The following is a 225,579-nucleotide window of genomic DNA, read 5'->3' as shown; positions in this document are numbered from 1 at the left end:
CGAGCACCTGCTCCGGCTCGCTCAGCCCGGCCTCACGGTATGCCTGCCGGACGGCCGCCTCGGGGTCACCGCCCGCTCCGGTGGCCCGGGCGGCCTGCTCCCACGTCAGGGTCTGCATCAGTCGGCCACCACCCGGTAGGACCCCGGCACGTATTCGCGCTGCCGGATCACCCGATACCAGCCCTTCGGCAGGGAGATCGCGTCATGCTCTTCGTGCACGAGCCTGCCGCCCTCGGGCAGGTGCAGGAATCCTCCGGACAGCGTGCCCGGACCGGGGATGGCGTGGCAGTGCCCGGTGGCCTCGCCGTGCGCCAGGACCAGCCGCCCACGGGCGTCCCGCGGCTCGGGCCGCACGGTCCGCGGCGCGGATTCCTCCGGAATCGGCATGATCAGGATGTCGCCCTGTCGATACATCGACCAACCTCCATCGTCGGGGGGATGATCGCAAGCTATCGACCGCGACCGACAATTCCGACGGCGTCGGGCGACGAACCTCACCCTGTGCCCGCGACGGGACGGGCTGACCGTCACGGGGTGCGCCGGCCACGAAGCAACCCCGTTCCCGTCCGCAGGATCGGCATGCCGGAGGCGTCGCCCTCACCTGTCCTCGAAACACTTACCTGGCGCGCCGTTGATCGGTCTGTTTCGGGTGTCCGGTCCCGGCACGCGTAATCCACAGGGCCCACTCCTCGTCGTCGATCGCGTACCACAGGCGACCGCCGGACGTGGCCTCGTACTGCCACTGTTCCAGTGATGCCCCGCCTACTTTCACAATGCCCAGTGCGCCCTTGAGCGGGTGCTGTCGGCAATCCACATGTCGCGGATTCCCCGTGATGGCCACCCACGCCCTGTCAAGATTGTCCGGGGCTTGTGCGAGGAGTTGTTTCCACCCTTCTGCGGCCGGCCGGTCAGCGAAACGAACACGCCAAGGATTGGGCCGGGGGACATCGTCGCCCCGGCCGGCCATCAGGAATCTCCTTTCGGACGGGCCGCCTCCGGGCCGTCTCCGGAAAATGGCCCCTGCAGTTCGCGGGCGAGCTCGGGGTCGCTCCAGATCACAGCAGTAGAGCGCCAGGAGGTCAGCGACCGCGCGAACGGCAGCAACTCTCCGGTGTCCGCCCCCGCGATCAGATGGTTGAGCAGTTCACGTACACACTCATGACGCTCACTGTCGGGTAGCCACGTGAGCCAAGGAAGCTCCTCGGCAAGGACCTCCTCGGCGAGGTCACTGTTTCTGCGAGCCACGATGGCCAGCGCACGCGCAACAATGCGCAGGCTGGCCGCGCCTGCCTCAAACCGCTCAGCACGCATCAGGATGATGTTCTCGTCATCGCGCCGTTCGAGGATGACGTCAGCGTGGTCCAGTGTGGGAAGCACCTCCGAAGGGCCTCTGAGAAACGTGCTGTACGGGAAGCTCTTCGTCGCCATAGAGGCAAGCTTATCTGAAGTAGTTCAGATATCGCTATCGCTGGCGGGCTCGGGAGGCGGCGGCGTGGGCGCGGTTGGCGCAGCGGGTCGAGCAGAACTGGCGACAGCGCGTACAGCGAGGCGTTCGGCCAGCGTGGCACCCTCCGGGGCGGTGAGCCGCAGGCGGGGGACGCCGCCCATCTCCGACACGGCGGCGTGGAGCGGCAGTTCGGCCGTCCAGCGGGACAGGACGCGCGTCCGCTCGGCAGGGTTTCAACCGGTCAGGGTGCGGTGGGGCACATGGTGAAGGTGGTGGACCTGCTTCTGGAGACCGGCGAGGTGATCCGGTAGGTGACCGTGTGGGTCCCGTCCGGTGGGTCGATGGTGTCCTTTGAGAACACGTAGTTGTCGCGGCTGCCGGCCGGCAACCGGGAGGATCCGCTCTCGATGACCTTCCCGTTGTAGAGCCACTGGTAGGAGAACGCCGCACCCGGTTTCGTCGCGCCTATTCCGGCTCCGAAGTTGAACGATCCCGTGTAGCAGGTGATGCCCTCAGTGTTGATCTTCGATGATCCCTGGACCCGTACATAGGCGATGGAGAACGAGGCGCCGGCGGCCTTGGTCGCCGTGGGGCTCGGGCGTGCGGTCGTGCGGGTCCGCGAGGGCGTCGGCGTCGGCGCCTGCCGGCGGGTCTCGGTGGGTTTGGTCGAAGGCGAAGTCGAACGCGCGGGCGTGGGCGTGGGGCGGGGCCGGATGGGCTGGGTGGGCGTGGGCTTCGCCGCCGGGGTCCGGGACTTCTTCGGCCGGGGTGACCTGCGCTTCGAGGGGGTGGTCGACGGGCTCGTCGATTCGGTGGAGTGGGCGGCCAGCACCGGGGCGGCCGGCTCGCGGTTCGAGGACGCGGTCCAGACGACGACGCCGGCGCTCACCGACACGGCGAGCGCTCCGGCCAGCACGGGGACGAGCGGGAAGCGACGAGCCACACGCCCCGGCACCCGGGACCGCTGCCCGGCGAGGGCCGGCGACTGCCCGGCGAGGTTCGGCGGCTGCGGGCCGCCGATGAGGCGCAGGAGCACGTCCTGCATGGTCGGGCGGTGGTGCGGGTCCTTGGCCAGGCAGGCGTGCACGATCGGGCGCAGCGGCTCCGGCAGGTCACCCAGCCAAGGCTCACCGTGCAGGATGCGGTTGATGATCGCGGGCAGGGTGTCGTCGCCGAACGGCGGCGTGCCGGTCGCCGCGAACACGATGACCGATGCCCAGGCGAAGACGTCCGCCGCGGGCCCGACCTGCGCGCCCGCGAGCTGCTCCGGCGCCATGTACGCAGGCGTGCCGACGATGCCGCTCGCGACGGAGGCGGAGGCGTCGGCCGTGCGGGCGACCCCGAAGTCGATGACCCGCGGCCCGTCCCGTCCGAGCAGCACGTTGGCGGGCTTGAAGTCTCGGTGCACGAGGCCGGCCCGGTGGATGGCGGCCAGCGCGGTGGCGGTACCGACGGCCAGGCGCTGCAGGTCGGCGCCGGCGTGGCGGCCCGCCTCCTGCAGGGAAGGCCCGTCGACGTACTCGCTGACGATGTACGCCCGCCCGCCCAGCGACGCGTCCAGCACCTGGGCGACGCAGACCGGCTCAACCCGCCGCGCCGCGGCGACCTCCCGGGCGAGCCGGTCGTCGAACCCCGCGCCCTCCCGCAGCACCTTGACCGCGACCGGCCTCCCGTCGGGCGCCTGCCCCAGATAGACGGTGCCCTGGCCGCCCGCTCCCAGCCTGCCGACGATCCGGTAGCCGCCCACCGCCGCGGGATCGCCTTCACGTAAGGGTTCGACATTCGGCATGAGAGGAGTGACTCCTGAGACGGCAGGGGATCAACCGAAGGCACCATAGCGAGACATATCCCGGTTTGTGAGGCGTTCTCGGGTCTCACCTGCCGCCGGAGGCACCCGCCTGGGACATCACGTAGGGGCTCGTGCTGCTCTGTCCGGCCTCGTTCGTGGCGGTGATCGACGTATACGGGCCGGGAGGCGGCACGTACGGGACCCAGGCCCACTCCAACCGCCCCCGCCCGTACCACTCCTGCCGGACGACCGTCCCCTGCGGGCCGAAGCGCAACGCGACCCCCCGCAGGTTGTAGCCCTCGACGAGGATCCCCGCCCGCCCGTTCATGTCCTTGCGCGTCGCGCCGACGATGATCGGCTGCTGCCATCCGTTCACGATGTCGTCGGCCAGCGAAGGCGTGTCGTAGCGGTCCTGGCAGGTGAAGAACGGCTCCCATCCGTACGAGATGATCTTGGCGGCGTGGGTCCCCGTCGCCATCACCTGCCGGTCCAGCCGGCTCTTCGACGTACGCCCGCGCAGCGGCAGCGGCTCCACCCGTCCGCACTCCCCCGGCACCGGCGTGGGCTCGAACCCCTCCACGTTCACCCACAGCTCCACCCCGGACGGCACCCGCCCAGCCGCCGCCTCGATGTAGTCGCGCGTGGACCCGTAATACGCCTGCCCGTAGGTCACGTCACCCACTACCGGCGCCAGCCGCGCCTCGACCTTGGCGTCCCGCTCGTCGACCCCGTACACCGGGACCTTCCCCGTCCCCCGCCCGTCCTGCACGGCGACGGCCATCGGCAGGCCCGCCCGCGTGGCGGCGATGTCGACGAGCCCCTCCGGGGCCTGGGAGGGCGGGAACCCGCGCCCTCGGCGCGCGTCGATATAGGGGCTGACCAGGATCTTCTTGCCGGGCAACGCGGAGGCGACGACCGCGTGCTGTGCCGTGTACAGCTCGACGATCGGATCCTCGTCCCCCCGGTCCCGCATGGCCAGCTCGAACGACTGGTAGACGCCCGCGAACGACCTGCCGAACCGCGTCCGGTAGTCGGCGAGGACCCGGGCGGTGAAGGCGTTCAGCGCGGCGGTGTGGGCGAGGTCCGGCTCCCACGGCTTGCCGGCCAGCTGCGGCGCGGCAGGCAAGCCGGGGAACACCGCCATCCCGTACGCCGCCGCCTCCGTCATCAGGTGGCCCAGCCCGTCGCCGTCCGTGGACACGATCACCAGATCGTGGACGCGGTCGTCGCACGACGCGGCCAGCGACACCCGGTAGAAGATCCGCCCGTCGCTCTCCACCCGCCGATCGAGGCCGGGGCAGCGCAACAGGCCGGCGCCGAACTCCTCGCTGGTCGCGTACGTGTAGACATGCCGGATCTCCTTGCCCGGCACCTCGGCGCACGGCCGCCCGTCCATGAGACAGCCGGGGTCCTGCCCCACGCTGAACCGCGGCCCGAACGTGACGAGCGTGTCCCCGCCGACCGCGTGGACCGCCTCGACCATCCGCCGCGTCACGCACGCGTCGGCCCGCGGGATGACCCAGTAGCCGGTGACCGCGTACGGCGCCATCACCCGCGTGTCCCGCGGCGCGCACTCCTCCGGTTGCTCCTGGGAGTCGTCCGGCACGATGAGACCCACCACGAAGGCGATCGCCACGACGACCCACAAGATCCGGTGCACCCACGCCCCTTCCACGTCCGCCCCCAGCCTACGCACCCGAGGCGCTCCGAGGCTCCGGCGCGACCTCAAGACGCAGGGCGCCGGACGCCCGTCAGTAGGACTGGAGCTCGATCAGATTGCCCTCCACGTCGCCCACCTTCATCACCAGCATCGTCGCGTCCTGGACGGCGGTGGCCGCGGAAGGCAGGCCCGCGGTGCCGACGACCTGTGCGATCCGGTCGCGGCCGTACAGGACCAGCCCGGCCTCGCCGCCGATGTCCCAGTTGGCGTAGGCGGCCTCGGGCAGGATCTTCACCGGCTCCACGTGGCACACCTCGGACAGGACCGCCTGATAGAAGGCGAGAGCGGCAGGGAAGTCGCGCACGAGCAGGCGGGGGTAATGGGCCCGCCCTGCTGGAGACGACGACCTTCGTCCTGCACAAGGTCGGGGTCGCCGACCGGCGCGCCCTGGCCGACCGGCTGGCGGACGAGACGGGGCTCAGCCTGTGGGAGTTCGCGGTGCTGGCCGCGCTCGGCGACGTCGGTTCCGCCGCCCAGCGAGAGGTCGGCGCCCGGCTCGGGGTGGACCCGAGCGACATGGCGCGGCTGATGGACGGCCTCATGGACAAGGGCTGACCGAGCGGGATCGGGATCCGGCCGACCGCCGCCGCTACCGGGCCTCGCTGTCGGCAGCCGGGCGCGAAACCCTCGCCATCAAGGTCTTCTCTCTCGTTGAGGGGTGATCGCGGGAGCGATGAGCAGCAGGGCCGCGACGGGACTCAACGGCGGTCCAGTCCGGACAGTTGCCAGGCCAGCCGGCGCCGCACCGCCGGGAGCCGCCTGGCGAGGCCGAGCACGAGGTTGCGCACCGGGCGGAGGGCCGCGCTCATGGTGGCCAGGGCCGTGAGGCGGCTCGCCAGCCCGACGACCTTCTCGGCGACCGGGCGGCGGGCGGCGGCGTAGGCGTCCAGGAGGTCGGGTGAGCCGCCCTTGAGCACCTTCGAGAGGGTCTCGCCCGCCAGCACCGCGTCCTCGATGCCGAGGTTCATGCCCTGCCCGCCGGCGGGCGAGTGCACGTGCGCGGCGTCGCCCGTGAGCAGGATCCGCCCGTTCCTGTACGTGTCGGCGATGCGGTGGTGCACGCGGAAGCGGGAGCCCCACACGACCTCCTCCACCACGGCCGGCACGGCCTTCGGCCCTCGGGTGTCGAGCAGCCGCTGCACGAACGCCACGTCGGGGTCCTTCGGCGCCTCGTCCACGGTCGCCACGATCCGGTACGTCCCGCCGGGCAGCGGCGCCACGACCACGAGCCCGTCGGGCGAGAAGTACAGGACGACCTCCTCCGGCGGGACCCCGCCGCTCAGACGTACGTCGGCGAGGCTGAAGGACTCGGCGTAGGTGCCGCCGCCGAAGCCGATCCCGGACCGCTCACGGACGAGGCTGTGCATGCCGTCGGCCCCCACCAGGTAGGACGCGCGGAACGAGCGCCCGTCGTCCAGGGTGGCGGTGACGCCGGAGCCGTCCTGGGCGACGGCGGTCACCAGCGCGGGCCGCACCACCTCGACGCCCAGCTCGTTCAGCCGGGCCAGCAGGTACGCCTCGGTGTCGGCCTGCGAGACCATCAGCGTGTACGGGTACGACGTGGGCAGCCCCTCGAAGGGCACCTCCACCAGCACCCGGTCCCGATCCCTGATCGTGAACCTCGGCGCGTGCACCCCGCGTCCGACCAGCGCCGGCGTGACGCCGTACGGTTCCAGCAGCTCCAGCGTGCGGGAATGCACGACGGCGGCCCTGGAGGTGTTCGCGCCCTCGGCCTGCCCGTCCACGATGACGACGTCGTGGCCGAGCCGCGCCAGGACGACGGCGGCCGTGAGCCCCACGGGACCGGCTCCGACGACGAGCACGTCAGTGGTGATCATTGTCTTCTCCTCGGCGGTCAACATCAGTTGGCCAACAATCGTTGACGCTAGCCTTGCCACACCGAGATGTCAACACTCGTTGGCCTACAGCTGTTGACCTGGAGGAAGCGGGGCGCGACTCCACGATCGCCCGCCATTTCCCGGACCGCTGGGAGCGGATGAGACGCCGCGAAGCCGGGCCGGTCTCGACAGAAATTCTGGGAATGGCCCTATGCCGCCATGTTTTGCTATCGCCACCATTAACCGCCATGACCAGCGAAGACATCATGGAGGCGATAGCAAAATCCGTTCACCCGCATCTCGATCTCGATTCCCGGCCTTGTCAGCCCCCCTTGCACGCGGTTTCAGATCATGTTAGATGGAGGGAAGTAGAGAGGACCGGGGAACGTGACGCTGATTCTCGATGGCGTCTCCGTACGGCAACGCGGGGAGACCTGGCTCGACGACATCACCCTGGAACTATCGAATGGATTGACCACCGTCGTCGGCCCGATGACCGCGGGGAAGACGACGTTGATGCGGGTCGCCGCCGGTCTGCTGCCACCGGACTCCGGCCGGGTGACGGTGAACGGAAAAGACGTCACCGGCATTTCCGTAAGGAAAAGATCGGTGGCCTTCGTCTATCAGCAATTCATTAATTATCCGTCGCTGACGGTCTACGAGAACATCGCCTCCCCGCTCCGCCTGGACCCCCGGTTCCGCGGGGACGGGATCGACCGGCGCGTCCGCGAGGTGGCCGAGCTCATGGGCATCGCCGGCCTGCTCGACCGCCGGCCCGCCGAGCTGTCGGGCGGCCAGCAGCAGCGCACCGCCATCGCCCGCGCCCTGGCCCGGCCCGTGGACGTGCTGCTCCTGGACGAGCCCCTCGCCAACCTGGACTTCAAGCTCCGCGAGCAGCTCAGGGCCGATCTCAAGGCCATGTTCGCCGACGCGCCCGGCGTGGTCCTCTACTCCACGGCCGACCCCAACGAGGCGCTGACGTTCGCCGCGCCGACCGTGGTGCTGGGCGAGGGCCGGGTGCAGCACACCGGCGACGTCGCCGAGATGTACGACCACCCGCCCACGCTGGCGGTGGCCGCGACGCTCAGCGATCCCCCGCTCAACCTGCTGCCCGGCGTCGTCCGCGACGGCCGCATCGAGTGCCTCGGCACGTCGTTCCCCGCGCCCCGCGCGCAGGCCACCGGGCACGACGTCATGCTCGGCATCCGCCCCCACCAGGTCAGGATCGACCGCGACGGGCCCGGCGCGCTGGAGCTGCCCGCCGAGATCAGGCTCGCCGAGGTCACGGGCAGCGCGACGTTCCTGCACCTGCTGCTGAAGGGCGGCCGCCACCTGGTCGCCCACCTGCCCGGCACCCGGCCCTTCACGCCCGGGGAGTCCACGGTCGCGTACGTGGACCCCGCGCACATCTTCGTCTTCGACGAGGCCGGCGGGCGGCTGCTGTCCACCAGCGCGGCGGAGGTCGACCTGCATGGCTGACATCCGCCTGGAAGGCGTGGGACACAGCTACGACGGCGGCGAGACGTGGGCGCTCAAGCCGATGACGTGGACGTGGCGCACCTCGCGGGCGTACGCGCTGCTGGGCCCGAGCGGCTGCGGCAAGACGACGCTGCTGAACATCATCTCCGGACTGATCACGCCCACGGTGGGCCGGATCTTCTTCGACGACCGCGACGTCACCGGCGTGCCCACGGCGGGCCGCAACATCGCGCAGGTCTTTCAGTTCCCGGTCCTGTACGAGGAGATGTCCGTCTACGACAACCTCGCCTTCCCCCTCCGAAACCGGAAATATCCCAAGAACGAGATCGACCAGCGCGTCCGCCAGGTCTCCCAGTTGCTGGGCCTCGACCACGTCCTGCGCCGCCGGTCGCGCCGGCTGGACCCGGGCCGGCAGCAGATCGTCAGCCTGGGCCGCGGCCTGGTGCGCGCGCAGGTGGCGGCGGTGCTGCTGGACGAGCCGCTCACGGTGGTGGACCCGGCGCTGAAGTGGACGCTCCGCAGCAAGCTCAAGGAGATCCATCGCGACACCGGCCACACGCTGATCTACGTCACCCACGACCAGACCGAGGCGCTGACCTTCGCCGACGAGGTGGTGGTGCTCAACGACGGGGCGATCGTGCAGGCGGGCGAGCCGGCCGAGCTGTTCCTGTCGCCGGCCCACGAGTTCGTCGGGCACTTCATCGGCTCGCCCGGCATGAACGTGCTGCCCGCCGAGATCGTCGGCGACGTCGTCCGCGTCGGGCAGGCGGACGTCGGCTCGGTCGCGGACGGCCTGCCGCCGGGGCCGGTCAGGATCGGGGTGCGGCCGGAGTTCGTCGAGATCACCGGCGCGCGGCGCTCCCCCGGCGTGGCCGCGCGGGTGACCGGGATCGACCGCATGGGCGCCTACGACCTGGTCCACACCATGGTCGGCGACCACCCGATGATCGCCAGGACGGCGGCGGGCGCTTCCTACCGGCCGGGCGCGGTCGAGTTCCTGCATTTCCCTGCGGAGCGGACGTTCCTGTTCCGCGACGAGGTCAGGTGCGGCTCCCTCGCGCCGCTGAACGGAAGGAGCCCAGGTTGACCGCCGGCACCCAGGTGAGCGGCGAGGTCGTGACGGCCGCGCCCGCCGAGCCCGCCGAACCCCACGAGACGCGCGCCGACCTCAAGCGCAAGGACAACCGGGCCTGGTGGCTGGTCCTGCCGGTGGTCGTGTCGGTGGCGTTCACGGCGATCATCCCGCTGATGACCGTGGTCAACTTCTCGGTGCAGGACGTCTTCAGCCCCACCGAGCGGGTGTTCGTCGGCCTCGACTGGTTCTACGAGGCCGTGCGGCGGCCCGAGAACCGCGAGGCGTTCGTCAGGACGCTGCTGTTCTCCGCGCAGGTGCTGCTGGTGGAGATCCCGCTCGGGGTGGCGATCGCGGTGGCGATGCCGCGGCGCGGGTTCTGGGTGTCGGTGGCGCTGGTGCTGGTCGCGCTGCCGCTGCTCATCCCGTGGAACGTCGTGGGCACGATCTGGCAGATCTTCGCCCGCGCCGACATCGGGCTCGGCGGCTGGACGGTCAACAACGTGCTCGGCATCGGCTTCAACTACACGCTCGACTCCACCGACGCCTGGATCACGATCCTCGTCATGGACGTGTGGCACTGGACGCCGCTGGTGGCGCTGCTGGCCTACGCCGGGCTGCGGTCGATTCCGGAGCCGTACTTCCAGGCCGCGCAGATCGACGGCGCCTCCGGGTGGGCCACGTTCCGGCACATCCAGCTGCCCAGGCTGCGCGGGGTGCTGACGATCGCGATCCTGCTCAGGTTCATGGACAGCTTCATGATCTACACCGAGCCGTTCGTGGTGACCGGGGGCGGGCCCGGCAACGCGACCTCGTTCCTGAGCATCCTGCTGTCGAAGATCGCCGTCGGGCAGTTCGACGTGGGGCCGGCCGGCGCGTTCTCGCTGATCTACTTCTTGATCGTGCAGGTCCTCTGCTACGTCTTCTTCACCGTGCTGACCAGGTCGGGGAGGTGAGCGCGATGGCGAGGACCACAGGACGGCGGCTCCCCTGGGCGCGCACGGTCTTCTGGTTGTACGTGGCCACGCTCATGCTGCCGGTGCTGTGGATGTTCGGCATGTCGATCCGGCCGAACGAGGACATCCTGAGCAGCTTCTCGCTCATCCCGCAGCGCGTGACCTTCGACAACTACGTCACGTTCTTCACCGACGTGTCGTGGTATTCGAGCTACCTCAACTCGATCATCTACACGTCGCTGAACGCGGTGATGTCACTGATCGTGGCGCTGCCCGCGGCGTACGCGTTCTCGCGCTTCCGTTTCGCCGGCGACAAGCACCTGTTCTTCTGGCTCTTGACCAACCGCATGGCGCCGCCCGCGGTCTTCCTGCTGCCGTTCTTCCAGATCTATCAGAGCGTGGGGTTGTTCGACACGCACCTCGGCGTCGCCATCGCGCACATGCTTTTCAACGTCCCGCTCGCGGTCTGGATTCTCGAGGGATTCATGTCGGGAATCCCCCGGGAAATCGACGAGACCGCGGCGATCGACGGCTATTCACTGCCCCGTTTCTTCATCCGCATCTTCCTGCCGATGATCCGCTCCGCGATCGGCGTGACGTTGTTCTTCTGCTTCATGTTCAGCTGGGTCGAACTGCTGATAGCGCGGACGATCACGTCGGTCAACGCGAAACCGATCGCGGCGACGATGACGAGGACGGTGAGCGCGGCCGGCGTGGACTGGGCCCTGCTGGCGACGGCCGGGGTGCTCACGATCGTCCCGGGCGCCATCGTCATCTGGTTCGTACGGAATTACATCGCCAAGGGATTCGCACTCGGGAGGGTTTAGCGAATGCTCGAATGGATGGTCTGGACCCTCCCCACGGCGCTGGTGTTCATCGGGCTCGCCGTGCTCCTCGTCGTCATGGCGGTCTGGGCCCGCATCTCCCCTCCCGTGGCCAGGCGAGGTTTCCTGCGCATCGAGACCGACCGGGGCGACCGGCTGTACATCGGCCTGATCAGCGCCGCGGTCGTGCTGGCCGGCTGGATGGCCGTCACCGACCTGTCCATGTGGCTCGCGCTGGGCTGTGCGGTGCTGGTGGTGGTCGTGATCGGGATATGGGGCTGACAGAAGAGGAGCCATGCGATGAGGCATCGGGCAGGCAGGTCCGCGGCCGTTGGTCTGGCCGCGCTCGTTCTCGTGGCCGCCGGCTGCGCCCAGGGCGCGCAGCGGCCGTCGAGCGACTTCAGGGAGGCCGACGGGAAGGCGGCGGCGCAACGCTGGGTGTCGGAGGAGTTCACGCCGAGCACCCTGTCCAAGGATCAGCAACTCGCGGAGATGGACTGGTTCATCAAGGCCGCGGCGCCGTACCGCGGCATGCAGATCAACGTGGTGTCCGAGACGATCACCACGCACGAGTACGAGTCCCAGAAGCTGGCGAAGGCGTTCACCGAGATCACCGGGATCAAGATCAAGCACGACCTGATCCAGGAGGGTGACGTCATCGAGAAGCTCCAGACCCAGATCCAGGGCAACCAGAACATCTACGACGCCTACGTCAACGACTCCGACCTCATCGGCACGCACTCACGCGGAAAGTACGTGGTGCCGCTGTCGGACTACATGGCCGGTGAGGGCAAGGCCGTCACCTCGCCGACGCTGGACCTGAACGACTTCATCGGCATCAGCTTCACCACGGGCCCGGACAAGAAGGTCTACCAGCTGCCCGACCAGCAGTTCGCGAACCTCTACTGGTTCCGCTACGACTGGTTCACCGACCCGGACATCAAGAAGCAGTTCAGGGACGCCTACGGCTACGAGCTCGGCGTCCCGGTCAACTGGGCGGCCTACGAGGACATCGCCGACTTCTTCACCAACAAGGTCAACGGCAACGGAACCGTCGACGGCAAGAAGGTCTACGGCCACATGGACTACGGCAAGAAGGACCCGTCGCTGGGCTGGCGCTTCACCGACGCCTGGCTGTCCATGGCCGGCAACGGCGACCCCGGCATCCCCAACGGCCTGCCGGTGGACGACTGGGGCATCAGGGTCGAGAACTGCCGCCCGGTCGGCTCCTCGGTCACCCGCGGCGGCGACACCAACGGGCCCGCGTCCGTCTACGCGCTCACCAAGTACGTGGAGTGGCTGAAGAAGTACGCGCCCAAGGAAGCCGCCGGCATGAACTTCAGCGAGTCCGGGCCGGTGCCCGCGCAGGGCAACATCGCCCAGCAGATCTTCTGGTACACCGCGTTCACGGCCGACATGACCAAGGAGGGGCTGCCGGTCGTCAACAGCGACGGCACGCCGAAGTGGCGGATGGCGCCGAGCCCGCACGGCGCGTACTGGAAGGACGGCCACAAGCTCGGCTACCAGGACGCGGGCTCGTGGACGCTGCTGAACAGCACGCCGAAGGACCGCCGGGCCGCGGCCTGGCTGTACGCGCAGTTCGTCACGTCGAAGACGGTGTCGCTGAAGAAGTCGATCGTCGGCCTGACCTTCATCAGAAACTCCGACATCAAGAGCCGGTACTTCGCCGAGAACTCCAAGAAGTACGGCGGCCTGATCGAGTTCTACGCCTCTCCGGCCCGCGTGCAGTGGACGCCGACCGGGACGAACGTGCCGGACTACCCCAAGCTCGCCCAGCTCTGGTGGCAGAACGTGGCCACCGCCGTAACCGGCGAGACCACGCCGCAGCAGTCGATGGACAATCTGGCCAAGCAGCAGGACGACATCCTGTCCCGGCTGGAGCGGCTCAAGTACGGCGGCGACTGCGCGCCGAAGCTGAACCCGGAGCAGACCGCCCAGTACTGGTACGACCAGCCCGGCGCGCCGGTGGCGAAACTGGCCGACGAGCGCGGCAAGCCCGCCACGGTCGACTACGACAAGCTCATCGCCACCTGGAAGGCTGGGGACTAGAGCGAGTGCCGCCGCCCGTGGCAGGCCGGGCGGCGGCACGTCATCGGAGGTGACCGGCGAGCCAGTCGAAGGCCCGCTCCTGCATGGGCACGTCGAAGCTGTGCGGCACGTCGGCGAACACCGCCTCGTACGCGCCGTCCCCGTACCGCTCGCTGATGATGGCGTGGGCGCGGCGCATGCCCGGCTCGGGGAAGAGCTCGTCGCGCATGGCGTACTGGACCATGAGGGGCTGGGGCGCGCGGGCCGCCACCAGGTCGGGCCAGTCGCCGAGGCGCGGCAGGCCGGGCGGGTAGAGCATCCAGGTGTGCTTGGCGACGTGCCCGCCGAGCATGTCGCGGTAGGAGGAGACCATCGCGGCGACGACGACCGCCCGGATGCCCTCGTCGAAGGCGCCGAGCAGCGCGGCCCGCAGTCCGCCGCCGGACAGCCCGGCGCATCCGACCGGCCCGACGTCGGGCCGGGAGCGCAGATAGGCCGCGGCGGCGAGGTCCTCGCCGGCCACCACGCCGGCGAAGGACGTGCCGAGCACCGCGCAGTGCTTGGCCACGACGTGCTCGTGCTGCGCCGCGGCGCGGTCGTAGCGGTCGGCCTCGCTCACGCTCCCGCCGGACTCCTCGCTCGTGTTCCCGCCGCTGGGCTCGACGTCCAGCGGGAAGCGGCGGCTGCCCCACGCGAGCACGTCGTGCGCGAGGACGGCGAAGCCGCGGCGGGCCAGCTCGTTGGCGAAGGCGCGGCCGCCGTAGATGTCCTCACGCAGCCGCCGGACCTCCGGCGAAGGGCCTTCGGGGCCGTCGGCGATCTTCTCCTTGCCGACCCATTTCATCCCGGCGTGGCAGTGGAGCGCCACCACCCCGGGCAGCGGACCGGACGCTTCCCGGGGGCGTAGCAGGAAGGCCCGGGTCCGCGACCCGAAGCCGACGGACCAGGACAGCTCCTCGCCTACCAGGTCCCCGTCGGTCCAGGTCCGCTCGACCCGCACGTCATCGGCGCGCAGATCGAGCACTCCGAGTGCCTCCCGCGCCGCGGCCCGCAGCTCGGGCCCGGCCGCGGGGTAGATCCCGAGCTGTTGCGCGGCGATCCCGGCCAGCTCGCCGAACACGCGCCCGTTCAGGTCCACGGACCCACCCACGTCCGCCCCACCGGGCCAGCCCCTTCCCGATCCACCGGCCGCCCCGCCGGAGGCGACCCTGTCCGTCCCGCCGGAGGCCACCCTGCCTGACCCACCGGGCGCGGCCTCGCCGCCCCACCCACTGGACGCGCGCCCATACGAACCCCGGAGAGACCCCTGCCCTCACCTAGGGCAGGAGACGGGGACGGGCCGGTGCGAACGAGCGCGGACGGGGCAGTCGGCGGGTCGGGGGTGGCCGCTCCGGGCGGGTCAGGCGACACGGGTCCCGTCGTCCGTCAGGTGCACGGGGGCGCCGCTCGCCGCCGACAGGTTGGCCGCGACGCCCGTCAGGACGCTGCGGATGCCGTCGCGGTAGCCGGCCTGGCGCGCCAGCGGGTCGTCGTCCGGGCCCCGGAAGACGTCGTTGAGCAGCAGGCGGTCACCGCCGCCGTGCCCGCCGGCCCCTGTCTCGATGGGCACCTCTTCCGGCTTGCTCCAGTGCCTGCGCAGCGTGAGCCGCTCCTGTGTCTGATGGTCGCGCTCACTCGGCCCTCGCTGGTCACGCGAGCTACCGCTCTCGGGCCTGACCGTTCGCCGCTCCGACGACCCGGCCGCGTGCTCCTTGGAGGCCGCGCTCGGGTCGATGGCGGCGTGCGGCGGCGTCCACTCCCGCTCGACCACGTCCAGCTCCAGCCGCCCGGCCGTGCCGTTGAAGGCCACCCGGTAGCCCTCCCAGGGAGCGTGGGCGTGCAGGGAGTAGGTCAGGATCGCGCGGTTGGCGTAACGGACGAGCACGGACATGTTGTCGTCGATGTTCACGCCCTCGCCGAAGACGTCCTGGTCCCGGATGTAGCCGTCCTCGTGCTCGGCGTCCAGGTAGAGCCGCTTGAGCCGGGGGTCGGCGGAGATGTCCAGGATGAAGGGGTCCGTACCGAGCCCGGGAGCGCCCTGCCCTCGCTCGGGGCGCTCCTCCAGGCCGCGCTTCCTGGCGTTCTCGGCGCCGTAGAAGCGCAGGTCGGTCTGGGCGAAGACGAGCTCGGGAGCGGATCCGAGCCACCAGTTGACCAGGTCGAAGTGGTGGGTGGACTTGTGGACGAGCAGCCCGCCGGAGTTGGCCCGGTCGCGGTGCCAGCGGCGGAAGTAGTCGGCGCCGTGGATGGTGTCGAGCGTCCACTCGAAGTGCACGGAGGTCACTTCGCCGATGGCGCCCTCCATCAGCAGCCGGCGCACGGCCGAATTACGCGGCGAGTACCGGTAGTTGAAGGTCACGATCAGCTTGCCGGTGCTGCGCTCGGCCGACTCGGCGATGGCCGCGCAGCTCTCGGCGTCGACCGTGAGCGGCTTCTCCACGATGACGTCGCGACCGGCGTCGAGGGCCGCGCACACGTAACGGGCGTGCGTGGCGTCGACGGTCGTGACGATGACCGCGTCGGCGAGCTCGAGCACCTTGTCGAACTCCGCGGGCGCGAAGCACGGCACCTCCTGGCCGATCCGCTCGACGTAGTAGTCCATGCGGGTGCGGTTGGTGTCGCACAGGGCGACGATGGTGCCGGCGTCGCGCCACTCCCCGAGCAGCGCGTCGACGTACATCTGCGCGCGGTGCCCGAGCCCGACGATCGCGTACTTCATGACTCTCCTTCTGGCGTCTCTGATCGGCGCGGTCCGCAGCCCGCGTGACACGTCCGTCCGGACACCGGCCGATCAGGCGTGTGCGGCCTGACCGGGGAGGGCGCCCGGCGTCGCGTGAACGCCGGGCGCGTCCTGTGCCACTGCATCGCTGCGGATCGTCGGCCCGATCGCTAGCCTGCGATCGAGGCGTTGGCCTCGGTGATGAACTTCTGGACCGCGTCGTCGGGGGTCATGCGGCCGAACATGACCTCCTCGGAGTAACGCGTGAGGATGTCCTCCATGGCGCTGGAGCCCTTCGGCGGAGCGGGGGGCGGGTCGGCCAGCTCGCTCTTGACCTTGTCGATGAACTCCAGCGTCTTCTTGTCGGCGTCCGGCAGCTTGTCCTTGACCGCCGCCAGCACCTTGGAGCTGGCGGGCAGGCCGCGGTCGCTCAGGATGATCGCGCCCGCCTCCGGGTCGTTGATCATGAAGTCGATGAACTTCGCCGCCTCGGCCGCGTGCTCCGTCTTGGAGGAGGCGGAGTAGAACATCGCCGGCTGCAGGAACATGCCGCCGGTCGTGGCGCCCTCGACCTTCGGCATGCGCAGCAGGTCCAGCTCCTGACCCGACGCCTTCGAGGCCGCGCCGAGCTGGTTGCTCCACCACATGCCCATCGCGCCGGTGTTGGTGCCGAGCAGCGACTGGTCGATGCTGGTCGCGCCGATCTCAGAGCTCTTGGCGGCGTCGGGGGCGCCCTTGGTCTTGATCAGGTTCTGCATGACGGCCCACCAGTCCTTGATGGTCTGGGGGGACATGCCGAGCTTGTTGCCGTTGTAGAAGGGCTCGCCCTTCTGCGCGGCGTAGATCTGGAGGTACGCGGGGTTCCAGCTCAGCTGCGTTCCGGTGACCTTGCCGCCGCTCCCCTCGGTGATCTGGGAGGACAGTTTGACGTAGTCGTCCCAGGTCCACTTGGTGTCGTCGGGCAGCTTCGCCTTGCTGCTCTCGACCAGGCCGGGGTTGACCATCAGGGAGAAGGCGTTGACGCCGGTGGGGATCGCGAACTGCTTGCCGTCGATGGCGCCGGTGCCCAGCACCTTGGAGTCGATGTCGGCGGTGTTGACCTTGCTGGCCAGGTCGGCCAGCGTGCCGCGGTCGGCGTATTCGCGCAGGCCGCGGATCTCTATGGTGATGACGTCGGGCGCGTCGTTGGCGGCGACCTTCGTGGCCAGCGTCTCGTAGTAGCTGGCCCAGTCGGAGAACTCGCCCTCGACGTCGATGGTCGGGTTCTTGGCCTCGAACTTCTTGATCGCCTCTTCGGTCATCTTCTGTCGCGCGTCGCTGCCCCAGTAGGAGAAGCGCAGCTTGATCTTGCCGTCGGCGCTTTGTCCGCCGCCGCCGCTGCCGCTGCCACAGGCCGCGGTGACCGCCAGCACAGCGGTGGCCAGCAGCGCTGCCGACCACATCTTCTTGCCAGAGCTCACGGCTCTACCTCCTAGAGGGTTTTCTTGTTGGGGGGTGGAGGAACTACTTCAGGCCCGTGGTGGCCACACCACGGATCAGATACTTCTGGCCGACCAGGAAGAACCCGAAGATCGGCCCCAGCGCGACGATCGACATGGCGAACATGGGTCCCCACGACGAATCGCTGCTGGCGTCGAGGAACGTGCGCAGCGCGACCGGGACGGTGAAGTTGTCCGGGTTGTTGAGGTAAAGGAGCTGGCTGAGGAAGTCGTTCCACGTCCAGATGAACGTGAAGATCGCGGTCGTCGCCAGCGCCGGCATGCAGAGCGGCATGACGACCCTGATGAAGATGCGCCAATAGCCCGCTCCGTCGATCTCGGCGGCTTCGTCGAGCTCTCTCGGCAGTGTACGAATGAACTGCACCATCAGGAAGACGAAGAACGCGTCCGTGGCCAGGATCTTCGGCATGACCAGCGGCCAGATCGTGTTGATCAGGTCGAGTTCGGAGAACATGATGTATTGAGGGACGATCACCACGTGGTGCGGCAGCATGATCGTGCCCAGCATGATCGCGAACCAGAACTTCTTCATGGGGAAGTTCAGCCGGGCGAAGGCGTAGGCGGCCAGCGAGCAGGCCACCAGGTTCGCCACCACCGACAGGGCCGTGACCACCGCGGAGTTCCACAGGTAGTAGCCGAAGGGGTGCTTCAGCGCGTACCAGCCCTCGGAGTAGTTGTTCAGCGTGACCTGGCTCGGCCACAGTCCGGGCTCCCGGAAGATCAGTTCCTCCGGCTTCAGGGAGCTGGAGACCATCCAGAGCAGCGGATAGAGCATGACCAGGCCGAAGCCGATCAGCAGGATGTGCTTGACCACCGGCCCGCCCCTGAACGGGCGGAACAGCACCGGGACCGGCCTACTTGGTGTCGCCATAGAAGACCCAATACTTAGACGCGAGGAAGTTCACTCCGGTCAGGGCGGCGATGATGACGAGCAGGACCCACGCCATCGCCGCGGCGTAGCCCATGTCGTAGTTCTTGAAGCCCTCGAGGTAGAGGTAGAGCGTGTAGAACAGGGTCGAGTCCGCCGGACCGCCCTTGCCGTTGCTGACGATGAACGCCTGCGTGAACGACTGGAACGACTTGATGATCTCGAGCACCAGGTTGAAGAAGATGATCGGGGTCAGCAGCGGCAGCGTGATCGACTTGAACTGGCGCAGCGGCCCCGCGCCGTCCACCGCGGCCGCCTCGTAGTAGCTGCTCGGGATCTGCCGCAACCCGGCCAGGAAGATGATCATAGGGGCGCCGAACGTCCACACGTGCAGGAGGATCAGCGTCCCGAGCGCGGTGTCCGGGTCGCCCACCCAGCCGGGGCCCTGGATTCCGAAGATCGCGAGCACCGCGTTGACCAGGCCGTCCGCGCCGAAGACCTTCCGCCAAAGGATCGCGATCGCGACGCTGCCGCCCAGCAGCGAGGGCAGATAGAAGATCGAGCGGTAGAACGACAGTCCACGTAGCCCCCGGTCGAGCACCAGCGCCAGCGCGAGCGCGAAGGCCAGCTGCATCGGGACCGAGACGACCACGTAGATCGTGGTCACCTTCAGCGAGGAGATGAACCTCGGGTCCTCGGTGAACATCGTGACGTAGTTGTCGAACCCGACCCACTTGGCCTCCTCCAGGAGGCTGTAGTCGGTGAAGGACAGGTAGAGCGAGGCGAAGATCGGGCCGACCGTGATGACGAGCAGGCCGATGAACCAGGGCGCCAGGAAGAGGTAGGCGGCCCGCGCCTCCCGGCGGGAGCGTTGTGTGGAGCGGTGACCGCCGCCCTTGGGCTTGATCGTCGCCGCCCGGGGCTTCACCGCCACCGAAACGTCTGTCATCACACGGACCTTCCGGCGAAATGTGAATGGATAGCGCTTTCCTATAGCCGTCAGGAAAGTTACGTCAACCCTTTGCAGGCGTTACATAGCCGTTACCGATATATCGTCAGCGCGTTTCCCCAGGTGACAAGCTCGACCGTTGGAGAAGTCAGACGAATTTGCTCAACGGATAGTACAACCGGTTGCAGAAGCAGGGCTATCGTGGCGCTGAGGTGGAGTCCCTGATGACCAGGCGCGTCTCCAGGGAGGTGGTGGCCGTCACCTCCTGGATGAGCAGGTCCACCGCCAGCCGCCCGGCGGCCGCCGTGGGCATGGCGACCGTCGTGAGCTTGGGGCGGCTCAACCGACCTGGAACGATGTCGTCGATCCCGACGACGCTGACGTCCTCCGGCACGCTCAGCCCGAGTTCGGCCAGGCCCTCGATGAGCCCGATCGCGACCAGATCGTTGTAGGCGAGCACTCCGGTCGCCCCCGAGTCGCGCACGCGCGCGGCGGCGCCGAACCCGCCCCGCTCGGTCGGCGCGTTGGGGCCGATGACCACCAGTTCGACGCCGGCCACCTGCTCGGCGGCCGCCCGGATCTCCGCGCTGGTCCACGAGCCGGCCGGCCCCGACACCAGCGCCACGCGGCGGTGCCCGAGCCCGGCCAGGTGCTCGACCGCCAGCCTGGCGCCGTGCCCGACGTCCATCAGCACCGTGGCGGCGCCGCGCAGCCGCCGGTTGATCACCACGAACGGCACCCGCTCCGCCAGCCGTTCCAGCGCCTTGTTGGACGAGCGCGGGCTGCACAGCACCACGCCGTCCACCTGCTTGGAGAAGGCCTGGATCAGCTCCTCCTCGGCGGCCGGCTCCTCGTCGGTGTCGGCCACGAACAGGTGGTAGTCCCGCTGCCGCGCGGCCGCGTGCGCGGCCTTGATCAGCGGGGGGAAGAACGGGTTGGCGATGTCGGCCACGATCAGGCCGAGGTTGTGGGTGCGCCCGGTCGTGAGCGCCCTGGCCGCCCGGTTCGGGCGGTATCCCAGCTCCTCGGCCACCGTCAGCACCCTGCTGCGGGTGGCGGCGTTCACCATGTGGGGCGCGGAGAACGTCCGCGACACGGTGGAGACGTGCACGCCGGACGCCCGGGCCACATCACGAATCGTCACTGTCACAATCGCACACCCTAACGCAACCGCTTGCAGCACCCCCGGCTACAGTGAAAGCGCTTGCCGGTCTACTCCATACCGAGACCGACCGGGAATGCCCAGGTGGCGCTAGGGGAATGAAATCACCTCTTGACGCCCTGCCCCCGGTGACACAAAGGTTTAGTGCAACTGTTTGCAGTCTTGAAGGAGCCCCTCACGGTGAGCAGAGTCCTCGTCACCGGAAGCGCAGGACGCCTCGGCCGCAGCGTGGTCACCACGCTGGCGGCGGCCGGGCACGAGGTCATCGGCGTGGACAATGCGCCCGGCACGCCGGCGGAGGCCGCCGCCACCTTACCGGCCGACCTCACGGACACGGGAGAGGCGTTCGAGGTCATCGCCAGGTTCCGGCCCGAGTCGGTCATCCACCTGGCCGCCATCGCCACGCCGTTCAGCCGGCCCGAGTCGGTGATCTTCAAGGTCAACACGCAGCTGGCGTTCAACGTCTGCGAGGCGTCGGTGGCCCTGGGCGTGGAGAGCGTGGTGGTCGCCAGCAGTCCCACGGTGATGGGCTACGGCGCGCCCGGCGGCTGGGCGCCGAAGTACCTGCCGATCGACGAGGACCACCCGGTCCGGCCGTGGAACGCGTACAACCTGTCCAAGGTGGCGGCCGAGCAGACGATGAAGGCGTTCGCCGAGGCCGGCACGACGAAGCTGGCGGCGATCAGGCCGTGTTTCGTCATCCCGCCGGAGGAGTGGGCCGGCGCCCCCACGCAGTCCGGGCACACCGTCACCGAGCGGCTGGACCGGCCCGAGCTGGGCGGGGTGTCGCTGTTCAACTACGTGGACTCCCGGGACGCCGCCGACATGGTCGCCGTGCTGATCGAGGCGATGCCCGAACTGCCGAACGGCGAGGTGTTCTTCGTCGGCGCGCCGGACGCGCTGGCCAGGAAGCCGCTGGCCGAGTTGCTCCCCCAGATCGTGCCCGGCACCGAGCCGTTCGCGGCCGGGCTCACGGGCACCTCCCCCGCCTTCTCGACCACCAAGGCAGAGCGCCTGCTCGGCTGGCAAGCCAAGCGGAGCTGGCGTACCGAACTCAAGGAATCCTGATGAATCTCAGCGGTGTGCTGTTCTTCCCCGTGACGCCCTTCGACGCCGACGGCGGGCTGGCCGAGCAGGTGCTGGCCGAGCACATCCGGCAGGGCATGGAGCACGGTCCCGGGGGCGTGTTCGTGGCCTGCGGCACGGGCGAGTTCTCCGCGCTGTCGGAGGCCGAGCACGAGCGTGCGGTGCGGGTGGCGGCCGAGGTCGTGGCCGGGCGGGTGCCGTTGTTCGCGGGCTCGGGCGGGTCGCTCGGCGCGGCGTTGAACCAGGCGCGGGCCGCCAGGGAGGCGGGCGCGGACGGCCTGCTGCTCATGCCGCCGTACCTGGTGCAGGGGCCGGGGCGCGGTTTCCGTGCGTACGTGGAGGCGGTCGCCGCCGAGCTGCCCGTGATCGTCTACCAGCGCGGCTCTGTGGTGCTGGAGCCGGACACCGTGGTGGAGCTGGCCGGGATCCCCGGCGTGATCGGGCTCAAGGACGGGCTGGGCGACATCGACCGGATGCAGCGGACCGTGCTGGCGGTGCGGGAGCAGTACCCTGACTTCCTGTTCTTCAACGGGCTGCCGACGGCCGAGCTGACCATGCCCGCTTACCGGGGCATCGGCGTTGAGCTGTACTCCAGCGCGGTGTTCGCGTTCGCGCCGGAGATCGCACTGGCGTACTTGAAGGGGGACGAGCGGCTGCTCACCGAGTTCTACGCCCCGCTCGTCCGGCTGCGCGGCAAGGTGCCCGGCTACCCGGTCTCCCTGGTCAAGGCCGGGGTACGGCTGCGCGGCCTGGACGTGGGCGCGGTCCGCCCGCCGCTGGTGGACGTGACCGGCGAGCACCTGGAGGAGCTGGAGGCGTTGATCAAGACCGGGCTGGAGCTGGCGGCGTCATGACGGTCGCCGACCTGCGTACCGAACTGCGCACCGCCCCGCTGCCCCGGCCGTGGGGCGCTGACGTGCCGGCCAATCACGTGATCGTCACCCAGGTCACGCTCAAGGACGGGCGCACCGGCACCGGGTTCTCGTGGACGCCGCAGATCGGCGCGCACGCCGTGAAGGCGCTGCTGGACCACGACCTGCGGGAGGCGCTGATCGGGCTCCCCGCGCACCCCGAGACGGTGTGGGACCGGCTGTGGCGGCACACGCGGGAGGCCGGGCCCGGCGGGATCACCACGATCGCGCTGGCCGGGATCGACCTGGCGCTGTGGGACCTGCGCTGCGGCGACCTCGGCCTGGCCGACGTGCTGGGCCGGCGGCGCGACGAGGTCCCGGTGTACGGCAGCGGCGTCAACCTGCACTACCCCCTGGAGGAGCTGGTCGAGCAGGCTGGGCGCTGGGTGGCGGCCGGCTACCGGGGCGTCAAGATCAAGGTGGGCCGTCCGGACCTGGCCGAGGACGTGGCGCGGGTGGCCGCGGTCCGCGAGGTCATCGGCCCCGACCGGCTGCTGATGATCGACGCCAACCAACGGTGGGACCTGCACCGCGCAAGGCGGGCTCTCGCCGCGCTGCGGGAGTTCGACCTGCACTGGATCGAGGAGCCGCTGCCCGCCGACGACGTGGCCGCGCACGTGGAGCTGCGCCGCTCCATCGACGTGCCGGTCGCGGTGGGCGAGAACGTCTACACGACCTACGGCTTCCGCGACCTGCTGGCGGCCGGGGCGTGCGACGTGGTGCAGCCGAACGTGGTGCGGGTCGGCGGCATCACGCCGTTCCTGCGGATCGTGGAGCTGGCCAGGACGTACGACGTGCCGGTGTACCCGCACCTGCTGCCCGACGTGTCCGGGCAGCTGGCGCTGGCGCTGCCGCTGCCGGTCATGGCCGAGGACGTGGAGGACGCCTCGTTCGCCGCGCTCGGGCTGCTGGCGGAGCCGTACCCGGTGGAGATCTCCGATGGGGTGCTGCGCGCGGGCGGGCACGCCGGACTCGGGTTGAGGTGGAAGTGATGAAGGTCGTTCTCGCCGGAGCGCACGGGCACGGGCGGCACCACCTGGGCAAACTGCGCAGGCTGGCCAACGAGGGGCTGATCGAGCTGGCCGGGATCTGCGACGTGCGCCCGGTGGAGGTCGACTTCGGCTCCCCCGTGCAGTCGTCGGACCTGGGCGCGCTGATCGAGAAGACCGGCGCGGAGATCACGATCATCTGCACGCCGATCCACACGCACGCCGACCTCGCGGTGACCGCCCTGCGCGCGGGCTCGCACGTACTGCTGGAGAAGCCGCCCGCGCCCAGCTTCGCCGAGCACGACCGGATCGCCGCGGCGGTGGCGGAGACCGGACTGGCCTGCCAGGTCGGGTTCCAGTCGCTGGGGTCGGCGGCCGTCCCGGCGCTGCGTGAGCTGATCGCGAGCGGCGCGCTGGGGCGGATCCGCGGCATCGGCGGCGCCGGCGCCTGGGAGCGCCCGTCGGCCTACTTCACCCGCTCCGCCTGGTCGGGCAGGCGCCGCCTCAACGGCGTGGACGTGGTGGACGGCGCCCTGACCAACCCGTTCGCGCACGCCGTGGCCACCGCGCTCGCCCTGGTCGACTCGCCGATCGCGGACATCGAGACGGAGCTCTACCACGCCCACCCCATCGAGTCGGACGACACGTCCTGCGTGCGGATCCGTCTGACGGGCGGCGGTGTGATCACGATCGCGGTGTCGCTGTGCGCGCCCGACAGGAACGAGCCGTACCTGGTCGTGCACGGAGACCAGGGCCGCGCCACGCTCGTGTACACGCAGGACCGCCTCAAGGTCGAGCACGCGGACGGCTCGGTCACCACGACCGTGTACGAGCGCACCGACCTGCTGGAGAACCTCATCGACCACATCCGCACGGGCGCCGAGCTGCTCGTGCCGCTCTCCGCCACGCAGGCGTTCACTCAGGTGCTGAACACGGTGCGGCTGGCCCCCGAGCCGCTGCCCATCCCCGAACGCCACCAGATCGTGGAGCGGGACGAGGCCGGCGCGGTCACCCACCGGTTCCTGCCGGGCATCGTGGACCTGACGGCCCGCAGCGCCGAGGAGCTGGCGCTCTACTCGGAGCTGGACGCGCCGTGGACGCGCGTGGAGCTGCTGGTCGCGGGCCGGTCAGTGGCCTCCTACGAGCTGGATCCGAACCTGCCGCGCGCCGACTCGCCCAGGCCGTACCTGCACGGGGTTCGGACGCTGGGCGGCGTCGAGGTCACCCAGGTCCGGCCCGAGGACCACGTGCACCACCTCGGCGTCGGCGTGGCGATCTCCGACCTGGGCGGGGCGAACTTCTGGGGCGGCCGGACGTACGTCAAGGACCAGGGCCCCACCTGGCTCGACGACCACGGTGTCCAGCGGCACCGGGCCTTCTCGCGGCTGGCCGACGACGGCTTCACCGAGGAACTGGAGTGGATCGGCCCCGATCGGCAGCTCATGGCGCGGGAGGAGCGGACGGTCGTCGCGCGGCCGCTGGGCGAGGCGTGGGCGCTGGACTTCACGTTCACGCTCACCAACCTCACCGGCGCGCCGGTGGAGATCAACAGCGCGGCGACCAAGGGCCGCGTGGGGGCGGGCTACGGCGGCTTCTTCTGGCGCGCGCCGGGGACCTCCACCGCCAGGGCCACCCTGCCCGGTGACGAGCAGGCCGTGCACGGCGGTCGCGACCGGTGGATCGCCATGTCCGGCACGGATCCGGACGGGCGGGACTGGACGCTGGTGTTCGTCCAGGACGACGGCGACCCCTGGTTCGTGCGGGTCGAGGAGTATCCGGGTGTGGGCCAGGCGCTCGCCTGGGACCGGCCGCTGGTCGTCGAGGACACGCTGACCAGGCGGGTCGTCACGATCGTGGCCGACGGCCGGCTCACCCACGAGGAGGCGGCGGCGTTGGCCGCCGAGGTTTAACCCGCGGTTTCCTGGCGGTTACGCTACGGATGGGTAGGGTGCGGATGCTGTGAGCGCCGCACCAGTCCTCTCCGAGCCCGTCACCGCCAGGGATCCGTTTTTCGACAACGCCAAATACCTGGCCATCCTGCTCGTCGTGTGCGGTCACCTCATCGAGGACCATCGGGACGCGCCCCTCCCGCACGCGCTCTACTTCTACGTGTACGTCTTCCACATGCCGCTGTTCATCGTGCTCAGCGGCTACCTGTCGCGGAAGTTCACGTTCGGGGCGGGCAAGGCCCGCAAGCTGATCTCCACGCTGGCGGTGCCGTATGTGATCTTCGAGCTGGCGTACTCGCTGCCGCGGCTGGTCCTGTACGGGAAGTTCGAGCTGACGCTGCTGGAGCCGTACTACCTGACCTGGTTCCTGATGTCGCTGTTCCTGTGGCGGCTGTCCACGCCGGTGTGGCAGCAGCTCAGGTGGCCGCTGCTGGTGGCGGTCGTGCTGTCGCTGCTGACCGGGATGAGCAAGCTGCCGGACGAGCTGTCCATGAACCGGACGTTCGGCCTGCTGCCCTTCTACGTGCTGGGTCTGATGCTCAAGCCGGAGCACTTCCAGCTGCTGCGTCGGCCGTACATGCGGCTGACCGGCTTCTGCGTGCTGGGGCTGGGCCTCGCGACCGCGCTGCTCGTGCACGCCGCCGTGCCGACCGAGTGGATCAGGTGGCGGCTGTCGAACGCGGAGATCGGCGTGGACGACCTCACCGGCACCGCGATCAGGCTGGGGCTGCTGGTGGCGGGGGCAGCGCTGGTGGCGGCGTTCCTGGCGGTGACGCCGGCGCGGCGCACCTGGTTCAGCGGCCTGGCCGCGGCCACCATGTACGCCTACCTGCTCCACGGCTTCGTGGTCAAGGTCGCCGAGCGGTGGGACCTGGGCCTGCCGCTGTCCATCGGGCTCGGCCTGGTCGCCGCCACCCTGCTGTGCACCCCGCCGGTGCGCACGCTCTTCCACTGGGCGGTCGAGCCCCGCATGTCCTGGGCCTTCACCCCGCTCCGCAGACCCGCCTGACGGTGGGCGACGGGTGGCCGTCGCCCACCGTGCGTGGGCCTACCCTCGCCGCGAGCGCACGGCCTCCGCCAGGACGCCGAGGAGCCGCTCCGTCTCGTCCCAGCCGACGCAGGCGTCGGTGATGCTCTGCCCGTAGGTCAGGCCCTCGCGCGGGCCGGGCTCCTGCCGTCCGGGAACGAGGAAGCTCTCCACCATCAGCCCCGCGATGCCCTCCTCGCCCGCGGCGATCCGCGCGGCCAGCTCCCGCACCACGGCCGCCTGACGCACATGGTCCTTACCGCTGTTGCCGTGGCTGGCGTCAATGATCAAACGCTCCGGCCGCTGGGCCTTGCGCAGCAGCGTGAGGGCGTCGCGGACGGACTCCTCGTCGTAGTTGGGGCCACCGCGGCCACCGCGGAGAATCACGTGGCAGTCCGGATTGCCCGTCGTGCTCACCACCGCGGCCCGCCCGTCGTCGTCAATGCCGAAGAAGACCTGCGGGTGGGAGGAGGCGAGCACGCCGTCGATCGCCACCTGCACGTCGCCGTCCGTGGCGTTCTTGAAACCGACGGGCATGGACAGGCCGGAGGTCAGCTGGCGGTGCACCTGGCTCTCGGGCGTGCGCGCGCCGATCGCGCCCCACGTGACCGCGTCGGCGATGTACTGGGGGCTGGTGGGCTCCAGGAATTCGCAGCCGACCGGCAGCCCTGTGCCGAGCACGTCGAGGAGCACGGTGCGGGCGAGGTGCAGGCCGCGCCGTACGTCGTGACCGCCGTCGATGTCCGGGTCGTTGATCAGGCCCTTCCAGCCGATGGTCGTGCGCGGCTTCTCGAAGTAGACGCGCATGACCACGCACAGCGCGTCGTCCAGGTCGCGAGTGGCGGCGGCGAGGCGGCGGGCGTAGTCGAGCGCCGCCTCCGGATCGTGCACGGAACACGGTCCGATGATCAACAGGAGGCGATCGTCGTCGCCGGCGAGAATGTCGCGTACGGCACGGCGGCTCGCGGCGACGAACTGCGCCCGGTCCTCGCCCAGCGGTAGGTCCCGGCGAAGCTCCGCGGGCGCGGTCAAGGCCTCGAACGAGGTGATGCGGAGATCTCTGGTGGTGGTCACGATGGGCCTGCTCTCTACGCTCGGTGGCGATTCGGCCCACGCACCGAGGTCCGGAGCCGACCGCCTGAATGACGAAAGGCAGAGACGGGATGTCTCTGCCTTTGGCTCCGGATGAACAGTTGATCAGCGCATGTGACCCTCGGCCCCACCCGGAGCCTGCACATAGCGCGAAAATCGACTGTTCGAAAGCATGCGGTGAACGGTATCAGCGAGACCGCCGCGGCTCAAGTCGGATCCCCAGGCGGTTCCCGGATCGCCGGTGCGGGTGGATGATCGGGGCATTGCCGTAAGAGCTGCTGGAGGCGGTCGGCATGGCCATCGATTTCACCCTCGCCCCCGAGCACGAGGAGATCCGCAAGCGGGTCCGCGCCTTCATTCAGGGCACGGTCGTCCCGGCCCTGGAGGAGATCGCGGAGGTCGGGGAGGGCGACCGCGAGGCGTACCTGCGGACCCTCTTCCGCCTCCGCTCCCAGGCCAAGGCCGAGGGCCTGTGGCTGCCGCACATGCCGAAGGAGTGGGGCGGCATGGGGCTGGGCCACGTGGAGCTGGCCATGGTGCAGTCGGAGGCGGCCAAGACCCGCGTCGGCCCGTGGGTGCTCAACTGCATGGCTCCCGACGAGGGCAACATGCACACGCTGCTGCACTGGGCGACGGACGAGCAGAAGGAGAAATACCTGCGCCCGCTGCTGGAGGGCACCCAGATGTCCTGCTTCGCGATGACCGAGCCCGAGGTGGCGGGCAGCGACCCCACCCTGATCCGCACCGAGGCCGTGCGTGACGGCGACGAGTGGCTCATCAACGGCCACAAATGGTTCATCTCCAACGCCCGCCGGGCCAACTTCGCCATCCTCATCGCCCGCACCGAGAAGGACGTGCCGGAGGGCTCGCGGGGCGCCACCACCGCGTTCCTGGTGGATCTGCCGAGCCCGGGCTGGAACGACGTACGCGAGGTCGAGACGATGCACGGCTCGACCGGCCACAGCGAGATCGTCATCGAGGACCTGCGCGTGGCCGACAGCCAGATCCTGGGCGGGCGGGGCAACGGCCACCGCCTGGGCCAACACCGCCTGGGGCCGGCCCGGCTCGCCCACTGCATGCGGTGGATCTCGCAGGCGGAGACGGCGCTGGACATGATGGTGGACCGCGCGCTCAACCGCTACAGCCACGGCTCGCCGCTGGCGGAGAAGCAGGGCATCCAGTGGATGATCGCCGACTCGGCCATGGAGCTCTACCAGTGCAAGCTGATGGTGCTGCACGCCGCCTCCAAGATCGACAAAGGTGAGGACTTCCGCACCGAGGTGTCGATGGCCAAGCACTTCGTGGCGAACAGCCTCAACCGCATCGTCGACCGCGCGATCCAGGTGCACGGGGCCCTCGGCTACTCGACGGACACGCCGCTGGCGAGCATGTTCCAGCACGCCCGCTGGGCCCGCTTCGCGGACGGGGCCGACGAGATCCACCAGATGCGCATCGCCGAGCGCACGATCGCCGCCTACCGCGCCACGGGCTCCACCAGCGCCGCCACCGGCGGCCTGCCCCTGTAGCCCCGCCCTTCCTCCGGCCCCCGGAACGACGCCCTCGTGGCCCGGGGCCTTTCCATGCCTGCACCCGAATGTTACGGTGAACACCTGTCAGAGATTTATTACATGCCAAACGCAGAGGAGACACATGAAGGCGATCCGCTACTACGCCTACGGCCCGCCCAGCGTGCTCACGCTCCAGGACGTCGGCCTGCCGGAGATCGGGGACGACGACGTGCTGGTCCGCGTGCGGGCGGCCGCCGTCAACGCCGGTGACCGGCATTACATGCGCGGCATGCCGTACGTCTTCCGCGCGATGGCCGGACTGTCCCGGCCCAAGGCCAACGGGCTGGGCGCCGACTTCGCTGGCGAGGTCGAGGCGGTGGGCGCGAACGTCACGGCGTTACAACCGGGGGACGAGGTGTTCGGCTGCGCCGAGGGCACACTGGCCGAGTACGTCGGCGTCCGCCACGACGCGGCGGTGCTGAAGAAGCCCGCCGACCTGACGTTCGAGCAGGCGGCGGCCGTTCCCACGGCGGCGATCACGGCCCTGCTCGGCCTGCGGGACGCCGCCCGGATCCAGCCCGGCCGGCGGGTGCTGGTCAACGGCGCGGCGGGCGGCGTGGGCACGTTCGCGGTGCAGATCGCCAAGGTCCTGGGCGCCGAGGTGACCGGTGTGTGCGGCACCGGGAACGTGGAGCTGATCCGGTCGATCGGCGCCGACCACGTCGTCGACTACACCAAGGAGGACTTCACCCGCCGGTCACAGCGCTACGACGTCATCCTCGACAACGTCGGCAACCACCCGCTCGCGGCCTGCCGCCGCGCCCTCGCTCCGCGGGGTGTGTACATCTCCAATTCCGGCAACGGCGGTCGCTGGCTCGGCCCCATGAGACGGATCATCGCGGCGCGACTGCTGTCCGTCTACCTCGCCCAGAGGGCGGCCTCGTACGTGGCACTCCCGAGCAAGGACGGCCTCGCCGCCCTGCGCGACCTGCTGCGGGACGGAAAGATCACCCCCGTCATCGACCGGACGTACCCGCTGGCCGAGGCCGCCGAGGCGATGCGCCACCTCGAAACGGGCCACGCCAGGGGCAAGATCGTCGTCACCGTGTGAGCTCCCTATGCCGCCCGTGTGGGACGAGTCGCCGGGAAGTCCGCGGGGCCGCTCCTCGAGAGGTAGCGCCGCATCACCGGGCGCCAGCGGTTGGCAGAGCAGTCGCGGAGGGCGGCGACGGCGAGGCAATACTTGCTCACGCTCACCGGCCGCACCCCCATGCCGCGCAGCACCCGGTCCACCACCGCGTTTCCTCCGGCGGACTTCGACTCCAGCAGCACCAGGTCCCGCCGGGCGGGCGCCACGCGGTCGGCGTCGCGGAAGAACAGGCCGGTGTCGCAGGTGAGCCGGGCCATCCCCGTCCGGTCGACGAGCGTCACCCGCTTGTAGTCGGTCGACAGCACCGGCCCCAGCGTGTCCGGCACGGGGAGACGCAGCTCCGTGAGCAGCAGGTCGTTCACGAAGTCCATCGCCGCCCTGGTCAGGGTGTGCGCGGGCGCGTCGTCGTACGGGATGCGGTGTTTGTCCGTGCTGCCCCGCGCCCCGTTGAGCTTGAGCTCCAGCCACCGGCCGCCGCCGTCCAGATAGGTCCGGGTGCGGAGCTTGAACCGGCGCCGCCGGTCCTGGCGGTGCTGCCGGAAGGTCAGCAGGTCCGGCGTGTCGAAATAGGTGGAGGTGTAGCGGAACTGCCTCCGCCCTCCGATCCGCAGCACCGCGAACCGGTCCCCCAGCTCGGCGGCGAGCTGCGCCATGGTGGCGGCGGTCACGATGTACTTGGAGTCCATCCGGCTCATCAGCTCCGGCACGTCCTCCAGCCCGATGGGCGCCTTGCCTGCGGCGACGCCGGCGAGGACCACGTCCGCGTCCGTTGTCACGACGGTCATCGCACCTTCTCCCTCACGTCCGGCACCACGTAGCGCACGTCCACCACGGTCACGTCACGCACGTAGTCGACCTGCGTGACCACGCACTGCTTCACCCGCGCCCGCAGCCGGCTCTCCAGGTCCACTTTCAGCAGCTCGGGGTCCGCGTGCACCACGTCCAGCGTCACGACCTGCTGCCGGGTGCGGCCGAGGAGCCCGGGGTGGTCGGCGGCGTACATCACCGCCAGCAGCACCGCGTTCAGCGCGAGCGCGGTCAGCGGGAAGGCGGCCGCGATGCCGTTGACCAGCCCCAGCACGATCGCGACGAAGTAGTAGGCGATCTCCTGCTGGGTGATCTCACTGGACCGCAGCCGGATGATCGACAGAAGCCCGAACAATCCGAACCCGACGGCGATGTCGACCCGCTGAACGAGCAGCAGCGACACCACCGCGAAGATCCCCACGTTCAGCGCGATGTACGCGAACAGCAGATCCCGCCGGTGGTGCCGCCGATAGTAGAGGCCGTAGGCCAGCACGACGATCGCCACGAGGTCCATCGCCAGTCCCGTAACCACAAGCGCTCCCTCCGTTGTCCTGTTGATGAACAGTCTGGAGACGCGCGGTGAAGCGACTATGAGGCGATGATTAGGCGGCTCTCATCCGATATCCGGTGCCGCGGACCGTCTCGATCCGATCAGCGCCGATCTTGCGGCGCAGATAGCGGACGTACACGTCCACGACGTTCGACCCGGGGTCGAAGTCGAACCCCCACACGTGGCTGAGCAGCTGCTCGCGGGTCAGCACCTGGTCAGGGTGCCGGCAGAAGATCTCCGCCAGCGCGAACTCCCGGGTGGACAGGTCCACCGCCCGATCCCCCACATACGCCCGCCTGGTCCGCAGATCCAGCGACAAATCCGACACCCGGAGCACGGTCACCTCGGGCGTACGCTCCGCCCTCAGCCGCAGCCGTACGCGGGCCAGCAGTTCCTCGAAGGCGAAGGGCTTGGCGATGTAGTCGTCCGCGCCGCCCTCCAGCCCCGCCACGGTGTCGCTCACGCTGTCCCGGGCGGTCAGAATGATCACCGGGATGGTGACCTTGGCCTCGCGCAGCCGTCGCAGCACGGTGAACCCGTCGCTCAACGGCAGCCCGATGTCCAGGATGAGCAGGTCGAACCCGCCCGCGCACGCGAGGTCGTATGCCGCGACCCCGTCCCCCACCACAGCGGTGACGAAGCCGTTCGCCCGCAGCCCCTTCTCCACGAAGGAGGCGATCCTGGCCTCGTCCTCGGCGATCAGAATTCGGTTCACCGCACCTCCCACAGCGGGATGGAAATGACAAAGCAGGCCCCGCCTCCGGGGGCCTCGGTCACGTGTACCCGGCCCCCATGGGCCTCGGCGATGGATCTGACGATGGCCAGGCCCAGACCCGCCCCGTCGTGGGCGCCGGTGCGGCCCACGCCGCGCATGAAACGCCCGAAGATCCGCTCCCGGTCGGCGGGCGCCACGCCGGGGCCGCTGTCGCGTACCCACAGCTCGACCCGCCCGTCCCGGACGGCGGACCCCACGGCGATCAGGTCGCCGTCCTGCGTATGTCGTACGGCGTTGGCCACCAGTTGCATGAGCGCCTGCGTGAGCCGCTGCCGGTCGGCCGGCACGCGGGCCTCGGCCACCTCGTCCACCCGCCACGTGCGCTCGCCGAGCGCCCGGGCCTTGGCGACCACGCTGACCGTGAGGTCGGCCAGCTCGGCCTCTTCCACGGACAGGAAGCCCGGCTGCTCGGCCTTGGCGAGCGTGAGGAGGTCGTCGACGATGCGGTTCATGCGGTCGAGCTCGTCGGTGACCAGGGCGAGGGTCTCGGCGCGGTCCGCCGGGTCGTCGCTCATGAGCTCCAGGTGGCCGCGGATGACGGTGATCGGCGTACGGAGCTCGTGCCCGGCGTCGTCCAGGAAGTGCCGCTGCACGAGGAAGGCCCGCTCCAGCCGGTCGAGCATGTGGTTGAACGTGGCGGCGAGCGCGGCCACGTCGTCGTCGCCCGGCACGTCCAGGCGGCGGGTGAGGTCGGAGGAGTCGCTGATCTGCTCGGCCGTCTGGCTGACCAGCCGGACCGGGGCCAGCACCCGCCCGGCCACGAACCACCCGGCCCCGCCCGCCAGCGCCATCGCGGCCAGCGCGGACAGCCCGAGCACCCGCACCGCGTCCACGATCTCCTCGCGCTGCTTGTCGTAGAAGATCGCCACGACGAAGTGAGCCGGGCGGGGATCGCCGGTCACCCTGACGGGGATCACTGCGTACTTGACCGTGCCCACGGCGGTCTCGACCTCGCCGCTGACGTTCTCGGTGGCCGTGGCCATCCGCGCGACCAGGGCTTCGTCGGTGTCGAGTGGCACGAGCGGCGGGACCGCGGTGGCCCTGTGGGGTTGGCCCTCGACAATGCTGAAGAACGTCTCCCACCGGTCCGGCGCGTTGATCGCGAGGTAGTCGATGAGCAGGCTCTCGACGTCCCGTGCCCCGCTGGTCGGCGCCCACTTGCGTAGCTTGTCCGCCTCGTTCTTGAGCTCGCCGCTGACCCGGTCGTCGAGCCGGTCGAGGAGGAAGGTCCAGGTCGCGAAGATCGAAACTGACAGGGCGAGGCCGACGACGGCGAGCATCCACCCGACGATCCGGGCGCGGGCGCTCACCCGCATACGGCATCCCGATCAGTCGTCGTCATCGTCTCCGCCATCATCATCGTCGTCGTCGTCACCGTCGCCGCCCGGCCTGGGAGACGGCGGCTTGACCGGCTCCGCCTTGCTCTTGCGCGGCGTGGGCTTGTCGGCCGTGCTCTTCTGGGGCGTGCTCTTGTCAGGCGTGCTCGCCGTGCTCTCCCCAGAGCTCCCGCTCACCGGCGGATCCGTCCGGCTCGGAGTGGGCGGGGAGTCCGGCGAAGGGGTCACCACGACCGGCCTGCCCAGTTCGGGCCCGCTGTCGGCGGCCCGGACCCACCCCACCGACATGAACCCGACCACCGCCGCACCCAGCACGAGCAGCACCACCATTGCCCGATGTTTCATGCCATCGACCTTGTCGCCTTTCGAGGAGACCACGCTGAAGCCCAGATGAGAAACCTCTCATCTGATCAGGTCATGCCGCATTAGAATCTTGCTCTGATACCGTCCGGTCGGTTAAGCCGGTTCCAGGAGGAGCAGCCATGCAGGTGCGGGACAAAGTCGTCGTCGTCACGGGCGCGGCAGGCGGGATCGGCCGGGCGCTGGCCCTCCGGTTCGCCGCGGAGGGCGCGGCCGGGGTCGTGGTCGCCGACCTCGACGAGGCCGGTGCGGCCGCGGTGGCGAAGGAGATCGGCGCCCGCGCGAAAGCCGTACGCGCCGACGTGACGTCGGAGGCGGACGTCGCCGCGCTGGTGGAGACCCCGTTCGGCCCCGTCGACCTGTTCTGCTCCAACGCGGGCGTCATCGCCGGTCACGGCCTGGACGCCACCGACGAGGAGTGGAGCAGCCTGTACGCGGTCAACGTGCTGGCCCACGTGTACGCCGCCCGCGCCGCCGTACCGTCCATGGTCGCCCGAGGCGGCGGCTACCTCCTGAACACCTGCTCGGCGGCCGGCCTGATCAGCTGCCCCGGTGACGCGCCGTACGCGGTGACGAAGGCGGCGGCGATCGCGTTCGCCGAGTGGGTCGCCATGCACTACGCCTCGCGGGGCATCAAGGTGAGCGTGCTGTGCCCGCAGGGCGTGCGGACGGCCATGCTGGAGCGCGGCCTGGAAGAGGGCCATCTGACCGCCCGCGCGGTGGGCGCCTCGGGGGCGCTCCTCGACGCGGCCGACGTGGCGGCCGCGGTGGTCGAGGGGTTGGCGGCCGAGCGCTTCCACATCTTCCCGCATCCGGAGGTGGCCGAGTTCGTCCGGCGCAAGGCCGAGGACCCCGACCGGTGGCTCGCCGGGATGTCCCGCTTCATCGACTCCCTGACCGGGCAGTGAGCGCATGCCGACCACAGCGGCCGCCGCGGCCTCGGCCCGCCGCGCCTGGCGCCGCCTGGAGCCTCTGCACGGCATGATCTATTTCGTCCCCGAGGCCGCCACCCGCTACGCCGCGCTAGGCCTCACCGGCATGTCCGGATATTTCGCCTCACGCAGCGCCGCCTTCGGCCGCGCCTCCGCCGACCTGGTCATCGCCACGTTCTACAACTTCTGCCCCGGCCTCGTCCGCCGATCCCTCCCCGCCGCTTGGGACGTGGTGACCCCAGAGCAGGTGCTCCGAGCCCGCCTGGACGCCGCCACCGAGGCCCTGCGGAGAGCCGGCATCCACGACCTCCCCCATTTCCCCGAAACCCTCGCCTTGACCCGCCGTGCCGCCGAAGCGGCCCGCGACCACCCGCAAGGCCGCCCTCTCTTCGCCGCCCACGCCGCCCTCCCCTGGCCCGACGACCCGCTTCAGCAGCTCTGGCACGCCCAGACCCTGCTGCGCGAGTTCCGCGGGGACGGCCACGTGGCCATCCTCCTCGCCGAAGGAGTCACCGGCCTCGACGCCCTGGTCCTGCACGCCGCCACCGGCGACGTCCCCGCCGCCTTCCTCAAGACGAGCCGCGCCTGGCCGGAGGAGGCCTGGACGGCCGCGGAAGCCGGCCTCCGGGCCCGAGGGCTCCTTGAAGACGGCACGCTCACCCCAGAAGGGAAGGCGCTGCGCCGGCACATTGAGGACCGTACGGACGCGCTGGCCATGGCGGCGTACGGGACGCTGGGCGAGGACGGCTGCGAACGCCTCGCCGAGCTCGCCCGCCCCTTCGGCCGCCGGGTCGTCGAAGCAGGACTGCTCAGCCTCGGCTGACAGTGATGATGTAGATGAGCGCTTCCCGCCAGGGTCTGACCCATCGGCTGACTGACCTCGCGGTCCTCAACGGGATCTGTCGACCCTGGCGGGAAGCGCTCATGTGCACTCACTGGACGCGGCGCCTGTGACTTCATAGGAGCCTGGCCAGAGGCCCCATCACTGTCTTGTCCGCGTTGCCCGGCTGGTGCGTGCCGCCCTGCCCCCGGTCAAGACGACAGGACGACGATGACCTCCATTACATCCGAAAACGCGCTGATCGCAGAAGTCGCCGGTGGGGTGGACACTCACCAGGACACCCACACTGCCGCGGTGATCGACCTGGTCGGCCGGGTCCTGGGGACCGAGCAGGACCATGAGAGCCACATCATATGGGTGGTCCTCGAGCCCCAGGTCGGTCACCGAATACGAGCCCTTTCCCGGGGAAGGAGCGGCGTCGTGATCGATGACTACCTGGGACATTGGTGGGTGCTCGCCCTGCGTGGCGTGCTCGCTCTCATATTCGGCATCATGGCCGTGGCCTGGCCGGGCATCACGCTGGTGGTGCTGGCCCTCGTGTTCGGCGCGTACGCGATCGTCGACGGCGCGCTGGCCGCGGTCGCCGCCACCCGCGCCGCCAAGGGACAGCGGGCGCCGCTGATCCTGCTGGCGGTCGCCGGGCTGCTGTTCGGGATCATGTGCGTGGTCTGGCCGGGGCTCACCGTGCTGGTCATCGCGCTGCTGATCGGGATCTGGGCGATCGTGACCGGCGTCATGGAGATCATGACGGCGATCAGGATGCGCAAGGAGATCCAGGGTGAGTGGCTGCACATCGTCGTGGGGGCGCTGTCGGTGCTGTTCGGCGTGCTGGTGCTGGCCTGGCCGGCGACCGGGGCGCTGACGATCGCGCTGATCATCGGCATCTACGCCATCCTGGCCGGGATCATGCTGATCGTCCTCAGCCTGCGCGTGCGCCGGATGCGGGAGAGCGTCCCCTGACCGGCTCTTGTGGAAGGGCGGCGTTAGGCATCCCCGGGCCGGGGCAGACCGCTGGGCATGCCGGAAACGACACCACCTCAGACCCAGCCGTACCCCGGCCGGACGGGAGAGATGACCCCGGAGCCGCGTGACGAGATGCGCGACTACCAGGGCAGGGACCTGCTGGCCGGCAAGAAGGCGCTGATCACCGGAGGCGACTCGGGGATCGGCCGGGCGGTCGCGGTGGCCTTCGCCAAGGAGGGGGCCGACGTCGCGATCGCGTACCTGACCGAGCACGACGACGCCGCCCACACCCGCAAGCTCGTCGAGGAGGCCGGGCGGCGCTGCGTGCTCATCCCCGGCGACCTCGGCGACCGCGCGCACTGCGGCGCGGTCGTCGAGCAGGCGGTGGCCGAGCTGGGCGGGCTGGACGTGCTCGTCAACAACGTGGCCTACCAGGCGCCGGTGAACACGCTGGAGGAGCTGTCCGACGAGCAGTGGGAGCACACGTTCGCGGTCAACATCCACAGCTACTACCGGGTCACCAAGGCCGCGCTGCCCCATCTGCGGGAGGGCAGTTCGATCATCAACACCTCCTCGATCAACGGCCTGCGCGGCAACAAGACCCTCATCGACTACGCGGCCACCAAGGGCGCGATCAACGCCTTCACCTACTCCATGGCGCAGAGCCTGGCCGAGCGCGGCATCAGGATCAACGCCGTGGCGCCCGGCCCGGTGTGGACACCGCTGATCCCGGCCACGATGCCGGAGGAGAAGGTGGAGAAGTTCGGCAAGCAGGTGCCGATGGGGCGGGCCGCCGATCCGGACGAGATCGCCCCGTCGTACGTGTTCTTCGCCGCGGAGCGGCTGTCGTCGTACTACACGGGCGAGGTCCTGGCCCCGGTCGGCGGCGAGACGCTCCCCGGCTGATCACTCGACGTAGATGTCGCCGCCGAGCCTGCGGAACTCGGCGGCCTTCTCCGCCATGCCGGCTTCGCGCAGCTCATGGCTGATCCGCATGGAGCAGAACTTCGGGCCGCACATCGAGCAGAAATGCGCGGTCTTGGCGGGCGCGGCCGGCAGGGTCTCGTCGTGGAAGGCACGCGCGGTGTCGGGGTCGAGCGACAGGTCGAACTGGTCCTCCCAGCGGAACTCGAAGCGCGCGTCCGACAGCGCGTCGTCCCACTCCTGCGCCCGCGGGTGGCCCTTGGCGAGGTCGGCGGCGTGGGCGGCGATCTTGTACGTGATCACGCCAGTCTTGACGTCGTCTTTGTCCGGCAGGCCGAGGTGCTCCTTGGGGGTGACGTAACAGAGCATGGCGGTGCCGTACCAGCCGATCATGGCGGCGCCGATGCCCGAGGTGATGTGGTCGTATCCCGGCGCGATGTCGGTCACCAGCGGCCCGAGGGTGTAGAAGGGGGCGTCGTCGCAGAGCTCGCGCTGCAGGTCGACGTTCTCCTTGATCTTGTGCATGGGCACGTGACCCGGACCCTCGATCATGACCTGGACGTCGTGCTCCCGGGCGATCTTCGTCAGCTCGCCGAGCGTGCGCAGCTCCGCGAACTGGGCCTCGTCGTTGGCGTCCGCGATCGAGCCCGGCCGCAGCCCGTCGCCGAGCGAGAACGACACATCGTAGCGGGCGAGGATCTCGCACATGTCGGCGAAGTGCTCGTACAGGAAGCTCTCGCGGTGGTGCGCCAGGCACCACGCGGCCATGATCGAGCCGCCGCGCGAGACGATCCCGGTCTTGCGGCCGGCGGTGAGCGGCACGTGCGCGAGCCGCACCCCCGCATGGACGGTCACGTAGTCGACGCCCTGCTCGCACTGCTCGATGAGCGTGTCGCGGTAGACCTCCCACGACAGCGCCTCCGGGCGGCCCTTGACCTTCTCCAGCGCCTGGTAGATGGGCACGGTCCCGACCGGGACCGGCGAGTTGCGGAGGATCCACTCGCGGGTCTCGTGGATGTCGGAGCCCGTGGACAGGTCCATGATCGTGTCCGCGCCCCACCGGGTGGCCCAGGTCATCTTCTCGACCTCCTCCTCGATGGAGGAGGTCACGGCGGAGTTGCCGATGTTGGCGTTGATCTTCACGAGGAAGTTGCGGCCGATGATCATCGGCTCGGACTCGGGGTGGTTGACGTTGGCGGGGATGATGGCCCGGCCGGCCGCGACCTCCTGGCGGACGAACTCCGCGTCCAGGCCCTCCCTGATGGCCACGAACTCCATCTCCTTGGTGATCAGCCCCTTCCTGGCGCAGCCGACCTGGGTGACGGGGTGTCCGGCGGCGCGGCGGTCGCGTACCCACTGCTCCCGCAGGCGCGGCAGTCCGCGCGTGAGGTCGATCTCGGCGGCGGGGTCGGTGTACGGGCCGGACGTGTCGTACAGCGTCACCGCGGAGCCGTCGGACAGGCGCACCTCACGCATCGGCACACGGAGGTCCCCGGTGTAGATCTTGGAAAAACGCGCGCCACTCATCGCGCAAACTCCCTTCGCCGGCATTATCCGGAGCAGGTTCTGGCGGTCGGCGGCTGTCAGCCGTCCTCTCAGCCCGGTCCGCACCGGGCTCCCGCGTTGGACGGCGGTGATCGTACCCACCCTCGGGCTCGCCCGAAACATGCGAAGATCAGGCGGGTGGAAGATCCCGTCACCCGCACCACCGCCGGCTACGACCGCATCGCCCCCGTTTTCGCCGAACGCAGCCGCGAGGTCGGCGACAGCTTCATGGCCTTCCGGCGCCGGTTCGCCGACGCTTTGCCAACCGGCGGCCGGGTCGCCGACCTGGGGTGCGGGCCCGGGCGGGACGCCGCGTGGTTCCTGGAGCAAGGGTTGACCGTCGTCGGAGTCGACCGCTCGATCGAGATGGCCAAGCTCGCGGCCGCCCGCGGCGTGCCCGCCGTGCTGAGCGACCTGCGCCGGCCACCGTTGATCCCCGGCTCGCTGGTGGGCCTGTGGTCGGTGGCGGCGCTCCTGCACGTGCCCGCCGGGGAGACGGAGCCGACGTTGCGGGCCTGGTCGGCGGCGCTGCGGCCGGGCGGCGTGCTGGGGTTGAGCACCTCCGCCGGCGCCGGCGAGGGGTGGGAGCCGGTCTCGTACGACGCCGAGGTCTCCCGGTGGTTCGTGCACCGTGACCCCGACGCGCTGCTGGCGACTCTCGAATCGGCCGGTTTCGAGGTCCTGGAGCACGCGCTGAACACCACCCACCGCACCTGGCTCAACGTGCTGGCGCGCCGCCGCGAGGTTTGACGATCCCCCTCAGCGGTACGGTCCCATCAGGGGGAACATGAAAAAGATCGCCGCTGTCGCAGGAATCGTGGTGGTGGCCGCGTTCGGGGCGACCACCGCTGCCGGGGATGGCTTCGAACAGCACGAAGTGAGCAACGAGCAATACAAGACCCTGCTCGCCCAATGCCGCTACGCCAACACGGGGAAGGCGCGAGCGGAGTGCCGCGCGGAGGTCAAGCAGACGTACCGCGTCGGCAAAGCCGACCCCTCGCTCGACTGCCGCACCTACTCCGGCATCTCCGTGTGCGGCACGCTGAAGCTCAGCAGAGCCGAGCGCGAGTGCACCGAGGACTCCACGGACAAGGGTCTGCCGTTCCGCCGGGCAGAAGTGGAGTGCTACGCATTGTCATGATCATCGTGGGAGTGGACGGGTCGCGTACCGGGCTGGAGGCCGCCGCCTGGGCCGCCGGCGAGGCCGCCCTGCGCCACACCCCGCTGACCGTCGCGCACGCCGTGGCGAAATGGGTGTGCGAGGACACCAGCGGCCCCTACGCCGAGGTCGCCCGCTGGATGCGCGAGGGCGCCACCACCGTCCTCCGGGCGGCCGAGGAAGGGATCCGGCGCGAGCACCCGGAGGTCGAGGTGACCTCCGAGCTGCTGCCCGGCGACCCCCGCGCCGCGCTGATCGACGCCTCCGAGCACGCCGAGCTGCTGGTCGTGGGCAGCCGCGGGATCGGCGGCCTACGCGGGCTGCTGATCGGGTCCGTCGCACACGGCGTGGCCACGCACGCCCGCACCAACGTCGTCCTCGTCCACGAGCTGCCCAGGTCGCCGGGCGGGGAGGTGGTGGCCGGGGTCGACGGCTCGCCCAGCGGGCTGCGGGCGCTCGACTTCGCCTTCGCCGAGGCCGCGATGCGGTGTGTCCGGCTGCGTGCCGTCCACGCCTGGGCCTGGCCGCATTCCACCGGCTTCGGGCCGGCCGACAGAGAGAGCGAGCAGGACGCGTTGCGGGAGCTGCGCGACCTGATCGCCGGCTCGCGCGAGCGGCATCCGGAGGTGGACGTCGTGCCGGAGGTCGTCCACGGGCACCCCGTCGAGGTGCTGAAGGAGGCCGCGGACGGCGCCGACCTGCTGGTGGTCGGGTCGCGCGGCCACGGGCAGCTGGCTGGGATGATCATGGGCTCGATCAGCCAGGCCCTCCTCCACCACGCGCCCTGTCCGCTCGCCGTCGTGCGCCGCTGAAAGTTACATACGTCCCCGCAGGTCACCGGCCCCACCTGGCCCTCTTTCCTTCCTGTCGTCCCGATCGCGCTCTTACGATCTCGCCAGGCGACGACGGGAGAGCTGACGATGCGGAAGATCAGCGCCTTGGTGGCGGCCTTAGCGGCATTGGCAGGAGCGGTGCTGATCCTGACGACCACGCCGGCCACCAGCGCCGCGGCCACCAGGATCATGCCCTTGGGTGACTCGATCACCGGCTCCCCGGGCTGCTGGCGGGCCTCGCTCTGGAACAGGCTCCAGAGCGCCGGCTACACCGACATCGATTTCGTCGGCACCCTCCCCGCGCAAGGTTGCTCGGTCCCGTACGACGGCGACAACGAGGGACACGGCGGTTTCCTGGCCACGAACGTGGCCAACCAGAACCAGCTCCCCGGCTGGCTCGCCGCGACCCGGCCCGACATCGTCATGATGCACTTCGGCACCAACGACGTGTGGAGCAACATCCCGACCGTGACGATCCTCAGCGCGTTCACCACGCTGGTGAACCAGATGCGGGCCAGCAACCCCACCATGAAAATCCTGGTCGCCAAGATCATCCCGATGAACCCGTCCACCTGCGCCGAATGCGCCCAGCGAGCCGTGAACCTGAACAACGCCATCCCCGGCTGGGCCGCCACCACCTCCACCCAGCAGTCGCCGATCACGGTGGTGGACCAGTGGACCGGGTTCAGCACGAGCACGGACACCTACGACGGCGTGCACCCGAACGCCGCGGGCGACCAGAAGATCTCCGACAAGTGGTACCCGGCCCTGGTGAACGCCCTGTCCGGCGTCACCCCGTCCCCCACCGTCACCCCCACGTCCTCCGGCGGATGCACCGCCGCCTACAAGACCACCGGTCAGTGGCAGGGCGGCTTCCAGGGCGAGGTCACCGTCAAGAACACCGGCACGGCGCCGATGAGCGCGTGGACGGTGCGGTGGACGTTCGCGAACGGGCAGCAGATCAGCCAGCTCTGGAACGGCACGCTGAGCGTGAGCGGCGCCGACGTGACCGTGCGCAACGTGAGCTGGAACGGCTCCCTGGCGACTGGCGCCACGACCACGTTCGGCTTCCTGGCCTCGTGGAACGGCGCCAACACCGCTCCCACGCCGACCTGCTCCTAACGGCAGAGGGCTTCGCCCGTGGCGGCGATGGGCGCGATGCGGGGCGCGGCCAGCCGCACGTAGTCCTCGGTCGCCAGAGCGATGGAGCGGTCGAGCCTGGCCGCGTTGAAATACAGCTCGGGCCGGCCCAGCAGCGACGGGTCGGCGACCAGCTCCAGCCGCGGGTCGTAGCTGAACGGCAGCACGGTCCCGCTCACGCTGCCGGCCAGTTCCTCGGCCTTGTCCTTGCCGGCGAAGGCGACGTACGTGCCGTCCAGCAGCGCCTTGACCGCCTGCAGGTCGAGCCGGGCGTCGCCGGGCACGACGGCCAGCACGTGGCGGGTCTGCTTCTTGCCGACCTTGACCATCACGATCAGGCACTTGGCCGCCTGCGACACGTCGTGCCCCCGCAACGCGCTGACGAGCTCCGTCTGCCCTTCCGGCGCGTGGTCGATCAGCCGGTAGCGGGCCCCGGCGGCGTCCAGGTCGGCGATCAGCCGATCGTACGGGGTGGTGGTGGTCAGCTCGTCACCAATCACTGCTCAGTTGCTCCTTGGCCTCGGCGATCCGGTCCTCGTCGCGCTGGTAGAACACCCACTGCTTGATCTTCCTGCCGCGGATCAGGCCCGCCTTGGCGAGCACCTTGAGATGCTCGCCGCAGGTCGGCTGGCTCACGCCGAGTTTCTCGGCGATGAAGAGCGAGCAGACGCCGTCGCGTACGAGGTCGCCGTCGCGCTGCGGCGGGAAGTGGCGCTCGGGGTCGCGCAGCCAGTCGAGGATCAGCATGCGCTTGTCGTTGGCCAGCGCCCTTACCAGGTCCACGTCCAGCACAAAGGCATTATGGCAATTAGCTAATTACCTGTCCACTGCCTGGTCGCCGCGGAGCGGCCCTAGGAGGTGGTCACAATGGGAGCACCCTCACTGGCCTGCACCAACACGAACCCCTGCCCCCTGAAGGCCAACTGCATGGCCTCCCCGCTCCCCCGCCCGATCAAGGCCCCCGCCTTCATCGTCCGATTGACCCCGACCTGCAGCCCCGTGCTCCAGCAAACCGCCGACTGCCCGTCGGCGAACGTCGGCATGCGCGCCACGTCGAGCAGCACCGGCGTGCCATGCGTGGTCACCGCCACCCACCCGGTCCCCGTGACCGTCGTGTTGAACAGCCCGCCTGCCGCGATGCCGGCCCCCTGCACCCGCTGGATGTCCCAGCTGAGCTGCGGCTGGAACGCCAGCAGATTGCGCCCGTTGACCGTCAGCCCCTCGTTCTCCAGGTAGAAGAGGTGGATGTCGTCGGCGTTGTCCGCGAGATAGAGCAGCCCTTCGCCGCGTACCCGCATCAGCGACGCGCCCTCACCCGTGACGGCCTTCTTGAACAGCTTGCCGAGCCCTCCGGCCCCCTCGTACTCGAAGTCCATCTGGCCCTGGAAGGCGACCATCGAGCCCTGCTTGGCGAGCACCTCGTGAGGCAACTGCACCCGGAGCATCTTGCGGTTCTCCAGAGCGAACCCGCCCGGCAGCGGCTGGCCGTCGAGATTGCCGAAAACTGAGCTACGCACGTCTCACTCAACCCTTCGAACGGGAGTGTTGCCGCCAGCGTACGGAAGAAGCACCGCCCCTGCGCCGCCCCGTCCCCTGGGACCCGACGCCCGCCTCATCACCTCTGGGCCGCTGCCGCCAGATCGCGCACCACTTGGATCAACTCCGCCGGATCGAACGGCTTGGTCAGATAGGCGTCGACCCCGATCCCCCGCGCCCGCCGCTTGTCATCGTCCTGAGCCCGCGCCGTGATCAACACCACCTTGATATGGCTGGTGTCCTCCTCCGTGCGCAACTTCTCCGCCGTCGTCCAGCCATCCAGGCACGGCATCATCACATCCAGCGTGATGACATCGGGCATCACATCCCGCACCCGATCAAGGCAATCCTGCCCATCGGTGGCGGTCTCGACCTCGAACCCCTCCAGGTTCAGGTTGACCGCGATGAGCTGCCGGATGACCTCGTCATCGTCCACAACCAGCACTTTGCCAAGAACGTCGCCCACGGGCGCAAAGTTAACCCGTAGTGGGCCCGTCACGTGCGGTTTTCACGGGATGTGTTCAAGGAGCGTTATCCGGTGCAGAGTGGTACTGAGATGCTGGTAGCCTTATCACTCGTTGAGCCCCGTTAGCTCAGGGGATAGAGCACCGGCCTCCGGAGCCGGGTGCGCAGGTTCGAATCCTGCACGGGGCACTCTGTGATGTCTCAGGACATCGGAAACCCTCGAACCTACGGGTTCGGGGGTTTCGGCGTTGTGGGGTTTGCCTGGGGTTGGTAGTCGCGGGTGGGGTCGATGATCAGCTCGCGGAGAAGCTCTCCGATGACGGCGTTGACGACGCGGACGTGCAGGTCGTCCACCAGCAGGATGACGTGGGTTCGGGCGTGGGTTCGTCCGACGCCGATGTGGTGCAGCCGGCCGTTCACGCGCAGGGTGACCACGCCGGAGGGATCGATGCGGTCGTGCCGCACCCTGGTGTGGGTATCGGCCTCACGGCTGCCGGTGGGCAGGGCCTTGGGCAGGGCCTGGTAGACGGCTGCCGGGGTGGCGCGGTGCGGCAGGGATCGGTGCGGGCGGTGGTGGTTGTAGGCGTCGACGAAACGGTCCACGAGCGCCTGGAGGTCGCTGAGGGTGGCCGGCTGGTCGGGCTGGGCGCGCAGCCAGTTCTTCATCGTCTGCGTAGGGTCGGCCGAACAGCGAGGTGCCAGCGTTGTGAACTGGTCCTTTTCCGTTCGGCCTCCCTCCGAACCGGGCGGACCCGTTTCCGAGTACCCGGCTCTCCAGCGATCTACTGCGTGAGCGGTGTTGCAGGGTGCCCGTGGATGAGGTCATGGCAATCGCCGCAGACCACGAGGGCTTTGCGGCGGATCTTGGCCATGACTTCCACCCATGTGGGCTGCGGGTCACCGGATTTGTCGAGATCGGCGAGTCGGCGGATGTGGTGAACCTGAATGCTGTCCGTTCGCTCGCAGAGCTCGCATCGTCCCTTGAGCAGCCTGGTGACCAACTGCCGGTTGGGATAGACGGGTCCGGTGTGCTGTCGGTCGGTAAGGACCGCGTTCTTTTGCCGTTTGAGCGGGATGCCGCCGAACCAGGCGACCAGTGGTTTCCTGCCCTTGCGCTCGACCTTGGCCTCGAACCGCGTGCGCAGCCCGTGCGGTGTGGAGATCTTGGCCTTGAAGCGGGCCGCCATCTTGGTCACCGTTGAGCGGTGCTTGCGGGCCAGGGTGTGGAGCATGGAGGTTTCCATGACCCAGCGCAGCCGGTGCAGTCGGAAGACGTCACTGGCGAGCAGGTAGTACTGGACGATGCCCCGGTACTCGGCCCCGAATCGGGCGATGATGTTGTAGTCGCTCTCGTTGATCATCGGGTTCCGGCACGCAGGTTTGCCGCGTGACAAGTACGGGGCGGACTTGGCCTTGACCACCGAAGCGGGAACGCGCAGGACGACGGTCCCGTTGAGGGAACGGCGATTGCGCCGGTCACTCGCAGACGGCCTTCGCGTCCGGCTCGCGCTGCTGGCAACGGCGATCTCATAGCCGAGGAAGCTCGCCCGCTGAGTGCGGGCATGGGTGATCAGAGTCTTATCCGCTGACAGCTCCAACTTGAGATCATCACGCAGGAACGCCGCCAGGCGGTTCTTGATCTGTTCGGCCTCGGCCTTGGGTCCGGCGAACCCGAGCAAGGTGTCGTCGGCGTATCGGCAATAGCGCAGCCTGCGATAGCCGGGATCACGGGGATCTTGGCTGGGCAGGCTGTGCAGCCGCCGGTAGAGTTTCCGCACCTCGGCGCGGTCTCCGGCGCGGCGGGCTCTGACGATCGCCGCTTCGACCGCCCGGTAGTGCGGGTTGCGAGCCCGCAGCCGCCCCCGAGTGAACTCGGGGATCAGCGTCTTCTCGACGAAGACGTCCAGCTTGTGCAGGTAGATGTTCGACAGGATGGGGGATGCGATGCCGCCCTGCGGGACCCCGCTGAGCGTCGCGTTCCACCTCCAGTCCTCCAAGTATCCGGCTGTCAGCATGTGGCGCAGCAGCCGCAGGAACCGGTTGTCGCAGATCTTCTCCGCCAGGATCGAGAGCATGACCTCGTGGTCCAGGCTCCCAAAACAGTCGGAGATGTCTCCCTCGATGAACCAGGTCGTCCCGGTCCAGGTGTTGGCCACCTCCCGCAATGCGGTGTGGCAGCCTCGTCCGGGCCGGAACCCGTGGGACCGGTCGGAGAACGTCGGCTCGTAGTAGGCCTCAAGGAGCAGGCGCACGACTTCGCCGACGAGCTTGTCCGACCAGGTGGGCATGCCCAGCGGACGCGTCTTGCCGTTCTTCTTGGGGATGTGCATCCGCCGGACCGGGCCGAACCGGTAGCGCTCGTGGCGCATCGCGGTGATGATCCGCCCGATCTTGGCGATCGACATGCCGTCCACGGTCTCCTGCGTGGCCCCCGGCGTCATCGCGCCCTTGTTGGCGTAGATGCGGCCGTAGGCCAGCAGATACAACTGCGGGTTGAACATCTGCCGATACAACTTGTTGCACGGCAGGCCGCGCCTGCCGCGCTCACGCAGGACACCCAGCACCGTTTCGGCGCTCTGCATTGCGCATACCTCCCGACCCTTGGTGTCCCGATCACCTGGCCCCCTTCGCCCTGCGGACGGCTTTCCCGTCCTCCTTGGCCGGTCGTGACTCCGGCGACTACTACGAGGCCTCCGTCGCCGTGGGGCTCGCGCCCGGTAGGCGATCCCACGTTCGTCACGGTCGTACGTGACAGCGTGATGTAGGCGTCCCGTTCGTCTCCTTCAATGCCCTCACTGGGCATCGCTCCAGCGCCCCGGAGGTTGCACCGTCCTTTTTCCACCCAGGCGGCAGGGCCGGCGCCGGTTTCAGTCGTCTTTCCGGCGGATGTGAACTTCCATCTTCTGGAGACTGGGATTCAGGCAATCCAGCTTTCGCCATGTCACGCGGGTCCCCCACAGCACCGCCCCTGACGCTGGACCCGGCCTGCGGTTTCCTGGCATGCTCCTGTCCCCGTAAGCCTTTCGGCGCTGGGTAAGCCATCGGACCCAGGAACCTCCCTCCGAGTTCCTCCCGGCTGAACCGGGGATACGACCATGCGCCTCGTGGCGCACTGGAAGCGCTCGACCTTCCCGCAGGTGGTGGGGTGGTTGGGGGTGGAGTTCTTCTGCCGCACGTGCAGGCGGCGTAGTTCGTGCTCGAAGGCGTTGCGGCCGCCGCGGCCGCCGGCCAGGCGGGTGGTGAAGACCATGCCGTTGTCGGTCAACGTGGAGGCGGGCACCCCATGGGCGGCGACGGCCTGGCGGAAGGCCTCGCGCACGATCGGGCCGGTGATGCGACGCCGGCAGGTGACGAGCAGCGCGTAGCGGGAGTGGTCGTCCAGCCAGGACAGGATCTCCGCCTCGCTGCCGTCGGCCAGCCGGTAGTGGGTGAAGTCGGCCTGCCAGGTCTCGTTCGGCAGCGCCGCCTCAAAGCGGATGGAGGACGAGCGTGGCCGTTTCTTCGGCTCGGGCGCCACCAGGCCATGCCGGGTCAGGTAGCGACTGATCGTGGCCCGCGACACCGCGCGCTGATGATGGTGCTCAAGGTGCCAGGCGATCGTGTCCGGACCGGCGTCCAGGCCCTGCTCGGCGAGTTCCTTGCGGAGCCGGACGATCAGCTCGACGGTGTCGGCGTCGATCGCGTTCGGCGAGGTCCGCGGCCGCCGTGAACGGGGCTCGAACGCCGCTTCCCCCTCGGCCCGGTAGCGGGCCACCAGCTTGGACACCCAGCCCTTGGACACCCCGTAGGAGCGGGCGACCTCTGCCTGGGACCGGCCCTCGACGACAACTGCGGTGATGACAACTCTGGCCTTGGACACACCGCCCAGGCTCATGATCGCGACAGTTGCCTATGTCCCGAGACACACCCTGCTGAAGTTTCCTATGTCTTGCGACATGGGTTTCCTCTGTCCTGAACCAGCACACTGCACGGGGCACTCAGAACAAGGGAAGCATCTTCGGACGCCGACCCTCCCTCGGGAGGGTCGGCGATCTCTCTGGTCAGGGTCTTGATCAGTGGCGCACGTCGATGGGTCAGCTTTTCGACTCTAGGACTGTCGGCGTCGACGGGTGCGGGACGCAGCCGCGACACCCGGGCGAAGACATCACGCGCTCGAACACGTCCAGGTCAGCAGCTCGCAGCAGGGCATTGATCAGCAGGACGGACAGTTCGCGGCGACCGAGACCGGGAACGTTTTGACGGGCGTAGTCGAGAATGCCGCGGCTGCCGGCGCAGAACAGGTCGTGAGCGGCCTGTATGCCGGCCGGGCCGCCGAACGCCACGGTTTCCGGCTCGTACACGGTCGGCCACCAGCGGGCGAGAGCCCCGGCTGCGGTCAGCTCCTCAAGCACCTGGTCTATCACCGGGACGTCGGGGTCGCGCAAGCGCAGCCGCCAGCAGGAATGCTTGCGCAGGAAACCACCACCCGGCGATCGCTCCACACGCTTGGAGCTCATCCAGGCGCGGCCCGAGCTGGTTGGCGCCGATCTTCTCCGCGGTGTCCCAGTCGGGGAACTCGACGCGTAGCTGGTACCACTCGGCCCCGGCGCGCCGTTCGAGCGCGACCAGCCCGGCGGCCTGGTACACCATGGCGGCTTCGTCCAGATCGGCAGGGTCTACGCCGATGTCGCCGGCAGCGGTATCCAGGTCTGCGCCTGCAAGGACATTGAGGACGCCGGCGGCGAGCTGGTGCGGGCGGGGCGGTGGTCAAGCGATGAGAAGGCATGCGTCCCATCCCGAACGTGGCGGTGTGATGTGTCGAACGGTTTCCAGGGCCAGGCCCACCCCGGCGGCTCCGGTCAGCAGCCCGTCCCCGTCGTCGTACTGGCCAACCGTCGTGTGCTGGATCAGCGCGGCCGAGAGCGCGGGCAGCCGTTGGCCGATGGCGGGGTTTTGGGCGTCGAGGGCGGCTCGTGGCTCGATGTCGGCCGCGGCGACCAGCCAGCCGATGGCGAGCACCGTGATGCCCACGCCGGCGATCACCAGCGACCGGCGCCCGTCCCCGTAGGCGGCGAGGGTGTACAGGGCGAGGAAGAGCCCGAGCCATCCGGGCCCGTCTGGGAAGTCAAGGGTGTAGTAGATCAGGCTGGCGAGCGCGGCGGTGAGGAAACACCGGCACCGGCCATCGGTGGCGGACGGCGACGATCACGCCACTCAGGACCAGCAGGACGTATCCCAGGTTTCCGAGGTCGGTGAGGGGTCGCTGTACCACCTCGCCGACATTGCGGACTATCGTGCCCTGAACCTGCATCACGGTGATGAAGAGCGCGAGCAACACATCCTGCGCCGACGCCGGTAGGCGCAACGACACCACGCGGTGATCCATGCCGCGATCCTACGGTCCGCGCGAGAACACTCCCCCAGACGCGCGACCGCCTACGACGACGGACGTACCGAGGCACGAGTCGTCTACGCAGAACTGCGTAGAGACTGCCGTCCGCTGTCGGAGGCCGCGGTCGCTTCGACGGCGCGATGATCGATTCCGTGAAACCCCTCCCAGGCGCTCACGCTCGTCACCGGCACCTCGACCGGCATAGGCCAAGTCACCGCGCTGCACACTGCCAACCCCTCGTCATTCGCAAGAAAGGATCCTCATGTCCGTCCGTCACTTGCTAGCCATCGCCGCAGCCACCCTGCTCGGAATTGTGGGGCTCGCCACACCGGCAGCCGCGCACGTTTTGGTCCAGCCCGTCGGTGCTTACACCTTGACCTCCGGGCGTCTCTGGACTGTGGTGGCCGCTCTGCTGGGGCTGCCCGGCGTCGTCATCGGCGGGCTGGCTCTGGCCCGCTCTGCCGGTCGTATCGGCACCGGTGGGAGGAGGGGGGCCATCGTGGCCCTGATAGCGGGGCTGGCCTGCACGGTCATCGGCGGGCTGGTTGTGGCCGCCGCCGAGGGCGGTCCCGGCACCGGCTACGGAATAGTAGGGGGCTACGTGAACCTGGTGATCGGGCTGATCGCCATGGTCCTCGGTGGGCTCGCTCTGGCCCGCTCCCGCCACACCGCCTGACCCAGCCCCGGCGCCAGGCCAGTGCCCGTGTCGTTCTCCAACGGCACCGCCTGGTTCGTGCTTGATCCCGGACATGCCGTATCAGGAGGTCTGCCGTAGCGATTCGGCAGCGCGAAGGACGATGCCGTGCCAGGACGCGACCATAGGCGGCCGAAGCGGCTCAGGAACTGGTCGGTGGCGGCGCCAAGTCGCGGACCACGTCCGCGGCCGTGCGCTGGCGGCACACCAATCCGACGGCCTGGCCCGCGTACTGGTAGGCCGTGTCAAAGTCGAGGGTGCGGCGTGCGGCCTCCAGTTCGGCGCGGGCGGACTCGTCGGTGGCCAGTTCGGCTCCCGGCCGTGCCAGCGGTCGAAGAAGGCGTTGCGCAGTGCGCGGCCGCCGTACTCGGGTCGCCAGGATGCCCGCTGCGCGATGTCGAAGACGCAGCCGTAGGCGGCGTCGGTCTCCCCGGCGCCGATGATTCGCTGCCTGACAAGCTCCGGCAGGGTCGTCTCGCGCAGCCGAGGAACGCCGTGCTAGCTGCTAGAGATGACCGGCCAACTGCGTGATGCAATCGCACCCAAGCCGGCAAATACTCCCACACCAACCGCAGCCAATACCTGCTCAACCCGGTTCTGTTCTCGCTGGAGCGGGCCGGCGCGGACATGCTCGCCGAACACGGCATTCAGCTGTACGGCCGGGTGCGATCCGGACCGGACCCGTCCCGGTACAGCTTCGAGGTGACCGTCGGGGAGAACGCGATGGACTTCACCCCCGGCGAGATCGGCGCCCCCTGCACGAACGGCTCAAGCGCGCCCGCGCCTGACCGTCCCCCTGCGCCCGCCGGCTCGGCCAGTGATGCATCGAGCCGATCTGCCGGGTGCTGGAGTTTGCACCCTCGACCTATCACGCGGCCAAGACCCGCCGCCCTCGGTGCGGGCTCTGCGCGACCAGTAACTGATGGACCACATTGCCCGGGTGTGGAGCGACAACTTCGAGGTATACGGCGTGCGCAAGATCTGGAAGGAACGCAACCGGCAAGGAATCCGGGTAGCCCGTTGCACCATCGTCCGGCTGATGAAGCGCCTGGGCCTGACGGGCGCGGTCCGCGGTGACCACAAGCGCCGGACCACGCTGCCCGAACCGGCGTCCCCACGTCCGGCCGACCTGGTCGAGCGGGACTTTACCGCGAACGCGCCGAACCGGCTGTGGGTGGCGGATCTGGCCTACGTCCACACCTGGGCCGGGCTCGTCTACACCGCGTTCGTCCTCGACGCCCTCTCCCGCAGGATCATGGGCTGGCGACTGGCCGATCACCTGCGCACCGACCTGGCGTTGGACGCGCTGGAGATGGCCATCTGGTGCCAGGTCGGTGACCTTACGACCCGCCTCGACCAGGTCCAGCGTCTTGCGCGGAACTCCGGCGGGTAGCCCCGTCGTCCCATGCCACTTTCCTCTCATCAAGTGGCACAAGAATCCAGAAATCCGCCTCCACTCAACCCGGGGCACACCAGCCTCCATGAAACCCGGCGCGGTTTACTTACCGTTGGGCCAGTGTTCTCGGAAGTCCTCGATGCGAGCGCTTCCGAGAACACAGTCGTCTCGGAAGCGCCGCACACGATGAGCCGCAGAGGATGAACATCGGGAGACAACGTCTTTCTCGGTCGCGACGCCCGCCAGGCACTGGCCGACTACCTGGAACGGGTCGGCGTCGCCTCCACCAACCCGGCGGCTCGCCTGAGCCTGCCGTGCCGGGGGAGCGCCAGCGCCGGCCCGAACAGGGCGGCCGTGAGAAAGAACACGATCCAGAAGGTGTGCCCGCACGCGTCGGAGATCTGCGGCGCGATCTGGGCTTGGATCTGTTGGCGGACCTGCAGGGAAACGTCGCCGATACGCATCGCGCTGACCGCGTTCCGCGCCCAGGGTAGCTCCGAGGCGATCTCCCGGCTGAGGACCCAGCATCGAGCAGGTCGCCAACCGCTGCGGTATCGGCACGGTGGTCAACCTGCGCATGCATTTCCGTCGGCTGGTCGGCACCTCACCCGCTGACTATCGCAGAACGTTCGCCTCCACGTAGAGCGCCCGGTTTCAACTTCCCCAGCGTGACGCGGCGATCATCTGGTCCTCGAAACGGGTGAGCTCGTTGACGCTACGCAGCCGCGCGAGCTCCGCAGGAAGGGTCATCACTGGCCCCTTTTCCGGGCGGGTGACGACCTGATCGCCGATCGCGCCCAATAGCTGACGCACCGCAGACCGCCGCGGGTATGCGTCGTGGATCAGCTGGGCCTCGGCATCGGAGATGCACTCGCTGCCGTTCGCGGTGATGTCGATGACGGTGCCACCGTGGAGCAATGCGCACACCGCGCCGCACCGATCGACGATCCCGAACGAGGTGTGCAGGGCGATGGCCTTCCAGACGGTGTCGACCGCCTCGGCGTCGAAGCCGCGAGCAGCCACGAAGTCCGCGGCCAGATCCGCACCGTCCACTTCGAACCGTTGGCTGCCGTTTCCCTCGTCGGTCAGCCCGACATCGTGCAGCACGCACGCCAGGAACAACAGCTCCGGATCATAATCTTTACCCGGCCGCATTCGGCGGTGCCGGGCGAGCAGCCGCGCGAACAGGAAACTGCGAACGCTGTGATTAACCAACCATTCCGGCTCGATCCGCCTGATCCAGTCGAGCGCTTCGCGCGCCGTGGCACTGTCCGGCAGAGCGAGCAGATCATCATCGACCATTCTCGTGCTCTCGTCCATGCGTCCATCCTGTTGGTCAGCCGACACCCCAGCCAAGTGGCTCAAAGGCCAACATGCAGTAGGATTCGGCCACCGTCATCTGGTCGCTTGCGTCCGTTATGGCATTCCTGCCGCTCCGTCAGGACCTGTGTGGTGTGAGACCGTTGAGCAGCGTGCGGACAAGGGAGTTGGCGAACTTCTGGGCCCTCAGCCTCTACTGGGTCTCGTCGGCGAATTGGCCGAGAAACGCGCCTTCGACGCAGGCGCCGAGGAGTAGGTCGGTCGGGCCCTGGGGTCGATGTTCTTGCTGGCGTGGCCGCGTTTCTGCTCCGCCGCAAGGTAATCACCGAGTGCGCGCCCGGCGAATGGAGGTCCCGCCCCGCGGCTTCGGAGCGCTGCGCGCTGGGGGGCGCATCAAACAGCGGTGGCTCGGAGAACAGCGAGGCGGCCAGCAGGAAGCCTTGCTCATAGAAGTCGGCGGCGGCCTGACCACTATGGCCAGGGCAAGAGTCAGCAGATGCATCACGCTGACCCATTGGCACGCCAGGATGTTACTGACAGTGGATCGACGGCTCGGCTGGGCGAGCACAGCGAGAAAGACCGCCTCGATGGCGAGGACAAGCGTGTAGCTGAACGTCACCCCACGTGCCTGCGCGATAGCTCTATCCAGTTGTTGCAGCGTCGCATCCGTCCAGGGCTCTCCGTACCAGGAAAGCCCTGCCGGGTGGGCGGCGATCTGGAATGCGATCTGGTTTACCGCGGCGTACAGCGAACGGGGCTGCTAGAGCGGACAGCAGAGCTGGCGAGCGTTCCAGGCGCCGTAGGTTCATGATCCATTAGACGCCGGCTCAAGCCTGCAGGTTCACCGGCGACACGGCGTCCCTCGCGTGACCAGCGCCCACATCTCCTCTCGACGCCGACGGCGTCGCCCGGCCTCAGCACGCGCCCGTGCAGGATGGTGTGCCGCAGCGCGTTGTAAGCCGATTCGCGTTTCCAGCGCTGGTGATACAGGGAGACCAGGGCGCCGGCCGAGTGGCGGCGGGCGTTGGTCAGCGTGGTGGCCAGCCGATAGGAGGCGCCGAGGACGGTGCCGTCGGTGCAGGTCACGGTGACCTGGGCGTCGACGATCCGCACCGGGACCGAGCCGATTACCGACAGCGGAGCCGCCGGCCAGGCGGAACAGGACGGGGCGCGGCAGTTGCCGTCGAATCGTTTGTCCCACCGTAGGAGCATGTCCGGCTTCAGCAGGTGCAGCAGCCGCTGGGCGTATGCGGTCTCGCCCGTGGCGGTGGGACCGAACACCGCGCCGCACGCCAGGTGAGCAGCGTCGCCCACGCGCCCAGGAGCAGCGGTACCAGTACGCCCAACGCGGCCAGCGCCCACCAGTCGCCCTCGACGGCCCAGCAGGCCCCAGCCGGAAAGCAGGTAGCCCACGGCGGAGGGAATGTGGGGCAATATGGTTGGGCAGCTTCTGCTGGGCCGCGGGAAGTTACCAGGTGACCGGCAGTGTGAGCACGCCGTGAACGGCGGCCATGTCGCGGTAGCGCAGTTCCTCGAACGGGATGGCCAGGCGCAGGCCGGGGAAGCGGCGAAGCAGCGCAGGGATGGCGACTCACAATTCCATACGGGCCAGTTGCTGGCCCAGGCACTGATGAATGCCGTGGCCGAAGGCGGTGTGCGCCCTGGGTCGGCGTGTCACGTCAAAGCGGTCGGGCTCGCCCAGGAGGTGCGGGTCGCGGTTGGCCGCGGGCAGGGACACTGCTATCTGCTCGCCCTTGCTGATTGCTGTGCCGTTGATGGTGAGGTCCGCCGTGGCGCGGCGGAGGGGTCCGGTGTGGACGGTGGACAGATAGCGCAGCGTCTCCTCCACCCAGCGGTGAGCGGGGTCGAGGTCGTCGCGGACGAGGGCGAACTGGTCGGGGTGGCGCAGCAGCAACAAGGTGCCCAGGCCGAACCTGTTTGCCGTGGTCTCGTGGCCGGCGATGAGCAACAGGACACCGATCCCGATGAGCTCGGCGTCACTGAGCTCGTCGCCGTGCTCACTGACCAGCGTGCCGAGTATGTCGTCGCCGGGCCGGGCCCGTTGCCGGCGACCAGCCTGGCCATGTAGGCGTAGATTTCGGCACCGTTGGCCTGCTGCTCCTCCAACGTCAGGCTCAGGTCGAGCAGGATGTCACTGCGTCGCTGGAATTCGGCGCGGTCGGCGTACGGGACCCCGAGCAGCTCGCAGATCACCAGCGACGGCAGCGGCTGAGCGAAGGCCCTCATAAGGTCCAGGGGGCCGCCATCCTGCTCCATTTGATTCAGTGTGTCGCTGACGAGTTCTTCGAAACGGGGCCGGAATGCGGTGATCCGCTTGACGGTGAACTGGCTGGTCAACAGGCGTCGAATCCTGGTGTGGCCGGGCGGGTCCATGGTTACCAGGAATCCGGGCAACGCGGCGATCAGGTCGGCGGCTTCCGGGCCGGGGCGGCTGCTCATATGTGGGCTGCCCAGCACGGCGCGGGCGTCTCGGTAGCTTATGACCAGCCGGACGTCCGTCTGCTCCCCGGTGGGCAGCAGGGTTTGGGTGGCCGCAAACGGTTCCATTTCACGCAACCGGGCGGTGTGCGGGTCGGGGCTGAAGGGGCAAGATGCGTCCCGGCGGAACGGTAGCGGAATTTCGGACATAGTGCAGCACTCTTTCCGTCGTGTATAGGGTTGATCAGGCCGCGGGGCGGTATGGGCCGGGATGGCGCATCGCCCAGACGGTGCCGCGCGTGATGGCCTCCTTGAAACGGGCGGAGGCCCGGCCGGTGAGGAGCGCGCTGCCGAGCGGACTGCCGTCGGCACGGGTGAACTGGGTAACGCCGTCATGGCGGCCCAGGCTCACGTTCTGCCACACGTAGCGGATCCTGGCAGGCCGGAGCTGCCGCCCTCTCAGAAGGTCGGCCACCCGGTCACCGGCCTGCAGACCCATGGGGAGGCCGGTCTGGCAGGACATGCGCGAGGCCCCGCCCGGGGTGTGCGCGGCGGCCGCGTCCCCGATACCGAAGACCTCCGGATGAGACAGCGAGCGAAGCGCCGGGTCGACCAGCATGCGGCCGTGCTCGTCGGTGGCCAGACCGGCCTGGGCGGCCAGCTCGGGGACGCGGAACCCTGCCGCCCACACCACTGTCTCGGCGGGCAGCTCACGTCCGTCGTTCAGCAGCACCCCGTCCGCGCCGATCGCGGTGACCGCGGCGTGCTCATCGACGGTCAGGCCGAGGCGGTGGAAGGCCCGGTGAAGGTGACGGCGGGCCGGTTCGGTCAGCCCGTCTCCGATCCGGCCGCCGGAGATCAGGCGAATGGTCAGCCTCGGGTACCGCTCGGCCAGCTCGGTCGCGGCCTCGATCCCGGTCAGCCCGCCGCCCACCACCGCGACCGAGCCGGAGTCACCCACGCGCGAGCGCAACCGTGCAGCCTGGTCGGGTGCGGCCAGCGTTGAGGCGTGCTCGCGGATCCCCGGCACCGCCTCCATGTCCGCGCCGCTGCCCAGCGCGTAGACGAGCACGTCGTAGCTCAGGCTGTAGGGCGCGGCGTCGAGCCGTACCACCCGTGCTTGAAGATCGAGGCCGGTCACCTCGGCCACCACCAGCTCCACACCGCTGCCCTCGAGCAGACGTGCCAGCGGCAGATCAGGCAGGCGTTGCCCGGCGGCGAGCTGGTGGAGCCGCACCCGTTCCACGAAATGGTCCCGTGCGTTGACCAGCGTCACCTGAGCGTCACCGCGGCGCAGGCGCGCGGCGGCGCGCTTGGCCGCGCCCAGCCCGGCATATCCGGCACCCAGCACCACGATCCGGTCTGTCATGGTTCCTCCTCATCGAGTCCCCACTTGAACCGGCGAGACGAGCGATCCGTGACACCACCCGAATGTGATCGTGCTCACATGAGCTGAGCGGCGGCGAACGCGAGCTTGACCGGGCTCACCATCGTACGGACCGTGGAAACACGTCCGTCGCTGATCTCCACGGCGACGACCGCGCGCAGTTCCCGTCCCAGCAGGAACAGCGCGGCCGGCTGGCCGTTGATCTCCGCGATCTCGCTCCTCACCCCGGCCGCCTCCGGGCGGGCACTGAAACCAAGCACGTAGCGCAGCACCCTGTCGTGGCCCAGCACGGGCCGCCGCGCAGCGGTCGCTCCCCCACCATCGGCCCAGGCGACCACGTCGTCGGCCAGCATCGCCTCCAGCTCGGCGACGTCGCCGTTCAGCGTCGCGGCCAAGAATCGCTCCACGATGCGGCGATGCTGGGCGTGGTCGATGTCGAACCGTTTGCGCTCCCGGCCGAGATGCGCCACGGCCCGGCGGTGCAGTTGCCGGGAGTGCTCCTCTGCCACGTCGAGACTCTCACCGATCTCTGCGTGGCTGTGCCCGAACGCCTCGCGCAGCACGAACACGGCCCGCTCCAGTGGGCTCAGGCGTTCCAGCAGGATCAGTATGCCGAGCGACACCGACTCTCGCAGCTCCACGGTCTCCAGTGGACCGAGGGAGCCGTCGCTGGTGAGCACCGGTTCAGGCAACCAGGGCCCCACGTAGCTTTCCCTCCGCCGACGCGCCGAGGCCAGCTGGTTCAGGCACAGGTTGGTGACGACCTTGGTCAGCCAGGCAGCCGGTACCTCGACCGGACCTGCCTGGCTCCACCGCAGGAACGCCTCCTGCACCATGTCCTCAGCCTCACTGGCCGAGCCGAGCAACCGGTAGGCCAATCCGAACAGGCGAGGCCGCTGCTCGGTGAACACAGCAATCGCGGTGGTCTCGGGCGAGGTCACGAAGGTCCTTCTGCTTGAAACGTCGGGTGGTTGCTGGGTCCTGATGAGATTTCTGCCTGGACACTCACATTGTGAGGTGGAGTTTAAAGGTGTCGTTCTCGGTGCTGATGTCGGCGTTCACACCGAGTTGACGCCCTAGCGCCTTCTGCGCCCGTCACCGCTCGCTCCATCACCCTGATGCCCCCGCCTGGATGGATGCGTGCTCGCAGTGTCTGTCGGCCGTCGCCGCGAGACTGCTGGCCTGCGATGCCGGATCCGCTCCGGTCGGGCGGTCTGCGATCTCCTCGGCTGGCAGCACCAGCGTCAAGCTCTTGCGCAAGACCACGAGCTAGGGTTCCTGACGGGACTCGTCGTCGATTGATTATTTGTCCAAACGATCGATAGACTAACTTGATGACAAGGGTTCCGGAGCGCCGAGTGCGTACAGTCCTCGGAGACGTCGAACCATCCGCACTCGGCCACACGCAGCCACACGAACACGTGCTGTGCGACATGTCGGCCATCGTCAGGGCTTGGGGACCGGCACCAGTGGCCGACGACCCCTCACCAGCGGTGTCGATCCGACAGGAGTTCCCCGCGTCGGCGCGTGCCCGCGTCGCCGAGCCGATACGTCTCGACAATCACGACTGGATCAAGCGTACGGTCCTGAATCTCGACAATTTGCGGTTGCTGTCGGAGCGGGACGCGACCGAAGAACTAACCCTCTACCGCGCATCGGGAGGCGGCGCGGTGGTGGACTCCACCTCGGTAGGGCTGGGACGGGACCCGCTCGGGCTCGCCCGCGTCGCACGTGGCAGCGGCGTCCATATTGTGATGGGAAGCGGCTACTACTGCCGCGACTACCACCCGCCCGGGCTCGCCGAGGTAGCTGCCGAGGCCGTCTGCGCCGAGATCGTCACAGACGTCCAGGAAGGAGTGGGCGATACCGGCGTGCGTGCCGGGCTCATCGGCGAGATCGGGCTGAGTTGGCCCGTACATCCCGTCGAGGACAAGGTGTTGCAAGCCGCCTGCCGCGCGCAGACCATCACGGGCGCACCGTTGCAGATCCATCCCGGCCGCCATCCGGCGGCTCCCCTCCAGGCCATGCGCACAGTCCTGGAGGCGGGCGGCGATCCCACTAGGGTGATCATGTCGCACCTCGATCGCACGCTGTGGCGGCCCGAGGATCTGCTGGAGCTCGCCCGTACGGGCTGTTATCTGGAGCTGGATCTGTTCGGGCAGGAATCCAGTTACTATGCGTTCAATCCCGATGCCCGGCGCCCCAACGACCGCACTCGCATCGAGTGGATCCAGTTGCTGTTCGAGGCGGGCTTCGGGGACCGCGTGCTGATCGCGCAGGACATCTGCCAGAAGGTCTACCTGCGCCGCTACGGCGGTCCCGGCTACACGCACATCCTGGAGAACGCCATTCCGCTGATGCGACGCATGGGGATGGGGAAAGACGAGGTCGTGGCGGTGACAGTGACGAATCCCTCTGCCGCACTGACTATGGGATAGTTCGGGATCATGGCCACTACCAACCAACCAGGCGGCCAGCGAACCACCGGCGGCCGGATCAAGTCGAAGTCCTCTCGCCGGGCGCGGTCGGCACGCACGGAGCTACAGCTTCTCCGTGCCGCCTGCTGGCTCTTTTCCGAGCGCGGATTCCATGGCACGGGGATCCGTGACATCGCTGACACTGCTGGAGTCGCGGTGTCCGGAATGTACTATTACGCAGCCTCCAAGGATGAGCTGCTGGAGGCCGTGGCTCGCCGTGCCATGAACGTGCTGATATCGAGTAGCAATGAGACGTTGCGCGACATCGACGACCCGGCAGAGCGCCTGGTCGCCCTCATGGCGGTGCACGTCGCCTTCCATGCCCGCAATCCGCGCGCCGCCAAGGTCGCCGATCACGAGTTCCAGGCGTTGACCGGCGAGGCCCGGGAGGACATCCTGCGGCTGCGTGACAGCTACGAAGCGGTGTGGGCCGACACGTTGCGCGCCGGCGTGAGCGACGGCGTGTTCCAGGATCGCGGCACTGTCGCGCGCTTGGCCCTGTTGCAGATGGCGACCGGGGTGGCGCACTGGTACCGCCCGGACGGCGAACTCGGCATCCCCCAACTGTGTGAGCGGTTCGCCGACATGGGGCTGTCGCTGATGGGCGCGAGCCGCGGCGGCCGCCTCATCCTGGCCCGGGATCTTTCTCTTCCAGATCCGGAGCTGGTGCTCCAGCGGGTCGAGCTGGACATCGAGCCACCCCCTCAGTGACCCCGAGACCGCAGGGAGGGTCTTGACAGCGGCAGTTATTTGAGCGATCGTTCGATAAACCTGTAAGGGAGACGATGTGACGCATACCGATTCCACGGACGAGCTCCATCGCGTCGGCGAGATCGCACGCCGCCTCTACGGGCTGGAAGGCAGCCCGTGGCCGCTGCCGGGGGAGAGCGATCGCAACTTCCGTCTGGACACGGAGGCCGGCCGGTTCGTCGTCAAGCTCCATGCGCCCTCCGCCGACCCGTCCGAGCTCGATCTGCAGGACGCGGCGCTGCTTCACCTCGCGGGTCAGACTGGTGCGCCTCCCGCACCCCAGGTGGTGCCGGCCGTCGACGGGCGGTGCCGCACCACCGCCTCCTGGCATGACGGCCCGCGCATGGTCAGGGTTCTCACCTGGATGGACGGCCGCCCGTGGGCCGAGGTGGAGCCGACCGAGACGCGTCTGAGGGATCTGGGCCGCCACGTAGCAGGCATCGACCGCGCTCTGCGGAACTTCGTCCATCCCGCGATGCGGCGCGAACTGCTGTGGAATGTGACCAGCGCCCCGCAGGTCGCGGAGCTGACGCCGCTGGTCACCGACGAACTCCGGCCGCTCGTGACCGAGGTGTTCGACCGCTATCGCGACCACGTCGCCCCTCGTCTCAGGGCTCTGCCCCACCAGGTGATCCACAACGACGCCAACGAGCTCAACATCCTGGTGAACGAGGACGGTCACGTCGCCGGGCTGATCGACTTCGGCGACGTGGTGTGGAGTCCGCGCATCTGCGGGCTGGCGGTGGCCGGAGCCTACGCGATGCAGGGACATGCCGATCCGCTGCGCGCGATCCCTCCGCTGGTGCGGGGCTACGACGAGGTGACGCCGCTGCGGCCGGACGAGTTGGAGGTCCTCTTCGACCTGATGCGGACCAGGCTGGCGATGAGCATTTGCCTGTCCGCTTACCAGCGCGCCAACGATCCCGCCAACGACTACCTGCTCATCAGCCAGAACGGGGTGACACAGACGCTGCGGCGGCTCGCCGGGACGAGCCCGGACCTGGCCTGCTTCCTGCTGCGGGACGCGGTCGGCTTCGAGGCCAATCCGCTGGCGCGAGCGGTGCGCCAGCACTTCGAGTCGGGTGCCGCCCGTCCCGTGTCCATGCTGGACGAAGACATGGCCACGTGCGCCGCCGTCGTGGTGGACCGCGCTGACCAGGACGTGCACGCAGGCGCCCGGCTGGTGCTGACCCGCCATGGAGAGGAGTCCGACCAGGGCGTGCACCTGGGCTGCGACCTGTACACCAGCGAGGCGGCCACCGTACGGTGTCCTCTCCCCGGGGTCGTCCGCGCGGCAGGGCCGGACTTGTCGGTCCTGCTGGAGCATCGGACGGACGACGGTGTGCCGTTCTGGACGTTCTACCAGCACCTGAACGCGAAATCGATCAGCACGGGGGACGAACTGACAGCCGGTGCCCCGATCGGGACGATCCACGGCTCGCGCCTGGCCCTCCAGTTGCTCACTCACCCCCTCGGCGCGGGCGTCGACCTCGCACCGGCCGGCGAAAGAGACCTGTGGGCCAGCGTGAGCATCGATCCCAACCTGTTGCTGGGACGCCCGGACGCCGGCGCGGCACGGCCGCGGAGGGAGGCGGCCGCCCTGGCGGCCCGCCGCCGCACCACCTTCAGCAGGGCGTTGAGCCTGTCCTACCGCGAGCCCCTGCACATCATCCGCGGGGAGGGCGCCTACCTCTACGACGCGTCCGGCCGCCCATGGCTGGATCTGGTCAACAACGTGTGCCATGTGGGGCACTGTCACCCGCGCGTGGTCGATGCGGCTCACCGGCAGGCGGCCCGGCTCAACACCAACACCCGGTATCTGCACGAATCCGTCGTCGAGTACGCCCGCCGGCTGGTCGAGCTACTCCCGGACCCGTTGCGGGTGTGCTTCTTCGTCAACTCCGGCTCCGAGGCCAACGACCTCGCGCTCAGGCTGGCCATGACCCACACGGGGGCGGAGGGCGTACTGGTCCTGGACCACGCCTATCACGGACATCTCACCTCGCAGATCGCGCTGAGTCCGTACAAGTTCAACCGACGGGGCGGGCGCGGCAGGCCGGACACCACGTACGTCTGCGAGCTGCCCGACCCCTACCGGGGGCGGCTGCGAGCCGGACGGGACGACGACCTCGGCAGCCGGTACGCCACCTCCGTCGAGGAGCAGATCAGCGCTCTGGCGGCCCGGGGCCGAAGACCGGCGGCGTACTTCGCCGAATCACTGCAGAGTTGCGGCGGTCAGATCGTCTACCCCGACGGCTACCTACGCCACGCCTTCGCTCACGTGCGCCGCGCCGGCGGGGTCTGCGTCGCCGACGAGGTGCAGGTAGGCCTCGGGCGGGTGGGGCGGCGCTTCTGGGGCTTCGAGCTGCAGGACGTCGTGCCGGACATCGTCACGCTGGGCAAGCCGCTGGGCAACGGACATCCGCTGGCCGCCGTCGTGACGACTCCCGAGATCGCGCGCTCCTTCGAGACGGGGATGGAGTACTTCAACACCTTCGGCGGCAACCCGGTGTCCGCCGAGGTCGGTCTGGCCGTGCTCGACGTCATCCGCGACGAGCGTCTCCAGGCCCGATCCCGTGGCCTCGGTGATCGGCTGCTCCACGGCCTGCGCCGTCTCCAGGAACGCCATCCCCTGATCGGGGACGTTCGCGGTGAGGGGCTGTTCATCGGGGTGGAGCTGAGCCTGGACGGCCGAGAGCCCGCCACTGCGCAGGCCACTGCGGTCAAGGAGGCGGTGAAAGCGCACGGGATCCTGATCTCCACAGATGGCCCGGACGACAACGTCCTCAAGATCAAGCCTCCGCTCGTGTTGACCGAGGCGGACTGTGACCTGTTCCTGGGCGTCCTCGAAGACGCGTTGATCACGACGGAAGCGTCCACTTAATTCCACATGTCTTGACGACTGGGCATTTTTTTGATCGATCGTTCGACTACTTATCTCCATCCGAGGAACGTGAGATGCAAGGCGTGCGAAGAAGGACCATCGCCATCACCGCGACCGCCCTGACGTTGGCGGCATCCGGCTGTTACCGGGACACCGGAGCCGCCGGGGAAACGGCCGCTCCGAGCGGTGCGCCACAGCAGGGACTCATCACGAACACCCCTCCCGGGACCGGGAAGGTCGACCGGATCACCTGGGCGCTCTACCGCGGCACCACCTCCATCGATCCGCTAACCGCCGGCGACTATCCCGAGATCACCGTGACGAGCCTCATGTGCGAGTCGCTGTTCCGGCAGGCCCCGGATGGATCGGTGGTCTCGGGCCTCGCGACGGCGCTGGACTTCCCTGATGCGAAGACCGCCGTTCTGACGCTGCGCGACGGCGTCACTTTCTGGGACGGATCATCCATGACGGCCGATGACGTCGTCTTCAGCATCGAGCGCAACCGCGACCCGAAGGCAGGCGGATACTGGGCACCTGTGCTGAACCGGGTGACCTCGGTCGAGGCCACCGGCCCGCGGCAGGTCACGCTGAAGCTGAAGCAACCGGACTACTGGCTGCGCAACGTGTTGTCGTACATGCCGGGCATGGTGATTTCCAAGCGGTACGCCGAGGCGCAGGGCAGGGACTACGGGACCGTCAAGGGCGGCGCCATGTGCACCGGCTCCTACAAGCTGGGCCAGTGGCGCACCGGCGACGTCCTGTCGGTGGTCCGCAACGACCGCTACTGGAATCGCGCGGCGGCACCGCTGGTGCGGCAGATCGACTTCAAGGGCATCCCCGACGAGGCCACGCTGACGGCCGCGCTGCTCACCGGAGAGGTGGACGGCGCCTACCTGGAACTGCCGCTGTCGACGATGGACCAGGTCCGCGCCAGTGACGCCGTGAAGGTCTACCGCGGCCCGTCCTACCTCATCGACGCGCTGATCGTCGCCGACATGGGCAGGGGGCCGCTCTCCGACGCGCGGGTGCGCCGCGCCCTGTCGCTGGCCGTAGACCGCGAGGCCTACATCCGTACCCTCTACAAGGGCACCGCCCAGCCCGCCCGCGCGCTCGGCACGCCCGGCACCTGGGGATACGAGCGTGCGGCCTTCCAGAGCGCGTGGGACGCCCTGCCCGCGCCCAAGATCGATCTTGAGGCCGCGCGGCGGCTTGTCCAGGAGGCCGGCGCGGCGGGTAAGACCGTGCGGTTCGGCATGAGCAACGAGATCAACAAACTCGCCACCGAAGCCAATCTCTTCAAGACGGCGGCTGAGAAGATCGGGCTGAAGGCCGAGCTGAAGGCGGTCTCAGCCGACGCCTACAGCGCGTTCTTCCTCGACCCGAAGGCCCGCGCCGACGTGGACGGCTTCTTCACCACCAACTACCCCAACTGGGCCGACCCCGGAGCGCTCTATGCGACGCTCTCCATCCCCGGCGGGCCGCAGGACTACGGTGGCTACCGTAACCCTGACGTGGCGGACCTGCTGGAACGGGCGCGCGGCGCGGAGGATCCAGGGAAGCGCGCCGAGTTCACCGTCCAGGCGCAGCGGGCCCTGACCGAGGACATGCCGTGGATCCCGATCGTCGCCCCCGACACGGTGCTGGTGCTCAACGCCAAGCTGACCGGGGCCACGGTGTCCTCTCAGCACCTGTTCGCGCCCTGGGCGGACCGGCTCGGAGGGGTGGGCTAGCCGCATGGCCGCCTATCTCGCGCGACGGGCGATCATGCTGGCGGCGACGCTGGTGGTGTCCAGCTTCGTGGTGTTCGCCGGGCTCTCAGTCGCTCCCGGCAACCCCCTGGCGACGCTCGCCGGTGGCCGCTCCCTGCCGCCTGACAGCGTGCGGGTGCTCGTGGAGCGTTACCACCTGGACGAGCCCTTCCTCGTCCAGTACGCCATGTGGCTGGGCAACGCGGTGCGGGGTGACCTCGGCGTGTCCATCGTCCTGCGGCAGGACGTGTCGGACCTCATCGCGTCCCGCGCCGGGACGACCATAGCCCTGGTCCTCTACGCCGCGCTCATCGTGCTGGTCGCGGGTGTGGCGTTCGGACTGCTGGCGGCGCTGCGGCCGGGGATCGTGGACTCGCTCGTCGTGATCTCGACGGCGGTGGTGGTGGCCATCCCGCCCTTCGTGGCCGCCATCGTCCTCATCGGGGTCTTCGCGGTCGGGCTGCGGTGGCTGCCCGCGCTCGGCAACGGATCAGGATTGTGGGACGGCATCCGGCACCTCACACTGCCCGCCTTCGCCCTCGCGGCGTCCGCCACCGCCTCCGTCGCCCGCGTCACCAGGACCTCGGTACGTGAGCAGCTCGATCGCGAGCACGTACAGACGGCGATCAGCCGCGGCATCCCGTACGCGGCCGTCGTGCGCCGCCATGCCCTGCGCAATTCCGCCGTCCCGATCAGCACGCTCGCCGGCATGACGGTGGCCTCGATGATCGCCCTGGCGGCCGTGGTCGAGCGGGCCTTCGGCCTCAACGGGCTGGGCGCGTACCTGGTCAGCGCTGTGCTGTCGAAGGACTTCGCCGTCGTACAGGGCATCTCGCTCGTGCTTGTCGCGTCCTTCGTCCTGGTCAACACCCTGGTCGACGTCGGCGCAGCGGCCCTCGACCCACGGATCAAGCTGGGGAGGCGATCATGACCACTACCCTCGCGACGTATCGGACACCGCGGCTGGGACCATTGGGTACGGCGGCCGCGACCGTGATCGTCGCAGCGGTCGTCCTCGCGGCGATCGGTCCGGCGCTCACCTCCGCCGACCCGAACGCCAGCGACTTCGCCCACGCCTACGGCGCACCCGAGCCGGGGCATGCGCTTGGCTATGACGGCCAGGGGCGCGACCTCCTCGCCCGGCTCCTTACGGGCGCCCGGACCTCGCTGCTCGGTCCGCTCTGGGTCGTCGCGCTGAGCATGGCGGTGGGCACCGTCGTGGCGATAGCCGCGGCGTGGCTCGGCGGCTGGCTGGACTCCGTGGTCTCCGCGGTGCTGGAGGTGATGTTCGCCTTCCCCGGCGTGCTTCTGGCGATGCTCGTCGCCGCGGTGTTCGGTCCCGGTCTCACCTCGGCGGTGCTCGCGCTCGCCGTGGCGTACGTCCCGTACATCGCCCGGCTGGTGCGCAGCGCGGCCCTGGCTGAGCGGCGCAAACCCTACGTGCAGGCGTTGGAGGTCCAAGGGGCCGGGGCGGTGGCGATCTGCGTGCGGCATCTCGTGCCGAACCTGATGCCGCTCATCACCGCGCAGGCGACCCTGTTCTTCGGCTACGCCATGGTGGATCTCGCCATCGTGTCGTTCTTCGGGCTCGGCGTGCAGCCGCCCGACGCCGATTGGGGCGTCATGGTCGCGAGCGGGCAGTCCGGCGTGCTCCAGGGCTACCCCGCCGAGTCACTGCTGGCAGGTGGCTCCATCGTGCTGCTGGTCGTGGCCTTCAACGTGCTCGGCGAGCGGCTCTCCGACGGCCGCCGTGCCCCGCGTCCGGGGTGGTTTCCCCGGCGAGGAGGTGTGTCGTGACGGGAGTTCTCGACCTCAACGGGCTGACCGTGCGGCTGCCCGGTCCGGACAGGCCAGTGCTCGATGACGTGTCGCTGTCCATTGCCGAGGGGGAAGCGCTCGGCCTGGTGGGCGAATCGGGATCGGGCAAGTCCATGACGGTGCGCGCGATCGTCAGGCTGCTGCCTGCGGGAGCGCAGGTGGAGGGCGTGGTCCGCGTCGGCGGCGTGGAGGTCGGGAGCCTGCGCGGCGCGGCGCTGCGTGAGCTGCGTGCCGTCGTGCCGGTGGTGTTCCAGGACCCACGCGCCCACATCAATCCGGTGCGCACCATCGGCGACTTTCTCACCGAGGGCCTCCGTACCCATCGCCGCCTGAGCCGCCGCTCAGCAGAGGACCGCGCCGTACGCCTCCTCGATGAGGTGGGCGTGGCGGATGGGCAGCGCAGGCTGCGGCAATACCCCCATGAGCTGTCGGGCGGGTTGCTGCAACGGGTCATGATCGCGGCAGCGTTGCTCGCCGAGCCGCGGCTGCTGCTGGCGGACGAGCCCACGACCGCACTTGACGTCACCACACAGGCCGAGGTGATGGCCGCCGTCGACGAGCTGCGCCGGGAGCGCGGCCTGGCCATGCTGTTCATCACCCATGATCTGGAGCTGGCGGCGGCCGTCTGCGACCGAACGGCGGTCATGTACGCCGGCCGAGTCATGGAGGTGCGAGCGTCGGCGTCCTTGCACGAGCACCCGCTGCACCCCTACACGGCCGCGCTCGCCGCCGCCCGCCCTTCCCTGGAGCGGAGAGCTGACCGCTTGGCTACCATTCCCGGCCGCCCGCTGTCGGCGTTCGAAGCGCCAGACGGCTGTGCGTTCGCCGACCGCTGCGCGCACATACGAGAACGCTGCCGCGAGGAGCGGCCGGCACTGCGGCCCCTGGGGGACGGGCAGGTGGCCTGTGTCCGAGCTGAGGGACTCCAGGTGGTGTTCCGTGACTGAGGCGATTCTCCAAGTGGAAGGGCTGCGTAAGACCTTCGGCGAGTCCGTCGCCGTGGCGGACGTGAGCTTCTCCCTGCGCCCCGGGGGCGCGCTGGCCGTTGTCGGCGAGTCCGGTTCCGGCAAGACCACCGTGGCCCGCATGATCGTCGGCCTGGAACGGCCCACCTCGGGCCGTATCACCGCCTGCGGGCACGACCGCTCGGAGCTGCCCCGCTCGGCGCGGGAGCGGCGCAGGCGCGGCGGCGAGGTTCAGATCGTCTTCCAGGATCCCTACTCCAGCCTCGATCCCCGGCAGAGTCCGGCCGCTGCCATCGACGAGGTGCTGCGCCTGCACACGCCCCTCGACCAGGCCAAGCGGCGGCGCAGGGTGGCCGAGCTCGCCGAGCTGGTGGGTCTCGACGAACGTCAGCTGGCCGCCCTGCCTGCCCGGCTGTCCGGTGGGCAGCGCCAGCGGGTCGCCATCGCCAGGGCGCTGGCCGCCGAGCCGCGGATCCTCATCCTCGACGAGTCCGTAGCCCCGCTCGACGTGTCGATCCAGGCCCAGGTGCTCAATGTGCTGGCGGACGTGCGCGAGCGCACAGGGATCGCGTACCTGTTCATCAGCCACGACCTCGCCGTCGTCCGCCAGGTCGCCGACGACGTCGTCGTCATGCGGCACGGCTCGATCGTGGAACGCGGCCCCGCCGCCCAGGTACTCGACGAGCCGCGGCATCCGTACACGCGCCTGCTGCGCGCAAGCGTCCCAGGCCCCGGCTGGCGCCCCGCCCGCCGGACTATCAGCAAGGAGACACGATGACGGACCCCATCGGCACCGGCTCCGAAGGCTGGCCTACTGCCACCGAGCTGGCCGGGCACATCGCGAGCGGCGAGGCCAGTTCGCGAGAGATCGTAGAGGGCTATCTGGCGCGCATCGCCGCGATCAACCCCGCGTTGAACGCGTTCTGCCACGTGGCCCCCGAGGAGGCCCGCGAGGCCGCCGACGCCGCTGACGTACGGGTACGGCAGGGCGGGAGACTGCCGCCCTTCCTCGGCGTCCCGATCGCGATCAAGGACCTGCACCCGGTACGCGGCTGGCCACTGTGCAGCGCCTCCAACGGCGTCGGCCACGACGTCATGAAGAGTGACGCCCCGGCGGTGCGGGCCCTGCGCGAGGCGGGCTTCGTGTTCCTGGGCGCGACGACCTCTCCTGAGTTCGGCACCGTCTCGGTCACCGAGTCGGCGCGCCACGGCGCCACCCGCAACCCCTGGAGCCTGGAGCACAGCCCGGGGGGATCCAGCGGTGGGTCGGCGGCGGCCGTGGCCGCGGGCCTGCTGCCGGTCGGGCACGCCTCGGACGGAGCCGGCTCCATCCGGGAGCCCGCCAGCTACTGCGGGCTGGTGGGCATGAAGCCAAGCCGCGGCCTCGTCCCCTCCGATGCCCACTACATGGAGGGCTTCGCGACCGAGGGGGTCCTCACCCGCACCGTGCTCGACACCGCGGCGATCCTGGACATCTTCGCCGTCGCGCCCCGGCCCACCTGGTACGCCCCACCCCGGCCTGACATGCCGTTCCGGCAGCGGGCCGAGCGCGACCCCGGGCGGCTGCGCGTCGGACTCAACCTTCAGCCGGCGTTCCCCGCGCACGTGCACCCGGCCGCCGTCGCCTTGGCCCGCCGTGCCGCCGACCTCCTCGCCGACCTCGGGCATGAGGTGGTCGAGCAGGACGTTCCCGGCCTCGATCCCGAGTGGTTCACCGCCCGGTTCGACATCCTGTACGCCACCGGCTCGGCCGACTGCGCGGTGGTGGACGAGTCCGCCGTGGAGCCGCTCAACCGGACGCTCCGCCAGGCCGCCCGCGAGACCGACGCGCTGACGTACGTGACCGCCGTTCTCGACCTCCAGCTTCGATCGGCAGAGATGTACCAGGCGTGGGACGCCGTGGACGTCCTGCTCACCCCCACGAATCCCGTTCTCGCGCCCCGCGTGGGATCCCTCTGGGAGGGACAGGACGCGGACCCGTGGCTGCCGCTGCGCCGGGCGGAGGAGACCGCCTCGCTCACCGTCCTGGCCAACATGCTGGGCCTGCCCGCGATCTCCATCCCGCTCGTCGAGCAGCCCGGCCGCCTGCCGCTGGGCATCCAGCTCATCGGCGGCAGATGGCAGGACGGCACGGTCCTCGCCCTGGCGGGACAGCTCGAACGCGCCCACCCCTGGCGGCACCGCAAGCCGACCGGTCTCCCGCTGTGACCGACACCCCTCACCCGGAGGAACATTCCATGAATTCGGCAGTTTCGACGATCATCGACTTCCGCGTGCGAGTGCCCAGCGCCGTCCGCCCCCCGATCTCCGCAGCGGGCGAGGTCTACACGCAGTACGAAGCGGTTCTCGACATCGGCAACGGCTGGCACAAGGACATGAACGAGCTGCTGGCCGAAATGGACGAGGCCGGCGTCGGGCACGCCGTGCTGCACGCCGAGTACGAACACGGCGACTACGCCGACGCACTCAACGAGGAGGTCGCCGAGCAGGTCCGGCTCCGGCCGGAGCGGTTCTCCGGCTTCGGGACGGTGACGCTGGAACCCTTGTCCGTCATGCGGGCGGTGCGCCAGGTCGAGCGGGTGGCCGCGCTGGGGCTCAAGGGAATCAACGTGCAACCGTCGTTCTTCGGTCTCGCGATCGACGACCGCCTGCTCTATCCCGTGTACGCCAAGGCCACCGAGCTGGGCCTGGCCGTCGGAATCCACACCGGCGTCAACTACTCGCGGCGCCATCCCATCGAGGCCGAACGCCCCGTCCGGCTGGACCAGGTCGCCTGCGACTTCCCTGAGGCCACCCTCATTGCCTGTCATGCGGCCTGGCCGTGGGTGCCGGAGATCGTCGCGGTGGCACGGCGGCACCCCAATGTGCTGATCGACTTCGGCGGCCTGGCCCCCAAGTATCTCGGCGTGCCGGGCTCAGGCTGGGAGATGATGCTGCGTTTCATGGATCGGCTGCTGCGCCACCAGGTCTTGTTCGCCACCGATTGGCCGGTCTTCCCGCACCAGCGGGCACTGGAGGAGTGGCACCGCCTCGGACTGCGCGCAGAAACGCTGGACGCGCTGCTGCACGGAAACGCCAGCCGGTTGTTGTCGGCCCGTGACGAAGCGGTGCTGGTATGAGCATTCCCCGGTTGCCGCGCATCACCGATTATGTCGAGCATTGGGCCGCACACCGTCCGGCCAGGGAGGCGCTGGTCGGCGAGACCGGACGCTGGACGTATGAGCGCCTGCGCCACGACGTCGACCGCTGCGCTGCGGCGCTGCTGGCGGCAGGCGTCAGGCGTGGCGACCGGGTAGCGCTGCTCGGCCACCCGCAACCCGAAAGCTTCGTGGTCTTCTTGGCGACGGCGAGCATCGGCGCCATTTGGGTGGGCCTGAATCCGAAGTACACCACCGCAGAGCTGGCCCACGTGGTCGCCGACAGCGAGCCGGCCCTGCTGTTCGGCATGCTCGGCCCCGACGACCCCACGCTGCGCAGGCTGTCGTCAGGCCGGAAGACACGCGTGGTGACCTATCAGTCGTCCTCCTACGAGGAATTCCTCCAGGCGGAGCCCGACGATCGCCTCCTGGCCGCCCGGCGGCAGGTGGAACCGCTGGATCCAGCCGCGATGATCTACACGTCGGGCAGCACGGGCAAGCCGAAGGGTGCGCTCGTCCCCCACTGGGGACTGGCGCACTGCGGGGTGGTGCAGTCCGGCCGCTGGTACGGCGACGCGCCCCGCAAGCTGTGCGACCTGCCGCTCAACCACATCGGCGGGCTCGGCGACATCAGCACGTCGATCCTGGTGGCGGGCGGCACGGTGGTCTACATGCCCCGCTTCGACCCGGCGGAGGCTCTCCGCACGGTGGAACGCGAACGCTTGACCCACCTCTACTGCATCCCCACGCAGCTCCTGGCGATGGCCGCCACGCCGGAGTGGCGAGAGTGCGACCTCGGCTCCTTGGAGTACATCCTCTGGGGTGGAGCGGCGGCACCCCAGAGCTTGCTGGAGGCCTTGTCGCGCACGGGCGCCCGGCTTGCCACCAGCTACAGCCTCACTGAGTCGACCGGCTCGGTCACCTACACAGATCCCGGCGACTCCCTGGAGGTGCTGTCGTGGAGCGTGGGCCGGGTGGACCCGCATTACGAGGTGACGCTGCGCGCGCCGGACAGCGCCTCGGGGAAAGCCGGTGAGCTGCTGATCCGGGGCGACTTCATCACCCGCGGCTACTTCCGCAACCCGGAGGCGACCCGAGCGGCCATCGACGCAGACGGCTGGCTCCACACCGGCGACCTGGCGGTGGAGGAGCAAGGCGGTCACATCCGCCTCGTCGGCCGGCTCAAGGAGATGTTCAAGTCCGGCGGCTACAACGTCTATCCCCGCGAGATCGAGGTCGCGCTCGAGGCCCACCCGGCAGTGGCGCTCGCGGCCGTGGTCGGGGTGCCGGACGAGCGGTGGGGCGAGGTGGGCCACGCGTTCGTGGTGCCGAGCGCGCCGGTGACGGAGGCGGAGCTGCGCGAGCACGCCCAGACCCGCCTGGCCAACTACAAGGTTCCGAAGGTGTTCCGGCTGGAAGACGAGCTGCCCAAGCTGGCCGTCGGCAAGGTCGACAAGGTGAAGCTGCGCCTTCTGGCCGCATCCTGACATGGAGACAGACATGCCTGACATCCGCGTGCTGCGGAACTTCATCGACGGCGAGCTCACCGATTCGATCGAGCGGCGATCATCGCCCGTACTGAATCCGGCGACCGGTGAAACCATCGCCAGCGCCCCACGATCAGGTCCCGAGGACGTCGAGTTCGCGGTGGCCGCCGCCAAGGCGGCCTTCCCCCGCTGGTCCGCGACGACTCCGGGAGAGCGGGCGCTCGCGCTGCTGCGGCTGGCGGACGCGATCGAGGAGCATGGGACCGAGCTGGCCGAGCTGGAGTCGGCCAACGCCGGCAAGCCACTGCACGTGGTGAAGAATGATGAGATCGGCACCATGGCCGACAACCTGCGCTTCTTCGCCGGCGCGGCCCGCTGCCTGGAGGGCAAGGCGGCAGGGGAATACGTGGCCGGCTACACCTCGATGATCCGCCGCGAGCCGGTGGGCGTGGTCGGGCAGATCACCCCGTGGAACTACCCGATGATGATGGCGGTGTGGAAGCTCGGCCCGGCACTCGCAGCCGGGTGCACGACCGTGCTCAAGCCCGCGCCCACGACTCCGGTGACGACCGTGCGGCTCGCGGAGCTGGCCGCGGACATCCTTCCGCCAGGCGTGCTCAACGTCGTCGTCGGCGGGAACGAGCCCGGCGCCGCACTGGTTGAGCACCCGGACGTCGAGCTGGTCTCGCTGACCGGATCCGTGGAGACGGGCAGGTGGGTGGCCGAGCACGCGGCCCGCACGCTCAAGCGCGTCCATCTGGAGCTCGGCGGCAAGGCCCCCGTTGTGGTCTTCGACGACACCGACCTGGAGACGGCACTGGAGGTGATCGCCGGAGCCGGCTACTACAACGCCGGCCAGGACTGCACGGCGGCGGCCCGCGTGCTCACGTCCGAGCGCCTATATGACGACGTCGTGGCCGGGTTGGCGGACAAAGCCGGCAAGCTGGTGCTGGGCGACACCCGCGACCCCGGCACGACGCTCGGCCCCCTCAACAGTCCGCACCAGCGCGAGCGGGTCGAAGGCTTCCTCGACCGCCGTCCCGCGCATGCCCAGCTCGTCACCGGCGGCCGTGCCGCCGACCGGCCCGGCTTCTTCTACGAGCCCACGGTGGTCGCCGGGCTTCGCCAGGACGACGAGCTGGTCCAGCGGGAGATCTTCGGACCTGTCATCACCGTCCAGCGCTTCGGCACCGAGGAGGAGGCCGTCGCGCTGGCCAACGGCACCCCGTACGGCCTGGCGTCGTCGATCTGGACCCGCGACGTCGGCCGCGCCCTGCGCATGTCGAAGGAGCTACGGTTCGGCTGCGTCTGGATCAACGACCACGTCCCGCTGGCATCCGAGATGCCGCACGGCGGCTACAAGCAATCGGGTTACGGCAAGGACTTGTCGGCTTACGCCCTCGAGGACTACACGCACGTCAAGCACGTCATGGCCAGCTTGCGCCGATGAGGACGGCCACCCCGGACGAGCGGACGCTGGTCATCAAGATGAAAAGGGCCAGCACCTTCACGCTCACCTGGCTGAGCAACGGTTCGTCCGTCATCGTGCCCGCGAACTTCGGCGGGATGAGCCGCAAGGACTTCTTCGCCAAGCCGATCGGCGCCGGGCCGTTCGTCGTGGGCTCCTACCAGCCGGGACAGCGGCTCGTGCTCGAACGCAACCCCCACTATCACGATCCAGAGCGGCCCTATCTGGACCGCCTCATCCACGACGTGGTGAGCGATCCCAACCAGCAGATGCTCCGTTACCAGAGTCGTCAGGCCGACGCCATCGAAGCCGTCCCGCTCAGCCTGGCCGGCCAGATACCGGAGAACGAACGGGTGCTCGTCCACCCGTCGGCGACGATTCACGGCATCTTCGTCAACGCCACCAGACAACCGGGGAACGACATCCACTTCCGGCGTGCAATGAGCCTCGCCATCGATCGCGGTCAGTACGCCCAGGCGGTGTTCGGCGGGCTGGCCGTACCGGCGACCAGTGGCCTGCCACCGCGGGTCCAGGGGTCGGTCGGATGCGGCTGCACGTACGAGACGGGATCGAGCAGGCGAAAGCCGAGCTGGCACAGTTGTCCTAGGCCTGGGACGAAGGTGGAGCTGGTCGTCGACGCGACGACGCCGTTCTCAACCCGGGCCGGCGAGACCGCGGCCGCTCGGCTGCGAGCCATCGGCATCGACGTCGACCTGCAGAAATTGGAAGTCCAGGTGCTCGTCGACCGGCAGGCGAAGGGCGCCGACTACGCCCTTCCTGTTCTATCCCGCTGACCTGTTACGGACCGGCTGACCATGTCCTCCGGACGGTTGCGCTTCATGGCCACCAGGCTGATCCAGGTCGTCCCGGTACTGGCCGTGCTTCTGCTCATCGTCGTCCTGCTCCAGCAGCTGATGCCCGGGGATCCGGCGCGCATCGTCGCGGGGCCGCGGGCAAGCGCCGAGCAAGTGGCCCAGGTCCGCCGGGACCTGGGTCTCGACCAGCCGCTCCTCATGCAGTTCTCGACCTACGTGACGAACCTCGCGAGCGGGGACCTCGGCCGGTCCAACAGAACCGGGATCCCCATCGCCGCCATCGTCGGCGACCGCGCGGGCGCGACGGCGTGGCTGCTGACCGGCGGCCTCATCGTCAGCACGGCGCTGGCGGCTCCCGCCGCGCTGCTCATGGCGCTCCGGCGGGATCGACCGCCGCGAGGATTTGTGAGCGATCACTCACGGTCCTCGTCAACTGCCCGCCTTTCTGGATCGGCCTGATGCTGGCCTCGCTGCTGGCGTTGCGAACCGGGTGGCTGTCTGTCGGCGGCTTCGGCGAGAGCTTCGGCGAGCGGCTCCGCTCGATGGTGCTGCCGTCGCTGACGATCGGCCTGGCCGCGATGCCGCTCCTCACACGCAGCGGCGCCGTGAGCCTGCGCCAAGTGGTCGCCGCCGAACACGTTACGACCGCACGGTCCCTCGGACTGTCCGGGTGGGCGCTCGTCCGCCGGCATGTGCTACGCAACGCGCTCCGCCGGCCGTCACGTTGCTGGCTGTCCAGGCCGCCGCGCTGTCGTTCGGGGCGGTCGTCGTCGAACAGACCTTCGGCCTGCCGGGCTGGGCGCAGAGATGATCAACGCGGCGAGCCGGCGCGACTTCCAGGTCGTCCAGGCACTCACGCTGATCTTCGGCACGGCCATCATCGCCATCAACCTGATCGCCGACCTGGCCGTCGCGCTGCTCGACCCGAGGACGACCTGGCGATGACGGCGGTCACGGTCACTCCATCGCGCGGGTTCGGCCGGACTCGCTGGACGGCCGCCGGGCTGCTGTCGCTGATGATCCTCGCCGCGGTCCTCGCACCGCTGCTGGCCCCTGCCGACCCGGCCCAGCAGACGCTCGACCAACTCCGGCCGCCCAGTGCCGACCATCCGCTCGGCACGGACGCGCTCGGCCGGGATGTGCTGTCCCGGCTGCTGTTCGCGTTGCGCGTCGATCTGCTGCTGATGGTGCTCGCGGCTGGGCTCCCGTCCTGCTGATCGCGTTCGTGTTCGTGCTCGGGCCGGGGACACCGTCCCTGCTCGTGGCGTTCAGCGCGCCGGGATGGGTCGTCTACGCACGGATCATCCGTAGCGAGGTGCGCCGGGTACGCGAGCGGGACTACGTCTCGGCCAGTTACCGGCTCGGCCTGTCGCACGCCGCGGTACTGGTCAGGCACGTGCTGCCGAACGCCCTGCGCCAGTCGCTGGTCTACCTGGCCACGGACATGGGCATGGCCCTCCAGGGCATAGCGGTCCTGTCGTTCTTCGGACTGGGCGTCGAGGCGGGCACCCCCGAACTCGGGGCCATGGTGTCCGAGGCACAGGTGTTCCTGCGCAGCCACTGGTGGCTCGCGGCGTTTCCCCGGGCTGGTCATCGTCATCCTCGGATCGAGCGTCGCCGCCCTCGGCGATCGGTGGAACGAGATGGAGGAGCCGGAATGACGCTCCTCCAGGTGGACGAGTTGTACGTGACCGTGCACCGGCGTGGAAAGGCGCTGACGGTGCTCGACGGCGTCTCATTCACGGTCGCCGCCGGGCAGTGCCTGGGGATCGTCGGCGAGTCCCGGTCCGGGAAGTCGCTCTTGCTGCGTGCCACGATGGGGCTGCTGCATCGCCGACGTCGTGCGCCGTCGGCAGGGAGCCTCGCGTGCCGCCGCCCGCAGGCAGGCCGTCGAATTGCTGGCGGCCGTCGGCGTCCCCGATCCCGGCCTACGCTCGCGCGCCTACACTCACGAGCTGAGCAGCGGCATGCGGCAGCGGGTTGCGATCGCGCTGCCCCTCGCCGCAGACCCGGGCGTGCTGTTGGGCGATGAGCCGACGACCGCACTGGACGTCACCCTGCAGGCCGAGATCCTGCGGCTCCTCGACACGGCACGTGCGGAACGTGGTGTCGGTCTCGTCCTCGTCAGCCACGACGTGGCCGTGATCCGGCAGGTGGCCGACGTCGCGGCGGTCATGTACGCCGGGCAGATCGTCGAAGCGGGCCCGGCGGCCGACGTGCTGGAGCGGCCTCGGCACCCGTACACACGAGCCTTGATCAACGCTGTGCCCACGCTGGACGGACCGGCCGGCCCCTTCCTTCCGATACCGAGCGCGCCTCCCGACCGTCCGCTTACGCCCCCGCCTGCCGTTTCCTGGCGCGCCGTGCTCACCGGGAGGCGGCCTGCCACGGCGTCGTCCCCGGCATCGACGCGCTCGGCGTGGGGCACCGATCGTCGTGCGTCCACGAGGAGGCGAAGTGAGCGCGCTGGTGCGAGTGGAACGGCTCACCGTGACCTACCCCGTTCGGGAGGGAGTGGCCCGGCGCCGCGTCCGCGCCGTGGACGGAGTGGACCTGGAGCTGGCCCGGGGAGAGAGGCTCGGCCTGGTCGGGGAGAGCGGATGCGGGAAATCAACCCTCGGCCGCACGATCGTCGGCCTCACCAGGCCCAGTGCGGGCGGCGTGCTGCTCGACGGCGTTCCCGTGCCGCCGCGCCGGCCGCCCGCCATGCGTCGCCGCATCGAGATGATCTACCAGGATCCGGGCTCGTCGCTCGACCCCTGGCGCACGGTCGCGCAAACGCTGGCCGAGCCGCTGCGGCGGCTTCCGGCTGACCAGATCGCTCGCCGTACGCGCGAACTGCTGGAGATGGTGGGGCTGGGCGAAGAGCATTCGAGTGTCCGCCCCCGCGAGCTCTCCGGTGGCCATGAGTGAGCTGCGCGAACGGCTCGGGCTGACGGTGCTGTTCATCTCCCACGACCTGGCCGTGGTCCGGCGGCTGTGCGATCGGGTCACGGTGATGTACCTGGAGACACTCGTGGAGCAGGGGGCGGTGGCGGAGGTCTTCGCGCGTCCGGGGCACCCGTACACTCGCGCGCTGCTCGACGCGGTGCCCTCTGCTGACCGGCGCCGTCCGGGTGTCGTGGTCACGGGCGAGCCGCCCAGCCTGCTCCACGTCCCTTCCGGCTGTCGGTTCCACCCGCGCTGCCCAAGGGCGGACACCCGGTGCGGCTCCACCGCGCCGCCGGAGGCCGGGCAAGGCCTGCGGCGTGTCGTCTGTCACTTCCCCTATGAACGTTGAGCGGCCCGCTGCGCCCAGGGCGGACCGTAAGAGCCCGCCAGGTTGTCCCTCAGGAACCGCACCACCTCGGCTGGAGCCTTGTCCACCGAGCCCGTGTCGTGCGGAGGCTGGGGATCGTACTCGATTCCGAGCTGCACCGCTTGCGCGTACGCGGGACCCTGCAACCGGTCGCATATCTCCAGCGCCATGTCGATGCCCGACGACACGCCGGCCGCTGTCATGATCTTCCCGTCCTCGACCACACGGCGCGACACCGGCTCGGCGCCAAAACACCGGAGGCTCTCCAGTTCGTACCAGAATGTCGTGGCCTCACGCCCCTTCAGCAGGCCCGCGGCACCGAGCAGGAGCGAACCTGTGCATACCGACGTTGTCCAGACGCTGCTTTCGTGCACTCGCCGCAGCCACGACAGGACGGTCTCGTCGTCCAGGAACCGATAGGTGCTGCCGCCGGCGACCACGACCACGCCCGGCCGCTCCATACTGTCCAGCGGCTCGGCCACGAGGCCGAATCCCGGCTGGTCGGCAGCGACCATCCCCGGCGTCGCAGAGACGAACCGTACCTTGGCCTCCGGTAGGCGGCTCAGCACCTCGAACGGCCCGGTGACGTCCAGGGCGGTGAATCCCTCGTAGATGAGGATGGCGACGTCCACGCTCTGCAACTCCCTGTAGTTATTTTATCGTTCGATCGATTAAACTTTGTTCCATGATAAGCGCTACGGCCCCTTCACACCAGCGCGTGCGCGCGGACATCGCCGTCCTCGGCGGCGGCACGGCCGGAGCGGTCGTCGCCGGACGCCTCCTGGAGAGCACATCCCGGTCCATGATCGTGATCGAGGCGGGACCGGACTATGGTCCCGCCGACTCTGGCCGCTGGCCCCGCGAACTGCTCGACAGTGCGACCCTGCCGGACACGCACGACTGGGGATATCGTGGCCCGGGCGCCCTGCCCGGCAAGGAACTGCCGTTCGAGCGCGCCCGCGTCATCGGCGGCTGCTCTTCACACAACGGCTGCTCCCAGACCGTAGGACACGCCGCCGACTACCGTGAGTGGGGGCTCTCGTGGACCGACGAATCGCTCACCGCGCTGATGAAGGAAAGCGCGGCCAGGCTGCGCGTCCGCTCCTACTCGGACGACGAACTCACCCCGTTCCAGGCTGCGTCGATGCAAGCCATGATCGACTGCGGTGTCCCTCGAACGGATGACCTGAGCGATCTCTTCGGCGGCGTCGGCTGCGGCCCAGCGCCCGTGAACAATCCAGGCGGCGTGCGCTGGAACACCGGATTCGCCTACCTCGATCCGGTACGGGGCGAACGTCGGCTCCGCATCATCGACCGGGCGTTGGTCGACCGGTTGGAGTTCCGCGGCTCGACAGTCCACAGCGCGCACGTATCACGGGCACAGGAACAGCTCATCGTGGAAGCGGACTGGTTCGTGCTCTGCGGTGGCGCCTACGGGAGCCCTGAAGTGCTATTGCGCAGCGGCGTTGGCCCGGCCGACGAATTGCGCGCGCTCGGCGTGGACCCCTGCCTCGATCTACCAGGCGTCGGCCGCAACCTGCACGACCACCCCACCCTCGAACTGCGTTTCGCGGCGAGTGAGGAGTTGGCACGCCGGCTCGCCGAATACGAGCGGTTGCGGCCTGTGCCGGACGAGCAGGTCATCGGCAAAGCCCACTCCAGCGGCGGCAACAGCTCCTACGATCTCCACCTCCTTCCGTGGACGACCCGCACCGCCGACGGCTGGGCCTGCGTCCTCCCAGTCGCATGCCTCACCCCACGCTCCCGCGGCACCCTCCGGCTCACCTCCCCCGACTCCAGATCCAAGCCCGTCATCGACCACGCCTACCTGACGGACCCGGCAGGGGCCGACCTGGCGGCGCTGCGGGGTGGCATCGAATTGTGCCGCGGTATGGCGGCATCTCCGGCGCTGGCACCCCTGCTCGGGGCACCGCTGGATGAGCTCAGCGCTGATCCGCAGGCGAGCGAGGCCGTGATGCGCGCTTCGGCCGCCCACTACTGGCATCCGGTGGGCACCTGCGCCATCGGTGCCGATCCCGCCGAGGGCGCTGTGGTGGACGGCACCGGGAGGGTGCACGGCAGCGACAACCTCTGGGTCATCGACGCCTCGATCATGCCCGTGATCCCGCGAGCCACCACCAACCTGCCGGTCGTCGCACTCGCCGAACATCTCGTCCGCGCTCTCACTGATGAACAGATTTGCAGGACGATGTCCGCGTAAGCGAAATGATCGTAAGCGCCATAACCCCAGCCGTGGTAGGGGAATCCCTCAGCACAAGCATGGGAACTTCCAATAGAGGCAGCTCCGGGGCGATTCCTACCGTGATGTGGTCAGGGGCACACCGGAGCCGACGAGGGCTTCCTTGCCGGAATAGGCCGTCTGACGGACTGCGACCAACCTCCTGAAGGAGGACCTCATGACGGCTACCACTGCCTCCGGCGGGATCTCCCCGGCCCAGACTCGGCGCCTCGCGATCGGCGCCGGTGCCGGCACGTCGCTGGAGTTCTTCGACTTCTATATCTACACCGTCGCCTCAGCGCTGGTCTTCCCCAAGATCTTCTTCTCCGGTGACACCGACCCCTGGTTTGCCTCCTTCATGAGCCTGACGACCTACGCGCTGGGATACATCGTGGCGCCGCTGGGTGCGATCGTGATGGGCTGGGTAGGCGACAGGCACGGTCGCCGTCGGGCGATGCTGATCACGTTCTACCTGATGGGCGGCGCAACGGTGCTGATGGGCCTGCTCCCGACGTACGCATCGATCGGCGTCGCCGCCCCGGTCCTGCTCGTGGCATTGAGGATGGTGCACGGGTTCTCTCGCGGCGGCGAGCTCGGCGGCGCGTCCGTGCTGGCTGTCGAGCACGCTCCTCTGGCTATGCGGGCAGCGTTCGGCGCTTTCGTGGCACTCGGGTCGCCCCTCGGCGCGCTACTGGCAAACCTCGCGTTCGTGCTGGTCTTCTACTTGCCGGATTCGTTGATCACGAGCTGGGGCTGGCGCATCCCGTTCATCGCAGGAGCGCTGGTGCTGGTCCTGGGCATCTGGGCGCGGCGGGCGCTGGAGGAGTCCCCGGTCTTCAAGGAGCTGGCCGCGGGGAAGACCGAGGAGCGGATCGTCAAGGTTCCGGTGTGGCACGTGATTCGCGATAACTGGGGGCGGCTCCTGCTCGCGGCCGGCGCCAACATGGGCCTCAACGCGGTGATGTTCGTCCTGGCCGGATTCATGCTGTCCTACGCTGCGTCCCCGGCTCCCGAGGGCCTGGGACTCGAGATCAAGTCGATCCTCTGGTGCACGCTTCCCGGTCTTGCCCTGCACGCGGTCACGGTCGTGGTCGGCGCACGGCTCTCCGACCGTCTGGGGCGCAAGCCCGTCATGCTCACGGCTACGGTCATGATCCTCGCGTACATGCTCGCGCTGTTCCCCATCGCGCAGACCGGGTCTCTGGGCGCCTGGGCCGTGGCCATCGCCGGCGGATTCTTCCTGACCGGGTTCCTCTTCGGCCCCCTGATCACCTACCTCACGGAGCTGTTCACCCCAGAGCAGCGCCAGTCCGGGGCCGGGCTGGCCTACCAGCTCGGCGCGGTGCTCGGGGGTGGCCTCTCGCCCTCGATCGCCAACCGGATGATCGAGTGGACCGGCGATGCGGCCTCGGTCGGCTACTACCTTGCCACGGGGCTGGGCATCACCCTGCTCTGCCTCCTTCTCCTCCCCGAGACGGCTCCCGTGAAGACCGGCGCGCACAGCATGGCAACGGGCCCGGGCACCGGGCCTCACCACCGATTCGTGCTTTCCCGCAGGAGAGACCGCATGGAAGGAGGTCCCGTTGAGCGATGACCTCGCCACCCTGGTGCGCCGCCTGGAGGTGCTGGAGGCCGAGGCAGAGATTCGCCGCCTCCAGGCCCGCTACATGTTCCTCTGTGACACGCCGTGCCCCGAGTGGGGCATCACCGACGACCACCACCGCATCGAGCTGATCCTCGAGCTCTACGCGGCCGACGCCGTCTGGGAGGGCGTGGGCGACTACTACGACAACCAGTTCGGCCGGGCCGAAGGCAAGGACCAGATCCGTGCCCACTTCGAGCGGTTCTGGGGAGAGAAGCGGGATCCCGCTCTGCTGCTCAACGCGCACTATCTGACGTCCGAGCAGATCCACGTCAACGGCGATGAGGCGGATGGTCAGTGGATCCACATGCAACCCTGGCTCTACTCGGACGGAACCGCCCTGCTACGCTCCAGCCGGCTCAACAATGCGTTCCATCGCGCCGGCGGGCGATGGCTCATCACCCGGACCCGGACCGAGAACGTCTTCGTCGCTCCGCTTCCGAACGCGTTCGCCTCCGACTACGCGTCCTCCTCACTGCTGATGAAGCCCAGCTGAGCCGCTCAGACGTCCACCCGGTACTGAAGAAGGTCCCGCATCAGGGTGGCGAGGCTTTCCGACTCCGTCTTCGCCTTGATCCGGGCGCGGTGAACGTCGACGGTCTTGACGCTGGTGCCGAGCTCGCGTGCGATGAGCTGGCTGGGGAGACCACTGACGACCAGGCGCAGAACTTCGCGCTCGCGTGGGGTCAGCGTGGCCAGACGATCGCAGACGCTCTTGCGGCGCCTCTCCTCCTCAAAGCGCTGAGCGGCGACGACGAGCTGCTCCTGGACCACCTCGAGCATCTTCTGCGGCTCGTAAGGCTTCTCGAGGAAGTTGACAGCCCCCTGGCGAAGTGCCCGCACGGACATGGGAATGTCCCCGTGTGCCGAACAGAAGATGACAGGCGCGGGATAGCCGCGAGCGACGAGCTTCTCTTGCAGCTGGAAGCCACTCAGGCCAGGCATGCGTACGTCGACGATCAGCACACTGGGCTCGTCTGGGTCGAACTCGCTGAGGAACGTCGCCGCGTCCGGATAGATGAACGCCTCGATGCCGACGCTCTCGAGGAGGAACACGAGGGATCGCCGCAGGTCTTCGTCGTCATCGACGATGTGGACCACCGGAGCGGACACCTCGGGGCCCGGGCGGGAGGACGCCGAGTCGCGGGAGATCATGGCACAACGCTCCTGGGTTGAAAAGTTGCATTATCGGAGTTCGAGGGTGCGGTCGGCAAGGATCGGTTCGACCCAGCAGGCCACCTCGAGCAGCTCGTCCTCGCCCTCCGGCCGGCCGACGATCTGCAGGCCGAGCGGCAGTCCCTCGTCGTCGGTGAGGCCCGGCACCGTGACCACGGGCAGGCCGAGTGCCTGCCACGCGCGGCTCAGCACCGGGTCGCCGGTCGCGTCGAGGCCCAGGGGCGCCGGCCCGGTGGCCGCGGGGCCGAGCACGACGTCGTACGCCTCGAGCAGCTCGGCAACACGCCGTGCTGCCGTGGCGACGGTGCGCCGCGCAGTCGCGTAGTCCTGCGCCGAGATGCCGGCACCGGTACGGAGCAGCGTCGCCAGCGGATCGCTCAGCTGCGAGGCAACGGCCAACTCGTCGGCCCGCTCTCGTGCTGCCTCGTAGGCCATCACGACAGAGTGGGCCATGGTGGCCTCGGTAACCAGCTGTTCGTCGGGGAAGACGGCGACGGTGGCTCCGGCGGCGACGAGCTGGTTTGTCGCGCGCTCGACCCCATCGCGCATCGTCTCGCCGACGACCTGGAGCGGAGCCGCCGACCAGACGAGCACCCGGGGCAGACGCTTGCTCCCTCCCAGCCCGACGTCGGCGGCACCGGTGAGGGCCGACCACGCCACGGCAAGGTCCGAGGCGGAGGCGGCGAACACCCCATGGCTGTCCAGGCTGGGACTCAGCCCTGTGACGCCATCGACCGGGAGCCTGCCGTGACTCATCACGAGCGCAGCCACTCCACAGTAGGAGGCCGGCCGCGTGACGGAGCCGGCTGTCTGGGACCCGATGGCCAGCGGGACCTGTCCGGACGCGACTGCCGCGGCCGAGCCACTCGACGACCCGCCGGGGGTGTGGCCGAGCGCGGCGGGATTGCGCGTAGGCCCGGGCGAGAAATAGGCGAACTCCGTGGTGACGGTCTTGCCGATCGGGACCGCACCCGCTGACCGCCATGCCCCCACGATGGTCGCGTCCACCGTGGCCGGTGCTGCCGCAGCCCGCAGAGCCGAGCCACAGCGCGTCGGCAGCCCCACGACGTCGATGATGTCCTTGACCCCCAGGGGCACGCCACCCAGCGGACCGGAGGCGGCAGTCATGTCCGGCTCCACGCAGTGCTCGACCCACGCCAGCAACTCCGGATCGGTCTCGGCGATCCGGGCCTGGGCCCGCTCCAGCGCCGCGGCCGGCGATGTCAGCCCGCGTCGCAGCTCCGTGACGAGCTCGCGCAGCGACCACGAACGGTGCAGGCGGCGAGGGGCGACCCCGCTCACTCGTCCCCCCAGGCCGCGTCGGCCTGCCAATAGTCCATGCCGCCGGCACTGACGGCATGACGCCATGGGGAGGTACGCCGCAGCTGGGGCTCGATCCGTGCAGTGACCTCGTCTGCCGCGTCCGGGCCGTCCGCGGGCGCTTCCCAGTGCACCCAGTTCACTTCACGGCCATCCGCGTCGTGGACGAACAGGTCAACGTGCCGCCAGCCGTAGCCGTGGGTGTCGTTGTAACACATGAGCGTGGTGCGAAGGTGCTGCTGGTCCATCTCGTCCCTAGTGCCTTCTCGTACGGTACGGCGTTGGTCACGTGCTCGCTGCAACCGGCGCGAGCTGGTGGAACCTGCGTTGAAAGTAGAGCAGCGCCCCCGTCTCTTCGCGCACGGACACGTGGTCGACCTCGACGAAGAGCACGGTGTGCGTGCCCCTTGTGAACTCCGCGCCGACCGGGCCGATGACGACGACGGCGGCATCCGGAAGTACGGGCAGGCCGTGGGTGTCGTGGTCCCACATCGGTAAGGCGAACCGCTCGGCCATCGGCACGGTCGTCGCCCCTGCGAACTGCATGGCGAGTTCCTCGTGCTGCGGTCCAAGGACGTTGATGGCCACCCGACGGTTGGTCCGGAAGATGTCGTGGGTGTAGCTGGCCTGGTTGACGCAGACCAACAGCGTGGGAGGCGTGTCGGTCACCGAACAGACCGCGCTCACGGTGATGCCGGCGCGTCCGCTGACTCCGTCAGTGGTGACGACATTGACGGCGGCTGAGAGATTCGCCATCGCGGTACGGAACTCTCGCTGGGTGCTCGTCAGCTCATCGGACATGCCATCGACGCTAGGCCCGCCGACGTCCGGCGGGGTATCGAGAGTTACACCGCGCCACCTGAGGATTTCCCCTACGCCGAAGGCTGGTCTGCGAGCGGCAACGCGAAGCCGAAACGCGATCCCCCGGTCTGGCGACGCTCAGCCCAGATGCTTCCGTGCTGCCGGCTGATGATGCGGTGGCTCAACGCCAGCCCGATGCCACTACCACCCTCCTTGCTGGTGAAGGACTCGGCGAACGGGTCCCGGGAGAAACCGCGGCCACGGTCATCGACCGTCACGACCCCTGTGCCTTCGTTCACGCGGGTGGTCAGGGTGACGTGTCGTACCTCCTGTCGGCAGGCAGCCATCTCGTCGATCGCGTTGAAGCAGAGGTTCATCACCACCTGGCCGGTCAGGACGCGCTCGCAGCGGACGAGAACCGGTTCCGCGGCGAGACGGACTTCCACTGTCACCGCACTGGATGCCGCCCTGAGGCGGATGAAGTAGAGGCAGTCGCTCACGACATCATTCAGGTCGACGACCTGCTCGACGTGTTCGAGATGACCCACGAACGACCGTAGGGCGCTGACGATTGCCGTCGCCCGATCGATCTGCCGGGCGGCACTCTCGAGCCCGTAACCGACCTGGTCGGCGACGGGCACCGGCAGCTCACCGGTGCCGACCATCAAGGCCGTGCGGGCTCGGATGCCGGCGATGAAATTGCCAGCTGCGGCAAGCGGCTGGCCGAGCTCGTGGGCGATGGCCATGGCCATGTCGCCCATGGCGTTGTAGCGCGCCAGGTAGTTCTCGTGCCGCAGCTCCAGCTCCCGGCGAGCCTCGCCGCGTACCCGCTCGGACACATCGTGCAGGATCATGAGGTAGGCGTCGATCTCTTGTTCCCGGAGCCTCTCCAGGCTTCCTTCCAGCCAGGTCGTGTGCTGCTCGTCGCTGAAGAGCTCGAGCTGGACCGGTCCGATCGGGTCGGCTCCGGTGGCAACCTCGGACCAGCTCACCGGCCGCCCTCCCAGCCGCAGTTGCGCGTAGGCGGTCAGGGGGCGGCCCATGGGTGGATCGTCGTCGGCCGTGAGACCGATGTAGGTCAGGGCACTGTCGGTCGCGAACCGTACTGCTCCGTCGGCATCGAGCATGAAGGCCACCGTCGAGGTGTGCCTGGCGAGCGCGTCGACGTACGAGGTCGTCAGACGCAGCTCCCGTTCGACCTGCTGCTCACGCTCGATGTCGCGGAACTGCACCATCACGGCCGGGCCCTGCGCCAGCTCCACGCGCACCGCGAGTGCGTCGGTGGGAATGATCCGCCCGGACTTCGACCGATAGTGCCACTCGATCCGGCTGGAGCCCCGCTCCACCGCGTCCTGCAGCCATGCCCGGCCGATCACGCGGTCGTACTGCTGAGCAGAGCTGCTCATGTCGTTGGCCTTCAGTGGCCGGATCTCGGCGAGGCTGAACTCGAGCATCTCACAGGCCGCCGGATTGGCCCACAGGATGTTCTTCGTCCGCGCGTCGTGGATCAGCACGCACATGTGCAAGGCGTTCATCATCGCGACGAAGTCGGTGGTGACGAGTTCCGGCGCGATCGGGTCGACCTGCATTCCTCCACCCTAGGAGCCGCCGCCCGTGACGGGCGGTCGCCGGCGACTCGACGACTAAAGAAATCCCCTACGTGACCGGGAGGGAATCCCCCCACCCGGCAGGCAATGACCAATTGGCGGCCCTCGATGCGATCCCTAGCGTCAGAGGGCACGAGGTCGCATCTGATCGCCACCTCGCCGGACCCGATCATGGAGGAGCAGTCGATGGTCCAGACCCAGGAGAGCCGGCCAGTGACCGCGTCGCTGGAGGACGTGCTGGCCGAGCTTCTCAAGCGGCGCCAGGAGTTTCGGGACCAGCGTTTCGTGTCCAAGGACTTCATCGATCGCCTCAAACAGGCCGGCATCTATCGGGCCGCGACACCCCGGCGGTTCGGCGGGGACCCGCTGCCGCCGGCAGAGTTCCTTCGGCGCATCGAGCGGATCTCCGAGGTGGACGGCTCCACCGGGTGGGTCGCCAGCTTCGGTTCCGCCCACGTCTACCTCGCGGCCTTGCCGCTGGAGACCCAGGCCGAGCTGTACGCCGACGGCCCGGACGTCTGCTTCGCCGGTGCGCTCTTCCCGGTGCAGCGCGCAGAACCCACTGAGTCCGGGTTCCTGGTCAACGGACGCTGGAAGTTCGCCAGCGGCTGCATGGGTGCCGACGTCCTGGGGGTCGGCATCCCCGGTGACGACTCGACGGCCGGCAAGCCGCGCACCGCGCTGCTGCGGCCCGAGCAGGTCGAGATCGTCCAGGAGTGGGACGTCGTCGGCATGAAGGGCACCGGCTCCTTCGACCTCGTCGTCGACCACGTCGAGATCCCCTACGCGTGGACGTTCATCCGAGGTGGGGAAGCGACCGTTGACGAGCCGCTCTACCGCTATCCCACGATCGCCTACGCCGCACAGGTGCTCGCCGTGGTGGGTGCAGGAGTCGCCCGGGCCGCCCTCTACTTCGCCACCGAGGTCGGTAGCGGGCGAACCGGGGTCACCGGGGCACCGAAGCTTGCAGACCGCTCCTACTACCGCACCGGCCTGGCAGAGGCAGAGGCGACGCTGCGCTCGGCGAGGGCCTACTTCTACGAGGTCACGCACGACACGTGGGAGACCGTGTCGGCCGGCGATCCCGCCACCGCACAGCAGAACGCTCACCTGCGACTTTCGTCGGCCCATCTCGCCAGGACGGCCGCCGAGGTGGTCAATCGTGTCATCCACCTCTCCGGCACCGGCGCCATCGCCACTGACCACCCCCTGCAGTGGCTGCTGGGCGACGCGCTGGTCCCCCAGCAGCACGCCTTCCTCAGCCCCGCCATGTACGACGCCGCCGGCGCCGTCCTGATGGACCAGCCCCCGACCGTCCCGGGCTTCCAGTGAGTCTCCCCCACTGCTGCGACCGTCCCCAGGAGATCCGTCCATGAACACCCCAACGCTGCGCGTGTTGTTCTGCATCGGCATCAACCAGAACTTCTTCGACCTGCCCGAGGGCGGTGTCACCGCCGGCGACGTCTGGACCGCCTTCGTCGCGCTGATGGACGGCATCAAGGGCCTCCCCGGCGTCGACTTCATCGGAGACATCGACGACGACTCGCACATGGTCGGTCCGTCCGACGGCTGGCCCTGGACCTGCTATCTGCTCTGCGATGTCGACAGCCAGGAGACCGTCAAGCAGGTGTGCAATTTCCTCCGCACCATCCCGGTCGGCGGAAGTGACTGGAAGCTGTGGAAGTACGCCAAGATCGAGGCGCGCATCGGTCGCGCTCTCACCCCGCGCGAGTACAAGGACTGACCCGATGGCTACCGAGTTCACAGCAGAGACAATCTACGACCTACCCCCCTCCGACCTGGTCCTCCCCGACCGTGTCGCCGGCCGGATGTACACGGACCCGGCGATCTTCGAGCTGGAGATGACGAAGATCTTCGAGCGCACCTGGGTCTGGGTCGCCCACGAGTCGGAGCTGCCGCGAGGTGGCAGCTTCAAGTCCACTTTCGTGGGCCGGCAGCCGGTCATCGTGACCAAGGACCGCAAGGGCAACATCCACACGATGGTGAACAGATGCCGCCACCGCGGAGCATCCCTGTGCGAGAAGCGCAGCGGCCATGTCAACGGCTTCACCTGCCCCTACCACGCCTGGTCGTACGGGCTCGACGGGCAGCTGCGCGGGATCCCGTACCCCGACGCCTACGAGGGCGTGATGGACAAGTCGGCCCTGAGCCTGAAGAAGCTTCGCACGGAGTCCTACGGCGGCATGATCTTCGCCACGTTCAACGAGGACGCCGGGCCGCTGGAGGACTTCCTCGGTGACGTCAGGCTGTGGATCGACCGGTTCATGGCACAGGGCGGGGGCTACCCCATCAAGGTGATCGGCACCCACCGCTTCAAGTTCAAGGGCAACTGGAAGATCCAGCTCGAGAACACCACAGACGGCTACCACTTCCCGATCGTGCACCGCTCGTGGATGGCCTCGGTCGACGCCGAGACCGCGGAGATGATGTCGTTCATGACCGATCCGACCGCTCTCACGCACGATCTGGGCAACGGTCACTCCGTCATGCAGATGGTCCCCGAACACTCCGACCTGAACGACGACGACGGCAGCGAGCCGCTACAGCCGCGGTTCGATGGCCTGGCCGCGGAGCTCAAGGCACAGGGTCTGAACGACGCGGCGATCCGCAAGCTGGTCCGGGCCGTGCACGGGACGGGCTTCAACCTGAACCTGTTCCCGAACGTGTCGATGTCCAGCTCGTTCTTCCGGGTGCTACGACCCGTCAGTGTCGACGAGACGCACATCGAGCACGTCGCGCTCGGCCCGGACGGCCCGGCGGAGATCGTCGATCCGGTCAACCGGACGCGGTTGCGCGCCCACGAGCACTTCCAGGGCCCGTTCGGCTTCGGCACGCCTGACGACTCCGAGGGCTGGGACCGCGTCCAGCGGGGCGCCCAGGGCGCCCCAGAGATGCCGATCATGGTCAACCGCGGCCTGGCGCGCGAGAAGGCCTCCCCCGAGGGCTGGCCCACCAGCCACGTCACCGACGAGACCGGCATGCGTGCGGCCTACGACCAGTGGAAGCAGATGATGAGCGATGACTGAGGCCCCCACCAACACGGCGAGCTCCATGCTGTCGCTGACCGACCCCCGGGTGGTCCGGGCGATCGAGCTGATCTGGCGCGAGGCGGCCCTGCTCGATGCCAAGGAGTACGAGGACTGGCAGGCACTGTACGCCGAGGACGGCATCTACGTGATCCCCATCGACCGCGCTGCCGAGTCCTTCGACGACGTACTCAACATGGTCTACGACGACGCCCGCATGCGGCAGTTGCGCGTGGCCCGCATGACCGAGGGCTACGCGATCGCCGCCGTGGACGCCGCGACCACTGTCCGCAACGTCTCGCGCTTCGTCCTCGCATCGGTTTCGGACCAGGAGGTGGCCCTCAAGGCAGGACAGATCCTCGTCGCTTACAAGCGTGGGCGGCACGACCTGTGGGCCGGAGACGTCGACTACGTCGTGCGGCTGGGCGCGACGCCGTACGAGGACCGGCTCGTCCGCAAGGTCGTCCGCCTCATCGACGCGGACGACGCCGTGCCCGCCGCAGGGTTCCTGCTGTGAACAGCGACGCCCCCGTCGCCGTCGTCACGGGCGGCGCCACCGGACTCGGCGAGCAGATCGTCCGGCGGCTCCATGCCGGCGGCCACCGGATCGCCATCAGCGACATCGACGCATCTGCCGCCGGCACGCTCGCGGCAGAGCTCACCACCCGAGGGCCCGAAGCACGGGCGTACACGGTCGACGTGAGTGACCGGTCGGCCGTCGAGGCACTGCTCGGCCAGGTGCTCGCCGACTTCGGTGAGGTCCAGGTCCTGGTCAACAACGCCGCGCGCACCCAGGCACGGAAGCTCCTGGAGATCACCCCGGAGGAGCTCGACGAGGTCATGCGGGTCAACTTCAACGGGACGTTCCACGCCTGCCAGATCTTCGGGGCCCACATGGCCGCCGCGGGCTACGGCCGGATCATCAACATGGCCTCGCTCGCCGGGCAGAACGGAGGAACCGCGACCGGCGGCCACTACGCCTCGTCCAAGGGCGCGATCATGTCGGCCACCAAGGTCTTCGCACGCGAACTCGCCGCACAGGGCGTGACCGTCAACGCCGTGTCCCCCGGCCCCCAGGACAGTCCCATGGTCCGGCAGATCGTCGGCGAGGAGAACCTCGATGCCATGGCCGCCGGCATCCCCGTCAGACGTCTCGGCAGCATGGAATTCATCGCCGAGATGGTCGCGCTGCTCGCCTCGCCGGGGGCGGCCTCCGTCACCGGCGCCTGCTGGGACGCCAACGGCGGCCTCTACATGCGCTGATCGCCTGGTCGTCCCCCTCGTCCACCACCTGGAGGCCTCGATGACGAACATCCTCTTCCGCGTCGTCGAAATCGTCGATGAGACTCCTGACATCCGTGCGTTGCGCCTGGTCCGGCAGGACGGCCAGCGCCTGAAGCCGTACCAGGCGGGTGCGCACATCGACGTGGTCGGGCCGACCGGGCTCCTGCGGCAGTACTCGCTGTGCAGCCCGCCCGACGACCCGGCTTCGATTCTGATCGCGGTCAAACGGGAAGCGGAGTCACGCGGCGGATCCGCGGCCCTCCACGAGGTGCGGGTGGGCGATCATCTGAAGGTCAGTAGGCCGCGCAACCTGCTCTCCATCGCAGACGGGGCGGATCAGCACGTACTCGTCGCCGGCGGCATCGGCGTCACGCCCCTGCTCTCGATGGCCTACGAGCTCTACGCGTGCGGCGCCGACTTCCAGCTGCACTACTTCGCGCGATCGCGGAGCGAGGCAGCTTTCGTGGACCTGCTGGAGGAGCGGGTGGAGTTCCGCGACCGTGTGCGCCTGCACTTCGGCGTACCCCGTGCCGCGCAACCGGCGCTGTTCCTCGAACTCGCCGCGTCGCTGACGCCGGCGACCCATGTCTACACCTGCGGACCCGACGGGTTCATGGCCCAGGTCATCGCCGCCTTCGCGCCGGCCGTCGGCGACGAGCGGGTCCATGTCGAGCACTTCGTGGCCGCCGAGGTGGACACCTCCAGCGACCGGCCGTTCACCGTGGAGCTCGACACCGGCGAGATCTTCGACGTCCCCGCCGACCGGTCGATCCTCGCGGTCCTCGAGGAGAACGGCATCGAGGTCTTCAAGTCGTGCGAGGAAGGCATCTGCGGCTCCTGCGTATCCGGAGTGCTCGAGGGTACGCCCGACCACCGCGACAGCTGCCTCACCGCAGCAGACCGGGAGCATCAGATGGCCCTGTGCGTCTCGCGCGCGCTCAGCGACAAGCTCGTCATCGAGCTCTACTGAGGCCCCTGCCCCACGGGTGCCGCGGACGTCCATCCGGACGTCCGCGGCACTGTCATGTCGGATGATCATGAACCCTCAATCCAGGCGGAAGCGCAGTGAGGCGGCCCCCACGAGCCCCCGGTGCCGCCTCACTCGGAACGCCAGGTCAGCCGTGGCAGATGCGTCGTCGGTCAGAGCACGACGGTGACCGTCTTCGCCTCGGTGTTGGCGAGGATCCCCTCATAACCGAGTTCGCGACCGATGCCACTCGCCTTGACGCCGCCCCAGGGCAGCTGAGGGCCGAGCGGGGACCAGCCGTTGACGCCCACGGCTCCCGCCTGCAGAGCAGCGGAAGCGGCGTGCGCGCGGCCGAGGTCGCGGGTCCACACCGTGGCGGCGAGGCCGTAGTCGTTGTCATTTGCCATCGCCAGGACTTCGGCGTCGTCGTCGAAGGGGATCACCGTGCCGACCGGGCCGAAGATCTCCTCACGTGCGATCGTCATGTCGTTGCTGCCCGCGAAGACCGTGGGCTGCACGAAGAAGCCGGGTCTGTCCGGCGCTGCGCCGCCCGTGACCAGGGTGGCACCGTCGGCGCGTCCCTTCTCGATGTAGCTGAGGACCCGGTCGCGTTGCGCGGCGTTGACCAGCGGCCCCAGGGTGGTCGCCTCATCGAATGGGTCGCCCACCACCTGGGCTTCCGCCGCACCCTTGAGCCCTTCGACGACCGCGTCGTAGACGGCACGATGAGCGAAGATGCGCGTGCCCGCGGCACACGTTTCACCTTGGTTGAAGAACACCCCCATGGCCAAGCCCAGAATCGCCGCTTCGAGGTCGGCATCGTCGAAGACGATCTGCGGAGACTTGCCGCCGAGCTCGAGCGTGGTCCGTTTGAAGTTCGTGGCCGAGTTGCGCAGGACCCGCCGACCGACCTCGGTCGAGCCGGTGAACGAGATCTTGTGGACGCCGGGGTGCAGCGACAGCGCCTCACCCACCACCGGACCGTGGCCGGGCAGGACCTGGACGGTGCCCGGCGGAAAGCCGGCCTCCTCGACGAGCGACGCCAGGTGAAGAATCGAGAGCGAGGCGTCCTCGGCGGGTTTGACGATCACGGTGTTGCCACAGGCCAGGGCCGGGGCGAGCTTCCAGCCGAGGATCATCAGCGGGGCGTTCCACGGGATGATCGCCGCGACCACGCCGACCGGCTCACGACGCGTGTAGGTGTGGGTCGCAGCCCCGAAGTAGTCGTAACTGGCGATCGACTCTCCGTTGATCTTGTCCGCCCAGCCCGCGTAGTAGCGCAGGGACGCGATGAAATTCGAAACGAGCACCATTCCGATGCCGACTGGCCGGCCCATGTCGAGCGACTCGAGCATGGCAACTGTCTCGATGTCTCGCTCGACCAGGTCGGCCAGCTTGTACAGCAGAGCCCCCTTCTCCGACGGGGGGACCGCCATCCATGCGCCGTGGAGCGTCTCCGTGGCCGTGGCCACAGCCGCGTCGACATCCTCGGCACCGGCTGCGGCGATCTCGGCCAGCGGCGCACCGGTGGCAGGGTTCAGCGTGGCGAAGGTGCCTCCACCCCCGCTGGTCCAGCCACTGGCGGTGAAGAGGTCGGTGTGGAATTTCGGTACGTCGAGCATGGGTTCTCCTGATTGCGAAAAGGATCCTGGGCAGCTGCCCGTGGGTCTGGAGGGAGGGGCCTATCCCGTGACGATCAGCCGAGGATGAGGTCCGCCGCGCGCTCGGCGATCATCGCGGTCGGTGCGTTGGTGTTGCCGGTGGTGATGGACGGCATCACCGAGGCGTCCGCGATCATCAGGCCGTCGACAGCGAGGGCCTTGAGCTCAGGTGTCACGACCGCGCCCTCATCCACGCCCATCCGACAGGTGCCGACCTGGTGGTGGTAGGTGTTCACCGCACGGCGAACCCAGCGAGCGAGCGCCTCGTCGCTGCTGTCGACGTCAGGTCCCGGCAGCACCTCGTAGGCTCCCCACTCCTCGGCCAGCGGCGCCTGCCGACCCACCTCGCGGCACTGCCGCACCGATGTGACCAGCGTGGCGAGGTCCTGATCGTCGGTGAACAGACCGAAGTCGATGACCGGTTCGGCGGTCGGGTCGACGCTGCTGACCGTCAGCGACCCGGTGCTCTTCGGGCGGACGAGGCCGGCGTGCAGCGTGAATCCGGAAGGCGGGCCGGTCATCTCGAGGTCGTAGGAGAAGGGGATGCTGAAGTTGATGGGCTGGGTGTCAGGCACCGGCAGCGACGGGTCGCTCTTCCAGAACCAGTGTGTCTGCGTGATCGGCTGGAACGGCTGGGGCGGCGTGATCTCGCGCCTCTCCGTGCCGAAGATGACGGGCACGAGGAAGTGGTCCTGCAGATTCGCCCCCACACCGGGCACATCCGCCACCACCTCGATGCCGAGGGCTTCGAGGTCTGCGGCCGGTCCGATACCGCTGCGCAGCAGAACACCAGGCGATGCCAGCGCCCCTGCACACAGGATCACCAGCCCCGCTGACAGTGTCCGCGGCTCGCCGTCCTGCTCGATGACGCGGACACCCGTCACACGCCCGCCTTTGACCACGAGCCGGTCGACCAGAGTCTGCGTGTGAACGGTGAGTTTGGCGTGGTCGAGCACGGGGCACACGTACGCCGCCCACGTCGAGAGCCTCTTGCCGTCGCGAAGGTTGAGCTGCATACGCGAGACGCCCTCGAGCTCACCATCGTTGTAGTCCTTGTTCAGGGGCAGACCCCAGGCAACGGCGGCGTCGAGGATCGCCTCTTGGATCGGCGACAGCTCGGGTTGGACGCGATCAAGGAAGCCCTCGCCCGTGACGATGTCGCGCTCGATCCGCTCGAACAGCGGCGCGACGCCGGCCCAGTCCCAACCGGTGTTGCCGCGGGCGGCCCACTGATCGTAGTCCCACGGGGAGCCGTGCACCCAGATGGTGCCGTTGAGCTGGTTGGACCCGCCGACGACCTTGCCACGCGGGACGTGGAGCCTCCTGCCGAGGGCGTTCGACTGGGGGGCACTGAACCAGCCCCAGTCCTCCGGTCCGAGCCAGAGCTCTCCCACCCGTGAGAGGTCGTGGATGGCGGGGTTGGTGTCAGGACCTCCGGCTTCGACGAGCGCCACGCTCAGGCCTGCGTCCAGGAGCCGGCGGGTCAGCACGGAGCCAGCGGTACCTGCTCCAAGGATAAGGACATCGGTGTTCACAAGCCGACTCCTTGACGAGAGGGGACGCCCGAGAGATGCGCCGGTGTGCGCTCGATCACGCTAGGAGCGCGACCGCAGGCTCTCCAGTGGGAGGAGTCCGTACGCATCTGAAGATTTCCCCAATACCGCGGGCCGGGCCGCTGAGGCTGCTGCGTTCTGCCCGATCGTGAGGACACCGGGCTCGCTCACTCCGTAGGGGATTCCCGCATGCGACTGGGGGTGACCTCCAATGGCCGCCCTACCCGCTCATTCCTAGCGTGGCAGGACATGAGCAGGACTATGACAGCGCACCTCGGCGCGACCCAGGATATGGTCCCCCCGAGCGGCAGCACGGCGTGAGGCTCCCCCAATGAAGATCACCCGGGTGGAGGCGATTCCTTACGCGATCCCCTACGCCAAGCCGCTCCGCTTCGCCAGCGGTGAGGTCACCGTCGCCGAGCACGTACTCGTCCGTGTGCACACCAACGAGGGCGTCGTCGGCGTCGCAGACGCGCCACCGCGCCCGTTCACCTACGGGGAGACCCAGGCCGGAGTGGTGGCCGTGATCGAGCAGCTCTTCGCCCCCCAGGTCGTCGGCGCCAGCCTGCTCGAGCGCGAGGTGATCATCAACCGGCTCGACCGCACCGTCGGCAACCCCGTGGCCAAGTCCGCGGTCGACATGGCCGTGTGGGACGCCCTGGGCCGCACGCTCGGTCTGCGGGTGACTGACCTGCTCGGCGGCTACACCGACCGCATGCGCGTGTCGCACATGCTCGGCTTCGACGAGCCGGCCGCCATGGTCGCCGAGGCCGAACGGATGCGGGCGGTCCACGGGATCACCACCTTCAAGGTGAAGGTCGGCCGCCGGCCGTTCCAGCTCGACACCGCGGTCGTGCGCGCCCTGCGTGAAGGGCTCGGCGACGAGGTCGAGCTGTACGTCGACGGCAACCGCGGCTGGTCGCCGGCGGAGTCCGCCCGCGCCTTGCACGAGATGGCCGATCTCGGCCTGCTATTCGCCGAGGAGCTGTGCTCCGCCGACGACGTGCTCGGACGTCGCTGGCTGGTCGGCCAGTGCAACCTCCCGTTCATCGCAGACGAGTCCGCCGTCACCCCGGCCGACGTCACCCGCGAGATCCTCGGCGGTGCCGCCACCGCGGTCAGCATCAAGACCGCCCGCACCGGTTTCACCTACTCCCAGCGCGTCCACCACCTCGCAGAGGGCCTGGGCATCGAGGTGGTCATGGGCAACCAGATCGACGGCCAACTCGGCTCCGTATGCACCGTCGCCTTCGGCGCGGCGTACCGCCTCACCTCGCAGCGCGCCGGAGAGCTCTCGAACTTCCTCGACATGAGCGACGACCTGCTCACCGAGCCCCTGGAGATCCGCGACGGCCATCTCACCGTCCGCCCAGGACCGGGCCTCGGGGTCGAGATCCACCCCGACAAGCTCGCCCGCTACCGCACAGACCGCTGAACCCATGAACTCGAAAGCGACCGAACCTACAAGGAGCAAGAATGACCGAGACCGCCAGCGCGGCCGCTTCTGGTGCGTCTGCCACCGAACGCTTCCGCACCGACAAGGCCGTGACTGCCGCCTCTCCCAAGGAGCGTGTCGACCTGCTGGCACGCGAGGTGATCGACGCCCTGCACGCCACCGTGCGCAAGCACAAGGTCACCTATGACGAGTACAACGCGCTGAAGGCCTGGCTGATCAACGTCGGCGACGACGGCGAGTGGCCACTCTTCCTCGACGTCTGGGTCGAGCACGTCATCGAGGAGGTCGCGACCGAACACCGTCAGGGCAGCAAGGGCACCATCGAAGGCCCCTACTACGTTCCTGGAGCCCCCGACCAGGGCGCCACCGGAACCGTCCCGATGCGCGACGAGGAGGCCGGCACCCCACTGACCTGGACCGGACGGGTCACCTCCACCGACGGCAGCGCGCTCGCCGGCGCCAAGGTCGAGGTCTGGCACGCGGACTCCGACGGCTTCTACTCCCGGTTCGCCCCGGGCCTTCCCGAGTGGAACCTGCGGGCGACCTTCACCACCGACGACTCCGGAGCCTTCGAGATCCACACGATCAAGCCCGCGCCGTACCAGATCCCCACCGACGGCGCCTGCGGCAAGCTGATCGCGGCCGCCGGCTGGCACGCCTGGCGGCCTGCGCACATCCACGTCAAAGTCTCTGCGCCTGGCCACGAGCTGCTCACCGCACAGCTGTACTTCCCCGGTGACGAGCACAACGACGATGACATCGCCTCGGCGGTGAAGCCGGAGCTGATGCTCAACCCCACGCCGTCCGGTGACGGCGAGACCGTGGAGTACGGGTTCGTGCTCGATCCGGTCCGCGACTGACCGCACACCGGAGAAAGAAACTCACCCATGCTGTTCCACGCCCGGATGGACGTCCACATTCCCCACGACTTAGACCCCGAGGCCCGCGCGGCGATCGTCGCGCGGGAGAAGGCCTACGCCCAAGAGCTTCAACGCTCCGGCAAGTGGCCGCACCTTTGGCGCATTGTGGGCGAGTACTCCAACATCTCCATCTTCGACGTCGACACCACCGACGAGCTGCACGACCTGATCTCAGGCCTCCCGCTGTTCCCCTACATGGAGATCAAGGTAACCCCGCTCGCCAAGCATCCGTCCGACATACACGTGGAATGACGCACCTCGTAGCCCGGGGCCGGATACGCGCTGGCACGACGTCGGAAACTCACAGGATATTTCTTATCTCGGCTTCCGTATCCCCGCCCCCAGAACTACAACGTAGTTCTGCCTCCAGGTGTAATTATCGGCGTACTCCTTGACGTGCAGATCATGAGGGCCGCCCAGGCGGTCTGGTCCGGGGCTGGGGAGCCGTGGAAGCTTGCGAGCTCATCGATACGCCTCGCCGGGCTCGTCAGTCGCGCGGCCGGAAGGACTGCCGGTAGCGGTGCGGGCTGGTGCGCAGCTCGCGGTCGAAATGCGCGCGCAGAGCGCTGGCCGAACCGTGGCCGCTGCGGTGGGCGACGGCGGGGATGGGCAGGTCGGTGGTCTCCAGCAGATGCCGCGCCAGCAGGAGGCGCTGGTGGGCGAGCCAGGCCAGCGGCGTGGTGCCGGTCTGTTCCTGGAAGCGGCGCGACAGGGTACGGACGCTGAGGTTGGCGTGCCGGGCGATGTCGGCGAGGGTGAGCGGTTCGGCCGCGTGGTCGCGCATCCAGGCGAGAGTGGCTGCCAGACTGCCGTCCGCGGCGACGACCGGCGGCAGGGGGATGAACTGAGCCTGATCGCCGTCGCGGCCAGGTGCCATGACGGCGGCGCGAGCGGCACCTGCCGCTACCGCTGCGCCGAAGTCGCGGTGCACGAGATGCAGGCACAAGTCGAGGCCTGCGGCTACGCCGGCCGAGGTGAACAGGTGCCCGTCGCCGAGGAAGAGAGGCTTGGCGTCGACGTGCACGTCGGGATGGCGGCGGGCCAACTCATCCGCCGCCGCCCAGTGGGTGGTGACGCGCCTGCCGGACAGCAGGCCGGCCTGCGCGAGCACGAACGCACCTGTGCAGATGGACACGATCCGCGCTCCCCGGTCCGCGGCCTCGCGCAGCAGGACGAGCACCGCTTCGGGGGCCGGCCGGGTGGTGGTGACGCCTGGCACCACGATGGTGTCGGCCTCTTCGGCGGCGTCCAGCCCGTTGGGAGCTTCGATGCGGTAGTAGCCGACCCCGCCGGCGGTGGCGTTCACCGACGACGCGACACCGCAGACGCGCACCTGGTAGGGGTAGCTGCCATCGGCCAGGCGGGTGGTGCCGAAGACCTGACAGGGGATGACTAGGTCGAAGCCGACCACGCCGTCGAGGGCGAGGACGGCGACGATGTGCGGATCAGCGGGCATCGCTCAGCAGGGCCTCGGCACGGCGTCGGCAGCTCCAGTGGCATCGCCCGTCCGGGCACACGCAACGCGGCCGGAGGGCGAACCCAGGCCGGCCACCGACGTCGTGCACCGTGGCCTCCACCTCGAACACCTCGCCGATCGTGGATGGAGTCAGCACCTCGGCGGCCGGGCCGTGCGCCACCAGTTTCCCGCCCCGCAGCACGGCGACGGCGTCGGCGTACGCGGCGGCCAGGTCGAGGCTGTGCAGGGCGGCGAGCACGGTGACGTCCAGGTCGCGGACCAGTTCGAGGAGGTCGAGCTGGTGGCGCACGTCCAGGTGATTGGTCGGTTCGTCGAGGACGAGCACGCGTGGCCGGCCTGCAAGGGCGCGGGCGAGCAGAACTCGCTGGCGCTCACCGCCGGAAAGCTGCCCGACGCGGCGCTGGGCATAAGCCGTCAGGCCGGTACGGTCGAGCGCCTCCGCGACGGCATCCCGGTCCTCGTGGGTGAACCGGTCAAAGAAGCCGAGGTGCGCGGTGCGGCCCAGGCCCACCATCTCGGCGACGGTGAACTCGAAGCCGGTGTGCTGCTCCTGCATGAGCACGCCCACGCTTCTCGCGGCCTGCGCGGCGGGCATGGACCACAGATCGCGGCCGTCCAGGCGCACCGTGCCTGCGTACGGGCGGTGGGCTCGGTAGACGGTGCGCAGGAGGGTGGACTTGCCGCTGCCGTTCGGCCCGACGAGCGCCGTGAACTGCCCGGAGGGAACGGCCAGCGACACATCCTCGATCACGTCCCGGCCGCTGAGCGTGACGGACACCGCGTCGATGTCGAGTCTCATGGCGTCTCCTGACCGGCCAGCCCGCGGGCCCGCATGACGAGGAGGAAGCACGGCACCCCGAGGAATGCGGTCAGCACCCCGATGGGCAGCTCGGTGGGAGAGACGAGTGTCCGCGCGGCGACGTCGGCCCAGAGCAGGAAGAGTGCGCCGAGCACCACCGTGATCGGCAACATTCGCCGGTGATCGGCGCCGACCAGCATCCGGGCCAGGTGCGGAACGATCAACCCCACAAAGCCGATGCCGCCGGACACGGCGACGACCGTACCGGTCAGCAGTGTGACGAGGAGGAGCAGATACCAGCGTTGCCGGCTGGCGTTGAGGCCGAGTGCGGCGCCGGCCTCCTCCCCCAGCACCAGGGCGTTGAGCCGGCGTGCCCGTACCAGCAGCAGTGCGGTTGCCGCGCCCACCACGGCGGCGGGGATGGGCAAGGTGGCCCAGCTCGCACCGGACAGCCCGCCGAGAAGCCAGAAGATGATCTGCTGCTGCGCGGCTGAGCTTTCGGTAAGGGCCAGCACATACGAGGTGATTCCGGCGAACAGGTGCCCGAAGGCCACGCCGACCAGGATGAGCCGTACCGGCAGCAGTCGGCCTTGCCGGCTGGCTAGCGCCAGCACGATGCCCATCGCGGCGCTCGCGCCGGCGAAGGCGGCCAGCGGCAAGGTCAGCGCGCCCAGCACGGACGCGCCTGTCGTCAGCACCAGGACGGCACCGACGGAGGCGCCGTGGGACAGACCCAGCAGGTACGGATCGGCGACCGGATTGCGGACCACACCCTGCACCACGGCGCCCGCCACGGCCAAGCCGGCGCCGGCCACCGCGCTGAGCAACACCCGCGGAAAGCGGATCCGCCAGACGATGAGGTCGGCGGTGGCCGCGCTGTCGCCGCCACCGGTCAGGCGGTGGGCGAGGATGCCGGCGACCTCACCTGACGGCACGGCGACCGCCCCGAGCCCGGTGGCCAACACCACGGAGACGGTCAGCCCCACCCCCAGCACGGCGAGCAGAGCCGGGTACGGCACCGCGGCGGCGCGAAGAGGCAGCTTGTGGACGAGGGCGGTCACGAACTGCCCGCATGCAGGTCGGCGGCGAGCTGCTCCAGCGCGTCGACGTTCAGCGGGCTGGGGAACGATACCAGGTACTGCGACGTCGAGAAGACCTTCCCCTGCTTGACGGCGGTGGTTCCGGCCAGCAACGGGTTGCGCTTCACCTCGTCGACCAGTTCCCGCCCCTTCGTCTTGGCGAAGGGGTAGTCGCTGATCACCCAGATCGCCTGCGGATCCCGCTCGACCACCTGCTCCGGGGAGACGTCGGCGTGCATCGAGCTGACGTCGGCGAAGAGGCTCTGGCCGCCCGCCAGCGTGAGGAGGGCGTGGGCGAGCGTGCCGCTGCCGGAGGTCTTGATCGGCTGTCCGGCGACCGGGTTGTCCTGCACCATCAGCACGCGTGGCTTGGCGCCCTGGATCTTGGCCGCGACGGCCTCCTGACGGGCGCGCAGCTCGTTGACGAGCTTCTGTGCGCGGTCCTGGACGCCGAACACGGTGCCGAGCTTGCGAATGAAGTCGTACGCAGGCTCCAGGTCGGTCAAGGCCGGGCTCGGGGCGCCGTCACGCATGGCCCTGCCGCCGCCTGGCAGGCAGGCGGCCAGCCCTTTCACATTCATGGTCGCCAGGTCGGCTTCCTTCGGGCTGCCGGGCGGGCCGCCGAACACAGAAAAGCCGGTCAGGACCAGGTCGGGCCGCTGGGCGGCGACGACCTCGGTGACCAGCACTCCCTTGCCCAGCACGGGGATCTTGGCCAGCTCCTCCTTGTAGGGCGAGGCGTCCACCGTGAAGGGGGCGGGATAGCCGGTGCCGACGATCTTGCCGGTCAGGCCGAGCCTGGCCATCGTCTGGGCGGCGTACCCGTCGAGCGTCACCACCTTGGCAGGCACCTGAGTAAAGGTGACGTCTTTACCGGCGCAGTCCTCGACCACGACCGGCCTGCTGGTGGCCGCGACCGGTGCCGCCGCTGGTGCGTCGCCACAGCCTGCCGCCGCCAACGGCAGCACCGCGACCAGGCACAGCACCAGGCGCCGCATCATCGATCTTCTCCCGGCGCGGCCGGCACGGGCGGCTGGACGCCGGCGCGCCATAGGGGCTCGCGGCGCTCGTACTCCAGGATGCTCTGCAGCAGCGCGGTCGCATCCGCGCCCCGATAACGCTCAACGAGCCACAGCGCCAGGTCCAGCCCCGACGTGATGCCGCCGGCCGTCACAAGGTCGCCGTCGTCGACCACCCTGGCGTCCACATGCCGGCCACCGGCCGCCACCAGGTCGGCGACCGCGCGATGGTGCGTGGTGCAGGCCCGGCCTGCCAGCAATCCGGCCGCGGCCAGCAGCAGAGCACCGGTACACACCGACGCGAGCACCAGGCCCGGCCGGGCTGCGGCCGCCAGCGCCGCGGGCAGCCGCCCGGACGCCAGTTCCGTGGAGACTCCGCTGTTCTCGCCGTTCGCGAACCCGCCCCCGGCCACGATAAGCACGTCGGCTTCTTGCGGCGCCCAGCCGGCGGCTGGCAGTAGCAGCCCGCCCCGGGTGGTCACCGTCCGCGGCCCATCGAGGGACACCAGTCGCACCGTGACGCCCAGGTCGGCGCGGCCGGCAAGGCGCAGCACCTCAAAGGGGCCCACAACGTCGAGGTCGTCCGCACCGTCGAAGACGACAATGTCGACACGCATTCAGCCTCCAAACCATCGGTCGGATTTGAGGGTCCCCATGTTCACCGCACGTCCCCAGACGGGGGAAGTGGCCAGCACGCCAACATCCGCCAGGTCCTGGCCACGGCAACGGGCACACTCGCCCTCGTTCTGACCAGTCGTCGCGATGCCCCGATCGGTTCCCAGAACTTTCGCCGCCGCGCCGGCGGCCGCGCACCGACACGCCGCGCTTGGACTTGCCGGCGTGCGCACCGCCGGAACCGGCACACGTATCAGGCGTTCTGGCAGTCCGGCTCACACTCCAGCTCCGCCTCCGACCGGCCTTGATCGTCCAGGTGCTCGGTGAGGAAGTCACCGGTGGCCGGGGAGGGAGCGAAGCGGCGCAGGCGCAGGCTGTTGGAGACCACGAACACCGACGACAGGGCCATGGTGGCGCCGGCGATGAGGGGGTTCAGCAGGCCGATGGCGGCCAGTGGAAGCGCGGCGACGTTGTAGCCGAAGGCCCAGATGAGGTTGCCCCGGATGGTGGCCAGGGTGGCACGGGCCAGGGTGAGGGCCGTGGGGATGACGTTCAGGTCGTCGCGGATCAAGATGAGATCGGCGGCGGCCAGCGCGACGTCGGTCCCCTCGACCACCGCCAGGCCGAGGTCGGCGCGGGCCAGCGCCGGGGCGTCGTTGATGCCGTCGCCGACCATGGCGACGCGGTATCCCTCATCTTGGAGCCGGGCAATGGTGGCCGCCTTGTCGGCGGGCAGCACTTCGGCGATGACCTCGGTGATGCCGACCTGCGCGGCGACGGCTTGCGCGGTGGCGGCGTTGTCGCCGGTGAGCAGGAGGATGCGTAGTCCCATGGAGCGCAGCCGGTCCATCGCCTCTGCGGCTGAGGGCTTGATGACGTCCGCGAGGGCAAGCGCTCCGACGGCCGTGCCGTCGGCCGCGACGAGGACGACGGTGCGGCCCTCGCCCTCCCAGCGGTTCCGTGCCTGGTCGAGTCCCGCGGAGATGGCGATGTTCTGCTGGGACAGCAGCCGGGGCGACCCGACGAGGATCCGCCTGTCCTCGACCGTGCCTTGGGCGCCCAGCCCGGCCAGGGCGGCGAACGCACTGACCGTGGGCAGATCGGCGAGTTCGGCGCGGGCATGGGCGGCGATGGCCGCCGCGATGGCGTGCTCGGAGGCGTCTTCCACGGCCCCGGCATAGCGCAGCACATCGCTCGGCCGGACGCCGCCGGCGGTGGCCAGGTCCACCACGCTCATGCGGCCCTGGGTGAGGGTGCCAGTCTTGTCCAGGACGACGGTGTCGATGGCACGGGCGGATTCCATTGCCTGGTGGCTCTTGATGAAGACGCCCAGCTGGGCGCCGGTGCCGGAGGCGACCTGGAGCGCGGTAGGGATGGCGAGGCCGAGCGCGCACGGGCAGGCGATGATGAGGACGGCCAGCGCGGCGGTGACCGCCTGGTGGGCTTCGCCTCCGGCGGCCAGCCACCCGGCCAGAGTCAGCGCCGACAGGACGAACACGACCGGCACGAACCAGCCGCAGATCCGGTCGGCCAGCCGCTGTATCGCGGCCTTGTCGGCTTGGGCGTGCTCGACGAGGCGGATCAGCGTGGCGAGCTGGGTATCGGCACCCACGCGGATGGCACGCACCACCAGCCGTCCGCTGAGGTTGACCGTCGCGCCGGTCACCGTGTCGCCCTCGGCGACCTCGGCCGGGACTGGCTCGCCGGTCATGGCGCTGGTGTCGATCGTGCCCTGCCCGGACTCGATCCGGCCGTCGGCGGCGATGCGCTCGCCTGGGCGGACCACGAACCGGTCGCCGACTCGCAGGTCCGCCACGTCAATGCGGTACTCGTTGCCGTCGGCGCGCAGCACGCTGACGTCCTTGGCGCCCAGCTTGGCCAGCCGGCGCAGGACCGCACCGGAGGATCGCCGCGCCCGGGCCTCCAGCAGCCGCCCGATCAGCGCGAACGTGGTCACGCCGCCGGCGACGTCGAGGTAGAGCGCACCGTTCGGCGCGGTCAGCAGCGCCCATACGCCCGATCCCACGGGTCCGGCGTCGATCGGGAACGCGATGACGTACAAGGACCAGCAGGTGGCAGCGATGATCCCGGTAGAGATCAGGGTGTCCATGGAGGTGGTGCCGTGCCGCGCGGCCCTGAGCGCGGTGCGGTGGAACGGCCACGCGCACCAGGTCACCATGGGCAGGGTCAGGCCGATCAGCACCCACCGCCACCCGGGGAATCGCCAGGCAGGCACGAACGTCATCGCCAGCGACAGGTCCGCCAGGACTACGGCCAGCCCGATGGCGACCACCATGCGCCGGCCCAGCGTCCGCACCCGCCGGTCATCGGTGTCGTCCGGCGCGGCGGAATTGTGCGGCGTATACGGTTCGGCGGTGTAACCGATGCGTTCGACTTCCCGGATCAGCTCCCCCACCGTAACGCCGCCCGCCTGGATGGTCGCCTTCTCGGTTGCATAGTTGACGCTGGCGACCACTCCGTCCATCCGGTTGAGCTTGCGCTCCACCCGTGCCGCGCACGCCGCACAGGTCATCCCGCCGATGATGAGCTGCACGGACTCGTCTTGTGCCGATGTGAGTGTCATGGGGCTCCTTCTAAGGTCCACAGATGAATGGGTGGTTCGCTTCCTGGGTCGGAACCGTGCGTTCCGGGCCCTCGCCACCAGGCGGGTCATGCGGCCCGCTCGGCGGCGAGCCAGGACGCCGACAGCTGGTGCCGGGCCCGGGCCACCCGCGACCGGACGGTGCCGACCGGGCAGCCGAGTAGTGCGGCGGCCTCGGAGTAGCGCAGGCCGAGGACCTGGGTCAGCAGGAAGGCTCGCCGTCGTTCGGGCGGCACCTCGGCCAGCAGTTCGACCAGTTCCACGCCATCGTGCGAGCCGGGCAGGTCACGCGGCTGGCACCGCTCCACCGCCGCCTGCCAGTCGGCCAGCTCCGCCACCACAGGTCGCGCTCGGGCGGCACGGAACCGGTCGATGACCACCCGGCGGGCGATGGACAGCAGCCAGGCCCTGGCCGAGGACCTCCCTGCGAACCCAGGCAGGCTGCGCAGGACTCGGACGAACGTCTCCTGGGTGAGGTCGTCGGCGGACTGGGCATCGGTCAAGGAGGCGAGGAAGCGGCGCACGTCGGTGTACACCGCCCGAGTGAAGACCTCCACATCGGCGGGGGCGCCGTCACGGGCGGCCAAGGCGAGCAAGGTCAGACGCCGGTCGTCGACGACGCGTTCACTGGTGAGAGTGGAATCCATGTCGATCACTCCTTGCATCTGGTGACAGGAGGAAGAGCGGTCTGCCGTGTACGAAAGGGAAAGGAAGTGCGGGCTGGAACGATCCCGGGCTCCGCGCTTAAGAGTGTGCTCATGCCGCAGCCGTGGCTGCTGATGACGCGATGCCCGGCTCCGGTGACAGGATTGGGCGTATGACGGCATCCGGGCGGAGCGGGTCCGTCCGGTTGAGCGAAAGGGATAGGTCTAGGTGGCGGGCGAGCGCGGCGGGGCGCGTCCGCTCGACGAGTGCTCCAGCAGAGCGGAGTGAAGAGGCGCGGGCTCAAAGGCGTATACGGTCACCGGCCCGTACACCGTGCGGTGCGGAATGCGGGTCCACAAGCACAACCGCACGCCGAGGCGGCGCAGCAGCGCCCAGAGAGCCGCCTCACCCCGCGACAGCCACAAGGCCGTCATCACGGTCGCCAAGCCGTGGGCGACCAGCATGCCTGCACTCGGGACGAGACCAGAGTGCGAGTGCCCGAAAGGCACGGCCATCGGGGCGAGAAGCGACGGAGCGGCGTAGAACAGCAGGTGCAACACGACTTGCACACCGACTAGGAGGGAGAAAATCGCCTCCGTCCCCCGCTCACGGCCGGTCGCCGGGACGGCGGCCGCGAAGGAGACCGCCAGAGCCGTCACCGCCAGGGGCGCGGTCACGATCCCGCCCCCGAGCAGGTGCGCCAACGCGCCCAGCCCACAGCACACCACGGCGAAAGCCATGGCGCGAAGCAGGCGGAACGTCAATCCAGCGGGCATTACTCGGGCTGTCACTCCAAAGTGGCAGGCTGGCATGGTCACGGCGACCATGCGCCACTGCGATGAGTGGGATGCCGCACAAGCGGCAGACGCCGACACGCGCTCCACCCTCCGAAGCACGATCGGAGGACGAGAGGACCGTCTCGGGAGAATCCGGTAGGCGGTGGTCAGCAGGCGTTCAGCAGCGCAGGCGGGCCACGCCGCCGGATCATCGGATCGAGTTCAGGGCTGCGGTACCCCATAGCCTCCGCTACGAGCGCGACCCGAAGACGCGGTGTGAACGGCTCGATCACCCCGACGAGCAGCCTGCGCAGCTTCGGCAACGGACCCATGCCCCAAAGCCGTACCATCAGCCAGAAGGCGCTCTCCCCGCGATGCAGCCACCATCCGGTCACCACCGCGACCACGAGATGTGCGACGAACATGCCCACACCGGGCGTGCCCGCATGCGTGTGATCGGCATGAGCGACGGGATCACTCCTGCTGAACAGCTCGTGGAGCAGAATCTGAGCACCCGCCGTCGCCGTGATGACGACTTCGGGTCCACGCTCGTGCCGGTTCAGCGCGAAAGCCAGGGCGAAGGCCGCTGCCACAGCGACGACCAACGCCGGCGCCGCCACCGGCGCGCTACCGGCGAGGACATGACCGCCCGCGGACATGACGACGCACACCGTCGCGAACACGGCGGCGCGTGCCAGGCGCGAGATCCCTTCAAGGGCGGACACGGCACTCATCCTTCCACCCCGACGACCGCACGAGTAAGCCGCTCTACGAATCTTCCTTCTCTCAGGCTGTTCGCGGATGGACGCCTATTCGCGACGCGTCATCGGCGCGCACCCCGAAGACGCCGATTATGGCACCGCCGAGGGCCGACTCGCATCGCCTGAGCGTTGCTATCCAGGTCGGGACCATCCGTTAGGGGTTGTTCCTGCAGGACCCTTGGCGGTGCCATGGCCGGCGATGTACTCCCTGGCTGAGCAGTTGAGGCTCGATGACCACCACAGGCCAAGAAGCACGCCGAGCGGCCCAAGACGACGGTGGACGCCCCGCCCACGGCTCATCGATAAGCGAGGCGACGCAGCAGGATCTCCGCAGGTCCTCGGTAGCCGGCCTGGCGCATGAGCTCTGCGAAGACGACGGACACCGCCCACGTGGCCGCAGCCACCCCCATGGCGCCGGCCAGCCCGAGGTCGTCTTGCAACGCGAGCCCGTACGGGTAGAAGACCAGGACGAACACCACGGACTGGAAGAGGTAGAGGCTCATCGAGCGCTGGCCGAGCGCCTGGACGGCGGTGGTGAAGCCGTTCGGCCGCCGGCCGGCAGGAATCGCGATCAGCCCAATGACAGCGGCCATGCCGATCCCGCCCGCGTATCCGGTGAGCGGCTGTGCGAGCGCCGCGAACCACAGGGTCGCCGCTGACGGCTCGGCCCACACCTCCAGTTGCACCAGGCCAGCGGGGAGTGCCCCAAGGGTGGACAACGAGAGAGCGACGATCGCGGCGTTCCGCAAGAACCGACGGTGCCGGACCGGCTCGTCCAGCAGCCGCCGCCGCGACGCCCACACGCCGATGAGCACACCGGGAACGACCATGAGGACCCCGGTGACCAGGGCGAAGGGCCAGACCTGGAGGCGCTCGGCGAACAACGCCCAGGGACCGTCGGCCCCGGCGGCGATGCTTCCCCCGCCGTAGGGCGAGCCGTCGTGCGCCATTTGATACCACGTGGCGAAGCCGGCCAGGGCCGTCGCCGGGACCAGGCAGATTCCCGCCGTCCATAGGAGAGTCGCGTCCTTGGCGCGCAGCAGGCCGACGAGCAGAACGGCGCTGAGACCGTACGCGGCCAGGATGTCGATGGGGGCGAGCACCGCCATGTGGACGAATCCGATCACGAGCAGCCACCACCCCCGGCGGCGCAGCAGCTTACGAGTCGTCACCCAGTCGTCGCCGCGTTCCATCCGCCGGTTCAGCAGCTGAACCAGTGAGTAGCCGAACAGGAACGCGAACATCGGGCGCGCGTGGTTGTTGACGAAGAGGTTGTGGAACACGTTGATCACGTCGTTGACCACGGGATCTCCGCGGTCAAGAGTGAGTACGAACAACGGCGCGTGCGCGAAGGCTATGGCCAGCAGCATGAAGCCGCGGGCCAGATCAGGGGCCAGGGTTCGGCCGGCGGTGTCGAGCGAGCCATGACGGGTGGCAGATGCCGAGATTGACCGGTTTTCCACGCGTTAACCGTAGTGAGCAAGGGCGGCGGTCCAGAGTGCGGCTGGGCGCTTCTTCGCCCATCCGCACGGATGCGGTCGTCGGTTTCGCAGGCGACTACCAGTTCGAAGCCGCCTCGGCGAACAGCCGCTCGGTCGGGCTCGGCTACCAGAGCCCTGGCCAGGTGGTGACGACCGCTTCCTAGCGCTGGGAGGCCAAGCAGAAGCCTGGCTGTCCCTCGATCTGCCGCTCGGCCATGGCGTCGGCGGGCGGGAGTTCCGACAGCCGTCTGCAGAGGGGCCGCATGTCAACCAAAGGTCGACCGGTAACGGGAGGGGCTCGTCATCGTCTGCGCCATGAAATGAACGCGGAGGGATTCTACGGACCCGAAGCCGCAGGCGTGGGCGATGTCCGCGATGCTCCGGTCGGTGGTCTCGAGGAGCTCGCGCGCACGCGACACGCGTTGGCGGGCCACCCACTCCATGACAGAGACGCCGAAAGTGGCGCGGAACCGCCGACTCAGGGTACGGACACTTACATGTGCTTGGGCTGCCACGCGTTCGACCGTTAGCTGCTCGTCAAGGTGCTCAAGGATCCAGTCGGTGGTGTGGCTCAGCTCGCTCCGTCGTTGGGGCTGTTCAGAGGTGTATTGCGCCTGTCCTCCTTCCCGGTGCGGAGGACTGATGAGGTAGCGGGCGAGGGTGTTGGCAACGTGCTGTCCGTGGTCTGTCCGGAGCACGTGCAGACACAAGTCGGTGCCGGCGAGGACTCCCGCCGAGGTCACGATCCCGCCTTCATCGATGTACAGCTCGCGGTCGACGACTGTGACTCGCGGGTAGCGTGCGCGCAGCTCGGGTGCCCAATGCCAATGGGTGGTCGCGCGTCTGCCGTCGAGCAGCCCGGTCGCGGCGACCATGAAAGCGCCAGTGCAGATCGACAGGATTCGCGCGCCGCGCTTGCCCGCGACCATTAGGGCGTCCACGGCGGCCGGGTCCGGGGGAACGGTCGGGTCCAAGATGCCCGGAACAACGATCGTCTGAGCATCTGCGAGGCGGGAGAGCGGCTGGATCTTGGACACCTGAAGCAGGTCGCCCACTGCCGCTTCAGTGCCGACGATGTCGAGGCTGTATGGCGTCTTGAGGCCGCCGAGCGATGCGCTCACGTATTCGGGCCATGGGCCGAACACTTGGAGAGGGATCGCCAGATCTAGCGGCACGACGCCCGGCTGAACAAGCACCGCGAGCGGATGTGCATCACCTGTGGCCGAATTCTTGGGAAGGATGACCATTAGGCCATCGTAGAAGCGCATCAGGCGGCGCTAGTGTCGGGGCACAGCCCCCGAAGAACTGAGAATGAGGCTCTGATGCACATCGTTGTTGAGATCTGGACCCCGAAGCCCGCCTTCCTCGACACGCCCCCGGAGGTCCGCGAGCAGATCGTCGCCGGCGTGCTGGAAGGCGTCAGCCAGATGGCGGCCGTCGGGATCACCGCCCTTGGATGGGGACGTATCGCCCCCACCGAAGATCACCCGTCCGGTCACGATTGGTTCGCCGTATGGCAGATCCCGACAGCCGAACTGGTCGACGTCTTCTTCGCCGGGATCGCAGCCTCCGGGTGGTACGAGTGGTTCGACCAGGTCAACGTCTCAGGAGAGCTGGAGACGGTCGAGGCCGTGCTCAAGAGCCACCTGTCGCTTCGTGCGGAGGGCCGCTGACGTGGATATCTCGCACGCCCCTGCCAGCCTCGGCTCGCTGCCGACGCCGATCGGTGACTGGCCGCGCACCCGGGCCACTGTCGCAGCCGTCGAGTACATCGAAGCACACGAGCCCGCCTACTTGGTCAATCACAGCATTCGAAGCTACTTCTATGCCGCTCGCCTGGCTGGGCTGACCGGCCTCAGCAAGTCCGACTACGACGACGAGATACTCTTTCTCGCCACCGTGCTGCATGACATCGGCCTGACCGAGGTCGCCAACGGCACTCAGAGATTCGAGGTGGATGGCGCCGACGCTGCTGCCGAATTCGTGATGCGGCACGGTTTGACAGAGGCCGCGGCCGAGATCGTCTGGGATGCTGTCGCTCTTCACACCTCGGCGGGCATTCCCAACCGCAAGCGGCCCGAGATCGCTTATAGCTACTTCGGCATTGCCGCCGACATCTTCGAGTTCGGCGTCGAGGAACTTCACGACATTTTCCTCGACGAGGATTTCCTCGACGCATTACATGACCGCTACCCGCGGCTGAATCTGCGTATGAACCTCACCCGCGCGGTGGCAGACCAGATCCGGGAAAAGCCCGCGAAGTTCGTGCCCTGGTCCTTCCCAGCCGACGCCGTCCACGGCCTCTACCCCGAGCTGCCGCTGCCGGGCCTCGGACAGATCGTTGCCAACGGACCTTGGGCCGACTGAAATGCGATGCCGACTGGCCCTCTTTGTAACCCGGTCGCTCCATCTCGGCCAGCCGGTGCCACGTAGTGCCGGTTAGTCGTGATTCCGCCGGCCAGTTCCTTTCGATGTCGGCTACCATTGTTCCTGACGGCTCCCTCATTGTCCTGGGCGCCGCATGCAACGGCGACGTGGCGACCTCCGCGGCGCTGCTTCTGCCGGACCCGTCCAGGAGATCTCTATCTGGAGCAGCTGGTCACATCGGACGCCGAGCAGGATCCGGTCACGGCGTACGTGGAGGGTGACACCCTCGGCGACAGGACGCGGCCGTCCTGGTAACAGAGTCGGAGGACTGGGATCAGCCGTACGGTGGAAAGCCGGTCAAGCTGAACAAGCACGAGGCGACCATGGGGCGGATCGGGACAGTTGTCGGACGCCGAACTGACCAGAGCGGCCAACGGAGTGGCAGATGCTCTGCGGCGACCCCGGCATCGACGCAGAGCATCTGCCGCAGTTCCCGCCCGCCGGCGATCAGAACCGTCCCTTGCGTGTCGTCACGCACGGCAGGAACGCCGAACGAGCCTGGGCCATGAGCGCCGGACTGCAGGGAGACCTTCACGTACGCGCTCCGCGTGCTCTCCCGCCGAGACAAAATCGTGGACGGTCGCGGCGGGAACTTCGGACCGTAGAGGCCGGAGTACAGCCGGGTGTTGCTGACGATCATGCATGACGTGATGGGGCTCGACCTGCGGTCCAGGCGGCATTCGCTGGTTCTCTGCCGAGGTGAAGTCCCGCTCGTTCGGGCTCTCCGCTGAGATGAAGGACCGGCAAGGTCACCGACACCGTACGGCGCATCCCCTGAGTGCATGTTTGAGAAGATCCTTCATGTTCGGCGTGGCGGCGTGACGAGGAGCGTCGGTGCCGTCAGGGTGGCCGGATGCCCCCTCGCCGCTACCCTCCGATCTGACCGACGCGCAATGGGAGCTGATCGAGCCGTTACTCCCCGAGCCGAACACCGGCGGCCGCCCGGAGCAGCACCCACGCCGAGAGATCGTCAACGCCGTCCTGTACATGGTGCGTTCCGGCTGCCCGTGGCGGTACCTGCCCACCGACCTGCCGCCCTGGCAGACCGTGTACTGGTACTTCCAGCAGTGGGGGCAGGCCGGCGTCACCGAGACGCTGCTGGCCGAGCTGCGCGTCAAGGCCCGGCGGCAGGCGGGCCTTGACGACGAGCCGTCGGCGGGGATCAGCGACTCGCAAGGTGTCAAGGGCGCCGACACCGTCGGGCGTGACAGCGCGGCTATGACGCGGGCAAGGAGGTCAACGGCCGTAAGGGGTTCATCATCACCGACGCCGGCGGCCTGCTGGTTACGGTCGCGGTGCTGGCCGCAAGCTTGCAGGATCGCGACGGCGCCAAGACGGCCCTGCTGTCGGCGTACCTGACCACCCCTATCCGACATGTCTTCGCCGGCCGGCTGGTGGAGTGGGCGCGAGACACGCTGCGCACCACCTTGGAGATCGTCCGAAAACCCGCTGACCAGCCAGGATTCAACGTCATCGCCCGCCGGTGGGTAGTCGAGCGGACGCTGGCCTGGCTGACCGCCTGCCGGTGCATGGCCCGCGACTACGAACGCGACCCCGTCATCTCTGAAGCGATCATCCGCTGGGCCGCCATCTCGGGCATGGCCCGCCGGATCACCCGAGGCGGACCCGCACACGCCAGCCCCGCTACGTCTACGACTGACGCTGATCGCCCATCTCAAACACGCACTCAAAACCACGGCTTGACGAACCGCCGGATGCGGGCCCGCATGTCCGGTGGTGTGAGAGGAGGGTGAGGCGGCCTCACCCTCCTACTCGATACGGGATTCTGCGACGTGCTGTTACGGTCCCTACAGCCATTCTCGGCGGACCCTGATCGGGCCGACGGGAGTTATACGCAGCAATCCGCAGCGCAACATTGTTACTAGGCTCTGCCAACTTTCAGCAGTGTACTACGCCTTGATATGTGGCGGTCGAGTAGTTCTCGTCCCTATAGAGGCGACCCGCATCCACCAGTACGCAGGGACTGTCGGGCCCGTTGTTCCACACTAGCTTAATGTTGTAGCCCCAGGCGCAGTTGTTTTTCACTATGACACCCCTCCAGAGCCCAGGAAGGCCCCCTTCCTCGGATATTTTGTCTATACAACTTATATAAGCCGCTTGACCTGCGGTCTGAGCGCTTGCGCTGCCTACTCCAGCAATCAGCAGGACTGCGACCCCCGAGGCTGCAATCAACGGTCTAAATCCTGCTCGCACCTTCATTGAACCTCTTGGATTGGAAGATCGTCGGGTTGTAGACGACAGTACAACACGGCACCGCAAAACGCCACAAAGATGACACAGAATGCACCGCGCGAAAGACAAGGCGCCGGTCGTTCTTGTCAGTTATGCGTGAGAGTATGGAAGGTAAACGGACAACGGTAAGGCGAGCGCTACCAGCGCACGGGCGCGTCTACGTATCGCCATACTGAACCGGCGTTCGCCGTCCCTACTGAAGTCTGATCTGAGAGGGCATTTGATTTGAGCAGATTGCGTCTTATGTCCTAGTAGGTACCTCGCCAGGTTGGGGTGGTTTCGTCTGTTATGCGCTTGGTGAGGTTGTTGATCGAGGCGATGTGGATCATGGCTTGGGAGCTGGCGGGCAGGGTTTCATAATCGCGGGTTAAGCGACGGTAGAGCATGAGCCAGCCCAGGCTGCGTTCGACGACCCAGCGGCGTTTGGCGACGTGGAATCCGCGGGTTTCAGTCTTTCTGGCCACGACTTCGACGTCGATGCCTAATTTGGCGCCGTGCTGGATTACGGCATTTCTGAAGCCGGAGTCGACCCAGGTTTTTGATATCGCCGGGTAGGCGGTTTTGGTTTGGTCGAGTAGCCGTATCCCGATGACGTTGTCGGACAGGCCTGCGGCGGCGACGGTCACGGCGAGGATGATGCCGAGGGTGTCGGTGACGATGCCTCGCTTGCGGCCGACGATCTTCTTGCCTGGGTCGGTGCCTTGGCTGGTGAGGGGCACGTTGGTGGAGGTCTTGATGCTCTGGGTGTCGATCACGCAGGCGGTCGGTTCGGCCCTGCGGCTTCCTTGACGCGGGCCAGGCCGGTCAGCTCGTAGTTGAGTTGGGCGAAGATTCCTTCGTCGCGCCAGGCTGCGTAGTAGGCGTAGACGGTGTTGTAGGACGGGAAGTCGTGCGGCAGGTATTTCCAGGCGATTCCTGTCCTGTTGACGTACAGGATTGCGTTGAAGACGTCCCGTAGGTCGACCGAGGCTGGCTGGCCGGTGAGCCGGCGGTCGAGTCGGGCTTGCCGCCAGGCGGTTAAGGTGGGCTCGATTAACGCCCAGCGGGCATCGGATATGTATTCTGCCATGAACGAGCGGAAGCCATACCCGGACGCACACCCACCTTCTCCAAGAAGATCCTGTCTCATCCCAAGACGCCGGACATGTCACCGAATGTGACCGAAAGTTGACGCTCGCGGCTGGGCAAGAGGCCTGATCTGCGGTACGCCGGACACATGACCGAACGGCGACCGTACCCCAGCGATCTGTCCGACGCACGCTGGGCGCTCATCGAGCCAGTCCTGGGCGCCTGGCGCGCCGAACGCCGCGGCAGGGGCCTGGACATCGGCCGCCCCTGCGAGCACGACCTGCGCGCCATCATGAACGCCATCCTCTACTCCACCACACCGGCATCCCCTCGCGCTACCTGCCGCATGAGTACCCACCCTGGCAGACCGTCTCCGGCTACTTCGCCCACTGGCAAACCGACGGCATCTTCGCCCAGCTCATCGGCCTGCTGCGCCGATTAGTCCGCACCGCCGAGGGCGCGACCCCGACCCAAGCGCCTGCATCATCGACGCCCAAAAGCGTCAAACCTCCACCAACGCCTCCGCCACCAGCCAGGGGTACGACGCCGGCAAGAAGATCGCCGGCCGCAAACGCAGCATCGCCACCGACACCCTCGGCCTGCTGATCGCCGCCCTGGCCACCTCCGACGGCATCTCCGACGGCGCCGCCGGCCTCCCCCTGCCACACCACTGGGTCGCCGAGCGCACCCTCGGCTGGCTCATGCTCCACCGCCGCCTGGCACGAAGCCCTGCCGGCCCGTTCCGAAGCCATGATCCACATCGCCATGATCGACTTCATGACCCGCCGCATCGCCCGCGAATCCACCCCAACCTGGCGAGGCACCTGAAACACCACCCAGACAGAACTCACGGGATCGTACATCCGCTGAGAGGCTTGAGCACAGGTATCGGCCAGGAAGTGCCTCTCCAGTATTCGCGGTGGAGCTCGATGTACCGCTTGATCTGCGAGACCTCACTCACCCCGAACTGGTCGGCAAGGTAAGCCACGACCCGGCCGGAACATCCAGCGGGTCGGACAGGAACCGGCCCAAGAGCCGCACCGTGTCAGCTGCAGAGCGAACCCGAGCCGATGTTGATCGCCACGGCGGCGGGCGATCAGGAGGAGGGTTCGACGGCTGCCGCGCTCACCGCGAAGACGCCGCGCATCGCGACGTCAAGGCCCTGTCGCGTCGCCGCCAGGACCTGGTCGGGTCTGTCGCCCTGCTTCATGCTGACCAGCCGGGTGACATTGGCGGCGCCCATCAGCGCGCCGATCATACCTGCGGCGGTGATCCGGTCGAGTTGGCCGGGGTAGGCTCCGTGCAGCGCCTCGGCCAGTTGCAGCTGGGCTTCCTGCAGATGATGCATCGTTCGTGCCTGCACCTCCGGCACCGTCAAGATGAGCCGCACACGGAGCGAGTAGGGGATGCCGGTGACCTTGTCGGTGTCGCCGTCGAGGTGGGCGAAGGAGGCGATGAGCTCTTCCCCGAGACGTACCAGAAGGTCGACCGGCTGTTCGTCCGGGCCACGCTCTGCGATCAGCCGCAGGGCGGCGTCCAGGCGCTGCCGGTCGCCGGAGAAGAGGATGTCCTCCTTGCCGGCGAAGTAGTTGAAGAGCGTCTTTGTGGAGACCTCCGCAGCCGCCGCGATCTCGGCGACCGTGGTCTGGGTGTATCCCTTTTCCGCGAACAGCCGCGCCGCGGCCGCGACCAGCGCGCGGCGCGTGGACTCCTTCTTGCGTTCCCTAAGGCCCAGCGTCTGCTCCATGTGCATAGCGTACATGGAGAGAAAGTTTACATCCAAGAGGAAATTTCATTGGCTTGTAAATTTAGCTTGAGTGTAGTTTCATGGCCTGTGTTCCAACCCACACTCACAAAGCCCGAAGAGACCGGAATGCGCCCGCCGCAGGCGGCACCCGTGTTCGCCGCTGGCAGCGCACGAGGAATCGGACCTGCTCGTCCACTGGACGCCGGAGCCTCCCTTGGGCTCGATGTCTGGTGCACCTCCACCGAACCACGACGGCTTCTCCGCCAGTGAGATCCAGGTGGAATGCCTGAGCCGGTCTCAGTCAGCCATCTCAGGCTCTTGCACTGCACCTGTCCCTCAAGCCGGTAACAGCCGAGAAAGGAAAGGGATACCACACATGTCCATCGAAGAGATCAAGGACATCGTCCGTCGCTACCTCGCCGGTGGCAGGCAGAACTGGGAAGCGGTCGTTGACCTTGGCCGCATGAAGGTCGTCGATACGCCCGGCATGCCCGACACCTACGACGTGGAGACGCTGCTCCAGCATGGGGAATCGGACAACCCACGGGAGTTTTTCGAAAACCTGAGCGGAGGCGTCCAGGACATGATCGCCGAGGAGAACAAGGTGGTCGTGCGGTGGACCATGGTGGGCACGGCCAAGAAGCCCTTCAAGCACCCCCTTCTAGACGTCACCGTTCCGGTCGGCACCACGATTTCGCGCAGGGGAGTCAGCATCTTCACCCTGGACGGAGGAAAGGTCATCGAGGAGCGGACCTACGAGGACCGACTGGGCGTGCTCGAGCAACTCGGCTTGGCGCCGACCCTCCAGTAGCCGGCAACGCCTTACCACACCAGCCGGCATTCGGAATCTCACCAGCCACGACGTGATTGACGCCGACCCGAGGCCGCCGGGTGGGGAGCACAGCGACCATCAGACGGATGCGCGCCGCCTCACCCGGCTCTGGCGGATCAACAAGAGCAAGATCAACGCTTCAGGCGCTCATACCAGACGCGAGCCACGATTCTGATCTTGACAGGAATCTATCGCAAATCGTCATTTCAGCCACTTGGCCGTAGTGCCTGCCGACCCGAAGATGGTCCCCATGCATGAGGAAACGGACATCGTCGGCGGTGATCTGCTGGCTCTTCCGGACAGCGTCACGGCGCGGGAAGCGCTCGACTGGGTCCGGCGGATCGAGTCGGAATCGTTGGCCAATCACAGTATTCGCGCCTTCCTGTTCGCGCGTCTGCTCGCCCGGCACCGTGGGATGCGGCCGGGCTCGGACTACGACCCCGAGCTGTTGTTCCTGGCGTGCGTGCTGCACGACGTCGGGCTGACCGATGAGGGCAACGGCAGCCAGCGCTTCGAAGTGGACGGTGCGGATCTGGCCGCGGAGTTCATGACCGCGCGCGGCTTCGCCGCCGAGGCGGTCGACACGGTCTGGGAGGCCATCGCGCTGCACACCTCGATGGGGATCGCCGAGCGGCGTGGCGCGGTATGCGCATTGCTCCACGGCGGCACCGTCATCGACTTCACCGCGCTGGGCAGCGAGTTCATTACTGATGCCGCCGCCAAGCTGATCCACGACGCCTACCCGCGGTTGTCCGTGGTACGCGCGTTGGTCGACGCGATCGTCGGTCAGGTCGCCGCCCGCCCCGAGAAGGGCCCGCCGATCACCGTGCCCGGCGAACTGGCCCGGGAGCGCGGCGAGCGCGGAAGCTCGCTTCTGGAGGACCTGGCACTGGCCGGACCACGTTGGGGGAGCTGAGCCGGGCCCGCCTATGAGGCGGCGAACGTCTTGCGGTAGTCCGCGGGTGACGTGCCGAGCAGCCGGCGGAAGTGGGTCCGGAAGTTGGCCGGGGTGCCGAGACCGCAGCGGTCGGCGATCTGCTCGATGCTGAGGTCGTTGCGCTCGAGGTATTCGCGAGCGAGGTCGATGCGCGCCGCGAGCAACCACTGCAGAGGTGACACGCCCGTCTCGGCGACGAACCGGCGGGCAAGGGTTCGTTCGGACAGCCCCGCGTGCCGGGCCAGGTCGGCGACCGTAAGCGGGCGGTGGAGCTGTCCGAGCGCCCAGGCCCGGGTGGCGGCCAGCGACGTGCCGCGCTCCGGAGGAACACTGCGCTGGATGTACTGCGACTGACCACCCCCGCGATGCGGCGCGGCCACGATGTCCCGGGCGATGTCGTTGGCGACCCGAGCCCCCAGATCCGTTCGGGCGATGTGCAGGCACAGGTCGATGCCAGCCGAGATGCCGGCGGAGGTCAGCACGCTGCCCTCGTCGACGTAGAGGGCGTCGCGGTTGACCCGGACCCGTGGGAACTGCTCGGCGAGCTGATCGGCGTGGCGCCAATGGGTCGTGGCCTGGCGTCCGTCCAGGACTCCGGCCGCCGCCAACGCGAACGCCCCGGTGCAGATCGACACGATACGTTTGCCCTGATCGTGCGCCTTGGCGAGCAACTCCAACACCGCCGGCGCAGGTCGCGCGTCCAGCGCATAGCCGGGAACGATGATCGTGTCGGCGCGGCGCGCCATGTTCAGTCCGCCGGTCACGCGCACGGCGAAGCCCGCATCCGTCGCCACCTCGCCCGGCTTCTCGGCGCACACCGTCATCCGGTACGGCGTACCTGACCGCTGTGCGAACACCGACGTCGGGATGCCCAGGTCGAAAGGGATCACACGGTGGAGGGCGAGAACGGCGACACGGTGGACAGCCATGGCGGAAATTTATCGCATAGGCGCATTTCAGTCACCAGAGGGTACCATCCATCGGGACGCTTCAGGGTGAGGGAGTGAACGAGCGAATCGTCGCCTTCGTGGTCTTCGAGGGCTTCCAGCATCTTGGCCTGGCCGGGCCGCATGAGGTGTTCCGGCAAGCGGGTAGCTACTCGTGCGTCGTCGTGGCGTCGCGCCCTGGCCCCGTTCGTGCCGGGAGTGGTCTGCCCGTGTACGCCGAGCACGGTGTCGATACCCTGGACCCCTCCGAGATCGACACGTTGGTGGCCGTGGGCGGCCCGGGTGTCTTCCGGGCCAAGCACGATCCAAAGCTGGCCGCTTGGATCGGGGTCGCGGCCAAGGGCGCTCGGCGGGTGGCCTCCGTCTGCAGCGGCGCGTTCTTGCTGGCCGCGCTCGGCTTGCTGGACGGCCGGCGAGTCACCACGCACTGGGCTCGCGCCGAACGCCTCGCCCGCGAGTATCCCAACGTCCGCGTGGACGGTGGCCCGACCTTCATCAACGACGGGCATGTATGGTCCTCGGCAGGGGTGAGCGCCGGGATGGACCTGGCACTGGCGCTGGTGGAGGAGGACCTGGGACGGCAGGTCGCCCTGGACGTGGCCCGCCGTCTGGTGTTGTTCCCGCGCCGGGCGGGAGCCCAGTCGCAGTCCAGCGTGGCGCTGTGGTCGATCCAGCCGTCCACCGACCCCATCCGGGCAGCCGTGGCGGCCATTCATGCCGAACCGGGCGCCAGGCACGACATCAAGGATCTGGCCGCATGCGCCGGGCTCAGCCCGCGCCATCTGCAGCTCCGCTTCACCGCCGAACTCGGTCTGCCGCCGAGCGCCTACGTCGAACGCGTACGCGTCGAGGCGGCCCAGCGAGCGCTGGCGGAGACCGACGACCCGGTCGAAGTCATCGCGCGCCGCTACGGTTTCGGCACCGCCGAGACGTTGTGGCAGACGTTCCACCGCCGCCTCGGGGTCGCGCCGTCGGATTACCGCGGCCGTTTCACATGATCTCCCTCGAAGGGAGACCCATGACGACCCATGGATTGCTGATCTTCAACGAGGCCAGGGAACTCGACTTCACCCCAGCGAGGTCCTGCGGGAGACGCGATGCTCCCCGCCACTCTGCTGCTCGCTGGGGCAGCGTTCACTGTTGGCGTGATCGCCCACGGTGCCGCTCGCCGAGTTCGCCACCGACCGCTTCATCGCATGTCTCGGCATGGCCGTCTTGATCAACCCGCGACGCCGCCCGTCTCGATCGATGACCCAACCCCATGCGCCGTCGGCGTTCTGAGGTTAATCGCCACAGTGATGAGCCTGCAAAGGGTTCACCCTCGTACGCGCAGGCCGGAACATGATGGATCAGGGAGTTGCCGCCGAGGCCTTGCGTAAGAATGCGGTATGAGGGGTCTTGTGCCGTTGCTGGCAACAATCTGTCTCGTCGGTTTCTGTGTCATGCTCGCCGTACAGGCCGGGTCTGAGGAGGATCCGGACCCGGCCGACGGTACGGCCGGAGGCCCAGCTGCCCGTGCTGCCAGCCAAGAAGGCGCTGCGACTCGACTACGCCGTGCTGTACGACCCGGAGGTGTCCAGGAACCCGCGGCCGCGCACCATTCCTGGCGGGTGGGGAACAGCTCCGGCGAGAAGTGGCGGATCGAGGACGCGCTCGGCTTCGTCCCCAAGGATGGCGGGCAGGCGGTGTCGCCCTTTGCAATCAGCGACGATAGCCGGCGCTTCGCCTATCTCCGGCGTTCCGACCGTGTCCTGGTTGTCAGAGACCTCGCCAGCGGGGCGACCAAGCGGGTCTCCACCAGGGTGTACCAGCCCGGCGACGACTCATGGAACGTCGTGCTCTTCTTCTATGGAGAAGGCGAGCAGCTGTTCATGTGGAACGCCGGCCGCGAGAGCGAGCTGATCGATCTGTCGTCGAAGGCGCGTCTCCACGTCGGTGTAGAACTTGCCCGTGACCTTCTGGATGCGCGCGCCGACGGCGGTCGTGTCATCGTGCTGGCCGGCAAGGAATTACGAGTCCGTGAGGACTGGAAGTAGGGTCACGTCCGTCGATCTCGCGCTGCCGTACGACCTGGAGACCGTCAACGCCGTCCGCCCGCTGGGCCGCGACGGCGTGCTGCTCCGCGCCGAGCGGAGCCGGACCTGGCTCGATCACGGCTACTGTGACTGGGCGCTTCAGTTGGCGGAATTCGCCAACTCTGTCCGACGGCTGCGAGTCCTCCTGTACGGGAGGATGAGCCTGATCGTGTTCCGCCCAGCGCGCCGCGGCGCATCGCTGCAGCGGTGAAGGCGCGATGCCGGGCCAGGCCCGCCGTACTTCTGCTGGTCACGTGACCATGGCAAGCTCGTAGGCCGAGATGGGACGGAAAGTGGACAGCGCTGCCACCAGGTCAGCCTCAGCAATGCTCGAACCGTTGAGCATGACCAGCGCATCGCCCGACCTGGCGAAGACGGTGACCCAGGAGGACCCGGCACCGGTCCGGACCCATCGGTCGCCCGGGAGCGATTTGCACCGCAGCGGAACTCCGTAGTCCTCGGTGACCGCCAGGCAGGAATCTCGCGGGTTTCCAGCCGGGGCGGGCCAGACCGTGACCTGGATCTCGGAGAATCCCCGATTCGGCGTGGCGTCCCGCCAGTACTCCAGCCAGGTAGACGGTTCCGACTCCCGCTGCCCGGCGGCATTGAGATCCACGTGGACCAGCCGGTAACCCTGGATCGCTGGAGCGATCAGCGGCACGCCGGACCTCTCGAAGCTGCGGACTTCGAACCAGGCCAGGATCTGCGGCTTGTACTGCGCCGCGCCCCAGGATCCGAAGGGCACGACTACGGCCAGGGCTACCGCCCACCAGCGAAGGGGCGACATGAATGACCACGCCGACAGGGCGAAGCCAACCACACCACCGACCACGTAGATAGGGGCGACAAGGGCCGGTAGAGGTCCGAACAGCTCCGACGCCGGGACCGGCACCAGCACCGCGAGGGCACCGATGAGCAACCAAGTCGCAGAGCCCCCGACAAGACCGGCCATGCCCCAGCGCGGCAGCCCGGCCATCTGCGCACCCACTGTGCCCAGGATTATCGCCAGGAGGAACATGGCCGACAGGAGAGCGGTCCCGTAGAGCTCCTCCTGCAAGTCCGCCCAGATGATAGCCGTCGGGATAATGCCCGTCACCAACCCGATGAGGGCTGCACGCCCCAGGACAGCTCTGGTCGATAAATCCTGCATGTCCCTATTGTTGCCGCTGGCCATGCCAGAACGAGTTCAGAACAACTCGATCGAGGGCGAAGGTGAGCTGGTCAGCCATCGCGGGAAAGCCGCTGACCTTGTCCTGATCAGCGGCCCGAACGGGCCCGGCCCCGGGCAGTGCCCAGGTTCCAACGTGTCCACGGCTCAGCACGGGTCCGCCAACTCAAGTGCACATCCGCCAGCTGAAGCGCTCAGTCACACTGCCCGCCTGGACCGTGTGACGGGCATGAGGTGGTCGATCGGGTCGCTCGCCGGCGTCACCGGCTCTGTCACGGATTCGGTGGAGGCAGATGATGATCTGGGCAAAAGGTCCTCCCTGCGAGTGGCCGATCGGCGGGTTGGCGGAGGCCACGTGTACGCCGTCGTCATCGGCTACTGGGAAAGCGGCATCGCTCCTCGCCGAGAATGTCAGCGCGGCGCGGATTTGATGTCAAGGTTTCACGATCTCGCGCATGGGGTGCAGGCCGGCGTTGCGCGGGACGCGGTCGCCGAGCGGCCGGCTCAGCTCGACCGTATACGGCGTGGCCGGGTTGCCCCGGCAGTTGTGGAAGTCGCCCGGAGCGCGTTCGACGCCGATGACCAGGCGTACGTCCCGATCCGTCTCCTCCAGGCCGGCCACCCGGATTCGCCCGTCGGCCGACTGCCCGCTGGCGCAGGCCTGTTCGGTCACCAGCAAGTGGAGGCTGTTGCCGGTGGCCGGCTTCGCCGGGTCGAGGGCGACTTCGGCGACGCCCAAGTCGCCCAGGTCCCGTTGCAGGTTGCAGCCGCCCGAGCTGCGCATGTGCCAACTCGGGCGACCGTCTGCGGCCGGCGGGCCGAAGCGCTCGACCACCAGGAAGTCGTGGGTGACTGTCGCTCTCCCGCGCTCCTCCGGCTCATCGAACTCTTTGATGAGGGCCACGCGCTCACCGGTCTCCTCGACGATGCGCCACTTGTCCAGGTCTTTGACCGGGCGGACCTCGTGCCCCTCGAGCGCGGCCTGCCCGTCCGGGCCGAGCTGGGTCGCCGGACGGCCGGTGCTCATCACGTCCAGCGGGATCGGCCGGTCATGGCAGGTGTACGTGGGCTCGGCGGCGTCCACCAGAGGCGATCCGCAGCCGGCGACGAAGAGCAGGAGCCCGACGATTCCCTTCATGCCTTGTACGACGTGGATATGGGCCGCCCAGTTCAAGAGACAGCAGTCCACGCCACCCGCCAGACCACTGAAATTCTCGGCGCGGTCAACTCCACGGCCTCGACGTCACTGATGCTCGAGGTCGCCACGGCGTGTTCCCCATGGGCTGCTGGTCGGGATGCAGGTACCGGGCGCTCGCCCGGCTTCCAAGCGGCGCATGAGACAACCGCCGGCAAAATATCCGCCCGGCCTGCTGGCACATCCAAGTGGTCGGCTTTCTTCGGCTGCGTGTCGTGTTCGGCGGCGCGCCAATCGTCTTTGTCATGAGGGCAGATAGCCCAGCTGCGAAGGGAGGCGGAGGGCGCCGTGGCGGATGAGGACAAGAAGCGACAAGCGCATCGAGCCCTGGTGGATCGCGTACTGAACGGGGAGGGCCGCGCATCTGCGGAGCAGCGGGCGCGCGCCTTCGGCAACGACGGCCTCTCCCCGCCGTTGGACGTGCTGATCGGCAAGGTCGCCGACAGGCCGGCGCAGGTCACCGAGGAGGACTTGGCTGCGGCGAAGGCGTCGGGCTGCACTGAGGACGAGCTTTTCGAGCTGGTGATATGCGCCGCGGTCGGCCAGTCCGCCCGGCTGTACGAAGCCGGACTGGCCGCCCTGGCGGAAGCGACCGCCAAGGGGAGGCCGGATCATGCGACTTGACACCCTCAACCACGGTTACGGCCCCGGAACCAGGCTGCTCTTCGCGCTCATCCGGCTGTTCTCCGGGCACCCGGTGCCGGACGCCGCCAAGCTGGTCTTCTACCGGCCCGACTTCTACGGCGCCCTGGCCAAGGAGTTCACGCACGAGGCGATGCGCGGGCCGTCCGCCTGGTCGGTGGGCGACCGGGAGTTGATGGCGGCCTACGTGTCCAAGGTGAACGAGTCCGCGTTCTGCGTCGGCGCGCACACCGCGACCGCGAGGCAGGCGTACCAGGACGGGCCACGGGTCGCGGCGGTGCTCGCCGACCTGGAATCGGCCCCTATCGAGGGGCCGCTGCGGGCAACGTTGCGGATGCTCGGCAAGCTGACCCGGGAGGGAAAGGTGAGCGCCGGGGACATGCGGGAAGTGCTGGCCGCCGGTGTCTCACCGCAGCAGGTCAAGGACGCGCTGGCGGTCTGCGCCGCCTTCAACACGACCGACCGGCTCGCCGACGCCTTCGGGTTCGAGCTGCTCAGCCCCGAGGGCTTCGAGGCAGGAGCCAAATACCTGCTCAAGCGGGGTTACCGGTAGCCCGCCACGATGTTGTGAACTGTGTGAGAGGTGCGGCCCTCACGGCCGGTTCGTATCGGGGGCCGTGTTCTGAGGGCGTAGCGGCAGGAGCGTGAGCGCGAACCATCCCTATTCGTCGTGCTGTCGGCGCACCATCTCGGTGATCCAGATGGGCGCGAACGGAGACGTGCAGCCCGGTGGAGTCGGGTAGTCCTTGAGCACCTCCAGGCGCTCACCGATGTCGAGTGCACGAGCGCGGTGCTCGGCGTGCTCGATCCCGATCTGAGCCAGGCAGTGGTTCATCGCCCACTGCAGGCGATCCGGCGCGTCTTTCATCTCCGCCTCGATGACGTCGAGCAGTCCTGCGAGGTCGAGTCCCTCAGGCTTCTTCGCCACGCGTTCGGTGGTCAGCGCCCAGCCGGCACTCGCGACCACTGGATCCGGATCGGCGGACCAGGCCAGGCGCAGCTCTTCGGAGTGCGGGTTCTTCTTCACCACGTAGTTCACGAGCCAGTCGTGCACCTTGGGGGTGCGCGCCTCGCGCACCATGACGTCCAACTCCTCACGCCCGAACGCCTTCGGGCGGCAGATCAGGATCGCCAGCAGTCCCGCCGCGGTGTCACCCGTCTCCCAGAGCCGGCACGCGAGCTCCTGCTGCGTCTTCAGCCGCTTCGCGAGCGCCCGCAGCTTGCTGAGGTTCACACCGTGATCGTCACCGTGTCTCTCGTTGACCTCGCGGGTCTTCGGGTCCTCGAGCTCGGCCAGCTCGGCCATCACCTCGGCCACCGTCGTCTCGGTCAGCGTCGCCTCGGCCACCTCTGCCTCCTGTCCATCACGTGCGAGATTCAGGCTACGACCTAAGTCGGCCTTCCTGTCGTAGACGCCGGTTCGGCGGCTGCCACCGACACGAAATCTCCTCATATAAAGCGACGATCCGCTCATCAACTTCGTCTTCGGCTTGGTGTGCGGAACGAGCTGTCTCGGCATCGGCAGGCCTGCTCACTCCGAGGTCACGCCGGTGCCGCCGCGCCGGGCCGAGCCGTCAGCTGGTGCGCGGCCAGGAGCGACGTCCATGTCAGGACGAGCGCGATGGCGAGGGCGAAGGCGACATTGGCCGCCCGGGCGCCCTGCGACGCGAAGATCGAGATCCACGTCACCAGGAAGAGCGCGCCGGTCACCGTACTGAAGGCCGCCCAGCCGCGGCGGCCGGCCGCCGCGAACCGTCGGCCGAAGGCGAAACACGCGGCGATCAGCGCGAGAAAGGCGACTCCGGCGACGAGGAAGTGCACCAGCCCGTGCGTACTCATGCTCGTGGGCGGGCCGAGGGGTGTCCCCGGCGGGAAGCCGTCGGCGGGGTCGGCGGAGAAGAAGGCGGCGGCGACCATCCCGGCACCGAAGACGCCCACCAGCCGCGGCCCCCAGGTGCCGCCCCGGCCCGCCGGACCCCGTACCCGGTGCAGGCCGGCCGCTCCCGCCACGAACAGCAGGCCGCTGACCGCGAAGTTGGCGATCTGGATCCATCCCTGGTCACCGTTGCTCAGCATGCTGGCCGGGTGCCGGCTGATGTCGAACCCGTCCCTGGTGAGCATCTGCAGCAGGACCACGACGATGTAGAGGGGGCCGGCGACGATGCCGCACATCAGCATCGTCCGTGTCGCCCCGCCGGCCGCTGTGGTGGTGAGGTTCTCGGTCATCGGTCTACTCCTCTCATGAGAACGGGTCAGCCGTTGCCGTCTCTGCCGGTCTCGGGAGCGAAGTGCTGCACGGCGAACGCGACGGCCGCGGCGATGTCGTCGTCGCCGGTGCCCCAGGCGGCCTGGACCACAGGCCCCCAGGCGTGGCAGCCGGCGGTGGCGAACTCCTGCACCTCGGGCGTGTCCCCATAGGTCGCGGGGTCGAACGTGACGCCGCGCAGGAAGAGGTCGAGGCCGAGCAGCGTGAGGTCCCAGCCGCCGCCGATGCCGATCGTGGCGCCGGGCCCGTACGTGCGCACCATCTCATCGACCGTCTCGGCGGGTGCGGCGTGCTCCAGCTCCAGGACGGTCCCGCCGTCGCCGCCGGGCGCGAGGCGCACTTCGACCTCGGTGAGCATGCCCTCCCCCAAGCCCCAGGTCACCTTGATCAGACGGGGCTTCTCGCAGCGCAGGATCTCCCCGCCGGCGTTGCCCTTGAGCTGGTACGTGCCGCCGAGCCGCAGGTCGCCCTCGATCGGGGCGAGCCATCGGCTGATCCGGTCGGGGTCGGTGCAGGCGTTCCACACGTCCTCGATCGAGGCGTCGTACGTGCGCCGCAGCAGCAGCGAGCGCCCCGCGCCGGCGGCGACCGGCTGGTTGCCGATCTCCCGGTGGGTGGCGTTGACCTGGTTGACGATGTCGATCATTCGTCTTCTTCCTCCTCGTGGTCCGGGTCCGGTCGTCCATCCGTGGACGGCGTCTCGCCAAGCGGATGGCGGCGCTCGCGCCTGGCGCGCGCCAGTTCGGCGGCCAGCGCGTTCAGGCGCCCGCTCCAGAACCGGCGCAAGCGCTCCAGCCGCATGCCGTCCTCCCCGAGTGGCACGGAGTCGACGCCGTATGGCGCTGGGGTGGCGACCGCGCCGCCGAGCACGTCGAGCGCGTGCACGGGCCCAAGAGTCTCACCTGCGACTTATATAAGTCAAGGCTGAACAAGGTGAAGAGGAGCCGGGGTGCGGGGGGCACGCCGCATGGACGCCGGGTCGGCCGCTTCACCGTACGGACGTGCCCGTGGACCCCGTGGGGAACTGCTCGATGCCGAGCACCCTCAGCAGCTCCAGCCGCTCACGGGTCTCAGAGTCCGCCGGGGTGAGCACCAGCAGTTGCTGACGCTGTGACGATCACCGGCCGCGACGCCGTCGGGCTGATGCGTCCCCGGTACGGCACCCATCCGCCTGCCGGTCGCGACCTCCGTGACGGCCCACGAGCTTCTCGGATGCACCACCGATTGAAGGTCTATAGCGGTTGAACCGGGAATTGTCCCGCCCAAGTTTACACCGAAAGTTCAACGATACCGTTGAAGGTATGGATATCAAGGACACGGCCCGGCCGCTCGACGGCGCGGGCGTCTCGGCGTTCCTCCGGTCACTTCCCACCAAACCCCTGCTGCTCGGCCTCGGCGAGGCCAGGCACTTCGTAGGGGAGCTGGGCGAGCTGCGCAACGAGATCTTCCGGCATCTGGTCGAGCACGAGGGCTACCGGTCGTTCGCCATCGAGAGCGACTGCCTCATGGGCCTCCTCGTGGACGACTACGTCACGACGGGCGCGGGCACGCTCGACGACGTCATGGAACGCGGCTTCAGCCACGGCTTCGGCGCCTCACCGGCCAACCGCGAGCTCGTGCGCTGGATGCGGGCGTACAACGAGGAGCATGACGAAAAGCTCCGGTTCTTCGGCTTCGACGGCCCTCTGGAGTATTGGGCGGCGAGCCCGCGGCAGGCGCTCACCGCTCTCTACGCCCTCCTCGACGGTCCGCTCCCCGGCACTGTGGTGACCAGGGAAACCCTCGACACGCTGCTCGGCCCGGACGACCGGTGGGAGAACGAGGCCACGGCCATGGATCCGTCCCTGTCGATCGGCCGGTCCGCCGACGCGCAGCGGCTGCGGCTGATCGCCGACGATCTGGTGGCGCTGCTCGACACGCAGGCGCCGCAGCTGAGCGCGGCGGACAGGGAGCGGGCGGCACTGTACGGGCGCACCGCCACCGGCCTGCTCCGCTATCACTACTGGATGGCCGACGCGTCCCCGGCACGGTGGACCCGGCTGTCGGCCCTGCGGGACGCGATGATGGCCGCCAACCTGCGTGCCGTCGCCGAGCACGGCCCGGCCCTGGTCTTCTCCTCCAACCTCCACCTGCAACGGAACAAGAGCTTCATGTCGTTCGGCGACCAGACGCTGGAGTGGTGGAGCGCGGGGGCGATCACCGAGACGCACCTGGGCGACCGGTACGCCTTCCTGGCCTCGGCCTTCGGCACGGCCGGCGACGACACCCCGCCCCCGGACACCGTCGAGGGGATCCTGTCCACACTCCCGTGGGACCACTCCCTCGTCGACGCCCGCCGCCTGGCCGAGGCCATCATGAAGCCCGCCCCGCGCGTCTCCCACGATTTCGCCTATTTCCCGCTGGACCCTGCCCAACTCGACACCATCGACGGCATCGTCTTCCTCAAGCAGGCCGTCAAGCTGGGAAAGCTGGGTTGACAGATCGTGGCGGGTGTCACCCGGGCTCGTCGAGGAGGAAGCGCAGGTCGTGCCGGCCCTTCGCGCCGAGTTTGAAGTAGACGCGGTAGAGGTGGTTGCTCACGGTGCGGGTCGTGAGGTGGAGCTCGTCCGCGATCTGCTGGTCGGTCATTCCGCCGGCCGCCAGCCGGGCGATCTGCCGCTCCCTCTCGGTCACCTTGGGCTCCTCCAGCATGCCGAGCGCCGGGGGTGCGGACCTGCCCACACCGCCGCGCCAGGCGGGCGCCCAGCAGGGCGGACGCGCGCGACTCCGGGCCTGCGTCCCGCGCGTGAGTACGCCGCCGAGGCCTGGGTCGTGGCCTCGGCCGCCAGCAGGTTCGCACCTGCGCGGGCGAAGGCGCCGGCGACCTGGTGGAGTGCCGGGCCGTCGTGCCGGGCCGCGGCGACGGCGTGCCGGGCGTACCACCGTGCGGGTGACTCCGGGAGGTCGGCCGCGATGTCGCCGAGCCGATCGGCCACGGCGGGCGCGGCGCCGAGCCGGACCACGTCGTGCAGCGCGATCAGTTCGTACCCGACCGCCCGGCAGGCGCGGGCGCGGGCGGCGCAGTCGAGGGCCTGTTCGACGGCGGCCCGTACGCCACCGTCCAACAGGGTCACCCGTGTGGTCGCCAGGTCGCCCCACAGCTCGAACACGGCCAGGCCCCGGCGGCGGGCGGCGGCGGCCTCCGCGTGGGATCGGCCGGCCAACTCCCGGTTCCCGGTCAGAGCCGCGGCGTGACTCAGTTCCGCGGCGATCAGGAACTCCAGGCCGGGCACTGCGGAGCCGAGGCGACGCCCCTCCATCAACAGTCGCACCGCGTCCTCGGTCCGGCCGCACAAGCGGGCGACCTGCCCTACCATGAAGACGCCCGCGCTCGTCATGAGATCGGTCACGCCCTCATAGCGGGCGTGCATGCGGGAGGCGATCTCCGAGGCGCCCGGCAGCGGGTCAGGCGCCAGACTCGCGGTCGAAAAATCCATCGCGGACCCGGTGGCGGTAGCGCAGCGGCGACTCGCCCACCTCGCGTTTGAATGCGGTGCTGAACGCGCTCTCGGAGGAGTATCCCAGGTCGGAGGCCAGCGATCCGACGCGGACATCGCCGTCACGCAGCGCGCGTTGCGCCAGCAGCATCCGCCAGCGGTTGAGGTAGGTCAGCGGCGGCATGCCCGCCACCGTACGGAAACGTTCGGCGAACGAGGTCCGCGACATCGCCGCCGCACGCGCCAGCTCCTCCAACCGCCAGGGCCTTCCCGGCTGGGCGTGCATCAAGGTCAGCGCCGGACGCAATCGCTCGTCGGTCAGCGCCCGCAGCCATCCCGCCGGTAGCCGGGTCTGCTCGACATAGGCCCGCAGCACCTCCAGCAGCAGGAGCTGGCCGTACTGCCGGATCGCGAACGCCGAGCCGATCCGGTTGCCGACCACCTCGTCGAACAGCCGGTCGAGGCTGCCGCGCAGGTTGGTCGCCGTGGCGGCGGACGCGCGGACGTGTCCCACGGGCGGAAGCGCCTGCATCAGCAGCGCCCGACCGGCCGGATTGAGATCGACACGAACGCCGATGACGACGTCGTCGGTACCGCGATCGGCACCGACGAGGAGAGTGGAGGGATCGCCCTCCTCAGGAGTGATCTCGCGGGGCGGCCCGTCTCCGGTGCCGCCCCGCACCTCCAGCCGCGACCGGTTGTTCAGGATCGCGACGTCGCCCGGCTCCAGCTCGATCGGCCCCTCGATGCCGTCGGCGGTCAGCCGGGCCCGGCCGCACACCGTCGCGATGAGCTTCAACGGGTCCTGGACGACGGCGCGCGACACCCACGGTCCCCGCACCGCGAATCCGCCGGTCAGCAGTCCGCGGATCTCGACGAGGTCGAAGACCTCCGAGAGCTGGTCACCGGCCATGTCCGTACTTTCGCGTAAGAAATGCCGGGCTCGCAACTATTCAGAGTACGGAGCGACGTGCGATCAGAGGGCCGAATGTCCTGAGGGGCACGCCGGGCGACGGCCGGTCACGGTAGCCATGGCCGCGGCCGGCCGGGCCACGGGCCGGGAAGATCGCCTGGAGGTCCGCATTCGCGGCCGATGGGCAGGCCGTGCGGGATAGCCTGGGGTGCCACGTAAAGATCGTCGTGAGGGGGCGGGTGAGTCGGTGACCGACTCTCGGGTGGCGGGCTTAGGCGGCTCGGGACTCATCGGTGAGCATCAGGTCGTGCGGCTGCTCGGCGAAGGCGGGCAGGGCGCGGTCTACCTGGCGGAGTCGCCCGCCGGCGGGCGAGTGGCGATCAAGGTGCTGCACGGGCGGCTCGCCGCCGACCCGGAGGTCCGGCGCCGGTTCCTGCGCGAGGCGGAGGTCGCCGCCAGCGTCGCGCCTTTCTGCACGGCGCGGGTGATCGGCACCGGGACGCTGGGCGAGCAGCCGTACATCGTCAGCGAGTACGTCCCCGGCCCGTCACTGGACGCCCTGGTACGCGGCGACGGGCCGCGCACCGGAGGCGGGCTGGACCGGCTGGCGATCAGTACGCTGACCGCCCTCGCCTCGATCCACCGCGCCGGGATCGTGCACCGCGACTTCAAGCCTGCCAACGCGATCCTCGGCCCCGAGGGGCCGGTCGTGATCGACTTCGGCATCGCCCGCACGCTCGACGCCATGACCACCACCAACCACGTGACCGGCACCCCGGCGTACATGTCGCCGGAGCAGCTCGGCGACCAGCCGCTCACGCCCGCCTCGGACATGTTCTCCTGGGCAGTCACGATGGTTTTCGCGGCGACCGGGCGCACGGCCTTCACCGGTGGCAACGTCCCGGCGATCCTGCATGCCATCCTGCGCAACCCGCCCGACCTGTCCGGGGTGCCCGAGCCGCTGTGCGCGATAGTGGCGGCCTGCCTGGCCAAGAACCCCGCCGACCGGCCGACCGCCGAGCAGGTGCTGCGCGACCTCACCTCCGGCGACGGCGCCGTACGCCCCGGCGGCGCAATCGACCGTACGCTCGGGGACTTGGAGCCGCCCGCACTGTCGGCGGCGTCCATCGCGCCCTCGGCCCTGGACGGCGCGATGACACGGCCCAGGCGCTCAGGCGTGCCGCTGCTCGTGGCCGGGGCCTTGCTGGTGGCGCTGGCGGTGGCCGCGGGCGTCCTGCTCGCGCCCTCCTGGCCGGCCGAGAACGAGGGCGGCGGCGGGAAGGCCGCGTCCGCCGTGGCCCGTCCGGTGCTCGACCTCGCGGCGTATCCGACGGTCGACGCGGCCGACGGCTTCGATGGCGCCGCGCAGGCACACTACGACGGCTACCAGCCCTTCGGCAACGAGGTGATGCCGACGATCAAGGCCGGGGGCGGCAGACTCACCGGCGAGGGTCGGGTCCCGTACTTCGGCTGGTTCGCCCTGCCCGGGGCGCCGTCCTCCGGCGACACGGTCAGCGTGATCACCCTGGGCGGGTTCGCGGGCACCGGTGAGCCGGAGGACAGCGTGTTCGTCGGCCGGGTCAAGGACGAGAACAACTACGTCGGTGCCTGGTACAACCACACCCGCAAGGAGATCGGCATCGACGTGCGGGTCGACGGCGAGTTCCGCCACGCCCCCAACAGCACCAGTCTGTCGCTCGCGCCCGGAGACCGCCTCGCCCTGGTGCTCTCGGGCGGCACCACGATCACCTCGTACGCCGAGACCGGCGGCGCCTGGCGGCGGCTGACCACCGCCGACCTCGATCTGCCGGCCACGCCGCAGGAGCGGACGCGGTGGCGCCACGGCTTCGCCTTGCGCGCCACGGCCGGCACGATCACCCTGGACGCCGCCGAGGGGTACAGCGCCGCCGGGTAATCCTCAGACGTTCACCGCGGAGGACCCGCCACGGCCATGTTCGTACTTTCGCGCAAGAAATGCGGACTGACAGCTATTCAGAGTACGGACGAACGGGTGCAGGGTGGTGGCATGACTCACAAGCAACGCCCCATCGGCTCCGGATTCACCGCGGCATCGACGGCCGACGAGGTGCTCAAGGGCATCGACCTGTCGGGCAAGAACGTCGTCGTCACCGGCGGCCATCGCGGGATCGGCCTGGAGACCACTCGTGCGCTCTGCAAGGCCGGTGCTTCCGTCACCGTGGCCGTACGCAACCCGGACCGCGCCGCCTCCGCACTGGCCGGGATCGAGCGCGTCGAGGCCGATCAGCTGGACCTCCTCGACCCGGCCTCGATCGACGCCTTCGTCACCCGCTACCTCGACTCCGGCCGGCCGCTCCACGTCCTCATCAACAACGCCGGCATCATGGCCGGCCCGCTGGTGCGAGATGCCCGCGGCTACGAATCGCAGTTCGCGACCAACCATCTCGGCCACTTCCAGCTGACTCTGGGCTTGCTGCCCGCCCTGCGCGCCGCTCACGGCGCCCGAGTGGTCAACGTGACCTCCGGCGGCCACCGCCTGTCCGGCATCCGCTGGGACGACCCGCACTTCACCACCGGCTACGACGACATGGGCATGCTCGCCTACGGCCAGTCGAAGACCGCCAACGTCCTGTTCGCCGTCGAGCTGGACCGTCGATGGGCCGAGGACGGGATCCGGGGCTACGCCGTGCACCCGGGCATCGTCGTCGGCACGAACCTCGGGCCCTACCTGGCCGAGGGCGAAGAGCGGACACCCTGGCTGAGCGACGGCGCACTGCGGGCCATGGGCCTGATCGACGATTCCGGCCGGCCGATCAACGACCCCGACCGTGAGATGAAGACGCCGCAACAGGGCGCCAGCACCACGGTGTTCGCGGCGACCAGTCCGCTGCTCGCCGACATCGGCGGTGTCTACCTGAAGGACAACGACATCTCGCCGCTGGACACCCCGAGGCCCATCAACTTCGGTGCCGAGGAGGACATCCCGTCCGACGTCGTGCCGCACGCCGTCGATCCGGAGTCGGCACGGCGGCTGTGGGAGCTGAGCGAGCGGCTGCTCAAGGGGTAGGGCGTCAAACCTCAGGGCGTCGCGTCCGGCCGGCAGGCGCGCCGAGCAGGTCACGGCGCTCCAGCGGGGTGCGCTACCGGCCGGCGGTCGCGGCGAGCGTGCCGAGCAGCGCGAGCGCGTCCGCGCTCGCGGAGCCGGGCTCGGCGTGGTAGACGACGAGCTGCTGCCCGGGCGCGGCCCGTACGTCGAAAGCCTGCATGCGCAGCGTGAGTTCGCCGACGTCGCGGTGGCGGAAGGTCTTCACCTCGGCTCGTTTGCCGCGGGCGTCGTTCCGCAGCCAAAGGGCGGCGAACTCCGGACTGCGTTCCAGCATCGAACCGAGCACCTCGCGTACGCGTGGATGGTGCGGGTCCTGCCCGTGCAGCAGCCGGAAGCCGGCCACCGTGTTGACCGCGGCGGCCTCCCAGTCGGCGTAGAACGATCGCGCCTCGGGGTCGAGGAACAGCTTGACCAGCAGGTTCGCCCCGCCGCGGAACCCTTCGAAGAGCGCGTAACCGAGCCGGTTACCGGCCAGGACGTCGTATGCCCTGCCGAGCACGAGCGCGGGGTTGTCCGGCCAGCCGTCCAGGAGTTGCAGCAGCTCGGGATCCACCCGCTCAGGGGCGGACAGGGCGGGCCGCGGGGTCAGGCCGGCGAGCCGGAAGAGGTGCGAGCGGGCGTCGTCGTCGAGACGGAGCACGCCGCCCAGCGCGTCCAGCACCTGCGGTGACGGATTGCGTTCCCGCCCCTGCTCCAGTCGCACGTAGTAGTCCACGCTCACACCTGCCAGCAGCGCTACCTCCTCACGCCGCAGGCCCGTCACCCGCCGACGTGGTCCGGCCGGCATGCCGGCGTCTTCGGGGCGGACGTGCGCCCGCCTGCTGCGCAGGAAATCCCCCAAGGGCCGCTCGGTCATGCTTCCAGGGTAGGCCGGAACGAGCGGCCGAAGGTGGGTGCGGGACTCCCATGAACACGGCGGCCTGCCGAAACGCAAGCGTCTGCCCGAGCCTCGAATCATGACAGAGACACAGGAACGGAAAGTCGTCTTGGTGACCGGCGCGAGCAGTGGCATCGGGGCGGCCACGGCCCGCACGCTGGCGACCGCCGGTCACCACGTAATCCTCACCGCCCGCCGCACCGACCGGATCAAGGCGCTCGCCGCGGACCTGACCGCAGACGGCCACTCGGCCGAGGCCCGCCCGCTCGACGTCACCGACCGTGCCCGATTCCAGGAGGTGGCCGAGGAGGCGGTGAACGCATACGGGCGGCTCGACGTGCTGGTCGGCAACGCGGGAGTCATGCTCCTGTCCCGACTGGACGCCCTCCTGGTCGAGGAGTGGGAGCGCATGCTGGATGTCAATGTCCGCGGCCTGCTCAACGGGATCGCCGCCGCCCTGCCGATCTTCCGCCGCCAAGGGGGCGGCCACTTCGTCACGGTCGCCTCGATCGGCGCCCACCAGGTCGTGGAGACCTCGGCGATCTACTCCGCGACGAAGTACGCCGCCTGGGCTCTCACCGAGGGGCTGCGCCTGGAATCGGAGCCGAACATCCGGGTCACCACGATTTCACCGGGCGTCGTCGACACCGAGCTGGCCGACCACATCACCGACCCGTTCGCCGTCGAGGCCATGCGCGAGTACCGATCCGCCTCGATCCGTCCCGAGGACATCGGGAACGCCATCGCCTACGCCCTCGACCAGCCCGCCGGCGTCGACGTCAACGAGATCATCCTCCGTCCGTCCGCCCAACGCTGAGGAGTCTTGAGCAAATGAGCAAGACATGGTTCATCACCGGCGCGTCCCGCGGCTTCGGACGCGCGTTCACCGCCGCCGCCCTGGAACGCGGAGACCGCGTGGCGGCGACCGCGCGGAACCTCACAACCCTCGACGACCTGGCGGCGAAGTACGGGGCCGACCTGCTCCCGCTCCAGCTCGACGTGACCTCCCGCGTGGACTCCACCCAGGCGGTCCGGCGTGCCCACGCCGAGTTCGGCCGGCTCGACGTGGTCGTCAACAACGCCGGACACGGTCATTTCGGCATGGTGGAGGAGCTCTCCGAAGAGGATCTCCGCGATCAGGTCGAGGTCAATCTGTTCGGCGCGGTCTGGGTGACTCAGGCGGCGGCGCCACTGATGCGTGCCCAGGGAGGCGCCCACATCGTGCAGGTATCCTCCATCGGCGGCGTGGTGGCCTTCACGAACCTGGGCGCCTACCACGCCTCCAAGTGGGCGCTCGAAGGGATCAGCGAGTCGCTCGCACAGGAAGTGGCGGCCTTCGGCATCAAGGTCACCCTGGTCGAGCCGGGCGGCTTCGCGACTGACTGGGCGGGCGCGTCGGCCCGCCGCTCGCAGACGCTGCCCGAATACGACGGTGTACGGGAGGCCGCCGCCGCCCGCCGAAGCGCGCAACCACCGGGCAGCCCGGATGCGGCGGCTCAAGCCCTGCTGGAGGTGGTGGATGCGGACGAACCACCGCTGCGGGTGCTTTTCGGGGCCGCCGCGCCGGGAATCGTCACCGGCATCTACGAGCGGCGGCTGACGGGGTGGAAGGAATGGGAGCGACTGGCGCACAAGGCACAGGGATGACCGATCCGACCTGGGCTTATCGTCGGAGGCCGGGACTGGGCCTGCGTCCCGTGCCCGGACTACCCGCCCTGGCTGACCGTGCCGTCCGCCGCCAGGTGGTCGAGGACGTCGCGCATGTACGCGAGGGCCTGACGGTCGCTGAGCCAGTTCTCCGAGGTGGGCGAGTGGGAGCCGTACCGGCGGCTGGAGACTTTGGCGGCGACGAGGGTCCGGGCGGCCATGGCGCCGAAGTCGTTTCTCCTCTCCAGGTACGCGAGCATGCGCGCGGCCTCGTCGTGGTGCTCCAGCACCGCCATCATGGAGATGAACTCGATGCAGACGACGCTGGCGGCGATCACGTTGTCGGTGGCGACGAGCTCGTCGATGTAGGCACGGAGGATCCGGAACGCGCGCCGCCGGTGGCCGCGGCGGAACGCCGTCTGCGCCTGGACGGCCTTGTCGGCCGAGAGCGAGCCGTCAGGGACGTCGACGGTGGCCGCCTCGTCGAAGTACCGCTCGGCATCATGGGATCGTCCCTGGAACGCGGCGGAGTATCCGAGGGTTTGCAGCGCCCAGTGCCGCAGCGTCGGCGGGCCTTCCGACCGGTACCGATCGGCCAGGGCCGAGACGGTCCGGTCGATCTGGTCGAAACGGCCGATGCCGAGCAGCGTGCCGGCAGAGTTCATTTCGAGGAACGCGGCCACGTACGGCTCGCCCTGGCGGCGCAGGTGGCGACGGCCGCCGGGAGCCACCGGCTCAGGGCATGGCCGTCTCCGCCGACGTACGCGCGAGCATAGTGGCTCAGCGGCCGGTCGGGCCGGCCACCGCGGTCCACCAGCCCGTCATAGCCGGCCGGGTTGCCGTTCTGTGTATAGCGTTCGGCCGCCCATAGGAGCCAGAAGGCCCGCAAAGCGTCCTCGTCCGGCGGGAGCATGTCGAGGATCCGCTCGGCCCAGTCACCGATCTCCTGCTGGCCGCGGAGCGTGAGCTCCGTCGCCACCGGCCGGACCAGCGCGTCGGCCAGCCGCCGATCGCCTGCCGAACACGCCCACGCGACCGCCGCACGCAGGTTCGGCCACAGCTCGCGGAGGCGGGCGACCCCCTCGATCTCGCCGAGACCGGTCAGGAGCTCTCCGACGCGGGTCACCTCGCGAAGGCACCAACGCGCGTGCTGTTCGGCGACCAGGTCCATGCGGCCCTGTTCGCGCAGGTGCACGGCGGCGAACTGGCGCATGGGCTCGAGCAGCCGGAAGCGGGAGCCGGACGGGCCGGGCTCGACGGTCACCATCGACCGGTCGACCAGGGCGCTCAGAACGCCGTCGACTCGTCGAGGCCGCGCGTCGGGTCGTCGGCGACCGCCGCCACGGCGTCGAGGGGAAACGGTCCGTTGAACACCGACAGGCACTCCAGCAGCGCCTGCTCAGGCGGCGTGAGTAGGTCGTAGGACCATTGGATCGCGGCGCGCAGGCTTCGATGTCTCGGTGCGCCGGTACGGCGGATGCCGGTCGCCCTGAAGTGATCGTGGACACGAGCCAGCAGTTCGGCCGGATGGTGGCTGCGAACGCGAGCGGCGGCCAACTCGATCGCCAGCGGTACGCCGTCGAGCCGGCGGCAGAGTTCCGCGACGTCGTCCCGATACGCGTCACGCTCATAGGCCCGGTCCGCGGCGAGCGCGCGCACATGGAACAGTTCGGCACCCGCGGCGGGATCCAGCGGGCCGACGACGAGCACCTGCTCGCCGTCGACGTCGAGGCGCTCCCGAGACGTGGCCAGCACCCGGACGTGGGCGCAGCCCCGCGCAACGGCCTGGACCAGCCGTGCCGCACCGTCGAGGACGTGCTCGCAGTTGTCGACGAGGAGCAGCGCGGGGCGTGACCCCAGAGCGGTGACGATCGACTCGGTGAGGCTTCGCCCCGCCCGCTGCGCGACGCCGAGCGCGTCGGCCACCGCGCGCGGCACATCGCCGGAGGAGGCGATCTCGGCCAGTTCGACGAACCAGGCCTGCCATCCTCGATCAGCGGCCACGCGACGTCCCGCCGCCAGGGCGAGCCGGGTCTTGCCGATCCCGCCCGGCCCCACCAGGGTGACCACCGCCGACCGGCTGATCAGATCGTCGATGCCGCGGAGGGCGTCGTCCCGGCCGATGAGGGGGCTCAGACGGCGGGGCAGGTTGCCTTCCAGGCCACCGGGCGCCGACGCGGCAGACTCCTGCGGTCGCTCGTCCTCACGAAGGATCAGCGATTCCAGCTCCCGCAGCCGCGGTCCCGGTTCGATCCCAAGCTCCTCGACGAGGTGGCGCCGGGCCTGCCGGTACGCCGTCAGCGCGTCGCCCCGGCGTCCGGTACGGGCGAGGGCGGTCATCAGCAAGGCCCAGAGCCCTTCGCGGAAGGGATGACGGCCGACCAGCTCGGTCAGCGCGGCGATGGACGAGTGCGGGTCGGAGTCCACCCTGCGTTGCAGGTCGGCCTCGACCGCGCCGGAGCCACTGCTCCGTGAGGCCGTCCACCGTCGCCGCGAGGCCCGGAGCGTCCACGCCCGCCAGCGGGATCCCCGTCCACTCCGCGAGGGCCGCGCCGACGTCACCCTCGCGAAGGTGCCGCCGGAAGCGTGCGACGTCGACCGCGTCGGGCGGCACGTCCAGGCGGTACGCGGCGCCGACCCGGCTGATGGCGGCGGAACCCAGCCCTTTGCGCAACTGGGCGATGTGCCACTGCAGGGTCTTGGTCACGGTCCGCGGCGGCGCGTCGCCCCACACCAGCTCGACGAGGCGGGCGACCGGGACGGGGGAACCGGGCGACATCGCCAGGGCGCCCAGCAGTGCCTGGGTCCTGCCCGATCCGACGTCGATCGGGTGCCCGTCGTCGGTCTCGGCGCCGACACCGCCGAACACCCGGATCCGGACCACAGGGCTGCTCCCCGAACCGCGATCTCAGCCGAGCCTGCGACGACCCGGCCACCCGGGCGACGCGGCGGCGGAATGCCCCCAACCGCGGGCACACCGCGGGCCAACCACTGGCACATCGGGCTCGGCCACGGTGACAGTGCGACCGGCAACGCTGCCGGAGCCCTCGACCGGACGACATCGGACCATAGGAGCCAGGGTATGCGCAGGCGGACAACGGCACGAGCCGTCGGTGTCCTTTTCATCATCGCCACGGCCGCGGGCGTGCTGAGCGTGGTGTTCCTCGGAGAGCCGGACACAGAACTCTCACGTGAGTCCGTGATCCAGGGCGCTCCTACGACGACGACTGGTGCGCTCATGGTGCTGATCATGGCCGCCGCCATCGCCATGATCCCACCGTTGATCTTTCCCCTCCTGAAGGAGCACGGCGAGGCGCCGGCGCTCGGGTACGTGGTCTCCAGGACGGTGGAGGTCGTCCTCGTGCTTCCCGGCGCCATCGGTCCGCTCGTGGTGGTGGCCGTCAGCCGAGACGCCTCGCCGCCCCAGTCGTCGAATGTCGACGCCCGCATCCAGGCGGCGTACTCCTGGTCGCAGACCTACGACGACTGGGGCCATCCCACGAGTTCGATCTTCTTCTGCCTGAGTGTCCTGCTGCTCAACTGGGTGCTCTACCGGTCGTCGATCGTTCCCCGGCTGATATCGGGCTGGGCGCTGGTCGCGGTGGTGCCGTACCTGGCCGACGCTCTCCTCGTCATGTACGGCGTGCTCAGCCTCTCTTCACCGCTGCACGCCATCCTGGTCGTCCCGCTGGCCGTGAACGAAATGGTTCTGGCACTCTGGCTGCTGACGAGAGGCTTCAACCCCGCCACGCCACTCGCCGGCGCACGGAACCACCATTGCGGCAAGATCATATAGGAATTATCTTTCGGGTAATGCTATTCAGGTATTACTCTTCATATGCAACATGTGCTCAGTCGGTTCCTTACAGCCATCACGCCAAGGGGGTCCCCAATCCGTACTCAGCCGCCGTGCGCCTGATCGGTGAAGCTCCCCCGTGTTCCTCGTAAGGGTTTCGATGTCATCGCTCCACATGCACCACCAGCACCATGCCGGCGCAACCGTGATCGCTTTGGCCGGAGAGATCGACCTGGCCAGCGCTCCCCAGTTGCAGCAGTTCATCCGCCGGGTGCGCCAGACGCCCGCCGACCAGCTCATCTTCGATATGGCCGAGGTCAAGTTCATGGACAGCACCGGCCTGCGGGTGCTCCTTGACGCCTTCGACGTCGCTCAGCGACATGGCGGCGCGATCCACCTGGCCGCCCTGCAAGGCCCACCCGCACGCCTCATGGAGATCACCAGGCTCGATGAACGCTTCTGCCTCCACTCCAGCACGGATAGCGCCCTCGCCGCCGTTCTGGCACACCCGCCTGGCCGGGTGGGCACAGCCCACCTCGGCCGCGCTCATCCGGCTGATCCAGGAGCACGTCACCGAAATGATCTAAAGCATCCGTGACAGCACAATAAGTAGTTTTCCGGATACGTTGGGTAGGTCCTCGGTGGTTCCCACGAGGAAAGGACAGCCGATGGAACAGCACCAAGCCCAGCACACGGAGCAGCAGTTGCGTCAGAACTGGCGGCAGATCAGATACCGGATTCTCGACCAGTTCGCCGAGGTCAGCCCTGTGGACCTCGACTCCGCCCGCAACATCAACGATCTCATCGAGCGGATCGCGGACAAGTCCCGCCATACGCAGCGCTATGTCGAGACGCGGCTGCTCGACCTCGTCGGCGCCGCCGGCGGCGGCCCGCAGGGCCAGCCGTACGGCGCCACCCTGGGCCAGGGCATGTACCAAGGCGGACGGCAGCAGCCGTTCGGAAGCCTGCAGTAACGGCGCGAGTCCGTCACACGGCGTCGCGTTGTCATGGATCCGGGGCTGTGGCAGCACCGAAGGGACCGTGCGGCCACAGCCTCTCCGAAAGACCAGGCAGGGGTCACATGCCTGTTTCGACCTCCCGGGTGGCGCGGCTCGGCTTTTACGGGATATCGGCCTCGCCAGGGGGCCCGGACGTGGCGGTGACATCGCCCGGCCGGACAGAGGTGGCGCCGGGCGCCCCCGCCAGACCGGTGCGAGCAATCAGTGCCGCAGAGGCGTCCGGTGCGCCCGCCAGGGCCGAACATTGAACGCCTGCCAGGCGGAGGACCTGCGAAAGCCATGCCTCCACGCCGGCGGGGTGGGATGGAACGGATGCCTGATCCATGACGGCTCCCCCTCGGTCGGTCTGACCTTCTCGACGCGACGACTACCGAAGCGATTGCCCCAGTTTTGGGGGGATATGAGTTTCCGCCCATCAGAGTGCGGAGACTCCTCCTATGATAACTCTGCGTGATGGAGGTTAGCGTAATGCGACCATTTATGAAGCGTCTCCTCATCGTCCTGCCTCTGCTGGCCCTGGTCCTGATCGCCCTCGCACTGGCCGGGCCCAGGTCGCTCGTCCGGCGCGAGCCCCGCTAGGAGCGACCCGCTCGGCATCGAGATTCAAGCGCGTGTGGACGCCGGCGCGGAGACACAGCGCCGGCCGCGGGGCTGCTTGGCGCGAGCCGCAGGCCCGGCGGCCGTGGTCTGCAGGATCAGCCCGGCCACCTGGTCGGGCGCGTCGTTCATGGGGACGTGCCCGCACCCGGGGAGCTGGACGAGCCGCGCCTGGGGGATCATGGCCGTGACGCGGGCGGCCTGGCGTCCGGGCAGGATGCGGTCGCAGGTGCCCCAGGCGATGGTGACCGGGATGTCGGAGATGGTGCCCGTGAACAGGTCCGGTGCCCGTCCGGCCCGCAAGGTGGCCTCGAACGCCACCGCTTGGCGCAAGGCGTGCAGGCACGTCACCAAGGTGTCGGGTGGGCAGGAGTCGGCGTGCCCGTACAGGACGCCCGTGAGGGCCGCCCGTCCCACGACGCTGCCGGCCATCCGCTCCACGACGGGGTCCGGCAGCCGGGCGAGCTGGCGTGCGGTCGTCAGGACGGCGTAGGCGTAGCGTCGCTCGACCTCGTTCCAGAACCCGGCCGGGGCCAGTGCGGTGACGCTGCGGGCGAGCCCGGCCTGGGCCAGCCGCAGCGCGATGAGGCCGCCCAGCGAGTGGCCGATCAGGTGGGGCCGGTGAACGCCGAGCGTGGTGAACACCGCGTCCAGCCCCGCCACCATGGTCGGCAGGTCACGCGGCAGGCCGTCGGGCAGGTCAGGCGACCGCCCGAAGCCGGGCAGGTCCAGCGCGATGGCCTCGCGTTCGGCGGCGATCAGGGGGACCACCTGGTCCCAGGCGTGCAGGTCTTGTCCGATGCCGTGCAGCAGGACCACGGGTTCGCCCGTGCCCTGCCGCCGGTAGGCCAGGGTGATCGCACCTAGTCCGTCCAGGTGGCCTTCCGCGAAGGACACCTCCTCGGCGGGCGCCGGGTGCCGCTTTCGGTGGCCGGTGCGGGCTCCGCCCGGCCCCGCGCGACCGCCGAGCCTGCTCGCTCCTATGCACAGCTCGGCGGCTGTCCGCATCCCGGTCTGCAGGACGTCACTGACTGTGGTGACGGCTTCGACCCCGCGCGCCAGCGTCGATGGAAGCTTCCACATGGCTTGCCGGACCTCCTTGTCACGGTGTGCCCTCTCTGCGAGCAGGTGCATCCCTGCAGCCGGTGTGGGCGTTCGTGGCAAGATGCGGCGTGAAGTCCCGGGGTGCTTTCGTAAGAGGCAAAGCACAGCGAGCGTTCGGCGCCGCTCTCGCCTTGCGATGATCGGCTTGTTAACGTGCCGCGGCGGTCCGCTCTCGAAGCATGCTTCCTGCGTGGATTCTTACCCCTGAAACGGACCGGCATCCCCAGGCTTGACCCATTGGGTCCCACATCATGGCTATGTCCATGCGGTAGGGCCGAGCATGTCGCCCGCGCACTATGGAGAGCATTTTACCTGGTCGAGGTGGGTGCCAGGCGCCGGCGACCGGCTGGCGCGCGCCGGCTTTGCTCGAGAGAAGAGCGCGCGCGGCAGCGGCTTTGAAAGGTCGCGATATCTCATCCAGGTCGCAAAATCAGTGGCGGAGGTGACTTCGCAGCCCGTGCGCGGGGCAGTGTCGAGAGCGGGGGGCGCCGGTGTGGTCGCCGCATGCCGACGACTGGGGTGTGACTGCTATGAAACGCCGCGTTCGAGATGTGATGACCAGGGATGTCGTGATGGTGAGCGTCGACTCCACCCTGGTGGCCGCGGCCCGGGAGATGCGCGAGCACGGCATCGGTGACGTGTTCGTCATGGAGGACGGACGGCTGTTCGGGGTGCTGACCGACCGGGACATCGTGGTACGCGCGATCGCGCGCGGCCTGTCGCCCGATGCCGTACAGGCCGGCGACATCTGCAGCAGGAAGCTCGTCACGGTCTCTGCTGACGATGGGGAATGGTACGCAGTAGAGCTGATGCGCCTGCACACCTTGCGCCGGCTGCCCGTGCTCGACAACGAGCGGGTGGTGGGCGTGCTGTCGCTGGGCGACCTCGCCATCGATCTGGACCGCGACTCCACGCTGGCGGCCATCAGCGCGGCTTCACCGAACACATGATGAGCTCCAACCGGCCCGCTCGCGGCGCCGACCACGTCACCGCGCCCCGCCCGTCCACTCACTCACAGTGGCGGCAGGCGACGATCTTGTTGCACCGGCTCGCGGGCCTCCTGACCCGCCCGTCCCGCCGGCCTGCCGGGCACGTGCTGAGCAGGCCGGGCGCCCGGCTGCTGACCGGCCTCGCCGCGGTACTGCACTCCTCGGCCCTGACTTTGGACATGCGGGCACGGGGCGAGGATCCCGGCGCCGGCAGTCGCACGCCGGCTGCGATCAGGGCCGATCGCAGCCTCACCAGACGGCAGCGTCGGATGCTGATCGACATCTATGAGTCCTTCCAGAAAGAGAACCAGGCCAAAGCCGCGCCGACCAGGACGGCAGATCCGGCCGGCAGCCCGCCGAGTGCGGCGGTCGGTCGCCTTGGTCGTCATGCCATATCAGAGGAAAGAAAAGAGTGGCCGATGAATTTCGCCGACAGAGTCAAGAAGATCGTCGAATCCAAGCCGTTCTGCGCGGCGGCAGGCGCCGGCGGCTACGCCGTCGACCAGGTGCGCAAGATGCGCTCCGGTGAGGTGCCCCGGACGGCCCGCGCTTGGCCGGGATGGACGGCCGAGACCATCACCCAGGAGCTGCCCGCCAAGGCCCGCAGCTACGCCGACACCGTCACGGCGAGACTCAACAGGGTCTACGACGACCTGGCCGTCCGGGGGCGCGAGATCGTCAGCAACGTCAGCGGCCGGGCCGCGGACGACTTCCAGGACGTCTCCCAGGCGGCACAGCCCAGAGCGGGCCGCGCCAAGGTCCCCCGCCGCAGGCAGGAGCCGGTCGTGACACCGTCGCCCGTCGGCTCCCCGGTGCGGAAGAAGCAGCAATCCGTGGTCCAGCCGTCCCCCGTCGGAGCCCCGGTGCGGGGCGCCACGTCGACGGGCCCGTCTCGTGCCAGGAGTAAGACGTCCGGCAAGACCTGACGCCTCGCCCGCCCCGTCGCCGCGGTCTTCACCGATCCCGCCGCCGGCCGCCGCACCTTCGGCGCGTGGAGCGCCAGGGCCGCCGCCGGCGCGGGGTCGGGGCGGCGCAGGGCGGCACTTTCAGTGTCGTGCGGGGGGCGGCCGGTCACCGGCTCACAGATAAGGTCCGGTGTCCGGTCGCTCCCGTGCGTTCCTGGTGCGTCGTATGTCGCGGTCCGGTGCACCATGGCACTGCACAGGCGCCGGACAACGCAAGGCGGCGAGCGGCTTCGCGGGCGCGAAGTACCGCATGGCGGATGGAGGAGAGGGCAGCGGGCTGCGATCATGCCATCCCGCCGCGATCACGGAGCGTCGCCACGCCGTCGCCTTCGAGCTCGTCGCAGTAGCGTGTGCGCCCGGTCATGGCCATCGTCAGGGCCAGGGTGCTGCCGGACACGAGCGGCCCGGAGCCGGCGGTGAAGGGTCCGTCATTCGCGACCAAACGGAGACCGCCGACTCGTCGTTTGGCGACGACGACGAGGTCGGAGCGCTGGAAGTACTCGGCCACCCGGGTGAGCGTCTCGATCGGGTAGTCGCGGCGTAGGCCCAGGGGCCGCCGGATGTCCTCGCCGTGCACGATCGTCTCGCCGAGCATCGCCATGATCGGCAGGGGCGGCTTGGTGGTGCTCGTGACGACGCGGCGGAACTTCTCCAGTGTCTCGGCCGGGGTCGCGCCCAATTGCTCGGCCAGCCGCATGGCCACCTGTCTATCGAAGTCGAAGCGGCAGCGGATCACGCCTGCCAGCCATCGCATGGCGTTGAGGCTTGCTGCCGCGGTGAGGTGGGCGAGCACCTCACGCACCGTCAACCCGGCGCATAGGGACGGCGTCGCCCCTTGCTCATTGGTCACATGCGTGAGGTCGTCGGCGAGGGCCGCGCGCTCGGCGTGGATCAGTGGCCAGACGACGGTTCTGGGGCGCAGGGTTGCTTTCGGCTCTGGGGTGGTCATGGTGGAGGAGCTCCTGGCGTGGTTGGTGCGTTCTCGGTCGTGGGGCGGCCGTGCCTGTTTTGGAAGGAGGACTCTCGCCGACGGGCGGAATCGTCGCAGATCAGAGAAATACCCCTGCCCTCAGGACCGTGGGCCCGGACACTCCGACGCCCCACACCCGGCTCAAAGCGGACGAGCTGAGCTCCGGCGCCGAGGCTCAGGTGTCGTCCCTGAGCCGGTCACGCTGGATCTGGCAGGCAAGGGCGCGACGCACAGAGGCTGACACGGCGACGGGGGCGACCTTCGAGGGGACATCGAGACCGCGGCTGATCTGGTTATAGGCGTCCCGGTAGCCGCTGGGCATCTCCGCCTGATGCAGCCTCAGGTCCTCTTCGACGAGGCGCCGCAGTTCATCGACGTTCTGGGGCGTGAAGCGCTTCTTTCCGCGGGCGATGGCATTGACGTAGCGGGTACAGCGGGCGGTGTCGGGGAAGGCTTCGGAGATCTCCTCGGCGAGGCCCCACAGGCGTCCCTCGAGCCATGGAGTGTCGTACTGGTCGAGGGAGAGCTCCATCGGAGGGAGCGGGTCACCCTCCTTGTACTTCGCCACCTGCTTGGACACGGCGGGCTGACTCATGCCGGTGAGCTGGGCGATCTTGTCCTGAGTCCAGCCGTAGCCGGCCAAGATCTTGATCATTTCGGCTCGGAGCCTCCGCATCTCCTCGCCCGCGCGGATGACGTCGTTCATGTCGGCGAGCATCCGCCTGGCCTGCTCCTCGCTCAGCGCCCGCGGGTGAGGACGGGTGCTCTCTTCGCCTTCCATAGCTCGGTTATATACCGGAGCACCTCGGGTATAACTTGGTTGTATAACTTGGTTATGAGAGGCAGGATTCCGTTATGCCTACTTTCTCCGCACCTGACGGAACCCGGCTCGCCTACCACGTGATCGGAGACGGCGACCCGGTCGTCTGCCTCCCCGGGGGCCCCGCCGACTCCGTCTATCTCGGCGACCTCGGCGGCTTGTCCGCACACCGCCGGCTGATCGTCTTGGACCTGCGCGGCACCGGCCAGTCCGCGATTCCCGAAGACCCCGCGTCGTACCGCTGCGACCGCCTGGTCGACGACGTCGAAGCGCTGCGCGAACACCTCGGGCTTCCCCGGATGGACCTGCTCGGCCACTCCGCCGGCACGAACATCGCGACACAGTACGCGGCCCGCCACCCGCGGAACGTCAGCAAGCTCACCCTGGTCGGACCCAGTACCCGAGCCATCGGCACAGCCATCACCGCAGAGATGCGACTCGAACTCGCGCAGCGCCGGAAAGACGAGCCGTGGTTCCCCGCGGCGTTCGCCGCCCTGGAGGCGATCACCGAGGGCACGGGCAACGGCCGGGAGGCCATCGCCCCCTTCTTCTACGGCCGGTGGGACGCCGCGGCGCAACGGCACTACGCAGGCAGCCAGCCGGGCAACAAGGAAGCCGTCGCCCGCTTCGCGGCCGAGGGCGCCTTCCGTCCGGAGGCCACCCGTACGGCCCTGGCCGCCTTCGAGGCCCCCGTCCTGCTGCTCGCCGGAGAGTTCGACGTGAACAGTCCCCCTCGGGCCATGGCCGAGTTCGCGGAGCTGTTCCCTGACGGCAGGCTCGTGGTGCAGCCGGGGGCGGGCCACTACCCCTGGCTCGACGACGCCGGCCGGTTCGTGGCGACCGTTGTGGAATTCCTGGGGTGAGGGCCGCGGGCCGCCTCGTCTCGGGTGGCAGGTTGCCTTGACGCCGGTGTGAGGGTTCTAGCCTGGCGGCGACCGAGGGCGCGCCCGGGTCGCGGGGGCAGCGGATTGGGAGGGAATGGCGATGAAGTTCGGCGTCACCTACAGCACGCCTTATTACGGGGTGGACCCCGACAGGGTCGTGGCCTTCGCTCGGCTCGCGGAGGAGTGCGGCTTCGAGTCCTTGTACGTGCCCGAGCACATCGTGCTCTATCCCGGGGCAACGGCCGGGTCTTACCCGCTGCCGCCGTCGCTTCCGTACGCCGATCCGCTCGACTTCCTGAGCTTCGTCGCCGCGGCCACGGAGCGCATTCTGCTCGGCACCGGCGTTCTGCTGCTGCCGTATCACCATCCGGTGATCCTCGCCAAGCGTCTGGCCACGATCGACGTGCTGTCCAGGGGGAGGATGCGGCTGCTGACGGCAGGGCTGGGGGCTCTGCCGGACGAGGCCCACGCGGTGGGGGTCGACTTCGCCACCCGCGGCCGCCGCGCCGACGAGGCGATCGACGTGCTGCGGTTGTTGTGGGCCGGCGGCGAGGACGGGGTCAGCTTCCACGGGGAGTTCTTCTCCTTCGAGAGCCTGTGCAGCTTCCCCAAGCCCCACGAGGTCACGCAGTTGCCGATCCACATCGGGGGATCGAGCCGGGCGGCCGCGCGCCGCGCAGGCAGGCGCGGCGACGGCTACTTCCCCGGCGGTGCCCTTCACCCGGACGAGCGGGCCGCTCAATGGGAGCTCGTCCGATCGAGCGCCGCCGAGGCCGGACGCGACCCTGAGACGCTGGAGTACACCCGCTTCGGGACGATCGACATGTCCCCCGAACGGGTCGAGGAATTCGCGGCGCAAGGCGTGACCCGCATCGTCGTGAATGCCGCCGCCACGGAGCCGGACGGGCAGCGCGAGGAGCTCACGGCATTCGCCGAGCGATTCGGGCTCCTGCGGCCGCATGATCGATGATCACCCTGCGACCGGGCCCTCGCCCGCCGACGGCCCGAAGCGGCGTCTGTACGCCACTGGAGTGAGCCCGATCTCGCGACGCATCAGCGCACGCAGGTTGGCGGCGGTGCCCAGCCCGCTGCGCCGTGCGACGATCTCCAGGCGCGGCTCGCCCCGCTCGATCAATCGGCACGCCAGGGCCAGCCGTTCCCCGGTGAGCCACGCGAGAGGCGTCGTGCCCAGCTCAGCGCGGAAGCGGCGGTGCAGGGTCGCCGGGCTGACCGCGGCGCGGGCGGCCAGATCGGCCACGGCGAGCGGGGCGTCCAGCCGTTCCTGGGCCCAGGCCAAAACGGGAGCCAAGGACTCCTCCGTCACCTCGGGCACCGGCCGCTCCACGAACTGCCGCTGACCGCCGTCGCGGTGCGCGGCGAAGACCAGCCGCCGGCTGACGGAGTTGGCCACCTCCGCCCCGTGGTCGCGCCGGACGAGGTGCAGCCCCAGGTCGAGCGCCGCCGCGCTCCCCGCCGACGTGAGGATGTCGCCGTCGTCCACGAACAGCACGTCCGGCTCGAGCCGCACCGCGGGGAAGCGGGCCCGGAAGGCGTCCGCCCACTGCCAGTGCGCGGTGGCCCGGCGTCCGTCGAGCACCCCGGCCTCCGCCAGGGTGAACGCGCCGCTGCAGAAACCCACCAGGCGGGCGCCCCGCGCGTGTGCGCGCCGCACGGCCGCCAGCACGGCCGCGCGGCGCGGCACCTCGACGTCGGGACGATTGGGGACGATGAGGGTGTCCGCCGATTCGGCCGCCTCCAGATCGGCGACTCCCGCGAGGGTGAAGAAGCCGTCCCGCATGAGCGTGCGCGGCTTCGGTGAACACAGGCGGAAGTCGTACAGATCGCGTCCGAGCTCGGGCCTGCGCAGGCCGAAGATCTCGGTTGCGCAGCCGAGCTCGAAGGGGTTGGAGTTCTCGTCCACGATCACGACGACCCGATGCGGGCCCCGCTGAGAGGATTCTTGCGTCACATGCGATTCCTAGCACTCACGCCGAGCGGGCCCAACCGGCCAGGATTCCCTCATGACCAACGAACCCGTCGCCCTCGGCAAGGCGCTGACCTCCTTCGACGCCCTGTGGAGCCCTCGCGTCGTCACGCGCGTCAACGACTACGACGTACGCATCGCCAAGGTCGAGGGCGAGCACATCTGGCACGTCCATGAGAACACCGACGAGTTCTTCCTGGTGCTCGACGGGGAGCTGCACATCTCCCTGCGCGAGCCCGGTGGGGAGCGCACGGTCCGGCTTCCCCAGGGGTCGGTCTTCACCGTGCCCCGAGGTACGGAGCACAAGCCGTACGCGCCCGCCGGAGCCGCGATCCTCATGTTCGAGCCCACCGGGACGCCGACGGTCGGCGACCGCCACGCCGAGATCCCCGGCCACATCGACGTGACGACAGGACACGCGCTCGATTCCTGATCACACGTCAGAGGACGGAGGCCGCCGACCAGGCGTGCGCTCCAGGACGACCACGGGGATCCGTCTGCGGCTCCTGGCCTCGTAGGTCCGGTAGACCGGAGCGAGCTCGGTCATCATGCGCCAGAGCCGCTCCCGTTCCGGCCCTTCGGCGGTGCGCGCCCGGGCGGCGAACCGCTCCCCGAGGATCTGCACGCCTACGTCCGGGTTGGCCTCCACGTTGAGGTACCACGCGGGGTGCGTGTGGGTCACTGCCGAGCCGGACGCGACCAGGACGTAGCGGCCGTCGTCTTCGCCGAAGAACAGCCCCGTACGCAGCCACCGTCCCGACTTCCTGCCCTTGACGGTCAGGACCAGGTTGGTCGTCCCTCCTTCCAGGTAGCCGTCACGGCCGTCCGTGGCCAGGTAGCGGCGGACGTGCTCGGCGACCGACGGGTCGGGGCTGTCGGCGGCGTCGTCCCACATCAGTGGTCCCCCGCCGTGATGCCCTGGGCGAAGCCGCCGTCGACCGCCAGCTCGACGTTCGTGGTGAAGGTGGCGTCGAACGCCAGGAAGAGCGCCGCCGCGGCGACCTCCTCGACGGTGCCGTTGCGGCGCAGCGGCGTCAGCTCGTCGCCCTGCTTCTCGAACGCGGCCCGCTCCTCGTCGGTCAGCCCCGCCACGCCCATGGTCGGTGTCTTGATGAACCCGGGCGCCACGGCGTTGACCCGGATCCGCCGGGGCAGGAACTCGGCCGCCCACACCTGGGCGAACGCCCGCAATGCCTCCTTCGAGCCGGAATAGGCGCTCATGCCGGGGAACACGCGGTCGTTGGCCACAGTGGTGAGGACGATCGCGCCGCCGTCGTCGATGAGCGGGGTCAGCCGCTGGACGGTGAAGAAGGCGCCCTTGGCGTTGATGTCGAAGTGGCGGTCGTAGGACGCCTCCGTCACCTGCTCCAGCATCTCCAGCTCGGCGATGCCGTGATTGACGAACACCGCGTCGATCCGGCCGAACGTGCGCTCCACCTGCACCCCGAGAGCGGCGATGTCGGCCAGGTCGGCGGCGTCGGAGCGCACCGCGTGCCCGGAGGCCCCGAGCTCCGCGCGGGCCCGCGCGAGTGTGGCCTCGTTGCGGCCGGTCACCAGGACCTCCGCGCCACCGTCCACCAGGGCCTTGGCGATGGCCAGTCCCATGCCGTGCGTGCCGCCCGTGACGACGGCCTTCTTGCCTGCGTATCGCGTCATGATCATTCCTTCAAATGGCGATCCGGTAGTGCTCCCACAGTGGTGCAGGCGTCTTTCGGCGGGATTGTGGCGGGCTTCTGGATCCGTTTCGCTCGGCTACTGTGACGGCATGCGCTTCGGGGTGCTCGGTCCGCTGGCGGTGTGGACGGCGGACGGCAGGGACGTGCGCGTTCCGGAGGCCAAGGTCCGGCTGCTGCTCGCCGCCCTGCTGGCGCGCCGGGGCCGGCCGGTCCCGGCCGACCGGCTGATCGACGACCTGTGGGGCGAGCGGCTGCCGGCCAAGCCCGCCGCGGTCCTGCAGACCAAGGTGTCGCAGCTGCGCCGGGCTCTGGAAGACGCCGAGCCGGGCGGGCGCGATCTCGTGACGTCGGAGCCGGCGGGGTTCGCCGTACGTCTGGAACCGACGGGGTTGGACGCCGGGGAGTTCACGGCGCTCGTCGCCCGCGCGTACGGGGCGGAGGACCCGCGAGAGCGGGCCGCGCTGCTGGCGGACGCGCTCGCCCTGTGGCGCGGTCCGGCTTACGCCGGCTTCTCCGACCTGGAGTTCGCCCGCGCACCGGCCGCGCGGTTGGAGGAGGAGCGGTTGGTCGCCCTGGAACACCAGGCCGAAGCGCGGCTCGACCTCGGCGAGCACAGCCTGTTGACCGCGGAGCTCGGCGACCTGGTGACCCGCCACCCGCTGCGGGAGCGGCTGCGCGCGGCGCACATCCGGGCCCTTTACGGAGCCGGCAGGCAGGCCGAGGCGCTGGCCGGTTACCGGGAGCTGCGTGACCTGCTGGATGCGGAGCTCGGCGTCGAGCCCGGTCCGGAACTGGTGGCCCTCCACCAGGCGGTGCTCCGCCAGGACCCCGCGCTGCGGCCGCCTGCCGCTCTCCGTCAGGAGGCTCCCGGGCAGGACCGCGCGCCGGAGGCCGCCGGCGGTCCGCGGACGAACCTGCCCGCCCCGCGTACCGAACTCATCGGCCGTGGCGAGGCCGTCGCCCGCGTCTCGTCGCTGCTGGCGCAGGGACGGCTGGTGACGCTGACCGGTCCGGGCGGCGTGGGGAAGACCCGGCTGGCGGTGGAGGCGGCCGGGCAGGCGGCCGGCGACGCACCCGACGGGGTGTGGCTGGTCGAGCTGGGAGCGCTGGAACGGTCCGCACGAGAGGCGGAGCTGGCCGAGACGATCGCCTGCGCCATCGGCCTGCGCGACGACGGCGCCGGCCCTGCCGACCAGGTCGAACGACTCGTCTCCGCGTTGCGGGACAAGCGTGCGCTGGTGCTGCTCGACGGCTGCGAACACGTCGTCGAGCCCGTCGCCGCCCTGGCCGACCGGCTGCTCAAGGCCGCGCCCGGCCTGCGCGTCCTGGCCACCAGCCGGGAGCCCTTGGAGCTGTCCGGCGAGGCGCTGCTGCCGGTGCCGCCGCTGGACCTCCCCGCTCCGGGCGCCGGTGTGGCCGGTATGGAGGCGTCCGGAGCGGTCCGGCTGTTCGTCTCCAGGGCGGCGGCCACCGCGCCGGAGTTCGCCCTGGACGCGGGCAACGCCGAGGCGATCGAGGCGGTCTGCCGCCGGCTCGACGGCATCCCGCTGGCGCTCGAGCTGGCCGCTGCCAAGGTCCGCACGCTGGGCGTGCACGAGCTGGCGAACCGGCTGGACGACCGGTTCCGGCTGCTGGCGGGGCGGCAGCGCGACGTCCCCGCCCGCCAGCGAACGCTGCGCGCGGTGATCGACTGGAGTTGGAGCCTGCTCACCGGGCCCGAACGCGTCCTGTTGCGTCGGCTGGCCGTCCACGCCGGCGGGTGCACGCTGGAGTCGGCGGAGGGCGTCTGCGCGGGCGACGGCGTGGCCGCGGCGGACGTCGCGGACCTGCTCGGCCGCCTGGTGGACCGGTCTCTGGTCGTCATGGCGGAGGACGGGGGCACGCCCCGATACCGGCTGCTGGAGTCCATCGCCGCCTACAGCGTGGAGCGCCTGGATGAGGCGGGAGAGCTCGACCTGGTCAGGCGGCGGCACCGCGATCACTACACCGCTCTGGCCGAGCACGCCGAGCCGCGGTTGCGCGGGCACGACCAGCGGCGGTGGCTGCGGCGACTGGACGCAGAGGCCGCCAACCTGCGTGCCGCCCTCGACGGCGCGGTCCAGGAGGGCGCCGGCGATGCGGCGATCCGCCTGGTCAACTCCCTGGCCTGGTACTGGGTGCTGAGAGGCCGGCTCGGCGAGGGACGCCGGGCGCTGACCGCGGCGCTGGAGGCCGGCGACGCGGCCCCCTCCGTGACGCGGGCCACGGCGGAGAGCTGGCGAACGGGCCTGGCGATGCTCGCCGGCGTCGGCCCGCAGCCGGCCGAACCCCAAAAGGGGGCCGGCGCCATGGCGGGGTGGCTTCGGGCGTACGCGTCGATCGACTTCGGCGCTCTGGCCGCCGTCGAGCCAGGCCTGCGAGAGGCGTTGGCCGCGTTCCGCGCCTCGGAGGACTGCTGGGGCGTGGCCGCCGCGCTGATGAGCCGCGCCAAGCACGCCCTGGTACGCGGCGACCTGGCAATGGTGGAACGCGACGGCTCGCACAGCCTGGAGATGTTCCGGGACCTCGGAGACCGGTGGGGCCAGATCCAGTCCGCGAACCTGCTGGGCACGCTGGCCGAGATCGCCGGGGACTACGATCAGGCCATGCGCCTGCGCCGGGATGGTCTGCGCATGGCCGAGGAGCTCGGGTTGTGGAGCGAGACGTCGTACCGGCTGTCGGCCCTGGGCCGTACCGCGCTGCTCATGGGAGACCACGCCGCGGCCGGGGAGTTCCACCGCCGCGCCTTGGCGCGGGCGGCGCGGCAGTCGAACACCCTCGCCCAGGAAATGGCCGAGATCGGCCTGGCGCTCGGCGCCCGCCGCCAGGGCAGGCTCGACGAGGCCGAGGCGCACCTGCGCGCCTGGCTCGACTGGAACCGCCGGATCGCCCCGGACAACGGGACCGCGCTGATCCTGGCCGAGCTGGGCTTCATCGCCGAGCAGCGCGGCGACGCCGCTGCTGCCATGGCCCTGCACGAGGAAGGACACGCCGCGGCCCGCGCGACCGGCGACCCCCGGGCCATCGCGCTCGCCCTGGAAGGGCTCGCCGGGGCCCACGCGCTCGCCGGCCGGCACCACCGGGCTGCCCGGCTCCTCGGCACGGCCACGGCCGCGCGGGCCTCCGCGGGCGCTCCGCTGCCGCCCGCCGAACGCGGCGACGTCGACCGCATCACGGCGGCGGTGCGCCGCGCGCTCGGCGAGGACCTCTTCGCCTCCGAGTTCGGCGCGGGCGCCGCGCAACCCTTCGAGTGAACACGACCGGCGAGCGCCGGCTAGCTTTTCGCGGAGGGGATGGCCGGCTTCGCGTCAGTCCAGCCGACCTCGTACGTCTCGACCCCGCTCTTGCCGCCCACCGGCTTGCCCCCCTCCGTGAGGTCGACGTAGTGGGCCAGCAGCGTCATCGTCCTGGTGTCCACGATGAACTGCTCCTTCAGCACCGTCGTCCCCTTGCTCGACGGGACCGGCAGGGCGAGCTTGTGCCCGGACCGGTTCAGCGGGTCCTTGGCCCGGCCGAGGTCGCTGACGCCCTTGGTGGTCTTCAGCACCTGGAAGGCGGCGGATCTGACCTTGAACGACACCGGGTTCTCGTAGAGCAGGGAGGTCATGCGCTCGGCCACGTACCGGTCCAGGTTGACCAGCCAGTCGTCGATCTCGGCCTTCGGGTCGGTGGTCCTGGCCTCCTCGGCGGCCTCGTCGATCCAGGCCCGGACCTCCGTGGTGACGTGCTTCCTGAGCGCCTCCGCGTCGGTGGGCAGGGCCTGGAGCTGCTTGTACGTCACCCGCTTCTCGCCCAGCCGGAACCCGTCCTCGTCCACCCGCTTCAGGAACCCCTTGTCGGGCTTGGTGGACAGCGAGATCTTCATTCCCTCCGTCCGGTACGTCCACGAGGTCGGCGAACCGTCGGCCCGCCAGGCCGCCTCGTCCTTCTTGGTCTTGGGGAAGGCCCCCAGCTTGCGATGGGCGGCCCATTCCGTGCCCTCACGCGTGAGCCAGTCGACAGTGACCGAACGCTCTGTCACGTGGTAGCCGCTGCCGACCGGACGATCATGGTCGGCGGCGCGCGTCACCTCGACGCGCCAGTACGTGCCCTCCGACGGGGCGGCCTGAGCGGGTGCGGCGACGACGCCGGTGGCGAGCAGACCAGCCACCGCAATTGCCTGATATCTCACTTGGTTCCCTCCAATGGGTTCTCGTTCGTCCAGCGGGTGTCCTGGATCGCGGTGAATTCCAGGAGCAGCCCGTCCGCCAGCGAGCGGGTCTCGATGGACAGCGGCGTTCCGCGGGCCGGGTCGATGACCAGCCGCGTGCGCGTCTCCCCTGGGTACGGGGTGACGGGGTATTCGGCGGACCGGTATTCGACCGCCTGCCCGGGGCGGCCCAGCGCGTCGGTCACCGGCCCGACGGCGTCGACCCCGGGCAGCGAGGCCAGCAGCCGGTAGGCGGCGGCCCTGGTCTCGCTGCTCACCGGTGCGAAGAACAGCAGGCGTGCGGCGTTGTCGACGGTCGCCCGATCGTCGGGGGCTCCGAGGAGCGTCCGCAGGCCCTCAGGGGTGTCGGGCAGGTCGTTCATCTTGGTCAGCGGCTTGCCGGCGAGCACGACGCGGAAGTCCCAGTCCTCGGTGGAGTGGGTCTCGGGCTTTCCGGGCGCGGCCCGTACGAGGCCGCGTGACCGATCCTTGGTGATCAGCCCGGGAGCGGCTCGCTCGTAGGTCCACGTCGCCGGGGCCCCGTCCGCGCGCCAGGCCGCCTCGTCCTGAGGCGTCGCCGGCTTGGCACCGAGGTAGGTCTGGCGGTACCAGGTGCGGCCCTCCGGGGCGGCGGGGATCCAGGTCTCCACGGACTCGGTCTGCCGCAGCACGTAGCCCTGTCCGGGAGCGCGGAACTGCCTGCCGTCGACCAGGGTGCTCCCCCACCACGTGCCGGAGTCCGGCACCGACGCGGCCGAGGTCGCGGCGACAAGCAGGAACCGCTTGCCGTCCGGCGCGGCGTGCACGCTGTGCTGCTGCTGCGGCGGCGCGACCGGGACCGCCGAGGGGACGATGACCAGGGCGGCGGCCGCGGCGGCGCCCGCCAGCCCCAGCCCCAGGGCGCTCCACCAGGCGGCCCTGCGGCCCCGTCGCACCCCCTCCCCGGCGATCGCGGCGTTCAGCAGTTCGCGGCCGGCCCGCTCCACCTCGGGGGACAGCGGCGGCGCGGGCAGCAGCTCCCGCAGCGCCCGGTAGTCATCCATCAGTGCCTCCGTTCAGGGGGTTGACGCCGCCCAAGGCGGCTCGAAGTTTCTTGCGCACCCGGGAGAGGCGGGATCCGACGGTGCCGTACGGGATGTCGAGGGCCTTGGCCACCTCTTCATGGCTCAGCTCGCCCAGCGCGCTCAGCAGCAATACGTCCCTGTCGCCGTCGGGCAGGGCGCGCAGTTCCGCCGCGAGCCGCCCTTGTGCGGCGCTCGCGGCGTCCACGCGGGTCACCACGTGGTCCTCATGACCGTGCTCGGGCCCCTGCTGCGCTTTTGCGCTGCGTTGCAACGCCGCCAGCCGCCGGGTCTCGGCCCTGCGGTGCAGGGCGATCAGGTTGGTGGCGATGCCGTACAGCCAGGCGCGCACCTCACCGCGCCGGGCATCGAACGTCTCGCGTTTCCTGAACGCCGTGAGGAACACCTCGGCGGCCAGGTCGTCGGCGGCCTGCCGGTCCAGCCGCCGGCCCAGGTACGCGTGGATCTCGCCGATGTACCGGTCGTAGATCTCACCGAACCGCTCGGGCCTTCGGCACGACAACTCCAGCAGGGCCGCGTCGCTGAGCGCTCCGGCCGGATCCGAGGTGCCGGCCGACGCCACGTTGACTGTCACATCCCTTACTCATCCGATGAGACGTTCTGCTTTCATGCCGGATCGTGTCGCTTTCACGCCTTGCGCCGCCGCCCGGGGCGAGCTGCTATCGCGGCGACGCGGGGAAGACGACGATCAGCACTTCCCCGACCGCCTCCGCCTTGGCCAGGTCGGGGGCGCGCTCCACTCCCCGGACATAGGCGCGGATCCGGTAGGAGCCCTCTCCCGCGGCGGTCACGTCGCCCAGCAGGTCGCCGCCGTCACCGAAGAACCTCAGCACACCGGTCGGGCTGTGGAATCTCATCTCTCCCGACCGCTGCCAGCCCTTGGCCTCGGGCGGACGCCCACCATATGCCTCCCCCGTGACGCAAACCGGCCCTTCTTCGTCGCCACCCCAGGTGAGGTGCACCGTGCCCTTGCCCTTGGCGAGGAACTTGCCCGTGTAGTCGAGGCCGTTGTAGCCCTCTTCCCACGTCTGGATGCCGCCCTTTCGCACCCACATGGCGGCCCGTACCTGCCGTACCGGCTCGGCGATCGGCTTCCTGCTCTACACCGATCGGCTGGCCGCGCACGCGGAGGAACGGGCGCGAGCCGAGGCCGCGGAGGAGCGGTTGCGCATCGCCAGGGAGCTGCACGACGTCATCGGACACAGCCTCAGCACCATCGCGGTGCAGGCGGGCGTCGCCGGCCATGTGGGCGACGCGGAGGAGATGAGCCACACCCTGGCCTCGATCGAGGAGACCAGCAGGTCGGCGCTGCGCGAGACCAGACGGCTGCTCGGCGTGTTGCGGGAGGAAGGCGAGGCCGACCTCGCCCCCGCCCCGGGTCTGGCCGATCTCGACGCGCTCGTCGAACGGACCAGGGCGGCGGGCCTGGAGGTGCAGCTGCAGATCGACGGCACGGTGGGAGGGGAAATGGAGCTGACCGTCTACCGGATCGTGCAGGAGGCGCTGACCAATGTGCTCAAACACGCCGGAGCCCGCCACGCCGGCGTGCGGATCGAGCGGCAGGAGGACGGGCTGCTCGTGGAGGTGACCGACGACGGGACGCGGAGCGAGCCGCGGCCGTACGGTCATGGCCTGACCGGGCTGCGGGAACGCGTGCACCTCTTCGGCGGCGAGTTCGAGGCGGGCGCGCGTCCGCTGCGAGGCTTCCGCGTCATGGCGAGGCTGCCGCTGTGATCAGCGTGCTGGTGGCCGACGACCAGCCCCGGTCAGGGCGAGCTTCCGCCGTCTCATCGACAGCGCGCCGGGCTTCCGCACGGTCGGCGAGGCGGCGACGGGCGAGGAGGCGGTGAGGCTGGCCGGCCGGGAACAGGCCGACCTGGTCCTCATGGACGTGCGCATGCCGGTCATGGACGGCATCGAGGCCATCCGCCGCATCTGCGCCGGCCGTCCCGAAACACGCGTGCTCATCGTGACCACGTTCGACCTGGACGAGTACGTCTACGGAGCGCTCCGGGCAGGCGCCGCGGGCTTCCTGCTCAAGGACACCCCACCGGCCGACCTGCTCAAGGCCGTCGAGGTGATCGCGGCAGGCGAGTCACTCCTGGCGCCGACCGTCACGCGGCGGCTGATCGAACGGTACGTGAGCCCGGCGCCGTCCATCAGCCCCGGCATCACCGACCGGGAGCGCGAGGTGCTCGCCCTGGTGGCCAGGGGCCTGTCCAACGCGGAGATCGCCGAGAGGCTGTACGTCAGCGTCGGCACCGTGAAGACGCACGTCGCCCACCTGCTGACCAAGCTCGGTGCCCGCAACCGCGTCCATCTGGTCATCGCCGCCTACGAGTCCGGCGTCGTCCGCCGGCGATGATCAACGCGTGCGCCCTCAGTCACGTGACCGCCGCAGACGCCTGGCGGCCACGACCAGCACGCCGACTCCGGACAGCGCCAGCAGACCGGTGAACATCCACTCCCCCGAGCCGTCCGGTCCGTAGACGCGGCTCTTCCGCCCCGTGTCCACGGCCGCGGTGGTCTGTCCGGCCGCGAGGACGTCACGGTCGCTGCCGTACAGCTCGACGTCCTGCCTGCGGACCCGCCCGTCAGCGGAGGAGAAGTCCCCGGCCCAGACGCAGGACTCGTGTCCCGGGTGCTGGACGCACCTCAACTGCTTGGCGGTGAACACGCCGCTCGCCCCGTCGGCGCGCGCGGCCCGAATGGCCGGGCCGAGCTCTGGGACGGACACGAACAGCAGCAACAGCCCTGCAACGGCCAGCGCCACAGTGAACCCGCTCAAACGCCGTTTCGTGACCGTCATGACCTAGTGGGCGATCGCGCAGGTGCAGGAGGCCCCGTGCCGCTCCGAGGGACGGCGGTGGAGCAGCATCGCCACCACCATCGGCGCGAAGACGACGGCGTTGTAGAAGAGGTGCAGCTCCATCCTGGGGAAGGCCAGTTGCAGGAGGCTCGTCGGGACCGGACGGCCCGCCAGGTACACGCCGCTGAGCTTCTGGACGAGCAGCAGCAGGTGCTCCAGGTGGTGCCACACCTGGATGCCCAGGGAGATGTTCCACCACGTGCGCGAGCTGCCGGTGAAGCCCTTGCGCAGCATGATGAGGCCCACGAGCATGAGCAGCGCATACCCGTAGTGCATCCACTCCGAGGTCACCAGCCACGGGAAGGGCATGCCGAGCACCCCCCGGGCCTCGGGCAGCGGCCAGCCCCAGACGTAGACCTGGGCGGCCTGCGCCACGTGCTCGGCCCAGTGAGCTACCACGATGAACAGGTAGATCGTGAGCGCGGTCTTGTGATGGCGCCCATTGAGAGCATCCAGAGTGGAAGCGCTGATCGTCGTCGTCGCCATTCCTCACCTCGCGTTTTTCTTGCGATGACGCTGCCTGACGATCTCTGATGGCACTAGCAACCTGCTTGCAATTGGCTGGTAGTCCGACCAAGGGCTGGTCGCGTCCGTGGCACACGTGCCGGGCAGGCCTCAGTACATCCTCGTGGTGGTGCGCTGGATGACGGCGGGGGCCAGGCGGACGCGTTTGACCGTGACGCGGTGGCCGCGGGTGTCGGTGACGCGCACGGCGAAGGGGCCCCGGCCCATGCCGGACTCGGCGATCCAGTAGTTGTAGTCGGCCCGGGCGAGCTTGCGCCACGCGCCGCCGGCGGCCTTGACCTCGACCGAGGCGAGCGGGTTGCCGTGGTCGACGACCAGCAGCGCCAGCCACCACTGCGACGACCCCTCTTTGACGCGGAAGGACAGGGGCCTGCCGACGCGCGGGTTGCCGACCGGGCGATAGGTGACCCCGGCCATGCCCTTACCGGGGTCCGCGACGCGCGCGAAGGCCGTGCGGCTCAGGTCGATGTGGCCCGCCGGGCATTCCGGGCACTGGTCGACGACCTTGACCCTGACGGTGCCCCTCGGCCCGGTGACGTTCAGGTAGCCGCCGCAGGCGGCCGCGGCGGCGTACTCGCGGGGGGACAGCGCCACATAGAGGTTGTCGGCGGGAGGCGACGGGTACGAGCAGTTGCCGCCCCCGGACTGGAGTTCGTAGAAGGTCGCCTTGCCTCTGATCGCTTTTCCTCCGGCCGCCTGCGCCGGCGCGACGGTTGCCGGGAGGAGCGAGGTCGCGGCGAGCGCGGCGGCCAGAACGGAGGGTAAGCGTCGCATCCAGGTGTCCTCTCGTACGGGATGGATGTGACAGTAGCGAAACCGGTGCATCTCGGTCCGGGAAAGTGCCAGATGTCCGGAACGACCGTTAGTTCTCCTCCTCGGTCCGCCGCCAACGGGCTCGGTCTGAACGCATCGCCGGCACTGCTCGGCGCGCTGGTGACCCACCGCCGTCGCCCGCCGCCGGCGCACTGCCGCGGCCACCATCCGCTGGGGCATGGTCCTCACCGCCGCGTCGCCGCCGCCACCGCGATCACTACCTGGTCCTGCTGGCCACGCGCGCTCGAGCCCGCCGGCCCGTCCCGGAGACCGCCGATGCCTGACACCGCCTACTTCGTCGCCGTCCTCGCGATCGTCTTCGCCATCACCCTCGCCCTGCGGGCCGTGCCCTTCGCGGTGCTGCGCACGCTGCGCACCTCGGAGATCGTGGGGCGGCTGTCGGCGTGGATGCCGGTCGGCATCCTCGCCATCCTCGCCGTGACCGCCCTGCACGGCACCATCGCCGCCGACCCGCAGGCGATGCTGTCCGCGCTGCTCGCGGTCGCCGTCACCGGGGGAGTTCACGTCGCCTCCGGCCGCCGCACGATCCTGAGCGTCGGCATCGGCACCGCCGTCCACGTCATCCTCGTCAACGCCTTCTGACGTCCGGCGATGGCGTGCCGGGCCCGCGGCGCGCCACCAGGTGTGCGCCGCGGGCCCGATGCGGTCAGGGCAGCTCTACGGGGTCCATCTGATGTTCGGGTTGATGCCGCCGGTCCAGTTGAACACGGCCATGTTGTCCCACTGGTTGCCGGTGCCGTTGATGTTTGCGGGGTCCCATCCGTTGCCGGAGATGGCGTACCAGGTCGGCTCCCAGTAGAAGACGCCGATCGCTCCCGCGTTGCGAGCGGTGTTCTGGACGTGCTGGAACTCGGTCGCCTGCCCCGCCCAGGTGGCCGGATAGCCGGAGCACGGCTGCGAGCCGGTTATCACGTTCGGCTCGCTGTCGGCGTCGCTCGCGGTGAACGGGTAGGCGGTCTCCACGACGACGACCGGCTTGCCGTAGCGCGACCTCACGTCGGTGATGACGTTGTAGAGGTTGGCCAGCGAGCCGTGCCACATGCAGTAGTAGGACAGGGCGGTGATGTCCCATGACACGCCCTTGGCCCTGATGCCGTCGTAGAACCAGCGTGCGTTCGCGAGGCTGTCGGCGTTCGCGGTATGGATGATCACCTGGGTGCCGCTGTTGCACGCCTTGATCGCGTTGTAGCCGGCCTTGAGCAGCAGGCTCAGATTGGTGAAGTCGTTGTTGACGACCCTGCCGTCGTTCCAGAGCATCCCGACGTTGATCTCGTTGCCGATCTGCACGCTGTCCGGTGTCGTGCCCTGGGCCTTCAGGCTGTTGCAGACGTCGTAGGTGTAGTTGTAGACGTCCGTCTGGAGCTGGCTGATGCCGTGACTGGCCCACGCCGCCGGCTTGTACTGCTTGCCCGGGTCGGCCCAGGTGTCCGAGTAGTGGAAGTCGATCATCAAGCGGAGGCCCTTGGACTTGACCGTCCTGGCGTACGCGAGGACCTTCGCCTTGTTGTTGTATCCGCTGGCAGGGTTGTTCCAGATGCGCAGGCGTGCGTAGTTGACCCCGACGCCTTTAAGGATGTCCAACGGGTCGGCGGCGGCTCCACTGGCGTTGTAGTACCTGGCCCCAAGGTCCTGACTGCGCTGGAGTGACGAGACGTCGGCGCCGAGCATCGTCAGCGTCGCGGCCGAGGCGGGAGGAGCGGCGAGTACGGCCGCGGGCAGCATGGTCAGCGTCAGGAGCAGAGCGACGAGGGTCCTCCGCAGGCGGTGCGCGGTCATGGCTGCTCCGGTCGGTTGACGGCCATTCCGATCTCCTTGATCAAGAAATCGTGGGGGTGAGGTGTCGACACGGCTGCCGTCCACTCTGGGAGCGTTCACAGTCTGCCGACAGGTCTGCTTCCTGCACTTTTGGTGGTCTGAGGCGTGGAAAAGTCAGCAAAATGGTCCGTGAACGTGCACAGAGTCGTCTGCACCTGAGGATAGGGACCAGAGGTCTCCGGGGGAAGAGGCAGTTTCCTCGGTGTTTCCGGGAGGTTGCCGCGGTGTCAGTAGCCGCTCCCCCGGCCCGGTGATGGTGGCCAGGTGCTGGATCGGCTTGGCCAGATTCGGCTCGCCGCGCTGAGCATCGACGGCGACGAGCAGACCGCCGTCCGCGCCACCCTGGACCTGTCGTACGCCGCGCTGCCCCCGCGAGCACGCGCGCTGTTCCGGCGGCTCGGACTCGTCCCCGGGCCGGACTTCACCCTCGATCCACGACCTCCTCAGCCTGTATGCCGCTGAACATGCCCACGCCGAGGAGACCTGGTGGCCGCGATCCGCCAGGCGGTCTCCTCCGGCCCGCGTCCACCGGTACGGTTGCCCGCCGACGCGATGCACAGCCATTTCCGGATCAGACGGACCCTGACCTACTGGGCTCTCGTGCGCGCCGGATGGCCTCGGGAGGACGCAGGCGGCCGCGCCGTGGGTGAGGTCGCGGCTCATGGGGAGGCGTTGGCGACGTGAAGGGTGAAGCCGTACACGCCCGCGTCGCCCACCGCGTACAGCCGGGTGCCGTCCGGAGACCAGGCGCAGTCGTTGAGTGAGGCGCCGAGGCGGATGCCGGCGAGCGGCTGCCTCGCCCCCACCGCGACGTCCCACAGGTGCAGCGCTGAGCCGTACGTCGCCGCCAGGAGCGTGCCCGACGGGCTGTAGGAGAGGGCGGCCGTGACCCCGGGAGATCCGGCGAAGTCCGCCGACCGCTTGCTCCGGTGGTCCCATTCCCTGGTGACGCCGGAGGTGAGGGTGGCGGCCGTACGGGACCCGTCAGGCGACAGGGCCAGCGCCACGACCGAGTCTCCAGGGCGGCGGGCCCTGCCGATCCGACGGCCCCGGCTCGTCCACCTCTGCACGACACCGCCGGACGCCGCGGCGAGGGTGGAGCCGTCGGCGGACACGGCCAGCAGGCACGGCCAGCCCGGCTTCTGCCGGAGGCGGCCGATCTCGTCGCCGGCGCGCGACCAGAGGACGATCACGCCTTCCTCGCCGCACGTGGCGAACCACGTGCCGTCCGGCGCGACGACGAGCGAGCGCTGCCGGCCGTCGTGATCGGTGCGCACGCTGCCCCGTACGCCGCCGTCACCGTCGATCAGCCAGACCTCGCCGTCGCGGCTGTAGGCCGCGAACCACGAGTCACAGCCGGAAAGGCCGTCGAAGGTGGGCAGGCCGGACAACGTGCGGACGACGTGGCCCGCCTCGTCCCGGTAGGCCGGCTCCTGACCCACGGTCACCAGGCCGTAAGGGGCGACGATCAGCGCCTTCTGAAGGCCACGGCGCGACTCGTCGTCGGCCTCGATGCGCGGCAGGTCCTCGCGTGCCCAGATGCAGGCCGTGCCGTCGGTGGCGACCGACGCCAGCCAGGTGCCGTCCGGGCTGATCGCCACATCGGAGACAGAGCCGAGATGACCGGAGAGCCGTTCGGTGGCCGGGCGGTCGAGCCGGGTCACGAGCACGTGGTCACCGATGCCTCCGGTGGCCAGCCAGCTGCCGTCGGGCGCCATGGCGACCGGGTACGAGGGGTGGCCGTCGATCGGGATTCTCTCCAGGAGGTCCCCGTCGGGGCTGTAGACGCATCCGTCAGTGGTCACCATCGCGTCGCGGACCGGATGAGCGGTCAGCTCGACCAGCGCTCCCTCGTGCGGGAACGAGGCCCGGGGCGTCCCGTCGGCGTTCCAGACGTGGATGCGCCCGTCGGTGAGATGGGCCACCCAGGAGCCGTCGGCGGCGAGGGCCAGGGTCGACAGCGCCGCGTCCGCGTACCCGGTGCCCGCCGTCCAGAGCTCCTCACCCTCCCGGTTCCAGGCGGTGAGCGTCCCGTCGATGCAGATGCAGGCCAGCCAGTCGCCGTCGGGCGAGACGGCGACGTCCTGTGCGCCGATGGTGAACAACTCCTTCAGGTGCTCGCCGGCGGCGGACCAGAGATGGACGGTGCCGTCGCAGCCCGCCGAGGCCAGCCAGGTGCCGCAGGGGGCGATGGCGATGGCGTTGACCAGGCCGAGATGAGCCTCCAGCACCGCTCGCGGGGTGCCGTCGCGGTTCCAGAGCCGCACCGGGCCGTCCCAGCCCGCGGTGGCCAGCCACGTGCCGTCCGGGCTGATCGCGACGCTGGACGCCTCCTCCTCGTGCGCCGTCCACGTACGCCGCAACGACGGATGGGGCAGGTCGGGCGGCGTCCACATGCATTCGAGCCACGGCAGGCCCAGGGCGTTGAGGAAGTCGCGCAGCTCCTGGCCGAGCCGCGGCAGGTGGTGCAGGCGGCCGGCGAGCGTAGAGAGCACGGAAAGGCCGGAGTAGGGCGGCTCGCCCAGCAGGTGAAGGCTCTGGGACAGGGTGCGGTGCAGCTGCTCCGCCTCCTCCGTGCCAGCTCTCTCCAGCTCCCGCTGGACCAGGGCGGGGCCGTCCTCCAGGAGCTTCGCGGCCAGCCACGACGCCTGGCACACCAGCTCTTGGAGCCTGCCGCCCACCGCTTCGAGGTGGTCGGCGAAGTGCTCGAAGTAGTACGTCACGGCCTCGTCGGAGAAGGTGTCGCCCGGCGGGCCGATCTCCACCATGGCGCGGTTCGCGCGGCGGGCGCGGTCCGGCCCCATGGCCGCCCGGAGGTGGGCGCGCACCGCGTCGGGGATCAGGACCACGTCACGATCGGGGGCTCGAGCGAGCAGGCCGCGCTCGCCCAGCTCGGCCAGCGTGCGTTCGGCCTCCGCACGCGACAGGCCGGCCGTCTCCCACCACAGGGCCGCGAGCAGGTCCAGCGGGATGGGCCGGCCGCCGCCGAACACCCCCAGTTCGAGCAGGCGCTCCAGGAGGGCGGGAGCGAGCGTCCGCCGCAGGCCGCGGTCGAGCACCTGGTGCACGACTCGCGCCCGGGACGACGGGTCCGCCAGGTCGAACCGGTGGACGGGTGCGGCGTCGAGCGAGCGCGTCAGCGTACGCAGGAGGGGCCAGCCCTGGCTGGGGTCGTCGCCAGGGGGAAGCGCGGGTAACCGGATCACGTGTCCTGTCCGGGGCGCAGTCCTGCTCGTGACGAGCACCACGGCGTTGCCGGCCGCCACCCGGTTCACCAGCTCGGCCGCGTGCGGTCGTACGTCGTCGAGCACCACCAGCCGCCTGGGCCGTCTCCGCCGGAACGGGAGATCCTTGCCCTCCGGTTCCTTGACACGTTGGCGGAAGTGGTGCAGCGGCTCGTCCCCCAGCGTCAGCCACTCGATCCCGTCAGGGAACCGCTCCCGCACCTCCGGGCTGCGGCAGGCGGCCGCGGCCAGTGCGGTGGTGCCGAACCCCTCCGCGCCGTCGATCTCAGGTACGAGGCCGACCACGCGATGCCTGCCCGAAGCGAGCACCGCCACCAGATCCCTCAGCAATCCATAGCGCTCCACCGTGCCCCCTACGTGTCGCTGTGCACAGCCGAACGCCGGGAGGGATCGGAAAGTTTCGCATGGACCTCATCGGCGATCGCCGCCAGGGCCGCGCGGCACAGCGTCAGCAGTTTCTCGTCATCACGGACATGGCCGGTGCTGTAACCGTCGTCGGCGGCGTTGTGGCGGCGGGCTCGGCCCAGCTCCGCGAGCAGCAGGGGCCGGGCCTCCGCGGCGGCCGGGCCGATCTCCGTCCAGAGCGAGGCGAGGGCCGTCCGCCGGTACGGGTGGGGCTCCCACAGGGCGAGCGACACCGGCAGGGCGGTGCCGGGGTCGCCGGTCACCCGCCACAAGGCCCGGACGGCCGACAGCGTGAGCCAGCCGTAGGGGTCTACGCTCCGGGCGAGCCGCCGGAGCCGGCCGGCCCGGGCGTGCGCGGCCGGTCCCAGGTCGGCCAGCAGGTCGGCGGCGTCCCTGCGGCTGTAGGCGTCGCCGTCCAGGCACCGGTCGGCGACCGCCAGTGCGGCGCCGGCGCCGCCGGTGGCCTCCCACAGAGCCCTGGCCGCCGGAACGGCCAACGCGCGGTCGGGTGAGGAGGCGGCCTCACGCAGCACCGGGAGATGGTCGCGGGCGGCCGGATCGAGTGCTGCCAGCGCCGTCACGACGGCTGGAGTGACCGGCTGGGCCAGCAGGTCGGGGAGTGCCTCGGCGGCCGCGGGGCCGATGCGGGCCAGCGCGTGGGCGACGCCGCCGCGGCGGTGGTCGTGCGGGTCGCCGGTCGGCAGGTCGCGCAGGCGGCGGCGCAGGATCGGCACAAGGGGAGCGGCGCGCGGGCCGTACCCGATCACCAGGGAGCCGGCGTCGTGAGGCATCTGCTCGCGGTCGAGGGCCCAGGCCAGCATGGGGAGCGCGCGCTCGTCACCCGTGCCGCCGAGCGCGTGCAAGGCCGGGCCCGCGCTGGGCAGGCCGCGGTCCCAGACGACCACCCACGGCATCGCGCCGCCGTCGAGGGCGGCGTGCCGCGCCTCGCGTTCGGCGGTGGCGCTCAGCCCCTCGAACAGGGCGTCCGCGGCCGGCGCGGCTCCGGCGGATGGTGCGGCTCCGGCGGCTGGTGCGGTGGGGCGGCGCCCCTCGTAGGCCGCGTTGATCAGGTCGAGCACCTCGGCCACCGGCAGGTCGAGCCGTGTGTCCGGCAGCGCGGCCAGCTCCGCCAGGAGTCCCAGCCGCAGCCGCGGATCCCGCTCCTCCTCCAGCGTCCGGGCCAGCCACGCGCGCGTGTCCGCGGCGTGCTCGGGACGCCGGGCCAGCACGCCCGCCGCCCGCACGATCGCGGCCCTGACGCCGTGGTCGTCCTCCACGGCCAGCCGCCCCGCCAGCCGCGCGAGGACCGCCTCGTCCGCGCCGGCGAGCAGCACACCGGCGGTGGCCTCACGCACCCTCGGGTCCTCGTCGTCCAGCAGCCGCGCCCACAGCGGGGAGGCCGCGGCCACGGCCTCGTCGGCCTTCCGGTACGGCCCGCTCAGCCCCGTCGGGTCGGCGGCCGAGCCGATGCTCGCCACCAGCTCCACCACCTCCGCCCGCCCCGGCAGACCCGGCCGTTCGACGATGCGCAGCAGGAACGGGATCGCCGCCACCGTGCACGGGTAGACGTCGCCCTGGTGGTGCACCGCGCCGTACATGTCGTCGAGCGCCTGCTCCCTCACGGCCGGATCGGGGTCGGCGAGGCCGCGGAGCAGGTCGGGGACGTCGCGGGCGGACCCGTAGGCGTGACGCATGCGGCTCCAGCGGACCGCGTCGAGACCGGCGAAGAGATCATGGTCGGCTGCCATGCCCCGTATCCTGCCCGAGGGGTACGACAACCGGCTGCGCGGCGCTCGGCGGCGACGTCGCCGCGCTCACGCTGATCCCGCGGCCGGCGGCTCTCTCCTGTCGGCCCGCCTCGCCGCTCTCGCCGGGAGCCGTGGGGCGTTCCAGCCGGGCGCCGCCCTGGCGGCGTACACCCGGATCCGTGGGCGCAGAGTCTTCCGTTGACTAATCGGACCGCAGTCCGTATCGTCTTGGACAGTAAGCGGACCGGAGTCCGGAAAGGATTGGATTCATGAGCAGACTGCTGCACATCTCCGCCTCCCCGCGCGGAGCCGAGTCGATCTCGCTGGGGATCGCGGAGACGTTCGTCGGCGAGTATCTGGCGGCCCACCCGGGCGCGAGCGTCGACCACTTCGACCTGTGGGACGGGACGCTCCCCGAGTTCGGCCCCGCCGCCGCGGCCGCCAAGATGACCGTGTTCGGGGGCGGCACACCCGAGGGCGAGCAGGCGGAGGCCTGGGCCGCGGCCGTGCGCACGTTCGAGCGCTTCGACTCCTACGACCGTTACCTCTTCAGCGTGCCGATGTGGAACGCCGGCGTGCCGTACAAGCTGAAGCAGTTCATCGACGTCGTCAGCCAGCCTGCGATGATCTTCGACGTGCATCCGGAGACCGGCTACCGCCACCTGCTGACCGGCAAGCGCGCCGCCGTCGTCTACACCAGCGCGGTCTGGGGCCCTGGCCTGGGGCCGGAGTTCGGCAGTGACTTCCAGTCGACGTTCTTCAACGACTGGCTGCGCTGGACCGGCATCACCGACATCCACGAGATCCGCCACCACCCCACCCTCACCGGCTCCTACGAGAACGAACGCAAGCAGGCCGACGAACGCGCCCGCCAGGTCGCCAGGACGTTCTAGCGCGGGCCGTGGTCGCGCGTGGGCCGGAACACCTCGTTGTGGCCGAGGCGCATGGTCCTCTCATAGCCGTGCCGCGTCAGGAGGCCGCGCAGCTCTTCCGCGCTCGTGTCCGTGCGTTCGCGCTGCTTCACCTCGACGAGCACGGCGCGCGGCCGCAGTGTCCGGAGCGACCGGCTCATGCCTGCCAGCACGGCCGCCTCGGCCCCCTCGACGTCGATCTTGACGACGTCGAGGCGGCTCAGCCCGGCCTCCGCGGCCCAGTCGTCGAAAACGCGGACCGGGACCTGCTCGACCAGTGCCGCATCTCCGTACTGGGACCGCACGCCCGCATCGGCGGCGTCATAGCGCGCGTCGCCGTACAGACCCGCCGTCCCGGGATGGGCGCCCAGCGCGGTCTGCACGACCTCGACCCGCAGGCCGTTACGGCGGGCGGCGGCGCGGAGTTTGGCGGCGGAGTCCGAGGCGGGTTCGAAGGCGATCACGCGACCGCCGGCAGGCCGCAGGAGACGGGCGGCGGCGAGAGCGTGGACGCCGATGTGGGCCCCGACATCCGCCACGACATCCCCGCCCCGGAGTTCCCGGCGGAGGAATCGCAGGACGTCGGGCTCGTAGCGTCCCGCGTAGTACAGGATGGCCTGCAGGTTGTCGCGCAGGTCGAGCTCCAGTCGCAGCCCGTTCCTGCGGACGCGGACCGTCGCGGCCCACTGCGGCGAGATCTTGCCGAGGCGGGGGTTGGCGTTCGCCAGCCTGGGTGAGATCCGGTAGGTGGTCTTCAGGTAGCCGGGTTCCCGCAGCGACTGCGCACCGGCGATGAGTCGGGTGGTCCTCCTGGCCGCCCCCGGCGGCAACCGTCGCAGCAGGCGCCAGACGCCCTGGAGCACCGGTCCGTCACGCGGCGTCGGGTCAGTCATATGCCTAGAGAAACATGCTCTCCCCGGCGTTCACGAGCCGGTGGCGCTCAGGTAGCCGTTCCGGCTCCAGAGCACCTTGACCTTGCCCTTCGGCTTCGGCACGACGGCGAAGTACATCGAGGCCCTCTTGTACACGGCCTTCTCGCGGAAGGTCTTGCCCTTGCTCAAGTATTTGGCCAGGGAGCCGTTGTAGAACTTCATCCCGGGCGCACCGGGGCGGGCGGTGTAGGTGTCCTCTTCCGTGATGCCGTACCAGACCAGCGCGCTTCCGGAGGTCGTACGCAGGGCGTACAACTCCTGGGCGGGCTGGGTGTTGGGCCGCACCTTCCATCCGGTCGGCAGGTTCTCCCGATCCCCCTTGCGCGTGTCGGCGTCCCAGGTGAAGAGGTTCCGCAGGATGAGCCGGTTGGCGCGCGGGTCGTCACCGGCGGTGGTCAGCAGGCGGGCGTGCGTCCGGGTGAGTTCCCGGGGGGAGACCACGAGTCCAGCGCCGTCGTCCGGGGCGAGCACGGTGGCGAACCCGTCTTCGTCACGTGCCGGTGTGGGGACCCTGCCCAGCGACGCGGAGACGGCCACCATGCGCCACCCGGCCTGCGTCTTCGCGAAGATGACCTGGTCCCACCTGCGGTTGCCGCCCTTGCGCTGGAACTCGGCCATGAACCACGGCGTGCCCGCGCCCGCTCTGGGGATGGCGAAACGCGACTTCACGATGCGCTCCTGGTCGACCTTGGGAGTGTCCCCGGTCAATCGGTCCAGCCGCACCTCCGCCTTGTGGATCTCCGCCATCAGGCCCGCCTCGGCCGCCGTCCAGTCCGTGCCGCCCTGGCGCATCGCCTCCTTCTCGGCGCTGTCCCAGCGGGCGAGGATCTGCTTGGCCTCCGCCGCCGTCACCACCCCCTGCTTCTGCGGAGACGGGGACGTCACGACTCCCCGCTTCTGTGAGGATGCGAACGGCGCGGAGGGGCCGGCGTTCGCACCCTGTCCGACGAGGCCGCAGGCGGTGGCGACGGGCAGGACGAGCAGGATCGACAGCTGATGTCTGATGGTCATGGCTGGCTCCGTGGTGTGATTGCCCCCTTGTACGAGGTCCTCGTCCGCCGGAGTTCAGCCCGTACGCATGCCATGCCCAGATGGTTCAAAGGGCTTGCGCCCCGCGTTTCCCGCCCTCCTCAGCCTCGATTGCCGACCGCGGCCCCGAGCTCGAGGCGGGCCTGGATGACGGTGACGCTGGTCTGCTCCTCCTCTGTGGTGTCGAGGCCGAGGTCGATGAGGATGTCCAGGGCCTGGCGCCAGTGCCGGCGGGCCTGCTCGGCATGGCCTAGCGCGTGGTGGGCGTAGGCGAGGCCGTCGTGGGCGCGGGCCTGGTCGACCGGTTGGTCGAGGAGCACCGCCAGGTCGAGCGCCTCGCGGTGGCTGGCGAGCGCCCGGTGTGGATGGCCGGTGGCGTGATGCAGGCGGCCCATGCCCTGGAGCGCCTCGTACTGCCAGTTGCGGTTGCCGATCTCCCTGGCGAGTTCGAGCACCTCGTGATAACCGGCGATGGCCTGGTCGTGGCGGCCCTCCAGCCGCTGGACATCCGCCAGGCCGTTGAGCGGCGGGAGCTCCCCGACGCGGTAGTCCATGGCGCGGGCGATCGCCAGGGCCTGCGAGAAGTGGTCGGCGGCCTGCTCGGTCCGGCCGAGCACCAGGTGGACCTGGGCCAGCCCGCTCAGCGACCTGAGCTCGCCGGTGCGATGGCCGAGGGATCTGGCGAGGGCCAGCGCCCCGCAGGAGCGGTCGGCGGAGCGCCGGTAGCGCCCTCGCAGCCGCTCCACCATGCTGAGCCCGATCAGCGCGTCCAGTTCGGCTCTGCGGTGGGCGACGGCGCAGGCTATCTCCAACGCCCGCTCGAGGTGGTCGTCGGCCTGGTCGAAGCGCCCTTGCATGGCGTGCACCATGCCGAGCCCCACCAGGGCGCGCGACTCGGCCACGCGCTCGCGGAGGGCGCGGGCGATGGCCAGCGCGTGCGTGGCGTCGTCGACGGCGGGCTCGTAGCGGCCCTGGAGGCGCCGCATGTCGCTCCGGCCCATCAGGGCGTTCATCTCGCCGGTACGGCACCCGGCGGCGCGGGCGACGCCGAGCGCCCGCGTGTGGAGCGCTTCCGCGTCGGAGTACCGGCCCTGCATCCGCAGATGGAAGTGCAACGCGGCCGGCAGCCTGAGCGCGGGCAGGACGAGGGCGTGGTCGGCGGCGTACCGGGCGGCGGCGAGGAGGTTGTCCAGCTCGGCCTCCAGCCAGGCGGCGGCCCGGCCGCCTCCCGCGGTACGCTCGCGGCTGCCGCCGAACTCGTACGGGTAGAGCTCGCCCATGGCCGCGGTCGCCGTCCTGCGATAGTGGTCGAGGAGCCGGACCGGCGCGGCGCGGCCGTCCGCCTCGCCGGCCGCCAGGCCCGCGGCGTGCTCGCGGACCAGGTCGTGGAAGTGGTAGCGGCCCGGGGCGGACTCCTGCAGCAGGTGCACCTCGAGCAGCCGCTCCAGCAGCCGCCCGGCCAGGGACGCGGTCGTGTCCAGGAGCGCGGCCGCCGCGTCGGTCGCGAAGTCGGCGCCGACGTGCAGGCTCAGCAGCCGGTACGTCCGCTTCAGCTCGTCGGGGAGCTCGCGGTAGGACAGGTCGAGTGCCGCCGTGACACTGCGCCGCCCGGCCTCCAGCTCGGCGAGCCGCCGGTCGTGCTCGCCCAGCCGGCCCAGCAGGTGCGCCACGCTCCAGGTGGGGTGGGAACGCAGCCGGGCGGCGGCGATGCGGATGGCGAGGGGCAGCAGCCCGCACTGCCGCACGGTCTCGGCCAGCACGCTCGCCGGTGTGCCCGCGACGCGATCCTCGCCGGCGGTCCTGCTCAGCAGGGCGACCGCGTGGTCGACGGGCAGGACGTCCAGCGACATGGTGGCGGCGGCGTCCAGTGCGGTCAGGCGGCGCCGGCTGGTGATCAGCACGCGGCATCCCGGGCTGCCCGGCAGCAGCGGACGTACCTGGCTCTCGTCGGCCGCGTTGTCCAGCACGATCAGCACCCTCCGGCCGGCGAGCAGGGTGCGGTAGAGCGCGGCGCGCTCGTCGAGGTCGCGTGGGATCCGGTTGCCGGAGACGCCGAGGGCGCCCAGCATGCGGGCGAGCACGTCGTCCGGCGCCACCGGCGCCGCCCCCTGAGTGTGTCCGTGCAGGTCGACGAAGAGCTGCCCGTCGGGAAAGCGGGCGGCCACCCGGTGAGCCGCGTGCACGGCCAGCGCCGTCTTCCCGATCCCGGCCATCCCGTCGATGGCGTGCACCCACGTGCCTTCGGCGGCGGCGTCGTCCTCGAGCAGGGCCAGCTCGTACGCCCGCCCCGTGAACTCGGCGGCGTCGGCGGGCAGCTGCCGCGGAACCGGCCCCGCATCCCGGCTCCGCTTCGGACGGGCCGGGGTGGCCGATGCGGGCGGTCCGGCGCCGCGGGCGGCGGCGGCCAGCGTCGCCTGCTCCGCGTCGTCCAGCCCCAGCGCCTCGGCCAGCAGCCGTACCGAAGCGGTGCGTGGGCGGAGCGGGACGTCGCCCTCCATCCGCCGGATCGTCCTGACGCTGAGACCTGCCCGCGTGGCCAGCTGTTCCTGGGTGAGCAGGGCCCGCTGGCGCCACCGCCGCAGCAGCGAGCCTAAGATCAATCCGTCCCCTGGTTTCATGGCGCCTCCGGCTATGTCCGGTGAATCCCCGTGGTTTGCCTAGCCTGGTCCCATTGCCACCCTGACGGACCGACCGCTCTCACGCATCCGCTTATCGGGGCACACCGCGCTACACCGCTCGGCGTACCCCACCGGATGACGCGCAAGAAAAGTATTCCGCCTCCCTGTCGAATTCGTCGCCACCCGGACGACGCGTATGCGGAAGCACGATGCGGACGAGAGGAACGGAACCATGAGGAAGATCATCGAGCAGGGTGTGGTGACGCTGGACGGCCAGATCAGCACCCCGCAGAACTGGCTGGGCGAGCTGTGGGCCGGACAGTTCGAACAGCGCTCACACGACCTGCTGTTCTCGGTGGACGCCCTGCTCTACGGCCGGGTCAGCTACGAGCAGCACGCCGCGGTCTGGCCGCACCTGGAGGAGCAGTTCGGCGACTACGCGGTCCGCATGAACACCATCCCGAAGCACGTCGCCTCCACCACACTGAAGGAGGCGACCGCGTGGAACGCCACCCTCATCGAGGGCGACGTCGTGGAAGAGGTCGCCAAGCTGAAGGAGCAGCCCGGCGGCGACGTCCTGAAGGTCGGCACCGGCGGCCCGCTCAGCCGTACCCTGCTCCGGCACCGGCTGGTGGACGAATACCTGTTCTGGCTGGTCCCGGTCATCGCGGGCAGCGGCGGCCGCCTCTATGACGGCATCGACAGCACATACCTGAAGCTGGTGGACGTCGACCGGCTGGACAACGGCGTCCTCGGCCTCCGGTACGTCCTGAAGTGACCTCTCCGGGCACTAGGACGGCAATGTCCGGTCAGTGTCCGGCCGATGACCTGGTCCGGCCTCCTCCGATGGCCAAGACTCTTACGGCACGGATCACGTGGCCCCGTCCCGCCCGCCGGCCTGTGCCGTGCTGTCCGGGGCGGGCCTGATGGCGGCGGTGGCCGGGCTCGTCGTGATGACGCTCCCGTTCACGCCGTTGGCACAGGGGCACACCGGCGTGGCCGGCGGGGGCCGCGACGGCCGTCGCCGCGCCGCCGTCGAGGCGGCGCGGCGCGGCGCGTCATCGCCGGTCGGGGCTCAGCCCGAGATGCCGGCGAAGGCCGGGGCCGGCTGGAGGCGGAACGGGGCCGCGGAAGAGCCGGCCCAGTTCAGGCCGTCCGTCGGCCACAGCTCACGCTGGTCCTTCATGACCTTGGTCTCGGCGGCCAGACCGCCCACGGGGCAGCGGAAGCCGTGCGGCGGCACGGTCAGCGAGATCAGGTAGTTGTCGATGGGTTCGGTGCTGCACCTGTCCTTGCCGTAGATGCGGTGACCCCAGCCCTCGTAGGTGAGCAGCACGCCCTTGGAGCCGAACTGGCGGGCCACGTTGGCCGACCAGATGTACGGGGTGGAGGGGTCGTGCAGCGAGTTGCCCAGCAGGATCGGGGCACTACCCGTGTACTTCAGGCGGTGCTGCGGGTTCTTGACGGGGTGGTTGAGGCAGACGGGCAGGTCCTCGGTCGGCATCGGGTTGTACCGCATGTCCGGAGCCACGAGCTTGGAGGCCCGCATGATCGCGGAGTACTCCGCGTAGTCGCGCACCTTGAGGTTGTAGTCCTCGCAGAGGATCACGGTCGCCAGCTCGGCCACCTCGCCGGACACGGGCTGACGGCCGGGCAGCGGCGGCACCCACGACGGCGGCTCCCCACCGTCCAGGGCGCGCAGCACCTCGCTCAGCAGCTGCCAAGCAGGCCCTTCGGTGCCCAGCACGCCGTTCCACAGGACCTGCAGCTCCGTCACCGGACGGTCGGGGACACCGGGCCAGTACAGCTGGCCGGCGCGGGCCTTGGCCAGCACCCGCTCCCACACCGCGCGGACGTCCTTGCCGTGCAGGACGCAGCTGGGCTCCTGGTCGCACCAGCCGACGAACTGGTCGAAGGCGTCCTCGACGGCGGCGGCCTCGGTCAGCATGAACGGCCACGTGCTCAGGCTGTGGTCCATGTTGCTGTCCAGGGCCATGGCCCGGATCCGGTTGGGGAACAGCTCGGCGTACATCTGCCCCATCAGCGTGCCGTAGGAGATGCCGTAGAAGGTGAGCTTCTCCTCGCCGAGCGCGGCGCGCAGCGCGTCGATGTCGCGGGCGACGCTGACCGAGTCGACGTGGTCGTACACCGGGCCGGTGCGCTGGCGGCAGTCCGCGTGCAGCTTCTTGTTGTACGCGGTCCACCGGTCGAAGTCGGCCTGGCTGGTGATGACGGCGTTCGGCATCTGGTTGTACACCGACGCCGAGCAGATCACCGGGTTGCTGCGGCCCACGCCCCGCGGGTCGAAGCCGACGATGTCGAAGTGCCGCTGGAGCTCCTCGGTGAAGAAGCCGGGAGCGCCGTAGGTGAACTCCACACCGGATCCGCCCGGACCACCCGGGTTGACCACCAGGGATCCGACGCGGGCCGCGGGGTCGGTGGCCTTGCGGCGGGCGACGGCCAGGTCGATCTTGGGTCCGTCCGGCTTGGACCAGTCGACGGGGACGGTCAGCTTGCCGCATTCGGCGGCGGGCTCCTCCTCACAGGGCGCCCAGGCGATTGCGCTGGCCCCGGTGACCGCCGCCGAGGCTCCGTCCCCCGCAACCGCCGCGCCGGCCGCCTGGGCCGTCGAGGCGGGTAACACCGCCGCCAGTACCGCGAAGGCGGCGGCGAGCATGGAAGATCTTCTTCGCACATTGCTCCAATCATCGATCGGCCGGCCCGGGCCCCCTGCGGCGACACGCGACCAACCTTGATCATCCCCGGTCGACGGCCGCGACGGCATCGAAGCTGGCGGCTGTGAGCACCGCCCCCACGTTCAACGCGGCAAATCGACGCGAGCACGATACCAACAGCAGCATCAGAAATCCTGACGATTGCGGTGAAAACGGCGAAATTCAATTGCAGGCGACTATCGGGGCCCAATTGCCGTTAAATCCGCAGCACTCACGCGTGTGTATGCAGCACCGCTCTCAACTCGTCCGCCTCGGGCCGCCCGATTCCCTTGAACAGGCTGAAAGCAGCCCGCCAATACGGAACCGCATACGCGGCGCCCTCGCGTTCCCGTGCCAGCGCCCCCATGAGGGACAACATCTGCGCCTCCCCCAGAGCATGGCCGGTCAGCCGGTACACGCTCAGCGCCCTGTCGGCGTGCTCGTGAGCCTGCTCCCCTTCGCCGAGGCCGTGATGGGCCAGGGCCATGGCGGCGAGAGCCCGGCCGACCAGCAACTGGAAGCCGTCCTTGGCGGCGACCTCGCGAGCGCGCCCGGCCTGCGCCAGCGCCTCGGCGGGCCGTCCCGCGTCCTGGTGCAGGGAGGCCAGCCCCAGCCACGCGACCACCCGCGGCGCCGAGAAGGACGTCCCGAGGGTCAGCTCCAGGCCCCGGGCGTAGAGGTCGTGTGCGGTCCGCCGCTCTCCCCGGGCCTGGTGCACGGCGGCCAGCGTGGTGCACGCGTCGGCCTCCAGGAGGCGGTGGCCGAGGTCGCGGGCCAGGTCGTGTGCCGCGGCCGCGGCGGTCATGGCCTCGTCATACCTGCAGGCGTCGCGGTGGGCCGCGGCCAGGGTGGACAGGAAGCACGCCCGGCCGAACCGGTTCTCGTTCGTCCCGAGCCGGCCCAGGGCGGCCTCCAGCCGGTCCACGGCCGGGTTCAGGCGGCTCAGCTCCTGGTACGTGATGCCGAGGTTGCCGAGCGCCTGCGCCTCCCCCAGACGCGAGCCGAGCCGGCGGTAGACGGCCAGCGCGTGCGCCTGATGGGCCGCCGCCGAGCGGAGCCTGCCCAGGTGCCGCTCCACCACGCCGAGGTGCAGCAGGGCCGCGGCCTCTCCGCCTTGCCGGCCCGACTGCCTGAACAGCGTCAGCGCGTCGGTGAGCAGGCCGATGGCCTCCCCGGGAACGCCCAGCCACCAGCGGGCCAGGCCCAGCTCGAAGAGGATCTCCGCGGTGCCGTCGGACCAGCCCGCCCGGTCGGCCAGCTCCAGCGCCTCGACGTAGTGCCGTACGGCTTCCGCGTACTCCTCGGCGGCCTGATGCGCGTCGCCGAGCCCGAGATGGCAGGCGGCCTGGCCGCGCAGGTCGCCTGCGCCGACGGCGGCTTCCAGCCCGCTGCGCGCGGCCGTGTCCCAGCCGGGCGCCGGCCACTGGATCCAGAAATATCCCCGCAGCGTGTCGGCGAGCAGCCAGGCCGACGACCTCGACCCGTGCTCGGCCGCGTGCTGGACGGCGGACACCAGGTTCGCCCATTCGCTCTCCAGCCAGGCCACCGCCTGGGCTTCGTCGGCGAGCCGGGCGGGCGCGCACGGCGGGGCGCCGACGGGCAGGCGTACCTTGTCGGGGTAGAGGAGTCGCGCGGCGGCGTCCGCGGTGTGCACGTACCAGCCCATGAGCCTGTCCAGCGCCCGGTCTCGCTCTTCCGGAGAATCCTCGTGCCCGGCCCGCTCACAGGCGTACGACCGCAGCAGGTCGTGCAGGCCGTACCGGTCAGGTCTGCGGGTCTCGACCAGATGGGCGCCGACGAGCAGTTCGAGGAGGCGCTCCGCCTGATCCACGCGGATGCCGGCGAGTGAGGCGATGGCGTCCGTCCGAAGGTCGGCGCCCGGCGCGACGGCCAGCAGGCGGAACAGCCGGGCGGCCGGGGCGGGCAGTTCCCTGTAGGAGTGGTCGAAGGCGATCTTCACGCCCGTCTGCGGATCGCCGTCCACGGACAGGCCGGCCAACGGGTCGCCGGGCGGCAGCCCGTCCAGATAGTCGCTGATGGACAGATCGGGCGAACCGGCCAGGTTGGCCGCGGCGATCCTCAGCGCGAGCGGCAGCCTGCCGCACGCGTGGGCCAGCCGGGTGGCCGCCTCGCCGTCGACGTCGCGATCGAGGATGTGCGCCAGCAGCGCACGGCTCTCCTCGGGCGTCAGGGTGTCGAGCACCAGCCTGCGGGCGCCGTGGGTGACGACCAGGCCGGTGAGGTGATCGCGGCTGGTGACGAGCGCCAGGCTGCTGGAACCGCCGGGTAACAACGGGCGCACCTGCTGAGCGCTGTGGGCGTTGTCGAGCAGCACGAGCAGCCGCCGGTCGTCCAGCAGCGTCCGGTAGAGCGCGGCGGCCTCGTCCAGGTCGGCCGGCACCCCTTCGGCCGAAACGCCGAGCGCGGCGAGCATGCCGGCCAGCGCCTGGAGCGGGCTCAGCGGCGACCTCTGGTCGTGGCCGCGCAGGTTGACGTACAACTGCCCGTCGGGGAAGCGGCCGGCCTCCCGCCGCGCCCAGTGCAGGGCCAGCGCCGTCTTGCCCACTCCCGGCATGCCCGTGACGACCACGACGGGCGCACCGGCCCGCACCATCCCGTCGAGGCCGGCCAGTTCCTTCGTCCGGCCGGCGAAGCCCGCCACATCGGCGGGGAGCTGAGCCGGCCGCCACCACGCGGGGGTGCCGCCGCGCCGCAGCGCGGCCGGCCGCAGGACCCGCGCCTGCGCATCCCGCAGCAGCGTCCCCGGCTCGACGCCCAGATCCCCCACCAAGCGGCCGCGGATCTCGTCGAACACCGCCAGCGCCGCAGCCTGCCGGCCGCACCCGGCGAGAGCCAGCATGAGGTCGGCGTGCAGCCCCTCGTGCAGCGGCTCCTCGGCCACCGCCGCGCTCAGCGACTCCACCGCGCGTTCGTACGCCCCCAGCTCCATGGCCAGCTCCGCATGGGACACCACGGCCGCCAGCCACCGTTCCTTGGCCGCCACGGCGGCGGGATGCCGTCCGAGCGGACCCGGCAGATCCGCCAGTGGCCGGCCCTTCCAGTACGACAGCGCCTCACTCAGCAGGTCCAGGGCCTCGCCGCCCTCCGCCTGGGCGGCCCGGGCCACCAGGTCGTCGAAGCGCACCAGGTCCAGGTCGACGTGTTCGGCCGCCAGGCGGTAGCCGCCGCGCACGCCCACGATCAGCTTCGCCGACGACGGCCCGGACCGGTCGGGATCCATCAGCCGGCGCAGCCGGGACACATAGGTGTGGACGAGGTGGTGGGAGGAATCGGAGGCGTGCTCGCCCCACAGCACGTCGATGATCTGGTCGTACCCCACGGCCACGCCCGGCTGCAGCGCCAGCAGTCCCAGCAGGGAACGCTGCTTCAACGACCCGGGCAGCACCCGCCTGCCGGCGACGCTCAGCCGCAACGGCCCCAGGACCTCGATCCGCACCTGTTTCCTGGCCGGCGGCGGCTCCAGGCCCACCGCCTCGGCGAGCCGGCGAGCGGACGCATGACGCGGCCGGACCCGGCCGTGCTCGATGTCGCGAATCGCGCGCACGCTGACGCCGGTGCGCCTGCCGAGCTCGGCCTGCGTCAACCCGGACCTGGTCCGGGCATCACGAAGCGCCGCGCCGAACGAAGCCGCCATGCCGGTCTGCCGTCCTGATGTCCTCCCCTACAGGGACCAGCGTGGATCATGGGGATCGGCGGCGGCCAGGACAGTGACCGGCCATTCACCGGCCAGATCGTCATCGCGCTCGATCGCCGGCGCGGCATTCGCGAGCCTGCTCCAGGGACAGTTCCAGCCGCTCATCCTCGAAGGACAAGAGCGCATGCCCGGTGCCTCCGGTGCCGCCCAGTTCGATCAGCGCCGTCGCCAGTCCCTGATGTGCCCTCGCTCGTGCCGCGGGGTCGTCCGACCGTTCGGCCGCGGCCAGGGCGATGCGCTGGACGGCGATCTTCCCGTGCCGGTCACCCCGCAGCTCGCACCAGGCCGCCACGGCGGGTGCGAGCCTGCCGACATGGGAGTCGAAGCCCTCCACCATCGCCTGACGGAGGACGGCGAGCAGGACGCCCTGCTCGGCGCGGAACCAGGCCAGCGCCTGCCGGTGGCAGGTGACGGGCGCCTCCGGTGCCTTCGGGGCGGGGAGGCCCGCGGCCGGCTCCAGGAGCGACGCGGCCCGGCAGGCGGTGTGCACGTAGTGCTCGATCATGCGCCGTGCCGCGCGGCGACGGGTGTGGGCGTCGGCGTCGCGGGCGAGGCCCCGTGCGTACGCCCGGAGCAAGGCGTGGAAGGCGAACCTGCCGGGCGCGACCTCGCTCACCAGGTGAGCGTCGACCAGGGTGTCGAGGAGCCGTCCCGCGTGCGACGGATCGAGGCCCGCCAGGCTCGCGGCCGCCGCGAGGGTGAGGTCGGGCCCGGGGTGGACGGCCAGCAGCCGGAACAGGCGGGCGGCGTCGGCGGGCAGCAGGTCGTAGGAGCGCGACAGCACGGAACGCAGGTCGATGACCGCGTCCCTGGTGGCCAGTGCGCTGACGTCGGACCAGGCCCGGCGCAGGCCAGCGGCCACGGTGGCGAGCGAGAAGGAGGGGTTGGCGGCCGCCCGCCCCGCCGCGATCGCCAGGGCCAGCGGAAGCCGGGCGCACAGACGGATGATCTCATCGGTGGAGGCCGGGTCGGTCTCGATCCGTTCCCGGCCCAGGCGGTGCGCCAGCAGATCGCGGGCCTCTTCCTGGTCGAGCACGTCCAGGGTGAGCAGCGTGGCGCCTTCCGCGGAGACGAGGCTGCTCAGCCCTCGGCGGCTGGTGATCAGGACCGTGCATTCGGCGCCGCCGGGCAGCAGCCGGCGCACCTGCTCGGCGTCCCGCGCGTTGTCGAGAACCACCAGCATGCGCTTGCCCGCCAGCATGGTTCGATAGAGCGCGGACCTGGCCCCCAGGTCCTGCGGGATCCTTTGCGGCTGCACGCCCATGCTCTGGAGCAAGGCCGAGAGTGCGTCCTTCGGGCGGAGGGCTACCTCCGACGGGCCGAACCCCTGCAGGTCGACGTAGAGCTGGCCGTCCCGGAACCGTTCGCCGGCCTGGTGCGCCCAGTGCAGCGCGAGTGCGGTCTTGCCCACCCCTGCGGTGCCGGTGACGACGCAGATCCTCGTGTCCCCGTCGAGCAGGCGGTCCATCGCCTTCAGCGCGTCGTCACGGCCGACGAACCCGGCCACGCCCGCGGGCAGCTGCCGGGGGATCCGCCGCTCCGCCTGGCCGGCGTCGCCCCCCAGCAGGACCGAATGGATGCGCCGTAGGTCGGGGGAGGGATCGGCGCCCAGGTCCTCGACGAGGCGGTGCCGGAGCCGCTCGTACATGGCCAGTGCCTCGGCCTGCCTGCCGCAGCGATCGAGCAGGACGAGCAGACGTCCCCACAACGTCTCCCGCAGCGGATGGCGGGCCGCCAGCTCCCGCACGTCGGCGACCAGCTCGTGGTGACGGCCCTCCTCCAGGCTCAGGTCGACCAACCGCTCCACGGCCGAGAGGTGCAGCTCCACCAGGTGCTCGGCCTTGGGTCCGCACAGCACCGCCGAGTCGACGCCGTCGAAGGGTCTCCCCCGCCACAGCGCCAGGGCCTCCTCCAGCGTCTTCCGCTCGGTCTCGGCGCCTCGCGACAGCGTCGCCTCGCCCAGCAGCCGGCGGAACCGCAGCGCGTCGACCCGGTCGGGCTCCACGTCCAGCCGGTAACCTTCGGGCGTCGTGCGGATCACGTCCGATCCCAGCTCACCGCGTAAGCGGCTGATGTAGGTCTGCACGCTGCGGCGCTGGTTGACCGGCGGGTCCTCGGACCACAACACGAGGGCCAGCTGCTCCACGGACACCGTCTCGCCCGCGGACAAGGCCAGGACGGCCAGCAACGCCCGCAGCCGGCTCGAGCTCAGATCGACGGGGCCGCTGTCCTGCCGAACCTCCAGCGGTCCCAGCAGCGCGATGCGGAGCCGGGTTTCCCCCGTGCCAGGTCCCATGCCCCCAAACCATCCACGGTCGGAGAGCACCGTGCCAGGCCTTCAACCGGGCATTCACCGGACATCCGCGGAGCCGGCCTCAGTCCTGCCGGCGGCGCCGGTGCACCAATGCTTCGGTCGTGGCCGCCAGGAGGAGGAGCCCGACGCCCAGGACGAGCCAGTGCTCGATCCACTCAGCGGTGACGCCCCACTGCGAGGATTCGGCGACCAAACTCTGCGGATCGCCTGAGACGACTCCGACGATGTGCGAGAAAACGATCCAGGCGGCGACGATCGCCGTCAGCCACGTGCGCCAGGCCGGGTCACGGTCGGCCGACAACTCATTGGTCAGGCGTATCGAGGCACGCATCCTGCTCAGACCCACGGGACTGACTATGGCACCGCGGACATCGTGGTGGAAGGGCCGCGCTGAAGGCCGGCGTCATGGCAGCAGGCCGCGGCCGTAGGCGGCGGCCACGGCCGCGGCCCGATCGGAGACGCCCAGTTTCGTGTAGATGTGCGCCAGGTGGGTCTTGACCGTCGTCTCGCTGATGAACAACGCGGCGGCCGCCTCCTTGTTGGTGCAACCGCGGGCGACCAGGCCGAGCACGGTGCGTTCGCGCTCGCTCAGCTCGGCAGGCGGCGAGGGTGCGCGGACCCGGCTTAGCACGCGGGCGGCCACGGCCGGCGACAGCACCGTCTCCCCCGCCGCCGCCGCGCGCACGGCGCGGAAGACCTCCTCGCGCGGCGAGTCCTTGAGCAGGTAGCCGATCGCGCCCGCGGTCAGCGCGGGCAGCACGTCCTCGTCCCCGTCGTAGGTGGTCAGGACGAGCACGCGGGCCGACGGCACCTGCTCGGCCAGCAGCCTGATGAACTCCGCCCCACCGAGGCCGGGCATGCGCAGATCGGTCAGCACGACGTCGGGACGCTCCCGCACGGCCACGGCCAGCCCTCGCCGTCCGTCGTCCGCCTCGCCCACGACCTCCAGGTCGGCCTGTTCGACGAACATGCCCCGCAGGCCGTCACGCACCACGGGATGGTCGTCCACGATCACCAGCCGTACGCTCACGTCGCCCCTCACTCGGCCGCGGCGGGGATCGCGGGGACGGTCACGCTGACCGCCGTGCCCTGCCCTGGCGCGGACTCGACCTCGACGTTCCCGGCGAGCCTGACGACGCGCTGCCGCATCGCGGTGAGCCCGAACCCGCCGCCGTGCGTCTCCTGCGGAGTGAACCCCACCCCGTCGTCCCGGACGTCGACCACCACCACATCCTCCATGTACGACAGCGTGACGCCGGCCTTGCCCGCCCCGGCATGGCGGGCCACGTTGGCCAGCGCCTCCTGCACCGCCCGGAACAGCGTCACCTCGACCTCGGGATGCAGCAGCCGGGCGGTGCCGGTGACGGTGAGCGTGGCGGGCACCTCGTGCGCGGCGCTCCACCCGGACACCAGCGCCGACAGGGCCTCGGGCAGCCTGGTTTCCACCAGCGGCCCGGGGCGCAGGTCGTTCAGCGAGCGGCGGACCTCGGTCAGGCTCTCCCTGGCCAGGTTCCTGGCCACGGCCAGGCGGCGCCGCACCGCGTCGGGGTCGTTCGCGACCTCCTCGGCGGCTTCGAGCTGGGTGACGATGCCCGACAGGCCCTGCGCGACGGTGTCGTGGATCTCCCTGGCCATCCGGCCGCGCTCCCCGGCGACGCCGGTCTGGCGGGCCGCCGCCAGCAGCTTGCCCTGCAGCTCGGCGTTCTCCTCGCCGAGCCGGGCCAGGCGGACGTTGGCGCTCTCCAGCGCCCGGTTGGCGGCGCGCCGGCGTTCGACCTCGGTCTCCATGGCCCTGATGATCCAGCCGAGGAACGCCGCCAGCCCCGCTCCGGCGAGCGCGGACAGCACCCTCGGCCAGGGGTCGGCGTCGTTCAGCAGCGCGAACGGGCCGCCTGCGACGACGAGCGCGGTGACGGCCACCCCGAGGTAGGCGTACCGGCCGGGCAGCGCCATGAACGCCGTGGGGAAACACGCGACCACCAGGAGCCAGAACGCCGGGTGACGCCCGGCCAGCAGCCACGCCAACGCCACGAACCCGGCGAAGTAGAGCGCCATCGGCGCCAGCACCCGCTCGGGCCACTGCGGATGCGCCAGCACCATCCACCAGTGCCACACCGCCACGGCCCCGGCCAGCGCCACCGTGACGAGCCGGGCCTGCGGCGCCACCGCGGAGTCGAGCGCCGCGAGCAGGGTCGCCGCCCCCAACAGAACCAGCGGCAGCACGCGCCAGAGCCGGTCCAGGTCGCGCTCGCCTGCCACGCCGCTCCTCGCTCTCAGCCGCGCGGATAGGACAGACGCCGGAGGAGCGTCTCGGCCGGCCCGCGCACTCCGGCCCTGCGCATCGCGTCCGCAGTCACCACCGTCACCGCCCACACGCCGAGCGCCAGCGCGGCCGTGGCGGCCGATCCCAGCCACCCGCCGAGCCCGGCCGTAGAGGGAGACAGAAGAGCCACGAACATCACCGATTGTAGGAGATAACAGGTCATCGAGCGCTGGCCGCAGGCCGACAACGCGGTGACGACCGGCCCGCGCCGCGCCCCGATCCGCTGCGCGAGCAGGCCGATCAGTGCGGCGTACCCGAGCCCGCCCGCGATGCCCGTCACCACGTGCACGGCGTTGAGCGCCATCAGCGCGACCGGCTCGTCCACGACGAGGAACCCACCCGCGGCCAGCCCCAGCGGCAGTCCCCCGAGCAGCCCGGCCAACGGTCCCCACACCGCCGCCCGCCGCACCACCTCGTCCGGCCTCGTCAGCAGCTCCCGCCGCCCCGCCCAGACGCCCACGAGCGTGGCGGTGAGCACGCCCATCATCCCGAACGGGGTCATCACCCACTCGACCGGCCGCAGGGCCAGCGCCGTCAGCGGGTCCGGCACCGCGAACGACCAGAAGAACACCCGCTCGGCCGAGCCCTGCGGAGTGTTGAAGGCCAGCGCGGACGACAGCGCCACGGGGACGAGCCAGGCCGCGGCGAGGATCAGCAGCGTCCGGTCACGCACCCGCAGCAGCCGGCACACCACGAGCCCGATCAGCCCGTACATCCCGAGCACGTCTCCCGAGAACAGCAGCGTGCCGTGCACCGCCCCGAACGCCAGCAGCCACAGGCTGCGCCGCTTCAGCACCCGCCGCCCCTGGCCGTCGTCCCGCCGCCGCTTCCAGATCTGCACCATGCCGTAGCCGAACAGGGCGGCGAACATCGGGTACGCCCGCGCGTCCACGAACGTCATGGTCAGCGCCGCGGTCACCCGGTCCAGCGGGTCGTGCTCCACGATGTGCTGCCTGATGCCGTACGGGCGGCCGTACAGGTAGATCGCGGAATTGGCCACGGCGATCAGCGCCAGCATGATTCCTCGGGCGAGGTCGGGAGCGAGCTGGCGCTCGTGTTCCCCGACCGGCCGCAGTCCCAGGGTGGAAGCCACGTTCCCTCCTCAAGCTCGGTGGATTTGCACCGAGTGTGCGAGGAAAGGCCGGGTCGCCGAATCGTGCGACGAGGCTCATGTCATCCGCGGATGGAGGATGCCGTCCATCCCCCATTCGGAGGATGGGCGGCATCGCGCTCCCTCTCCGACGTCGCTCGCGTACCGGCTCAACACCCCCGGTCGTGCCGGAGTGCGGCGGCGCGGTCGAGGAACAGGGTGCGTTCGCGGGAGTTGCGGGTCAGTCCGGCGGCGCGTTCGAACTCGGCGGCGGCCTCCCCGGCCCGGCCCAGCTTCGCCAGCAGGTCTCCGCGGACGGCGGGCAGGTGGGCGTAGTCACGCAGGGCGCGCTCGTCCAGGAGCGCGTCGGCGATCTCCAGCCCGCGGGCGGGACCGTGGGCCATGCCGACCGCGACCGCGCGGTTCAGCTCGACGATCGGCGAGGGGGTGAGGTGCGCGAGCAGCCGGTAGAGGACGGCGATCCGTTCCCAGTCGGTGGCCTCGGGGGTGAGCGCGCGGGCGTGGCAGGCGGCGATGGCGGCCTGCAGGCCGTACGGCCCCAGCGTGCCCAGCGCCTCCGCCCGGCCCAGCGCCTCCAGGCCGCGGCGCACGAGCAGCCGGTCCCAGCGGCTGCGGTCCTGGTCGAGGAGGAGGATGGGCGAGCCGTCCGGCGCGGTCCTGGCCGGGATGCGCGACGCCTGGATCTCCATGAGCGCCACCAGCCCGTGCACCTCGGGCTCGCCGGGCATGAGACCGGCCAGGATCCGGCCCAGGCGCATGGCCTCCTCGCACAGCGACGGGCGGACCCAGTCGTCGCCCGCGGTCGCCGCGTACCCCTCGTTGAAGATCAGGTAGATGACCTCCAGGATGGAGGCCAGCCGAGCGGGCAGCTCGGCCGGCGGCGGAAGCTCGATCGGCACCTTCTTGTCGGCGAGGGTGCGCTTGGCACGGAAGATCCGCTGGCCCACGGTGGGCTCCGGCACGAGGAACGCCCGCGCGATCTCCTCCGTGGTGAGCCCGCCGAGCAGGCGCAGGACGAGTGCCAGCCGGCCCTCGGCGGGCAGCACGGGGTGGCAGGCGGTGAAGATCAGTCGTAGCAGGTCGTCGCCGATGTGGTCGTCCAGCGCGTCGTCGAGTTCGGCCTCGGCCGACTCCTGGCGCACCTCCATGTCCCGCCCTACCTGTTGCAGCTTGCGTTCGTAGACGTCGCGGCGGCGGAACTGGTCGATGGCGCGGTGCTTGGCGGTCAGCATCAACCAGCCGCCCGGATTGTCGGGTACGCCCTTGCGCGGCCACTCCTCGAGCGCGGCGACCAGCGCGTCCTGCGCCAGCTCCTCGGCCAGCCCGATGTCGTTGACCATACGGGCCAGTCCGGCGATGACCCGGGCGGACTCGATCCGCCACACCGCCTCCACGGCCTTCACCGCGCGATCGGAATCCGCGAGCGTCATGCGTCCTGGATACAGCATCCGGCCGCGGACCGTGCAGGCGGTCCGCGGCCGGATGGCGGCGGTCAGGCCGGAGGGGCGAAGTCCTCGGGCCCCATCAGGCGCAACACGTCAGCCTCGCACTCATAGCCGGGCCACAGGTCGCGGTGCAGCCGGACGAAGCGGGATGCCCACTCCACCGCCTCCTCCTTGGTCCTGACCTGGTAGAGGGCGTAGCTGATCAGTTCCTTGGCCTCGGCGAAGGGCCCGTCGCTGACGGTCAGCCGGCCCCCGGCAAGCTCCACCCTGGCCCCTTCGGAGCTGGGCGCCAAGCCGTTGTTGTCGAGCAGGGCCCCGGCCTCGGTGGCCTCCTGACCGAGCTTGAAGATGGCCTCCATCAGGTCGGCAGGCGGCGGCCCGTCGGGCTGGGAGGTGACTTTGAGAGTGACCAGGTAACGCATCGTCGTTCTCCTTCACAGAAAAAACGGCTGGGATGGTGGGTCAGTCGGCGGTGCGGAGCAGGTGCAGGGACACCAGGGACAGCCAGGTCCAGATCGCCACGATGCCGGCGACGAACGCGAGGTTGGCCCACGCGATGCCGCCGCCGCTCGCGATGCCGGCGAACGAGCCGAGGAAGAGCGTGCCGGTGACGCGGGAGTACAGCGCCCAGCCCGTGCGACCCTGGCGGGCGAACCGGGAGGCGATGACGTAGCAGGCCGCGGCCATGCACCAGAAGCCGACGCCGCCGACGGCCATGTGCAGGGTCCCGGAAAGGGTGACCGTGCCGGGTCCCTCGGGGGTGCCGGCCGGGAAACCCATCGCCGGGTCGGCGGGGAAGATCGCGGCGCCGATCATGCTGACGCCGAACGCACCCACCAGGCGGGGCGTCCACCGGGCGCCGCGCCCGGGGGACAGACGGCGGCGCAGGCCGACGGCACAGGCGAGGGTGGCCAGGGCGGTGACGACGAAGTTCGCGGTCTGGATCCAGCCCAGCTCGCCGATGGCCAGGAAGCTCCAGGGGTGGCGGGCCAGATCGAAGCCCTCTCTGGTGAACGCCTGGGCGAGGGCGACGGTCACGTACAGCGGTCCGGCGACGACGCCGAGGCCCAGCAGCGGGCGGAGGGCGGGCATCGGACGGGCGGCGGGGTGGGCGAGCTGCTGGGTCATGGTCCTCATCCTTGCGTCTGCGGGCCGGCTCATCCGGCCCTCTGCGTACGCTGCGAACGACGAGACGCCGATTCGACACACGCCCAGAGGTTTTTTCAAGATTTTTCAGGACGTCGGCCCGGGCCGGTTCACCGTGCCGTCCGGCGCAGCTCAGCCCCGTCCGGCGTCGGACGGGCATGCGGAATTGCTCGCGGAAAGAGACAACCGGGGGAGGGATCGATGGCGGGCGAGCCAGTAGTTCGTCTCGCGAATTGTAGCGCATTTGAATGTTACCCTGGCCGGGTGGTTAAAGATGACGATGGCCAGATCGGAGTCGTGGCCGCGCTGGTGCGGTCCACGTTCTTGGTGAATGCCGTGTATGCCGACTCCGCCCGGGAGTACGGCCTCACCTCGCAGCAGGGTCAGCTGCTGTGCGTGCTGATGGCGCAGCCGTACGGCATGAGCGAACTGGGGGCGACACTGGGGCTGGCGAAGTCGAGCCTCACCGGCCTGGTCGACCGCACCGAGCGCAATGGCCTGGTCGAACGCAAACCCGACCCGCACGACTCGCGTGCGGTGCGGGTCGCGCTCACCCGGCGGGGCAGCAGGCTGGCGAAGGACTTCTATGTCGAGACCTGCCGGCGCATCGAGCGGCTGACAACGGGGCTCGCCGCCGCCGAACGCGACACGCTCGCCGGACTGCTGGGCAGAGTCGTGCTGGACAACAAGGTTCCGGCGGTCTTCCGGGAGCCCGACGAAGGAGCCCTCGCCGATCGCAAGCACTGAAGGACACCGCCGGTCCCGAAGACGAGAGTTGCAGTTCGCGCCACGAACTAATATGGTTCGTGGCACGAACTGCAACTCTTTTGTCTAGTGGAGTGCGAAATCATGAGCAGCACCGTTGCGATCATCGGCGGAGGTTACGGGGGTTCGGCGCTCGCCAAGGCGCTGGACGCCGATGCCCACGTCATCCTCATCGACCCCCGGGAGGCGTTCATCAACTCGGCGGCGTCGCTGCGGACGCTGACCCAGCCCGACTGGGGGATGAACATGTTCTTCCCCTACCGCGAGTGGCTGACGCGGGGCACGGTGATCCGCGACCGCGCGGTCTCGGTGGATCCCGGCGGTGTCACCCTGGCCTCGGGCGCCCGTGTCGAGGCCGACTATCTGGTCCTGGCCACCGGCTCCAGCTACGCCTACCCCGCCAAACCCAACGCCGACTCCAGCGACGAGGTCCTGGACGACCTCCGCCGCACCCACAAGGAACTGGTCGCCGCCGACCGGGTGCTGATCCTCGGCGCCGGGCCGGTCGGCCTGGAACTGGCCGGCGAGATCAAGGAGGTCTGGCCGCGCAAGCAGGTGACCGTCCTCGACCCGGCCGGGCAACTGCTGCCCGGCTTCCAGGCGGAGATGCGCCAGGACCTGCACCGTCAACTCGACGACCTGGACATCCGGCTGCTGCTGGGCGCCGGTCTCGCCGCGCCGCCGGCAACCGAGCCCGGCCAGGCCGAGACCTTCACCGTCACCACCACGGAAGGTGAGCAGATCACCGCCGACATCTGGTTCCGCGCCCACGGCGTGCGCGTCAACAGCGACTACCTCGCCGACGGCCGGCTCACGACGCGCAATCGGCAGGGGCAGGTTCCCGTCACCGAGAACCTCACCGTTCACGGGTACGACCACGTCTACGCGATCGGCGACATCACCGATGTCGCCGAGGCCAGGATGGCCGGATACGCGATGCAGCATGCCGAGGTGGTGGCGCGGAACATCATGGCCCAGCTGGGCGGCGAGCGGCCCACGGCCGCCTACCGGCCCTTACCCCACCCCATGATCCTGCTCCCGCTCGGACCGCGTGGCGGTGTCGGCCAGTTGCCCGCGCCCGACGGCCCGGCCGTCGTCCCGGTGGAGACGGTCGTCCAGTACAAGGGCGCCGACCTGTTCACCGGCCGTTTCACCGAACAGTTCGGCACCGCGTCCGGGCGCTGAAACGCCGGCGCGGAGTGAATGGCGAAAGAGCACCCCTCGGATGAAAGGCAGAGCAGTGCCCGTACAAGAAGTCGTCTTCGGTTTCGGGGCGCACAGCGGCATCGGTGAGGCTCCGGAGTTGTTGCGCATGGCTCAGCAGGCCGACCGTGACGGACTCGACCACTTCTCGCTGTCGGACCACCCCTACCTCGGCGAGCGCCTGGACGCCTACGCCGCCCTGGGCTTCGTCCTCGGACGCACACAGCGCATCTCCGGCCTCGCCAACGTCACCAACCTGCCGACCAGGCCCGCTCCCATGCTGGCGCGGACGGTGACGTCGTTGTCGGCCCTGTCGGGCGGGCGCGTCGTGCTCGGCATGGGCGCGGGCGGGCTGTGGGACCGGATCTCCGACATGGGGGTGCCGCGACTGTCGCCGGGCGACGCCGTGGACGCGTTCGAGGAGGCGATCGTCCTGGTCAAGTCGCTGTCGGGCGGCGGTCCGCCGGTCACCTACCGGGGCCGCTTCTACCAGGTGGACCAGATCGAGCCGGCTCCCGTGCCCACGCCGCCCGTGTGGACCGGATCGGTCGGCCGGAAATCCCTGGCGGCCACCGGCCGGGTGGCCGACGGCTGGATCCCCGGCCACGCGGCGGACTGGCTCAGCGAACGCTACCGCACGTCGCGGCCGATCATCGACGAGGCGGCGGCGGCCGTGGGCCGCGATCCGCGCGAGATCCGCACGGTCTTCAATTTCCCCGGACGCGTCACCGACCGGCCGCTGGCCGCCACGCGTGACCGAGACGGCCGCTGGATCGGCGGCTCCGTCGGCCAATGGGTCGAGGAGCTGACCGGAGCCGTGCTCGAGCACGGCGCGTCGGGCTTCACGCTCTTCTCGTACGGTCACGGCGCACCGGACCCCGCCCTCCTCGGCCGCTGGGCCAACGAGATCGCCCCGGCCGTACGCGACGCGATCGCGAAAGAGGACGGCTGAGCCGTGTTCCGGTTCGGCCGAACCGCACCGTCCGTTGGCAGGGCAGGCGAATGGTGCCCCACCACGGACGGCTACTCGGAGGCGCGTCGGCGGACGGTCACGGAGGCGGCGTGCGCCGGGAACCCCTCGTGGCCCGCCAGCTCGGTCACCACCGGCGCCAGGCGCCGGAACTCGGCCTCGTCCAGCTGCGCGACCGCCGCCCGCACCAGATAGGTGCCGGCGGTCACCCCGCTGGACACCTGCGCGAACCCGGTGGTGGGCAGGGTCGCGGGGGTGCCGATGGCGAAGTTCGAGGCCGCGAAGGTGGTCCACTGCCCGAGCAGCACAGTGCCCGCGTAGCGGACGAGGGGCAGCCACTCCCCCGGCTCGGCGACGGCCAGTTGCAGGTGCTCCGGCGCGTAGGCGTTGGCCACGTCCATCGCCTCCTCCCGGCCTGCGGCCAGCACCAACCCGCCGTTGGCCGCGATGGATGTCGCCGCGTACGTGCGGCGTGGCTCGGGCAGCTCGGCCAGTTGCCGCGCGACGTGCTCGCGGACGGCCTCCAACACCGTCCGGGCGGGCGAGACCAGAACGGCGGAGGAGTCGGGGCCGTGCTCGGCCTCGTTGATCAGGTCGGCGGCCAGCAGGCGCGGATCGGCGCCGTCGTCGGCGACGATCAGCGCGTCGGTGGGGCCGAAGCCGACCTCCACCACGCAGCCGAGCCGCTGCACCTCCAGTTGTGCGTACGTCACCGCGGGCGACCCCGGGCCGACGATCTTCGGCACCTTGGGCACGGTCTCGGTGCCGCAGGCGAGGGCGGCGATCCCGGCCGGGCCGTTGCTGCGGTACACCTCCGTCAGGCCCAGTTCCGCGGCGGCGACCAGGGTCGCCGGATCGACCTGACCTCCCCCGCCCGGCACCGGCGAGACCATCACCACGATCCGCTCCACTCCGGCGGCGACGGCCGGGGTGGCGATCTGGATCAGCACGGACGGGAAGGAGCCCTTGCCGGAGGGGACGTACAGGCCGACCGCGGGGATCGCCGTGGCCTGCTCGCCGACCACCAGTCCCGGCCGGGGCTCCGCCGTCCAGGAGGCCCGCTCGACGATGAGCTCGTTGAACGCCCGCACCTGTGCGATCAACGTACGGATCGCCTCGACCAGCGGTTCGCTCACCGCGGCGCGGGCCTGCGCGAACTCTTCCCCACTCACGCGGAGCCGCTCGGCGGGCAGGCTCATCCGATCGAACCGGGCGAGCGCGTCGACCAGCGCGGCATCCCCACGTTTGCGTACGTCCTCCACGATTTCCGCGATCGAGGACTGGAGTGTGCCGTCCATCCCGTTGTGGCCGCCGCCACGGGTCAGGATCCGATGGCGCTCCTCGGCCGGCGCCGTGCTCCAGTCGATCAGCCGTAGGTCCGCCATGTTCAAGGTCACGGTCATCCGTCCTCTCGCCGACTCGCTCCAAGCCGAAGCCATCCCCTGCTTTCTCTGCCTCAATTCCTTCTGTCCACCCTGAAAGTGGAGGCGAAGACGTTGACGTGCGTGTTCGCGGCTTCGGACCAATCCCCCAAAGGGGCGAAGAAGTACAGCAATGCGGCGGCTCCGTTGTCGAGCACGACGGATCGGATGTACATGCGGACCTTCACGCCGGAGTACTCCTTGAGGGCGAGCGTGAAGTCGACCTCGGCGGCCTTGCCGCCCGGATAGTCGACCGGCGCCGGGACGGGCTTCTCCTCCGGGTCCAGGACGAAGGTGTCCTTCAGGCCGCCGACGAACTGGGTGAGCAGTTCCTCCGGCGTCCTGGTCTCCTCGCGTTCGGCGTGGATGGAGACGCCCAGGGTCCACCCGACTGAGAAGGGGCCGCCGCCTGGACGTGTCCAGGTGATGTGCTTGTCGCCGGATGCATCCTTGTTCCAGCCGGTGGGCACGGCGAGGGAGAATCCCAGCGGGTCCCGGTGCGGTGTGAAGCCCTTCGGCAGTGAGCCAGGGGTCCCGGTGGGCGTGGACCGAGCGCTGGAGCCGCCCGTGGGTTCGGGCGTCGGGCTCAGGGGGCCGTTCTGGGTGGTCCACAGCACGGCGGCGGCCACCGCCACGGCCGCCAGTGCTGTACCGCCCGCCGCGGCGACCTGCCTCCGCCTGCGCCTGACCGCGGAACCCGGGGGTGTGTCAGTCGAGGCGTCCGCGACCGGACCGGGGACGGCGGACGCGTCGGTGACGGCCGGGAACGGACCGGGGGCGGCGGACGTGTGGGGGGCGGCCGGGAAAGGAGCGGGGACGGCGGACGCGTGGGGGGCGGCCGGGAACGGGCCGGGGACGGGGGCTCGGGCGGCGTCGGCGCTCGCCGCGGAGAGCATGGCGATGGCCTGGTCGGGCGTGGGCCGCTCCGCGGGGTTCTTGCGCAGCAGGCCCTCGACCAGGGGGCGTAACCAGTCCAGGTGCTCGGCGGGCGCGGGCGGCTGGTTCACGATCGCGGCGATCAGTGCCGCCGTGGTGTCCCGTTCGAACGGCCGGCGGCCCTCCACCGCCTGGTACAGCGTCACGCCCACGGCCCAGAGGTCGGAGGCCGGGGTGGCGGGCCTGCCGTCGATCTGCTCCGGCGCCAGGTAGGCGGGCGTGCCGACCAGCCGGCCGCCGCCCGTCGCCGAGGTGGTCTCCTGGGCGGCCGCCGCGATGCCGAAGTCGGTCAGCAGGGCCTGGTCGCCCTTGAGCAGGATGTTGGCGGGCTTCACGTCCCGGTGCACGATGCCCGTCCGCCAGGCCGCGGCCAGCGCCGTCACCACCTGCAGGCCTATCTGGGCAGCCCGGGCCTCGGGCAGCCGCCGCTCGGTCTTGAGCAGGTGCGCCAGGGACGCTCCCTCGACCAGCTCCATAACGATCCACGGCCGGCCGTCCTGCTCGACCACGTCGTAAACGGTGACCACGCCCGGGTGACCCCGGAGGCTGGCCGCCGTGCGGGCCTCGCGCAGCGTCCGCCGCAGCCGGTCCTCCAGCTCCTGGTCGGACAGCCCCTGCGGCAGCACCACTTCCTTGATCGCCACGGTCTGACGGAGCAGGTCGTCGCGGGCCCGCCACACCCGTCCCATGCCGCCCTCGCCGAGCGGCGCGTCCAGGTGGTATCGGCCCGCCAGCACACGAAGTCGATCCTCCGGCATGAGCCGAACCTATCGGGTGCACGAGACCCGCCACCCGGACCGGCTCTGATCGGCGGGGCATCCCCCTCACATCGAGATTCCCCGAAACGTCGGTATTGGCGCTATATGCTGGACTCCATGGCGGATGCTGCGGTTTCATCGGATCTGGATGTGATCAGCGCGTTGCGGGCACTGTCGAACCCGATGCGCTTGCAGCTGCTGTCGTGGTTGCGGGAGCCCCGGCGTCACTTCCCGCTAGAGGGAGCGATCGCCGATCCGGACGACGTGGGGGTGTGCGTGAGCCACATCCAGGCCAAGGTGGGGCTGGCCCAGTCGACGGTGTCGGCGTACATGGCCGAGCTGCACAGGGCAGGCCTGGTGCAGGCGACGCGAGTGGGCAAGTGGACGCACTACAAGCGAGATGAGCAGCGCATCGCCCAGCTCGTCGACGTGCTCAAGGAGACGCTCTAGCCTTCGCCGGCACACCGGACACATCCGGCATGTGCGGCCACCAGGCGGGTTGCCCCTCATATCGACAATCTGCGATAGTTCGATATGTTTTGGCAGCGACACCCATGAGGAGATGTTTCGATGGGCAGCATCAATGGGATGGAGCTCGGCACGTTCGGGGTCTGGACCTTTGACTTCGAGCACCAGCCGGCCGCGCTGATGCGCGAGTCGATCCAGGAGCTCGAAGAGCAGGGATGGCGGGCTTTCTGGATCCCGGAGCTCCTCGGGCGCGAGGCGCTCACGCACGCCGGCTATCTGCTCTCCTGCACCGAGCGCATGCACGTCATCAACGGGATCGCCCAGATCTGGTCGCGCGAGGCCCGATGGACGTACGGCGCCGGCCTGCTCCTGGCCGACGCCTACCCCGACAGGCATGTGCTCGGTCTGGGATTCGGCGACGCGCGGCCGGGGACCAAGCCCCTGACCGCGATGATCGAGTATCTCGACGAGATGGACGCGGTCCAGACGCCCAACCCCGCGCCGAAGGCTCCGATGCACCGCATCCTGGCCGCGTACGGGCCCAAGATGATCGCGCTGGCCCGCGACCGCGCCGCGGGCGCCCACGTCTACCACGTCAACGTGGCGCACACCGCGCAGACGCGGGAGATCCTCGGGCCGGACTCATTCCTGGGTGTCGAACACGCGGTGCTGTTCGAGCCCGACCCCGGCAAGGCACGCGAGATCGCGCGCCGGCACCTGCACCCCTACCTGAACACGACGTACAACATCGCGAAGTTCCGGCGACTGGGCTACTCCGAGGAGGACATCACCGGCGGAGGCAGCGACCGCTTCGTCGACGACCTCGTGTTCTGGGGCGATCTGGACACCATCGTCGAAAAGCTCCACGCCCACGTCGAGGCCGGCGCCGACCATGTCGGCGTGCAGGTCATCGGGATCGAGCCCGGCGAGTCCGCGATGCCGTACTGGCGCATGCTCGGCGAGGCACTCCTACGCTAGATGATTGATTCCAAGGGGTGTAGATCGGCTGTTTGGCTGCGGACATGAAGCGAGGGTGTCCAAGATCCGTTTGTGACGACAGAACTGAACACCCTCGCCACCGCACTCTCCGTGAAGATCGACGATCAGCTGATCGCTTTTCCCGACCTGGCACCCGAACGCCCGCGGGTGGGCATCCACCCCACCCTCAGTGACGCCGAGCTGGTCACGCTGGCAGTCCTGTCGGCGCTGCTCGGCTTCACTCCGAGCGGCGCTCGCTGCGCTACGCCCGCGCCCACCCGAGCGGCATGTTCCCCTACCTGCCCGGGCAGTCCGGCTACAACAAACGCCTACGCGCCGCCACCGGCCTGGTCCTGCACCTGATCCGCATCCTCGGCCGGGACACCAGCCTATGGAGCGATGACGTGTGGGTGCACCCTGCTGGACAGCCTGGACGTCTCCGCGCCGGATCTGCAGGAGGCGCTGGGCAGCTTGGCCGCCTACAACATGATCACCCTGGATGGGCCGGGCATCATCGTGCACCGGCTGGTCCAAGCCGTCGCCCGCGCCCCTGATCCCAGCGACCCGCACCGCCAGCCTGCCGACATCGACATCGCCCGCGACCAGGCCACTACCCTGCTGGGTGCCGCCCTGCCAGGCCAGTTCCAGTCCCTGGACGACTGGCCGGCCTGGCGTGCGCTGCTGCCGCACATCACCGTCCTGGCAGACCACGCGCCCCCCGCTACCGACACGCTGGCCACCGCTCACCTGCTCAACCAGACTGGCCTCTTCCTCAACAACCAGGGCACCGTCACCCGTGCCATTGGCTGCTTCCAGCGTGCGTACACCGCATGTCATTGGTTGCTGGGCGGCGACCATGTGCAAACTTTCGTCGCGCGCGGCAACCTGGCCGGCGCCTACTGGGCGGCGGGGGATCTGGACCAAGCCATCCCGCTGTACGAGGTCGCGCTGGCTGACTACGAGCGGGTGCTGGGCGCTGACCACCCTGACACCTTGACCTTGTGCAACAACCTGGCCAGCGCCTACCAGGCGGCGGGGGACCTGGGTCGGGCCATCCCGCTGTATGAGGCCACGCTGGCCGACTGCGAGCGGGTGTTGGGCGCCGACCACCCCACAACGCGAGCCGTACGGGCCAACCTGGTCGCGCTGGGATAGCGCACTGCTGAAGAGGTGCTCATCCCTGCGAATCGGCGAGCCTCACCCGGAGAGTTCCTGGGCGGCACCGCTCTGGCGCAGCTGTCGTAGGTCGGGGATGTGGTTGTACAGCGTCCCCGCCGAGACGCCCAGCAGCTTGGCGATCGAGGTGATCGAGTTCTCTGGGTTGGGCAGCATGTCCCGGGCGGCGCGCAACAGTTCCGGGGTGATGACGGTGGGGCGGCCGCCGGTGCGGCCGCGGGCCTTGGCGGCGGCCAGGCCGTCGCGGGTGCCGGCGACGACGAGTTCGCGGATGAATTCGGCCAGGGCGGCGAAGACGTGGAAGATGAGCCGACCGCCGGGGGTGGTGGTGTCGAGATTCTCGTGCAGCGAGGTGAAGCCGATCTCTCTCTTGCGGAGGTCGCCCACCATGGTGATGAGGTCGGCCAGCGAGCGGCCGTAGCGGTCGAGCGACGGAACGACCAGGGTGTCACCTTCGGTCAGGAACGCGTGGCAGGCCGCCAGTTCGGGCCGCTCGGCGGTCTTGCCGGACTTCTTGTCAGCGAACACGCGTCGGCAGCCGGCCGCCTTGAGTGCGTCGAGTTGGCGTTCGAGGTTCTGGCCGGCGGTGGAGACGCGTGCGTAGCCGATGCGGATCTCGCTGCGGCAGGCGGGGAAGGCGGCCAACGGGTCGGCGGGCAGTTGCAGGGCGTCAGTCACGCCCGTCATCTCTCAACAAACGGTGTTCCGAGGTTGTTGAACTGCCGAGGTTGTTGAAGGAGTTTTGGAAGGCATTTCGGGGCTCTGGAGGTGCCTGTTTCAACGTCTTCAGAAAACGATCGTTAAATGAAGCCGACCTTCGCTTCCACTTCACGATGAGGGGTACTTCCCCTGCCTCGGGAATACTCGCCTCCGCCCTCCAACGCCACGGTGAGTGGCCGCGGCAGCCGCCTCAAGATTTCTCCGTACGGTACGAGTGGTGGGATGGTCGGCACCGAGCACCCCCTCGCAGTCGGCCAGCGTCGCCTCCAGCAGCGGGATGGCCCGGCCCGGGTCCCCCGCCGATTCGTAGGCGCCGGCGAGGTTGTTGCGGGAGATCAGCGTGTAAGGGTGGCTGGCGCCCAGCACCCGCTCGCAGTCGGCCAGCGTCGCCTCGAACAAGGGGATAGCGCGGGTGAGGTCGGCCAGGTCGTACAGGTACCGGCCGCACCAGCTGCGCAGAGTCAGTAGCTCGGTGGGCAGGTCGCCACCGGCGAGGGCCCAGTGATAGACGGTGTTGGTCTGGTCGATCAGCGTCTCGACCTGGGCGCGGGCCGCCCAGCTGCCGGCACCGTAGGGCAGGGTGGCGTTGAAGGCTTGGAGCAGGCCGATGGCCTGGGCGAGGGTGGCAGACAGGTGGCCGTGGTGGGCGGCGCGTTCGCGCAGCACGCGTTGCACCAGGCGGTGCATCAAGACGGTGGCGCCGTCCTCGCTGAAGGAGATCAAGCAGATATCGGCCAGGGCGGCGAGCGTTTCCCGCAGGTGCACCGGGTGGCTACCGGCCTTGCTCCCGGCCGACAGCACCGTCAGGGGGATGCCCGCCGGCGACAGCACCGAGAGCATCGCCAGCAGGTGGGGGGCCGAGGGCAGGGCCGCCTCCGCCTGGGTGATCGACAGCATGATGGCCTGGGTGGTGCCGGCCGGGTAGGCGTCGCCGTCGTGGGCGGGCAGGTAGTCGCTGATGGGGAAGGTGTGCAGCAGGTCCAGGTAGCCGGGGTAGTCCAGATGCAGCGGGCGATCACGGCGGCGGCCTGGGCCAGCGCCAGCGGAAGGTGTCCCAGCTCCGTGGCGAGTTCGGCGGCGCCGCCGGGGTCGTCCAGGCCGGTACGCCGGTGCAGGAAAGCCTGCGCCTGGTCGGGGGTGAACACGCCGACCTCGAGTGGCTGGTAGGAGCGCAGGAAGGCGCGGTTGCGGGTGGTGATGAGCGCGCGGGTGGCGCCGGTGGCCGGGCACCAGCGGCGCACCACGGCGACGTCGGTGGCGTTGTCGAAGACCAGCAGCGCGGGCCGGGTGGTGGCGGCCAGCATGGTCTTGCCTACCCCGGGCGTGCCTGCCAGCGCGCAGATCACCACCGCTCCGCCGCCAGCGCTTTCCTGCCCGTCCTGCTCTGGCTCGCTCAGCAGGTCGGCCAGCCGCTGGCGCAGCTGCGGGCGCAACTGGAAGCCGGGCGGGCATTGCGGGATGTCGCCCTCGACGATCTGGCCCGGCTCCGGCCGGGGCGGGTAGTGGTGGTTGATGATCTGGTCACCGGCCGCCTGATACACGTGTCCCTGCCCTGAGGCGGTGGCGTCCATCTGGACGGGCGGCTGCCGCTGTGGGGAATCAGCCGCTGGAGGCGTGGTCATCGCTCATTGATGGTCTGGTCGCCGCCGGCTTGATACACCCGGCCTTCCCCCGAAGCCTCCGCCCGCATCTGCACATTCCGCGCGCCTTCACCGGTGGAGAGGATGCCGGAATTGTCGCCGCCGATGGCGACCGACCGCTCCCCAGAGGCCGACGCCCGCGGCGGCGCACCCGGCGTGCCAGGCGCGGTGCCGGCAGCCGACCGGCGCTCGGCGCGAACCTGCGCCCGCAACGCCCCTACGGCGACTACCAGCCCGGCCACGCCGACCAGCATGCCGGTGAACATGCCGACCACGCTGGCCCGCTGGTCCAGCACCTGCAGCACGTCCTCCGGTAGGTGCAGCGGATCGGCGAAGAACCAGATAAGCCCCGCCCCTAATGAGGCTGTCAGCACCACGACCGCGGCGATCACCACACCCCGCCACAGCCGCGAACCCGGCATACGTCCCGCCCCCGGCGTCGTCTTCGACATGCCTCCAGAGTGTGCTCCCGAACCGGCACGAGCGGGACCCATAGTGACGAACGCGTTACCTGCGATCGCGCCTGCTCGAATCGGTCGTTTGCGGGACGGGCGGCGGCGGCCGCGCCGTGATCGCGTTTCTGCAGGAACGATCGTCCCGAAACTCGTTGTCACTTTTCGAAGTCGTGTGCACGGCTGTCCTGCGGGTTTCGGGATCTGTGCAGAGGACTGCGAACATCCGGTGCGTCCATAGTCCTGTGCGCTACCGTGCGTTTTGTTCCGTACTCGTGTGCGCGACGGTGAGGTCCCGGCATGGACAGCGGGCGGGCGCAGATCGTCGAGCGGGGCGTGCTGACCGCCCCGGATGAGACGTGGGGCGTAGCGGTACGCCGGGCCGAGGTGATCGGCCGGCTGGCCGCCGGGCCGCAGGCGGGATTGGCGGCCGCGGATGCGGCGGCGGCCGAGCTGGGCCTTTCGCGGCGGCAGGTGTACGTGCTGCTGGGGCGTTGGCGTGCGGGTGAGGGCGTCGTTTCAGATCTGCTTCCCCGGCGCTCCAGCGGCAGCCGGAGACTCGGCCGGGTGCCGGCGGAGGTCGAGGCGGTGATGGCCGAGGTGATCCGTTCGCGGTATCTGGACCGGCAGCGGCGCTCGGTGGCGGTGGTCTACCGGGAGGTCGTCCGCCGGTGCCGGGCTGGCGGGCTGCCGGTGCCGGCCCGCAGCACGTTGGAGCGGCGGATCGAGGCGCTGGATCCGGCGGCGGCCGCCGCGGCCGAGCCGCTTGTGCTCGTGCACCACGAGGGTGACCGCGACGCCCGCCGAGCGGAGCTCGCGGGCCAGGGTGACGGCCTTGTCGAGTTCGGGGGGGTGGTGGCGCGGGTGGAGATCTTCTCGGAGAAGACGCGGGTGACGCCGCCGGCCTGGAGCGCGTCGAGCTGGGTGTCCAGGGACTGGCGGACGGTGGAGGCGCGGGCGTACCCGATCCGCACGTGTCCGGCCGGTTCGGCGCAGGAGGTCATCGGGCAGTCGTGGGCCTCCACGCGGAGGTAGTCGTCGTCGCGCACGCCAGAAGTGTTTCATAGGGGCGTTTCACCAGGCCATCTGTTTGCACCGACCTATGAAACAGCGTTCGCCCTGGACGCATTCGGCCGCGACGCGTGTTTCATAGGTGCTCCTTATGAAACAGCGTCAGCGTTTGAATGTCAGCTGCAATGAGCGTCTGCGTCGTGCCGCTGGTCGAGAGTGGCGGCGTGGCTGGAGCCGGAGTGTCACTCCTGGTCGAGCGTCTTCAGACCGACCGCCGAGCGTGTGGACGATCGGCCTGGTAGGGCGGTCAACGAGCCGGGTCAGCTCGCCGGTGGTGCCGGCCAGCTGACCGTGTGTGACGAAATTGCCCGAGACCGCCATGATCTGGGCGTACTCCTCGGGTAGGCCCGCACCGATCAGCATGGCGGCGATCGTTATCTTGGGTTCTTGACCTCTTACCGCAGGTCAGAACGCGATGATCTTGTTAGGCACGTAAGGCACGTTGGCCGGGGTTGAAAGCATGTTGAGTCGAAGCAGGCCCGGTTGGGGTGCGGCACAGGCAGGGCGGAAACGGGCCGCCCTCTTGATCGCCGGTCGTTAACAACAGGCCGTGTAGACGGACAGCAGGCCGGCGCCCGGTGCGGTGATCAGCGCGATGCGCCCGTCGACGTCGAGCGATAATCCTGGTGGGTCTCAGGAGCGAGGCGACGCCGCGGTGGGCTTGGCCAGGCCGATCCGATCAACGAGCGCGCCGAACAGGGCGAGCGACTGATCGACGTGGGCGCCGCTGGCCGCGCCGGCGCGGGATGTCAGACAACGGTGCGTCTCCTTGTCGAAAGGGCCGCGGGCGCGTCCTGCCAGACGAGCGTCGCGGCCCGGAGGGCACAACTCCGGGGAGGGCGAACCGCACCGGACGGCCCGCCCGCCAGGGTCAGAAGCCCGGCTGGCCAACAGCCCCCGCAGCAGGGAGAGAACCCGCGGTGAATCATCCGGTAGATACGCGGCCGCCCTCGGACAACCGCTCGCCCAGATGAAGGTCGCCACCCGTGTCCGTGATCACAGCTCAGCAGCTCCGTGCGGCTCGCCGGCGGGCCAGCCGCCGCCGCATCCTCCGCCGGCGCCTCCTTCGCCGGGGGCCCGTCCGCGTCCGCGGCCTGGACGCCGCCGGCGGGCTACGTGCACGAGAACTCCCACTTCGGCGCCAGCGCCTGGTGCAACCAGATCGGGCAGGAGGGGGTCGTCGCGGGCAAATGGACCGCGTACGTGTGCCACGAGACGCTGCACGGGCTCGAGTTCCCGGGATCTTCAGTGACCTGTACGTGAAGAGATGAGCGGTGCGCCGGTCCGGCCTGCGGTGTCTGCGCCCTACGAGAGATCGAAGGGGGCCGGGGCATGGTCTTCCCCAGATCCGGCGGGAGGCCTGTTCGGGTAGGGCAGAGTCTGCGGCTCGGCGTCCAGGACGCGGGTGAGCCGCTGATCGGGCCGGTGGGCGGCCTATCCCGCATCGCCGGTGGTGACGAAGCGGATCCATGCCTGTTTGAGCTCGTGGGTAAGCGTGACGGCCTCGGGAGTGGGCTCGTCACCGATGAGCCGCGCGGCAACGGGGCTGTCCAGCGTGCCGAACGCCAGCGGGACGTCGAGGCTGTGGCAGGCGCCCAGGGCGCCGCCGAGGTGGGGTCGGGGGATCGGCGATCCACCGATACCGCGCGCGACGTCCAGAAGCTTGGCGGATCCACACGCCGCGGCGAGGCGCGCGAACATACCGAGGACATACCACGTGTCACTACCGTCGTCTCTCGTCCAGACACCCTGATTCGGGAGAAGACGGTAGTGAGATATCTGCGCAAGACAGCCTTCATCGCGGGTGCCGGGCTGGCCCTGTCGCTGCTCGGCTCGGTTCCCGCCTCGGCCGACAACTGGGACTCCTCGGCACCGACGGACGCCATCAACGTGACGACGCGGCTGCAGGCCAACACCGACCTCGGAACGCTGCAACTGCGTAAGGGCAAGCTGGGCTCCAACTGGTACATCTGGGCCCGGATCAGCAAGCCCACTAGCACCGCCAACAAGAGCTACAAGCTCTTCTTCATCGTGGGCAGCAGCCCCGTGAGCGTCGACATCAACGGCACGAGCTACACCAAGGGCTACAAGCTGATCTCCGGCAAGACCTACAAGGGCTGCCTGAAGAAGGACACCGGCATGCCGGGCGGCAGCTACTACAAGTGCATCAGCTTCACACAATGATCTAGGAGGGGCGTGTGACCGGGCGCGTGCGGGCACCGGATGCGCCACAGGCACACGTCAGTGTCGTCCCAGTCGCCGCGCATTGCAGCCTGTCCTGCCGCCTGTCGTGCCGTATCGCCGGTCACGGCAGGCGCCGCGGTGGGCAGGGTTTCGTCGGGCAAGGCCCTCGCCGAGCTCACCGCGACGCAACGCGGGGTCGTGCAGGACCTGGTGGGCAGACTCCACGCCGAACACGGCCGCCGTCAGTGCATCCAGGACCTCGCCGAGGGCCAGGCTCCAGGCATGGCCGGCACCGGCCGCGGTGGCGATGACCAATCGAGCTGTCTCCGCCCGCTCGGCCGCGTCGCCGGTGGTGAGCGCGGCGGCCAGTCGCTCGGCCGGGGCGCGCAGGACAGCGGCTCGCTCGGGGAACAGTACGCCGGCGCCGACAACGCTGCCGGGGTCGAGAGCACACAGGAGCGCTGCCACGGCCTGCCCGGCGGCGCCGAGGTCGGCGGCCACCGCCCGCTCAGGCCGGTAGTACCGAGGCAGTGCACCTGACATGGCTGACATGCCTGAAGACCCCTAGATATGTGTCTGGCAAGTACGCGCCAACCTTACTTACCTGACATGACCGACTACCAAGAGTCACCTCAGATAACGTAGGCGTTGGGGGTGACCGGCTGGTAGGCGACGTCCTTGCCGGTCAGAGCATGTTCTTGATCGGCTGGGGTGTTTCCGGCACGGCCTGGGCGAGGATCTCGCTCGCCTCCCCGGACGTGAGCATCCGGGCCTCGCGCAGGAGGCGGACGGACTCCTCCCACTGGTTCCGTGCTTCGCCGTTCCGTCCGAGGTCGTGCAGCGTGGTGCCGAGCCTCCAGCGGCACACGGCTTCCTTCAGGCGGTATCCCGATTCGCGGAGCAGTCGCACGGCTGTGGTGTAGCTTTCCATTGCCTCGGTCAGGCGGCCGGCGTGGCGGTAGGCGTCGCCCAGCGATTCGTGTGCTGAGCCCGCACCGGCGCGCGGGTCCATCTTCTGCCACAGCTCCACCAATCGGCGGGCTTCCGCGATCGCTTCGTCGAAGCGCCCCTGACGGTAGTAGACGTGCATCCGGTTGTTGCGGACCGCGGCCGCGGCCCCAGGGCGTCCGGCGTCGTTGTTGAGCTTCAACGCGGACTCGAAGTAGCCGAGTGCCTCGTCGAGACGGCCCTCGAGTGTATGGATGACGCCGAGGTTGTTGAACGCCCCGGCCTTGCGCCTGGGCAGGCCAGCGCGGTCCCAGTCGGTGAGAGCCGTCTTCAACTGCGCGATCCCGGCGTCGTGACGGCCCTGGTCCCGGTAGACCCAGCCGAGGAAGCTGCGGAGCTGGGCCTTGTCCTCCCATGCGCCGATGCGGTCGGCCACCTCGATGGCGTGCGCGTAGATGTCGGCCAGTTGGGTGTGCCAGCCCTGGTAGTAGGAAGGCCAGTGGAGGCCGATGGCCAGGCCGATGGCGGTCTCCGGGTCGGGGCCGGCCAGCGCCTGCTGCGCGGCGGCGAGCAGGTTGTCCCGCTCGTCCTGGGCCCATCGTCCCGCCTCGGCCGGGTCCTTGAAGGTGTTGTCGGGTAACTCGACGGGGCATCGCACTACGGGGTCGTTGTGGAACAGGGTGGTCGCCATCCAGGCGGTGGTCAGGTAGTGGTGGAGCGCGCGCCGTACGGCGGCGGTGCGTTCCTGCTCCGGCAGGTCCTGGTGTGCGCGTTCGCGGGCGTAGAGGCCGGCCAGGTCGTGGAACTGGTAGCGGTCGGGTCCGGCGGGTTCGAGGAGGCGGGCGTCCTGCAGGCGTTCCAGGGCGGCTTCGGCGCGGTGGTGGGGCCAGCCGGTCAGGGCGGCGGTGGCGGCGGGGGTGTGGGTGGGCAGGTCGAGCAGGCCGAGCAGGGGCAGCAGGTGGGCGGCGTCGTGGCCGGCGGGTTCTTCGCGGAGGTGGTGGTGGCTGACGGAGATGCTGGCGCGGACGGCCAGGTCGGCGTACTCGAGCACGTCCAGGCGGCGGGTGGCGTCGGCCAGGCGTTTGGCCAGGTCGGACAGGGTCCAGTCGGGGCGGGCGGCCAGGCGGGCGCCGACGATGCGCAGGGCGAGGGGGAAGCCGCCGCACAGGTGGACGATCCGCTCGGCCGCCTGGGGTTCGGCGCGGGCCCGGTCGGGTCCGGCCAGGCGGGCCAGCAGCGCGGCGGCGTCGGCGGCGTTCAGGGTGCCCAGGTGGAGGTGGGTAGCGTTGTCCAGGGTGGCCAGCGGGTCCCGGCTGGTGATCAGGACCCGGCAGCCGGGGCCGGCCGGGATGAGCGGGCGGACCTGGTGGACGTCGCGGGCGTTGTCCAGGATGATCAGCAGGTTGCAGGTCGCGGTCAGGGAGCGGTAGCGAGCGGCGGCCTCGCCCGGGTCGGCGGGAACGGCGGCACCGTCCAGGCCCAGGGAGCGCAGCAGGTGGCGCAAGGCCTGGGCTGGAGCCAGCGGGGCGAGGCCGGGGGTGGATCCGTGCAGGTTGAGGTAGATGACGCCGTCGGTGAACCGGGCGGCCAGGGCGTGGGCGACGTGGACGGCCAGGGCGGATTTGCCGATGCCGCCGGGTCCGTCGATCACGGTGACAGCGGGCCTGCCGGTGGGGCCGAGTGCGGTGCGCAGGCGGTCGATCTCGGCGACGCGGGCGGTGAAGGTGTGGGTGTCGGCGGGCAGCTCGGCCGGGATGTAAGGCTCACTGACCGTGACCTGCTGGGCCGGGGTGGTCAGGCCGAGGACGGGGTCCTTGACCAGGACGGCCTGGTGCAGGCGGCGTAGTTCGGCGCCGGGTTCGATGCCGAGTTCGGAGACCATGATCTTGCGGGTGTTCTGGTAGACGGCCAGCGCCTCGGACGGGCGGCCGGCGCGGTGCAGGGCGAGCATGAGCTGGGCGGCGGGGCGTTCGCGCAGGGGGTGGGCCCGCACGTGCGCGGCTAGCTCTGTGGCCACCGCGTGGTGGTCGCCCGCGGCGAGGCGGAGATCGGCGTGGTCTTCCAGGACGGTGAGGTGTTCCTCTTCCAGACGGGTGGCTTCGATCCGTGCCCAGGCATCGGTCAGCCCGGCCAGTGGTTCGCCTCGCCACAGCTCCAGGGCTGCGCGGAACAGGGCGTCCGCGGCGGCCCTGCCTCCTTGCGCCTGGGCGGTGCGGGCGCGTTTGGCCAGGCGGGTGAACAGGTGGGCGTCGATGTGGTCGGGTTCGAGCGCGAGCCGGTAACCGCCCTGCGTGGTCTGGATGATCTCTTCGGTGGTGTGAGGTCCGAGGGTTTCGCGGAGTTTGGAGATCACGATGTGGAGTTGTTTGGCCGCGGTCGCCGTGATGCTGTCTGCCCAGATGTCGGTGAGGATCCGCTCGGCGTGTACGGCCTGCCCGGCGTTCAGGGCGAGTCTGGCCAGCACGCCGATCCGTCGTTGCCCGGCGAGCCGGACCGGTTCGCCAGCGGCCAGGACCTGCCACGGGCCGAGGAATCTGATCTCCAGCGCCATGCGAAGCGTCTCCCCACGTTTACGGAGTCGGCAGTGTATCGAGATGATCCGGCTCGTTCGCGGCGATGAGGGACGGAATGCCGTCCTCGCGAAAATTTCGGCGTCCGAGTTCACATATGCATGTCTAGACGTGCTGACTTACACGTGACTTGCAGCTGACTCGCCACGTTGCCGATCACCGGGGACACTGGCTCTCCCGCCCCGGCGCGGAGGGACGTTCCAGTCGCCATGCGCTGCCCACGTGAAGGGCGGAGAGCACTCCTGCAGCTTGGCGTTAGTTGGGCAGTGGCGCCTTCCCGCAAGCCGTCGAACTGCGAAGTGGGTGGCCGGCCGTAGCCCGGGGAGTCCCGCGGGCCAACCTGAGTGGTCGTGCACCGGACTTCGGACATCCGTGCAGACGACTTCGAAAACCGACAGGCAGACCATCGAGTCGATCAACCAGACCTTCAAGGGCCAGCTCGACCTCGAGCGCCACGGCGGACGGACTACGGCTGCCGTCACCATCCGCGTGATCACCCGCATCCTGGCCCTGACTACTGCGATCTGGCATAACGACAAGACCGGCCAGCCCACCGCGCAATCCCTCACCGCCTACGATCACTGACCCCACCACACCCCTTGAATCAATCATCTAGTCGACGCCCCGGCCGTGCCGTCGATCCGCGCTCGCGATCACATCGAGGATGAACTCGCCCACCACGCGCGGCAGCCGGCGTGGATCGGTCACGGACGCGTCGAGACCGGGAGGCGCCGGCCGCCCGAGGCGGCGGGCCAGCGCCAGGCGGATCAACGGGCGCCAGCGTGCCTCGAAGGTGTCCAGCGCGTACGCCGCCGCGGCCTCCTTCGAGATCACCTCGCCTGTCACGATCGTGTGATGCAGCCGGGGCGGGGACAGCACGGCGGACATGGCCACCCGATGAGCCGGCAGCAGCGGCTTGCGCGGCGGTTCGTCCGACAGGGCCCTGCCCGCCCAGGTCGCCCAGTGCCCGTGCAGTTGCTGCAGGTTCCACTCCCGCAGCTGGTCCGGCTCCGGATCGAGGCCCAGTTCGTGCGGCGCCGGGCCGCGTACCGTGACGCCCTTTTCCAACAGGATCTTCCACACCACCGGATTGACCTCGAACCCCCGCCCCCTTTTGAAGGAGGGCCCGCTGTGTGAGGCGAGCGGGCGGATGCGCGTGACCGGCTTGCTCAGGTCGCCCGTCGCGACGAAGACCCCGTTGAGCGTGCCCGGGATGGCCGGGCGGGCCCGGACCAGGGCCTGCCAGGCCGCCGGCACGTTGCCGAGTTTGTGCAGGAGCGCCAGCCGGCGCATGTCCCGTTCGCCGAGGTCACCGTCCACCGCGGCGACGAAGTCGATATCGCTCCGCCCCGCCTGCCAGGCTCCCAGTGCGGTCGAGCCGACCACGTAGAAACCACGGACGCGCCCGGGCAGGAGCCGGTCGGCCACGGCGAGGTAGCGGGAAACGGCACGTGCCACTTCGTCGGGAAGCATGGGACAAAGGCTTCCACACACCGCCCGTGGACGAGGGCGGTCCAGGACTTTCACGACGCCGCGCAAGAGGCACAGCACTCGCCAAATCTGATACTTCTAGCAAAGATTGAATTCCACTTCAACAGGGCAGATCTCATCGCCATTGACTTCGCGATGGATAGGCGGGCGGCGGCAATCCCCGAGATCAGCATGGCCGCGAGTAACGGTGACAAGCGCTTTCCGCGCGGATCGCGGCACTCCACGGAGCCTGCGGCACGCGCCTCCTCCTGCGACGACGCCGTCGACCAGCGACAGTCCATGACTGGTGAGGAGGACAAAGCCGGCCTCGCGCCGGCCATGAGCGGAGAGCCGAACCATGAATGTCAAGCTCGCGAACCCCGAGAACTGCGACACATCCGTGACGGACTTCGCAGTGCGGGATCAGCGGCGAAGCCCAATTTCGAGGCCATGGACCCACCGGGCGGTGCATAATGTACTGAAGAACGATACAGAACCTGCGACGATAACGTAATTGGAGCACCATCATGGCGAAGCGCATCGTTGAATCCTTTGTCGATGACATCGACGGCAGCGACGCCGAGGGAACCACAACGTTCGCTCTCGACGGCACGACGTACGAGATCGACCTGTCGGGACCCAACAGGGAGAAGTTGGAGAAGGCCCTCGCGCCCTTCATCACCAAGGCTCGCGCGGTCCGCGCCCCCAGGGGCGGTCGTGGCCGGCGCGCGGCCGCCGCGGGCTCGGCGCGGGGCCTCAGCCGTGAGAAGTCCGCTGAGATCAGGAAGTGGGCCAGGGACCACGGGCTGCCGGTGAGTGAGCGTGGCCGCATCGCGGCGACCGTGGTGAAGCAGTACGAGGCGGCTCACTGAACGAACTCCCTTTCCTGGCCGGATCCGGCCGGCCGGGAAGTGAATTGCCGCGCGTCGCTTAGTCCGCTCCAAGTCGCTCACCATTCCTCCCCAAGTCGCCTTCCCTAGCGTGGCGCGCGATGGCAAAGGCCGCACGAGAACCGGCCTTCGAAGGGGAGGGCGCCATGAAAAACGTCTACAAGGTCCTGGCCTATCTGGTCATGATCGAGGTCGCCGTACAAGCCGCGATGGTGGTCTGGGCCGACGCCGGGTTCGGCAAATGGATCGCAGAGGGCGGGGTGGCCGACAAGACACTCGCCGAAAGCGGCGAAGCGCCGTTCCCGGAATTCCTCGGCCTCATGATTCACGGCATGAACGGGATGATCGTCATCCCCGTCATCGCGCTGCTGCTGCTGATTGCCTCGTTCTGGGCGAAGGTCCCCGGAGCCGTGAAGGCGGCCGGGCTGGTGCTCCTGCTCGTCGTCCTCCAGGTCACCCTCGGCATCGTCGGCCACTCCATTCCGATGGTGGGGGCCCTGCACGGCCTCAACGCGCTGCTGCTGTTCACCACGGCGCTGTACGCGGCACGTCGGGTCGCGGCCGCGAAGGCGGCGCCGGTCACGACGGCGGCTCAGCACGCGGTTCACGGCTGACGGCGGGTCCCATGCATCGCAATCGCCGGGGCGGCGGCCGCGTCCGGCTCGCCGTCGCGGGCGCCGCCACCATGGCCCTGATGGGGCCGCTGATCTGGCTCTGGCAGGACAGCCTCCTTCCGGAGGCGTACTCGGTCATGGACATGGGGTACGCGGACTACGGAGGCGGGCGGCGGCACAGTTCCTCAGAGCACGATGCGCACACGGGAGGGGGCGCATCGACGCACGGGGGGCATGGACGGGGAGCGGGAGCCGGGGGCGACGTCACGCAGCTGATCGCCGACGCGGACCGCCCGGCCGACGTCGAGGTGACCATGGTGGCCCGCAAGCAGCGGTTCCAGCTGGCCTCCGGCCGCGCTTTCGACGGCTACACGCTCAACGGCCGATCGCCCGGCCCGGTCATCAAGGCGGCCGAGGGGCAGCTCGTCCAGGTGCGGCTGGTCAACGAGTCGGTGCCCGGGGGCATCACGCTGCATTGGCACGGCGTCGACGTGCCGAACGGCGCGGACGGCGTCGCCGGCGTCACGCAGGACGCGGTGGGGATCGGCAAGGAGTTCACGTACCGGTTCGTCGCCGACCAGGCCGGCACCTTCTGGTACCACTCTCACCAGATGTCGCACGAGCAGGTCCGAGGGGGACTGCTCGGGGCACTGGTGGTCGAGCCCGCCCGGCGGGACGAGGTGACCGATGTCGTGGCGCTGGTGCACCTGTACAACGGGATCCGCACCGTCAACGGGCGCGAGGGCGACGTCCACGTCAAGGCGGCGCCCGGCTCACGGGCGCGCGTGCGGGTGATCAACACCGAGTACGGCGTCATGCCGGCGTGGGTGAGCGGTGCGCCGTACCGGCTCGCCGCCGTGGACGGCACGGAGATCAACGGCCCGGCTCCGGTGCGGGACGAGGCCGTGGGGGTGGCGGCCGGAGGGCGCGCCGACCTGGAGGTGACCATGCCCGAGGACGGCTCGCCGGTCCGCATCCACCTCGGCGGCCCTACCGGCGTCGTGCTGGGCTCGACCTCGTACGACGCGCCGTCGGTCCCCCGTCCGGCGGCCACGCTCGACCTGCTCGCCTACGGCGCGGCGGCACCGCTCGCCTTCGACCCGGGCAAGCCCGACCGGCGGTTCGAGTACGACATGGGCCGCCGCCCCGGCTTCCTCGACGGGGTCCCCGGAGTGTGGTGGACGATCAACGGCCACATGTATCCGGACGTGCCGATGTTCCACGTGGCCGAGGGCGACGTGGTGCGGATGCGCATCGTCAACAACAGCGGCGAGGGCCATCCGATGCACCTGCACGGCCACCACGCCGTGGTGCTGAGCCGCGACGGCGTGCCCGCCGCCGGCAGCCCTTGGTGGGTGGACTCACTCGAGGTCGGCGCGGACGAGTCGTACGAGATCGCCTTCGTCGCCGACAACCCGGGGGTGTGGATGGACCACTGCCACAACCTGCCCCACGCCTCGGAAGGGCTCACCGCCCACCTGATGTACGAGGGGGTCACCACTCCGTTCAGGGTGGGAGGCCCGGCCGGGAACGAGCCGGAGTGAAGGTGGCCGAGGCGCTCAGGCGAGCCGGAGACCGGCGGGCTGGAAGATCGACGCGGCGAGGCTCTGAACGAAGCGCATGATCAGCGCTTCCAGGAGCATGATGGCGGCTTTGGCCAGCAGCGAAGCCAGGAATTCGGACATCTCTACCTCATGGTCATAAACAGGGATTTAAGTCATAGTTAGGCACAAAGATGTATATATGGGTATGAGGAAGATGTCCAGACGGTGAACTGTCGATGACTATTCCCGTCGCGACCGTTCGATCATCGCCGCCAGCACAGCCGCCGCCACGGCGCAGCCCATGCCGATCCCCCAGCCGATCGGGCCGATCGGGCGGCAGCCGAACAGCTGGCTGAGGCCGGGCACCGAGACGATGACCCCCAGCGCGACCAGGGACGCCAGCGCGGCGAGCGCCACCGTGCGATCCCGCCCGCCCAGCACGAGCGTCTGCGTCAGCTGGGCCGCCACGAGACCGACGAGCCCCACCGTGTCCGCCCGGCCGCGGGTGCCGGTCATGCGCGCGAGCAGCCACGCGGCGCCCGCCGCCGCGGCCGTGGTGACGGCGCGCAGGTAGATGTCGCGGGTCAGCGCGGCGCCGAGCGAGGCCTCGGGTCCCTCGGCGAGCAGCCGCTCGGGGCTGGCCGCGCTGGGCGGCCGGATGGCCACCGCCATGGCGGGCAGCATGTCGGTGAGCAGGTTGACAAGCAGGAGCTGGCGGGCGTTCAGCGCGCTCCCGCCAGTGAGCAGGCTGGAGCCGAGCGTGAAGGCGATCTCGCCCAGGTTGCCGCCGAGCAGGATGCCCAGCGCGTCGCGTACCGAGGCCCACATGCCCCGGCCCTCCACGATCGCGTCGATGATCGTCTCGATGCGGTCGTCGAGCATGACGATGTCCGCGGCGGCCCTGGTGGCGGGGGCGGCGTGCGAGCCGAGGGAGACGCCCACGTCGGCGAGCCGGATCGCGGGCACGTCGTTGGCGCCGTCGCCGGTGACGGCCACGACCCTGCCCGCCTTGCGCAGGCTGGTGACGATCCGCGCCTTGTGCTCGGGCGTGACCCGGGCGAAGACCGACACCCCGGGCAACGCCTCGGTCAGGGCGTCATCGTCCAGTTCCTCGAGCTCGGGACCGGTCATCACCCGCAGGCCGTTCAACGCGCCGATCTCCGCCGCGATGGCCTCCGCCGTGCTGGGGTGATCGCCGGTGATCATGACGATCTGCACACCCGCCCGCATGAGCCGCTCGACGCTCTCCCGGGCGGTCGGGCGCACCGGATCGGCCAGGCCGAGGAAGCCGAGGAAACGCAGGTTCTGGATGCGGGACTCGTCGAGGTCGGCGCGGCTGGAGGCGGACCGCTCGGCGACCGCGAGCACGCGGTAGCCGCGCAGGGCGAGCCGGTCCACTTCCTGCTCCAGCTCCCGCCTGATGCGATCGTCCAGTGGCACGGTCTGCCCGTCCACGACGATGCTGGTGGAACGGGTGAGCACGATCTCGGGAGCGCCCTTGACGCTCAGCAGCTGTCCCGACTCGGATCGGCCGAGCACGGCGTGGTAGCCGCGGGCCGGCTCGAACGGCAGCTCGTCCACCCGCTGCCACGTCCGGAGCCCGTCTTTGGGGGTGACGCCGAGCTTCTCCGCGCCGTTCACGATCGCCCGGTCGGTGGGGTGCGGGATGGCGCGTCCGCCCTCGAACCGCGGCCCCGCGCGCAGCGCCGCGCCCACGATCGCCCGCAGGTCGGGCCCGGCCTCCTCGACCGCCTGCTCGACCCGGCCGTCCGAGACCCGGCGCAGGCTGATGTGGCCTTCCGTGAGAGTGCCGGTCTTGTCGAAGCACAGCACGTCTACCCGGCCCAGCGCCTCGATCGTGGACGGGTTGCGGACCAGCGTGTTGCGTGCGGACATCCGCTTGGCCGAGGCGAGCTCGGCCACGGTGGCGACGAACGGCAGCCCCTCCGGGACCGCCGCCACCATCATGCTCACCGCCGGGGCGAGCGCCTGGGACAGCGGTGCGCCGCGAACCAGCTCGACGACCAGCAGGACCAGGCCGGAGCCGAGCGCGGCCGGCAGGATCCGGCGGCTCAGCGCGCGCAGCCGCAGCTCCACCCCGCTCGGCGGCGGCTCCTGCCGGGCCAGCCTGGCGGTCCTGCCCGCCTCGGTCGCCTCGCCCGTGGCCACGACCACGGCGAGCCCGTGCCCGGCGGCGACGGTCGTCCCCTCGTACACCATCGAGGCGCGGTCCGCGACGGCCGGCGCCGCGGTCGGCGCGGCGGTCTTGGGCACCAGCTGCGACTCCCCGGTGAGGGTGGACTCGTCGATCTCGAGCCCGGCCGCCAGGATCAGCCTCCCGTCGGCCGGTACGGCGTCGCCCGCCCTGAGCTCGATCACGTCACCCGGCACGAGGTCGTCGGCATTGCCGGACAGGGGGCCGGAAGGACGGCGCAGGCGTACCCGGACGGCGGTGGTCTCGGTGAGGCGGTGCAGCACCCGGTCGGCGCCCGTCCGCTGGGCGCCGCCCAGCAGGCCGCCCACCACGGCCACGCCGGCGATCAGCACGGCGTCGAGCACCGAGCCGAACGCGGCCGACAGGCCCGCCCCCGTCGCCAGGACCGGGGTGAGCGGATTGGTGAGCTCGTCGACGGACGCGCCGACCAGTGTGCGCGGCCCGGTGACCGCGGGGCGGGCGGAGGCCGCTCTGCGGCGCCCGGCCTCCGCCTCGGTCAGCCCTTCGGGCGAGGTGCGAAGCCTGGCCAGGACGTCGCGGGAGGACATCGCGTGCCAGGGCGTGTAGTCGGCAGGCACGGGCGGGGCCTCCCGCCCCACGCTCCGGCCCGACCACTCCCCCACCACGAGAGCGACCACCGACGTGCAGTCGCGCGCCAGGAGAGCGCGCCGGACCGCGGTCGCGGCCGGGCCGAGGAGCGCGAGTCCGGTCCCGGCCACCGAACCTGCGGCCGCCACGCACACGCCTCGCACGCTCGCCTTCCTCGCCGCGGCCAGATAGCGCAGCAGCAGGTGGACGCCGTCCAGCTCACCGATCACGTCGGCGTCCCAAGGGACCGGCCGCACGCCGTCGAGCACGCCGACGCCCAGGTCGGCCTGGCGCAACCCGCGCCGCCCACGTCGCGACACCACGGCCACGCCGTGCCCCTCGGCCTGCAGCGCCCGCACCGAGGCGGCCAGCCCGGCCCCGCCCTCCACCATCCGCTCGACGCCCAGCCGCTGGGCGAGGCCGGCGTCCGCGCCGGCCAGGACCACCTGGCACGTCTCCTTCGGCGCCGCCACCACGGCCTCGGCCAGGGGATGCAGCTCGCGGGCCAGGCCCACCAACGCGAAAGGGACCCCCTCCCGCACGACCATGACAGGCCGGATGCCCTGATCGCGCCATTCCTCCGGCATGTCCTCCGGCGCATGGGGCGCTGCGCTCCACCCGTCGTGTTCCCGCCGGGCAGAGGGGTCGGTGAGGTCGAGGAGGGGGTACAGCCGGGCGTGCAGATCGTCCGCGTCCACGTCGGAGGCGAGCGGGACGACGCGGTCCACCGTCCACCTCCCGGTGGTGAGCACGGCGGCGTCCATGACGACGGTGTCGATGCGGTCCAGGCGCCGCAGGGCCTCGCGGTCGAGCACGATCGTGTCGCGGCCGGCCAGGCATCGGACGGCGGCGCTGGTGAAGGCGTCCCTGGCGAGGTTCGCGGCCTTGGGGATCCCGGAGACCAGGAGGGACAGGCCTCGCTGGTGGCTGCGGCCGATGACGGTGCCCAGCCCGAGGGCGGCCAGCGCCGCGGCGCTCGACGCGTCGGCGTACCGCTCCACGGGGCCGTTGGGCAGCGGGACGGGGCGCGTCGCGTTCCCGGTCCGGATGTGGCGGTACGCCCCCTCTTCGGCGGCGAACTGCTCCTCGCGCCGCTCCCACGCGCGGCGCCCGGCGTGCGCGTCGACGTACCTGACGGCCGCGGCCACGGAGTCGATCAGCAGCGACGCCGGCCGCATGGCCAGCGTCCCCATGACGATCCGGGTCGTCGCCAGCGCCGCGTCGACGACCGGCTTGCCGATGCGTTCGTCGAGCTCCCTGCGGGCCCGCGGCGAGTGCTCGACCAGCGCGAGGAGGTTGGGCACCGCCGGGGGCAGCTTCGGCAGGCGGGCCAGCAGACCGGCCGTGGCCACCGCGGTGCCGGCGAGATGCAGGCCGAGACTGACGGCGGCGCGGGCCTGCTGCTCCACGCCGTCGAGCACGCGGGCCGGGCCGGGCGATCGGTCGTCCTCGTCGACCTCGCCCTCCTCGTCGACCTCCTCGACGATGGCCACCAGCTTGTCGAGGCCGGCCTTCTCCAGGCCGGCCGTCGCCTCGTCGAAGCCCACGAACACGCAGCCGAGCGCCCCGTTCACCTCGGCGCGGGGGACGCCCACCGCGCGCAATCGCTCTTCGAGGACGCGAGCGCGTCGCTCGGTCCGCGGACCGCCGATGCTCCGCAGCTCGATGCGGGCCCCGCCCGGGCACGGCTGCACCCGGCGCGGGCGCGGGACCATGCTCCGCACCGGCTCGGGGAGCATGGTGAGGAGCGTGTCAGCGGAGAGCAGACCGAACAACGCCATATTGCCTCCCGTCTACGGCGTCGCGGTTCACCTGCTCTGCGTGGCGCTCTTCCGCCTGCTGGTGGTGCCCGTAGTGGTCTTACGCGTGGTGCTCGAAGCGGCCGTGCGCGCGCGAGTCGTGCCCGAAGCGGCCGTGCGCGTGCCGGTGGAACCCGCAGTGGTCTTGCGCGTGCCGGCGGCCCCCGAAGTGGCCCTGCGTCCGCTGGTGGTCTTCTCGCCTTCGCCGGCCGTTCGGGAGGTCGTGGCTGTCTTGCCTTCGCCGGCCGCACCGGAGGTCGCGGTGGTCCTGCGCCGCGTGGTCGTCGTGGTCGGGCGGCTCGGCTCAGGCGCCTGGGCCGGTGTGGCGGCCTGGCGTGGCCTGCCGGCCGCGGACGGCCCCTGCCGCCGTGCCCGCTGCGCGATCACCGTTCCCGCGCCGATGGCCGCCGCGACGGGCCATTCGACGACCCCGAACACCGCCAGCGCGCCGAGCGCCCCGTAGTAGGCGATCCGCTCGGGCGGCGGCATGAACGTCCGCGCGACGTCCATGTAGTGGCCGACTTCCTGCCTGCTGAGGTGCGGCATCCCGATGTGGGGCATCCTGATGTTCGGCAGGCTGACCTCGGGCCGGCGGACCTCGATGCTGACCATCGGCAGGTCCAGCGAGAGCCGCTTGGGCAGCTTTCCATCGGACGTGCCGGCGGTACGCCCTCGCGGCTGGGTGACGGCCATGATCAGTTCCCTCCCCCTGGATGAACAAGCCTTCCCTAACCCCTATCCGCCGCCCGCCGCCTTATTCCGGACGGGCGAGATTTGGTGAATTTTGCGCCCCGTATAGACATCGGCTCTCACCGTCCTCTCATCGGTCGGGGCGCACGATGGCCAGCAGCCCGGAACGTCGGCCGGGGCCGGCCGGCCGGGGAAACACAGCACCCCCGACGCCGGGCCGAAGGAGGTCCCCGCCATGGCATTGGCCCTCGTCGAACAGGCACGCGGGCTCGACCGCGACCAGCGCAACGCCTTCCTCGCCGCCTTCTTGGGCTGGACGATGGACGCGTTCGACTACTTCATCGTCGTCCTCGTCTACGCCGAGATCGGCAAGGAGTTCGGCGTATCGCTCACACAGATGGCCTTCCTCACCACGGTGACGCTCGCGATGCGCCCGCTCGGCGCGTTCGTGTTCGGCCGCTGGGCCGACGTCTCCGGGCGCAGGCGTCCCCTCATGGTCGACGTCGCCTTCTACTCCGTGGTGGGCTTCGCCTGCGCCTTCGCCCCCGACTACACCGTCCTGCTGGTGCTGCGGCTGCTCTACGGCATCGGCATGGGCGGCGAATGGGGACTCGGCGCCGCCCTGGCCATGGAGAAGATGCCCGCCGGCAAGCGCGGCTTCTTCTCCGGCGTGCTCCAGCAGGGCTACGCCGTCGGCTACCTGCTCGCCGCGATCGTCTACCTCGTCATCAACCCCATCTGGGGATGGCGCGGCATGTTCGCCTTCAGCATCCTCCCCGCCCTGGTGTCGTTCTTCATCCGCTCCCGCGTCCACGAGAGCGAAGCCTGGGAACGGACCCGCGAGCGGCTCTCCGGCAGCGGCACCAGCCTGCGCTCCGTCTTCCTCGACCCGCCGGTGCTGCGGCGCTTCCTCTACCTCGTCCTGCTCATGACCGCGTTCAACTGGATGAGCCACGGCACCCAGGACATCTACCCGACCTTCCTCAAGGACGGCAAAGGCTTCACCGGCGCCGAAGCCATCACCGTCGCCGTCATCTACAACATCGGCGCCATCCTCGGCGGCACCCTTCTCGGCGGGCTGTCGGAGCGGTTCGGCCGCCGGCGCACGATCATCACCGCCGTGCTCGTCGGCCTGCCGATCGTCCCGCTGTTCGCCTTCGCGCCCACCCTCGGCACGCTCGCGCTCGGCGCGTTCCTCATGCAGTTCATCGTCCAGGGCGCCTGGGGCGTCATCCCCGCTCACCTGACCGAGCTGAGCCCGGACGAGATCCGCGGCTTCTTCCCCGGGGTCACCTACCAGCTCGGCAACCTCCTGGCGGCCTTCAACCTGCCCATCCAGCAGGCGCTCGCCCACTCCCACGGGTACCCGTTCGCGCTGGCGGCCACCGTGATCCCGGTGCTGCTCGTGGTCGCCGCCCTCACGGCGCTCGGCCACGAGGCCCGCGGCGTCCCCTTCGGCACCGGCCGGACGGCGGCGGCTCCCGTCCCGGCCTCACCGGCCTGACCGCCGGGTTCACGTCCGTCCCCCTGACTCGTGCTCCCGGCCGAAGTCGATCCGCATGACCACCCGCCGCACGGTGGGCCGGCTCACCTCCTCGAACCCCGCCTCCTCGAAGACCTGGCGGGCCCCCACGTGCACCTCGCCCCAGGTGATCTCCTTGCCCGGCTGGGTGATCATGGGGTACGCCTCGATCGCCCGGGCGCCACGCTCGCGGGCGAAGCCGATCGTGGCCTGGGCGAGGGGGTAGGTGAGGCCGCGGCCCCGGTACTCCTTCCGGACCACGAAGCAGGTCACGGCCCAGATGCCGGTGTCGTCCTCGTCCTCGTCACGGCCGAGCCACGGGACGCGGGAGGTGCGCAGCTTGGGGTACGCCGTGCGCGGCTCGACGGCGACCCAGCCCGCCGGATCGCCGTCGACGTAGGCCACCAGCCCGCTGGTGGCCGTGGCGTCCGGGTCGCCGCAGGCGGCCTGCGCCCGAAGCATCGCGGTCCGCCCCTCCTGCGTGGAGTCCCGCCAGATCCAGCCGATCACCTTGAACCGCTGGCACATGCAGCGGCCCGCGTCCCTGGTGCCGAAGATCGCGACGAGGTCCTCCCAGGACGCCTCGTTGGCCGGGACGACGGTCACGTCGTCCTCCGGGATCGGCGCCTTCCCGCCCGCCGTCATGCGGTGTCCTCGGTCATGTGCGGCATGCTAGGTTCCGTTCCGGACGTTCTGCTTCCGGATCAGGGATTGTTGTGTGAAGCCCGACGCGAGCCCCACGGCACGGGCGCTGCTGGCCCTCGAGCTCATCCAGGCAGGCCCCGGCATCACGGCGGACCGGCTCGCCGGCAAGCTCGGCGTCTCCGAGCGGGCCGCCCGGCGATACGTCGGGATCCTCCGCGAGGCCGGCATCCCGGTCGAGTCCGTCCGCGGCCCCTACGGCGGCTACCGCCTCGGCCGCGGCCTGCGGCTCCCGCCCCTGATGTTCAGCGCCGACGAGGCGCTCGGCCTGGTCATGGCCGTGCTCGACGGCCACCATGACGCGGGCGATCCCACCGATCCGGTCGGCAGCGCGCTCGGCAAGATCATGCGGGCGCTCCCCGAGCCGGTGGCCGCCCAGGCCGAGGCCGTCCGCCGGGCCACGGCGCCCGCCCCCGACCGCGCCGCCGCCCGCCCCGACCCCGGCACCACCACCGCCCTGGTGCGGGCCTGCTCCGACCACCGGCGGGTGCGGTTCGGCTACCGCTCAGAGGCCGGGCCGGAGCGGGTCGTCGAGGCCGACCCGTGGGCGGTCGTCGTCCGCCACGGCCGGTGGTATCTGCTGTGCTGGTCCCACGGCTCGGACGCCCGGCGGGCGTACCGGGTCGACCGGGTTCGCGGGGTGGAGGTGCTCGACGGCGTCTTCGACCCGCCCGCCGGCCTCGATCCGGTCGCCGAGCTCGAGGCGCATCTCGCCGTGGGCTGGGACTACGAGGTGGAGGTCGTCATCGAAGCCCCAGCCGACGCCGTGGCGCGGTGCCTGCCCCGCGCCCTCGGCCGGCTGGAGCCGCTCGACGCCGGGACCAGCCGCCTGGTCGGCAGCACCGGCAACCCGGTGTGGTACGCCGAGCAACTCGCGGTGATCCCGGCGGCGTACCGGATCGTCGGGTGCGCCGAGCTCCGGGAGGCCGCGAGGGTCCTCGGGGAGCGGATGCTGGCGGCGGCCCGCCCCTGACGGCGGCGGGCCGATTGCGTCGTGGCCGGTGGGTCAGTCGGTGCCGGACTCGATCGCGGCGTGGTCGAGCAGCTCGTCGTCGCCGGGGACGTCGAGGCCGACCTCACCGCGGGAGGCGATGGCCTCGGCCCCGCCCTCGGGCATCGCGCCGATCAGTCCCGTAGAAGCGGCTTGCGCGGCGCCGATCATCGTCGGGTGCCCGGCGCCGCCCACCATGCCGAGGCGGGCGTACTGCTCCAGCTTGGCGCGGGAGTCGGCGATGTCGAGGTTGCGCATGGTCAGCTGGCCGATGCGGTCGACCGGCCCGAAGGCGGAGTCTTCGGTCCGCTCCATGGAGAGCTTGTCCGGGTGGTAGCTGAACGCCGGGCCCGAAGTGTCCAGGATGGAGTAGTCCTCGCCGCGTCGCAGCCGCAGGGTCACCTGGCCGGTGACCGCGGTGCCGACCCAGCGCTGCAGCGACTCGCGCAGCATCAGCGCCTGCGGGTCCAGCCAGCGGCCCTCGTACAGCAGCCGGCCCAGCCGCCGGCCCTCGTTGTGGTAGCTGGCCAGGGTGTCCTCGTTGTGGATCGCGTTGACCAGGCGCTCGTACGCCGCGTGCAGCAGCGCCATGCCGGGCGCCTCGTAGATGCCCCGGCTCTTGGCCTCGATGACGCGGTTCTCGATCTGGTCGGACATGCCCATGCCGTGCCGGCCGCCGATGGCGTTGGCCTCCAGCACCAGGTCGACGGGAGAGGCGAACTCCTTGCCGTTGATGGTCACGGGGCGGCCCTGCTCGAAGCCGATCGTGACGTCCTCGGCGGCGATCTCGACCTCGGGGTCCCAGAACCGCACGCCCATGATCGGCTCGACGATCTCGATGCCCGTGTCGAGGTGCTCGAGCGACTTGGCCTCGTGGGTCGCGCCCCAGATGTTCGCGTCCGTGGAGTAGGCCTTCTCCGTGCTGTCGCGGTAGGGGAGGTCGCGGGCGAGCAGCCACTCGGACATCTCCTTGCGGCCGCCGAGCTCGTGGACGAAGTCGGCGTCCAGCCACGGCTTGTAGATCCGCAGCGACGGGTTGGCGAGCAGGCCGTAGCGGTAGAACCGCTCGATGTCGTTGCCCTTGAAGGTGGAGCCGTCACCCCAGATCTGCACGCCGTCGTCGAGCATCGCGCGCACCAGGAGCGTGCCCGTGACGGCACGCCCGAGCGGGGTGGTGTTGAAGTAGGTGCGGCCGCCGGAGCGGATGTGGAAAGCCCCGCAGGCCAGGGCGGCGAGCCCTTCCTCCACGAGGGCCGCGCGGCAGTCGACCAGCCGGGCGACCTCCGCGCCGTAGGCCGTGGCGCGGCCGGGCACCGACGCGATGTCGGGCTCGTCGTACTGGCCGACGTCGGCGGTGTAGGTGCAGGGGACCGCACCCTTCTCGCGCATCCACGCGACCGCGACCGAGGTGTCGAGGCCGCCGGAGAAGGCGATCCCGACACGTTCACCGACAGGCAGGGAGGTGAGGACCTTAGACACGAGTAGAAGTATATACACAGCAATGCATGGTCATGCAAGCCTGCCTGCGGGCGACGAGGGGTTGACGGCATATGCCATGATATCGACAACGATTTTCATTTCGTCGCCAGGAGGCTCGGTGCCCATACCCGTCGCCTTGGTCGCGGGCCTGCACGGCAGCGCCCGGGCCGCAGCAGTCGATCGGCTGCTGCGCCGTCACCCCGAAGCCGTCGCGATCCACCACGACCTGCGGGTCCCCGCTGCGGGGCTCCTCCCCGAGCTCCTGCGCCGCTCCGCCACCGCGTCCCTGCTGATCGTCGACCTGTGGGACGCGGCCGAGCCGCGCCCGGTGGCCGAGGCGCTGGCCCGGCCGGAGGCGGCCGGGCGGCTGCGCCTGGCCTGCGTGCACACCGCGCTGGACGCCGAGCGCATGCCCGTGGACATCCGGAGGCGTGAGCGCCTCAGCCGGACCGGGACCGGCCGGCGGTACCGGGCCGAGGTGCTGGCCCGCCAGATCGAGTACGCCACCAGCCTGTCCCTGCACGGCGGCGGCGCCGAGGACGCCGAGCTCGCGGCCGCCGTCCTTGGCCATCTCGCCCCGCACACGCCGATCACCACCGGTCCCGAGATCACCGGCTCCGCACTGTGCGTCCACGAGCTCGCCGAACGCGTCGATCCGGCCACCGCCCAGCTCCCCGCCGACGCGCAGACCGGCGACATCACCACCGTCGTCTGGCGCCGGCTGCGCCCGCTCCACCCCGGCCGCCTGTTCGGCGCCTTGGACGAGCTGGCCGCCACCACGGTCCGCTCGCGCGGCCGGTTCTGGCTGGCCAACCGGCACGAGCGCATGTTGTCCTGGGACGCCGTCGCCGGCACGGTCTCCATAGAGGACGCCGGGCCATGGCTGGCCGCGCTGCCCGAGGCCGCGTGGGACCTGACCTCCCCGGCCCGCCGCGCGGCCGCCGCGCTCGACTGGAACCCGATCGTCGGCGACCGCGTCCAGCATCTCGTCTTCACCGGGCCCGACCTCGACCGCGACCGCATCGTGGCGCTGCTCGACTCGTGCCTCATCGACCAGGGCGACGCCCTGCCCGGCGCCGCCGAGTGGGCCCGCCACGACGACCCGTTCGCCTCCGTACTGGATCTCAAGGAGAGTGCGTGAAACCCCGTCACACCCCCAGGAAGAAGGCCAACCCGCTGATCGGGATCGGCTACATCGACTACAAGGACACCGGCCTGCTGCGGAAGTTCATCTCCGACCGCGGCAAGATCCGCAGCCGCCGGGTGACCGGCGTGACCGTCCAGCAGCAGCGGCAGATCGCCCGCGCCATCAAGAACGCCAGAGAGATGGCCCTGCTGCCCTATTCGTCCCGCGAGGCCAGATGATCCCGGATCAGTACGAGCGGTCCGCCGAGTTCGTGGACGTGATGCTCGCACCCCACTGGACGGTCCTGGGACCCGCGGTTGCCGAGGCGCTCCGCGGAGCCCCCGGGCCGGTCGTGGACGTCGGAGCCGGGGGCGGGCACGGCACGCGGGCGATCGCCCAGGCCCTGCCCGAGGCGGAGATCTTCGCCGTGGAGCCGTCGCCCGGCCTGCGCGCGGTCCTGATGGCCCGGGTGAACGAGAGCCCGCAGCTGCGCGAGCGGGTGACCGTGCTGCCCAGCGGCCTGTTGGAGGCCACGTTGCCGCGCGGCCTCGGCGCGATGGTCGCGATGAACGTCATCGGCCATTTCGACCCCGCCGGACGCCGGGCGATCTGGGAGTTGCTGGCCGGAAGGCTCCTTCCCGGCGGCAGGGCCGTACTCAACCTGCAGCCCCCGGCCGAACCCGTGACCGTGCCGCGGACGCGCTTCTCCGACCTGCGCATCGGACGGCGTCGTTACGAGGGGTGGGGCCGCGCCGAGCCCGCCGGTCCCGACCTCGTCACCTGGCACATGACCTACCGGGTCGTCCAGGACGGGGAGCCGCCTGAGGAGGTGGAGGTCGACTACGCCTGGTGGGTGCTCGGCGCGGACCGGCTCAAGGCCGAGCTCGCCGACCACGGCCTCCAGGCCGCCCCCACCGGCCCCGCCGAGCTCGGGCTGTGGCTCGTCACCACCTGACGGGTCGTCAGCCGACGTGGACGTGGGGCCGGCGTTCCAGGTCCGGCTCGGCCTGCCGCAGCACCTCGCGGGTCAGCGGCGGCACGTCGCCGCCGCCGAACACCAGATATCGCAGCATCGCCACGACCGGGTTGCCCTCGGTCCAGTGGAAGTAGATGTGCGGCACAGATCCGGTGCGGTCCCGCAGGTAGAGCAGGAGGGCGGCCAGCGAGTTCGGCACCGCCGAGCTCTCGATGGTCAGGATCTTGTGCCCGTACCGCTCCTCGCCCTTGACGTGCAGCTCGGTCTCGAACTCCGAGGCGTCCGGCACCGACACCTCCACGAACAGCACCGGCTCGACACTGCGCAGCCGATGGTTGAGCCAGGTCTCGCGCAGCTTGTCGTTGTACTCGGCCTGGTCCCGGGTGTTCGGCTCGTTGGCGATCACGTGGATGTCGCCGCACGCGTCGTTGACGAACTCTTCGGCCAGCGGGTCGAGGTGGACGGCGGTGACGCGCAGCTCGGTCGAGCGGGTGGCCCGGGAGATCAGCGAGGTGACGACGACGGCCGCGATGAAGAAGGAGGCGATCTTCACCCCGTCCGGCCGCTCGATCACGTTGTCCACCAGCGTGTAGGCCAGCACCGCCGAGATCACGGCGAACCCGGCGGTCGCCGCGTGCTGGCGTTTCCTTCTGGCCGAGAGCGTCACGGCGACCGCGGCCGAGAGCATGAGCACCAGCACGCCGGTGGCGTACGCGCCGCCCTGGGCGTCCACGTCGGCGTCGAAAATGATCGTGATGGCGAACGCGATCGCCGAGAACACCATCACCAGCGGCCGCACCGCCCCCGTCCACTCCGGCGCCATGCCGTAGCGGGGCAGGTACCGCGGCACCAGGTTGATCAGCCCGGCCATCGCCGAGGCTCCGGCGAACCACAGGATCGCGATCGTGGAGACGTCATAGGCGGTGCCGAACCAGTCCCCCAGGTAGCCGTGGGCCAGGTAGGCCAGCGCCCGCCCGTTCGCCTTGCCGCCCTCCTCGAACTCGGCGTGCGGGATGAGCACGGTGGTGACGAAGCTGGAGAAGATCAAGAACACGCTCATGATCAGCGCCGCGGTGGTGAGCAGCCGCCGGGTGCCCTTGATCCGCTCCGGGATGTCGCCCTTGACCACCGGCATCACCGCCACGCCGGTCTCGAACCCGGACATGCCCAGTGCCAGCTTCGGCATGACCAGCAGCGACAGCCCGATCATGGCCAGCGGGCTGGAGAAGTCCAGGCTCAGCGCCCGCTGCCAGTCCACCACCACCTGCGGCGCCTCCAGCACGTGCACGATCGAGACCGCCACCACGACCGCGTTCAAGGCCAGGTAGACGAAGACCAGCAGCACGGCGATGCCGATGGCCTCGGTGAAGCCCAGCAGGAACACCCCGCCCAGCGCCGCCAGCAGCACCAGCGTGACCAGCACCCGCTGCCCGGCCAGGGCCTCGGGCCAGAACGGGTTCTCCAGGATGTGCGCGGTCGCGTCCGCCGCCGACAGCGTCATCGTGATCACGAAGTCGGTGGCCGCGAAGCCCAGCAGCGCCAGCACGAACAGCTTGCCCCACCACTGCGGGGCGAGCTTCTCCAGCATCGCGATCGAGCCCTGGCCGTACGGGCTCTCGACGGCGACCCTGCGGTAGACCGGCAGCGCGCCCAGCAGCGTCAACGCGACCAGGAACAGCGTGGCCAGCGGGGAGAGCAGCCCGGCCGCCAGAGCGGCGATGCCGGGCTGGTAGCCCAGCGTGGAGAAGTAGTCCACGCCGGTCAGGCACATCACCCGCCACCACGGATGCTTGACGTGGGGACCGTGCTCGATCTGCCGGCGGTCGGTCTGCAGTCCCTGCAGCATCCAGGAACGCAGTGTCCCTTCCGTGGCGGCCGGCCGTTTCGCCAGCACCATAACGGTCACCCTTCATCAAAAGCACGTAAACCGCACCGCACTCTATCTATGGGAAAAGGGTGATAATCGCGATCAAGGCGTCAAAAAAACGTATAAATCGGTACGCCTCATGCGCGAAACCAAAACGCGGTAACACCTCGCGCCCTGCCGGACATGATGTAAATCATGATCTTAGACAAGGCGCTCCTCGCCGTTCTCACGGCAGGAGCCATCGGCGCCGCGCCGACACCGGCGGCACAGGCACAGCCACCCTCTGAGCCGGCGAACAGCGTCACCCTGATCACCGGTGACCGCGTCCTGATCACCGGCCGCGGGCATCGCGTGCAGCCCGCACCCGGCAGGCAGGTGGACTTCGCGAGCCAGGTACGCGGAGGGCACCTGCACGTCATCCCTTCGGACGCCATGCCGCTGATCGCCCAGGGCGTCCTGGACCGGCGGCTGTTCGACGTCACCCAGCTGCTGGCCTGGCGCTACGGCGACGCCCACCGGCCCGACATCCCCGTGATCTCGCAGGGGGTCGCCGGCCTCCGGAGCACCCGGCAGCTGTCCACGCTGGGAATGAGCGCGGCACGCGTGCCCAAGGCCGACGCCGCCAGGACGTGGAAGGAGCTGACCGGCGCCCGCACCCTGGTGGCCGGCCGGGCCAAGCTGTGGCTGGACGGCCGCAAGTCCTTCACGCTGGCCGAGAGCGTCAAGCAGATCGGCGCTCCGCAGGCGTGGCAGCAGGGCCTGACGGGCAAGGACGTCACCGTCGCGGTCCTCGACTCCGGCTACGACCCCGGCCATCCGGACCTGAAGG

The 225,579-nt window shown here is 69.9% G+C and carries 220 protein-coding genes, 1 tRNA gene, 8 pseudogenes and 1 riboswitch (1 of these 230 only partly in view); of the genes and pseudogenes, 111 read left to right on the top strand and 118 right to left on the bottom strand.

Annotated features, from left to right (window positions below; all coding sequences use genetic code 11):
- From ID574_RS20355 to ID574_RS20320, 7 genes are all read right to left on the bottom strand, one after another.
- Positions 1-118, bottom strand: partial view of a DUF6745 domain-containing protein gene (locus tag ID574_RS20355; protein WP_188190514.1) — the beginning only. The gene continues 1,037 nt to the left of window position 1, outside the view; only the first 118 of its 1,155 coding nucleotides appear in the window; its start codon is at positions 116-118; its stop codon lies off the left edge, out of view.
- On the bottom strand, positions 118-414 hold the full coding sequence (locus ID574_RS20350; RefSeq protein ID WP_188190513.1) for a hypothetical protein: 297 nt from the start codon (positions 412-414) through the stop codon (positions 118-120). Before ID574_RS20350 ends, ID574_RS20355 begins: the two co-directional genes overlap by 1 nt.
- A gap of 552 nt (positions 415-966) precedes the next feature.
- Positions 967-1,428 (bottom strand): hypothetical protein, encoded by a 462-nt coding sequence (locus tag ID574_RS20345; protein WP_188190512.1) that lies wholly within the window; start codon positions 1,426-1,428, stop codon positions 967-969.
- 260 nt (positions 1,429-1,688) lie between these two features.
- The gene (locus ID574_RS20340) at positions 1,689-3,236 is read right to left on the bottom strand and encodes a serine/threonine-protein kinase (protein WP_188190511.1); all 1,548 of its coding nucleotides are present in this window, start codon (positions 3,234-3,236) and stop codon (positions 1,689-1,691) included.
- Positions 3,237-3,321: 85 nt separating this feature from the next.
- A complete protein-coding gene (locus ID574_RS20335; protein WP_188190510.1) occupies positions 3,322-4,896 on the bottom strand; it encodes a DUF4434 domain-containing protein in 1,575 nt (524 codons plus the stop codon).
- Between the two features lie 91 nt (positions 4,897-4,987).
- The gene (locus tag ID574_RS20330; protein ID WP_188190509.1) at positions 4,988-5,260 is read right to left on the bottom strand and encodes a VOC family protein; all 273 of its coding nucleotides are present in this window, start codon (positions 5,258-5,260) and stop codon (positions 4,988-4,990) included.
- A 394-nt stretch (positions 5,261-5,654) separates the two neighbouring features.
- Positions 5,655-6,794 carry an FAD-dependent oxidoreductase gene (locus ID574_RS20320; RefSeq protein ID WP_188190507.1) on the bottom strand — a complete coding sequence of 380 codons (1,140 nt, stop codon included), beginning with the start codon at positions 6,792-6,794 and terminating at the stop codon, positions 5,655-5,657.
- 387 nt (positions 6,795-7,181) lie between these two features.
- Between ID574_RS20320 and ID574_RS20315 the strand changes: the two genes are divergently transcribed.
- From ID574_RS20315 to ID574_RS20290, 6 genes are read left to right on the top strand one after another with little or no spacing between them, the layout of a single operon-like run.
- Positions 7,182-8,273, top strand: a complete 1,092-nt coding sequence (locus ID574_RS20315) for an ABC transporter ATP-binding protein (RefSeq protein ID WP_188190506.1) — start codon at positions 7,182-7,184, stop codon at positions 8,271-8,273.
- A complete protein-coding gene (locus ID574_RS20310) occupies positions 8,266-9,360 on the top strand; it encodes an ABC transporter ATP-binding protein (protein ID WP_188190505.1) in 1,095 nt (364 codons plus the stop codon). The genes ID574_RS20315 and ID574_RS20310 overlap by 8 nt, the downstream gene beginning before the upstream one ends.
- Positions 9,357-10,301 (top strand): carbohydrate ABC transporter permease, encoded by a 945-nt coding sequence (locus tag ID574_RS20305; protein WP_223166899.1) that lies wholly within the window; start codon positions 9,357-9,359, stop codon positions 10,299-10,301. Before ID574_RS20310 ends, ID574_RS20305 begins: the two co-directional genes overlap by 4 nt.
- A gap of 5 nt (positions 10,302-10,306) precedes the next feature.
- On the top strand, positions 10,307-11,128 hold the full coding sequence (locus tag ID574_RS20300; RefSeq protein WP_188190504.1) for a carbohydrate ABC transporter permease: 822 nt from the start codon (positions 10,307-10,309) through the stop codon (positions 11,126-11,128).
- A gap of 15 nt (positions 11,129-11,143) precedes the next feature.
- Entirely contained in the window at positions 11,144-11,407 is a 264-nt protein-coding gene (locus tag ID574_RS20295; RefSeq protein WP_262496029.1) for a DUF2160 domain-containing protein, read from the top strand.
- A gap of 18 nt (positions 11,408-11,425) precedes the next feature.
- Positions 11,426-13,195 carry an ABC transporter substrate-binding protein gene (locus ID574_RS20290; protein ID WP_188190502.1) on the top strand — a complete coding sequence of 590 codons (1,770 nt, stop codon included), beginning with the start codon at positions 11,426-11,428 and terminating at the stop codon, positions 13,193-13,195.
- 40 nt (positions 13,196-13,235) lie between these two features.
- On the opposite strand, the gene ID574_RS20285 is transcribed toward ID574_RS20290, so the two are convergent.
- The 6 genes from ID574_RS20285 to ID574_RS20260 all read right to left on the bottom strand — a co-directional run bounded on the left by ID574_RS20285 (position 13,236) and on the right by ID574_RS20260 (position 20,398).
- Positions 13,236-14,312 (bottom strand): alpha/beta hydrolase family protein, encoded by a 1,077-nt coding sequence (locus tag ID574_RS20285; RefSeq protein WP_188190501.1) that lies wholly within the window; start codon positions 14,310-14,312, stop codon positions 13,236-13,238.
- A 261-nt stretch (positions 14,313-14,573) separates the two neighbouring features.
- Complete coding sequence (locus tag ID574_RS20280; protein WP_188190500.1) at positions 14,574-15,932, bottom strand: Gfo/Idh/MocA family protein; 1,359 nt, start codon at positions 15,930-15,932, stop codon at positions 14,574-14,576.
- Positions 15,933-16,102: 170 nt separating this feature from the next.
- A complete protein-coding gene (locus tag ID574_RS20275) occupies positions 16,103-17,392 on the bottom strand; it encodes an extracellular solute-binding protein (protein WP_188190499.1) in 1,290 nt (429 codons plus the stop codon).
- A gap of 43 nt (positions 17,393-17,435) precedes the next feature.
- Positions 17,436-18,302 (bottom strand): carbohydrate ABC transporter permease, encoded by an 867-nt coding sequence (locus tag ID574_RS20270; protein WP_188190498.1) that lies wholly within the window; start codon positions 18,300-18,302, stop codon positions 17,436-17,438.
- Positions 18,286-19,248, bottom strand: a complete 963-nt coding sequence (locus tag ID574_RS20265) for a carbohydrate ABC transporter permease (protein ID WP_188190497.1) — start codon at positions 19,246-19,248, stop codon at positions 18,286-18,288. Before ID574_RS20265 ends, ID574_RS20270 begins: the two co-directional genes overlap by 17 nt.
- 196 nt (positions 19,249-19,444) lie before the next feature.
- Positions 19,445-20,398, bottom strand: coding sequence for a LacI family DNA-binding transcriptional regulator (locus ID574_RS20260; RefSeq protein WP_188190496.1), 954 nt, complete (start codon positions 20,396-20,398; stop codon positions 19,445-19,447).
- 192 nt (positions 20,399-20,590) lie between these two features.
- Here ID574_RS20260 and ID574_RS20255 point away from each other — a divergent pair, with 192 nt between their 5' ends.
- The 5 genes from ID574_RS20255 to ID574_RS20235 are packed head-to-tail and all read left to right on the top strand — an operon-like array spanning position 20,591 to position 26,354.
- Positions 20,591-21,478: an NAD-dependent epimerase/dehydratase family protein gene (locus ID574_RS20255; protein WP_188190495.1), complete on the top strand. Its 888-nt coding sequence runs from the start codon at positions 20,591-20,593 to the stop codon at positions 21,476-21,478.
- Complete coding sequence (locus ID574_RS20250; protein WP_188190494.1) at positions 21,478-22,350, top strand: 5-dehydro-4-deoxyglucarate dehydratase; 873 nt, start codon at positions 21,478-21,480, stop codon at positions 22,348-22,350. Before ID574_RS20255 ends, ID574_RS20250 begins: the two co-directional genes overlap by 1 nt.
- A complete protein-coding gene (locus tag ID574_RS20245; RefSeq protein ID WP_188190493.1) occupies positions 22,347-23,399 on the top strand; it encodes a mandelate racemase/muconate lactonizing enzyme family protein in 1,053 nt (350 codons plus the stop codon). Before ID574_RS20250 ends, ID574_RS20245 begins: the two co-directional genes overlap by 4 nt.
- Complete coding sequence (locus ID574_RS62395) at positions 23,399-25,306, top strand: DUF6807 family protein (RefSeq protein ID WP_336245527.1); 1,908 nt, start codon at positions 23,399-23,401, stop codon at positions 25,304-25,306. Before ID574_RS20245 ends, ID574_RS62395 begins: the two co-directional genes overlap by 1 nt.
- Positions 25,307-25,355: 49 nt before the next feature.
- Entirely contained in the window at positions 25,356-26,354 is a 999-nt protein-coding gene (locus ID574_RS20235; RefSeq protein ID WP_188190491.1) for an acyltransferase family protein, read from the top strand.
- Between the two features lie 39 nt (positions 26,355-26,393).
- Here ID574_RS20235 and ID574_RS20230 read toward each other — a convergent pair whose 3' ends face one another.
- A complete protein-coding gene (locus ID574_RS20230) occupies positions 26,394-27,446 on the bottom strand; it encodes a 3-deoxy-7-phosphoheptulonate synthase (RefSeq protein ID WP_188190490.1) in 1,053 nt (350 codons plus the stop codon).
- Between the two features lie 311 nt (positions 27,447-27,757).
- Between ID574_RS20230 and ID574_RS20225 the strand changes: the two genes are divergently transcribed.
- Together ID574_RS20225 and ID574_RS20220 are read left to right on the top strand one after the other, a co-directional pair.
- Entirely contained in the window at positions 27,758-28,990 is a 1,233-nt protein-coding gene (locus ID574_RS20225; RefSeq protein WP_188190489.1) for an acyl-CoA dehydrogenase family protein, read from the top strand.
- 124 nt (positions 28,991-29,114) lie between these two features.
- Entirely contained in the window at positions 29,115-30,083 is a 969-nt protein-coding gene (locus ID574_RS20220; RefSeq protein ID WP_188190488.1) for an NAD(P)-dependent alcohol dehydrogenase, read from the top strand.
- A 5-nt stretch (positions 30,084-30,088) separates the two neighbouring features.
- On the opposite strand, the gene ID574_RS20215 is transcribed toward ID574_RS20220, so the two are convergent.
- From ID574_RS20215 to ID574_RS20195, 5 genes are all read right to left on the bottom strand, one after another.
- Positions 30,089-30,907 carry a polyphosphate polymerase domain-containing protein gene (locus ID574_RS20215; protein ID WP_188190487.1) on the bottom strand — a complete coding sequence of 273 codons (819 nt, stop codon included), beginning with the start codon at positions 30,905-30,907 and terminating at the stop codon, positions 30,089-30,091.
- Positions 30,904-31,443 carry a DUF4956 domain-containing protein gene (locus ID574_RS20210; RefSeq protein WP_188190869.1) on the bottom strand — a complete coding sequence of 180 codons (540 nt, stop codon included), beginning with the start codon at positions 31,441-31,443 and terminating at the stop codon, positions 30,904-30,906. The genes ID574_RS20215 and ID574_RS20210 overlap by 4 nt, the downstream gene beginning before the upstream one ends.
- Before the next feature lie 88 nt (positions 31,444-31,531).
- Positions 31,532-32,194, bottom strand: a complete 663-nt coding sequence (locus ID574_RS20205) for a response regulator transcription factor (RefSeq protein WP_188190486.1) — start codon at positions 32,192-32,194, stop codon at positions 31,532-31,534.
- Positions 32,191-33,564: a sensor histidine kinase gene (locus tag ID574_RS20200; protein ID WP_188190485.1), complete on the bottom strand. Its 1,374-nt coding sequence runs from the start codon at positions 33,562-33,564 to the stop codon at positions 32,191-32,193. The genes ID574_RS20205 and ID574_RS20200 overlap by 4 nt, the downstream gene beginning before the upstream one ends.
- A gap of 18 nt (positions 33,565-33,582) precedes the next feature.
- Positions 33,583-33,936 (bottom strand): hypothetical protein, encoded by a 354-nt coding sequence (locus ID574_RS20195; protein WP_188190484.1) that lies wholly within the window; start codon positions 33,934-33,936, stop codon positions 33,583-33,585.
- Between the two features lie 137 nt (positions 33,937-34,073).
- Between ID574_RS20195 and ID574_RS20190 the strand changes: the two genes are divergently transcribed.
- From ID574_RS20190 to ID574_RS20175, 4 genes are all read left to right on the top strand, one after another.
- Entirely contained in the window at positions 34,074-34,859 is a 786-nt protein-coding gene (locus ID574_RS20190; protein WP_188190483.1) for an SDR family oxidoreductase, read from the top strand.
- Positions 34,860-34,863: 4 nt separating this feature from the next.
- Positions 34,864-35,706, top strand: coding sequence for an SCO6745 family protein (locus ID574_RS20185; protein ID WP_188190482.1), 843 nt, complete (start codon positions 34,864-34,866; stop codon positions 35,704-35,706).
- Positions 35,707-36,144: 438 nt separating this feature from the next.
- On the top strand, positions 36,145-36,684 hold the full coding sequence (locus ID574_RS20180) for an HdeD family acid-resistance protein (protein WP_188190481.1): 540 nt from the start codon (positions 36,145-36,147) through the stop codon (positions 36,682-36,684).
- A gap of 57 nt (positions 36,685-36,741) precedes the next feature.
- The gene (locus ID574_RS20175; protein WP_188190480.1) at positions 36,742-37,593 is read left to right on the top strand and encodes an SDR family oxidoreductase; all 852 of its coding nucleotides are present in this window, start codon (positions 36,742-36,744) and stop codon (positions 37,591-37,593) included.
- On the opposite strand, the gene thiC is transcribed toward ID574_RS20175, so the two are convergent.
- Complete coding sequence (thiC, locus tag ID574_RS20170; RefSeq protein ID WP_223166898.1) at positions 37,594-39,138, bottom strand: phosphomethylpyrimidine synthase ThiC; 1,545 nt, start codon at positions 39,136-39,138, stop codon at positions 37,594-37,596.
- Positions 39,131-39,243: riboswitch (TPP riboswitch) on the bottom strand. It overlaps the preceding gene by 8 nt.
- A gap of 51 nt (positions 39,244-39,294) precedes the next feature.
- On the opposite strand from thiC, the gene ID574_RS20165 reads away from it, so the two are divergent.
- The 4 genes from ID574_RS20165 (at position 39,295) to ID574_RS20150 (ending at position 42,270) form a co-directional block, all read left to right on the top strand.
- On the top strand, positions 39,295-39,906 hold the full coding sequence (locus ID574_RS20165) for a class I SAM-dependent methyltransferase (RefSeq protein WP_188190478.1): 612 nt from the start codon (positions 39,295-39,297) through the stop codon (positions 39,904-39,906).
- 37 nt (positions 39,907-39,943) lie between these two features.
- Positions 39,944-40,297, top strand: a complete 354-nt coding sequence (locus tag ID574_RS20160; RefSeq protein WP_223166897.1) for a hypothetical protein — start codon at positions 39,944-39,946, stop codon at positions 40,295-40,297.
- Complete coding sequence (locus tag ID574_RS20155) at positions 40,294-41,127, top strand: universal stress protein (RefSeq protein ID WP_188190477.1); 834 nt, start codon at positions 40,294-40,296, stop codon at positions 41,125-41,127. Before ID574_RS20160 ends, ID574_RS20155 begins: the two co-directional genes overlap by 4 nt.
- A 108-nt stretch (positions 41,128-41,235) precedes the next feature.
- A complete protein-coding gene (locus ID574_RS20150; protein ID WP_188190476.1) occupies positions 41,236-42,270 on the top strand; it encodes a cellulose binding domain-containing protein in 1,035 nt (344 codons plus the stop codon).
- Here the strand turns inward: ID574_RS20150 and ID574_RS20145 are convergent.
- From ID574_RS20145 to ID574_RS20130, 4 genes are all read right to left on the bottom strand, one after another.
- Positions 42,267-42,788: a YbaK/EbsC family protein gene (locus ID574_RS20145; RefSeq protein ID WP_223166896.1), complete on the bottom strand. Its 522-nt coding sequence runs from the start codon at positions 42,786-42,788 to the stop codon at positions 42,267-42,269. The genes ID574_RS20150 and ID574_RS20145 overlap by 4 nt on opposite strands.
- The gene (locus tag ID574_RS20140; protein ID WP_188190475.1) at positions 42,778-43,080 is read right to left on the bottom strand and encodes an ArsR/SmtB family transcription factor; all 303 of its coding nucleotides are present in this window, start codon (positions 43,078-43,080) and stop codon (positions 42,778-42,780) included. The genes ID574_RS20145 and ID574_RS20140 overlap by 11 nt, the downstream gene beginning before the upstream one ends.
- Before the next feature lie 59 nt (positions 43,081-43,139).
- A complete protein-coding gene (locus ID574_RS20135) occupies positions 43,140-43,805 on the bottom strand; it encodes an AIM24 family protein (protein ID WP_188190474.1) in 666 nt (221 codons plus the stop codon).
- A 98-nt stretch (positions 43,806-43,903) separates the two neighbouring features.
- A complete protein-coding gene (locus ID574_RS20130) occupies positions 43,904-44,290 on the bottom strand; it encodes a response regulator (protein WP_223166895.1) in 387 nt (128 codons plus the stop codon).
- Between the two features lie 116 nt (positions 44,291-44,406).
- On the opposite strand from ID574_RS20130, the gene ID574_RS20125 reads away from it, so the two are divergent.
- Positions 44,407-44,478, top strand: a tRNA-Arg gene (locus tag ID574_RS20125).
- Positions 44,479-44,514: 36 nt separating this feature from the next.
- Here ID574_RS20125 and ID574_RS20120 read toward each other — a convergent pair.
- The 6 genes from ID574_RS20120 to ID574_RS59865 all read right to left on the bottom strand — a co-directional run bounded on the left by ID574_RS20120 (position 44,515) and on the right by ID574_RS59865 (position 49,654).
- Positions 44,515-44,955, bottom strand: a complete 441-nt coding sequence (locus ID574_RS20120; RefSeq protein WP_223166894.1) for an integrase core domain-containing protein — start codon at positions 44,953-44,955, stop codon at positions 44,515-44,517.
- A gap of 116 nt (positions 44,956-45,071) precedes the next feature.
- Positions 45,072-46,871: a reverse transcriptase/maturase family protein gene (locus ID574_RS20115; RefSeq protein WP_188190473.1), complete on the bottom strand. Its 1,800-nt coding sequence runs from the start codon at positions 46,869-46,871 to the stop codon at positions 45,072-45,074.
- 359 nt (positions 46,872-47,230) lie between these two features.
- The gene (locus ID574_RS20110; RefSeq protein ID WP_223166893.1) at positions 47,231-48,163 is read right to left on the bottom strand and encodes a DDE-type integrase/transposase/recombinase; all 933 of its coding nucleotides are present in this window, start codon (positions 48,161-48,163) and stop codon (positions 47,231-47,233) included.
- Positions 48,164-48,362: 199 nt separating this feature from the next.
- Positions 48,363-48,785, bottom strand: a complete 423-nt coding sequence (locus ID574_RS59875; RefSeq protein ID WP_223166892.1) for a thiopeptide-type bacteriocin biosynthesis protein — start codon at positions 48,783-48,785, stop codon at positions 48,363-48,365.
- A gap of 250 nt (positions 48,786-49,035) precedes the next feature.
- Positions 49,036-49,299, bottom strand: coding sequence for a hypothetical protein (locus tag ID574_RS59870; protein ID WP_223166891.1), 264 nt, complete (start codon positions 49,297-49,299; stop codon positions 49,036-49,038).
- Between the two features lie 94 nt (positions 49,300-49,393).
- A complete protein-coding gene (locus ID574_RS59865) occupies positions 49,394-49,654 on the bottom strand; it encodes a hypothetical protein (protein WP_223166890.1) in 261 nt (86 codons plus the stop codon).
- 268 nt (positions 49,655-49,922) lie between these two features.
- Between ID574_RS59865 and ID574_RS20095 the strand changes: the two genes are divergently transcribed.
- Complete coding sequence (locus ID574_RS20095) at positions 49,923-50,336, top strand: DUF6223 family protein (RefSeq protein WP_188190472.1); 414 nt, start codon at positions 49,923-49,925, stop codon at positions 50,334-50,336.
- A 940-nt stretch (positions 50,337-51,276) separates the two neighbouring features.
- On the top strand, positions 51,277-51,747 hold the full coding sequence (locus ID574_RS20090; protein ID WP_188190471.1) for an IS3 family transposase: 471 nt from the start codon (positions 51,277-51,279) through the stop codon (positions 51,745-51,747).
- 260 nt (positions 51,748-52,007) lie between these two features.
- On the opposite strand, the gene ID574_RS20085 is transcribed toward ID574_RS20090, so the two are convergent.
- From ID574_RS20085 to ID574_RS59860, 4 genes are all read right to left on the bottom strand, one after another.
- The gene (locus ID574_RS20085) at positions 52,008-52,214 is read right to left on the bottom strand and encodes a hypothetical protein (RefSeq protein ID WP_188190470.1); all 207 of its coding nucleotides are present in this window, start codon (positions 52,212-52,214) and stop codon (positions 52,008-52,010) included.
- A 190-nt stretch (positions 52,215-52,404) separates the two neighbouring features.
- Positions 52,405-53,070, bottom strand: a complete 666-nt coding sequence (locus tag ID574_RS20080; protein ID WP_188190469.1) for an HD domain-containing protein — start codon at positions 53,068-53,070, stop codon at positions 52,405-52,407.
- A 732-nt stretch (positions 53,071-53,802) separates the two neighbouring features.
- Positions 53,803-54,384, bottom strand: coding sequence for a hypothetical protein (locus ID574_RS20075; protein WP_188190468.1), 582 nt, complete (start codon positions 54,382-54,384; stop codon positions 53,803-53,805).
- Positions 54,385-54,661: 277 nt separating this feature from the next.
- On the bottom strand, positions 54,662-55,039 hold the full coding sequence (locus ID574_RS59860) for a cytochrome P450 (protein WP_262496028.1): 378 nt from the start codon (positions 55,037-55,039) through the stop codon (positions 54,662-54,664).
- Here ID574_RS59860 and ID574_RS61645 point away from each other — a divergent pair.
- Positions 55,022-55,159 carry a hypothetical protein gene (locus ID574_RS61645; protein ID WP_262496027.1) on the top strand — a complete coding sequence of 46 codons (138 nt, stop codon included), beginning with the start codon at positions 55,022-55,024 and terminating at the stop codon, positions 55,157-55,159. The two genes, ID574_RS59860 and ID574_RS61645, sit on opposite strands and share 18 nt — an antisense overlap.
- Positions 55,160-55,753: 594 nt before the next feature.
- Here the strand turns inward: ID574_RS61645 and ID574_RS20065 are convergent.
- Both ID574_RS20065 and sigJ read right to left on the bottom strand, forming a co-directional pair.
- Positions 55,754-56,878, bottom strand: a complete 1,125-nt coding sequence (locus ID574_RS20065) for an NAD(P)/FAD-dependent oxidoreductase (protein ID WP_188190467.1) — start codon at positions 56,876-56,878, stop codon at positions 55,754-55,756.
- Between the two features lie 74 nt (positions 56,879-56,952).
- Positions 56,953-57,837, bottom strand: coding sequence for an RNA polymerase sigma factor SigJ (gene sigJ / locus ID574_RS20060; RefSeq protein ID WP_223166889.1), 885 nt, complete (start codon positions 57,835-57,837; stop codon positions 56,953-56,955).
- A 393-nt stretch (positions 57,838-58,230) separates the two neighbouring features.
- On the opposite strand from sigJ, the gene ID574_RS20055 reads away from it, so the two are divergent.
- The 21 genes and pseudogenes from ID574_RS20055 (at position 58,231) to ID574_RS59835 (ending at position 77,725) form a co-directional block, all read left to right on the top strand.
- Positions 58,231-59,334, top strand: a complete 1,104-nt coding sequence (locus ID574_RS20055; RefSeq protein ID WP_223166888.1) for a phosphotriesterase family protein — start codon at positions 58,231-58,233, stop codon at positions 59,332-59,334.
- Positions 59,335-59,343: 9 nt separating this feature from the next.
- Positions 59,344-60,084, top strand: coding sequence for a TetR/AcrR family transcriptional regulator (locus ID574_RS20050; protein ID WP_188190465.1), 741 nt, complete (start codon positions 59,344-59,346; stop codon positions 60,082-60,084).
- A gap of 76 nt (positions 60,085-60,160) precedes the next feature.
- Positions 60,161-63,007 (top strand): aminotransferase class III-fold pyridoxal phosphate-dependent enzyme, encoded by a 2,847-nt coding sequence (locus tag ID574_RS20045; RefSeq protein WP_188190464.1) that lies wholly within the window; start codon positions 60,161-60,163, stop codon positions 63,005-63,007.
- An 83-nt stretch (positions 63,008-63,090) separates the two neighbouring features.
- Complete coding sequence (locus tag ID574_RS20040) at positions 63,091-64,737, top strand: ABC transporter substrate-binding protein (protein ID WP_188190463.1); 1,647 nt, start codon at positions 63,091-63,093, stop codon at positions 64,735-64,737.
- Between the two features lie 4 nt (positions 64,738-64,741).
- Complete coding sequence (locus ID574_RS20035; RefSeq protein ID WP_188190462.1) at positions 64,742-65,686, top strand: ABC transporter permease; 945 nt, start codon at positions 64,742-64,744, stop codon at positions 65,684-65,686.
- Positions 65,683-66,552 (top strand): ABC transporter permease, encoded by an 870-nt coding sequence (locus ID574_RS20030; protein WP_188190461.1) that lies wholly within the window; start codon positions 65,683-65,685, stop codon positions 66,550-66,552. Before ID574_RS20035 ends, ID574_RS20030 begins: the two co-directional genes overlap by 4 nt.
- On the top strand, positions 66,549-67,520 hold the full coding sequence (locus ID574_RS20025) for an ABC transporter ATP-binding protein (RefSeq protein ID WP_188190460.1): 972 nt from the start codon (positions 66,549-66,551) through the stop codon (positions 67,518-67,520). The genes ID574_RS20030 and ID574_RS20025 overlap by 4 nt, the downstream gene beginning before the upstream one ends.
- Positions 67,513-68,316: an ABC transporter ATP-binding protein gene (locus tag ID574_RS20020; RefSeq protein WP_188190459.1), complete on the top strand. Its 804-nt coding sequence runs from the start codon at positions 67,513-67,515 to the stop codon at positions 68,314-68,316. The genes ID574_RS20025 and ID574_RS20020 overlap by 8 nt, the downstream gene beginning before the upstream one ends.
- Positions 68,313-69,746 carry an amidase gene (locus tag ID574_RS20015; RefSeq protein WP_188190458.1) on the top strand — a complete coding sequence of 478 codons (1,434 nt, stop codon included), beginning with the start codon at positions 68,313-68,315 and terminating at the stop codon, positions 69,744-69,746. Before ID574_RS20020 ends, ID574_RS20015 begins: the two co-directional genes overlap by 4 nt.
- A gap of 29 nt (positions 69,747-69,775) precedes the next feature.
- Entirely contained in the window at positions 69,776-70,657 is an 882-nt protein-coding gene (locus ID574_RS20010; protein ID WP_188190457.1) for an amidohydrolase family protein, read from the top strand.
- A complete protein-coding gene (locus ID574_RS20005; RefSeq protein WP_188190456.1) occupies positions 70,654-72,162 on the top strand; it encodes a class I adenylate-forming enzyme family protein in 1,509 nt (502 codons plus the stop codon). Before ID574_RS20010 ends, ID574_RS20005 begins: the two co-directional genes overlap by 4 nt.
- A 13-nt stretch (positions 72,163-72,175) precedes the next feature.
- Positions 72,176-73,612, top strand: coding sequence for a gamma-aminobutyraldehyde dehydrogenase (locus ID574_RS20000; protein WP_223166887.1), 1,437 nt, complete (start codon positions 72,176-72,178; stop codon positions 73,610-73,612).
- Positions 73,609-74,424 carry an ABC transporter substrate-binding protein gene (locus tag ID574_RS19995; protein WP_188190454.1) on the top strand — a complete coding sequence of 272 codons (816 nt, stop codon included), beginning with the start codon at positions 73,609-73,611 and terminating at the stop codon, positions 74,422-74,424. Before ID574_RS20000 ends, ID574_RS19995 begins: the two co-directional genes overlap by 4 nt.
- A gap of 45 nt (positions 74,425-74,469) precedes the next feature.
- Entirely contained in the window at positions 74,470-74,904 is a 435-nt protein-coding gene (locus ID574_RS59855; RefSeq protein WP_262496026.1) for an ABC transporter permease family protein, read from the top strand.
- Positions 74,847-75,098: pseudogene (locus ID574_RS62840) on the top strand (hypothetical protein); the annotation flags it as partial. The gene ID574_RS59855 and the pseudogene ID574_RS62840, both read left to right, overlap by 58 nt.
- A gap of 37 nt (positions 75,099-75,135) precedes the next feature.
- A complete protein-coding gene (locus tag ID574_RS62390) occupies positions 75,136-75,390 on the top strand; it encodes an ABC transporter permease subunit (RefSeq protein WP_336245526.1) in 255 nt (84 codons plus the stop codon).
- Entirely contained in the window at positions 75,387-75,662 is a 276-nt protein-coding gene (locus ID574_RS19980) for a hypothetical protein (RefSeq protein ID WP_188190921.1), read from the top strand. The genes ID574_RS62390 and ID574_RS19980 overlap by 4 nt, the downstream gene beginning before the upstream one ends.
- A gap of 8 nt (positions 75,663-75,670) precedes the next feature.
- Positions 75,671-76,477 (top strand): ABC transporter permease subunit, encoded by an 807-nt coding sequence (locus ID574_RS61640; protein WP_188190452.1) that lies wholly within the window; start codon positions 75,671-75,673, stop codon positions 76,475-76,477.
- A pseudogene (locus ID574_RS62835) lies at positions 76,377-76,757 on the top strand (ABC transporter ATP-binding protein); the annotation flags it as partial. The gene ID574_RS61640 and the pseudogene ID574_RS62835, both read left to right, overlap by 101 nt.
- A 145-nt stretch (positions 76,758-76,902) precedes the next feature.
- Positions 76,903-77,358 carry an ATP-binding cassette domain-containing protein gene (locus ID574_RS59840; RefSeq protein WP_223166885.1) on the top strand — a complete coding sequence of 152 codons (456 nt, stop codon included), beginning with the start codon at positions 76,903-76,905 and terminating at the stop codon, positions 77,356-77,358.
- On the top strand, positions 77,351-77,725 hold the full coding sequence (locus ID574_RS59835) for an oligopeptide/dipeptide ABC transporter ATP-binding protein (RefSeq protein WP_223166884.1): 375 nt from the start codon (positions 77,351-77,353) through the stop codon (positions 77,723-77,725). Before ID574_RS59840 ends, ID574_RS59835 begins: the two co-directional genes overlap by 8 nt.
- Here ID574_RS59835 and ID574_RS19960 read toward each other — a convergent pair.
- Entirely contained in the window at positions 77,713-78,375 is a 663-nt protein-coding gene (locus tag ID574_RS19960) for a DJ-1/PfpI family protein (RefSeq protein WP_188190451.1), read from the bottom strand. The two genes, ID574_RS59835 and ID574_RS19960, sit on opposite strands and share 13 nt — an antisense overlap.
- 53 nt (positions 78,376-78,428) lie before the next feature.
- Here ID574_RS19960 and ID574_RS19955 point away from each other — a divergent pair, with 53 nt between their 5' ends.
- From ID574_RS19955 to ID574_RS19945, 3 genes are all read left to right on the top strand, one after another.
- Positions 78,429-79,964, top strand: coding sequence for a GMC family oxidoreductase (locus tag ID574_RS19955; RefSeq protein WP_188190450.1), 1,536 nt, complete (start codon positions 78,429-78,431; stop codon positions 79,962-79,964).
- A 196-nt stretch (positions 79,965-80,160) separates the two neighbouring features.
- Positions 80,161-81,576 (top strand): MFS transporter, encoded by a 1,416-nt coding sequence (locus ID574_RS19950; protein WP_188190449.1) that lies wholly within the window; start codon positions 80,161-80,163, stop codon positions 81,574-81,576.
- On the top strand, positions 81,566-82,120 hold the full coding sequence (locus tag ID574_RS19945; RefSeq protein WP_188190448.1) for a nuclear transport factor 2 family protein: 555 nt from the start codon (positions 81,566-81,568) through the stop codon (positions 82,118-82,120). The genes ID574_RS19950 and ID574_RS19945 overlap by 11 nt, the downstream gene beginning before the upstream one ends.
- A 5-nt stretch (positions 82,121-82,125) precedes the next feature.
- On the opposite strand, the gene ID574_RS19940 is transcribed toward ID574_RS19945, so the two are convergent.
- From ID574_RS19940 to ID574_RS19920, 5 genes are all read right to left on the bottom strand, one after another.
- Positions 82,126-82,779, bottom strand: a complete 654-nt coding sequence (locus ID574_RS19940) for a response regulator transcription factor (protein WP_188190447.1) — start codon at positions 82,777-82,779, stop codon at positions 82,126-82,128.
- A 30-nt stretch (positions 82,780-82,809) separates the two neighbouring features.
- Positions 82,810-84,102: an amidase gene (locus tag ID574_RS19935; RefSeq protein ID WP_223166883.1), complete on the bottom strand. Its 1,293-nt coding sequence runs from the start codon at positions 84,100-84,102 to the stop codon at positions 82,810-82,812.
- Positions 84,099-84,368: a hypothetical protein gene (locus ID574_RS19930; RefSeq protein ID WP_188190445.1), complete on the bottom strand. Its 270-nt coding sequence runs from the start codon at positions 84,366-84,368 to the stop codon at positions 84,099-84,101. The genes ID574_RS19935 and ID574_RS19930 overlap by 4 nt, the downstream gene beginning before the upstream one ends.
- Before the next feature lie 37 nt (positions 84,369-84,405).
- The gene (locus ID574_RS19925) at positions 84,406-84,921 is read right to left on the bottom strand and encodes a flavin reductase (protein ID WP_188190444.1); all 516 of its coding nucleotides are present in this window, start codon (positions 84,919-84,921) and stop codon (positions 84,406-84,408) included.
- 71 nt (positions 84,922-84,992) lie between these two features.
- Positions 84,993-86,510: a PAS domain-containing sensor histidine kinase gene (locus tag ID574_RS19920; RefSeq protein ID WP_188190443.1), complete on the bottom strand. Its 1,518-nt coding sequence runs from the start codon at positions 86,508-86,510 to the stop codon at positions 84,993-84,995.
- A gap of 204 nt (positions 86,511-86,714) precedes the next feature.
- Between ID574_RS19920 and ID574_RS19915 the strand changes: the two genes are divergently transcribed.
- From ID574_RS19915 to ID574_RS19890, 6 genes are read left to right on the top strand one after another with little or no spacing between them, the layout of a single operon-like run.
- On the top strand, positions 86,715-87,860 hold the full coding sequence (locus tag ID574_RS19915) for an acyl-CoA dehydrogenase family protein (RefSeq protein ID WP_188190442.1): 1,146 nt from the start codon (positions 86,715-86,717) through the stop codon (positions 87,858-87,860).
- Positions 87,861-87,900: 40 nt separating this feature from the next.
- The gene (locus ID574_RS19910; RefSeq protein ID WP_188190441.1) at positions 87,901-88,272 is read left to right on the top strand and encodes a hypothetical protein; all 372 of its coding nucleotides are present in this window, start codon (positions 87,901-87,903) and stop codon (positions 88,270-88,272) included.
- Between the two features lie 4 nt (positions 88,273-88,276).
- Positions 88,277-89,575, top strand: coding sequence for an aromatic ring-hydroxylating oxygenase subunit alpha (locus tag ID574_RS19905; protein ID WP_188190440.1), 1,299 nt, complete (start codon positions 88,277-88,279; stop codon positions 89,573-89,575).
- The gene (locus ID574_RS19900) at positions 89,568-90,092 is read left to right on the top strand and encodes an aromatic-ring-hydroxylating dioxygenase subunit beta (protein ID WP_223166882.1); all 525 of its coding nucleotides are present in this window, start codon (positions 89,568-89,570) and stop codon (positions 90,090-90,092) included. The genes ID574_RS19905 and ID574_RS19900 overlap by 8 nt, the downstream gene beginning before the upstream one ends.
- Positions 90,089-90,838 (top strand): SDR family NAD(P)-dependent oxidoreductase, encoded by a 750-nt coding sequence (locus ID574_RS19895; RefSeq protein WP_188190439.1) that lies wholly within the window; start codon positions 90,089-90,091, stop codon positions 90,836-90,838. Before ID574_RS19900 ends, ID574_RS19895 begins: the two co-directional genes overlap by 4 nt.
- 40 nt (positions 90,839-90,878) lie before the next feature.
- A complete protein-coding gene (locus ID574_RS19890; RefSeq protein ID WP_188190438.1) occupies positions 90,879-91,829 on the top strand; it encodes a PDR/VanB family oxidoreductase in 951 nt (316 codons plus the stop codon).
- 170 nt (positions 91,830-91,999) lie between these two features.
- Here ID574_RS19890 and ID574_RS19885 read toward each other — a convergent pair whose 3' ends face one another.
- Both ID574_RS19885 and ID574_RS19880 read right to left on the bottom strand, forming a co-directional pair.
- Positions 92,000-93,448 (bottom strand): aldehyde dehydrogenase family protein, encoded by a 1,449-nt coding sequence (locus ID574_RS19885; protein WP_188190437.1) that lies wholly within the window; start codon positions 93,446-93,448, stop codon positions 92,000-92,002.
- 74 nt (positions 93,449-93,522) lie between these two features.
- The gene (locus ID574_RS19880) at positions 93,523-94,977 is read right to left on the bottom strand and encodes a GMC family oxidoreductase (protein ID WP_442939314.1); all 1,455 of its coding nucleotides are present in this window, start codon (positions 94,975-94,977) and stop codon (positions 93,523-93,525) included.
- A 394-nt stretch (positions 94,978-95,371) separates the two neighbouring features.
- On the opposite strand from ID574_RS19880, the gene ID574_RS19875 reads away from it, so the two are divergent.
- From ID574_RS19875 to catC, 3 genes are read left to right on the top strand one after another with little or no spacing between them, the layout of a single operon-like run.
- Positions 95,372-96,475: a mandelate racemase/muconate lactonizing enzyme family protein gene (locus ID574_RS19875; RefSeq protein ID WP_188190435.1), complete on the top strand. Its 1,104-nt coding sequence runs from the start codon at positions 95,372-95,374 to the stop codon at positions 96,473-96,475.
- Positions 96,476-96,516: 41 nt separating this feature from the next.
- Positions 96,517-97,356, top strand: a complete 840-nt coding sequence (gene catA, locus ID574_RS19870) for a catechol 1,2-dioxygenase (protein WP_188190434.1) — start codon at positions 96,517-96,519, stop codon at positions 97,354-97,356.
- A gap of 27 nt (positions 97,357-97,383) precedes the next feature.
- Positions 97,384-97,668 carry a muconolactone Delta-isomerase gene (gene catC, locus ID574_RS19865; RefSeq protein WP_188190433.1) on the top strand — a complete coding sequence of 95 codons (285 nt, stop codon included), beginning with the start codon at positions 97,384-97,386 and terminating at the stop codon, positions 97,666-97,668.
- 235 nt (positions 97,669-97,903) lie between these two features.
- Here the strand turns inward: catC and ID574_RS19860 are convergent, their stop codons facing one another.
- The 11 genes from ID574_RS19860 to ID574_RS19810 form a co-directional block, all read right to left on the bottom strand.
- On the bottom strand, positions 97,904-98,872 hold the full coding sequence (locus ID574_RS19860; RefSeq protein ID WP_188190432.1) for a GlxA family transcriptional regulator: 969 nt from the start codon (positions 98,870-98,872) through the stop codon (positions 97,904-97,906).
- Positions 98,862-99,692, bottom strand: a complete 831-nt coding sequence (locus tag ID574_RS19855) for an ABC transporter ATP-binding protein (RefSeq protein WP_188190431.1) — start codon at positions 99,690-99,692, stop codon at positions 98,862-98,864. Before ID574_RS19855 ends, ID574_RS19860 begins: the two co-directional genes overlap by 11 nt.
- The gene (locus ID574_RS19850) at positions 99,689-100,753 is read right to left on the bottom strand and encodes a FecCD family ABC transporter permease (RefSeq protein ID WP_223166881.1); all 1,065 of its coding nucleotides are present in this window, start codon (positions 100,751-100,753) and stop codon (positions 99,689-99,691) included. The genes ID574_RS19855 and ID574_RS19850 overlap by 4 nt, the downstream gene beginning before the upstream one ends.
- Positions 100,750-101,772, bottom strand: a complete 1,023-nt coding sequence (locus ID574_RS19845; protein ID WP_188190430.1) for an ABC transporter substrate-binding protein — start codon at positions 101,770-101,772, stop codon at positions 100,750-100,752. The genes ID574_RS19850 and ID574_RS19845 overlap by 4 nt, the downstream gene beginning before the upstream one ends.
- Positions 101,769-102,407 (bottom strand): DJ-1/PfpI family protein, encoded by a 639-nt coding sequence (locus ID574_RS19840; RefSeq protein ID WP_188190429.1) that lies wholly within the window; start codon positions 102,405-102,407, stop codon positions 101,769-101,771. Before ID574_RS19840 ends, ID574_RS19845 begins: the two co-directional genes overlap by 4 nt.
- 251 nt (positions 102,408-102,658) lie before the next feature.
- Positions 102,659-104,989, bottom strand: coding sequence for a heavy metal translocating P-type ATPase (locus tag ID574_RS19835; protein ID WP_188190428.1), 2,331 nt, complete (start codon positions 104,987-104,989; stop codon positions 102,659-102,661).
- Between the two features lie 86 nt (positions 104,990-105,075).
- Positions 105,076-105,654: a sigma-70 family RNA polymerase sigma factor gene (locus ID574_RS19830; RefSeq protein WP_188190427.1), complete on the bottom strand. Its 579-nt coding sequence runs from the start codon at positions 105,652-105,654 to the stop codon at positions 105,076-105,078.
- Between the two features lie 222 nt (positions 105,655-105,876).
- Positions 105,877-106,392, bottom strand: coding sequence for an MFS transporter (locus tag ID574_RS19825; protein ID WP_223166880.1), 516 nt, complete (start codon positions 106,390-106,392; stop codon positions 105,877-105,879).
- A 203-nt stretch (positions 106,393-106,595) separates the two neighbouring features.
- A complete protein-coding gene (locus tag ID574_RS19820) occupies positions 106,596-107,153 on the bottom strand; it encodes a hypothetical protein (protein WP_188190425.1) in 558 nt (185 codons plus the stop codon).
- A gap of 332 nt (positions 107,154-107,485) precedes the next feature.
- Positions 107,486-108,652, bottom strand: a complete 1,167-nt coding sequence (locus tag ID574_RS19815) for a DUF418 domain-containing protein (RefSeq protein ID WP_223166879.1) — start codon at positions 108,650-108,652, stop codon at positions 107,486-107,488.
- A gap of 284 nt (positions 108,653-108,936) precedes the next feature.
- The gene (locus tag ID574_RS19810; protein ID WP_223166878.1) at positions 108,937-109,917 is read right to left on the bottom strand and encodes a GlxA family transcriptional regulator; all 981 of its coding nucleotides are present in this window, start codon (positions 109,915-109,917) and stop codon (positions 108,937-108,939) included.
- Positions 109,918-109,992: 75 nt separating this feature from the next.
- Here ID574_RS19810 and ID574_RS19805 point away from each other — a divergent pair, with 75 nt between their 5' ends.
- Positions 109,993-110,343 (top strand): DUF6616 family protein, encoded by a 351-nt coding sequence (locus tag ID574_RS19805; protein ID WP_188190424.1) that lies wholly within the window; start codon positions 109,993-109,995, stop codon positions 110,341-110,343.
- 1 nt (position 110,344) lies between these two features.
- Positions 110,345-111,037 (top strand): HD domain-containing protein, encoded by a 693-nt coding sequence (locus ID574_RS19800; RefSeq protein ID WP_188190423.1) that lies wholly within the window; start codon positions 110,345-110,347, stop codon positions 111,035-111,037.
- 334 nt (positions 111,038-111,371) lie between these two features.
- Here ID574_RS19800 and ID574_RS19795 read toward each other — a convergent pair whose 3' ends face one another.
- A complete protein-coding gene (locus tag ID574_RS19795) occupies positions 111,372-111,737 on the bottom strand; it encodes a hypothetical protein (RefSeq protein WP_188190422.1) in 366 nt (121 codons plus the stop codon).
- Between the two features lie 194 nt (positions 111,738-111,931).
- Here ID574_RS19795 and ID574_RS19790 point away from each other — a divergent pair, with 194 nt between their 5' ends.
- The gene (locus ID574_RS19790; RefSeq protein ID WP_188190421.1) at positions 111,932-112,456 is read left to right on the top strand and encodes an IS5 family transposase; all 525 of its coding nucleotides are present in this window, start codon (positions 111,932-111,934) and stop codon (positions 112,454-112,456) included.
- Complete coding sequence (locus ID574_RS62830; protein ID WP_188190860.1) at positions 112,354-112,851, top strand: transposase; 498 nt, start codon at positions 112,354-112,356, stop codon at positions 112,849-112,851. The genes ID574_RS19790 and ID574_RS62830 overlap by 103 nt, the downstream gene beginning before the upstream one ends.
- A 747-nt stretch (positions 112,852-113,598) precedes the next feature.
- Here the strand turns inward: ID574_RS62830 and ID574_RS19780 are convergent.
- Positions 113,599-114,419, bottom strand: a pseudogene (locus ID574_RS19780) (IS5 family transposase).
- 147 nt (positions 114,420-114,566) lie between these two features.
- Between ID574_RS19780 and ID574_RS19775 the strand changes: the two are divergent.
- Positions 114,567-115,246 (top strand): annotated as a pseudogene (locus tag ID574_RS19775) (transposase).
- 268 nt (positions 115,247-115,514) lie between these two features.
- On the opposite strand, the gene ID574_RS19770 reads toward ID574_RS19775, so the two are convergent.
- A complete protein-coding gene (locus tag ID574_RS19770; protein ID WP_223166877.1) occupies positions 115,515-116,180 on the bottom strand; it encodes a TetR family transcriptional regulator in 666 nt (221 codons plus the stop codon).
- A 361-nt stretch (positions 116,181-116,541) separates the two neighbouring features.
- On the opposite strand from ID574_RS19770, the gene ID574_RS19765 reads away from it, so the two are divergent.
- Together ID574_RS19765 and ID574_RS19760 are read left to right on the top strand one after the other, a co-directional pair.
- Complete coding sequence (locus ID574_RS19765) at positions 116,542-116,976, top strand: ester cyclase (RefSeq protein ID WP_188190420.1); 435 nt, start codon at positions 116,542-116,544, stop codon at positions 116,974-116,976.
- A gap of 244 nt (positions 116,977-117,220) precedes the next feature.
- Positions 117,221-117,913 (top strand): HD domain-containing protein, encoded by a 693-nt coding sequence (locus ID574_RS19760; RefSeq protein WP_223166876.1) that lies wholly within the window; start codon positions 117,221-117,223, stop codon positions 117,911-117,913.
- A gap of 11 nt (positions 117,914-117,924) precedes the next feature.
- On the opposite strand, the gene ID574_RS19755 is transcribed toward ID574_RS19760, so the two are convergent.
- Positions 117,925-118,863: a GlxA family transcriptional regulator gene (locus ID574_RS19755; protein WP_188190419.1), complete on the bottom strand. Its 939-nt coding sequence runs from the start codon at positions 118,861-118,863 to the stop codon at positions 117,925-117,927.
- A gap of 74 nt (positions 118,864-118,937) precedes the next feature.
- On the opposite strand from ID574_RS19755, the gene ID574_RS19750 reads away from it, so the two are divergent.
- The 3 genes from ID574_RS19750 (at position 118,938) to ID574_RS19740 (ending at position 121,167) form a co-directional block, all read left to right on the top strand.
- Positions 118,938-119,879, top strand: coding sequence for a GlxA family transcriptional regulator (locus tag ID574_RS19750; RefSeq protein WP_188190418.1), 942 nt, complete (start codon positions 118,938-118,940; stop codon positions 119,877-119,879).
- Between the two features lie 612 nt (positions 119,880-120,491).
- Positions 120,492-120,917 carry a hypothetical protein gene (locus tag ID574_RS19745; protein ID WP_188190417.1) on the top strand — a complete coding sequence of 142 codons (426 nt, stop codon included), beginning with the start codon at positions 120,492-120,494 and terminating at the stop codon, positions 120,915-120,917.
- The gene (locus ID574_RS19740) at positions 120,901-121,167 is read left to right on the top strand and encodes a hypothetical protein (RefSeq protein ID WP_188190416.1); all 267 of its coding nucleotides are present in this window, start codon (positions 120,901-120,903) and stop codon (positions 121,165-121,167) included. Before ID574_RS19745 ends, ID574_RS19740 begins: the two co-directional genes overlap by 17 nt.
- Positions 121,168-121,206: 39 nt before the next feature.
- Here ID574_RS19740 and ID574_RS19735 read toward each other — a convergent pair whose 3' ends face one another.
- The gene (locus ID574_RS19735; protein WP_188190415.1) at positions 121,207-122,106 is read right to left on the bottom strand and encodes a hypothetical protein; all 900 of its coding nucleotides are present in this window, start codon (positions 122,104-122,106) and stop codon (positions 121,207-121,209) included.
- A 451-nt stretch (positions 122,107-122,557) separates the two neighbouring features.
- A complete protein-coding gene (locus ID574_RS19730; protein WP_188190414.1) occupies positions 122,558-123,262 on the bottom strand; it encodes a hypothetical protein in 705 nt (234 codons plus the stop codon).
- Between the two features lie 345 nt (positions 123,263-123,607).
- On the opposite strand from ID574_RS19730, the gene ID574_RS19725 reads away from it, so the two are divergent.
- Together ID574_RS19725 and ID574_RS19720 are read left to right on the top strand one after the other, a co-directional pair.
- A complete protein-coding gene (locus tag ID574_RS19725; protein WP_188190413.1) occupies positions 123,608-123,943 on the top strand; it encodes a hypothetical protein in 336 nt (111 codons plus the stop codon).
- On the top strand, positions 123,933-124,514 hold the full coding sequence (locus ID574_RS19720; protein ID WP_188190412.1) for a carboxymuconolactone decarboxylase family protein: 582 nt from the start codon (positions 123,933-123,935) through the stop codon (positions 124,512-124,514). Before ID574_RS19725 ends, ID574_RS19720 begins: the two co-directional genes overlap by 11 nt.
- Before the next feature lie 108 nt (positions 124,515-124,622).
- Here the strand turns inward: ID574_RS19720 and ID574_RS19715 are convergent, their stop codons facing one another.
- The 4 genes from ID574_RS19715 to ID574_RS19700 all read right to left on the bottom strand — a co-directional run bounded on the left by ID574_RS19715 (position 124,623) and on the right by ID574_RS19700 (position 127,112).
- Positions 124,623-125,267: a DNA alkylation repair protein gene (locus tag ID574_RS19715; protein ID WP_223166957.1), complete on the bottom strand. Its 645-nt coding sequence runs from the start codon at positions 125,265-125,267 to the stop codon at positions 124,623-124,625.
- Positions 125,268-125,503: 236 nt separating this feature from the next.
- Positions 125,504-126,187 carry a DUF998 domain-containing protein gene (locus ID574_RS19710; protein ID WP_188190410.1) on the bottom strand — a complete coding sequence of 228 codons (684 nt, stop codon included), beginning with the start codon at positions 126,185-126,187 and terminating at the stop codon, positions 125,504-125,506.
- 26 nt (positions 126,188-126,213) lie between these two features.
- Complete coding sequence (locus tag ID574_RS19705) at positions 126,214-126,873, bottom strand: SRPBCC family protein (RefSeq protein WP_188190409.1); 660 nt, start codon at positions 126,871-126,873, stop codon at positions 126,214-126,216.
- On the bottom strand, positions 126,870-127,112 hold the full coding sequence (locus tag ID574_RS19700; protein WP_188190408.1) for a hypothetical protein: 243 nt from the start codon (positions 127,110-127,112) through the stop codon (positions 126,870-126,872). Before ID574_RS19700 ends, ID574_RS19705 begins: the two co-directional genes overlap by 4 nt.
- Before the next feature lie 416 nt (positions 127,113-127,528).
- On the opposite strand from ID574_RS19700, the gene ID574_RS19690 reads away from it, so the two are divergent.
- Positions 127,529-128,704: an erythromycin esterase family protein gene (locus ID574_RS19690; protein WP_188190407.1), complete on the top strand. Its 1,176-nt coding sequence runs from the start codon at positions 127,529-127,531 to the stop codon at positions 128,702-128,704.
- A 16-nt stretch (positions 128,705-128,720) separates the two neighbouring features.
- On the opposite strand, the gene ID574_RS19685 is transcribed toward ID574_RS19690, so the two are convergent.
- From ID574_RS19685 to ID574_RS19675, 3 genes are read right to left on the bottom strand one after another with little or no spacing between them, the layout of a single operon-like run.
- Entirely contained in the window at positions 128,721-128,900 is a 180-nt protein-coding gene (locus ID574_RS19685) for a helix-turn-helix domain-containing protein (protein WP_223166875.1), read from the bottom strand.
- Positions 128,897-129,703: a hypothetical protein gene (locus ID574_RS19680; RefSeq protein WP_188190405.1), complete on the bottom strand. Its 807-nt coding sequence runs from the start codon at positions 129,701-129,703 to the stop codon at positions 128,897-128,899. Before ID574_RS19680 ends, ID574_RS19685 begins: the two co-directional genes overlap by 4 nt.
- Complete coding sequence (locus tag ID574_RS19675) at positions 129,672-130,616, bottom strand: AraC family transcriptional regulator (protein ID WP_188190404.1); 945 nt, start codon at positions 130,614-130,616, stop codon at positions 129,672-129,674. The genes ID574_RS19680 and ID574_RS19675 overlap by 32 nt, the downstream gene beginning before the upstream one ends.
- 247 nt (positions 130,617-130,863) lie before the next feature.
- On the opposite strand from ID574_RS19675, the gene ID574_RS19670 reads away from it, so the two are divergent.
- Positions 130,864-132,531 (top strand): serine/threonine-protein kinase, encoded by a 1,668-nt coding sequence (locus ID574_RS19670; RefSeq protein ID WP_188190403.1) that lies wholly within the window; start codon positions 130,864-130,866, stop codon positions 132,529-132,531.
- A gap of 111 nt (positions 132,532-132,642) precedes the next feature.
- Positions 132,643-133,662 carry an SDR family NAD(P)-dependent oxidoreductase gene (locus tag ID574_RS19665; protein ID WP_188190402.1) on the top strand — a complete coding sequence of 340 codons (1,020 nt, stop codon included), beginning with the start codon at positions 132,643-132,645 and terminating at the stop codon, positions 133,660-133,662.
- 73 nt (positions 133,663-133,735) lie between these two features.
- On the opposite strand, the gene ID574_RS19660 is transcribed toward ID574_RS19665, so the two are convergent.
- A complete protein-coding gene (locus ID574_RS19660) occupies positions 133,736-134,557 on the bottom strand; it encodes a helix-turn-helix domain-containing protein (RefSeq protein ID WP_188190401.1) in 822 nt (273 codons plus the stop codon).
- 100 nt (positions 134,558-134,657) lie between these two features.
- On the opposite strand from ID574_RS19660, the gene ID574_RS19655 reads away from it, so the two are divergent.
- Entirely contained in the window at positions 134,658-135,395 is a 738-nt protein-coding gene (locus tag ID574_RS19655; protein WP_188190400.1) for an SDR family oxidoreductase, read from the top strand.
- A gap of 14 nt (positions 135,396-135,409) precedes the next feature.
- A complete protein-coding gene (locus ID574_RS19650) occupies positions 135,410-136,225 on the top strand; it encodes an SDR family NAD(P)-dependent oxidoreductase (RefSeq protein ID WP_188190399.1) in 816 nt (271 codons plus the stop codon).
- Positions 136,226-136,284: 59 nt separating this feature from the next.
- Here the strand turns inward: ID574_RS19650 and ID574_RS59830 are convergent, their stop codons facing one another.
- The 4 genes and pseudogenes from ID574_RS59830 to ID574_RS62825 form a co-directional block, all read right to left on the bottom strand.
- Positions 136,285-136,956 (bottom strand): hypothetical protein, encoded by a 672-nt coding sequence (locus tag ID574_RS59830; RefSeq protein ID WP_223166874.1) that lies wholly within the window; start codon positions 136,954-136,956, stop codon positions 136,285-136,287.
- A complete protein-coding gene (locus tag ID574_RS59825; RefSeq protein WP_223166873.1) occupies positions 136,887-137,492 on the bottom strand; it encodes a hypothetical protein in 606 nt (201 codons plus the stop codon). The genes ID574_RS59830 and ID574_RS59825 overlap by 70 nt, the downstream gene beginning before the upstream one ends.
- Positions 137,493-137,512: 20 nt before the next feature.
- A complete protein-coding gene (locus ID574_RS59820; RefSeq protein WP_223166872.1) occupies positions 137,513-138,787 on the bottom strand; it encodes an ATP-binding protein in 1,275 nt (424 codons plus the stop codon).
- A 103-nt stretch (positions 138,788-138,890) separates the two neighbouring features.
- Positions 138,891-139,094, bottom strand: a pseudogene (locus tag ID574_RS62825) (AfsR/SARP family transcriptional regulator); the annotation flags it as partial.
- Between the two features lie 213 nt (positions 139,095-139,307).
- Here ID574_RS62825 and ID574_RS19640 point away from each other — a divergent pair.
- The 3 genes from ID574_RS19640 (at position 139,308) to ID574_RS19630 (ending at position 140,995) form a co-directional block, all read left to right on the top strand.
- Positions 139,308-140,021 carry a DUF4386 domain-containing protein gene (locus tag ID574_RS19640; protein WP_188190398.1) on the top strand — a complete coding sequence of 238 codons (714 nt, stop codon included), beginning with the start codon at positions 139,308-139,310 and terminating at the stop codon, positions 140,019-140,021.
- 160 nt (positions 140,022-140,181) lie between these two features.
- The gene (locus ID574_RS62820) at positions 140,182-140,619 is read left to right on the top strand and encodes an STAS domain-containing protein (protein WP_223166871.1); all 438 of its coding nucleotides are present in this window, start codon (positions 140,182-140,184) and stop codon (positions 140,617-140,619) included.
- Between the two features lie 70 nt (positions 140,620-140,689).
- On the top strand, positions 140,690-140,995 hold the full coding sequence (locus ID574_RS19630) for a hypothetical protein (protein ID WP_188190396.1): 306 nt from the start codon (positions 140,690-140,692) through the stop codon (positions 140,993-140,995).
- A 648-nt stretch (positions 140,996-141,643) separates the two neighbouring features.
- On the opposite strand, the gene ID574_RS19625 is transcribed toward ID574_RS19630, so the two are convergent.
- A complete protein-coding gene (locus ID574_RS19625; protein ID WP_223166870.1) occupies positions 141,644-142,720 on the bottom strand; it encodes an alpha/beta fold hydrolase in 1,077 nt (358 codons plus the stop codon).
- Between the two features lie 575 nt (positions 142,721-143,295).
- Between ID574_RS19625 and ID574_RS19620 the strand changes: the two genes are divergently transcribed.
- Complete coding sequence (locus ID574_RS19620) at positions 143,296-143,691, top strand: CBS domain-containing protein (protein ID WP_262496022.1); 396 nt, start codon at positions 143,296-143,298, stop codon at positions 143,689-143,691.
- A gap of 458 nt (positions 143,692-144,149) precedes the next feature.
- The gene (locus tag ID574_RS19615; protein ID WP_188190394.1) at positions 144,150-144,656 is read left to right on the top strand and encodes a hypothetical protein; all 507 of its coding nucleotides are present in this window, start codon (positions 144,150-144,152) and stop codon (positions 144,654-144,656) included.
- A gap of 322 nt (positions 144,657-144,978) precedes the next feature.
- On the opposite strand, the gene ID574_RS19610 is transcribed toward ID574_RS19615, so the two are convergent.
- On the bottom strand, positions 144,979-145,644 hold the full coding sequence (locus tag ID574_RS19610; RefSeq protein ID WP_188190393.1) for a maleylpyruvate isomerase family mycothiol-dependent enzyme: 666 nt from the start codon (positions 145,642-145,644) through the stop codon (positions 144,979-144,981).
- Between the two features lie 196 nt (positions 145,645-145,840).
- Positions 145,841-146,446, bottom strand: a complete 606-nt coding sequence (locus ID574_RS19605; protein ID WP_188190392.1) for a helix-turn-helix domain-containing protein — start codon at positions 146,444-146,446, stop codon at positions 145,841-145,843.
- A 74-nt stretch (positions 146,447-146,520) separates the two neighbouring features.
- On the opposite strand from ID574_RS19605, the gene ID574_RS19600 reads away from it, so the two are divergent.
- Positions 146,521-147,348, top strand: a complete 828-nt coding sequence (locus tag ID574_RS19600) for an alpha/beta fold hydrolase (protein ID WP_188190391.1) — start codon at positions 146,521-146,523, stop codon at positions 147,346-147,348.
- Between the two features lie 121 nt (positions 147,349-147,469).
- Complete coding sequence (locus ID574_RS19595) at positions 147,470-148,339, top strand: TIGR03619 family F420-dependent LLM class oxidoreductase (RefSeq protein WP_188190390.1); 870 nt, start codon at positions 147,470-147,472, stop codon at positions 148,337-148,339.
- On the opposite strand, the gene ID574_RS19590 is transcribed toward ID574_RS19595, so the two are convergent.
- Positions 148,340-149,338, bottom strand: a complete 999-nt coding sequence (locus ID574_RS19590) for a helix-turn-helix domain-containing protein (RefSeq protein WP_188190389.1) — start codon at positions 149,336-149,338, stop codon at positions 148,340-148,342.
- A 52-nt stretch (positions 149,339-149,390) separates the two neighbouring features.
- Here ID574_RS19590 and ID574_RS19585 point away from each other — a divergent pair, with 52 nt between their 5' ends.
- Positions 149,391-149,786 (top strand): cupin domain-containing protein, encoded by a 396-nt coding sequence (locus ID574_RS19585; RefSeq protein WP_188190388.1) that lies wholly within the window; start codon positions 149,391-149,393, stop codon positions 149,784-149,786.
- Here the strand turns inward: ID574_RS19585 and ID574_RS19580 are convergent, their stop codons facing one another.
- Both ID574_RS19580 and ID574_RS19575 read right to left on the bottom strand, forming a co-directional pair.
- Positions 149,787-150,248 (bottom strand): nitroreductase/quinone reductase family protein, encoded by a 462-nt coding sequence (locus ID574_RS19580; RefSeq protein ID WP_188190387.1) that lies wholly within the window; start codon positions 150,246-150,248, stop codon positions 149,787-149,789.
- The gene (locus ID574_RS19575) at positions 150,248-151,009 is read right to left on the bottom strand and encodes an SDR family oxidoreductase (protein WP_188190386.1); all 762 of its coding nucleotides are present in this window, start codon (positions 151,007-151,009) and stop codon (positions 150,248-150,250) included. Before ID574_RS19575 ends, ID574_RS19580 begins: the two co-directional genes overlap by 1 nt.
- 109 nt (positions 151,010-151,118) lie before the next feature.
- On the opposite strand from ID574_RS19575, the gene ID574_RS61630 reads away from it, so the two are divergent.
- Positions 151,119-154,301 carry an AfsR/SARP family transcriptional regulator gene (locus ID574_RS61630; protein ID WP_188190385.1) on the top strand — a complete coding sequence of 1,061 codons (3,183 nt, stop codon included), beginning with the start codon at positions 151,119-151,121 and terminating at the stop codon, positions 154,299-154,301.
- Between the two features lie 20 nt (positions 154,302-154,321).
- Here the strand turns inward: ID574_RS61630 and ID574_RS19565 are convergent, their stop codons facing one another.
- The 4 genes from ID574_RS19565 to ID574_RS19550 form a co-directional block, all read right to left on the bottom strand.
- Positions 154,322-155,197: a hypothetical protein gene (locus ID574_RS19565; protein ID WP_188190384.1), complete on the bottom strand. Its 876-nt coding sequence runs from the start codon at positions 155,195-155,197 to the stop codon at positions 154,322-154,324.
- A 17-nt stretch (positions 155,198-155,214) separates the two neighbouring features.
- Positions 155,215-156,279 (bottom strand): CU044_5270 family protein, encoded by a 1,065-nt coding sequence (locus ID574_RS19560; RefSeq protein WP_188190383.1) that lies wholly within the window; start codon positions 156,277-156,279, stop codon positions 155,215-155,217.
- Positions 156,272-156,892 carry an RNA polymerase sigma factor gene (locus ID574_RS19555; RefSeq protein WP_223166869.1) on the bottom strand — a complete coding sequence of 207 codons (621 nt, stop codon included), beginning with the start codon at positions 156,890-156,892 and terminating at the stop codon, positions 156,272-156,274. The genes ID574_RS19560 and ID574_RS19555 overlap by 8 nt, the downstream gene beginning before the upstream one ends.
- 85 nt (positions 156,893-156,977) lie before the next feature.
- Positions 156,978-157,373, bottom strand: a complete 396-nt coding sequence (locus ID574_RS19550) for a hypothetical protein (protein ID WP_188190382.1) — start codon at positions 157,371-157,373, stop codon at positions 156,978-156,980.
- Here ID574_RS19550 and ID574_RS19545 point away from each other — a divergent pair.
- Both ID574_RS19545 and ID574_RS19540 read left to right on the top strand, forming a co-directional pair.
- Complete coding sequence (locus ID574_RS19545; protein WP_188190381.1) at positions 157,372-158,052, top strand: sensor histidine kinase; 681 nt, start codon at positions 157,372-157,374, stop codon at positions 158,050-158,052. The genes ID574_RS19550 and ID574_RS19545 overlap by 2 nt on opposite strands.
- A gap of 55 nt (positions 158,053-158,107) precedes the next feature.
- Entirely contained in the window at positions 158,108-158,683 is a 576-nt protein-coding gene (locus ID574_RS19540; RefSeq protein ID WP_442939317.1) for a response regulator, read from the top strand.
- A gap of 15 nt (positions 158,684-158,698) precedes the next feature.
- On the opposite strand, the gene ID574_RS19535 is transcribed toward ID574_RS19540, so the two are convergent.
- The 3 genes from ID574_RS19535 to ID574_RS19525 all read right to left on the bottom strand — a co-directional run bounded on the left by ID574_RS19535 (position 158,699) and on the right by ID574_RS19525 (position 160,486).
- Complete coding sequence (locus tag ID574_RS19535) at positions 158,699-159,106, bottom strand: hypothetical protein (protein ID WP_188190380.1); 408 nt, start codon at positions 159,104-159,106, stop codon at positions 158,699-158,701.
- A 24-nt stretch (positions 159,107-159,130) separates the two neighbouring features.
- Positions 159,131-159,673, bottom strand: a complete 543-nt coding sequence (locus ID574_RS19530) for a hypothetical protein (RefSeq protein WP_188190379.1) — start codon at positions 159,671-159,673, stop codon at positions 159,131-159,133.
- A 129-nt stretch (positions 159,674-159,802) separates the two neighbouring features.
- Entirely contained in the window at positions 159,803-160,486 is a 684-nt protein-coding gene (locus ID574_RS19525) for an expansin EXLX1 family cellulose-binding protein (protein ID WP_223166868.1), read from the bottom strand.
- 315 nt (positions 160,487-160,801) lie between these two features.
- Here ID574_RS19525 and ID574_RS19520 point away from each other — a divergent pair, with 315 nt between their 5' ends.
- Positions 160,802-161,128: a branched-chain amino acid transporter permease gene (locus ID574_RS19520; protein ID WP_188190377.1), complete on the top strand. Its 327-nt coding sequence runs from the start codon at positions 160,802-160,804 to the stop codon at positions 161,126-161,128.
- A 75-nt stretch (positions 161,129-161,203) separates the two neighbouring features.
- On the opposite strand, the gene ID574_RS19515 is transcribed toward ID574_RS19520, so the two are convergent.
- A complete protein-coding gene (locus ID574_RS19515; RefSeq protein WP_188190376.1) occupies positions 161,204-162,322 on the bottom strand; it encodes a glycoside hydrolase family 53 protein in 1,119 nt (372 codons plus the stop codon).
- Positions 162,323-162,625: 303 nt separating this feature from the next.
- On the opposite strand from ID574_RS19515, the gene ID574_RS19510 reads away from it, so the two are divergent.
- Positions 162,626-162,823 carry a hypothetical protein gene (locus ID574_RS19510; RefSeq protein WP_188190375.1) on the top strand — a complete coding sequence of 66 codons (198 nt, stop codon included), beginning with the start codon at positions 162,626-162,628 and terminating at the stop codon, positions 162,821-162,823.
- A gap of 197 nt (positions 162,824-163,020) precedes the next feature.
- Here the strand turns inward: ID574_RS19510 and ID574_RS19505 are convergent, their stop codons facing one another.
- Together ID574_RS19505 and ID574_RS19500 are read right to left on the bottom strand one after the other, a co-directional pair.
- Positions 163,021-165,936, bottom strand: a complete 2,916-nt coding sequence (locus tag ID574_RS19505) for a WD40 repeat domain-containing protein (RefSeq protein WP_188190374.1) — start codon at positions 165,934-165,936, stop codon at positions 163,021-163,023.
- A 23-nt stretch (positions 165,937-165,959) separates the two neighbouring features.
- The gene (locus ID574_RS19500) at positions 165,960-167,759 is read right to left on the bottom strand and encodes a hypothetical protein (protein ID WP_188190373.1); all 1,800 of its coding nucleotides are present in this window, start codon (positions 167,757-167,759) and stop codon (positions 165,960-165,962) included.
- Here ID574_RS19500 and ID574_RS19495 point away from each other — a divergent pair.
- Both ID574_RS19495 and ID574_RS19490 read left to right on the top strand, forming a co-directional pair.
- Positions 167,758-167,961: a hypothetical protein gene (locus ID574_RS19495; protein WP_188190372.1), complete on the top strand. Its 204-nt coding sequence runs from the start codon at positions 167,758-167,760 to the stop codon at positions 167,959-167,961. The two genes, ID574_RS19500 and ID574_RS19495, sit on opposite strands and share 2 nt — an antisense overlap.
- Positions 167,962-168,028: 67 nt before the next feature.
- The gene (locus ID574_RS19490) at positions 168,029-168,652 is read left to right on the top strand and encodes an FMN-dependent NADH-azoreductase (RefSeq protein WP_188190371.1); all 624 of its coding nucleotides are present in this window, start codon (positions 168,029-168,031) and stop codon (positions 168,650-168,652) included.
- Here the strand turns inward: ID574_RS19490 and ID574_RS19485 are convergent.
- The 3 genes from ID574_RS19485 to ID574_RS19475 all read right to left on the bottom strand — a co-directional run bounded on the left by ID574_RS19485 (position 168,649) and on the right by ID574_RS19475 (position 173,249).
- Positions 168,649-169,563, bottom strand: a complete 915-nt coding sequence (locus ID574_RS19485; RefSeq protein WP_188190370.1) for an FkbM family methyltransferase — start codon at positions 169,561-169,563, stop codon at positions 168,649-168,651. The two genes, ID574_RS19490 and ID574_RS19485, sit on opposite strands and share 4 nt — an antisense overlap.
- A gap of 30 nt (positions 169,564-169,593) precedes the next feature.
- Positions 169,594-170,613 (bottom strand): DUF8094 domain-containing protein, encoded by a 1,020-nt coding sequence (locus tag ID574_RS19480; protein WP_188190369.1) that lies wholly within the window; start codon positions 170,611-170,613, stop codon positions 169,594-169,596.
- A 119-nt stretch (positions 170,614-170,732) separates the two neighbouring features.
- Positions 170,733-173,249 (bottom strand): ATP-binding protein, encoded by a 2,517-nt coding sequence (locus tag ID574_RS19475; RefSeq protein WP_188190368.1) that lies wholly within the window; start codon positions 173,247-173,249, stop codon positions 170,733-170,735.
- Between the two features lie 232 nt (positions 173,250-173,481).
- Between ID574_RS19475 and ID574_RS19470 the strand changes: the two genes are divergently transcribed.
- Entirely contained in the window at positions 173,482-174,027 is a 546-nt protein-coding gene (locus ID574_RS19470) for a dihydrofolate reductase family protein (RefSeq protein ID WP_188190367.1), read from the top strand.
- 297 nt (positions 174,028-174,324) lie between these two features.
- Here the strand turns inward: ID574_RS19470 and ID574_RS19465 are convergent, their stop codons facing one another.
- The 10 genes from ID574_RS19465 to ID574_RS19420 form a co-directional block, all read right to left on the bottom strand.
- On the bottom strand, positions 174,325-175,926 hold the full coding sequence (locus tag ID574_RS19465; protein ID WP_188190366.1) for an alpha/beta fold hydrolase: 1,602 nt from the start codon (positions 175,924-175,926) through the stop codon (positions 174,325-174,327).
- A 269-nt stretch (positions 175,927-176,195) separates the two neighbouring features.
- On the bottom strand, positions 176,196-179,618 hold the full coding sequence (locus tag ID574_RS19460) for a BTAD domain-containing putative transcriptional regulator (protein WP_188190365.1): 3,423 nt from the start codon (positions 179,616-179,618) through the stop codon (positions 176,196-176,198).
- Between the two features lie 100 nt (positions 179,619-179,718).
- On the bottom strand, positions 179,719-181,974 hold the full coding sequence (locus ID574_RS19455) for an AfsR/SARP family transcriptional regulator (RefSeq protein WP_188190364.1): 2,256 nt from the start codon (positions 181,972-181,974) through the stop codon (positions 179,719-179,721).
- A 79-nt stretch (positions 181,975-182,053) separates the two neighbouring features.
- Positions 182,054-182,338, bottom strand: coding sequence for a hypothetical protein (locus tag ID574_RS19450; RefSeq protein WP_188190363.1), 285 nt, complete (start codon positions 182,336-182,338; stop codon positions 182,054-182,056).
- A 57-nt stretch (positions 182,339-182,395) separates the two neighbouring features.
- Entirely contained in the window at positions 182,396-183,022 is a 627-nt protein-coding gene (locus ID574_RS19445; protein WP_188190362.1) for a response regulator, read from the bottom strand.
- 8 nt (positions 183,023-183,030) lie between these two features.
- A complete protein-coding gene (locus ID574_RS19440) occupies positions 183,031-184,251 on the bottom strand; it encodes a sensor histidine kinase (protein ID WP_188190361.1) in 1,221 nt (406 codons plus the stop codon).
- Positions 184,252-184,265: 14 nt separating this feature from the next.
- Positions 184,266-185,408, bottom strand: coding sequence for a DUF418 domain-containing protein (locus ID574_RS19435; protein WP_188190360.1), 1,143 nt, complete (start codon positions 185,406-185,408; stop codon positions 184,266-184,268).
- Positions 185,409-185,575: 167 nt separating this feature from the next.
- Entirely contained in the window at positions 185,576-186,856 is a 1,281-nt protein-coding gene (locus ID574_RS19430; protein WP_188190359.1) for an RNA polymerase sigma factor, read from the bottom strand.
- Between the two features lie 62 nt (positions 186,857-186,918).
- Complete coding sequence (locus ID574_RS19425) at positions 186,919-187,293, bottom strand: YciI family protein (RefSeq protein ID WP_188190358.1); 375 nt, start codon at positions 187,291-187,293, stop codon at positions 186,919-186,921.
- A gap of 40 nt (positions 187,294-187,333) precedes the next feature.
- On the bottom strand, positions 187,334-187,999 hold the full coding sequence (locus ID574_RS19420; RefSeq protein ID WP_188190357.1) for a DUF998 domain-containing protein: 666 nt from the start codon (positions 187,997-187,999) through the stop codon (positions 187,334-187,336).
- A 282-nt stretch (positions 188,000-188,281) separates the two neighbouring features.
- On the opposite strand from ID574_RS19420, the gene ID574_RS19415 reads away from it, so the two are divergent.
- The 3 genes from ID574_RS19415 to ID574_RS19405 all read left to right on the top strand — a co-directional run bounded on the left by ID574_RS19415 (position 188,282) and on the right by ID574_RS19405 (position 190,937).
- On the top strand, positions 188,282-188,764 hold the full coding sequence (locus tag ID574_RS19415) for a MarR family winged helix-turn-helix transcriptional regulator (protein ID WP_188190356.1): 483 nt from the start codon (positions 188,282-188,284) through the stop codon (positions 188,762-188,764).
- A 102-nt stretch (positions 188,765-188,866) separates the two neighbouring features.
- Positions 188,867-189,967 (top strand): NAD(P)/FAD-dependent oxidoreductase, encoded by a 1,101-nt coding sequence (locus ID574_RS19410; protein ID WP_188190355.1) that lies wholly within the window; start codon positions 188,867-188,869, stop codon positions 189,965-189,967.
- 40 nt (positions 189,968-190,007) lie between these two features.
- Positions 190,008-190,937, top strand: coding sequence for an LLM class flavin-dependent oxidoreductase (locus ID574_RS19405; RefSeq protein ID WP_223166867.1), 930 nt, complete (start codon positions 190,008-190,010; stop codon positions 190,935-190,937).
- Positions 190,938-191,008: 71 nt separating this feature from the next.
- On the opposite strand, the gene hisD is transcribed toward ID574_RS19405, so the two are convergent.
- A complete protein-coding gene (gene hisD, locus ID574_RS19400; RefSeq protein WP_188190354.1) occupies positions 191,009-192,358 on the bottom strand; it encodes a histidinol dehydrogenase in 1,350 nt (449 codons plus the stop codon).
- A 53-nt stretch (positions 192,359-192,411) separates the two neighbouring features.
- The gene (locus ID574_RS19395; protein ID WP_188190353.1) at positions 192,412-194,070 is read right to left on the bottom strand and encodes a serine/threonine-protein kinase; all 1,659 of its coding nucleotides are present in this window, start codon (positions 194,068-194,070) and stop codon (positions 192,412-192,414) included.
- Positions 194,071-194,187: 117 nt separating this feature from the next.
- Between ID574_RS19395 and ID574_RS19390 the strand changes: the two genes are divergently transcribed.
- From ID574_RS19390 to ID574_RS19375, 4 genes and pseudogenes are all read left to right on the top strand, one after another.
- The gene (locus tag ID574_RS19390) at positions 194,188-194,520 is read left to right on the top strand and encodes an ArsR/SmtB family transcription factor (protein ID WP_188190352.1); all 333 of its coding nucleotides are present in this window, start codon (positions 194,188-194,190) and stop codon (positions 194,518-194,520) included.
- A gap of 120 nt (positions 194,521-194,640) precedes the next feature.
- Positions 194,641-195,516: a TIGR03620 family F420-dependent LLM class oxidoreductase gene (locus tag ID574_RS19385; protein ID WP_223166866.1), complete on the top strand. Its 876-nt coding sequence runs from the start codon at positions 194,641-194,643 to the stop codon at positions 195,514-195,516.
- Positions 195,517-195,588: 72 nt separating this feature from the next.
- Positions 195,589-195,929 (top strand): annotated as a pseudogene (locus ID574_RS19380) (IS982 family transposase); the annotation flags it as partial.
- Complete coding sequence (locus tag ID574_RS19375) at positions 195,916-196,671, top strand: tetratricopeptide repeat protein (RefSeq protein ID WP_223166864.1); 756 nt, start codon at positions 195,916-195,918, stop codon at positions 196,669-196,671. The pseudogene ID574_RS19380 and the gene ID574_RS19375, both read left to right, overlap by 14 nt.
- 42 nt (positions 196,672-196,713) lie before the next feature.
- Here the strand turns inward: ID574_RS19375 and ID574_RS19370 are convergent, their stop codons facing one another.
- The 4 genes from ID574_RS19370 to ID574_RS19355 form a co-directional block, all read right to left on the bottom strand.
- Positions 196,714-197,370 (bottom strand): recombinase family protein, encoded by a 657-nt coding sequence (locus ID574_RS19370; RefSeq protein ID WP_223166863.1) that lies wholly within the window; start codon positions 197,368-197,370, stop codon positions 196,714-196,716.
- A 150-nt stretch (positions 197,371-197,520) separates the two neighbouring features.
- On the bottom strand, positions 197,521-198,309 hold the full coding sequence (locus ID574_RS19365) for a tetratricopeptide repeat protein (RefSeq protein ID WP_188190349.1): 789 nt from the start codon (positions 198,307-198,309) through the stop codon (positions 197,521-197,523).
- Positions 198,216-199,034: a hypothetical protein gene (locus tag ID574_RS19360; RefSeq protein ID WP_188190348.1), complete on the bottom strand. Its 819-nt coding sequence runs from the start codon at positions 199,032-199,034 to the stop codon at positions 198,216-198,218. The genes ID574_RS19365 and ID574_RS19360 overlap by 94 nt, the downstream gene beginning before the upstream one ends.
- On the bottom strand, positions 199,031-199,504 hold the full coding sequence (locus ID574_RS19355) for a hypothetical protein (RefSeq protein ID WP_188190347.1): 474 nt from the start codon (positions 199,502-199,504) through the stop codon (positions 199,031-199,033). Before ID574_RS19355 ends, ID574_RS19360 begins: the two co-directional genes overlap by 4 nt.
- Positions 199,505-199,804: 300 nt before the next feature.
- Here ID574_RS19355 and ID574_RS19350 point away from each other — a divergent pair, with 300 nt between their 5' ends.
- Entirely contained in the window at positions 199,805-200,539 is a 735-nt protein-coding gene (locus ID574_RS19350; RefSeq protein ID WP_188190346.1) for a DNA-binding domain-containing protein, read from the top strand.
- Between the two features lie 1,050 nt (positions 200,540-201,589).
- Positions 201,590-201,838, top strand: a complete 249-nt coding sequence (locus tag ID574_RS19345) for a hypothetical protein (RefSeq protein WP_188190345.1) — start codon at positions 201,590-201,592, stop codon at positions 201,836-201,838.
- A gap of 171 nt (positions 201,839-202,009) precedes the next feature.
- Here the strand turns inward: ID574_RS19345 and ID574_RS59805 are convergent, their stop codons facing one another.
- Positions 202,010-202,276 carry a hypothetical protein gene (locus ID574_RS59805; protein WP_223166862.1) on the bottom strand — a complete coding sequence of 89 codons (267 nt, stop codon included), beginning with the start codon at positions 202,274-202,276 and terminating at the stop codon, positions 202,010-202,012.
- Positions 202,277-202,345: 69 nt separating this feature from the next.
- Between ID574_RS59805 and ID574_RS19335 the strand changes: the two genes are divergently transcribed.
- The gene (locus ID574_RS19335; RefSeq protein WP_188190344.1) at positions 202,346-202,759 is read left to right on the top strand and encodes a hypothetical protein; all 414 of its coding nucleotides are present in this window, start codon (positions 202,346-202,348) and stop codon (positions 202,757-202,759) included.
- 57 nt (positions 202,760-202,816) lie between these two features.
- Here ID574_RS19335 and ID574_RS19330 read toward each other — a convergent pair whose 3' ends face one another.
- Positions 202,817-203,302, bottom strand: a complete 486-nt coding sequence (locus ID574_RS19330; RefSeq protein ID WP_188190343.1) for a hypothetical protein — start codon at positions 203,300-203,302, stop codon at positions 202,817-202,819.
- 142 nt (positions 203,303-203,444) lie between these two features.
- Complete coding sequence (locus ID574_RS19325) at positions 203,445-206,258, bottom strand: AfsR/SARP family transcriptional regulator (RefSeq protein ID WP_188190342.1); 2,814 nt, start codon at positions 206,256-206,258, stop codon at positions 203,445-203,447.
- Between the two features lie 415 nt (positions 206,259-206,673).
- Here ID574_RS19325 and ID574_RS19320 point away from each other — a divergent pair.
- Positions 206,674-206,862: pseudogene (locus ID574_RS19320) on the top strand (IS982 family transposase); the annotation flags it as partial.
- A 27-nt stretch (positions 206,863-206,889) separates the two neighbouring features.
- On the opposite strand, the gene ID574_RS19315 reads toward ID574_RS19320, so the two are convergent.
- Complete coding sequence (locus ID574_RS19315) at positions 206,890-207,750, bottom strand: aminoglycoside adenylyltransferase domain-containing protein (protein ID WP_188190341.1); 861 nt, start codon at positions 207,748-207,750, stop codon at positions 206,890-206,892.
- 524 nt (positions 207,751-208,274) lie between these two features.
- Between ID574_RS19315 and ID574_RS19310 the strand changes: the two genes are divergently transcribed.
- The 3 genes from ID574_RS19310 to ID574_RS19300 all read left to right on the top strand — a co-directional run bounded on the left by ID574_RS19310 (position 208,275) and on the right by ID574_RS19300 (position 210,795).
- Entirely contained in the window at positions 208,275-208,619 is a 345-nt protein-coding gene (locus ID574_RS19310; RefSeq protein WP_188190340.1) for a histone-like nucleoid-structuring protein Lsr2, read from the top strand.
- A 164-nt stretch (positions 208,620-208,783) separates the two neighbouring features.
- Positions 208,784-209,251, top strand: a complete 468-nt coding sequence (locus tag ID574_RS19305; protein ID WP_188190339.1) for a hypothetical protein — start codon at positions 208,784-208,786, stop codon at positions 209,249-209,251.
- Positions 209,252-209,262: 11 nt separating this feature from the next.
- The gene (locus tag ID574_RS19300; protein ID WP_188190338.1) at positions 209,263-210,795 is read left to right on the top strand and encodes a multicopper oxidase family protein; all 1,533 of its coding nucleotides are present in this window, start codon (positions 209,263-209,265) and stop codon (positions 210,793-210,795) included.
- 15 nt (positions 210,796-210,810) lie between these two features.
- Here the strand turns inward: ID574_RS19300 and ID574_RS61625 are convergent, their stop codons facing one another.
- From ID574_RS61625 to ID574_RS19290, 3 genes are all read right to left on the bottom strand, one after another.
- A complete protein-coding gene (locus tag ID574_RS61625; protein WP_262496021.1) occupies positions 210,811-210,936 on the bottom strand; it encodes a hypothetical protein in 126 nt (41 codons plus the stop codon).
- A gap of 99 nt (positions 210,937-211,035) precedes the next feature.
- Entirely contained in the window at positions 211,036-215,379 is a 4,344-nt protein-coding gene (locus ID574_RS19295; RefSeq protein WP_188190337.1) for a cation-translocating P-type ATPase, read from the bottom strand.
- Between the two features lie 27 nt (positions 215,380-215,406).
- Positions 215,407-216,090 (bottom strand): hypothetical protein, encoded by a 684-nt coding sequence (locus ID574_RS19290; protein ID WP_188190336.1) that lies wholly within the window; start codon positions 216,088-216,090, stop codon positions 215,407-215,409.
- Between the two features lie 232 nt (positions 216,091-216,322).
- Here ID574_RS19290 and ID574_RS19285 point away from each other — a divergent pair, with 232 nt between their 5' ends.
- A complete protein-coding gene (locus tag ID574_RS19285) occupies positions 216,323-217,591 on the top strand; it encodes an MFS transporter (RefSeq protein WP_188190335.1) in 1,269 nt (422 codons plus the stop codon).
- Between the two features lie 9 nt (positions 217,592-217,600).
- On the opposite strand, the gene ID574_RS19280 is transcribed toward ID574_RS19285, so the two are convergent.
- Positions 217,601-218,254 carry a GNAT family N-acetyltransferase gene (locus tag ID574_RS19280; RefSeq protein ID WP_188190334.1) on the bottom strand — a complete coding sequence of 218 codons (654 nt, stop codon included), beginning with the start codon at positions 218,252-218,254 and terminating at the stop codon, positions 217,601-217,603.
- 73 nt (positions 218,255-218,327) lie between these two features.
- Here ID574_RS19280 and ID574_RS19275 point away from each other — a divergent pair, with 73 nt between their 5' ends.
- Positions 218,328-219,284 (top strand): helix-turn-helix transcriptional regulator, encoded by a 957-nt coding sequence (locus ID574_RS19275; RefSeq protein ID WP_188190333.1) that lies wholly within the window; start codon positions 218,328-218,330, stop codon positions 219,282-219,284.
- Positions 219,285-219,317: 33 nt separating this feature from the next.
- Here the strand turns inward: ID574_RS19275 and argG are convergent, their stop codons facing one another.
- Positions 219,318-220,781, bottom strand: coding sequence for an argininosuccinate synthase (argG, locus tag ID574_RS19270; protein WP_188190332.1), 1,464 nt, complete (start codon positions 220,779-220,781; stop codon positions 219,318-219,320).
- Positions 220,782-220,899: 118 nt separating this feature from the next.
- Here argG and ID574_RS19265 point away from each other — a divergent pair, with 118 nt between their 5' ends.
- From ID574_RS19265 to ID574_RS19255, 3 genes are read left to right on the top strand one after another with little or no spacing between them, the layout of a single operon-like run.
- Positions 220,900-221,922, top strand: coding sequence for a GTP-binding protein (locus ID574_RS19265; protein ID WP_223166860.1), 1,023 nt, complete (start codon positions 220,900-220,902; stop codon positions 221,920-221,922).
- Complete coding sequence (rpsR, locus tag ID574_RS19260; protein WP_188190330.1) at positions 221,919-222,146, top strand: 30S ribosomal protein S18; 228 nt, start codon at positions 221,919-221,921, stop codon at positions 222,144-222,146. The genes ID574_RS19265 and rpsR overlap by 4 nt, the downstream gene beginning before the upstream one ends.
- Positions 222,143-222,862 carry a class I SAM-dependent methyltransferase gene (locus ID574_RS19255; RefSeq protein ID WP_188190329.1) on the top strand — a complete coding sequence of 240 codons (720 nt, stop codon included), beginning with the start codon at positions 222,143-222,145 and terminating at the stop codon, positions 222,860-222,862. The genes rpsR and ID574_RS19255 overlap by 4 nt, the downstream gene beginning before the upstream one ends.
- Positions 222,863-222,869: 7 nt before the next feature.
- On the opposite strand, the gene ID574_RS19250 is transcribed toward ID574_RS19255, so the two are convergent.
- Positions 222,870-224,780, bottom strand: coding sequence for an APC family permease (locus tag ID574_RS19250; protein ID WP_188190328.1), 1,911 nt, complete (start codon positions 224,778-224,780; stop codon positions 222,870-222,872).
- A gap of 165 nt (positions 224,781-224,945) precedes the next feature.
- Between ID574_RS19250 and ID574_RS19245 the strand changes: the two are divergent.
- Positions 224,946-225,579, top strand: a pseudogene (locus ID574_RS19245) (hypothetical protein); the annotation flags it as partial.

It is taken from the genome of Nonomuraea sp. SYSU D8015 (genome assembly GCF_008065375.1).
In the GTDB taxonomy this organism is placed as follows: Bacteria; Actinomycetota; Actinomycetes; order Streptosporangiales; family Streptosporangiaceae; genus Nonomuraea.
This window is presented reverse-complemented; position numbering and strand designations above follow the sequence as displayed.

What these genes read in the sequence shown, in the direction of transcription:
- ID574_RS19805 (WP_188190424.1), top strand. Translation starts at nt 109,993, where the DNA reads ATGCACATCGTTGTTGAGATCTGGACCCCGAAGCCCGCCTTCCTCGAC.
- ID574_RS19490 (WP_188190371.1), top strand. Translation starts at nt 168,029, where the DNA reads ATGAGCAGACTGCTGCACATCTCCGCCTCCCCGCGCGGAGCCGAGTCG.
- ID574_RS19875 (WP_188190435.1), top strand. Translation starts at nt 95,372, where the DNA reads ATGAAGATCACCCGGGTGGAGGCGATTCCTTACGCGATCCCCTACGCC.
- ID574_RS19550 (WP_188190382.1), bottom strand. Translation starts at nt 157,373, where the DNA reads ATGTGGGTGCGAAAGGGCGGCATCCAGACGTGGGAAGAGGGCTACAAC.
- ID574_RS20270 (WP_188190498.1), bottom strand. Translation starts at nt 18,302, where the DNA reads ATGGCGACACCAAGTAGGCCGGTCCCGGTGCTGTTCCGCCCGTTCAGG.
- ID574_RS19710 (WP_188190410.1), bottom strand. Translation starts at nt 126,187, where the DNA reads ATGACCGAGAACCTCACCACCACAGCGGCCGGCGGGGCGACACGGACG.
- ID574_RS19795 (WP_188190422.1), bottom strand. Translation starts at nt 111,737, where the DNA reads ATGATCGTCAGCAACACCCGGCTGTACTCCGGCCTCTACGGTCCGAAG.
- ID574_RS19840 (WP_188190429.1), bottom strand. Translation starts at nt 102,407, where the DNA reads ATGCGTGTCGACATTGTCGTCTTCGACGGTGCGGACGACCTCGACGTT.
- ID574_RS19355 (WP_188190347.1), bottom strand. Translation starts at nt 199,504, where the DNA reads ATGTCGAAGACGACGCCGGGGGCGGGACGTATGCCGGGTTCGCGGCTG.
- ID574_RS19625 (WP_223166870.1), bottom strand. Translation starts at nt 142,720, where the DNA reads ATGTGGAAGCTTCCATCGACGCTGGCGCGCGGGGTCGAAGCCGTCACC.
- ID574_RS20015 (WP_188190458.1), top strand. Translation starts at nt 68,313, where the DNA reads ATGACGGACCCCATCGGCACCGGCTCCGAAGGCTGGCCTACTGCCACC.
- ID574_RS19365 (WP_188190349.1), bottom strand. Translation starts at nt 198,309, where the DNA reads ATGCTGTCGATCACCCAGGCGGAGGCGGCCCTGCCCTCGGCCCCCCAC.
- thiC (WP_223166898.1), bottom strand. Translation starts at nt 39,138, where the DNA reads ATGAGTGGCGCGCGTTTTTCCAAGATCTACACCGGGGACCTCCGTGTG.
- ID574_RS20225 (WP_188190489.1), top strand. Translation starts at nt 27,758, where the DNA reads ATGGCCATCGATTTCACCCTCGCCCCCGAGCACGAGGAGATCCGCAAG.
- ID574_RS19765 (WP_188190420.1), top strand. Translation starts at nt 116,542, where the DNA reads ATGTCCATCGAAGAGATCAAGGACATCGTCCGTCGCTACCTCGCCGGT.
- ID574_RS20095 (WP_188190472.1), top strand. Translation starts at nt 49,923, where the DNA reads ATGTCCGTCCGTCACTTGCTAGCCATCGCCGCAGCCACCCTGCTCGGA.
- ID574_RS61625 (WP_262496021.1), bottom strand. Translation starts at nt 210,936, where the DNA reads ATGTCCGAATTCCTGGCTTCGCTGCTGGCCAAAGCCGCCATCATGCTC.
- ID574_RS20120 (WP_223166894.1), bottom strand. Translation starts at nt 44,955, where the DNA reads ATGAAGAACTGGCTGCGCGCCCAGCCCGACCAGCCGGCCACCCTCAGC.
- ID574_RS19730 (WP_188190414.1), bottom strand. Translation starts at nt 123,262, where the DNA reads ATGAAGGGAATCGTCGGGCTCCTGCTCTTCGTCGCCGGCTGCGGATCG.
- ID574_RS19630 (WP_188190396.1), top strand. Translation starts at nt 140,690, where the DNA reads ATGGAACAGCACCAAGCCCAGCACACGGAGCAGCAGTTGCGTCAGAAC.
- ID574_RS19665 (WP_188190402.1), top strand. Translation starts at nt 132,643, where the DNA reads ATGACTCACAAGCAACGCCCCATCGGCTCCGGATTCACCGCGGCATCG.
- ID574_RS20280 (WP_188190500.1), bottom strand. Translation starts at nt 15,932, where the DNA reads ATGAAGTACGCGATCGTCGGGCTCGGGCACCGCGCGCAGATGTACGTC.
- ID574_RS20310 (WP_188190505.1), top strand. Translation starts at nt 8,266, where the DNA reads ATGGCTGACATCCGCCTGGAAGGCGTGGGACACAGCTACGACGGCGGC.
- ID574_RS19455 (WP_188190364.1), bottom strand. Translation starts at nt 181,974, where the DNA reads ATGGGACCTGGCACGGGGGAAACCCGGCTCCGCATCGCGCTGCTGGGA.
- catA (WP_188190434.1), top strand. Translation starts at nt 96,517, where the DNA reads ATGACCGAGACCGCCAGCGCGGCCGCTTCTGGTGCGTCTGCCACCGAA.
- ID574_RS19285 (WP_188190335.1), top strand. Translation starts at nt 216,323, where the DNA reads ATGGCATTGGCCCTCGTCGAACAGGCACGCGGGCTCGACCGCGACCAG.
- ID574_RS19515 (WP_188190376.1), bottom strand. Translation starts at nt 162,322, where the DNA reads ATGACCGCGCACCGCCTGCGGAGGACCCTCGTCGCTCTGCTCCTGACG.
- ID574_RS19920 (WP_188190443.1), bottom strand. Translation starts at nt 86,510, where the DNA reads ATGCAGGTCGACCCGATCGCGCCGGAACTCGTCACCACCGACTTCGTC.
- ID574_RS19405 (WP_223166867.1), top strand. Translation starts at nt 190,008, where the DNA reads ATGAAAGGCAGAGCAGTGCCCGTACAAGAAGTCGTCTTCGGTTTCGGG.
- ID574_RS20175 (WP_188190480.1), top strand. Translation starts at nt 36,742, where the DNA reads ATGCCGGAAACGACACCACCTCAGACCCAGCCGTACCCCGGCCGGACG.
- ID574_RS20160 (WP_223166897.1), top strand. Translation starts at nt 39,944, where the DNA reads ATGAAAAAGATCGCCGCTGTCGCAGGAATCGTGGTGGTGGCCGCGTTC.
- ID574_RS19680 (WP_188190405.1), bottom strand. Translation starts at nt 129,703, where the DNA reads ATGGATTTTTCGACCGCGAGTCTGGCGCCTGACCCGCTGCCGGGCGCC.
- ID574_RS59865 (WP_223166890.1), bottom strand. Translation starts at nt 49,654, where the DNA reads ATGGATCACCGCGTGGTGTCGTTGCGCCTACCGGCGTCGGCGCAGGAT.
- ID574_RS19425 (WP_188190358.1), bottom strand. Translation starts at nt 187,293, where the DNA reads ATGCGTTACCTGGTCACTCTCAAAGTCACCTCCCAGCCCGACGGGCCG.
- ID574_RS20220 (WP_188190488.1), top strand. Translation starts at nt 29,115, where the DNA reads ATGAAGGCGATCCGCTACTACGCCTACGGCCCGCCCAGCGTGCTCACG.
- catC (WP_188190433.1), top strand. Translation starts at nt 97,384, where the DNA reads ATGCTGTTCCACGCCCGGATGGACGTCCACATTCCCCACGACTTAGAC.
- ID574_RS19660 (WP_188190401.1), bottom strand. Translation starts at nt 134,557, where the DNA reads ATGACCGAGCGGCCCTTGGGGGATTTCCTGCGCAGCAGGCGGGCGCAC.
- ID574_RS19940 (WP_188190447.1), bottom strand. Translation starts at nt 82,779, where the DNA reads ATGATCTCCCGCGACTCGGCGTCCTCCCGCCCGGGCCCCGAGGTGTCC.
- ID574_RS19500 (WP_188190373.1), bottom strand. Translation starts at nt 167,759, where the DNA reads ATGGCAGCCGACCATGATCTCTTCGCCGGTCTCGACGCGGTCCGCTGG.
- ID574_RS19620 (WP_262496022.1), top strand. Translation starts at nt 143,296, where the DNA reads ATGACCAGGGATGTCGTGATGGTGAGCGTCGACTCCACCCTGGTGGCC.
- ID574_RS19860 (WP_188190432.1), bottom strand. Translation starts at nt 98,872, where the DNA reads ATGCCCGCTGATCCGCACATCGTCGCCGTCCTCGCCCTCGACGGCGTG.
- ID574_RS20010 (WP_188190457.1), top strand. Translation starts at nt 69,776, where the DNA reads ATGAATTCGGCAGTTTCGACGATCATCGACTTCCGCGTGCGAGTGCCC.
- ID574_RS19980 (WP_188190921.1), top strand. Translation starts at nt 75,387, where the DNA reads ATGACGGCGGTCACGGTCACTCCATCGCGCGGGTTCGGCCGGACTCGC.
- ID574_RS61630 (WP_188190385.1), top strand. Translation starts at nt 151,119, where the DNA reads ATGCGCTTCGGGGTGCTCGGTCCGCTGGCGGTGTGGACGGCGGACGGC.
- ID574_RS19350 (WP_188190346.1), top strand. Translation starts at nt 199,805, where the DNA reads ATGGACAGCGGGCGGGCGCAGATCGTCGAGCGGGGCGTGCTGACCGCC.
- ID574_RS19930 (WP_188190445.1), bottom strand. Translation starts at nt 84,368, where the DNA reads ATGGACCAGCAGCACCTTCGCACCACGCTCATGTGTTACAACGACACC.
- ID574_RS19675 (WP_188190404.1), bottom strand. Translation starts at nt 130,616, where the DNA reads ATGGCCGGTGACCAGCTCTCGGAGGTCTTCGACCTCGTCGAGATCCGC.
- ID574_RS20350 (WP_188190513.1), bottom strand. Translation starts at nt 414, where the DNA reads ATGTATCGACAGGGCGACATCCTGATCATGCCGATTCCGGAGGAATCC.
- ID574_RS20245 (WP_188190493.1), top strand. Translation starts at nt 22,347, where the DNA reads ATGACGGTCGCCGACCTGCGTACCGAACTGCGCACCGCCCCGCTGCCC.
- ID574_RS19835 (WP_188190428.1), bottom strand. Translation starts at nt 104,989, where the DNA reads ATGACACTCACATCGGCACAAGACGAGTCCGTGCAGCTCATCATCGGC.
- ID574_RS20300 (WP_188190504.1), top strand. Translation starts at nt 10,307, where the DNA reads ATGGCGAGGACCACAGGACGGCGGCTCCCCTGGGCGCGCACGGTCTTC.
- ID574_RS19640 (WP_188190398.1), top strand. Translation starts at nt 139,308, where the DNA reads ATGCGCAGGCGGACAACGGCACGAGCCGTCGGTGTCCTTTTCATCATC.
- ID574_RS19995 (WP_188190454.1), top strand. Translation starts at nt 73,609, where the DNA reads ATGAGGACGGCCACCCCGGACGAGCGGACGCTGGTCATCAAGATGAAA.
- ID574_RS19585 (WP_188190388.1), top strand. Translation starts at nt 149,391, where the DNA reads ATGACCAACGAACCCGTCGCCCTCGGCAAGGCGCTGACCTCCTTCGAC.
- ID574_RS20290 (WP_188190502.1), top strand. Translation starts at nt 11,426, where the DNA reads ATGAGGCATCGGGCAGGCAGGTCCGCGGCCGTTGGTCTGGCCGCGCTC.
- ID574_RS19475 (WP_188190368.1), bottom strand. Translation starts at nt 173,249, where the DNA reads ATGAAACCAGGGGACGGATTGATCTTAGGCTCGCTGCTGCGGCGGTGG.
- ID574_RS19310 (WP_188190340.1), top strand. Translation starts at nt 208,275, where the DNA reads ATGGCGAAGCGCATCGTTGAATCCTTTGTCGATGACATCGACGGCAGC.
- ID574_RS19470 (WP_188190367.1), top strand. Translation starts at nt 173,482, where the DNA reads ATGAGGAAGATCATCGAGCAGGGTGTGGTGACGCTGGACGGCCAGATC.
- ID574_RS20115 (WP_188190473.1), bottom strand. Translation starts at nt 46,871, where the DNA reads ATGCAGAGCGCCGAAACGGTGCTGGGTGTCCTGCGTGAGCGCGGCAGG.
- ID574_RS19325 (WP_188190342.1), bottom strand. Translation starts at nt 206,258, where the DNA reads ATGGCGCTGGAGATCAGATTCCTCGGCCCGTGGCAGGTCCTGGCCGCT.
- ID574_RS19530 (WP_188190379.1), bottom strand. Translation starts at nt 159,673, where the DNA reads ATGGCGACGACGACGATCAGCGCTTCCACTCTGGATGCTCTCAATGGG.
- ID574_RS19280 (WP_188190334.1), bottom strand. Translation starts at nt 218,254, where the DNA reads ATGACGGCGGGCGGGAAGGCGCCGATCCCGGAGGACGACGTGACCGTC.
- ID574_RS19420 (WP_188190357.1), bottom strand. Translation starts at nt 187,999, where the DNA reads ATGACCCAGCAGCTCGCCCACCCCGCCGCCCGTCCGATGCCCGCCCTC.
- ID574_RS19770 (WP_223166877.1), bottom strand. Translation starts at nt 116,180, where the DNA reads ATGTACGCTATGCACATGGAGCAGACGCTGGGCCTTAGGGAACGCAAG.
- ID574_RS19255 (WP_188190329.1), top strand. Translation starts at nt 222,143, where the DNA reads ATGATCCCGGATCAGTACGAGCGGTCCGCCGAGTTCGTGGACGTGATG.
- ID574_RS19825 (WP_223166880.1), bottom strand. Translation starts at nt 106,392, where the DNA reads ATGGCTTTCGCCGTGGTGTGCTGTGGGCTGGGCGCGTTGGCGCACCTG.
- ID574_RS20090 (WP_188190471.1), top strand. Translation starts at nt 51,277, where the DNA reads ATGGACCACATTGCCCGGGTGTGGAGCGACAACTTCGAGGTATACGGC.
- ID574_RS20195 (WP_188190484.1), bottom strand. Translation starts at nt 33,936, where the DNA reads ATGAAACATCGGGCAATGGTGGTGCTGCTCGTGCTGGGTGCGGCGGTG.
- ID574_RS20190 (WP_188190483.1), top strand. Translation starts at nt 34,074, where the DNA reads ATGCAGGTGCGGGACAAAGTCGTCGTCGTCACGGGCGCGGCAGGCGGG.
- ID574_RS19315 (WP_188190341.1), bottom strand. Translation starts at nt 207,750, where the DNA reads ATGCTTCCCGACGAAGTGGCACGTGCCGTTTCCCGCTACCTCGCCGTG.
- ID574_RS19845 (WP_188190430.1), bottom strand. Translation starts at nt 101,772, where the DNA reads ATGATGCGGCGCCTGGTGCTGTGCCTGGTCGCGGTGCTGCCGTTGGCG.
- ID574_RS19385 (WP_223166866.1), top strand. Translation starts at nt 194,641, where the DNA reads ATGGGCAGCATCAATGGGATGGAGCTCGGCACGTTCGGGGTCTGGACC.
- ID574_RS20265 (WP_188190497.1), bottom strand. Translation starts at nt 19,248, where the DNA reads ATGACAGACGTTTCGGTGGCGGTGAAGCCCCGGGCGGCGACGATCAAG.
- ID574_RS20030 (WP_188190461.1), top strand. Translation starts at nt 65,683, where the DNA reads ATGACCACTACCCTCGCGACGTATCGGACACCGCGGCTGGGACCATTG.
- ID574_RS19410 (WP_188190355.1), top strand. Translation starts at nt 188,867, where the DNA reads ATGAGCAGCACCGTTGCGATCATCGGCGGAGGTTACGGGGGTTCGGCG.
- ID574_RS19430 (WP_188190359.1), bottom strand. Translation starts at nt 186,856, where the DNA reads ATGACGCTCGCGGATTCCGATCGCGCGGTGAAGGCCGTGGAGGCGGTG.
- ID574_RS19460 (WP_188190365.1), bottom strand. Translation starts at nt 179,618, where the DNA reads ATGGCGGCTTCGTTCGGCGCGGCGCTTCGTGATGCCCGGACCAGGTCC.
- ID574_RS19890 (WP_188190438.1), top strand. Translation starts at nt 90,879, where the DNA reads ATGACGAACATCCTCTTCCGCGTCGTCGAAATCGTCGATGAGACTCCT.
- ID574_RS19295 (WP_188190337.1), bottom strand. Translation starts at nt 215,379, where the DNA reads ATGGCGTTGTTCGGTCTGCTCTCCGCTGACACGCTCCTCACCATGCTC.
- ID574_RS62820 (WP_223166871.1), top strand. Translation starts at nt 140,182, where the DNA reads ATGTCATCGCTCCACATGCACCACCAGCACCATGCCGGCGCAACCGTG.
- ID574_RS59875 (WP_223166892.1), bottom strand. Translation starts at nt 48,785, where the DNA reads ATGAGCTCCAAGCGTGTGGAGCGATCGCCGGGTGGTGGTTTCCTGCGC.
- ID574_RS19735 (WP_188190415.1), bottom strand. Translation starts at nt 122,106, where the DNA reads ATGCAGGATTTATCGACCAGAGCTGTCCTGGGGCGTGCAGCCCTCATC.
- ID574_RS19900 (WP_223166882.1), top strand. Translation starts at nt 89,568, where the DNA reads ATGACTGAGGCCCCCACCAACACGGCGAGCTCCATGCTGTCGCTGACC.
- ID574_RS59825 (WP_223166873.1), bottom strand. Translation starts at nt 137,492, where the DNA reads ATGGTGACCGTCGAGCCCGGCCCGTCCGGCTCCCGCTTCCGGCTGCTC.
- ID574_RS20320 (WP_188190507.1), bottom strand. Translation starts at nt 6,794, where the DNA reads ATGATCACCACTGACGTGCTCGTCGTCGGAGCCGGTCCCGTGGGGCTC.
- ID574_RS19520 (WP_188190377.1), top strand. Translation starts at nt 160,802, where the DNA reads ATGCCTGACACCGCCTACTTCGTCGCCGTCCTCGCGATCGTCTTCGCC.
- hisD (WP_188190354.1), bottom strand. Translation starts at nt 192,358, where the DNA reads ATGACCGTGACCTTGAACATGGCGGACCTACGGCTGATCGACTGGAGC.
- ID574_RS19485 (WP_188190370.1), bottom strand. Translation starts at nt 169,563, where the DNA reads ATGACTGACCCGACGCCGCGTGACGGACCGGTGCTCCAGGGCGTCTGG.
- ID574_RS19720 (WP_188190412.1), top strand. Translation starts at nt 123,933, where the DNA reads ATGCGACTTGACACCCTCAACCACGGTTACGGCCCCGGAACCAGGCTG.
- ID574_RS19755 (WP_188190419.1), bottom strand. Translation starts at nt 118,863, where the DNA reads ATGGCTGTCCACCGTGTCGCCGTTCTCGCCCTCCACCGTGTGATCCCT.
- ID574_RS20295 (WP_262496029.1), top strand. Translation starts at nt 11,144, where the DNA reads ATGGTCTGGACCCTCCCCACGGCGCTGGTGTTCATCGGGCTCGCCGTG.
- ID574_RS20065 (WP_188190467.1), bottom strand. Translation starts at nt 56,878, where the DNA reads ATGACAGACCGGATCGTGGTGCTGGGTGCCGGATATGCCGGGCTGGGC.
- ID574_RS19375 (WP_223166864.1), top strand. Translation starts at nt 195,916, where the DNA reads ATGACGTGTGGGTGCACCCTGCTGGACAGCCTGGACGTCTCCGCGCCG.
- ID574_RS20050 (WP_188190465.1), top strand. Translation starts at nt 59,344, where the DNA reads ATGGCCACTACCAACCAACCAGGCGGCCAGCGAACCACCGGCGGCCGG.
- ID574_RS19465 (WP_188190366.1), bottom strand. Translation starts at nt 175,926, where the DNA reads ATGCTCGCCGCCGCCTTCGCGGTACTGGCGGCGGTGTTACCCGCCTCG.
- ID574_RS19560 (WP_188190383.1), bottom strand. Translation starts at nt 156,279, where the DNA reads ATGGATGACTACCGGGCGCTGCGGGAGCTGCTGCCCGCGCCGCCGCTG.
- ID574_RS19495 (WP_188190372.1), top strand. Translation starts at nt 167,758, where the DNA reads ATGCCCCGTATCCTGCCCGAGGGGTACGACAACCGGCTGCGCGGCGCT.
- ID574_RS19655 (WP_188190400.1), top strand. Translation starts at nt 134,658, where the DNA reads ATGACAGAGACACAGGAACGGAAAGTCGTCTTGGTGACCGGCGCGAGC.
- ID574_RS19615 (WP_188190394.1), top strand. Translation starts at nt 144,150, where the DNA reads ATGAATTTCGCCGACAGAGTCAAGAAGATCGTCGAATCCAAGCCGTTC.
- ID574_RS20155 (WP_188190477.1), top strand. Translation starts at nt 40,294, where the DNA reads ATGATCATCGTGGGAGTGGACGGGTCGCGTACCGGGCTGGAGGCCGCC.
- ID574_RS20000 (WP_223166887.1), top strand. Translation starts at nt 72,176, where the DNA reads ATGCCTGACATCCGCGTGCTGCGGAACTTCATCGACGGCGAGCTCACC.
- ID574_RS20250 (WP_188190494.1), top strand. Translation starts at nt 21,478, where the DNA reads ATGAATCTCAGCGGTGTGCTGTTCTTCCCCGTGACGCCCTTCGACGCC.
- ID574_RS19300 (WP_188190338.1), top strand. Translation starts at nt 209,263, where the DNA reads ATGCATCGCAATCGCCGGGGCGGCGGCCGCGTCCGGCTCGCCGTCGCG.
- ID574_RS19690 (WP_188190407.1), top strand. Translation starts at nt 127,529, where the DNA reads ATGGATATCAAGGACACGGCCCGGCCGCTCGACGGCGCGGGCGTCTCG.
- ID574_RS20055 (WP_223166888.1), top strand. Translation starts at nt 58,231, where the DNA reads ATGACAAGGGTTCCGGAGCGCCGAGTGCGTACAGTCCTCGGAGACGTC.
- ID574_RS20150 (WP_188190476.1), top strand. Translation starts at nt 41,236, where the DNA reads ATGCGGAAGATCAGCGCCTTGGTGGCGGCCTTAGCGGCATTGGCAGGA.
- ID574_RS19480 (WP_188190369.1), bottom strand. Translation starts at nt 170,613, where the DNA reads ATGACCATCAGACATCAGCTGTCGATCCTGCTCGTCCTGCCCGTCGCC.
- ID574_RS19885 (WP_188190437.1), bottom strand. Translation starts at nt 93,448, where the DNA reads ATGCTCGACGTACCGAAATTCCACACCGACCTCTTCACCGCCAGTGGC.
- ID574_RS19830 (WP_188190427.1), bottom strand. Translation starts at nt 105,654, where the DNA reads ATGGATTCCACTCTCACCAGTGAACGCGTCGTCGACGACCGGCGTCTG.
- ID574_RS19715 (WP_223166957.1), bottom strand. Translation starts at nt 125,267, where the DNA reads ATGGCCGAGCTGGCCGAGCTCGAGGACCCGAAGACCCGCGAGGTCAAC.
- ID574_RS19545 (WP_188190381.1), top strand. Translation starts at nt 157,372, where the DNA reads ATGGCGGCCCGTACCTGCCGTACCGGCTCGGCGATCGGCTTCCTGCTC.
- ID574_RS59805 (WP_223166862.1), bottom strand. Translation starts at nt 202,276, where the DNA reads ATGTTCGCGCGCCTCGCCGCGGCGTGTGGATCCGCCAAGCTTCTGGAC.
- ID574_RS19910 (WP_188190441.1), top strand. Translation starts at nt 87,901, where the DNA reads ATGAACACCCCAACGCTGCGCGTGTTGTTCTGCATCGGCATCAACCAG.
- ID574_RS19600 (WP_188190391.1), top strand. Translation starts at nt 146,521, where the DNA reads ATGCCTACTTTCTCCGCACCTGACGGAACCCGGCTCGCCTACCACGTG.
- ID574_RS19950 (WP_188190449.1), top strand. Translation starts at nt 80,161, where the DNA reads ATGACGGCTACCACTGCCTCCGGCGGGATCTCCCCGGCCCAGACTCGG.
- ID574_RS19395 (WP_188190353.1), bottom strand. Translation starts at nt 194,070, where the DNA reads ATGCCGGAGGATCGACTTCGTGTGCTGGCGGGCCGATACCACCTGGAC.
- ID574_RS62390 (WP_336245526.1), top strand. Translation starts at nt 75,136, where the DNA reads ATGTGCTACGCAACGCGCTCCGCCGGCCGTCACGTTGCTGGCTGTCCA.
- ID574_RS20215 (WP_188190487.1), bottom strand. Translation starts at nt 30,907, where the DNA reads ATGACCGTCGTGACAACGGACGCGGACGTGGTCCTCGCCGGCGTCGCC.
- ID574_RS19250 (WP_188190328.1), bottom strand. Translation starts at nt 224,780, where the DNA reads ATGGTGCTGGCGAAACGGCCGGCCGCCACGGAAGGGACACTGCGTTCC.
- ID574_RS20080 (WP_188190469.1), bottom strand. Translation starts at nt 53,070, where the DNA reads ATGGACGAGAGCACGAGAATGGTCGATGATGATCTGCTCGCTCTGCCG.
- ID574_RS19290 (WP_188190336.1), bottom strand. Translation starts at nt 216,090, where the DNA reads ATGGCCGTCACCCAGCCGCGAGGGCGTACCGCCGGCACGTCCGATGGA.
- ID574_RS20210 (WP_188190869.1), bottom strand. Translation starts at nt 31,443, where the DNA reads ATGGACCTCGTGGCGATCGTCGTGCTGGCCTACGGCCTCTACTATCGG.
- ID574_RS19650 (WP_188190399.1), top strand. Translation starts at nt 135,410, where the DNA reads ATGAGCAAGACATGGTTCATCACCGGCGCGTCCCGCGGCTTCGGACGC.
- ID574_RS19575 (WP_188190386.1), bottom strand. Translation starts at nt 151,009, where the DNA reads ATGACGCGATACGCAGGCAAGAAGGCCGTCGTCACGGGCGGCACGCAC.
- ID574_RS19390 (WP_188190352.1), top strand. Translation starts at nt 194,188, where the DNA reads ATGGCGGATGCTGCGGTTTCATCGGATCTGGATGTGATCAGCGCGTTG.
- ID574_RS19915 (WP_188190442.1), top strand. Translation starts at nt 86,715, where the DNA reads ATGGTCCAGACCCAGGAGAGCCGGCCAGTGACCGCGTCGCTGGAGGAC.
- ID574_RS19360 (WP_188190348.1), bottom strand. Translation starts at nt 199,034, where the DNA reads ATGACCACGCCTCCAGCGGCTGATTCCCCACAGCGGCAGCCGCCCGTC.
- ID574_RS19580 (WP_188190387.1), bottom strand. Translation starts at nt 150,248, where the DNA reads ATGTGGGACGACGCCGCCGACAGCCCCGACCCGTCGGTCGCCGAGCAC.
- ID574_RS19605 (WP_188190392.1), bottom strand. Translation starts at nt 146,446, where the DNA reads ATGGAAGGCGAAGAGAGCACCCGTCCTCACCCGCGGGCGCTGAGCGAG.
- ID574_RS19905 (WP_188190440.1), top strand. Translation starts at nt 88,277, where the DNA reads ATGGCTACCGAGTTCACAGCAGAGACAATCTACGACCTACCCCCCTCC.
- ID574_RS20110 (WP_223166893.1), bottom strand. Translation starts at nt 48,163, where the DNA reads ATGAGCCTGGGCGGTGTGTCCAAGGCCAGAGTTGTCATCACCGCAGTT.
- ID574_RS62395 (WP_336245527.1), top strand. Translation starts at nt 23,399, where the DNA reads ATGAAGGTCGTTCTCGCCGGAGCGCACGGGCACGGGCGGCACCACCTG.
- ID574_RS19595 (WP_188190390.1), top strand. Translation starts at nt 147,470, where the DNA reads ATGAAGTTCGGCGTCACCTACAGCACGCCTTATTACGGGGTGGACCCC.
- ID574_RS20085 (WP_188190470.1), bottom strand. Translation starts at nt 52,214, where the DNA reads ATGCGTATCGGCGACGTTTCCCTGCAGGTCCGCCAACAGATCCAAGCC.
- ID574_RS19855 (WP_188190431.1), bottom strand. Translation starts at nt 99,692, where the DNA reads ATGAGACTCGACATCGACGCGGTGTCCGTCACGCTCAGCGGCCGGGAC.
- ID574_RS19525 (WP_223166868.1), bottom strand. Translation starts at nt 160,486, where the DNA reads ATGCGACGCTTACCCTCCGTTCTGGCCGCCGCGCTCGCCGCGACCTCG.
- ID574_RS59835 (WP_223166884.1), top strand. Translation starts at nt 77,351, where the DNA reads ATGAGTGAGCTGCGCGAACGGCTCGGGCTGACGGTGCTGTTCATCTCC.
- ID574_RS20005 (WP_188190456.1), top strand. Translation starts at nt 70,654, where the DNA reads ATGAGCATTCCCCGGTTGCCGCGCATCACCGATTATGTCGAGCATTGG.
- ID574_RS20035 (WP_188190462.1), top strand. Translation starts at nt 64,742, where the DNA reads ATGGCCGCCTATCTCGCGCGACGGGCGATCATGCTGGCGGCGACGCTG.
- ID574_RS20340 (WP_188190511.1), bottom strand. Translation starts at nt 3,236, where the DNA reads ATGCCGAATGTCGAACCCTTACGTGAAGGCGATCCCGCGGCGGTGGGC.
- ID574_RS19305 (WP_188190339.1), top strand. Translation starts at nt 208,784, where the DNA reads ATGAAAAACGTCTACAAGGTCCTGGCCTATCTGGTCATGATCGAGGTC.
- ID574_RS19810 (WP_223166878.1), bottom strand. Translation starts at nt 109,917, where the DNA reads ATGGTCATCCTTCCCAAGAATTCGGCCACAGGTGATGCACATCCGCTC.
- ID574_RS19955 (WP_188190450.1), top strand. Translation starts at nt 78,429, where the DNA reads ATGATAAGCGCTACGGCCCCTTCACACCAGCGCGTGCGCGCGGACATC.
- ID574_RS20185 (WP_188190482.1), top strand. Translation starts at nt 34,864, where the DNA reads ATGCCGACCACAGCGGCCGCCGCGGCCTCGGCCCGCCGCGCCTGGCGC.
- ID574_RS19330 (WP_188190343.1), bottom strand. Translation starts at nt 203,302, where the DNA reads ATGTCAGGTGCACTGCCTCGGTACTACCGGCCTGAGCGGGCGGTGGCC.
- ID574_RS19705 (WP_188190409.1), bottom strand. Translation starts at nt 126,873, where the DNA reads ATGATCGACATCGTCAACCAGGTCAACGCCACCCACCGGGAGATCGGC.
- ID574_RS19610 (WP_188190393.1), bottom strand. Translation starts at nt 145,644, where the DNA reads ATGACCACCCCAGAGCCGAAAGCAACCCTGCGCCCCAGAACCGTCGTC.
- ID574_RS20345 (WP_188190512.1), bottom strand. Translation starts at nt 1,428, where the DNA reads ATGGCGACGAAGAGCTTCCCGTACAGCACGTTTCTCAGAGGCCCTTCG.
- ID574_RS19925 (WP_188190444.1), bottom strand. Translation starts at nt 84,921, where the DNA reads ATGTCCGATGAGCTGACGAGCACCCAGCGAGAGTTCCGTACCGCGATG.
- ID574_RS59855 (WP_262496026.1), top strand. Translation starts at nt 74,470, where the DNA reads ATGGCCACCAGGCTGATCCAGGTCGTCCCGGTACTGGCCGTGCTTCTG.